The 227,294-nt window shown below is 75.2% G+C and carries 204 protein-coding genes, 6 tRNA genes, 2 pseudogenes and 2 riboswitches (2 of these 214 running past the window's edge); of the genes and pseudogenes, 94 read left to right on the forward strand and 118 right to left on the reverse strand.

The annotated features are described in order from the left end of the window. On the forward strand, positions 1-177 hold the 3' portion of the coding sequence (locus NXY84_RS18855) for a hypothetical protein (protein WP_258724568.1). The gene continues 291 nt to the left of window position 1, outside the view; only the last 177 of its 468 coding nucleotides appear in the window; its start codon lies off the left edge, out of view; its stop codon occupies positions 175-177. An 88-nt stretch (positions 178-265) separates the two neighbouring features. Here the strand turns inward: NXY84_RS18855 and NXY84_RS18860 are convergent, their stop codons facing one another. Then, positions 266-1,960 (reverse strand): glycosyl hydrolase family 18 protein, encoded by a 1,695-nt coding sequence (locus NXY84_RS18860; protein ID WP_258724569.1) that lies wholly within the window; start codon positions 1,958-1,960, stop codon positions 266-268. Positions 1,961-2,230: 270 nt separating this feature from the next. Between NXY84_RS18860 and NXY84_RS18865 the strand changes: the two genes are divergently transcribed. The 4 genes from NXY84_RS18865 (at position 2,231) to NXY84_RS18880 (ending at position 5,945) form a co-directional block, all read left to right on the forward strand. After that, complete coding sequence (locus tag NXY84_RS18865) at positions 2,231-2,680, forward strand: hypothetical protein (protein ID WP_258724570.1); 450 nt, start codon at positions 2,231-2,233, stop codon at positions 2,678-2,680. 76 nt (positions 2,681-2,756) lie between these two features. Next, positions 2,757-3,512 (forward strand): phosphatase PAP2 family protein, encoded by a 756-nt coding sequence (locus NXY84_RS18870; RefSeq protein ID WP_258724571.1) that lies wholly within the window; start codon positions 2,757-2,759, stop codon positions 3,510-3,512. Then, positions 3,509-4,234, forward strand: coding sequence for a phosphatase PAP2 family protein (locus NXY84_RS18875; protein ID WP_258724572.1), 726 nt, complete (start codon positions 3,509-3,511; stop codon positions 4,232-4,234). The genes NXY84_RS18870 and NXY84_RS18875 overlap by 4 nt, the downstream gene beginning before the upstream one ends. Positions 4,235-4,382: 148 nt before the next feature. Next, positions 4,383-5,945 (forward strand): M20/M25/M40 family metallo-hydrolase, encoded by a 1,563-nt coding sequence (locus NXY84_RS18880; RefSeq protein ID WP_258724573.1) that lies wholly within the window; start codon positions 4,383-4,385, stop codon positions 5,943-5,945. 124 nt (positions 5,946-6,069) lie between these two features. On the opposite strand, the gene NXY84_RS18885 is transcribed toward NXY84_RS18880, so the two are convergent. From NXY84_RS18885 to NXY84_RS18895, 3 genes are all read right to left on the reverse strand, one after another. Beyond that, positions 6,070-7,092: a hemolysin family protein gene (locus tag NXY84_RS18885; protein WP_258724575.1), complete on the reverse strand. Its 1,023-nt coding sequence runs from the start codon at positions 7,090-7,092 to the stop codon at positions 6,070-6,072. After that, positions 7,089-8,471 carry a hemolysin family protein gene (locus NXY84_RS18890; protein WP_258724576.1) on the reverse strand — a complete coding sequence of 461 codons (1,383 nt, stop codon included), beginning with the start codon at positions 8,469-8,471 and terminating at the stop codon, positions 7,089-7,091. Before NXY84_RS18890 ends, NXY84_RS18885 begins: the two co-directional genes overlap by 4 nt. A 158-nt stretch (positions 8,472-8,629) precedes the next feature. Continuing rightward, positions 8,630-8,794 (reverse strand): hypothetical protein, encoded by a 165-nt coding sequence (locus NXY84_RS18895; RefSeq protein WP_258724577.1) that lies wholly within the window; start codon positions 8,792-8,794, stop codon positions 8,630-8,632. Between the two features lie 135 nt (positions 8,795-8,929). Here NXY84_RS18895 and NXY84_RS18900 point away from each other — a divergent pair, with 135 nt between their 5' ends. From NXY84_RS18900 to NXY84_RS18915, 4 genes are all read left to right on the forward strand, one after another. Next, positions 8,930-9,253 (forward strand): hypothetical protein, encoded by a 324-nt coding sequence (locus NXY84_RS18900; RefSeq protein WP_258724578.1) that lies wholly within the window; start codon positions 8,930-8,932, stop codon positions 9,251-9,253. Between the two features lie 125 nt (positions 9,254-9,378). After that, positions 9,379-10,680, forward strand: a complete 1,302-nt coding sequence (locus tag NXY84_RS18905; RefSeq protein ID WP_258724579.1) for an MFS transporter — start codon at positions 9,379-9,381, stop codon at positions 10,678-10,680. A gap of 8 nt (positions 10,681-10,688) precedes the next feature. Beyond that, positions 10,689-11,024, forward strand: a complete 336-nt coding sequence (locus NXY84_RS18910) for an ArsR/SmtB family transcription factor (protein ID WP_258724580.1) — start codon at positions 10,689-10,691, stop codon at positions 11,022-11,024. A 150-nt stretch (positions 11,025-11,174) separates the two neighbouring features. Continuing rightward, positions 11,175-12,245, forward strand: a complete 1,071-nt coding sequence (locus tag NXY84_RS18915) for an Rv2578c family radical SAM protein (RefSeq protein ID WP_258724581.1) — start codon at positions 11,175-11,177, stop codon at positions 12,243-12,245. Positions 12,246-12,331: 86 nt separating this feature from the next. Here NXY84_RS18915 and NXY84_RS18920 read toward each other — a convergent pair whose 3' ends face one another. The 4 genes from NXY84_RS18920 to NXY84_RS18935 form a co-directional block, all read right to left on the reverse strand. Continuing rightward, positions 12,332-12,490: a hypothetical protein gene (locus NXY84_RS18920; protein WP_258724582.1), complete on the reverse strand. Its 159-nt coding sequence runs from the start codon at positions 12,488-12,490 to the stop codon at positions 12,332-12,334. Positions 12,491-12,718: 228 nt separating this feature from the next. Next, complete coding sequence (locus NXY84_RS18925) at positions 12,719-14,002, reverse strand: hypothetical protein (RefSeq protein WP_258724583.1); 1,284 nt, start codon at positions 14,000-14,002, stop codon at positions 12,719-12,721. A gap of 78 nt (positions 14,003-14,080) precedes the next feature. After that, positions 14,081-15,451: a hypothetical protein gene (locus tag NXY84_RS18930; protein ID WP_258724584.1), complete on the reverse strand. Its 1,371-nt coding sequence runs from the start codon at positions 15,449-15,451 to the stop codon at positions 14,081-14,083. A 262-nt stretch (positions 15,452-15,713) separates the two neighbouring features. After that, the gene (locus NXY84_RS18935; protein ID WP_258724585.1) at positions 15,714-16,181 is read right to left on the reverse strand and encodes a PPOX class F420-dependent oxidoreductase; all 468 of its coding nucleotides are present in this window, start codon (positions 16,179-16,181) and stop codon (positions 15,714-15,716) included. Positions 16,182-16,414: 233 nt separating this feature from the next. Between NXY84_RS18935 and NXY84_RS18940 the strand changes: the two genes are divergently transcribed. The 3 genes from NXY84_RS18940 (at position 16,415) to NXY84_RS18950 (ending at position 21,228) form a co-directional block, all read left to right on the forward strand. Next, a complete protein-coding gene (locus tag NXY84_RS18940; protein WP_258724586.1) occupies positions 16,415-18,232 on the forward strand; it encodes an alpha/beta hydrolase in 1,818 nt (605 codons plus the stop codon). A gap of 242 nt (positions 18,233-18,474) precedes the next feature. Beyond that, positions 18,475-20,301 carry an alpha/beta hydrolase gene (locus NXY84_RS18945; RefSeq protein WP_258724587.1) on the forward strand — a complete coding sequence of 609 codons (1,827 nt, stop codon included), beginning with the start codon at positions 18,475-18,477 and terminating at the stop codon, positions 20,299-20,301. Between the two features lie 237 nt (positions 20,302-20,538). Further along, the gene (locus NXY84_RS18950; protein WP_258724588.1) at positions 20,539-21,228 is read left to right on the forward strand and encodes a DUF2510 domain-containing protein; all 690 of its coding nucleotides are present in this window, start codon (positions 20,539-20,541) and stop codon (positions 21,226-21,228) included. A 226-nt stretch (positions 21,229-21,454) separates the two neighbouring features. On the opposite strand, the gene NXY84_RS18955 is transcribed toward NXY84_RS18950, so the two are convergent. Then, positions 21,455-22,279 carry a hypothetical protein gene (locus NXY84_RS18955; protein ID WP_258724589.1) on the reverse strand — a complete coding sequence of 275 codons (825 nt, stop codon included), beginning with the start codon at positions 22,277-22,279 and terminating at the stop codon, positions 21,455-21,457. Between the two features lie 246 nt (positions 22,280-22,525). On the opposite strand from NXY84_RS18955, the gene NXY84_RS18960 reads away from it, so the two are divergent. Next, positions 22,526-22,598: transfer RNA gene (locus NXY84_RS18960), tRNA-Lys, on the forward strand. A gap of 91 nt (positions 22,599-22,689) precedes the next feature. On the opposite strand, the gene NXY84_RS18965 is transcribed toward NXY84_RS18960, so the two are convergent. Further along, the gene (locus NXY84_RS18965) at positions 22,690-24,018 is read right to left on the reverse strand and encodes a serine hydrolase domain-containing protein (RefSeq protein ID WP_258724590.1); all 1,329 of its coding nucleotides are present in this window, start codon (positions 24,016-24,018) and stop codon (positions 22,690-22,692) included. 183 nt (positions 24,019-24,201) lie between these two features. On the opposite strand from NXY84_RS18965, the gene NXY84_RS18970 reads away from it, so the two are divergent. The 5 genes from NXY84_RS18970 (at position 24,202) to NXY84_RS18990 (ending at position 28,406) form a co-directional block, all read left to right on the forward strand. Next, entirely contained in the window at positions 24,202-25,557 is a 1,356-nt protein-coding gene (locus NXY84_RS18970) for a ricin-type beta-trefoil lectin domain protein (RefSeq protein WP_258724591.1), read from the forward strand. Positions 25,558-25,756: 199 nt separating this feature from the next. Then, the gene (locus tag NXY84_RS18975; RefSeq protein WP_258724592.1) at positions 25,757-26,218 is read left to right on the forward strand and encodes a GatB/YqeY domain-containing protein; all 462 of its coding nucleotides are present in this window, start codon (positions 25,757-25,759) and stop codon (positions 26,216-26,218) included. A 157-nt stretch (positions 26,219-26,375) separates the two neighbouring features. Next, positions 26,376-26,645, forward strand: a complete 270-nt coding sequence (locus NXY84_RS18980; protein WP_183297671.1) for a GlsB/YeaQ/YmgE family stress response membrane protein — start codon at positions 26,376-26,378, stop codon at positions 26,643-26,645. Between the two features lie 278 nt (positions 26,646-26,923). Next, positions 26,924-27,481 carry a DUF6318 family protein gene (locus NXY84_RS18985; protein WP_258724593.1) on the forward strand — a complete coding sequence of 186 codons (558 nt, stop codon included), beginning with the start codon at positions 26,924-26,926 and terminating at the stop codon, positions 27,479-27,481. Between the two features lie 187 nt (positions 27,482-27,668). Then, entirely contained in the window at positions 27,669-28,406 is a 738-nt protein-coding gene (locus NXY84_RS18990; RefSeq protein WP_258724594.1) for a hypothetical protein, read from the forward strand. Between the two features lie 316 nt (positions 28,407-28,722). Here the strand turns inward: NXY84_RS18990 and NXY84_RS18995 are convergent, their stop codons facing one another. Then, entirely contained in the window at positions 28,723-29,151 is a 429-nt protein-coding gene (locus tag NXY84_RS18995) for a hypothetical protein (RefSeq protein ID WP_258724595.1), read from the reverse strand. Between the two features lie 192 nt (positions 29,152-29,343). On the opposite strand from NXY84_RS18995, the gene NXY84_RS19000 reads away from it, so the two are divergent. Continuing rightward, entirely contained in the window at positions 29,344-29,745 is a 402-nt protein-coding gene (locus tag NXY84_RS19000) for a nitroreductase family deazaflavin-dependent oxidoreductase (RefSeq protein WP_258724596.1), read from the forward strand. A 110-nt stretch (positions 29,746-29,855) separates the two neighbouring features. On the opposite strand, the gene NXY84_RS21800 is transcribed toward NXY84_RS19000, so the two are convergent. Beyond that, the gene (locus NXY84_RS21800) at positions 29,856-31,937 is read right to left on the reverse strand and encodes a mechanosensitive ion channel domain-containing protein (protein WP_309485024.1); all 2,082 of its coding nucleotides are present in this window, start codon (positions 31,935-31,937) and stop codon (positions 29,856-29,858) included. 193 nt (positions 31,938-32,130) lie between these two features. On the opposite strand from NXY84_RS21800, the gene NXY84_RS19010 reads away from it, so the two are divergent. Continuing rightward, a complete protein-coding gene (locus NXY84_RS19010) occupies positions 32,131-32,400 on the forward strand; it encodes a GlsB/YeaQ/YmgE family stress response membrane protein (RefSeq protein WP_258724597.1) in 270 nt (89 codons plus the stop codon). A 102-nt stretch (positions 32,401-32,502) separates the two neighbouring features. Here the strand turns inward: NXY84_RS19010 and NXY84_RS19015 are convergent, their stop codons facing one another. From NXY84_RS19015 to NXY84_RS19050, 8 genes are all read right to left on the reverse strand, one after another. Continuing rightward, positions 32,503-32,997, reverse strand: a complete 495-nt coding sequence (locus NXY84_RS19015; protein ID WP_258724598.1) for a hypothetical protein — start codon at positions 32,995-32,997, stop codon at positions 32,503-32,505. A 168-nt stretch (positions 32,998-33,165) separates the two neighbouring features. Beyond that, the gene (locus NXY84_RS19020; RefSeq protein ID WP_258724599.1) at positions 33,166-33,756 is read right to left on the reverse strand and encodes a GNAT family N-acetyltransferase; all 591 of its coding nucleotides are present in this window, start codon (positions 33,754-33,756) and stop codon (positions 33,166-33,168) included. Positions 33,757-33,826: 70 nt separating this feature from the next. Next, positions 33,827-34,696, reverse strand: a complete 870-nt coding sequence (locus NXY84_RS19025) for a prenyltransferase (protein WP_258724600.1) — start codon at positions 34,694-34,696, stop codon at positions 33,827-33,829. Continuing rightward, positions 34,693-35,037, reverse strand: coding sequence for a lycopene cyclase domain-containing protein (locus NXY84_RS19030; protein WP_258724601.1), 345 nt, complete (start codon positions 35,035-35,037; stop codon positions 34,693-34,695). Before NXY84_RS19030 ends, NXY84_RS19025 begins: the two co-directional genes overlap by 4 nt. Then, entirely contained in the window at positions 35,034-35,486 is a 453-nt protein-coding gene (locus NXY84_RS19035; protein ID WP_258724602.1) for a lycopene cyclase domain-containing protein, read from the reverse strand. Before NXY84_RS19035 ends, NXY84_RS19030 begins: the two co-directional genes overlap by 4 nt. Then, positions 35,483-37,243 carry a phytoene desaturase family protein gene (gene crtI, locus NXY84_RS19040; RefSeq protein ID WP_396126404.1) on the reverse strand — a complete coding sequence of 587 codons (1,761 nt, stop codon included), beginning with the start codon at positions 37,241-37,243 and terminating at the stop codon, positions 35,483-35,485. Before crtI ends, NXY84_RS19035 begins: the two co-directional genes overlap by 4 nt. 139 nt (positions 37,244-37,382) lie before the next feature. Then, positions 37,383-38,273, reverse strand: coding sequence for a phytoene/squalene synthase family protein (locus NXY84_RS19045; RefSeq protein WP_258724603.1), 891 nt, complete (start codon positions 38,271-38,273; stop codon positions 37,383-37,385). Then, positions 38,273-39,478 carry a polyprenyl synthetase family protein gene (locus NXY84_RS19050; protein ID WP_258724604.1) on the reverse strand — a complete coding sequence of 402 codons (1,206 nt, stop codon included), beginning with the start codon at positions 39,476-39,478 and terminating at the stop codon, positions 38,273-38,275. The genes NXY84_RS19045 and NXY84_RS19050 overlap by 1 nt, the downstream gene beginning before the upstream one ends. A 113-nt stretch (positions 39,479-39,591) precedes the next feature. Here NXY84_RS19050 and galE point away from each other — a divergent pair, with 113 nt between their 5' ends. Further along, positions 39,592-40,551, forward strand: coding sequence for a UDP-glucose 4-epimerase GalE (galE, locus tag NXY84_RS19055; protein ID WP_258724605.1), 960 nt, complete (start codon positions 39,592-39,594; stop codon positions 40,549-40,551). 19 nt (positions 40,552-40,570) lie between these two features. Here galE and NXY84_RS19060 read toward each other — a convergent pair whose 3' ends face one another. Together NXY84_RS19060 and NXY84_RS19065 are read right to left on the reverse strand one after the other, a co-directional pair. Further along, positions 40,571-41,560: an LLM class flavin-dependent oxidoreductase gene (locus NXY84_RS19060; protein WP_258724606.1), complete on the reverse strand. Its 990-nt coding sequence runs from the start codon at positions 41,558-41,560 to the stop codon at positions 40,571-40,573. Between the two features lie 215 nt (positions 41,561-41,775). Next, positions 41,776-42,129 (reverse strand): metallopeptidase family protein, encoded by a 354-nt coding sequence (locus tag NXY84_RS19065; RefSeq protein ID WP_258724607.1) that lies wholly within the window; start codon positions 42,127-42,129, stop codon positions 41,776-41,778. Between the two features lie 192 nt (positions 42,130-42,321). Between NXY84_RS19065 and NXY84_RS19070 the strand changes: the two genes are divergently transcribed. The 6 genes from NXY84_RS19070 (at position 42,322) to NXY84_RS19095 (ending at position 44,482) form a co-directional block, all read left to right on the forward strand. Further along, positions 42,322-42,394: transfer RNA gene (locus NXY84_RS19070), tRNA-Glu, on the forward strand. Between the two features lie 36 nt (positions 42,395-42,430). Continuing rightward, positions 42,431-42,504: transfer RNA gene (locus NXY84_RS19075), tRNA-Asp, on the forward strand. Between the two features lie 41 nt (positions 42,505-42,545). Beyond that, a tRNA-Phe gene (locus tag NXY84_RS19080) sits at positions 42,546-42,618 on the forward strand. Between the two features lie 176 nt (positions 42,619-42,794). After that, positions 42,795-43,640: an SMP-30/gluconolactonase/LRE family protein gene (locus NXY84_RS19085; RefSeq protein WP_258724608.1), complete on the forward strand. Its 846-nt coding sequence runs from the start codon at positions 42,795-42,797 to the stop codon at positions 43,638-43,640. A gap of 159 nt (positions 43,641-43,799) precedes the next feature. Continuing rightward, positions 43,800-44,216 (forward strand): phage holin family protein, encoded by a 417-nt coding sequence (locus tag NXY84_RS19090; RefSeq protein ID WP_258724609.1) that lies wholly within the window; start codon positions 43,800-43,802, stop codon positions 44,214-44,216. Then, the gene (locus tag NXY84_RS19095) at positions 44,216-44,482 is read left to right on the forward strand and encodes a DUF3618 domain-containing protein (RefSeq protein ID WP_258724610.1); all 267 of its coding nucleotides are present in this window, start codon (positions 44,216-44,218) and stop codon (positions 44,480-44,482) included. The genes NXY84_RS19090 and NXY84_RS19095 overlap by 1 nt, the downstream gene beginning before the upstream one ends. Before the next feature lie 242 nt (positions 44,483-44,724). Here the strand turns inward: NXY84_RS19095 and NXY84_RS19100 are convergent, their stop codons facing one another. The 3 genes from NXY84_RS19100 to NXY84_RS19110 all read right to left on the reverse strand — a co-directional run bounded on the left by NXY84_RS19100 (position 44,725) and on the right by NXY84_RS19110 (position 47,305). Then, positions 44,725-45,288, reverse strand: coding sequence for a methylated-DNA--[protein]-cysteine S-methyltransferase (locus NXY84_RS19100; protein ID WP_258724611.1), 564 nt, complete (start codon positions 45,286-45,288; stop codon positions 44,725-44,727). A gap of 7 nt (positions 45,289-45,295) precedes the next feature. After that, the gene (locus NXY84_RS19105) at positions 45,296-46,981 is read right to left on the reverse strand and encodes a DNA-3-methyladenine glycosylase 2 family protein (RefSeq protein WP_258724612.1); all 1,686 of its coding nucleotides are present in this window, start codon (positions 46,979-46,981) and stop codon (positions 45,296-45,298) included. A gap of 114 nt (positions 46,982-47,095) precedes the next feature. Continuing rightward, a complete protein-coding gene (locus NXY84_RS19110) occupies positions 47,096-47,305 on the reverse strand; it encodes a BldC family transcriptional regulator (protein WP_034626666.1) in 210 nt (69 codons plus the stop codon). 434 nt (positions 47,306-47,739) lie between these two features. On the opposite strand from NXY84_RS19110, the gene NXY84_RS19115 reads away from it, so the two are divergent. Beyond that, positions 47,740-47,943 carry a DUF3073 domain-containing protein gene (locus NXY84_RS19115; RefSeq protein ID WP_034626664.1) on the forward strand — a complete coding sequence of 68 codons (204 nt, stop codon included), beginning with the start codon at positions 47,740-47,742 and terminating at the stop codon, positions 47,941-47,943. A gap of 264 nt (positions 47,944-48,207) precedes the next feature. On the opposite strand, the gene purM is transcribed toward NXY84_RS19115, so the two are convergent. The 8 genes from purM to purL all read right to left on the reverse strand — a co-directional run bounded on the left by purM (position 48,208) and on the right by purL (position 59,196). Beyond that, positions 48,208-49,350 (reverse strand): phosphoribosylformylglycinamidine cyclo-ligase, encoded by a 1,143-nt coding sequence (gene purM / locus NXY84_RS19120; RefSeq protein WP_258724613.1) that lies wholly within the window; start codon positions 49,348-49,350, stop codon positions 48,208-48,210. Continuing rightward, the gene (gene purF / locus NXY84_RS19125) at positions 49,347-50,894 is read right to left on the reverse strand and encodes an amidophosphoribosyltransferase (RefSeq protein WP_183298139.1); all 1,548 of its coding nucleotides are present in this window, start codon (positions 50,892-50,894) and stop codon (positions 49,347-49,349) included. Before purF ends, purM begins: the two co-directional genes overlap by 4 nt. Positions 50,895-50,948: 54 nt before the next feature. Continuing rightward, on the reverse strand, positions 50,949-51,419 hold the full coding sequence (locus tag NXY84_RS19130) for a histidine kinase (RefSeq protein ID WP_258724614.1): 471 nt from the start codon (positions 51,417-51,419) through the stop codon (positions 50,949-50,951). 38 nt (positions 51,420-51,457) lie between these two features. Further along, on the reverse strand, positions 51,458-51,835 hold the full coding sequence (locus NXY84_RS19135) for a sterol carrier family protein (protein ID WP_258724615.1): 378 nt from the start codon (positions 51,833-51,835) through the stop codon (positions 51,458-51,460). A 126-nt stretch (positions 51,836-51,961) separates the two neighbouring features. Beyond that, positions 51,962-53,329 (reverse strand): glycoside hydrolase family 6 protein, encoded by a 1,368-nt coding sequence (locus tag NXY84_RS19140; RefSeq protein WP_258724617.1) that lies wholly within the window; start codon positions 53,327-53,329, stop codon positions 51,962-51,964. A gap of 320 nt (positions 53,330-53,649) precedes the next feature. Next, entirely contained in the window at positions 53,650-55,146 is a 1,497-nt protein-coding gene (locus NXY84_RS19145) for a cellulase family glycosylhydrolase (protein WP_258724618.1), read from the reverse strand. Positions 55,147-55,469: 323 nt separating this feature from the next. Next, positions 55,470-56,687: a ribosome small subunit-dependent GTPase A gene (gene rsgA / locus NXY84_RS19150; RefSeq protein WP_258724619.1), complete on the reverse strand. Its 1,218-nt coding sequence runs from the start codon at positions 56,685-56,687 to the stop codon at positions 55,470-55,472. Positions 56,688-56,799: 112 nt separating this feature from the next. Continuing rightward, positions 56,800-59,196 (reverse strand): phosphoribosylformylglycinamidine synthase subunit PurL, encoded by a 2,397-nt coding sequence (gene purL / locus NXY84_RS19155; RefSeq protein ID WP_258724620.1) that lies wholly within the window; start codon positions 59,194-59,196, stop codon positions 56,800-56,802. Positions 59,197-59,432: 236 nt separating this feature from the next. On the opposite strand from purL, the gene NXY84_RS19160 reads away from it, so the two are divergent. Together NXY84_RS19160 and NXY84_RS19165 are read left to right on the forward strand one after the other, a co-directional pair. Further along, positions 59,433-60,536: a hypothetical protein gene (locus tag NXY84_RS19160; RefSeq protein ID WP_258724621.1), complete on the forward strand. Its 1,104-nt coding sequence runs from the start codon at positions 59,433-59,435 to the stop codon at positions 60,534-60,536. Positions 60,537-60,677: 141 nt separating this feature from the next. After that, positions 60,678-61,529: a DUF2599 domain-containing protein gene (locus NXY84_RS19165; protein ID WP_258724622.1), complete on the forward strand. Its 852-nt coding sequence runs from the start codon at positions 60,678-60,680 to the stop codon at positions 61,527-61,529. A 44-nt stretch (positions 61,530-61,573) separates the two neighbouring features. Here NXY84_RS19165 and NXY84_RS19170 read toward each other — a convergent pair whose 3' ends face one another. After that, entirely contained in the window at positions 61,574-62,200 is a 627-nt protein-coding gene (locus NXY84_RS19170; RefSeq protein WP_258724623.1) for a hypothetical protein, read from the reverse strand. Next, a complete protein-coding gene (locus NXY84_RS19175; protein ID WP_258724624.1) occupies positions 62,197-62,787 on the reverse strand; it encodes a SigE family RNA polymerase sigma factor in 591 nt (196 codons plus the stop codon). The genes NXY84_RS19170 and NXY84_RS19175 overlap by 4 nt, the downstream gene beginning before the upstream one ends. 129 nt (positions 62,788-62,916) lie before the next feature. On the opposite strand from NXY84_RS19175, the gene NXY84_RS19180 reads away from it, so the two are divergent. Together NXY84_RS19180 and NXY84_RS19185 are read left to right on the forward strand one after the other, a co-directional pair. Beyond that, the gene (locus NXY84_RS19180) at positions 62,917-63,606 is read left to right on the forward strand and encodes a LysE family translocator (RefSeq protein WP_258724625.1); all 690 of its coding nucleotides are present in this window, start codon (positions 62,917-62,919) and stop codon (positions 63,604-63,606) included. Between the two features lie 14 nt (positions 63,607-63,620). Then, on the forward strand, positions 63,621-64,409 hold the full coding sequence (locus NXY84_RS19185; protein WP_258724626.1) for a phosphotransferase: 789 nt from the start codon (positions 63,621-63,623) through the stop codon (positions 64,407-64,409). A gap of 39 nt (positions 64,410-64,448) precedes the next feature. On the opposite strand, the gene NXY84_RS19190 is transcribed toward NXY84_RS19185, so the two are convergent. Continuing rightward, positions 64,449-64,934, reverse strand: a complete 486-nt coding sequence (locus NXY84_RS19190; protein WP_258724627.1) for a hypothetical protein — start codon at positions 64,932-64,934, stop codon at positions 64,449-64,451. 114 nt (positions 64,935-65,048) lie between these two features. On the opposite strand from NXY84_RS19190, the gene NXY84_RS19195 reads away from it, so the two are divergent. Beyond that, positions 65,049-66,254, forward strand: a complete 1,206-nt coding sequence (locus tag NXY84_RS19195; RefSeq protein ID WP_258724628.1) for a TerC family protein — start codon at positions 65,049-65,051, stop codon at positions 66,252-66,254. Positions 66,255-66,257: 3 nt separating this feature from the next. On the opposite strand, the gene NXY84_RS19200 is transcribed toward NXY84_RS19195, so the two are convergent. Next, entirely contained in the window at positions 66,258-66,647 is a 390-nt protein-coding gene (locus tag NXY84_RS19200) for a DUF1761 domain-containing protein (protein ID WP_258724629.1), read from the reverse strand. Positions 66,648-66,832: 185 nt separating this feature from the next. Here NXY84_RS19200 and NXY84_RS19205 point away from each other — a divergent pair, with 185 nt between their 5' ends. Continuing rightward, complete coding sequence (locus tag NXY84_RS19205) at positions 66,833-67,162, forward strand: DUF1905 domain-containing protein (RefSeq protein WP_258724630.1); 330 nt, start codon at positions 66,833-66,835, stop codon at positions 67,160-67,162. 2 nt (positions 67,163-67,164) lie between these two features. Here NXY84_RS19205 and NXY84_RS19210 read toward each other — a convergent pair whose 3' ends face one another. The 5 genes from NXY84_RS19210 to NXY84_RS19230 form a co-directional block, all read right to left on the reverse strand. Next, positions 67,165-67,398: a hypothetical protein gene (locus tag NXY84_RS19210; protein ID WP_258724631.1), complete on the reverse strand. Its 234-nt coding sequence runs from the start codon at positions 67,396-67,398 to the stop codon at positions 67,165-67,167. 126 nt (positions 67,399-67,524) lie between these two features. Next, positions 67,525-68,805 carry a histidine--tRNA ligase gene (locus tag NXY84_RS19215; RefSeq protein ID WP_258724632.1) on the reverse strand — a complete coding sequence of 427 codons (1,281 nt, stop codon included), beginning with the start codon at positions 68,803-68,805 and terminating at the stop codon, positions 67,525-67,527. Between the two features lie 91 nt (positions 68,806-68,896). Next, entirely contained in the window at positions 68,897-71,740 is a 2,844-nt protein-coding gene (locus NXY84_RS19220) for an EAL domain-containing protein (RefSeq protein ID WP_258724633.1), read from the reverse strand. Positions 71,741-71,914: 174 nt separating this feature from the next. Next, positions 71,915-74,125, reverse strand: a complete 2,211-nt coding sequence (locus NXY84_RS19225) for an acyl-CoA dehydrogenase (protein WP_258724634.1) — start codon at positions 74,123-74,125, stop codon at positions 71,915-71,917. Beyond that, the gene (locus tag NXY84_RS19230) at positions 74,122-74,997 is read right to left on the reverse strand and encodes a TetR/AcrR family transcriptional regulator (protein ID WP_396126310.1); all 876 of its coding nucleotides are present in this window, start codon (positions 74,995-74,997) and stop codon (positions 74,122-74,124) included. The genes NXY84_RS19225 and NXY84_RS19230 overlap by 4 nt, the downstream gene beginning before the upstream one ends. A gap of 220 nt (positions 74,998-75,217) precedes the next feature. Here NXY84_RS19230 and NXY84_RS19235 point away from each other — a divergent pair, with 220 nt between their 5' ends. The 4 genes from NXY84_RS19235 to NXY84_RS19250 all read left to right on the forward strand — a co-directional run bounded on the left by NXY84_RS19235 (position 75,218) and on the right by NXY84_RS19250 (position 80,011). After that, a complete protein-coding gene (locus tag NXY84_RS19235) occupies positions 75,218-76,576 on the forward strand; it encodes an acetyl-CoA C-acetyltransferase (RefSeq protein ID WP_258724635.1) in 1,359 nt (452 codons plus the stop codon). Next, entirely contained in the window at positions 76,573-77,973 is a 1,401-nt protein-coding gene (locus tag NXY84_RS19240) for a 3-oxoacyl-ACP reductase (protein ID WP_258724636.1), read from the forward strand. The genes NXY84_RS19235 and NXY84_RS19240 overlap by 4 nt, the downstream gene beginning before the upstream one ends. Then, positions 77,970-79,049: a MaoC/PaaZ C-terminal domain-containing protein gene (locus NXY84_RS19245; RefSeq protein ID WP_396126312.1), complete on the forward strand. Its 1,080-nt coding sequence runs from the start codon at positions 77,970-77,972 to the stop codon at positions 79,047-79,049. Before NXY84_RS19240 ends, NXY84_RS19245 begins: the two co-directional genes overlap by 4 nt. 194 nt (positions 79,050-79,243) lie before the next feature. Further along, positions 79,244-80,011, forward strand: a complete 768-nt coding sequence (locus NXY84_RS19250; protein WP_258724637.1) for a DUF2510 domain-containing protein — start codon at positions 79,244-79,246, stop codon at positions 80,009-80,011. Here the strand turns inward: NXY84_RS19250 and NXY84_RS19255 are convergent. Together NXY84_RS19255 and NXY84_RS19260 are read right to left on the reverse strand one after the other, a co-directional pair. Continuing rightward, entirely contained in the window at positions 79,983-80,564 is a 582-nt protein-coding gene (locus NXY84_RS19255) for a GNAT family N-acetyltransferase (protein ID WP_258724638.1), read from the reverse strand. The genes NXY84_RS19250 and NXY84_RS19255 overlap by 29 nt on opposite strands. A gap of 125 nt (positions 80,565-80,689) precedes the next feature. Continuing rightward, a complete protein-coding gene (locus tag NXY84_RS19260; RefSeq protein ID WP_258724639.1) occupies positions 80,690-81,988 on the reverse strand; it encodes an APC family permease in 1,299 nt (432 codons plus the stop codon). A 186-nt stretch (positions 81,989-82,174) separates the two neighbouring features. On the opposite strand from NXY84_RS19260, the gene NXY84_RS19265 reads away from it, so the two are divergent. Next, positions 82,175-84,601, forward strand: coding sequence for a putative bifunctional diguanylate cyclase/phosphodiesterase (locus NXY84_RS19265; RefSeq protein ID WP_258724640.1), 2,427 nt, complete (start codon positions 82,175-82,177; stop codon positions 84,599-84,601). A gap of 43 nt (positions 84,602-84,644) precedes the next feature. On the opposite strand, the gene NXY84_RS19270 is transcribed toward NXY84_RS19265, so the two are convergent. Further along, entirely contained in the window at positions 84,645-86,045 is a 1,401-nt protein-coding gene (locus tag NXY84_RS19270; RefSeq protein WP_258724641.1) for an aminotransferase class V-fold PLP-dependent enzyme, read from the reverse strand. Between the two features lie 38 nt (positions 86,046-86,083). After that, a riboswitch (SAM riboswitch) is annotated at positions 86,084-86,199 on the reverse strand. A 118-nt stretch (positions 86,200-86,317) separates the two neighbouring features. Then, positions 86,318-86,418: riboswitch (SAM riboswitch) on the forward strand. Between the two features lie 4 nt (positions 86,419-86,422). Here NXY84_RS19270 and NXY84_RS19275 point away from each other — a divergent pair. Genes NXY84_RS19275 through NXY84_RS19285 form a run of 3 tightly spaced genes read left to right on the forward strand, consistent with a single transcriptional unit; the run spans position 86,423 to position 88,388 of the window. Further along, positions 86,423-86,710, forward strand: a complete 288-nt coding sequence (locus tag NXY84_RS19275) for a DUF1737 domain-containing protein (protein WP_258724642.1) — start codon at positions 86,423-86,425, stop codon at positions 86,708-86,710. Continuing rightward, complete coding sequence (locus NXY84_RS19280; protein ID WP_258724643.1) at positions 86,707-87,132, forward strand: rhodanese-like domain-containing protein; 426 nt, start codon at positions 86,707-86,709, stop codon at positions 87,130-87,132. The genes NXY84_RS19275 and NXY84_RS19280 overlap by 4 nt, the downstream gene beginning before the upstream one ends. Next, positions 87,129-88,388, forward strand: coding sequence for an O-succinylhomoserine sulfhydrylase (locus NXY84_RS19285; protein WP_258724644.1), 1,260 nt, complete (start codon positions 87,129-87,131; stop codon positions 88,386-88,388). The genes NXY84_RS19280 and NXY84_RS19285 overlap by 4 nt, the downstream gene beginning before the upstream one ends. 112 nt (positions 88,389-88,500) lie before the next feature. On the opposite strand, the gene NXY84_RS19290 is transcribed toward NXY84_RS19285, so the two are convergent. The 11 genes from NXY84_RS19290 to NXY84_RS19340 all read right to left on the reverse strand — a co-directional run bounded on the left by NXY84_RS19290 (position 88,501) and on the right by NXY84_RS19340 (position 98,194). Continuing rightward, positions 88,501-89,142, reverse strand: coding sequence for a hypothetical protein (locus NXY84_RS19290; protein ID WP_258724645.1), 642 nt, complete (start codon positions 89,140-89,142; stop codon positions 88,501-88,503). 166 nt (positions 89,143-89,308) lie between these two features. Next, complete coding sequence (locus NXY84_RS19295) at positions 89,309-90,601, reverse strand: DUF418 domain-containing protein (RefSeq protein WP_258724646.1); 1,293 nt, start codon at positions 90,599-90,601, stop codon at positions 89,309-89,311. Between the two features lie 84 nt (positions 90,602-90,685). Then, entirely contained in the window at positions 90,686-92,044 is a 1,359-nt protein-coding gene (locus tag NXY84_RS19300) for a DUF418 domain-containing protein (RefSeq protein ID WP_258724647.1), read from the reverse strand. Positions 92,045-92,126: 82 nt separating this feature from the next. Continuing rightward, a complete protein-coding gene (locus tag NXY84_RS19305; RefSeq protein ID WP_258724648.1) occupies positions 92,127-93,176 on the reverse strand; it encodes a GNAT family N-acetyltransferase in 1,050 nt (349 codons plus the stop codon). Then, on the reverse strand, positions 93,173-93,868 hold the full coding sequence (gene purQ / locus NXY84_RS19310) for a phosphoribosylformylglycinamidine synthase subunit PurQ (RefSeq protein ID WP_258724649.1): 696 nt from the start codon (positions 93,866-93,868) through the stop codon (positions 93,173-93,175). The genes NXY84_RS19305 and purQ overlap by 4 nt, the downstream gene beginning before the upstream one ends. Continuing rightward, positions 93,868-94,134, reverse strand: a complete 267-nt coding sequence (gene purS / locus NXY84_RS19315) for a phosphoribosylformylglycinamidine synthase subunit PurS (RefSeq protein WP_141372194.1) — start codon at positions 94,132-94,134, stop codon at positions 93,868-93,870. The genes purQ and purS overlap by 1 nt, the downstream gene beginning before the upstream one ends. A gap of 132 nt (positions 94,135-94,266) precedes the next feature. Beyond that, positions 94,267-94,848, reverse strand: a complete 582-nt coding sequence (locus tag NXY84_RS19320; protein WP_258724650.1) for a hypothetical protein — start codon at positions 94,846-94,848, stop codon at positions 94,267-94,269. Next, positions 94,845-95,309 (reverse strand): hypothetical protein, encoded by a 465-nt coding sequence (locus tag NXY84_RS19325; RefSeq protein WP_258724651.1) that lies wholly within the window; start codon positions 95,307-95,309, stop codon positions 94,845-94,847. The genes NXY84_RS19320 and NXY84_RS19325 overlap by 4 nt, the downstream gene beginning before the upstream one ends. Continuing rightward, positions 95,306-95,647 (reverse strand): PadR family transcriptional regulator, encoded by a 342-nt coding sequence (locus NXY84_RS19330; RefSeq protein WP_258724652.1) that lies wholly within the window; start codon positions 95,645-95,647, stop codon positions 95,306-95,308. The genes NXY84_RS19325 and NXY84_RS19330 overlap by 4 nt, the downstream gene beginning before the upstream one ends. Positions 95,648-95,809: 162 nt before the next feature. After that, positions 95,810-96,856: an alcohol dehydrogenase catalytic domain-containing protein gene (locus NXY84_RS19335; protein WP_258724653.1), complete on the reverse strand. Its 1,047-nt coding sequence runs from the start codon at positions 96,854-96,856 to the stop codon at positions 95,810-95,812. Between the two features lie 123 nt (positions 96,857-96,979). Continuing rightward, positions 96,980-98,194: a M20 metallopeptidase family protein gene (locus NXY84_RS19340; RefSeq protein WP_258724654.1), complete on the reverse strand. Its 1,215-nt coding sequence runs from the start codon at positions 98,192-98,194 to the stop codon at positions 96,980-96,982. Positions 98,195-98,319: 125 nt separating this feature from the next. Here NXY84_RS19340 and NXY84_RS19345 point away from each other — a divergent pair, with 125 nt between their 5' ends. Beyond that, positions 98,320-99,318: a ketopantoate reductase family protein gene (locus tag NXY84_RS19345; RefSeq protein ID WP_258724655.1), complete on the forward strand. Its 999-nt coding sequence runs from the start codon at positions 98,320-98,322 to the stop codon at positions 99,316-99,318. Positions 99,319-99,348: 30 nt separating this feature from the next. On the opposite strand, the gene NXY84_RS19350 is transcribed toward NXY84_RS19345, so the two are convergent. Then, on the reverse strand, positions 99,349-101,784 hold the full coding sequence (locus NXY84_RS19350) for a family 43 glycosylhydrolase (protein ID WP_258724656.1): 2,436 nt from the start codon (positions 101,782-101,784) through the stop codon (positions 99,349-99,351). 210 nt (positions 101,785-101,994) lie between these two features. Between NXY84_RS19350 and NXY84_RS19355 the strand changes: the two genes are divergently transcribed. Continuing rightward, positions 101,995-102,639, forward strand: a complete 645-nt coding sequence (locus tag NXY84_RS19355) for a DUF6518 family protein (RefSeq protein ID WP_258724657.1) — start codon at positions 101,995-101,997, stop codon at positions 102,637-102,639. A 121-nt stretch (positions 102,640-102,760) separates the two neighbouring features. On the opposite strand, the gene NXY84_RS19360 is transcribed toward NXY84_RS19355, so the two are convergent. Continuing rightward, the gene (locus NXY84_RS19360; RefSeq protein WP_258724658.1) at positions 102,761-104,224 is read right to left on the reverse strand and encodes an MFS transporter; all 1,464 of its coding nucleotides are present in this window, start codon (positions 104,222-104,224) and stop codon (positions 102,761-102,763) included. Positions 104,225-104,260: 36 nt separating this feature from the next. Between NXY84_RS19360 and NXY84_RS19365 the strand changes: the two genes are divergently transcribed. The 3 genes from NXY84_RS19365 to NXY84_RS19375 all read left to right on the forward strand — a co-directional run bounded on the left by NXY84_RS19365 (position 104,261) and on the right by NXY84_RS19375 (position 105,712). Next, complete coding sequence (locus NXY84_RS19365; protein ID WP_258724659.1) at positions 104,261-104,914, forward strand: TetR/AcrR family transcriptional regulator; 654 nt, start codon at positions 104,261-104,263, stop codon at positions 104,912-104,914. A gap of 107 nt (positions 104,915-105,021) precedes the next feature. Beyond that, positions 105,022-105,390, forward strand: coding sequence for a cupin domain-containing protein (locus tag NXY84_RS19370; protein ID WP_258724660.1), 369 nt, complete (start codon positions 105,022-105,024; stop codon positions 105,388-105,390). Between the two features lie 10 nt (positions 105,391-105,400). Next, positions 105,401-105,712: a hypothetical protein gene (locus tag NXY84_RS19375; protein WP_258724661.1), complete on the forward strand. Its 312-nt coding sequence runs from the start codon at positions 105,401-105,403 to the stop codon at positions 105,710-105,712. A 125-nt stretch (positions 105,713-105,837) separates the two neighbouring features. Here NXY84_RS19375 and NXY84_RS19380 read toward each other — a convergent pair whose 3' ends face one another. Continuing rightward, on the reverse strand, positions 105,838-106,611 hold the full coding sequence (locus tag NXY84_RS19380) for an SDR family oxidoreductase (RefSeq protein WP_258724662.1): 774 nt from the start codon (positions 106,609-106,611) through the stop codon (positions 105,838-105,840). A gap of 195 nt (positions 106,612-106,806) precedes the next feature. On the opposite strand from NXY84_RS19380, the gene NXY84_RS19385 reads away from it, so the two are divergent. Next, the gene (locus NXY84_RS19385; RefSeq protein ID WP_258724663.1) at positions 106,807-108,525 is read left to right on the forward strand and encodes an alpha/beta hydrolase; all 1,719 of its coding nucleotides are present in this window, start codon (positions 106,807-106,809) and stop codon (positions 108,523-108,525) included. 17 nt (positions 108,526-108,542) lie between these two features. Here the strand turns inward: NXY84_RS19385 and NXY84_RS19390 are convergent, their stop codons facing one another. Beyond that, positions 108,543-110,006, reverse strand: coding sequence for an amidohydrolase (locus tag NXY84_RS19390; protein ID WP_258727279.1), 1,464 nt, complete (start codon positions 110,004-110,006; stop codon positions 108,543-108,545). A 366-nt stretch (positions 110,007-110,372) separates the two neighbouring features. Between NXY84_RS19390 and NXY84_RS19395 the strand changes: the two genes are divergently transcribed. The 5 genes from NXY84_RS19395 (at position 110,373) to NXY84_RS19415 (ending at position 115,436) form a co-directional block, all read left to right on the forward strand. Continuing rightward, positions 110,373-111,359 carry a metalloregulator ArsR/SmtB family transcription factor gene (locus NXY84_RS19395; protein ID WP_258727280.1) on the forward strand — a complete coding sequence of 329 codons (987 nt, stop codon included), beginning with the start codon at positions 110,373-110,375 and terminating at the stop codon, positions 111,357-111,359. Next, on the forward strand, positions 111,356-112,117 hold the full coding sequence (locus tag NXY84_RS19400; RefSeq protein ID WP_258724664.1) for an aquaporin: 762 nt from the start codon (positions 111,356-111,358) through the stop codon (positions 112,115-112,117). The genes NXY84_RS19395 and NXY84_RS19400 overlap by 4 nt, the downstream gene beginning before the upstream one ends. A gap of 39 nt (positions 112,118-112,156) precedes the next feature. After that, on the forward strand, positions 112,157-112,609 hold the full coding sequence (locus NXY84_RS19405; RefSeq protein ID WP_258724665.1) for an arsenate reductase ArsC: 453 nt from the start codon (positions 112,157-112,159) through the stop codon (positions 112,607-112,609). Between the two features lie 182 nt (positions 112,610-112,791). Further along, complete coding sequence (locus NXY84_RS19410) at positions 112,792-113,541, forward strand: ABC transporter ATP-binding protein (RefSeq protein WP_258724666.1); 750 nt, start codon at positions 112,792-112,794, stop codon at positions 113,539-113,541. Next, positions 113,538-115,436, forward strand: coding sequence for an FtsX-like permease family protein (locus tag NXY84_RS19415; protein WP_258724667.1), 1,899 nt, complete (start codon positions 113,538-113,540; stop codon positions 115,434-115,436). The genes NXY84_RS19410 and NXY84_RS19415 overlap by 4 nt, the downstream gene beginning before the upstream one ends. 96 nt (positions 115,437-115,532) lie before the next feature. Here the strand turns inward: NXY84_RS19415 and NXY84_RS19420 are convergent, their stop codons facing one another. Continuing rightward, a complete protein-coding gene (locus tag NXY84_RS19420) occupies positions 115,533-116,315 on the reverse strand; it encodes a DUF899 domain-containing protein (protein WP_258724668.1) in 783 nt (260 codons plus the stop codon). Between the two features lie 187 nt (positions 116,316-116,502). Between NXY84_RS19420 and NXY84_RS19425 the strand changes: the two genes are divergently transcribed. Continuing rightward, entirely contained in the window at positions 116,503-117,543 is a 1,041-nt protein-coding gene (locus NXY84_RS19425; RefSeq protein ID WP_258724669.1) for a GGDEF domain-containing protein, read from the forward strand. Between the two features lie 31 nt (positions 117,544-117,574). Here NXY84_RS19425 and NXY84_RS19430 read toward each other — a convergent pair whose 3' ends face one another. Next, positions 117,575-118,396 carry a GAP family protein gene (locus tag NXY84_RS19430; protein ID WP_258724671.1) on the reverse strand — a complete coding sequence of 274 codons (822 nt, stop codon included), beginning with the start codon at positions 118,394-118,396 and terminating at the stop codon, positions 117,575-117,577. Positions 118,397-118,513: 117 nt separating this feature from the next. Here NXY84_RS19430 and NXY84_RS19435 point away from each other — a divergent pair, with 117 nt between their 5' ends. The 4 genes from NXY84_RS19435 to NXY84_RS19450 all read left to right on the forward strand — a co-directional run bounded on the left by NXY84_RS19435 (position 118,514) and on the right by NXY84_RS19450 (position 121,297). Next, complete coding sequence (locus NXY84_RS19435; RefSeq protein WP_258724672.1) at positions 118,514-119,848, forward strand: sensor histidine kinase; 1,335 nt, start codon at positions 118,514-118,516, stop codon at positions 119,846-119,848. 68 nt (positions 119,849-119,916) lie between these two features. Further along, positions 119,917-120,510: a response regulator gene (locus NXY84_RS19440; RefSeq protein WP_396126405.1), complete on the forward strand. Its 594-nt coding sequence runs from the start codon at positions 119,917-119,919 to the stop codon at positions 120,508-120,510. A gap of 113 nt (positions 120,511-120,623) precedes the next feature. Then, the gene (locus NXY84_RS19445) at positions 120,624-121,052 is read left to right on the forward strand and encodes a VOC family protein (RefSeq protein ID WP_258724674.1); all 429 of its coding nucleotides are present in this window, start codon (positions 120,624-120,626) and stop codon (positions 121,050-121,052) included. A gap of 41 nt (positions 121,053-121,093) precedes the next feature. Then, entirely contained in the window at positions 121,094-121,297 is a 204-nt protein-coding gene (locus NXY84_RS19450; protein WP_258724675.1) for a hypothetical protein, read from the forward strand. Between the two features lie 10 nt (positions 121,298-121,307). On the opposite strand, the gene NXY84_RS19455 is transcribed toward NXY84_RS19450, so the two are convergent. From NXY84_RS19455 to purD, 11 genes are all read right to left on the reverse strand, one after another. After that, positions 121,308-122,147, reverse strand: coding sequence for an ABC transporter ATP-binding protein (locus tag NXY84_RS19455; protein ID WP_258724676.1), 840 nt, complete (start codon positions 122,145-122,147; stop codon positions 121,308-121,310). Then, positions 122,144-123,283 carry a FecCD family ABC transporter permease gene (locus NXY84_RS19460; RefSeq protein WP_258724677.1) on the reverse strand — a complete coding sequence of 380 codons (1,140 nt, stop codon included), beginning with the start codon at positions 123,281-123,283 and terminating at the stop codon, positions 122,144-122,146. The genes NXY84_RS19455 and NXY84_RS19460 overlap by 4 nt, the downstream gene beginning before the upstream one ends. Further along, positions 123,280-124,332, reverse strand: a complete 1,053-nt coding sequence (locus NXY84_RS19465; RefSeq protein WP_258724678.1) for a FecCD family ABC transporter permease — start codon at positions 124,330-124,332, stop codon at positions 123,280-123,282. The genes NXY84_RS19460 and NXY84_RS19465 overlap by 4 nt, the downstream gene beginning before the upstream one ends. A gap of 97 nt (positions 124,333-124,429) precedes the next feature. Next, positions 124,430-125,470, reverse strand: coding sequence for an iron-siderophore ABC transporter substrate-binding protein (locus tag NXY84_RS19470; RefSeq protein WP_258724679.1), 1,041 nt, complete (start codon positions 125,468-125,470; stop codon positions 124,430-124,432). Between the two features lie 143 nt (positions 125,471-125,613). Continuing rightward, entirely contained in the window at positions 125,614-126,411 is a 798-nt protein-coding gene (locus tag NXY84_RS19475) for an ANTAR domain-containing protein (protein WP_258724680.1), read from the reverse strand. Positions 126,412-126,550: 139 nt separating this feature from the next. Further along, positions 126,551-127,000 carry an ANTAR domain-containing protein gene (locus NXY84_RS19480; RefSeq protein WP_258724681.1) on the reverse strand — a complete coding sequence of 150 codons (450 nt, stop codon included), beginning with the start codon at positions 126,998-127,000 and terminating at the stop codon, positions 126,551-126,553. A 105-nt stretch (positions 127,001-127,105) separates the two neighbouring features. Further along, positions 127,106-127,855 (reverse strand): GAF and ANTAR domain-containing protein, encoded by a 750-nt coding sequence (locus NXY84_RS19485; RefSeq protein ID WP_258724682.1) that lies wholly within the window; start codon positions 127,853-127,855, stop codon positions 127,106-127,108. A gap of 97 nt (positions 127,856-127,952) precedes the next feature. Continuing rightward, on the reverse strand, positions 127,953-128,894 hold the full coding sequence (locus tag NXY84_RS19490; protein WP_396126406.1) for a phosphoribosylaminoimidazolesuccinocarboxamide synthase: 942 nt from the start codon (positions 128,892-128,894) through the stop codon (positions 127,953-127,955). A gap of 12 nt (positions 128,895-128,906) precedes the next feature. After that, entirely contained in the window at positions 128,907-130,109 is a 1,203-nt protein-coding gene (locus tag NXY84_RS19495) for a serine hydrolase domain-containing protein (RefSeq protein WP_258724684.1), read from the reverse strand. Between the two features lie 492 nt (positions 130,110-130,601). After that, positions 130,602-132,050 carry a PQQ-binding-like beta-propeller repeat protein gene (locus tag NXY84_RS19500; RefSeq protein WP_258724685.1) on the reverse strand — a complete coding sequence of 483 codons (1,449 nt, stop codon included), beginning with the start codon at positions 132,048-132,050 and terminating at the stop codon, positions 130,602-130,604. Positions 132,051-132,145: 95 nt separating this feature from the next. Further along, positions 132,146-133,450, reverse strand: a complete 1,305-nt coding sequence (gene purD / locus NXY84_RS19505; RefSeq protein ID WP_258724686.1) for a phosphoribosylamine--glycine ligase — start codon at positions 133,448-133,450, stop codon at positions 132,146-132,148. Positions 133,451-133,612: 162 nt separating this feature from the next. Here purD and NXY84_RS19510 point away from each other — a divergent pair, with 162 nt between their 5' ends. Together NXY84_RS19510 and NXY84_RS19515 are read left to right on the forward strand one after the other, a co-directional pair. Then, complete coding sequence (locus NXY84_RS19510; RefSeq protein ID WP_258724687.1) at positions 133,613-135,004, forward strand: glucose-6-phosphate dehydrogenase; 1,392 nt, start codon at positions 133,613-133,615, stop codon at positions 135,002-135,004. A 33-nt stretch (positions 135,005-135,037) separates the two neighbouring features. Beyond that, complete coding sequence (locus tag NXY84_RS19515) at positions 135,038-135,637, forward strand: GrpB family protein (protein WP_258724688.1); 600 nt, start codon at positions 135,038-135,040, stop codon at positions 135,635-135,637. A 25-nt stretch (positions 135,638-135,662) separates the two neighbouring features. Here the strand turns inward: NXY84_RS19515 and NXY84_RS19520 are convergent, their stop codons facing one another. The 5 genes from NXY84_RS19520 to NXY84_RS19540 form a co-directional block, all read right to left on the reverse strand. Then, entirely contained in the window at positions 135,663-136,790 is a 1,128-nt protein-coding gene (locus NXY84_RS19520; RefSeq protein WP_258724689.1) for a hypothetical protein, read from the reverse strand. Between the two features lie 90 nt (positions 136,791-136,880). Beyond that, a complete protein-coding gene (locus NXY84_RS19525; RefSeq protein WP_258724690.1) occupies positions 136,881-137,891 on the reverse strand; it encodes a transglutaminase-like domain-containing protein in 1,011 nt (336 codons plus the stop codon). After that, positions 137,888-138,811, reverse strand: a complete 924-nt coding sequence (locus tag NXY84_RS19530) for a MerR family transcriptional regulator (RefSeq protein ID WP_258724691.1) — start codon at positions 138,809-138,811, stop codon at positions 137,888-137,890. Before NXY84_RS19530 ends, NXY84_RS19525 begins: the two co-directional genes overlap by 4 nt. A 95-nt stretch (positions 138,812-138,906) precedes the next feature. Beyond that, a complete protein-coding gene (locus NXY84_RS19535; protein WP_258724692.1) occupies positions 138,907-139,617 on the reverse strand; it encodes a type 1 glutamine amidotransferase domain-containing protein in 711 nt (236 codons plus the stop codon). Between the two features lie 143 nt (positions 139,618-139,760). Continuing rightward, entirely contained in the window at positions 139,761-141,728 is a 1,968-nt protein-coding gene (locus tag NXY84_RS19540; RefSeq protein ID WP_258724693.1) for a phosphoenolpyruvate carboxykinase (GTP), read from the reverse strand. Between the two features lie 164 nt (positions 141,729-141,892). Between NXY84_RS19540 and NXY84_RS19545 the strand changes: the two genes are divergently transcribed. Then, positions 141,893-143,422 carry a helix-turn-helix transcriptional regulator gene (locus tag NXY84_RS19545; RefSeq protein ID WP_258724694.1) on the forward strand — a complete coding sequence of 510 codons (1,530 nt, stop codon included), beginning with the start codon at positions 141,893-141,895 and terminating at the stop codon, positions 143,420-143,422. 14 nt (positions 143,423-143,436) lie between these two features. Here NXY84_RS19545 and NXY84_RS19550 read toward each other — a convergent pair whose 3' ends face one another. Further along, the gene (locus NXY84_RS19550; RefSeq protein ID WP_425322232.1) at positions 143,437-144,711 is read right to left on the reverse strand and encodes an RNA polymerase sigma factor; all 1,275 of its coding nucleotides are present in this window, start codon (positions 144,709-144,711) and stop codon (positions 143,437-143,439) included. After that, positions 144,708-145,151 carry a YciI family protein gene (locus tag NXY84_RS19555; RefSeq protein ID WP_258724695.1) on the reverse strand — a complete coding sequence of 148 codons (444 nt, stop codon included), beginning with the start codon at positions 145,149-145,151 and terminating at the stop codon, positions 144,708-144,710. The genes NXY84_RS19550 and NXY84_RS19555 overlap by 4 nt, the downstream gene beginning before the upstream one ends. 262 nt (positions 145,152-145,413) lie before the next feature. Between NXY84_RS19555 and NXY84_RS19560 the strand changes: the two genes are divergently transcribed. Then, a complete protein-coding gene (locus NXY84_RS19560) occupies positions 145,414-146,520 on the forward strand; it encodes a PP2C family protein-serine/threonine phosphatase (protein ID WP_258724696.1) in 1,107 nt (368 codons plus the stop codon). A gap of 115 nt (positions 146,521-146,635) precedes the next feature. On the opposite strand, the gene NXY84_RS19565 is transcribed toward NXY84_RS19560, so the two are convergent. After that, on the reverse strand, positions 146,636-147,250 hold the full coding sequence (locus NXY84_RS19565; RefSeq protein WP_258724697.1) for a maleylpyruvate isomerase N-terminal domain-containing protein: 615 nt from the start codon (positions 147,248-147,250) through the stop codon (positions 146,636-146,638). A gap of 234 nt (positions 147,251-147,484) precedes the next feature. Here NXY84_RS19565 and NXY84_RS19570 point away from each other — a divergent pair, with 234 nt between their 5' ends. The 4 genes from NXY84_RS19570 (at position 147,485) to NXY84_RS19585 (ending at position 151,481) form a co-directional block, all read left to right on the forward strand. Next, entirely contained in the window at positions 147,485-148,450 is a 966-nt protein-coding gene (locus tag NXY84_RS19570; protein ID WP_258724698.1) for an ATP-binding cassette domain-containing protein, read from the forward strand. Further along, positions 148,447-149,268 carry an ABC transporter permease gene (locus NXY84_RS19575; RefSeq protein WP_258724699.1) on the forward strand — a complete coding sequence of 274 codons (822 nt, stop codon included), beginning with the start codon at positions 148,447-148,449 and terminating at the stop codon, positions 149,266-149,268. Before NXY84_RS19570 ends, NXY84_RS19575 begins: the two co-directional genes overlap by 4 nt. A gap of 101 nt (positions 149,269-149,369) precedes the next feature. After that, positions 149,370-150,350, forward strand: a complete 981-nt coding sequence (locus NXY84_RS19580) for an NAD-dependent epimerase/dehydratase family protein (RefSeq protein ID WP_258724700.1) — start codon at positions 149,370-149,372, stop codon at positions 150,348-150,350. Positions 150,351-150,530: 180 nt separating this feature from the next. Then, positions 150,531-151,481, forward strand: a complete 951-nt coding sequence (locus tag NXY84_RS19585) for a diacylglycerol/lipid kinase family protein (RefSeq protein ID WP_258724701.1) — start codon at positions 150,531-150,533, stop codon at positions 151,479-151,481. Between the two features lie 48 nt (positions 151,482-151,529). Here the strand turns inward: NXY84_RS19585 and NXY84_RS19590 are convergent, their stop codons facing one another. The 3 genes from NXY84_RS19590 to NXY84_RS19600 form a co-directional block, all read right to left on the reverse strand. Beyond that, complete coding sequence (locus NXY84_RS19590; protein ID WP_258724702.1) at positions 151,530-155,381, reverse strand: S8 family serine peptidase; 3,852 nt, start codon at positions 155,379-155,381, stop codon at positions 151,530-151,532. Positions 155,382-155,570: 189 nt separating this feature from the next. After that, positions 155,571-156,857: an adenylosuccinate synthase gene (locus NXY84_RS19595; RefSeq protein WP_258724703.1), complete on the reverse strand. Its 1,287-nt coding sequence runs from the start codon at positions 156,855-156,857 to the stop codon at positions 155,571-155,573. A gap of 201 nt (positions 156,858-157,058) precedes the next feature. Continuing rightward, entirely contained in the window at positions 157,059-157,484 is a 426-nt protein-coding gene (locus NXY84_RS19600) for a DUF3151 domain-containing protein (protein WP_183297359.1), read from the reverse strand. A 125-nt stretch (positions 157,485-157,609) separates the two neighbouring features. Here NXY84_RS19600 and NXY84_RS19605 point away from each other — a divergent pair, with 125 nt between their 5' ends. Next, complete coding sequence (locus NXY84_RS19605; RefSeq protein WP_258727282.1) at positions 157,610-157,981, forward strand: STAS domain-containing protein; 372 nt, start codon at positions 157,610-157,612, stop codon at positions 157,979-157,981. A 73-nt stretch (positions 157,982-158,054) separates the two neighbouring features. Here the strand turns inward: NXY84_RS19605 and NXY84_RS19610 are convergent, their stop codons facing one another. Further along, positions 158,055-160,142, reverse strand: coding sequence for a SpoIIE family protein phosphatase (locus NXY84_RS19610; protein ID WP_258724704.1), 2,088 nt, complete (start codon positions 160,140-160,142; stop codon positions 158,055-158,057). Between the two features lie 135 nt (positions 160,143-160,277). Between NXY84_RS19610 and NXY84_RS19615 the strand changes: the two genes are divergently transcribed. Then, the gene (locus tag NXY84_RS19615; protein WP_258724705.1) at positions 160,278-160,754 is read left to right on the forward strand and encodes an STAS domain-containing protein; all 477 of its coding nucleotides are present in this window, start codon (positions 160,278-160,280) and stop codon (positions 160,752-160,754) included. A 217-nt stretch (positions 160,755-160,971) separates the two neighbouring features. On the opposite strand, the gene fbaA is transcribed toward NXY84_RS19615, so the two are convergent. From fbaA to NXY84_RS19630, 3 genes are all read right to left on the reverse strand, one after another. Then, positions 160,972-161,991 carry a class II fructose-bisphosphate aldolase gene (fbaA, locus tag NXY84_RS19620; RefSeq protein WP_034632514.1) on the reverse strand — a complete coding sequence of 340 codons (1,020 nt, stop codon included), beginning with the start codon at positions 161,989-161,991 and terminating at the stop codon, positions 160,972-160,974. Between the two features lie 79 nt (positions 161,992-162,070). After that, on the reverse strand, positions 162,071-162,769 hold the full coding sequence (locus tag NXY84_RS19625) for a TrmH family RNA methyltransferase (protein WP_258724706.1): 699 nt from the start codon (positions 162,767-162,769) through the stop codon (positions 162,071-162,073). Positions 162,770-162,983: 214 nt separating this feature from the next. Then, positions 162,984-164,399, reverse strand: coding sequence for a pectate lyase family protein (locus NXY84_RS19630; protein WP_258724707.1), 1,416 nt, complete (start codon positions 164,397-164,399; stop codon positions 162,984-162,986). Between the two features lie 196 nt (positions 164,400-164,595). On the opposite strand from NXY84_RS19630, the gene NXY84_RS19635 reads away from it, so the two are divergent. From NXY84_RS19635 to NXY84_RS19650, 4 genes are all read left to right on the forward strand, one after another. Beyond that, entirely contained in the window at positions 164,596-165,339 is a 744-nt protein-coding gene (locus NXY84_RS19635) for a VTT domain-containing protein (protein ID WP_258724708.1), read from the forward strand. A 61-nt stretch (positions 165,340-165,400) separates the two neighbouring features. Next, a complete protein-coding gene (locus tag NXY84_RS19640; protein WP_258724709.1) occupies positions 165,401-166,174 on the forward strand; it encodes an HAD-IIA family hydrolase in 774 nt (257 codons plus the stop codon). 132 nt (positions 166,175-166,306) lie between these two features. Continuing rightward, entirely contained in the window at positions 166,307-166,900 is a 594-nt protein-coding gene (locus NXY84_RS19645; protein WP_258724710.1) for an HdeD family acid-resistance protein, read from the forward strand. Between the two features lie 129 nt (positions 166,901-167,029). Beyond that, positions 167,030-167,512 carry an ATP-binding protein gene (locus NXY84_RS19650; protein WP_258724712.1) on the forward strand — a complete coding sequence of 161 codons (483 nt, stop codon included), beginning with the start codon at positions 167,030-167,032 and terminating at the stop codon, positions 167,510-167,512. A gap of 111 nt (positions 167,513-167,623) precedes the next feature. On the opposite strand, the gene pyrE is transcribed toward NXY84_RS19650, so the two are convergent. The 4 genes from pyrE to NXY84_RS19670 form a co-directional block, all read right to left on the reverse strand. Continuing rightward, entirely contained in the window at positions 167,624-168,220 is a 597-nt protein-coding gene (pyrE, locus tag NXY84_RS19655) for an orotate phosphoribosyltransferase (RefSeq protein WP_258724713.1), read from the reverse strand. Between the two features lie 91 nt (positions 168,221-168,311). Next, positions 168,312-168,980 carry a DUF4166 domain-containing protein gene (locus NXY84_RS19660; RefSeq protein ID WP_258724714.1) on the reverse strand — a complete coding sequence of 223 codons (669 nt, stop codon included), beginning with the start codon at positions 168,978-168,980 and terminating at the stop codon, positions 168,312-168,314. Then, entirely contained in the window at positions 168,977-169,639 is a 663-nt protein-coding gene (locus NXY84_RS19665; protein WP_258724715.1) for an SRPBCC family protein, read from the reverse strand. The genes NXY84_RS19660 and NXY84_RS19665 overlap by 4 nt, the downstream gene beginning before the upstream one ends. Before the next feature lie 43 nt (positions 169,640-169,682). Next, entirely contained in the window at positions 169,683-170,492 is an 810-nt protein-coding gene (locus NXY84_RS19670; protein WP_258724716.1) for an SDR family NAD(P)-dependent oxidoreductase, read from the reverse strand. A 123-nt stretch (positions 170,493-170,615) separates the two neighbouring features. On the opposite strand from NXY84_RS19670, the gene NXY84_RS19675 reads away from it, so the two are divergent. The 4 genes from NXY84_RS19675 to NXY84_RS19690 all read left to right on the forward strand — a co-directional run bounded on the left by NXY84_RS19675 (position 170,616) and on the right by NXY84_RS19690 (position 174,818). Further along, entirely contained in the window at positions 170,616-171,416 is an 801-nt protein-coding gene (locus NXY84_RS19675) for an exodeoxyribonuclease III (protein ID WP_258724717.1), read from the forward strand. Between the two features lie 118 nt (positions 171,417-171,534). Beyond that, on the forward strand, positions 171,535-172,788 hold the full coding sequence (locus NXY84_RS19680; protein WP_258724718.1) for a DUF4190 domain-containing protein: 1,254 nt from the start codon (positions 171,535-171,537) through the stop codon (positions 172,786-172,788). A gap of 410 nt (positions 172,789-173,198) precedes the next feature. Further along, on the forward strand, positions 173,199-173,936 hold the full coding sequence (locus tag NXY84_RS19685; RefSeq protein ID WP_258727283.1) for a DUF4190 domain-containing protein: 738 nt from the start codon (positions 173,199-173,201) through the stop codon (positions 173,934-173,936). A 168-nt stretch (positions 173,937-174,104) separates the two neighbouring features. Beyond that, positions 174,105-174,818, forward strand: coding sequence for a septum formation family protein (locus NXY84_RS19690; protein ID WP_258724719.1), 714 nt, complete (start codon positions 174,105-174,107; stop codon positions 174,816-174,818). Between the two features lie 126 nt (positions 174,819-174,944). Here NXY84_RS19690 and NXY84_RS19695 read toward each other — a convergent pair whose 3' ends face one another. From NXY84_RS19695 to NXY84_RS19705, 3 genes are all read right to left on the reverse strand, one after another. After that, positions 174,945-176,324 carry a GntP family permease gene (locus tag NXY84_RS19695; RefSeq protein ID WP_258724720.1) on the reverse strand — a complete coding sequence of 460 codons (1,380 nt, stop codon included), beginning with the start codon at positions 176,322-176,324 and terminating at the stop codon, positions 174,945-174,947. 156 nt (positions 176,325-176,480) lie between these two features. After that, positions 176,481-178,997, reverse strand: a complete 2,517-nt coding sequence (locus NXY84_RS19700; protein WP_258724721.1) for a beta-glucosidase family protein — start codon at positions 178,995-178,997, stop codon at positions 176,481-176,483. Between the two features lie 143 nt (positions 178,998-179,140). Next, positions 179,141-179,740: a TetR/AcrR family transcriptional regulator gene (locus NXY84_RS19705; RefSeq protein ID WP_258724722.1), complete on the reverse strand. Its 600-nt coding sequence runs from the start codon at positions 179,738-179,740 to the stop codon at positions 179,141-179,143. A gap of 351 nt (positions 179,741-180,091) precedes the next feature. Between NXY84_RS19705 and NXY84_RS21900 the strand changes: the two are divergent. Next, positions 180,092-180,745: pseudogene (locus NXY84_RS21900) on the forward strand (MCP four helix bundle domain-containing protein); the annotation flags it as partial. Between the two features lie 580 nt (positions 180,746-181,325). Continuing rightward, positions 181,326-181,580, forward strand: coding sequence for a methyl-accepting chemotaxis protein (locus NXY84_RS19715; RefSeq protein WP_258724724.1), 255 nt, complete (start codon positions 181,326-181,328; stop codon positions 181,578-181,580). A gap of 65 nt (positions 181,581-181,645) precedes the next feature. On the opposite strand, the gene NXY84_RS19720 is transcribed toward NXY84_RS19715, so the two are convergent. Beyond that, the gene (locus NXY84_RS19720; RefSeq protein WP_258724725.1) at positions 181,646-182,728 is read right to left on the reverse strand and encodes a Gfo/Idh/MocA family protein; all 1,083 of its coding nucleotides are present in this window, start codon (positions 182,726-182,728) and stop codon (positions 181,646-181,648) included. A 10-nt stretch (positions 182,729-182,738) separates the two neighbouring features. Next, entirely contained in the window at positions 182,739-183,242 is a 504-nt protein-coding gene (locus NXY84_RS19725; RefSeq protein WP_258724726.1) for a heme-degrading domain-containing protein, read from the reverse strand. Positions 183,243-183,395: 153 nt separating this feature from the next. On the opposite strand from NXY84_RS19725, the gene NXY84_RS19730 reads away from it, so the two are divergent. After that, the gene (locus NXY84_RS19730; protein ID WP_258724727.1) at positions 183,396-185,513 is read left to right on the forward strand and encodes a SpoIIE family protein phosphatase; all 2,118 of its coding nucleotides are present in this window, start codon (positions 183,396-183,398) and stop codon (positions 185,511-185,513) included. A gap of 87 nt (positions 185,514-185,600) precedes the next feature. Here NXY84_RS19730 and clpB read toward each other — a convergent pair whose 3' ends face one another. Further along, positions 185,601-188,225 (reverse strand): ATP-dependent chaperone ClpB, encoded by a 2,625-nt coding sequence (gene clpB, locus NXY84_RS19735; protein WP_258724728.1) that lies wholly within the window; start codon positions 188,223-188,225, stop codon positions 185,601-185,603. A 160-nt stretch (positions 188,226-188,385) separates the two neighbouring features. Then, positions 188,386-189,528, reverse strand: coding sequence for a GGDEF domain-containing protein (locus NXY84_RS19740; RefSeq protein ID WP_258724729.1), 1,143 nt, complete (start codon positions 189,526-189,528; stop codon positions 188,386-188,388). Positions 189,529-189,626: 98 nt separating this feature from the next. On the opposite strand from NXY84_RS19740, the gene NXY84_RS19745 reads away from it, so the two are divergent. From NXY84_RS19745 to NXY84_RS19765, 5 genes are all read left to right on the forward strand, one after another. Continuing rightward, positions 189,627-190,715, forward strand: a complete 1,089-nt coding sequence (locus NXY84_RS19745; protein WP_258724730.1) for an alpha/beta hydrolase — start codon at positions 189,627-189,629, stop codon at positions 190,713-190,715. 429 nt (positions 190,716-191,144) lie between these two features. Continuing rightward, on the forward strand, positions 191,145-192,740 hold the full coding sequence (locus NXY84_RS19750; protein WP_258724731.1) for a glycosyltransferase family 2 protein: 1,596 nt from the start codon (positions 191,145-191,147) through the stop codon (positions 192,738-192,740). Further along, a complete protein-coding gene (locus tag NXY84_RS19755; RefSeq protein WP_258724732.1) occupies positions 192,733-194,391 on the forward strand; it encodes a glycoside hydrolase family 26 protein in 1,659 nt (552 codons plus the stop codon). The genes NXY84_RS19750 and NXY84_RS19755 overlap by 8 nt, the downstream gene beginning before the upstream one ends. Before the next feature lie 59 nt (positions 194,392-194,450). Continuing rightward, positions 194,451-195,770 (forward strand): UDP-glucose dehydrogenase family protein, encoded by a 1,320-nt coding sequence (locus NXY84_RS19760; RefSeq protein ID WP_258727284.1) that lies wholly within the window; start codon positions 194,451-194,453, stop codon positions 195,768-195,770. A 484-nt stretch (positions 195,771-196,254) separates the two neighbouring features. Next, positions 196,255-197,046, forward strand: a complete 792-nt coding sequence (locus NXY84_RS19765) for a VOC family protein (protein WP_258724733.1) — start codon at positions 196,255-196,257, stop codon at positions 197,044-197,046. 112 nt (positions 197,047-197,158) lie between these two features. Here NXY84_RS19765 and NXY84_RS19770 read toward each other — a convergent pair whose 3' ends face one another. The 3 genes from NXY84_RS19770 to NXY84_RS19780 form a co-directional block, all read right to left on the reverse strand. Further along, positions 197,159-197,716, reverse strand: coding sequence for a hypothetical protein (locus NXY84_RS19770; RefSeq protein WP_258724734.1), 558 nt, complete (start codon positions 197,714-197,716; stop codon positions 197,159-197,161). Between the two features lie 238 nt (positions 197,717-197,954). Continuing rightward, the gene (locus NXY84_RS19775; protein ID WP_258724735.1) at positions 197,955-199,220 is read right to left on the reverse strand and encodes a HAMP domain-containing sensor histidine kinase; all 1,266 of its coding nucleotides are present in this window, start codon (positions 199,218-199,220) and stop codon (positions 197,955-197,957) included. Continuing rightward, complete coding sequence (locus tag NXY84_RS19780; RefSeq protein WP_258724736.1) at positions 199,217-199,897, reverse strand: response regulator transcription factor; 681 nt, start codon at positions 199,895-199,897, stop codon at positions 199,217-199,219. Before NXY84_RS19780 ends, NXY84_RS19775 begins: the two co-directional genes overlap by 4 nt. Before the next feature lie 133 nt (positions 199,898-200,030). Here NXY84_RS19780 and NXY84_RS19785 point away from each other — a divergent pair, with 133 nt between their 5' ends. Beyond that, the gene (locus NXY84_RS19785; RefSeq protein WP_258724737.1) at positions 200,031-200,591 is read left to right on the forward strand and encodes a hypothetical protein; all 561 of its coding nucleotides are present in this window, start codon (positions 200,031-200,033) and stop codon (positions 200,589-200,591) included. 152 nt (positions 200,592-200,743) lie between these two features. Here the strand turns inward: NXY84_RS19785 and NXY84_RS19790 are convergent, their stop codons facing one another. The 8 genes from NXY84_RS19790 to NXY84_RS19825 all read right to left on the reverse strand — a co-directional run bounded on the left by NXY84_RS19790 (position 200,744) and on the right by NXY84_RS19825 (position 213,042). Beyond that, positions 200,744-202,258, reverse strand: coding sequence for a S1 family peptidase (locus tag NXY84_RS19790; RefSeq protein WP_258724738.1), 1,515 nt, complete (start codon positions 202,256-202,258; stop codon positions 200,744-200,746). Between the two features lie 128 nt (positions 202,259-202,386). Beyond that, on the reverse strand, positions 202,387-203,817 hold the full coding sequence (locus NXY84_RS19795) for a S1 family peptidase (RefSeq protein ID WP_258724739.1): 1,431 nt from the start codon (positions 203,815-203,817) through the stop codon (positions 202,387-202,389). A gap of 145 nt (positions 203,818-203,962) precedes the next feature. Beyond that, positions 203,963-205,327: a S1 family peptidase gene (locus tag NXY84_RS19800; RefSeq protein WP_258724740.1), complete on the reverse strand. Its 1,365-nt coding sequence runs from the start codon at positions 205,325-205,327 to the stop codon at positions 203,963-203,965. A 192-nt stretch (positions 205,328-205,519) separates the two neighbouring features. After that, complete coding sequence (locus tag NXY84_RS19805; RefSeq protein ID WP_258724741.1) at positions 205,520-207,016, reverse strand: S1 family peptidase; 1,497 nt, start codon at positions 207,014-207,016, stop codon at positions 205,520-205,522. A 110-nt stretch (positions 207,017-207,126) separates the two neighbouring features. Continuing rightward, on the reverse strand, positions 207,127-207,546 hold the full coding sequence (locus tag NXY84_RS19810; RefSeq protein ID WP_258724742.1) for a hypothetical protein: 420 nt from the start codon (positions 207,544-207,546) through the stop codon (positions 207,127-207,129). Between the two features lie 186 nt (positions 207,547-207,732). Then, on the reverse strand, positions 207,733-208,281 hold the full coding sequence (locus tag NXY84_RS19815) for a hypothetical protein (RefSeq protein WP_258724743.1): 549 nt from the start codon (positions 208,279-208,281) through the stop codon (positions 207,733-207,735). Positions 208,282-208,381: 100 nt separating this feature from the next. Continuing rightward, positions 208,382-208,885 carry a hypothetical protein gene (locus NXY84_RS19820; RefSeq protein WP_258724744.1) on the reverse strand — a complete coding sequence of 168 codons (504 nt, stop codon included), beginning with the start codon at positions 208,883-208,885 and terminating at the stop codon, positions 208,382-208,384. Further along, complete coding sequence (locus tag NXY84_RS19825; RefSeq protein ID WP_258724745.1) at positions 208,882-213,042, reverse strand: polymorphic toxin-type HINT domain-containing protein; 4,161 nt, start codon at positions 213,040-213,042, stop codon at positions 208,882-208,884. Before NXY84_RS19825 ends, NXY84_RS19820 begins: the two co-directional genes overlap by 4 nt. A 416-nt stretch (positions 213,043-213,458) precedes the next feature. Between NXY84_RS19825 and trmB the strand changes: the two genes are divergently transcribed. Beyond that, positions 213,459-214,199, forward strand: coding sequence for a tRNA (guanosine(46)-N7)-methyltransferase TrmB (trmB, locus tag NXY84_RS19830; protein WP_258724746.1), 741 nt, complete (start codon positions 213,459-213,461; stop codon positions 214,197-214,199). Between the two features lie 20 nt (positions 214,200-214,219). On the opposite strand, the gene NXY84_RS19835 is transcribed toward trmB, so the two are convergent. Then, complete coding sequence (locus tag NXY84_RS19835; protein ID WP_258724747.1) at positions 214,220-214,666, reverse strand: DUF5997 family protein; 447 nt, start codon at positions 214,664-214,666, stop codon at positions 214,220-214,222. Between the two features lie 143 nt (positions 214,667-214,809). Between NXY84_RS19835 and NXY84_RS19840 the strand changes: the two genes are divergently transcribed. Continuing rightward, positions 214,810-215,712: a LysR substrate-binding domain-containing protein gene (locus NXY84_RS19840; RefSeq protein ID WP_258724748.1), complete on the forward strand. Its 903-nt coding sequence runs from the start codon at positions 214,810-214,812 to the stop codon at positions 215,710-215,712. 218 nt (positions 215,713-215,930) lie between these two features. Here the strand turns inward: NXY84_RS19840 and NXY84_RS19845 are convergent, their stop codons facing one another. After that, a complete protein-coding gene (locus NXY84_RS19845) occupies positions 215,931-216,353 on the reverse strand; it encodes an organic hydroperoxide resistance protein (protein WP_258724749.1) in 423 nt (140 codons plus the stop codon). A gap of 155 nt (positions 216,354-216,508) precedes the next feature. Between NXY84_RS19845 and NXY84_RS19850 the strand changes: the two genes are divergently transcribed. Beyond that, entirely contained in the window at positions 216,509-217,117 is a 609-nt protein-coding gene (locus NXY84_RS19850) for a TetR/AcrR family transcriptional regulator (RefSeq protein WP_258724750.1), read from the forward strand. A 379-nt stretch (positions 217,118-217,496) separates the two neighbouring features. Here the strand turns inward: NXY84_RS19850 and NXY84_RS19855 are convergent, their stop codons facing one another. Beyond that, positions 217,497-217,973: a MarR family winged helix-turn-helix transcriptional regulator gene (locus NXY84_RS19855; RefSeq protein WP_258724751.1), complete on the reverse strand. Its 477-nt coding sequence runs from the start codon at positions 217,971-217,973 to the stop codon at positions 217,497-217,499. A 281-nt stretch (positions 217,974-218,254) separates the two neighbouring features. Here NXY84_RS19855 and NXY84_RS19860 point away from each other — a divergent pair, with 281 nt between their 5' ends. Then, positions 218,255-219,376 carry an alkene reductase gene (locus NXY84_RS19860; protein ID WP_258724752.1) on the forward strand — a complete coding sequence of 374 codons (1,122 nt, stop codon included), beginning with the start codon at positions 218,255-218,257 and terminating at the stop codon, positions 219,374-219,376. Positions 219,377-219,460: 84 nt separating this feature from the next. Here the strand turns inward: NXY84_RS19860 and NXY84_RS19865 are convergent, their stop codons facing one another. Continuing rightward, positions 219,461-220,024: a YqgE/AlgH family protein gene (locus tag NXY84_RS19865; RefSeq protein WP_258724753.1), complete on the reverse strand. Its 564-nt coding sequence runs from the start codon at positions 220,022-220,024 to the stop codon at positions 219,461-219,463. Positions 220,025-220,107: 83 nt separating this feature from the next. Here NXY84_RS19865 and NXY84_RS19870 point away from each other — a divergent pair, with 83 nt between their 5' ends. Together NXY84_RS19870 and NXY84_RS19875 are read left to right on the forward strand one after the other, a co-directional pair. Further along, on the forward strand, positions 220,108-220,371 hold the full coding sequence (locus NXY84_RS19870; protein ID WP_258724754.1) for a hypothetical protein: 264 nt from the start codon (positions 220,108-220,110) through the stop codon (positions 220,369-220,371). Positions 220,372-220,438: 67 nt separating this feature from the next. Then, on the forward strand, positions 220,439-221,407 hold the full coding sequence (locus NXY84_RS19875; RefSeq protein WP_258724755.1) for an aldo/keto reductase: 969 nt from the start codon (positions 220,439-220,441) through the stop codon (positions 221,405-221,407). 99 nt (positions 221,408-221,506) lie between these two features. Here NXY84_RS19875 and NXY84_RS19880 read toward each other — a convergent pair. Beyond that, positions 221,507-221,579 (reverse strand) — tRNA-Arg (locus NXY84_RS19880). Positions 221,580-221,757: 178 nt separating this feature from the next. Here NXY84_RS19880 and NXY84_RS19885 point away from each other — a divergent pair. After that, positions 221,758-222,432, forward strand: a complete 675-nt coding sequence (locus NXY84_RS19885) for a hypothetical protein (RefSeq protein ID WP_258724756.1) — start codon at positions 221,758-221,760, stop codon at positions 222,430-222,432. Between the two features lie 295 nt (positions 222,433-222,727). Beyond that, a pseudogene (locus NXY84_RS19890) lies at positions 222,728-224,163 on the forward strand (PepSY-associated TM helix domain-containing protein). A 102-nt stretch (positions 224,164-224,265) separates the two neighbouring features. Here NXY84_RS19890 and NXY84_RS19895 read toward each other — a convergent pair. Continuing rightward, a tRNA-Ser gene (locus NXY84_RS19895) sits at positions 224,266-224,354 on the reverse strand. 91 nt (positions 224,355-224,445) lie between these two features. Continuing rightward, positions 224,446-225,723 (reverse strand): threonine/serine ThrE exporter family protein, encoded by a 1,278-nt coding sequence (locus NXY84_RS19900; RefSeq protein WP_258724757.1) that lies wholly within the window; start codon positions 225,721-225,723, stop codon positions 224,446-224,448. 135 nt (positions 225,724-225,858) lie between these two features. On the opposite strand from NXY84_RS19900, the gene NXY84_RS19905 reads away from it, so the two are divergent. After that, on the forward strand, positions 225,859-226,140 hold the full coding sequence (locus tag NXY84_RS19905) for a DUF427 domain-containing protein (RefSeq protein ID WP_258724758.1): 282 nt from the start codon (positions 225,859-225,861) through the stop codon (positions 226,138-226,140). Positions 226,141-226,258: 118 nt separating this feature from the next. On the opposite strand, the gene NXY84_RS19910 is transcribed toward NXY84_RS19905, so the two are convergent. Continuing rightward, a protein-coding gene (locus NXY84_RS19910) for a cytochrome c biogenesis protein DipZ (protein ID WP_258724759.1) crosses the window boundary here: on the reverse strand, positions 226,259-227,294 show its 3' portion. It continues 860 nt past the right edge of the window; 1,036 of the gene's 1,896 nt are visible here — the last part of the coding sequence; its start codon lies beyond the right edge, outside the window — the gene reads right to left on this strand; its stop codon occupies positions 226,259-226,261.

Below are 227,294 nucleotides of genomic sequence, written 5' to 3' on the forward strand. Positions count from 1 at the left end.
AGCGTGGGCCGCACGGGCGTCCGCGCACTCGTCGGGCTGCTCGGGCTCGGTGCGGTCATGAACGCCGCCTCGTCGAGCCCCTGGGAGCGGTACGGCTGGGCGCCGTTCGTCGTCCTGCTGCTCGTGCTGTGCGTCCTGCTCGCCCGCCGCGGGCCGCAGGAGACGGCGAGGGGCTGACCGGGATCCGCCCGGACGCACGCAGACCGAGGGCCCGGCAGCTGGTGGGGGAACCAGCCGCCGGGCCCTCGGCGCTGAGCGGGACCGACTACCGCAGCCCGTTGGACAGCGCGCTGATCAGCTCGCCGTTCGCGGTGTCACCCGACAGCTCCCAGAAGAAGGTGCCACCGAGGCCCTTGCTCTTGGCCCACGACATCTTGCTCGCGAGCGTCTGCGGGGTGTCGTAGCTCCACCACTCGCTGCCGCACTTGGCGTAGGCCGTGCCGCCGACCGTGCCCGTCGCGGGGCAGCGGTTCTTGAGGACCTTGTAGTCCTCGATGCCGGCCTCGTACGTGCCGGGCGCGGCGCCCGTCGCCGAGCCACCGGGCGTGGCCTGCGAGACCCCGGTCCAGCCGCGGCCGTAGAAGCCGACGCCGAGCAGGATCTTGTTGGCCGGGATGCCCTTGCCGATGAGCTTGTCGACCGCGGCCTCGGAGTTGAAGCCCTGCTGCGGGATGCCCGCGTAGGACGTCAGCGGCGAGTGCGGCGCCGTCGGACCCGTCGGGTTGAACGCCCCGAAGTAGTCGTACGTCATCGGCATGAGCCAGTCGAGCTTCTGGGTGGCCGTCGCGTAGTCCGTCGCGTCGATCTTGCCGCCGTTGCTGCCGTCGGCCGTGATCGCCGCCGTCACGAGGGCGCCGTTCCCGAACTTGGTGCGCAGCGCGCTGACGACCTTGTCGAACGCCTGCGGGCCGCTCGTGTCGCAGGTGAGACCGCACGCGTTCGGGTACTCCCAGTCGACGTCGATGCCGTCGAACACGTCGGCCCAGCGCGGGTCCTCGACGAGGTTGTAGCAGGACTCCGCGAACGCGGCGGGGTTCTGCGCGGCCTGCGTGAAGCCGCCGGACCAGGTCCAGCCGCCGAACGACCAGACGACCTTGAGGCCCGGGTGCATGGCCTTGAGCTTGCGGAGCTGGTTGAAGTTGCCGCGCAGCGGCTGGTCCCACGTGTCCGCGACGCCGTCGACGCTGTCGGCCGCGGTGTACGCCTTGTCGTAGTCGGCGTAGGAGTCACCGATCGAGCAGCGCCCGCCGGTCGTGTTGCCGAACGCGTAGACGATGTGGGTCAGCTTGTCGGCCGAGCCGCTCGTCTGGATGTTCTTCACGTGGTAGTTGCGGCCGTAGACGCCCCACTCGGTGAAGTAGCCGACGACCTTCTTGCCGGCCGGTCCGGGCGGCGGGGTCGTCGTCGTCGTGGGGGTCGGCGTCGGCTTCGGGGTGGTCGTCGTGGTCGGCGTGGGCGTCGGCGTCGCCGGCGGGGGCGTCACCGTCCCGCCCGAGCACGTCGCGCCGTTGACAGTGCACGCGGTGGGGGCCTTGTGGCCGCCGCTCGCGACGTAGCCCCAGGTCAGCGAGGCGCCCGGCGCGAGCGAACCGGCCCAGCTCTTCGACTTCGCGGTGTAGCGGTTGCCGTTGCGCGTGACGTCGGCGTCCCACGAGCTGCTGATCGTCGTGCCGGCCGGGAGGTCGAACTCGACCGTGAACGGGGCAGCGGCGGTGCTGTTGTTGGTGACCTTCACGTTGACCTGGTGGCCGGTGCCCCAGTCGCCCGCGGACGTGAAGCTCGCGGTGAACGTTCCGGCCGCGTTGGCGGGCGCGGCCGGGAGGGCCGCGACGAAGGTGACGAGCAGGCCGGCCAGGGCGGCCAGCGCGACGGCGACGCGCGTGCGGGGCGCGACGAGGGCCGTCTCGTGATGTGGTGCGAGCGTTCTGTGCCCCGCGGCGGCGCGGTGAGTGAAGCCCATCGTTCCAGTCCCCTGTCCTCTCGGCCTCTCGGCCTGATATGTAAGGATGGTGTACTAATGGATCGATTCCGACAGTAGCCGTCCGCCGTTCACCCGGTCAACGGTTGACTTACAGACCGGTCGTGCGGCATTCGCGTGCGCGCCCACCCGCGCCCGGCACGGCTCCGCAGGACCACTCGTCCGGGTGGTGGGCGGATCCGCCCCTCGACGCGCGCGGAGCTGCCGGCGTCGCCAGACTGGGCGCACCTGCACCGACCGAAGGGTTCGCCCATGCGCACCAGCATCGTCACGCTGTCCCTCGCCGGAGCCCTCGTGCTGACCGGCTGCACCGCCGCGGACGAGAGCGCCGACCCCGTCGCCGAGCGCTCCGGCCCCGAGACGCTCGCCCCCGAGGACCTCGGCGAGGACGTCGTCGACCTCGGCGGCGTGCAGGACCAGATCGACGACCTGCGCGCCGGGCTCGACGACGCCGAGGCGGACGCCCGCGCCGACGCGGAGGCCGCGCTCGAGCAGGCGCAGTCCGCGCTCGACGAGGCCGAGACGGCCCGGGACAGCGAGGACCAGGCCGTGCGCGACGAGGCCGTCGCCGCGGTCGAGGAGGCGGGCGAGGCGCTGCAGACCGCGCGGGAGGACGCGTCCGACGCGTTCGGCCGCGCGCTGGACACGCTCGACGCCGACCTGCGCCGGCTCGCCGAGGAACTCCGCCAGGCCCCCGCCTGACCTCGGACCGGTCCCCAGGGACGGGCCGCCCCGATCTCGACGCGCGCGTGGGGCTCCGGACCTCTACCTTTCGCGGATGACCTCGCGCCGCACGGACTCCCGCGACGCCGAGGCCCCGCACCACCCCGGCCGCACGCACCGCCTGCTGCGCGCCGCGGGCTTCGCGGCGGCGCTCGGCCTGCCCGTCGCCGCGCTCGCGTTCGTCGTGCGCACCGAGTCCTCCCCCGTAGTCGCGTTCGACGAGGCCGTGATCGCCGCGGCGACGGACCTGACCCGCGAGACCCCCGGGCTGCGCCACGTGCTGCTCGCGTGGCAGGAGGCGTTCCGCGGGGTGTGGATCAACCCCCTCGTCGCGCTGCTGTGCCTCTGGGTGTGGCGACGGCACGGCCTGCGCACGCGCGCGACGTGGGCGCTCGTCACCCTGCTCGTCGCCTGGGGCCTCGCGCAGGTCATGAAGCAGGTGGTCGCGCGCGCCCGCCCGGTCGTGGAGGACGCCGTCGCGCACGCCGACGGCTTCAGCTTCCCGTCCGGCCACGCCACGAACACGGCCGCGGCGGGGCTCACCGTGACCCTGCTCGTCTGGCCGCTGCTCGGCCCCCGCGGGCGCGTCGCGGTCCCCGCCGTCGCCGCCGCGCTCGTCCTCCTCACCGCCGCGGACCGCGTGCTGCTCGGCGTGCACTACCCGTCCGACGTCGTCGCGGGGGTGCTCGTCGGCACCGCGATGGTCGGCGCCTCCTACCTCGGCTACGTCGGCCGCACCCCGCACCTCCCGCAGCCCGGCACCTCCGTCAGCCCCGCCACCCCCGACGACGACAGGCAGGCCCACCCGTGAGCTTCGTCCACCGGTACGCGCAGGACACGTCGCGACCGACCCTCCGCAGCGCCGGCGGCGACCTCGCCCGCCGCGCCCTCGCCCCCGCCGTCGGGCTGTGGGCGGTCATCGTGGGGCTCGGGACGCTCATTCGGGGGCCGCTCGACGACCTGCCCGCCGAGGACACGCTCAACGCCGAGCTGGCCGCGGACCGCACCCCGGCGATGGACCAGCTCACCGCGCTGTGGTCGAACATCGGCGCGACGCTGTTCCTCATCGTCACGTGCCTGCTCGTCATCGCGCTGGTGTGGTGGCGGACCAAGGAGTGGTGGCTCGCCGTCGTCCCGGGCATCGCGGTGTCCGTGCAGGCCGCCGTGTTCGTCACCGCGGCGGCGGTCGTCGGCCGCGAGCGCCCGTCGGTCGAGAAGCTCGACGAGGCGCCGCCCACGTCGAGCTTCCCGAGCGGCCACGTGGGGGCGTCGACCGCGTTCTACCTCACGCTCGCGCTGCTCAGCCGGCGGATCGCGGACCCGACGCTGCGCGGGCTCGCGACCGCGGTCTGCCTGCTCGTGCCCGTGCTCGTCGCGTACGCGCGGCTGTACCGGGGCATGCACCACCTGACGGACGTGCTCGTCGGGGTGTTGAACGGCGTCGTCTGCGCCGGGCTCGCGTGGCACTACCTGCGCCGCCGCGAGCGCCGGACGTCCCCCGGCCGCGCCCGCCGCGCGGTCGCCTCGCGCTGACCGCCCCGGGGGGCGGAGTCGATTCGCCCCCTTCCATCCCGGGATTACCTGTGCGTACGTTGTGAACCGCGCCGACGCGGCTTCCTCCTCGGACGAACCCGCGGGGTCAGCAGACCCGGGCTCGCCGAACTCCTCAGGAGGTCCACCCGTGACAGCACGTCGTACCCTCGCCGCGCTCACAGCGGCCAGCGCCCTGCTCGTCGGCGGCGCGATCGCGGCACCCGCCTCGGCGCACGGCAACCCGAGCACCCCCGAGCGCTTCGCGGAGAAGGTCACCACGAAGGCGGTCATGCGCCACCTGCAGGCCCTGCAGTACGTCGCGGACCGCAACGACGGCAACCGTGCCGCCCTGACCCCCGGGTACGACGCGAGCGCCCAGTACGTCGAGCGCACGCTCAAGCGCGCCGGGTACACGACGGAACGGGACTACTTCACGTTCGACCTCGACGTGGTCGACGCGGAGGTGCTGCTGCAGAACACGCCCGACGAGGCGAGCTTCGTGGTCGACCAGATGGAGTTCTCGTCGAGCACGCCCGAGACCGGGCTGACGGCGGACCTCTCCGTCCCGGCGGACGCGTTCGGCTGCGACGCGACCGCGTGGGAGGGCGTCGACGCCACCGGCACCATCGCGCTCGTGAGCCGAGGCAACGCGTGCCCCTTCGCCGCGAAGGCGCTCGCCGCGCAGGAGGCCGGCGCCGTCGGCGTCGTCATCTACAACAACGTCGCCGAGACCGAGCTGTTCGGCACGCTCGGCGAGGACAGCGGCGTCACGATCCCGGCCGCGGGCACGACGCTCGAGACCGGCCAGGCGCTGCTCGAGGACCTCGCCACCGGCTACCCGGTCAACGTCACGCTGGACATCCGCAGCCACGTCGAGGAGGCGGAGAGCTTCAACGTCCTCGCGGAGACCAGGCGCGGGCGCGACGACAACGTCGTGATGCTCGGCGCGCACCTCGACAGCGTCGAGGACGGCCCCGGCATCAACGACAACGGCACCGGTTCCGCGGCGCTGCTCGAGGTCGCGGTCCAGCTCGCCAAGTCGAAGAAGCACAACAACACCGTGCGCTTCGCGTGGTGGGGCGCCGAGGAGCTCGGGCTCATCGGCTCGACCGAGTACGTCGAGGAGCTCGCGACGCAGGAGGGCGAGCTCGACCGCATCGCCACCTACCTGAACTTCGACATGGTCGGCTCGCCCAACTACGTCATCGGCGTGTACGACGCCGACCAGTCGACGTACGAGGCACCCGTCGAGGTCCCGGCCGGCTCGATCGAGACCGAGGACGTGTTCACCGACTACTTCGACAGCATCGGGCAGCCGTGGGTCGACACCGAGTTCTCGGGCCGCTCCGACTACCAGGCGTTCATCCTCAACGGCATCCCGGCGTCGGGCCTGTTCACCGGCGCCGACGACATCAAGACCGCCGAGGAGGTCGCGCTGTTCGGCGGCACGGAGGGCATCCAGCAGGACCCGAACTACCACTCGCCCGAGGACGACATCACGAACGTCAACACCACGGCGCTCGGGATCATGGTCAAGGCCATCGCGTTCGCGACGTACTCGCTCGCGCAGGACACGTCGGCGATCAACGGCGTCTCCGGCCCGGGCACCGGCCACGGCTACCCCGGCCACCCGGGTCACCCGGGCAAGGGCCGGCACGGCGGCACGCTCGCGCCGCAGGGGACGCAGGAGGGCTGGGAGCGCGCCGCCTGACGCGCCCCTGCCCGACCGCACCACGCACCACGCACGACGCACGACGCACGACGCACCACCGCACGACGAGCAGGGCCGACGGGTGGCGACCCGTCGGCCCTGCCGCGCGTCCGGGGTCGGCCGGTCAGGACCCGACCGGGGTGGTCGACGCCCGGGGGAACAGTCGTGCGAGGACGTCGGCGAGGGTGATCACCCCGCGCAGGGTGCCGTCGTCGACCACGACGGCGAGGTGGTTGCGGCTCTCGCGCATCGACGTCAGCGCGGCGTAGACGGGCGTGCCCGCCTCGAGCGCGAGCACGGGCCGCATCAGCTCGCGCACGGGCCGGTCGGCCGGTTCGACCAGCGTGTCGCGCACGTGCACGACGCCCTGCGCCGAGCCCGGCCCGCCGACGAGGATGCGCAGGTGCCCCGACGTCCGGGTCGCCGCCTGGACGTCGGCCGCGGTCGCGGTGACCGGGACGGCCGTCGGCCGCGAGCTGCCGGTGAGCAGGTCCTGGACCGTGAGGTCCTGGAGCTCGAGCGCGCCGGAGAGCTGGGCGAAGTAGGCCGGCTCGAGCGCGCCGACGTTCGCGGAGTGCTCGAGGAGGTGGCGCAGGTCGTCGGGGTTCTGCCCGGCGGCGACCTGGGCGGCGGGTGCGACGCCGACCTTGGTCAGGCACCGGTTGGCCACGTCGTTCAGCGCCACGAGCAGCGGGCGGGTGGCCCACATGAACGCGCGCATCGGGATCGCCAGCACGGTCGCGGACGTCTCCGGGTGGGCGATGGCCCAGGACTTGGGGGCCATCTCCCCGACCACGAGGTGCAGGAACGTGACGATCAGCAGCGCCAGGACGAACCCGGCGGCGTCGGCCAGCCACAGCGCCAGCCCCCAGGTCTCGAAGACGGGCGTGAGCCAGTGGTGCACGGCCGGCTTGGTGATCGCCCCGAGCGCCAGGGTGCACGCGGTGATCCCGAGCTGGGACCCGGCGAGCAGGACGGTCAGCTCGGTCGAGCTGCGGAGCGCGGCGCGTGCTGACCGGCTGGTGGGCGCGGCGTCCTCGAGCCGGTGCCGCTTCGCGGCGAGCAGGGCGAACTCGACGGCGACGAAGAACGCGCTCAGCGCGATCAGGGCGACGGTGACGCCGGTGACGATCCAGGGGTCGCTCATCGGTCGGCCTCCTCGGCGTCGGCGGTCGTGGGGGGTTCGGCCGGGACGGTGACGCGTACGAGGGCCGGCACGTGCCGCTCGACCTCGAGCACCTCCACGCGCATCCACACCGGTGCGGGCTCGTCGGCATGGGCCAGGTCGGCGGGGTCGGGAGGCAGCTCGACGTGCACCGCGTCCCCGGTCGCGGGGAGGGAGCCGTGCTCGGCGATGACCAGGCCGGCGATCGTCTCGTAGCCGTCGCGCGGGAGGTCGTGGCCGACGGCGCGCTCCACCTCGTCGATGTGCACGTCGCCCGCCATGACCCAGATCCCGTCGTCCGCGACCGGGGCGAGGGTCGGGGTGGCGGGGTCGTGCTCGTCGGTGATCTCCCCGACGAGCTCCTCGGCCAGGTCCTCCAGGGTGAGGACTCCGGCGAAGCCGCCGTACTCGTCGATCACGCACGCCATCCGGTTCCTCGACCGGGTCAGCTCGCGCAGGGCGTCGGGAAGCGTCATCGACGCCGCGAGCACCAGCGGGGACCGCATGAACCTCGCGGCAGGGGTCCCGTCGCCCTCGGCGCCGGCGAGCACGTCGTCGAGGTGGACGACGCCGACGACCTGCTCGTCGTCGGTCAGCACCGGGTACCGGGAGTGACCGGCGGCCATCCGGGCGCGGACCTGCGCCAGCGTCTCGGTCGCGTCGACGACGTCGACGTGCGCACGGGGGATCATCGCGTGCTCGACGTCGCGGCGCGGGAAGTCGATGATCCGGTCCAGGAGCACCGACAGCTCGGCGGGGAGGTCTCCGCTGTCGCGGGAGTCCTCGACGATGTGCTCGAGGTCGCGCACGGTCGCCGAGTGCTCGACGTCGTGCACCGGCTCGATCCGCAGCGCGCGCAGCAGCAGGTTCGACGCGGCGTCGAACACCCGGATCAGCCACCCGAACACGGTCAGGTAGACCGTGGTCGAGCGGGCCAGCCACAGGGCGACCGGCTCCGGGCGCGCGATGGCGAGGTTCTTCGGGAACAGCTCGCCGAAGATCATCTGCACGAGCGTCGAGAACAGCAGCGCGAGGACCGTGCCGATCGCGATCCCGACGCCGGTCGGGATCCCGACGCCGCCGAGCGCCTCGCCCAGCGACTCACCGATCAGCGGCTCGGCGACGTACCCGACGAGCAGCCCCGTGACGGTGATGCCGAGCTGTGCGCCGGACAGCATGAAGGACGTGCGCCGGGTGACCGCCAGCGCGCGCTGCGCCGCGGCGTCGCCGCCACCGGCGCGCGAGGTCAGCCGCGAGCGGTCCACGGCCATGTACGCGAACTCCTGGGCCACGAAGTAGCCCGTCACGGCGGTGATCGCCAGGACGACGAGCACGCCGAGCAGCAGCGTGAGCACCCACATCAGGACCTGCACCCCCTCGCCGGCTGGTCGTCGCGCGACGTTCGGGGGTTCGTACTGTCGGTGTCCATGGCTCTCTCGGGTGGGCGGCAGGTCCACCGGACAACGTGCGCCGGCTCAGGCTGGTTCCCGCCGGCGGCGAGCCGGCGTCGAGGACGTCGCTACTTGCGGCCCGCCGAGCCGCGCGAGGTGAGCCACCCGTAGACGGTCGTGGCCGCGAGCAGGACGAGTGCGACCACGCTCAGCCACAGCAGTCCCTCGATCACCGCACCCACGACGGACAGCACGATCCAGGCGACCACGAGGACGAGCAGCAGCTTCTTCATAGCCCTACACGCTCGCACGGCTCCGCGGGGCGAGCACGCGGAACCCGCACGCCCGCGCGCACGGACCGGGCAGCGACCGCACCCTCGATGCTCCCGCCGGTGGCCCGAAGCCCGTGCACCGCACAGGCTGAGGTCGTGCCCGACAGACCTCAGACCCCGTGGACCGAGCTCGTCGTCGCCCTGCCGGCGCCGCCGGAGGCCGACGTCGCACCGGTGGTCCCCGCGCGACCGGTCCGGGTCACCACGCGGCTGCACGACGGATCCACCACGACCCTCGACGTGGAGGTCGTCGCGCGCGCACCCGGGATGGTCCGCATCGCGCAGGACCGCGGCGTCGAGCCGGCGTGGCTCGCCTGGATCCCCGCGGACGACGTGCGGCCCGAGCCGCCCTCGGGGCTGGACCACGGCGCCGGGCCGGACGCGCCCGACCTGCCGCAGCCCCGGCCCTCGCCGGAGTGACCCTCACGAACGCCCCGAGGCCCGTCGTCGCACCGGGTCTGCCCACGGCCTCCGCGCGGCACCGGACCGTCGGGATGCGCGTCTGCATAGTTGCGCACTTACGCACACTCACGCATGCTGCTCGGGTGCTCCGTGCGCTCGCCCACCCCGTGTACCGGCGCCTCTTCCTGGCCCAGGTGGTCGCCCTCGCGGGCACCGGGCTGGCCACAGTGGCCCTCGGCGTGCTCGCGTACGACCTCGCCGACGCCGACGCCGGCGTGGTGCTGGGCACGGCGTTCGCGATCAAGATGCTCGCCTACGTGCTGGTCGCGCCGTTCGCCGCCGCAGTCGTCGCCCGGGCGCCGCGGCGGGTCGTGATGATCGGCGCCGACGTCGTGCGGCTCCTCGTCGCGGCGAGCCTGCCGTTCGTCGGCGACGTGTGGCAGGTCTACCTGCTGGTGCTCGTGCTGCAGGCGGCGTCGGCGACGTTCACCCCCACGTTCCAGTCGGTGATCCCCGACGTGCTGCCCGACGAGGACGACTACACCGCCGCCCTGTCGCTGTCGCGGCTGGCCTACGACCTCGAGGCCGTCCTGTCCCCGGTCCTCGCGGCGGTGCTGCTGCTCGTGGTGTCGCCGTCGACGCTCTTCCTCGGGACCGCCGCCGGGTTCGCCGCCTCGGCGCTGCTGGTCGCGTCGGTCACGCTGTCCGCCGCGCGGCACGCGCCCGGGCCGGACGACGAGCCCGGCACGTTCGGCCAGCGGCTGCGGCGCGGCACCTCGGTCTTCGCCCGGACCCCGGCGCTGCGCCCGGTCCTCGCGCTCAACCTCGCCGTCGCGGCACCGGGGGCGTTCGTGCTGGTCCAGACGGTCACGGTCGTGCGCTCGACGTTCGGGCAGACGAACGACGCCGTCGCCCTCGTGCTCGCGGCGAACGGGCTGGGGTCGATGGCGGCCGCGTTCGCGCTCCCCCGCGTCCTGCGCCGGCTCCCCGAGCGCCGGGTCATGCTCGGCGGCGCAGTCGCGCTGACCGCCGGCGCGGCGGCCGTGCCGCTCGCGCTGGCCGTGAGCTCGCCGGTGGCGGGGCTCGTCGCCGTCGGGGCGCTGTGGGTGCTGATCGGCCTCGGGTGGTCGAGCGTCGAGACCCCGGTCGGCCGGATCATCCGCCGCTTCGTCCCGGCCCGAGACCTGCCGGCCGCGTTCGCCGCGCAGTTCTCGCTCTCGCACGCGTGCTGGCTCGTCACCTACCCGCTCGCCGGCTGGCTGGGGTCCGCCGTGGGCCTGGCTCCGACGGCGCTGGTGCTCGCGGCCGCGACGGCGGCGGCGACCGTGACCGGGCTGGCGCTGTGGCCCAGGACGGCGCCCGGGTCGGTGTCGCCCGCGACGCGGGTGCCGGAGCCGGCGGCCGAGGCCACGCCGCCCGCCGCGGAACGCACCCCGGTGCCATGATGGCCGCCATGGACACCGCCCCGCGGACCACCCCGGGCAGCGCCGACCTCGACCACGCGGTCGATGTCCTGCGCCTGCTCGCCGACCGCACGCGCCTGGCCGTCCTCGCGCTGCTCGAGGGCACCGAGATGTCCGTGACGACCCTCGCCGAGACGCTGGACCGCCCCACCCCGGCGATCTCCCAGCACCTCGCCAAGCTCCGCGCCGGTCACCTCGTGGTCACGCGCCGCGAGGGCACCACGGTGTTCTACTCGCAGGCCAACGAGCACGTCGCGGCCCTCGTCACGAACGTCCTGCAGCACACCGAGCACACGCTCTACCCGGTGCCGCCGCACCACCGGTAGCCCTCCGGGGTGCCCGAGACGGCGTACGGCGGGGCCCGACGACCTCCGCGCTCGTCCGCGGCTCGCGGTGCACTGCGTGCTCCGGGCCGCGCGCGGGTGCACGACGGGAGCGTGCTGGCGTCATGATCGAACGTGTGTTCGAATGGACTCATGCGGTGGGAAGGCCAGCGGCTCGACCAGGACGAGGGCGGCGCCCTGCCCGGGCTCTCGCTCGCGGGCCTCGTGCGGAGCGTGCAGACGCCCGACTTCCGCGGCGTGACGTTCCACGAGGTCGCCGCCAAGAGCGCGCTCAACCGGGTCCCCGAGGCGTCGCGGATGCCGTTCCGGTGGACCGTCAACCCGATGCGAGGGTGCCTGCACGCGTGCACGTACTGCTTCGCGCGGCCCACGCACGAGTACCTCGACCTCGACGCCGGTCGCGACTTCGAGACCCAGATCGTCGTCAAGACCAACGTCGTCGAGGTCCTGCGCGCCGAGCTCGGCCGCCGCTCCTGGCAGCGCGAGCACGTCGCCCTCGGCACCAACACCGACCCCTACCAGCGGGCCGAGGGCCGGTACTCCCTCATGCCGGGGATCATCGGCGCGCTCGCGGGCTCGGGCACCCCGCTGTCCATCCTCACGAAGGGCCCGCTGCTCAAGCGGGACCTCCCGCAGCTCACCGCCGCCGCGCGGGACGTCCCGGTCGGTGTCGCCGTCTCGCTGGCCGTGCTCGACCCGGCGCTGCAGCACGCGCTCGAGCCGGGCACCCCGGGACCGCGAGCGCGCCTCGACCTCGTGCGGGCCGTGCGCGACGCGGGGCTGTCGTGCGGGGTGCTCGTCGCGCCCGTCCTGCCGTGGCTCACCGACTCCGAGGAGCACCTCGACGCGCTGCTCGGCGAGCTCGCGAAGGTCGGGGCCAGCGGCGTGACGGTCATGCCGCTGCACCTGCGGGGCTCGGTCAAGCCGTGGTTCCTGCGCTGGCTCACCGAGGAGCACCCGCATCTCGTCGCGCGCTACCGGGGGCTCTACGGGCGGGGGGCGTACGTGCCCGACGACTACCGGCGGTGGCTGCGCGAGCGCGTCGCGCCGCTGCGGCGGCGGCACGGCTTCGTGAGCGCGGCCGAGCGGCAGCCGGGTCTGGGCCCGGGCGTCGAGGGGTTCCCGCCCGGGTCGCTCCCCACGCCGCGCGGTGGGCCGGTCGAGGCGCCGCAGGACGTGGGCGGCCAGCTCACGCTGTTCTGACCGTCCCGGCGGCCGCCCGGAGGGCCACCGCACGGATCGCGGTCGGGCCGTTCGGTCCGGTCGCCGGGCCGGTCAGGCGCGGCCGGTCAGTCCTGGGTGTCGTCCGGGACGGCCTCGGGGTCCTCCTCGGGCTCGAAGCCGGACGGCTCCCCGGCGCCGATCCCCACGCCCGTCTCCGGGTTGGGGACGTCGCCCGTCGGGGTGCTCGTGTCGTTGCTGGCGCTCTCGCTCGTGTTCTCGCTCATGACGCCATCGTGCGCCGCATCGCGCTCGCCCGCCCGAGGAGCGCCGAGGTCGACGCGTGCCCGGAGCAGCGAGCGCCGTGATCCGCCGCGCCTGCCGTCGCCGCCGCGGGCCGTCGGCGACCCCGACGCCGGTGGTCGTGGCGTCGGCCCTCGCGACGCCGGGGACCGTGCGTCGCGCCCGTCCGGGCGGGGTGGCCGGACGGCCCGGCCACCCCGCTACGACCGGTCTCACGAGCCGTCCGACGCACCCCGCTGGTGCGGCACGAACGTGACCCGACCCGGGTGGTGGGCTGCAGCCCGGTGCGCACGGCCGCGCAGCCACACGCCCCCGACGACCAGGGCCAGCGCCACCGGGACGAGCCAGAGCTCGCTGCCGGTCGATGCGAGCACCGCGACCGGCGGCACCTCGGCGGCGCGCGCGGCGAGCGCGGCGTCGGACGGGCGCACTCCGGCAGACGCGCGGGCCAGGGCGACCGGCTCGGCTCCGGCGACGGCCGCCGGGTCGGCCCCGACGCCACCGCCCCCGGCCAGGCCGACGGTGAACCCGGAACCCGACTCGCCGGACGGCTCCCCCGGCGCCTGCCCACCGGCTCCGAGGACGCCGTCGGACGGGATGACGACGCCGGGAGCGGGCGACCCGACACCCGAACCGCCGCCCGAACCACCACCCGGCGCCCCCGGCGTTGCCGACGTGCCCGGCGTGCCCGGCGTGCCCGGCGTGCCACCGTCCGCGTCGGAGCCACCCGTGGCACCGTCGGCCTTGCGTGCGACCGTCGCGTCGCCGAGGACACCGACGGCCACGCCGGAGACCGTCACGGGCACGGTCACCGGGGCGACCACGAGCGGTTCCTCGCCCGCACCCATCGCACCCGAGCCGACCGGCTCGGCCGGCCCGACGCCCGACCCGGCGTCCACCGGGCCCTGGGTGACGTCGGCGTCGCCGAGGACGCCGACGGCCACGCCGGAGACCTCGACCGGCGCCGTCACCGGCAACGACACGACCGCCGGCTCCTGTCCGGCGGAGCCGGCGGCGTCACCGTCCGTCGGACCGGCCGACGAGCCCGCCCCGACCACGGTCGCGTCGCCCAGCACCGCGACCGCGACGTCCGAGACGTCGACCGGCACGTCGAGCGGGGCCGAGACCAGACCGCCCGGCGACGGCACCGGCGCCTCGGGCCCCGACGGGTCACCACCCTCGCCTGCGACCCCGGCACCACCGTCCGGGTCGCTGGACGTGACGGTCGCGTCGCCCAGCACCGCCACCGCGACGTCCGAGACGTCGACCGGGACGCCGACGGGCGCGGAGACGAGCGGCGCGCCACCGGCGGCGGTCTGCGGCTCACCCCCGACGTCGAGGCTCAGCGCGACGAGGGTTTCCGTGGTGGAGCCGACGACGACGTCGACCCCGAGCACCCCGTCGTGGGGTGTGGCATGGGCCGCGACGGCCCCGGCGGCCAGCAGGCCACCGCTCACGAGCGCTGTCTGCAGCGCTCGACGGACGTACGTGTGCATGGGTTGCTCCTCTGCTGATGACCGGAGCGCCCGCTCGGGGCGCAGGACGCGTGTCGTCACGGGGACGACGCGGTCCGGTCAGGCAGGGGTGTGCGGGATGTCCGTCGTCGGGCCGCCGGGGCAGCCGAGGTCCGCGCCCGCGAGGGTGACGACGAGCCGCAGCCCGGCGGGCACGGCGAAGGTCAGGAGCGCGGCGTCGGCGCCGGTGCGCGGGACGCCGCCCGAGGACGAGCCTCCGCCGGCGCCGCCCGTGGGCAGCGCGGGCGCCGAGGGTGCGCTCGGGACGCCCGCAGTCCCGGGGTCGTGGACGCTACCGGACGCGAGCGCGGTCGGGGGCGTGACGCCGCTGGTCGCGGGGCCGCCCCGGGTGCCGGCCGAGCGGACGCTCGTCACCTGCGCCGGTGCCTCGACGGCGCTGCCGGCCGCGACGTCAGCCGGTGCGACGGCTCCCGCCGGGGTGCCCGGCGCCGCGAGGTCGGCGCTGCCGTCGGCCACCGGACGGTCCGCGTCCTGCTCCGAGGCGACCGGCGGCGGGGAGGACGACGGCGGCGCGAGGCCCGGCAGGTCCACGCCCGGCACGAGCGGGTCGAGCACCGCGGGCACGAGCGGGAGGCCGGGGACGAGCGGCCGGACCACGTGGACGACGGGGGTCAGCGGTGCGACGACGGGCCCCACGACGCCGTCGAGCACGGGCCGCAGCGGCGCCGCGACGGCGCCCGCGACCCCACCGAGCAGCTCGTCGACCGGAGCGGTGACCGGCGCGAGGGCGGGCAGCACCGCGTCGACCGTGCCGGTGACCGGCTCGACGAGCGGCGACACCGCGGTCACCGCACGCTCGACGACGGGGACCACCGGCTGCACGACGCCCTCGACGACCGGTGCCACGGCTTGCGTCACCGGGGACGCCACCTCCGCGACGGTCGTGGCGACCGGCTCGACGAGCGCCTCGACCACGGGCGCGACGGCCCCGAGCGCGGGGTCGACCACCCCGGTGTGCACGGGCGACCCGACGTGCGCGACCACGTCGCCCACCGGCGCCAGCACCGCCTCGACCGGGGCCACCACGGTCCCGGCAGGTGCCACCACCGCGTCGACGACCGGGGCCGGCACCCGCGCCGCCTCCACCGGAGCGGCGACGAGCTCAGCCACCGGCACGAGCACGACGTCGGCGACCGGCGTCAGCACGGCGTCCGCGACCGGCGTCACCAGGGCCCCGACGGAGCCGGTCAGCCCGCCGACGACAGCGCCCAGCGCCTCGTCGGCCCCCGCGACGTGCGGCGCGGCGAAGGACCCCGCGGCGAGCGCCCCGGCGGCGTGCGGCGCGGCCGGCGACCCGGCGGCGTGCGCGGGACCGGCAACCACGGCACCGACCAGCACGGCGCCGGCCCCCGCGAGCAGGCCGCGGACCAGCCACGTCCCTGCTCGCGTCGCCCAGCGCTCCGCGCTCATCGCCCACGACCCCCCACGGTCCGCGCGTCAGCGGTGACGCACTCCCCGAACGTAGGAGGCAGCGCGGCGGACCCGCAATCGCTGCGGCCGGCCACTGCTCCGTCCGGGTGAACGGCCGCAGCCGTTGCGCGAGCCGAGCACCGCACGCTCACCCGTCCGAGCACCGCACGCTCACCCGGGGTCACGAAGCGCACCTCCAGCCGCCCGCGAGCGCACGCCCACCGGTCCGCGAGCCACGCGCCACCCGCTCACCCGTCCCCGCTCACCCGTCCGCGAGCCGCGCCGGGAAGCCCCCGGTCGCGACGGGCCCCCAGCCCTCGATGTGCAGCCGGATGAGCGACTTGCCCTGGTCGAGCATCGCCTGGCGGTACTCCGCCCAGTCGGGGTGCTCGCCGGCGATGTTGCGGTAGTACTCGACGAGCGGCTCGACCGACTCGGGCGGGTCGACCACCTCGGCGGTCCCGTCGACCTGCACCCAGGGCCCGTCGAAGTCGTCCGACATCACGCACGCGCTGACCTGCGAGTCCCGCCGGACGTTGACCGCCTTCGCGCGGTCCGGGTACGTCGAGACGACGAGGCACCCGGCGTCGTCGACGCCGCACGTCACGGGCGAGAGCTGCGGCGCGCCGGACCTGCGGCGGGTGAGAAGCACGGCGTGGTGGCGCGGGCGCAGGAACTCGAGGAGCTCGTCGCGGCTCACTCGGTCGGCGGTGGCGATGCGTCGCGGCACGGGCACTCCTCGGGTCGGCGCTCCGTCGTCGGGCACGGGGCGGTCCCGGTCACTCTCGCACCGCGCGCCGGTCGCGTCACGCGCGACCCGGCCCGGCCGCACTTTGCGCGGCTCGTGGAGAACCTGTGCCCCACCTTGACGGTGCACACCGGGCGTAGAGAGTGTGACGAGCATGCCAGCCGCGAGCCGGCGCCAGGGGGGCGTCGACCGCGTGGCACGTCGCAGGGGGCTCGATGAACCGACCACGCACGTCCAGTCTCGTCTCCGTCCTCACCGCTCTCGCGCTCGTCGGCACCGCCGCCGCCGGCGCGAGCGCGGCCCAGGCGTCCGCACGGGGCCCGATCGGGGATGTCGAGGCGCAGCGCGTCGACCGCGTCCCGACGCCGAACCCGAGCTGGTTCGACTGCAGCCCGGCGTTCGGCGAGGGCAACGAGTGCACCACCGTGAACCTGCCGCTCGACTACGACCAGCCCCGGGGCGCGACCACCGCCGTCGCGGTCCTGCGCCACCCGGCGACCGACCAGGCGAACAAGATCGGCTCGCTGTTCCTCAACCCCGGTGGCCCGGGCGGCTCGGGCGTGGGCATCGCGGCTCAGGCCAGCATGTTCCTGGGACCTGAGGTGCTCGAGAGGTTCGACATCGTCGGCATCGACCCGCGTGGCACCAACTTCAGCGACAACGTGCGCTGCTGGGAGAACATGGGCGAGCAGGCCGCCGACCTCCAGGGCTGGGACGTCCCGTTCCCCGTCACGGACGACGAGGAGGCGGCCTACGTCGCGGCGTCCGAGCGCGTCGGCCAGGCGTGCTCGACGACCGGCAAGCCGTTGTCCGGCTCGATGTCCACGGCCGAGGTCGCTCGTGACATGGACGTCATCCGGCGCATGGTGGGCGACACGCAGCTCACGTACCTCGGCTTCTCCTACGGCAGCTACCTCGGCAACGTGTACGCCAGCATGTTCCCGGGCCGGGTCCGGGCGGTCGCGATCGACGGGGTCCTCGACCCGCAGGGCTGGCAGGGCAGCCGCGCCACCCAGAGCACCCCGGTGACGACCCGAATCACGTCGGGCGAGGGCGCCGCGCAGGCGCTCCAGGAGATCCTGCTCCGCTGCGAGAAGGCCGGCCCGGAGTACTGCCGGCTGGCCGGGTACGGCGACCCGCAGGACCTGTTCGCCCAGATCACGGCGTCGCTCCGGGTGGAGCCGCTCGACCTCGTGGACCCGGAGACGGGTGAGGTCTACCTGACGCTCACGTACCCGGTCCTGATCTCGTTCCTGCTGGGCGACCTGTACGCACCGATCGCCGCGGAGTTCGTCGACCTGGACCTCAGCTTCGTGTGGGAGCTCCTGCAGGAGCCCGCAGAGCCGGGGACCGAGGCCGCCGCGCGGCAGGACGCCGCACGCCAGGGGCTCCTGGAGCGGTACCGCACGCAGCAGGAGCAGGCGAAGGCGGCGGACGTGACCGAGGCCGAGCAGCGTGCGGCGCTCGGGTTCGCGTTCCCGTACGACAACTCGCCCGAGGCGTTCCTCTCGGTCCTGTGCACGGACAGCCGGAACCCCGTCTACGCCGCCTCGTGGCCCGGGCACGCGGACCGCGCCGACGCGAGGGCCCCCGACTTCGGGCGGCTGTGGACGTGGGGCTCGTCGCCCTGCGCGCAGCACACGTGGACCGTGCGCGACGAGGACGCCTACACCGGGACCTTCACCAAGGCGACGGCCAACCCGGTGCTCGTCGTCGGCAACTACTGGGACCCGGCGACGAACTACGACGGCGCGGTCAACGCGGCGCGGCTCCTGCCGAACAGCCGGCTGCTGTCGAGCGACAGCTGGGGTCACACCGCGTACGGCACGTCGGCGTGCGTGACGGACGCGATCGACACGTACCTGCTGACGCGTGCGACGCCGCCCGCGGGGACGCTGTGCGTCGGGGACGACCAGCCGTTCACCGTCCCGCTCGCGACGCCCGAGGGCCCGGAGTCCGGTGCGCGGTCCGCGCGGTCCGACCGGCTGCCGCCCGTGGTGCCGCCCGTCCCGGGGGCGCTCCCCCGCGGCTGACCCGGAGCCGACCCCTCCGGCAGCAGCCCCGACCGGCCCTCGTCCAGCACGCGCTGGGCGGGGCCGGTCGCGCGCCGGACCGGCGACGGCTGTGCGCTCGACAGGCACCCGCTTTGCGTGCTTCGTGGAGAACCTGTGCACTCCCTTGACGCTGCCGGTCGCGCGCCGAGAGTGTGAAGCGCATGCCGTTCACGAGCCGGCGTCAGGGGGCGCCGACCGTCCGGCACGTCACAGGAGGTTCGATGTCTCGATCACGCACGTCCACCCGGTGGGCCGCCGTCCTGGCGACCGCCGCCCTCGCGTGTACCGCCGTCGCCGGCGCCGCGTCCGCCGCGAACGCCGCCGGCGCTCCCGCCGCAGGCAAGCCGATCGGGGACATCGAGGCGCAGCGCGTCGATCGCGTCCCGGCACCCGCCACGAGCTGGTTCGACTGCAGCCCCGCGTTCGGCGAGGGCAACGAGTGCACCACGGTGAGCCTCCCGCTCGACTACGACCAGCCGCGGGGTGCGACGACGTCGGTCGCGGTCCTCCGGCACCCGGCCCGCGACCAGGCCAACAAGCTCGGCTCGCTGTTGCTCAACCCCGGCGGCCCCGGCGGCTCGGGGGTCCAGATCGCGGCCGCGGCGACCCAGTTCCTCGGCCCGGAGGTCCTCGACCGGTTCGACATCATCGGGATGGACCCGCGCGGCACGAACTACAGCGACAACGTGCGCTGCTGGGAGAACATGGGCGAGCAGGCGGCCGACCTCGCCGGCGCGGACGTCCCGTTCCCCGTCACGGACGACGAGGAGGCGGCGTACGTCACCGCGTCGGAGAACATCGGGATCGCGTGCTCGACGACCGGGAAGCCGCTGTCCGGCTCGATGTCGACCGCCGAGGTCGCCCGCGACATGGACGTGCTCCGGCGCACCTTCGGCGACCAGAAGCTCACCTACCTCGGCTTCTCCTACGGGAGCATCCTCGGCAACTACTACGCGAACATGTTCCCGGACCGCGTGCGCGCGCTCGTGATCGACGGCGTCGTCGACCCGGCCGACTGGGTCGGGACCCGCGCCAACCGCGACATCCCGACGTTCACCCGGATCCGCTCGGCGGAGGGCGCGTCGAAGGCGCTCGACGAGATCCTGCTCCGCTGCGAGAAGGCCGGCCCGGAGTACTGCCGGTTCGCGGCGTACGGCGACCCGCAGGACAACTACGCCGCGCTCAAGGCGTCGCTGCGGGAGAACCCCGTCGACATCGTCGACCCGGAGACGGGCGAGGTGCTGCTGACCGTCACGTACGCGACGCTCGTCTCGTTCCTCCTGAGCGACATGTACGCGCCGAACGCCGCGGACATCGTCGACCAGGACCTCACGTTCCTGTGGCAGCTCGCCCAGGCGCCCGCCGAGCCGGGGACCGACGCCGCAGCGACGCAGGCGGCAGCGAACGCGGCGCTCGCCGCCAAGGTCCTGTCGCAGCAGGACCGGGCGAAGGCCGCCGACGAGACCGCGGCCCAGCAGCAGGAGGCGCTCGGGCTCGCGTTCCCGTACGACAACTCGCTCGAGGCGTTCTTCTCGATCCAGTGCACCGACGGCCGCAACCCGGCCTACGCGCGCTCGTGGCCCGGGCACGCCGACCGCGCCGACCAGCGCGCGCCCGACTTCGGCCGGGCGTGGACGTGGAACTCCTCGGCGTGCGCGAGCCAGACGTGGACCGTGCGCGACGAGGACGCCTACACCGGGCCGTTCACCAAGAAGACGGCCAGCCCCGTGCTCGTCGTCGGCAACTACTGGGACCCCGCGACGAACTACGACAACGCCGTGACGGTCGACCGGACCCTGCCGAACAGCCGCCTGCTGTCGAGCGACAGCTGGGGCCACACGGCGTACGGCACGTCGGCCTGCGCGACGGGGGCCATCGACGCCTACCTGCTCGACGGGACGCTGCCCGCCGAGGGCACGCTGTGCGTCGGCGACGAGCAGCCGTTCACCACGCCGCTCGACGCCCCGGACTCCGGCGCCCGGTCGGCACAGCAGAACGGCCTGCCGCCCGTCGTCCCGCCGGTCCCGGGGGCGCTCCCGCGCAGCTGACCCGGCCCGCCCGGGGCTCCTGAGCCCGGCCGGTGTCCCGCAGCACGGACGGCGCTCGTCGGGCCGGACGGCTCGGCCGGCTCCGCACCGCCGACCGGCTCCGCACCACCGGCCGGACCGCACCACCGAGCGGCCCCCGCCCAGCACCCGCTGGGCGGGGGCCGCTCGCTCGTGCACCTGGGTGAATCCGCCCGCACCTCCGCGGGCGTCCCGGACCCGTCTGCGACGATCGACGCCGTGACCGACGACCGCCTCCCACCCGCCGGCTGGTACGACGACGGCTCGACCGTCGGCGTGCTGCGGTGGTTCGACGGCACGGCGTGGACCGAGCACACCACCCCGGACCCGGCCTCCCCCGGCGGGAAGCCCGCCGGGCCCCGAGCGGCCGCGGCCGTGTCCGCCCCCGCCGCGAGCTGGTCCCCACCAGCCGCCACCCCCACCGCGTCCTGGGCGCCGGACCCGGCGCGAGCCCCGGCCGGCCCGTCGGCTCCGGCTGCCGGCGGCTTCCGGGCGACCGTGCCGGCTCGCCTCGGCGAGTCGCTCAACCTGGCCGACCGCATCACCGAGAGCCCCGAGTACCAGCGCAACCGGCTCGACGAGGCCCGTCGCGTCCGCCGCGACGCCGCCTGGCTGTACGGCGCCGCCCTGGTCGTGCTGCTCGTCGGCGCCGCGGTGAGCCACGCGCTGGGCGGCCTCGGCAACCTCTGGTACCTGGCGGGTCTCGTCGCCGTGGTCCTCGTGGCGCGGGCGGTGCGCGACTACCGGCGTGCGGTGTTCCGCGGCGCCCCGTCCCTCTCCGCCGCGGGGTGGCTCGCCGTCGGTGCCGGTGCCGCCGCGGCGCTCGTGCTCTTCCTCTCGGTCCCGGTCGCCGCCTTCGGCGCGATCCAGGACGACGTCGAGCGCACCCTGGAGGAGACGGCGCCGTAGCCGTCCCGCGCGGTCCGGCGCGCGCCCGTCCGGCGCGGTCCGTCGCGCCACCGTCCGGAGCGGTCCTGCGTGCGCCCCGTCCGTCGCGGTCGTTTGCGCCCGTCCGGCACGACCCGCTCCGTCCGACGCGCGACGAGGGCGGCGCACACACGACGGAGCCCGGCGTCGTCACGGGGACGGCGCCGGGCTCCGGTGCGAGCGGGTCCGGCTCGGAGCCGGAGCGGGATCAGCCCGCGAACGGGTTCTCGGTCGTGATCTGGTCGGCCGACGGCGCGGTCACGGGCGCGCCGCTCCCCCAGTTCGAGAAGGTCATCTCGGTCTTCGAGCCCATGAGGTCGAAGGCCATCTTGCGCACGCGGTTGTCGGCGTCGAGCCAGTACGTGTAGACGAACGTCGTCGGGATCGTGGCGCCGGCCGCGGCGGCCTGGTCGAGCCCGGCGCGCTGCTCCTCGGGGAGCTTCGTCGGGTCCATGACGACCTCGTAGGGGGTCGCCTCGACGACCTCGACGTCCTCCGCGTCACCCTTCTTGGTCACGCTCGTGACGGCGGCCTCCGCGTCGGCCAGCGCCTTGGTGGGGTCGATCTCGCCCGTCATGTCACCGAGGCCGGCGGCGAGCGGGTTCGAGGCGTCGCTCGGGTCGACCTGGAGGAACTTGCCGCCGGTCAGCCCGCCGAGGTTCATGTACGTGAGGCCACCCGCCATGCGGATCTCCATCTGACCCATGTCCGGGAGCTCCATGACCATCGAGAGCGCCTGGGCGCCGCCGTCCTCGATCTGCACCGAGCCCGTGGCCTCCATCGACTGCCCCTCGGCCGACGTGGACATCGAGAAGTCGTAGCTGCTGGCCTCGGCCTGCGCGTCGGAGATCGCCTTCAGGAAGTTGGCCTGCGTGATCTCGACGCCCTCGGCCTCCTTCGTGGCCTCGGCCGAGGCCGACGGCTTCGTGGTGGTCTCGGTGCTCGCCTCGGGGGAGGAGCCGCCGCAGGCCGTGAGGCTCCACACGAGGGCGACGGCCGCGGGGACGGCGAGCAGACGACGGGACGAACGCATGGGAGAACCCCCTGGGGATGGCCGCGACAGCAACGGTCGGGCCGGCGAGCGGCACGCGGACGACCGGACAAGAGCCTCTCAGGCCGGAGAGCCGTGTGCGTCCGCTTTGCGGGGTGAAGTCCGCCACGGCCCGGCGCCCGCAGGCGGCTCGGGGCGCCCTGTCGACCTCGAACCTCGCGGGTACCCTGCTCTCGGGGTGCCCGATCGCCGCCACCCCGAGGACGCCGGGATGCTCCCGCGCGTCCGGGGCCTCTAGCTCAGTCGGTAGAGCAGCGGACTTTTAATCCGTAGGTCGTGGGTTCGAGCCCCACGGGGCCCACCTCCCTGGACACCCGCGGCAGCAGGCGGACGCACGCACCGGCCGCACCGCGGGACCACCCGGGTACGACGCCCGGGCCGCGCCCGCCGGCTCAGCAGGTGGCGAGGAGCATCGGCACCAGGAGGGCGTTCAGGTCGTACAGCGCCTCCGGGTCAGCACTGAGGTTGCGTCCCGTGACGCCGAGCGCGAGCGAGCGCGAGCCGTCCGGGGAGCTCAGCGCGACGCTGAGGGTCCCGAAGCTCGCCCCGTCGTGCCCGTACAGGTATACGGGGGCCTCCGGTGGCGCGCACGGATCCGGCACGCGGTACACGCCGAGGCCGTACTCCAGGACGTCCGTGCTCCGGGGCGTCGTCATGTCGGCGACCGTCGCAGGCTGCACCAGGCGGCCGAGGAGCAGCGCGTCCGTGAAGGACAGGAGGTCCGCCGTCGTGCTGGTCGCCGCGCCCGCGGCGCCGAAGACGTCCGGGTCGAAGTGACCCAGCGAGTACCACCCCGCACCCTCCTCACCCGTGTAGGCCGCGCCGACCAGGAACGGGCCGCGGCTCTGCGGCTCGTCGGGGTACGCGCTGTGCCGCATCCGGGCGGGGCGGAGGACGCCGTCGCGCAGCAGCCGCTCCAGGTCCCGGCCCGTGACCTCCTCGAGCATCATGCCGAGGACGACGTAGCCCGAGTTCGAGTAGCCGAACCCCGACCCCGGCGGGAAGAGCCACGGGGTGGCCAGAGCGGCCGCGACGTGGTCCGCGTCGGTGTAGTCCTCGCCCAGCACCGCGAAGAACTCGTCGAGCGAGGTCGGGTCGGCCATCCGCGCGGCCAGCAGGGAGTCGGTCCCGGTCGGCATCCCGGACCGGTGGCTCAGGAGGTGCTCGACGGTGACCTCGGGCTGCCCGGGCAGCAGGCCGGGCAGGACGTCCTCGACGCGTGTGTCGAGCGACAGCGCGCCTCGCTCGACCGCCTGCATCACCAGCGTGGCGATCATCGGCTTGGTGATGCTCGCGACCCGGAAGCGGTCGGTGGTGCGCGCCGGCGACCGGTGGTCGAGGCGGCGGACGCCCTCGGCGCCGGACCAGCGCAGGGCGGGCGTCTCGACGCGGGCGGTCACGGCGACGGCACCGTCGTCGACGAGCGTGCGCGCGGCGGCGTCCAGCGCGGCCCGGTCGACGCCCGGGGTGGCCGGTTCCGTCGGCCGGGGGGCTCGCCGCGCGTCGGGGGCGGCGGGGCCGGAGGCGGCCTGCTCGGCGGCGGCGAGCACGGCGCGGGAGAGGGCGGTCTGGTCCTCGGGGGTCCATCCCGAGCCGACAGCAGCCCCGGTCGGCGGTGTCCCGGGCCGCGCGCCGGCGTCCGCGCCGAGCGCGAGGGGCAGGGCGAGCGCCGCGGCTGCGAGGCCGACGGCGGCACGACGGTTGCGGGTTCTGGACGGCATGGGGACTCTCCTCCGGTCGCGCGAGCAGGTCCACCGTGGCGCACGCCCTGGCCGAGCACAACCGCGTGCGAGGCGACCGCCGGTGGCCGCGCCGGGCCGCCGCCGCCGCGCCGACCCCTGGCGGTCCGTGCCCGATATGTGGCACGGTGCCCGCTTCACCGTTTCCGACGAGGAGGTCGACGCGTGACTCAGAGAGCGCTCTATCGACAGTCAACGATCCGGAGGGCACTGGCCGCGGCCGCCCTCGCCCCGCTCCTGCTCGCCGCCGCGGTCACCGCGGCCGCGACACCGGCAGCGGCTGCGACGCCCGGGGGGTGCGGGCAGCTCTTCGACGACTTCTCGTACACCTCCTCGCAGGACGCCCAGCTCGCGGCCCGGGGCTGGAGCGTGCGCGGCGGCGGGGGCGGACCCGGCGTGGGCGGCGCCTCCTGGTCCCCGTCGAACGTGACGTTCACGGGCTCGGGGACGGCGCGCTCGATGCGGCTGCAGGCCCAGACCGACGGCACGCCGTCCGGCACGGTCAGCGCCGAGGTGTCCCACCAGCGGAAGTTCTTCGAGGGGACGTACGCCGCGCGGGTCCGCTTCACCGACGCCCCCGTGTCCGGGGCCGACGGCGACCCCGTCGTGCAGACGTTCTACGGCATCACGCCGCTGGCCTTCCCCGACGACCCCGCCTACGGCGAGGCCGACTTCGAGTACCTGCCGAACGGCGGCTGGGGCCAGACGTCCCCGACGCTCTTCCTCACCACGTGGGAGACGTACCGGCCGGACCCGTGGCGGTCGGACAACCTCAGCACGCCCGTCGTCGGGAGCATCGCCGGGTGGCACGACCTCGTGATGCAGGTCGACGCCGGGACCGTGCGTTACTTCCTCGACGGCCGGCAGGTCGCCCAGCACGGTGGGCACGTGTACCCGGAGACGCCGATGCTGCTGGCGTTCAACATCTGGTTCATCGACCTGCAGTCCCACACCGGCGGCACGAGCCGGTACGAGCAGGACGTCGACTACGTCTACCACTCCGCCGACGAGCTGCTCACGCCCGCCCAGGTCGCGACCCGCGTCTCGGGCCTGCGCTCGGCGGGGACCACGCACGTCGACCGGGTCGTCCGCGGCACGTGCACCCCGACGACGCCGCCCACCACCGGGACGTCGACCGGTGCGGTGGTGTCCGGCGCGGCGGGCAAGTGCCTGGACGTCGACAACGCCAACAGCGCCAACGGCACGGCGGTGCAGCTGTACACCTGCAACGGCACGCCCGCCCAGCGCTGGACGTTCGGGGCCGACGGCACGCTCCGCGCCCTCGGCAAGTGCCTGGACGTCACGGGCTACGGCACCGCGAACGGCTCCCAGGTGCAGCTCTGGGACTGCAACCCCGGCCAGTCGAACCAGACCTGGGTCCGCTCCGGGGACTCGTACCGCAACCCCGCGTCCGGCCGCTGCCTGGACAACCCCGACGGCCGCGCCGTCGACCGGCAGCGCACCCAGATCTGGGACTGCTTCGGCAACACCGCGCAGCGCTGGTCCCTCCCAGGCGCCTGAGGCGACACCGCTCAGTCGGCACCCGGCGCCGGGCCACCTCGGTCCGCGCCGGGCGCCGACCGCGGCGGGACACCGGGCCGACGGGAGCCTCCGCCCCGCGGCCGGAGGAGCCGGTGCGTCGGTGCCGTCGACGCGAGGCCGCCCGGCCCTCCCGGAATTCGGTCGCCGCACGCCCACCCGGACCGGGCACGATGGGCGCATGACCACGCTCGAACGACTGACCGCCGACCTCACGACCTCGATGAAGGCGCGCGACGCCTTCCGCACGAACACCCTCCGCCAGGTCATCGGCGCGGTGCGAGCAGCGGAGAAGTCGGGCCCCGTCGCCGTCGAGCTCGACGACGACCAGGTGCAGGCCGTCCTCGCGTCCGAGGTCAAGAAGCGCCGCGAGTCCGCGGAGATCTACACGACCGCCGGCGCGACCGACCGCGCCACGACCGAGGCCGGCGAGGCCGACCTCATCGAGTCGTACCTGCCGACCGCCCTCAGCGAGGCCGACCTGGACGAGGTCGTCGCCGCCGCGATCGCCGAGACGGGCGCGACGAGCATGCGCGACATGGGCGCGGTCATGCGCGCCGCCCAGGCCGCGGCCGCCGGGCGCGGGCGCGTCGACGGCACGGTGCTGTCGCGGCGCGTGAAGGCGGCCCTGTCCGCCGGGTGACCGGCGGCGAGGTGGCGCTGTCCGCCGGGTGACGGGCGCGGAGGTGGCGGGGACGCAGGGGTCTGGACGGTCGTCCGGTTCCGGATGCGGCTTTCGTCCCGATGTGGGAGGTTCTGTCCCGTCCGGTTCGAACTCTTCTCACAGGAGCTGTTCTCCCATGAGCTTTCTCGCGTTCCTCCTCCTCGGCCTGCTTGCTGGTGTGATCGCCAAGGCTCTGCTCCCTGGGCGTCAGAGCACCGGCTGGCTCATCACGCTCGTGCTCGGCGTCCTGGGCGCGGTGCTCGGCGGCTGGCTCGGCAGCGTCCTGTTCGGTGTGGGGCTCGCCACGTTCTTCGACATCCAGACGTGGCTGCTCGCCATCGGCGGCGCCATCATCGTGTTCCTCATCTACGGTGCGGCGACCGGTCGCCGCGGCCGTCGCCGCTGAACGCGCCCAGCACTTCCCGCGAGGGGCCGGCGTCCGTCACGACGCCGGCCCCTCGCGGTATGTCCGGGGTCGAATTTCCTCTCCGGGGGATTCCGGTCCGATCGTCCGGAGCCCTCCGCGCTCGATCCGGTCATCCACAGATCGCGGGACGGCACTGCCCGGCTCGACCCGATTTCGCTAGGTTCGCGGGCATGCCTTCGCCTCGAGCGGTCGACGACGCCCGCCGCCCTGCCCGACGACTGCGCAGACGCGGTCCGACGCGCGTCGCGGTGGGCGGAGTGGTGGTGCTCGCGGCGCTGCTGACCGCATGCACCGGCCAGCCCGCGGCGGAGCCGACGCCCACGCGCACGGCGAGCCCGAGCCCGAGCCGGACAGCGGAGCCGACGCCGACCCCGACGGCCGCGTCCGCGCCTGAGCGGCCGGCGGCGATGGATGACCCGGGATCTGCGGGGGCCGATGCCACAGCGAACTACTTCATAGACCTCTTTGAGTATGTCGTGAACGGCGATGTCACCGCCTGGCAGGCTCTGAGCCACCCCGAATGCGTCTTCTGTAAGAGCGTCAGTGACGAAGTCGGGCATATGGCTGCCGAGCGCCATCGACAGGAAGGACCAAACATCTCCGTCACCTCGACCGATGTGACCGAGATCACGCCTGGCTCCTTCTACGGGGTTGATCTGCGCGTGACGCAGGGGCCCCACAGAGAGCTGAACGCTTCGGGAGCCGTTGTCACCGAGAGCAACGAGACGACGAAACTGCTGATTCATCTCGTGATCGTTCGTGAGGCGGGGTCATGGATCGTCCGCGAGGCTGAGGTGAAGCCTGATGCGGGTTAGCACCCAGGCAAGAAACTCGATCACAGCCGGCCTCGTGCTGCTCACCTGCTTGATGTGGCCTGGGACGGCGCGAGCCGACGTTCTGTTAGACAACCGCGCGGAAGGCAACGCGTTGTTGCTCCGAGCGAGAGAGGCGGCCGGACGCGAGGCGGAGTGGCTCGCAGCCAGGGCGTCCGGTGCTCCTGCGGTGAAGCTGGTGGAGTACGCCCGTGCGGAGCTGTGCGACGTGTCCTCCCAGTTCCTCACGTCAACCCTGGACGGGGCATGCGACCCCGGCGACGGAGCGATCACCCCACCCGACTGCGGACCCGGCATCACCCCGCTGCTCCCCCTGTGGTCCCGCACCCGCACCGCCGAAGACGCCCCCTGGACCCGCTGGGACCGGATCAGCGACTACTACTGCCCCCAGGACGTCCTGCCCGAGTTCACCGCCGAGGACTTCCGCCGCCTGCCCCTGACCCCCTCCCCGGTCACCCCGCAACCCCCCAACCCCAACCTGCTCACCGGACTCGGCCTGGTCGTCCACACCACCGCTGACCCCCAGGACCACCCCACCACCCTGCTCGGCTTCCCCATCACCGTCCGCGCCACCCCCACCGAGTTCACCTGGGACTTCGGCGACGGCACCCACCGCACCACCACCCACCCCGGCACCCCCTACCCCACCGGCCACGACCACCACCCCGGCGACCCCGTCTACCCCACCGGCGTCATCGGCCACCCCTACCCCCACCTCGGCACCTACACCCCCACCCTCACCACCACCTGGACCGGCCAGTACCTCATCACCGGCACCACCACCTGGCACCCCATCAACGGCACCGCCACCACCACCAGCCCCCTGCCCACCGTCACCATCCACGACGCCACCAGCCACCTCGTCGCCGACAACTGCCACACCAACCCCCACGGCCCCGGCTGCTGACACCGGCCGCTTCCTTCAGAAGCTCGCCGCGCGTGGGAGACTGCCGCCCGATCCTTCACGAGCTCCGCCTGCTGGACCACGCGCCCGGTCGTCGTGACCCTGACGGTCGTCGTCACGCTGGCGGAAGCCTGGCCGGCTGTCGTGGCGTGGCGGTCCGTCACACCCCGCGAAGGCCGTCGCGCCCCTCTGGGTTGTCGTCATCACGGAAGGGGCCGAGGAGCATGCCGATCCCGATGTGGGGTCACCCGGCCTCACCCCGGAAGCCGCGTCAGGGTGTCCCCGAGAAGGCGCCTGCGCTACGCCACAGTGCCGCGCCTCAGCGCCCCGGTCGGCGACGCCCCGCCCGCCGTGCGAACGCGTCCGCCGCGTCGAGAACCTCACGGGCCTGCCACACCCGGCCCCAACGCACCCCGGCGACGAGCGACAGCACGCCGGCCTGTTCCAGCGTGTCGACAGCGGTCAGCGCGGCCCGCTCGGACGTGCCGGTGATCCTCGCCGCTGCACGCACGTCCACCACGGGATGGGCGAACAGGCCGTCCGCCAACCGCCACGCTGCGGCGCCGCGGCGCGTCTTGATCTGCGTGGCCCACCGATCGCGCAGCTCGACGGAGTCGCGTGCGAGCTCGCGCCCGTTCGCGACGGCAGCCAGCGCGGCGTGGGACATCCGCTCGACGATCGGTGCAGCGTCGCCTGCCCGGTAGGCGGTCAGGGCATCGAAGTAGGCGCTGAGGTCGCGCAGGTCCACTCGCGCAGCTCGCTACCGACAGGTGGCCAGGTCGCGACATCCTGGTCGTGGTCCGGGGCAGCACGAGCGGCACCACCTCGACCGTCTTCCTTCCGAACCTCGCGCATCTCTGGAAGGTGAGCAACACATCCTTCGAAAGCTCCGCCGTCTTCGGAAGGATGTGGGCCCGTCCCCTCGAGCGTGAGGAGCACCATGCCGATCCCTATGTGGGTCACCCGCGTGAACCGTCGCGTCACGAACCCGCTGATGATGGCCCTGTCCGACGACGTCCCCCCGCTCGCGACGCTGCACCACGTCGGGCGCCGGACGGGCAGGCGGCTGCGGACGCCGATCTTCGCGTTCCCGACGGCGCGCGGGTTCGTGATCGCGCTGACGTACGGGCCGGACGTGCAGTGGCTGCGCAACCTCGAGGCGGGCGAGGCCCGGCTGGTGCGGCGCCGGGTCGTCTACCGGCTGGCCGACCCGGTGCGGCTGCACGGCGACGACGGCGCACGGCTCGTTCCGGCGTGGACCCGCGCCGGGCTGCGGCCGATGCACGTCGACGAGTTCGTCGAGCTGCGCGCCGAGCCGATCCCCTCGCCGCGCGTGCGGTAGCGCCCCGCGGCAGTCGCCCGCGGCCTCGCGCCGGTCGTGGAGTGCGTGGTGTGCTCGCTCCGGCGCCGTCGCGCCGGGCGGCGGTCGCCTGCTCGCCCCGCGCGAGTCGCCTACTCGCCCCCGCGCCAGTCGTACCGGGCGGTCGGCGGGCCGTCGGTCCCCTCGTCCCGACCGGTCCCGCGGCGCCGGCTCTCGCCGTAGCCCTGGACGTCGTCCGCGCCGAGGACGGCGGTCTCGTCCGCCTGGGCCTGGCGCTGGCGGCGCGTCCCGAGCGGCGGCGACGGCGGCTGGGAGGCCGACGGCTCCGCGGGACGACCGGCCGCGGACTCGCGCGGGAAGGCGGACGTCCGCTCCGGCGCCGCCGGCCCGTCGCCACGTCCCGGCAGCCCGGTGAGCTGCTCGCTGCCCGGGAGGTTCCACGTCGCGCGCCAGCCCGACGCGTCCGGCTCGACCGGCAGCACCGAGGTGCGGCTCGGTGCACGGGTCGGCTCGCCCGGCGTCGGGCGCATGACCGTCGTGGTCCGGGCGTCGGGGTCGGCGTACGGGTCGGCGCCGCGGTCCGGGTGGCCGGCCCCGCCGCGCGCACGGTCACGCTCGGCCGCCCGCTCGGCGTCCCGGCGTGCGCGCTCGGCCTCCCGCGCCCCCTCGGCCTCGACCCGGGCACGCTCGGCGTCCCGGCGGGCCCGCTCGGACTCCGCGCGAGCACGCTCCGCCTCCGCGCGAGCCCGGTCGGCGTCACGAGCCCGGTCGCCCTCGGCGTCGTGCGCCCGTCCGGCGTCACCGTCGAACCACGCGTCCTGACCGGCAGCGCCCTGCCGCGCGGCGGCGGCGTCCCGCGTGCCGTCGCCGTCGCCGTCGTGCGCGTCGGCCGGCTGCGGCTCGGGCAGGGGCGGCCCCACGACGGTGACGGGACCGCTCACCCGCGGGGTCCCACGAGAGTCGGTGCGGGCGTCCGCGGCCTGCTCGCGCTCGGCGATGACGTCGGACCCGGGCCCGCTGAACGCGCGCGAGCGCTCGAGCGCGTCGATGCTGCCGGTGAAGAGCCGGGCGTCGGTCTGCGTGAGCTGCAGGCGCTGGGTGTCACCCGGCTGGCCCTGCGGCGGCGCCGCGACCGCGGGGTGACCGCTACGCCGTCCGGGTGATGCCGTCGTCGAGCCGCCGCGCGCACCGGGGACGTCCTGCACGGTCTCGAGCCGCGTGCGGGGGACGCCGTGCGGCGCGGTGGACTGGAGCCACGCCACGAGGCCCTCGCGGACGTAGCAGCGCAGGTCGAACAGCGTCGGCGCGTCGACCGCGCTCGCGAGCGCCCGGACCCGCACGTACCCGCCGGTCGCCTCCGTGACCTGCAGGATCCCGACCCGGTGGTCCCACAGCTCGGTGTCCTCGAGCAGCCGCGCGAGCTCCGCGCGCATGTCCTCGACGGGGACGGACCAGTCGAGGTCGAGCTCGACGGTGCCGAGCAGGTCGGCGGCGCGGCGCGTCCAGTTCTCGAACGGCGTGGTCGTGAAGTACGTCGACGGCAGGATGAGGCGCCGGTCGTCCCACACGTGCACGACGATGTAGGTCAGCGTGATCTCCTCGATCCGCCCCCACTCGTCGTCCACCACGACGACGTCGTCGACGCGGATCGCGTCCGTGAACGCGAGCTGCAGCCCGGCGAACAGGTTCGCGAGCGAGCTCTGCGCGGCGAGGCCCGCGACGATCGACAGCAGGCCGGCGGACGCGAGGAGGCCGGTGCCGAAGGCGCGCGCGGCCTCGAACGTCATGAGGATAGCGGCGACGGCGGCGACCACGAGGACGGCGACCGTGACCCGGCGCAGCACCGTGACCTGCGTGCGGACCCGGCGCGCGTGCCGGTTGTCGGGCACGTCGATGCGGTACCGCGCGAGCGCGATGTCCTCCGCGACGAAGGCGAGCGCGCCGATCAGCCACGCGACGCACGCGATGAGCGCGATCTGCAGGGCGTGCTGCACGGGCGGGACCCACGCGTCGGACGCGTCAGTGGTCACGACGACCGCGACCCAGACGGCGACCACGACCAGCACGGCCCGCAGCGGGCGGCGGGCCCGCCGCGAGAGGTCGGCGGCGACGGCGCTGCGGCGCCCCGCGGAGCGGACGATCGCGCTGACGATCCCCGCGACCACGAAGGCCGCGACGATGCCTGCCACGACGGCCAGGACGGTCACGATCACGGTGCACCTGCCTCGTTGTCGGATTTCTCCCCGGACGTCCGTTCAGGTTAGCCCGACGGCGCGACACCCTTGACATCCGCGTGCTCGACTGGGTGACGTCACACCCGCCTCGAGATGCGCGCCCATCTGACCTGCAATAGCGTCCGGGGCGAAGCACGCCAGACGTGCACCTGACAGTTAGGAAGGGATCCTCATGACCGCCGCAAGCATCATCGGGGCCATTGTCATCGGCGCGATTCTCGGTCTGCTCGGGCGCCTCTTCGCCCCCGGCAAGCAGAACATCTCGCTCGTCGTCACCGTCATCGTCGGCATCATCGCCGCGCTGCTCGGCTCCGCCATCGCGCGGGGGCTCGGCGTCGCCACCACCGACGGGATCGACTTCATCGAGATCCTCATCCAGATCGTCCTCGCAGCGATCGGCGTCATCCTCGCCGCGCGTCTGCTCGGTCGCCGCGCCCACTGACGCGCAGCACCCACCGCACGCCCCGACGCCCACCCGGCGCACGGCCCACGCCGTGACCGGGTGGGCGTCGGCGTTCCCGGCGCGGCCGGAGGGCGCGGCCACTCAGCCGCCGGGCGCCGTGGCCGTCAGCCGGGCGATCTCCTTCTCGATCGCCGCCGCGGCCCCGGGCGAGCCCACCTGCGCGGCTGCGAGACCGAGCACCGCGCGGTACGCCTCGAGCTCGCCGGGCCCGAGGGCGACGCGCGCGGCCGACCCGACGAGCCGCCCCACCGTGACGGGGTCGGGCGCCGGGTGCAGGTTCGCCGGGGACCACAGCTGCCGCAGGGCCTGACAGGTCACCCCGAGACGCGCGGCCGAGGGGCTGGCCGCGAGCCGCTCGACGAGCCGGACGTCGACGTCGGGCACGCCGAGCGCGAGCACGCGAACGAGAGCCCCGTCGATGTCGGGCACCTCGTCCCCGCGGTACGCGGTCTCCTGCGCGGCGACGAGCTCGACGACACCCTCCCGCAGGTCGTCGGCCGGCAGTGCGGCGTACGCGTCGGAGTCGACGTCGAGCAGCGCCTCCGCGGCGCCGGCCGGACCGGCGTTCCCGTCCACCCTGGACCTCCTCTTCCTTCCCACCAGCAGGTCGGCCCCACGAGCCGCTCGCGCGGCGTCCGACCGGCGACCAGAGGCACGGCCGAGGCCGGCCGTTCGCGTCGACCCTCCGGAAGGTACAGCTCGAGTCGTCCTCGAGGCGCCGGACGGGGGGCGGACGTCGCGGTGTCACGCTCCGCCCGCGACGCGCTCCCAGTCCGACCGCAGGATCGCCATGTCGAGGTCGTCGACCCGCTCGCCGTCGAAGACGAACGCCTCGCGTCGGCGCCCCTCGAGGACGAACCCCGCCTTCTCGTAGACGTGCTGCGCGCGCGGGTTGAACGCGAAGACGCTGAGCTCGATCCGGTGCAGGTCGGTCGCCGTGAACGCGTGCCGGAGCAGCAGGCGGAGGGCCTCGGAGCCGAGGCCGCGATCCCGCCCGTCCGGCCCGACGAGCATGCGGAAACCGCACTTCTGGTCCTCGGGCTGCCAGTCGTTCAGGACCACCTCACCGACGCACCGGTCGGTCGCACGGTCGACGAGCGCGAGGTCGAGGCGGTCGGTCTGGTCGGCGCGCGTGCGGTACCAGTCGCGGGTGCGCTCGTCGAGCTCCGGGCTCGCGCCGTGCGCCTCGGCGCTCGTCCGGACGCTGCCGGTGAGCCGCCGGACGTCGGGGTCGGCGAGGACGGGGCCCATCGCGTCGATGTCGGCGGGCGTGAAGGGACGCAGGACGGCGCGTTCGCCCACGAGCGTGGGCTTGGTGGCGAGCGGAGTGGTCATGCGCGGACGGTATCCGGACGGGCCGCGTCGGACCACGGCGTTGTCTCGCGCCCGGACGGCGTCCTGCGCCTCAGCTCCGCGCGACCGCGATCAGCAGCATCGTCACGAGGAACCCGGTCACGAGGTTGAGCCACAGGAACCGGCGCCACCCGCGGTTGGCGCGCTCGCAGTCGTCGTCCCGCACCGACCAGAACGCGGCCGAGTTGACCGCGTACGGCAGCGGCAGCACCGCGGCGAGCCAGCCCGGCCACGGCACCGCGAGCAGCGTCAGCGCAGCGACGACGTACGCGACCGTGGCGGCGACGACGGTCGGGTGCGCGCCGAGCACCGTCGCGACCGAGCCGATGCCCGCCTCGCGGTCGGCCCGCACGTCCTGCACCGCCCCGAACGCGTGCGACGCCATGCCCCAGAGCACGAACGCGACGAGCACGGGCCACACGGTCCGCTCCCCGAGGTCCGCGCCGACGAGCACGAGCGCGTACAGCGCGGGCCCGACGAAGTGCATCGCGGACGTCGCGGAGTCGAGCACCGGCCGCTCCTTGAACCGCAGCCGCGGGGCGGAGTAGGCGACGACGAGGAAGACGACGAGCAGCAGCGTGAGGTTGGCGGCGAGCGAGCCGACGACGAGCAGCCAGACCAGGAACGGCACGACGCTGACGGCGCACGCGACGAGGATCCGGCGGTGCACGACGCGGGCCTGCGAGCGCTCGACGAGCCCGCCCTCGATCCCGCCCTTGCGCGGGTTGCGCAGGTCGGACTCGTAGTCGAACACGTCGTTGATGCCGTACATCAGCAGGTTGTACGGGACGAGGAAGAACAGCGTGCCGACCACGAGCGTCGCGTCGAGGCGGCCACCGGTCCCCATGAGGTACGCGGCGGCGAACGGGTACGCGGTGTTGACCCACGAGAACGGCCGCGAGGCGGCGAGGAGCTGCTTCACGCGTGGGTCGTCCCGTCTGCCGTGCCGTCGTGCGGGGCCTGCCCGTCGCGCCGCGCGCGCCGCCGGCTCAGCACCGTCCACAGCACGGGCATCCCGACGGCGGCGGCGACCGCGTACGCGAAGTCCTCGACGGGCGCGCCCCAGACGTGCAGCCCGAGGATCTTCGCGGGGTCGAACTCGTAGAGCCCGACGTCGATCATGATCGTGTCGAAGACGGCGGTCAGCACGCAGAGCAGCAGGACGGTCGCGAGGACGGCCCGGCCGCGCAGGCGCCGCAGCACGGGTGCGGACACCGCGAGCAGGACGACGAGGACGCCGGCGTTGAGGATCGCGTTGGTCACCGCGCACCCCCCGCGGCACCGGTCGCACCCGGCGCGTCGGGCGTCGGTCCGGTCCGGCCGGTGACGCCGGTGCCCGACGAGGCGCCGGGCGCGCTGCCCGACGAGGGACGCGACGCACCCGGAGCCGCGCCGCGGCGCTCCGCGACCCACCGGTCGAACGCGCGCCACGCGGCGAGCGCCGTGTAGCAGAGCAGCGTGAGGAACCCGACCTCCTCGATCGGCAGCTCGGGTGCCAGCAGGATCCCCGTCATGTGCGGGCTGTCGCCGCGCGCGAAGATGCCGAGCGCCAGCCCGGCGAGGTCCCACGCGAGGAACGCGGCGACGCCGATGCCGACGCAGGCGGCCGAGAGCCGCCAGTCGGACCAGAACGCGAGCCGGTGGGCGCGGTCGAGGAGCGCGATGCCCCCGATCGAGACGAGCAGGGCACCGAGGTAGGCCAGGCCGATCACGCGGGCCGGTCCTCCTCGCGAGCCGGACCCTGCGCGGACCGGGCCGGGCGACGGTCGCCGCCGAGCGAGTCGCGCCACACCCCGCGCGGCCGGGCGGCGTCGAGGAACCCGGGCCGCAGCGGCGTCGGGAGCGGGCGCGACGACGTCTCGCCGAGCAGGCGCTTCACGACGAGCTCGGCGCTGATCAGGCACATGGGCAGCCCGACACCGGGGATCGTCCCGCCGCCGACGTGCAGCAGGTTCGGCACCCGCGCGGACGCGTCGCCGGGCCGGAACATGGCGCTCTGCCGCAGCGTGTGCTCCATGCCGAGCGCGCTGCCGCGCCACGAGGAGAACTCGGTGTGGAAGTCCGCGGGCCCGACGACGCGCCGGGTCACGACGCGCGAGCGCAGGTCCGGCACGCCCGCCCACGCGCCGACCTGGTCGAGGAACCGGTCGGCGTGCGCCTCGAGGGCGGCTCGGGAGGCCGGGCCGTCGTCGCCCGCCGCGCCGAGCCGCTCGTCGGCGGGGAACGGGACGAGCACGAACAGGTTCTCGTGGCCCTCGGGTGCCGCGTCGGGGTCGGTCGCGGTCGTCTTGGAGACGTACAGCGACGCGACCTCGGGGACGCGCAGCGCGTCGGGGTCGGAGCCGCCGCCGGTGCCGGGCCCGAGGATGTCCTCGAAGTTGGTCGGCCAGTCGCGCGTGAAGAACAGCGAGTGGTGCGCGAGCTCGGGCAGCTCGCCGCGAACGCCCGCCATGACGAGCAGCGCCGAGATGCCCGGGCCGCGGTCCTCCCACCACGACGCGGGCAGGCTGCGGTGCGGCTCGTCGAGCAGCGCGGTCTCGGTGTGGTGGCGGTCGGCCGCGGAGACGACGACGTCCGCCTCGACGACCTCGCCGCTCGCGAGCCGGACGCCGCGCGCGACGCCGGTCCGGCGCGGGTGGCGCAGGCTGCGCCCGGCGTCGTCCACATCGATCGCGACGACGTCGGCGCCCGTGCGGATCGTCACGCCCGACGCGCGCGCGACCTTCTCGAGCGCCTCGATGAGCGTGTACATCCCGCCGCGCGGGAACCGCACGCCCTCGCCGAGGTCGAGGTGGCTCATGAGCGAGTACAGCGCGGGGACGCGGTACGGCGAGGAGCCGAGGAACACCGCGTGGTACCCGAGCACCTGGCGCAGCACGGGGTGCGTGACCGTGCGCTCGACGCGCTGCGCGAGGGTCTGCGTGAGCAGCTGCCCGAGCGTCCCGGATCGCTTGACCACGTCGAGCGAGATCGCCCGGTCGGGCCGCTCGAACGTCGTGTAGAGAAAGTGGTCGAGCGCGGTCCGGTACGCGTCGCCGGACTCCTCGACGTAGCGGCGCACCGCCTCGCCCGCGCCCGGCTCCAGCGCGTCGAACGTGCGCCAGTTGGTCTCCGCGTCGTCGACGACGTCCATCGGCTCCGCGCGGCCGCCGTCCTCCGGCTCCGGGAACAGCCGGTATGCCGGGTCGAGCCGCACGAGGTCCACGTGGTCCTCGATGCGCTCGCCGAGCAGCGCGAACAGGTGCTCGAACACCTCGGGCATGAAGTACCAGGACGGGCCGGTGTCGAACCGGAAGCCGTCGATCGTCGTGGTCCCCGTGCGGCCGCCGACCTGGTCGTGGCGCTCCAGGAGGGTGACCTCGGCGCCGCCGCGCGCGAGCAGCGCCGCCGTCGCAAGCCCGCCGATCCCGCCGCCGACGACGACGACACGGCCGCCCGAGGGCAGCTCGCCGGGGCGCCCGGTCCTCACCGGGCCCGTCGCGCCCGTCCCGCCCGTCGCCGACACCCGGTTCACGCCCGGCCCCGTCACACCCGCACCGCTCACCACCGCACCGTCCCGCTCCGCTCGTCGGCCTGCTCGTCCGTGCACCAGCGCCCCGCGCGCTCCGTCATGCGGTCCCGCGGAGCTCGGTCGCGACCGCCTGCGCGACGACCGCGAGCTTGCGCGGGGTCGTGACCCGCACGCGGCGCCCGAGCACCTCCGCGGGCGGGGTGTGCGCGAGCTGGTCGAGGAGCCGCTCGTAGAGCCCGAGGGTCGCGGCGACCGCGCACCGCGCACGCCGCGGGAGGCCGGGCAGCGACTCGCGCGCCCGGCGCACGTCGGCGCCGATCTCGTCGAGGATTCCGTCGAGCTGCGCCTGCGAGAGGCGGCCCGGCTCGACGCCCGGGAAGTAGCTGCGGCCGAGGCCCGCCGAGTCGTCGCCCAGGTCGCGCAGGAAGTTGATCTTCTGGAACGCGGCGCCGAGCGCCTGCGCGCCCGCCTCGGTGTCGGCGTCCGCCCGGCGCACCGGGTCCCCGGGACGGCGCTCCGCGTTGAGGAACACGGCCAGGCACATGAGCCCGACGACCTCCGCGGAGCCGTGCACGTACCGTTCGTAGCTCGCCCGGTCGTGCACGTGCACGCTCAGGTCCGTGCGCATCGACTCGAAGAACGGGTCGAGCTCGCGCGCGCCGATCCCGGTGCGGCGTGCCGTCCGGGCGAACGCGTGGACGACGAGGTTCGTCGAGTACCCGGTGACGAGCGCCCGCGCCGTCTGCGCCTCGAGCTCGTCGAGGAGCTCGCCCGCGTCGGGTCCGCGGTGCGTGTCGACGATCTCGTCGGCGATCCGCACGAGCGCGTAGACCGCCTCGATGTCCTTGCGCGCACGCTCGCCGAGCAGCCGCGCGCCGAGCCCGAACGACGTCGAGTAGCCCGCGAGCACCGCCCGGCTCGCCCGCTGCGCGGTCGCGTCGTACAGGCGGTGGGCGCGCTCGTCGGCGGTGGGTGCTGCGTGCTGCATCACTTCCCCCGCTCGGCCAGCTCGTCGACGATGCCCCCAAGGTAACCGGCGAGCACCGGCGGCAGGTGCCGGGTGGCGGTCTCGCGCGCGGACCGCGCCGCCCCGGACGCGAGCGCGAGCACGTGCGACCGTGCGCCGCAGCCGACCATGACGTCCCGGACGAGCGCGGCGCCCGCGTCGTCGAGCTCCGGGTCACCGACGTGGCGGTCGAGGACCGCGCGTCCGGCGTCGTCCGCGAGCAGGTAGGCGTAGCGCAGCAGCTCGGTGCGGGTCCCGGCGCGCAGGTCCGAGTGCACCGACTTGCCGGTCACCGCCGGGTCGCCGAACACCCCGAGGTCGTCGTCCGCGAGCTGGAACGCGATGCCGAGCGCCGTGCCGACCCGGTCGAGGGTCGCGTGCGTCACGGCGGGGGCGTGCGCGAGCAGCGCACCGGCCTGGAGCGGCGCGCAGCACGTGTAGGCGGCGGTCTTGAGCTCCGCGACGAGCAGCGGGTCGACGTCCGACGGTGCGAGCAGCTCGCCGCCGACGTCGAGCAGCTCGCCCGCGACCGTCGTGGCGAGCGTCGTGGCGAGCAGCCGCATGACCTGGACCCGCACCTCGGGGCCCACGGGAGCGGTCGCGACGAGGTCGAAGGCGCCCGACAGCGCGAGGTCGCCGCCGAGCAGCGCGGACCCGAGCACCTGGTGGTCGGCGGCGCGGCCGACGACCCCGCGGTCCCGCAGGCGCGCGCGGTACGTGCCGGCGACGTTGGGCACGCCGCGGCGGACCTCGTCACCGTCGAGCACGTCGTCGTGCACGAGCATCGCGGTGTGCAGCAGCTCCTGCGCGGCCGCCACCGGCGCGACGGCGTCGAGGTCGGTGCCCCCGAGCCCGAGGTACGCGGCGACGGTCAGCCGCGGGCGCAGCAGCTTGCCGCCGACCTGCGAGGCGACGGTCTCCCACAGCACGAGGTACTCGTGCGCGACGTGCCCGGCCTGGTCGCGACGGTCCGTGAGGTAGCGGCGCAGCGCCTCGCGGGTCGCGGCGAGGCCGAGGTCGACCTGGGCGCGCATCGTGGCGTCGTCGGCGGGCGCGGTGACGACCCGGAGGTGCGGCTGCGTGCGGTCGTCGTCGCGCTCCGGGCTCGGGGCTGCCCCTGCCGGTGGGTGCACGTCACGGAACGACTCGCGCGCGTGCACGTGCGAGTCGATGCCGGTCTCGCCCACGCGAGCCCCCTCTCTCGGGAAGTTGCTCAGCATACTGAGCATCTTCGGGCGCGCCACCGGAGCGGGCCGCGGCCGGTGCGCGTGCCCCGCGGCGGCTCGGTAGGGTCAGCAGCATGACCTGGCTCGTGACCGGCGGCGCCGGCTACATCGGTTCGCACGTCGTCCGCGCCTTCCGTGAGGCGGGCCTCGCGGCCGTCGTCCTGGACGACCTGTCGAGCGGCCACGCCGAGTTCGTGCCCGACGACGTGCCCCTCGTGCTCGGCTCGATCCTCGACACCGACCTCGTCGCCGACGCGCTCGCCGTGCACGGCGTGGTCGGCGTGGTGCACCTCGCCGGCTTCAAGTACGCGGGCATCTCGGTCGAGCGGCCGCTGCACACGTACGCGCAGAACGTCACCGGCACAGCCCACCTCCTGTCCGCGATGGCGTCGCAGGGCGTCGAGAAGATCGTCTTCTCCTCGAGCGCCGCCGTCTACGGCACGCCGGACACCGACCTCGTCACGGAGGCCACGCCGACCTCCCCCGAGTCGCCCTACGGCGAGTCGAAGCTCATCGGCGAGTGGCTGCTGCGCGACCAGGGCCGCGCGACCGGGCTGCAGCACACGTCGCTGCGCTACTTCAACGTCGTCGGCTCCGCGACGCCCGACCTCTACGACACGAGCCCCCACAACCTCTTCCCGCTCGTGCTCGACGCGCTCGTCGCCGGCCGGACCCCGCGCATCAACGGGACGGACTACCCGACGCCCGACGGCACGTGCGTGCGCGACTACATCCACGTCGCCGACCTCGCGACGTCCCACGTCGCCGCCGCGCAGGCCCTCGCGGAGGGCCGCGAGCTCGAGCGCGTCTACAACCTCGGGAGCGGCGACGGGGTGTCCGTCGCGCAGATCATGACCGCGATGGCCGACGTCACCGGCATCGCGTTCGAGCCCGAGCGTGCGGCGCGCCGCCCGGGTGACCCGGCGCGCATCGTCGCCTCGGGCGAGCTGGCGGCGCGCGACCTGGACTGGCGCATGCGCCACTCGCTGACCGACATGGTCGCGAGCGCGTGGGAGGCCCGCCAGGCGCACTGACGGCCCCCGCACGCCGGCCTCAGCGCGCGACGACCGGGACCCGGCGCAGCTCCGGGAGCCGCGCCGCCGCCTGCTCGAGCACGGCCTCCGACCCGGCGTAGACACCCTCGGCGCGCGGCCAGTGCAGCACGAGGTCCGTGTACCCGAAGGCCGCGGCCCGCTCGACCCCCTCGACGAGCACCTCGACCGAGTCGAGCGCGAGCACGGGCGCCCCGTCGATGCTCAGGTACCGGCGGAGCGGTGCGCGTCCGGTTGCGTCAGCGTGCGCCGGCGGGGTCGACGCGAGCACGCCGTCGAAGACGTCCGTCAGCGCCGCGAGCCCCTCCCACCAGCGCTCCTGCGCCTGCGCCGGCGTCGTGCCGTCGAGCTCGCCCGGCTCGAACGTCGGCCCGAAGGTCGCCCAGCCCTGCCCGTGCCGCGCGGCGACGGCCATGGCGCGCGGGCCGTTGGCCGCGACGACGAACGGCGTGCGGGGGCGCGCGAGCGTCCCGGGGATCATCCGGGCCGCGTCGGCGACGTAGAACTCCCCGGAGTGGTGGCTCACGGGGTGCGTCAGCAGCTGGTCGAGCACCTCGACGAACTCGGTGAACCGTCGCGTGCGCTCGGGCCGCGTCGGGGGCGGACCCAGCACCGACGCGTCGAACCCCTCCCCGCCCGCACCGAGCCCGAGCACGAACCGCCCGCCGCTGACGTCGTCGAGCCCCATCACGTCCTTGGCGAACGGCACGGGGTGGCGGAAGTTGGGCGACGCGACCCAGGTCCCGAGCTCGATGCGCTCGGTGACCGCGGCCGCCGCCGCGAGCAGCGGGACGGTCGCGAACCACGGCTCGTCCACGAGCGAGCGCCACGCGAGGTGGTCGTACGTCCACGCGTGGTCGAACCCGTACTCCTCGGCGCGCTGCCACCGCGCGCGCTGCTCGGCCCAGCGCTCCTGCGGGAGCAGCACGATCCCGATCCGCATGCCCCCGGGAGAGCCCGCCCCGGTCCCGTCCTCGCTCAGCGCGTCCATGCCGGTCAGGCTACCCACGGCCCCCGACGCGCACGGCCGACGCCGGAACCGTCGGCGTGGCCGGCGACCGGCCGCACCGGGTTCGCCGCGGGTCGACGTCCGCGGCTCGATGTCTGCGGCTCGGGCATCCGCGGGTCGGCCCGGGCGTCCGCGGGTCGGCCCGGTGCGCGTCGGTCCGGTGGTCCGGTGTACGCCGGACCGGCGCTCGGGCCGCCTCAGCCCCAGCCGAGCCGGTGCAGGGTCTCGTCGTCGATGCCGAAGTGGTGGGCGATCTCGTGGACGACCGTGACGGCGACCTCCTCGACGACCTCGTCGCGGTCCTCGCACAGCGCGAGGGTGGGGTTGCGGAAGATCGTGATGCGGTCCGGCAGCGCGCCCGTCGCCCAGAACTCGCCGCGCTCGGTGAGCGGGGTCCCGTCGTAGAGGCCGAGCAGGTCCGGGTCGTCCTCCGGCGGGTCGTCCTCGACGAGCACCACGACGTTGTCCATCTGCGCCGCGAGCTCCTCGGGGATCTCGTCGAGGGCGTCGCGGACGGCGTCCTCGAACTCCTCGAGCGACATCTCCACCATGGGACCATCCTCTCCCGACCCGGCGAGCCGGCCCCGCCGGGTCGGGCGGCGGACGGCCCCGACGGCTCGCCCACGACGTAACCCCAGGTCAGCGGCCTGCGGGGCGGGGCGACGGGATCGACTTTGGAGTTCCGCTCCGGAACCCGTATGCTCAATCCCGGTCTAGAGACGCCTCGACGTCCGGGGCGAGTCGCCCCCATCGTCTAGCGGCCCAGGACCCCGCCCTTTCACGGCGGTAGCACGGGTTCGAATCCCGTTGGGGGTACGAGCAGTTCAGCATGAAGGTCTTGTCTCACCACGAGGCCCCGTAGCGCAGTTGGTTAGCGCGCCGCCCTGTCACGGCGGAGGTCGCGGGTTCAAGTCCCGTCGGGGTCGCTCGATCAACGCCCGGTCATCTGGCCGGGCGTTGTCGGTTCGGCCACTTAGCTCAGTTGGTAGAGCGTTCGACTGAAAATCGAAAGGTCGGCAGTTCGACCCTGCCAGTGGCCACAGCACGAGCCCCGCCCGGATCCCCGGCGCGGGGCTTCGTCGTTCCGGAGCCGGTCCTGCGCGCCGACACCCCCGGGCCGCACCGCTCGGCACGGGTCGGCACCGGCCGCAGCATTGGCGCACGCCAGCCGGCCGGGTGAGCCTGGGGGTGCACCGCCCGCGAACCCGGAGGACCCATGAGCCCGACCCCCGAGCAGGTCACCGACGCGATCACGTACCACGGCGAGGGCCCGGTGTGGGCGCCCCAGTGGGGCGGGCTGCGCTGGGTCGACATGCTCGCGGGCGACGTCCTCACGCTCCGCGACGACGGCGCCGTCGACCGCCTGCACGTCGGCGCCGTGGCGGCGTTCGTCCGGCCGCGGACCCGCGGCGGGTACGTCGTCGGGCTCGAGCGCGGGATCGGTCTCGCGGACGGGCCCGACGAGGTCCCGACGCCGCTCGAGCCGCTGTGGACCGACCCGGGCGTCCGGATGAACGAGGGCGGCTGCGACCCCGCGGGCAACCTCTACGCGGGCTCGATGGGCTACGACAAGACCGAGGGCGCGGCGACGCTGTACCGCATCGCCCCGGACGGCACCGCACGCACCGTGCTGCCGCGCGTGACGGTCTCCAACGGCCTCGACTTCTCCCCCGACGGCACGCGCGCCTACTACGACGACACCGCGACGGGCCGCACGGACGTCTTCGACGTGGTCGACGGCGAGCTGACCGGCCGGCGCCCGTTCCACGTGCCCGACGACGGCCACCCCGACGGTCTGACGGTCGACTCCGCAGGGAACGTCTGGGTCGCGCTCAACGGCGCGGGCCGCGTGCGGTGCGTGTCCCCGGCCGGGGAGGTCCTCACGGAGGTCCGCCTGCCGGTGCGGCTCACCACCGCGTGCACGCTCGGCGGACCGGACCTGCGCGACCTGTACGTCACGACGTCGCGCGAGAACCTCGACGACCCCGAGCCCGAGGCGGGCGCGCTGTTCCGGGTCCGGGTCGACGTGCCCGGCCGCCCGGTGCTGCCCTTCGGCGGCTGACCGCCCGCCGCGCTCGTCGGGCGTCGACGCGCCGCCGCGACACGCCCACCAGCGCAGACGCACCGCCCGACCGGGCAGGTTGACGCGCACAACACCGCAGGTGAGGCCACACTGGGGGTCCTGAGGTCTGCACGGACCGCCGGACGGAGGGTGAAGAAGATGGTGACCGCGTCACACGGGACGGTTCCGCCGACCGACCAGCAGTCGATCGGGCAGCTGATCGGCCGGCTCAGCGAGCAGAGCTCGAAGCTCGTGCGTGCCGAGATCGAGCTGGCGAAGGCCGAGGTCACGAGCCGCGCGAAGGAGGCCGGCATCGGGATCGGGCTGCTCGCGGGTGCGGCGTTCTTCGGCTTCTTCACGTTCGCGGTGCTGCTCGCGACGGCGATCATCGCGCTCAACGGTCAGATGGCCCTGTGGCTCGCCGCGCTGCTCGTGGGCGTCGTGCTGCTGATCATCACGGCCGTGCTCGCGCTGCTCGGGGTCAAGCGCCTCCAGGCCGGTGCCCCGCCGACCCCCGAGCGAGCCGTGGAGAACGTGAAGCTCGACGTCGACGCCGTCAAGGAAGGCCTGCACTGATGACCACCGACCCGAAGCTCTCCGAGATCGAGGCCCAGCTGGCCGCGACCCGCGCCGAGCTCGCCGCGACGGTCGACGAGCTCTCGACGCGCCTCGACCCCCGCACCCAGGCGAACAACGCCGTCGACGCCGGCAAGCGCCTGTGGCGCGACGCGCTCGGCACCGATCCGACGGCCGACCCGACCAACCGGAACAAGGCCCGGGCGATCGTCGGCGGCGCAGCCGCGGTGCTCGCGCTGATCGTCACGGGCGCGATCCGCAAGTAGCCCCTCCCGGCCGTCGGGCCGCGCGACCCCCGCGCGCCCGGCGGCCGAGGCGCGTCCGGGGGCGAGCGCAGCGACCTGTCCACGGACGTCTCGTACCGACCGCGCTCGGCCGCGCGGACGCTCGCCCGGCCGACGTGGACGCCGCTCGAGCCGACGACCCGGCTCGCTCAGGCGGAGGCTCGCTCAGGCCGACGCCCGCTCAGGCCGACGCCGACGTCGTCGCTCGCCGGCACAGACCCTGCTCAGGCCGACGCGGACGCCGACTCGAGCGTCGCGCCCCGCGCGGCCTCCTCGTGCGCGAGCAGCGCGCGCTTGGGACCGGGCCCGAAGTAGTACCCGCCGATCTGGCCGCTCGACCTCACGATGCGGTGGCACGGCACGAACGGCGCGACGAGGTTGCGCGCGCACGCGCCGCCCGCCGCCCGGACCGCCGCCGGCCGCCCCGCCGCCGCGGCGAGGGCCGTGTAGCTGACCGTCGCCCCCGGCGGGACCGCTCGCATCGCGCGCCACAGCTCCTGCTGGAACGGTCCCCCGGGCTGCGCGACGGGCACCGTGTCGAGCGCACCGACGTGCCCGTCGGCGTACGCGCGGACCGCGTCGACGACCGCGGCGGGGCCGGGACCGACGGCCTCGAGGGCGTCCGGGTCGAGGCGCTGCACGCCGTCGGCGCGCACCTCCGCAGAGAGCCGCTCGACGGTCTCGTCGAAGGGCCCGAAGCCGGAGACGCGGACGACCCCGTCGGGGTCGAGCACCACGGTGAGGGCGCCGGCCGGGGTGTCGAGGATGGTCGCGAGCAACGTCGTCATGCGTCCATCATCGCGCCACGCGGCGAACCCTTCTGGCGGTTTTCGGACGCCGCGGCTCGGCGGCGGCCAGCTCCGCACGGTGCGACCACGCGGACCACAGGTGCTGCGCTGCGTAGCCCCGCCACGGGCTCCACGCGGCCGCCCGGGCCGTCGCCGTGCGGACGTCCACAGGCTCGCCCGCCCCGCCCGGGAGCTCGGCCAGGGCACGCCGCAGGATCAGGTCGCCCGCGGGGAAGACGTCGGGGTCGCCGAGGGCCCTCAGCGCCACGTAGTCCGCGGTCCACGGCCCCACCCCGGGCAGCGCAAGCAGCTCGGCGCGGACGTGCTCACGGTCGACGCCGGGGTCGAGCCGGAGCCCGTCCGCGACCGCACGCGCGACGACGCCGATGGTCGACGCCCGGCCCTCGTTGAGCCCGAGCGCACGCAGGGCGGGCGTCCCGACCTCCGCGAGCGTCGATGCCGACGGGAAGAGGCTCAGGCCGTCCGCGCCCGGCTCGCCGTACGCCGCGACGAGCCGCCCGGCGATCGTGCGCGCCGCTGCCGTCGAGACCTGCTGCCCGAGGACCGCGCGCACCGCGAGCTCGAACGGGTCGGTCGTGCCGGGCACGCGCAGGCCGGGACGCGCGGCCAGCAGCGGCACCAGGAGCGGGTCGTCGCCGAGCGCTGCGGCGACGAGCGCGGGGTCGGCGTCGAGGTCGAGCCACCGCCGCAGCCGCGTCACCGTCGGCGCGAGGTCGGCGAGCGACGTGAGCTCCAGGTGGGCGTGGACCGCGCTGCCGTCGGCCGCGAGCACCACGGTCACGTGCACGGGACCCTCGACACCCCGCAGCAGCCGCGTGACCGACATCGCGGCGGCGGCAGGCTCGGCACCCGCGCCGGCCGCCGCCGCGGGGGCACCCGCCGCCCGCTCGAGCCCGGGCACCGCCCGGTGGGCGACGTGGCGGAACCACGAGTCGGCGTCGAAGGGCGGCGTGAACCGCAACCGCAGGCTGAGCCGGGCACCGCTCACGGGCAGCCGGTCCGTCGTCCCCGCGGCGCCCGGCGCGAGCGCTCCGCCCCGTCGGGCGCGCCGGAGCTCGCTCGGCGGTGCGCCGAAGTGCTCGCGGACCACGTCGTTGAACTGGCGCACGCTCGCGAAGCCCGCACCGAACGCGACGTCGGCCATCGACAGGTCGGTCTGGTCCAGCAGCATCCGGGCGAGCTGCGCGCGGCGGGTGCGGGCGAGCTGGAGCGGCGACGCGCCGACCTCGGCCACGAGCACCCGGTGCAGGTGGCGCACGCTGACGTGGAGGCGCGCGGCGAGCCCGTCGACCCCGACGTCGTCGACGGCGCCGTCGGCGATGGCGCGGACCGCGCGGGCCGCGAGGTCACCGCGCACGTCCCAGTCGCGCGAGCCGGGCAGGGCGTCGGGGCGACAGCGTCGGCACGCCCGGAAGCCGGCGGCGACAGCGGCGGCCGCGGCCGGGTAGAAGCGGCAGTTCTCCGGCCGCGGTGTGCGCGCCGGGCACGACGGTCGGCAGTACACCCCGGTCGACACCACGCCGACGTAGAGGCGTCCGTCGAAACGTGGATCACGGCCGCTGATCGCCCGGTACGCGGCGCCGGGGTCGAGCCAGGGCGCGACCGGCGCCTCCACGGCATCGTCGCCGGGGGGGCCGGTCGGTCGGGTGGGGCTGGTCGCGGTGAGGGCCACGTGTCGAGTGTCTCGCGAGACACCGACGGCTCACGCGCGGGAATCGGACAGGACAGCGTCGCGCGTCGGGACAGGACGCGGCGCGCCCGGAGGTGCGACGTGTGCGCGTCGGGCTCAGGCGGTCGTCGCGCGCTGGCGCGGGATCCCGTCCAGGAGCTCGCGGACCTCGGCCTCGCGGTACCGACGGTGGCCGCCCAGCGTGCGGATCGACGTGAGCTTGCCGGCCTTGGCCCAGCGGGTGACCGTCTTCGGGTCGACGCGGAACAGGCTCGCCACCTCGGATGGTGTGAGCAGCGCCTCGGACTCAGCGGGGTGTGCGGACATGGACTGCCTCCAGCTCGTGCACCGCCGATGCAGCAGCCCCGACCAACGGCGCCCCCACCCCGACCGTGCTGGTGTACGAATACTGCTTACCGGCACGCACACGACACCTGGGGCAGCCCCCCACGCGCCGCTGCGCCTAGCATGACGTACCCGTCCCAAAGCCGCATTTCGTAGCACGAGTTGGTCACACGGGCCACTCGCGGCGTACTCTGGAACGGTTCTGCAACGATACACATCGGGGCGATCCCGACCAAACGGTAGCTTTGAGTTCGTCGGCCCGCTGTGACGTGATCGCCCGGGTGAGAGCTCACCGCGAGTGGTCGGAATACCGGCGGAGCATGTACCGTTGCCCCACGAAGAGACGATTCAGCACCCCGGGGCCGCACGTGTCAGCACGTAGCCGCCCCGCATCCACGTAAGAGGGGGTCGATGCCATGGGGCGCGGCCGTCAGAAGGCTAAGCAGACGAAGGTCGCTCGGGAGCTGAAGTACTTCAGCCCGGAGACGAACTACCGAGCTCTCGAGCAGGAGCTCACGTCGCACGGCCGCAACGATGTCGTGACCGACAGCCGCCGCGCTGTGGACACCGACGACGACCCGGACGGGGACGACCTCCCCTCCTGGCTCACCGAGCGCTGAAGCACCCGCCGAGGCCGACCGCGAGCGATCGCGGTCGCTCGGCCGTGCCCCTCGCCCGCCGGCGCCGGCTCGATCGACGCCGGCTCCGGCCGGTCGTCACCCTCGGTCGAGGCCGTCCCCGGTGAGCTGCGCCGACCCGTGGGCACGGCTGGCGCGTCCGACGCGCGCCGGCGCCCCTGCGGGACGGCCGGAGCCCACGCCAGGCTCGCCCGGACGCCCGCGATCGGGGTGCCAGCGCACGGGCGGCTGGGGTGTGTCGCCGTCTCAGCCGACGCGGTAGGCGCCGGACAGCCGCACCGCGCCGGCGTGCACGCCCTTCGTCCCCGTGACCAGGTCGCCGTCGCCCGCGACGTCCCGCGCCGGGTCGAGCTCCCGCACCGCGCCGAGCACCCACGCGGGCAGCCCGAGCTCACCGGCGTGGGCCAGCACGCCGTCCACCGCGTCCGCGGCGACGATCGCGACCATGCCGACGCCGAGGTTGAGCGTGTTCTCGAGGTCGCCCCAGGGGACGTTCCCGAGCCCCTGCACGAGCGAGAAGACCGGCGGCAGCGTCCAGCCGGAGCGGTCGACGTCCGCGACGGCGCCCGCCGGCAGCACGCGCGCGACGTTGGCCGCGAGGCCTCCCCCGGTCACGTGGCTGAACGCGTGCACGCCACCGGCGGCCCGCTCGACGAGCGCGAGGCAGTCGGACGCGTACACGCGCGTCGGGGTGAGCAGCTCCTCGCCGAGCGTGCGGCCCAGCTCGGGCACGTGCCGCTCGAGGCCCCACCCAGCGACCTCGACGACCTTCCGGACGAGCGAGTAGCCGTTGGAGTGCAGCCCGGAGGAGCCGAGCGCGACGAGCACGTCCCCTGTCCGCACGCGCTCGGGGCCCAGCAGCTCGTCGGCCTCGACCAGGCCCGTGGCGGCACCGGCGACGTCGTAGTCGTCGGGCCCCAGCAGGCCGGGGTGCTCGGCGGTCTCGCCGCCGACGAGCGCCGTCCCCGCGACCTCGCACGCCGCCGCGATGCCGCGCACGATCCCGGCGATCCGCTCGGGCACGACCCGGCCGCACGCGATGTAGTCGGTCATGAAGAGCGGCGTCGCACCGACCACGACGATGTCGTCGACGACCATGCCGACGAGGTCGAAGCCGATGGTGTCGTGGATGTCGAGCGCCTGCGCGATCGCGACCTTGGTGCCGACCCCGTCGGTCGACGTCGCGAGCAGCGGGCGCCGGAAGCGCGGCAGCGCCGACGCGTCGTAGAGACCGGCGAACCCGCCGACGCCGCCGAGGACCTGGGGGCCGTGCGTCGCGCGCACGGCGTCCTTCATGAGCTCGACGGCCTTGTCGCCGGCGTGCGTGTCGACCCCGGCGTCGGCGTAGGTGACGGCGGGCGCGCCGGCGCCGGGGACCGGGGCGCTCACGGGTGGTCCAGCGCGGTCGCGCCGCCGGCGCCGTGCAGGAGCGTCGCGAGGCCGTCCTCGGGGGCGCCCAGCGGAAGCTCGTTCTGCTCGAGCAGGTGCTTGCCGAGGCGGTCCGACGGCGGGAGCTCGATCGGGTACTTGCCGCTGAAGCACGCGGTGCAGAGCTGGGTCGCGGGCTGCTCGGTCGCGGCGATCATGCCCTCGGCCGAGATGTAGCCGAGCGAGTCGGCGCCGAGCGAGGCCCCGATCTCCTCGACCGCGAGCCCGTTCGCGATGAGCTCGGCGCGCGAGGCGAAGTCGATCCCGTAGAAGCAGGGCCACTTGACCGGCGGCGAGCTGATGCGGATGTGCACCTCCGCGGCGCCGGCCTCGCGCAGCATCCGCACGAGCGCGCGCTGGGTGTTGCCGCGCACGATCGAGTCGTCGACCACGACCAGGCGCTGCCCGCGGATGACGTCCTTGAGCGGGTTGAGCTTGAGCCGGATGCCGAGCTGGCGCAGCGTCTGCGACGGCTGGATGAACGTGCGGCCGACGTAAGCGTTCTTCGTCAGGCCCTGGCCGAACCGGATGCCGGACTCGGCGGCGTACCCGACGGCCGCGGGGGTGCCGGACTCCGGGACGGGGATCACGAGGTCGGCCTCGACCGGGTGCTCCTGCGCGAGCCTGCGGCCCATCGCGACGCGCGCCGCGTGCACCGAGCGGCCCGCGATCGACGTGTCGGGGCGCGCGAGGTAGACGTACTCGAACGCGCAGCCCGCGCGGTCGACCTGCGCGAAGCGGGTGCTGCGCAGCCCGTCGGCGTCGATCGCGACGAGCTCGCCCGGCTCGATCTCCCGGACGAACGACGCGCCGACGATGTCGAGCGCCGGGGTCTCGCTCGCGACGACCCAGCCGCGCTCGAGCCGCCCGAGCACGAGCGGGCGCACGCCCTGCGGGTCGCGCGCGGCGTACAGCGTGTGCTCGTCCATGAAGACCAGGCAGAAGGCGCCCTTGAGGCGCGGGAGCACCTCGAGCGCCGTCGCCTCGAGCGTGTGGTCGGGGTCGCCCGCGAGCAGCGCGGTGATGAGCGCCGTGTCGGTCGTGTTGCCGCGCGCGAGCTCCCCGCGACGCTGCGAGCCGTAGCGCTCGGCGACGAGGTCGACGAGCTCGGCGGAGTTCGTGAGGTTGCCGTTGTGGCCGAGCGCGACGGTCCCGCCCGCGGTGGCCCCGAGCGTCGGCTGCGCGTTCTCCCACGTGCTGCCGCCCGTGGTCGAGTACCGCGTGTGCCCGACGGCGATGTGCCCCTGCAGCGCGTTCAGCGCGGTCTCGTCGAAGACCTGCGAGACGAGGCCCATGTCCTTGTAGACGAGCAGCTGCTCGCCGTTGGACGTGGCGATGCCCGCCGACTCCTGGCCGCGGTGCTGCAGCGCGTAGAGCCCGAAGTAGGCGAGCTTGGCGACCTCTTCACCCGGAGCCCAGATCCCCATGACGCCGCACGCGTCCTGGGGTCCCTTCTCGTGGGGTAGGAGGTCGTGGTTCAGAAGTCCGTCTCCGCGAAGGGCCACGTCACCATGGTCGCACAACGGGCCCCGACGGCAGCACGGACGACCGCACCGCGGTCAGCGCCCCCGCATGCTCCGGCGGTCGGCGACGATCGCGGCGATCCCCGCGACGAGCGCCCCGAGCAGCGCCCCGGCCAGCGCGACGAGGAGCCGCGCGGACCCCTGGCCGTCGAGGAACGAGATGAACCCGGTGCCGCCGTCCCCCCGGGCCGCGGAGCCCGTGACCAGCGCCACCGTGAACCCGAGCACCGCGCCCAGGAGCACGCCCGCGGTGACGAACGCCCGGAACTTCGGCGCCCGGCGCACCGTCGCGGGCTCGGCGACGCGGGCGAGCTCCGCCTCGTCCGGGATCGGGGTGGACGCGGGCGCGGCGTCGGCGGCGACCGGAGCTCCGGCGTCGGCGGGCGTCGTCCCTGCGTCGGCGGGCGTCGTCGGGGCGGCGGGCGTCGTCCCCGCGTCGGCGTCGCCGGGCGTCGCCGGGACGGCGTCGGGGCTGCTCTGGGGCGACTCGTGCGACTCGTCGGGCATCGGACCAGCGTAGGGCGGGACGGACGCCCGACCCGCACTCAACGGGCGCGCGCGGCGTGCAGGGGCAGGTACCCCGAGAGGTCGGCGCGCTCGCCCGACGCCCGGACGCGACCGGCGGCGAGCGCGTCGTGCCACGTCAGCTCCCCGGTCGCGAGCGCGAGCCAGGTCGTGGGATCCGTCTCGACGACGTTCGGCGGGGTGCCGCGCGTGTGCCGCGGGCCGTCGAGCGCCTGCACGGCGCCGTCGGGCGGCACCCGCACCTCGACCGCGTGCCCGGGCGCGACGTCGGCGAGCTCCTCGAGCGTGAAGCGCACCGCGGTCCGGCGGGCGGGGACGGGGGCGGCCGACGGGTCCGCGCGCCAGACGGCGAGCGCGGCGCGGCCGTCGGCGGGCTCGGTGCGGCGACGGGGAGGCACGTCCCGATCTTGCCGGACGCGCGCGCGGCGGCGCACACCGCCCGGGCAGCACGACGCCGGCCGGGCAGCCCCGAGAGGGGTCCACCCGGCCGGCGTCGGTCGGTCACACGGCGCGATGCGCCGGGGTCACCACTTCGCGTTGCGCGCGAGCTCCAGGGCCTGCGACTGGAACCACTGGCCGGCCGCGGGGCCACCGTTGCAGGCGCCGTCGCTCTCGCCGGGCAGCTTGACCCAGAGCGTCGCGTCGAGCCCGCCGCTGTTGACCAGCGCCGGCTTCTCGCCGAGCGCGCGACCGCTCGGGTTGCACCACTCGGACCCGTTCGGGCCGTTGCCGTTGCGCGAGGTGTCGATGACGAACGTCTTGCCGCCCGTGAGCTGCGAGATCTGCTGGCCGTAGGCCCGCGACTCGGCGGTCGTCCGGTAGTTCGACGTGTTCAGCGCGAAGCCGACCGCGTGGTCCCAGCCGATCTGGTTGAGGCGCTGCGCGGCGACCGACGGCGAGAGCCAGGCCGAGTGACCGGCGTCGATGTAGACCCGACCGCCCGCCTGCGTGAGCTTCTGCGCGGCGTACTTGAGGTAGCCGACGCGGTCGCCCTGGCCGTCGCAGTCGCCGAGCTGGGCGAGGGCGTCGGGCTCGAGCACGATCCACGGCTTGCCGACGATGCCGGCAGCGACCTGGTCGATCCAGCCGGCGTACTCGCTCGTCGCGACGCCGCCGCTCGAGTGGTTGCCGCAGTCGCGGCCCGGGATCGCGTAGATCACGAGCAGCGCCGTCTGGCCCTTCGCCGCGGCGGCCTGCGTGACGGTGCGGACCTCCTGCTGCGAGGTCGTGCCGCTGTTCCAGTTGCCGATCCAGGAGCCCGCGGCGTTCGTCGAGATCTTCTCGAGCAGGCGGCGGGTGTCCCCGCTGGCCGCGGCCGCGGCGGTGGCCGCCTGGGTGTTGGGGTTCACCCAGAACGTCCCGCTCGGCGCCGGCGTGCTCGTCGGGGTGACGGTCGGCGTCGGGGTCGGCGTCGTCGTCGCCGTGGGGGTGGGCGTCGGCGTCGGGTTCGAGGTCTGCGTGGGCGTCGGCGTGCTCACCGGGGAGCCCGTGCAGGCGACGCCGTTGAGCCGGAACGCGGTCGGGGTGGTGTTGACGCCGCTCCACGAGCCGTTGAAGCCGAAGCTCGCGGTGGCGCCCGTGCCGAGGTTGCCGTTCCAGGACATGTTCTTCACGGTGACGGCGGAACCGCTCTGGCTCGGGACCCCGTTCCACAGCTGCTGGATCGACTGGCCGGAGGGGAACGTCCAGTCGACGCTCCACGAGCTCACCGGGTCGCCGAGGTTGGTCAGGGTGACGTTGGCGCCGAAGCCGCCGCCCCACTGGTTCGTCACCGCGTAGTCGACCTTGCAGCCGGCGGCGGCCTGGGCGGACGTCGCGGTGACCGCGCCGATCCCCGTCACCGCCAGCAGGCTCGCGGACAGCAACGCCGCTGCCTTCGTGCGCTGAGACATGCTTCTCCCATCGTCAGGGTGCGTGTGCCCGCGGGACGTCGATGTCGGTGTCGGGAGCCGCGCGGGGTCGCTTCGTCAGGAGACGAGACAAGCCCAGCGAAGCCCTTCGACGCCAGACGGCAAGCGCATTCCACGGTTCACGAATCGTTTTGGCAAAGTGCGTCTGCACCGGTGCAGGACCGACGGCAGCGCGCCGGACGCCCCCGCGGCGCCCGGCAGTGCCGGGCGCCGCGGGTGACCACGGTCGGACGGGTCGGACCGGCGGCCCGTCCCGTCCGGTCGGACGGGTCGGACCGGCGGACCGTCCGGGGGGTGCGAGGTCAGGCGGTCGGGAAGACGTCCGCCGTGCGGGTGCGCTCGCGCAGGAACACGCCGCCCTCCTTGAGCACGCCGGCGCCCGACTGCGAGCCGCCGCTGCACGCGCCCGGCTTGAGCAGACCGCTCGACTCGCCCTTGTCGGACCAGTTCCACGCGACCCAGCTGATCTTCTTGCTGTCCAGCAGGTCGAGCCACGCCGCCGTGCTCGCGAGGTCGTTCGGTCCGTCGCCCGACGCGCTCGGCGTCCCGAACTCGGTCACGAACATCGGGATCCGGCCGGCCGCGCGCGAGAGGACGTCCCGGTAGCTCTGCTGGTGGGAGCCCGCGTAGAAGTGGAACGTGTACATGATGTTCGTCGCGTTGACCGGGTTGTTCACGACCTCGGACTCGTTCGAGCCCTCGGACACGCCCAGCGACGACCACGCACGCGTCCCGACGAGGATCACGGCGTCCGGGTCAGCCGCGCGGATCACCGGGATGACCTGCTCGGCGTACGACTTGATGCCGGCCCAGCTCACGCCGTTCGGCTCGTTCGCGATCTCGTAGATCACGTTCGGGTTCGCGGCGTTGCGCTTGGCGACCGACGCGAAGAACGTCTTGGCCCGGTCGAGGTTGTAGTTCGGGTCACCCGGGTTGAGCAGGTGGAAGTCGATGATCGCGTACATGCCGCGCTCGGAGATCTCGTCGACGTAGGTGTTCACGCGGTCCGTGAAGAGCGACGGGTTGGTCTCGTAACCCTGCTCCTGGACGTACATCGCGACACGCGCGACGTCGGCCTTCCAGTCGGTCGCGAGCGCGTCCCACGTGGCGTCGGTGTAGCACGACGCGAACCACTGGATCCCGTGCGTGCTGACGCCGCGCAGCTGGATCGGCTGGTTGAAGCGGTTGCACAGATTGACGCCGCACACGTGGAGCTGGCCGTTGACCTGGGCGGGCGAGCCGACCGGGCCCGTGCCCCCGCCGGTGGGCGGCGGCGTCGTGGTGGCCGTGGGCGTCGCGGTGGGCCGCGGGGTCGACGTCGCGGTCGGCGTCGCCGTCGGGCGCGGGGTCACGGTCGCCGTGGGGGTCGGCGTCGGCGTCGTCGTGGTGCCTCCGGTGCACGTGGTGCCGTTGAGGCGGAACGTCGTCGGGACGGGGTTGCTGCCGCTCCACGAGCCGTTGAAGCCGAAGCTCGCGCTGGCTCCCCTGGCGAGCGAGCCGTTCCACGTGCTGTTGCGGACCGTCACGACCGCGCCGGACTGCGACGCGACGCCGTTCCACAGCTGACCGACCTGCTGACCGCCGGCGAACGTCCACTGGACGTCCCAGGAGCTCACGGGGTCGCCGAGGTTCGTGACCTTGACGTCGGCTCCGAAGCCGCCGCCCCACTGGTTGGTGACCTTGTACTCGACCGAGCAGCCGACGGCCGCCTGGGCGGTGGTCGCGGTGATCGCGCCGATCCCTGTGACTGCCAGGACCGTCGCGGACAGCCACGCGGCTGCCTTCCTGCGCTGGAACATGCATCTCCTCGTCGTGAGCACGTGCGTGCGGACGCCCGTCCACCGGCCCGGCCCGGCGGCACGAGGGGTGCACGCGGTCCGGGCCCGCGCGGGCGTCGCGCGAGCGGGTTCTCCAGGGTGCCTTCCGAGGGTGCGTGAGTGCACGCGTTCGGGCATGAGAAACGTTTCATCACCGGACCGGCAGGTCCGGGTTCCGTGCGCCCCGGCGCCGGACGAGGCGGTGCGCGACGAGCCCGCCGCGGGTGCGGCCGACCGGGGACGCGCGGGTGTCGCCAGGTCCGCGGCGCCGCGCGGGTCACCTCGGCGGCGCGCCGCGGGTCGCCTCAGCGCCGGGGTGCGGTCGCCCTCTGGTGGCGGTGGTGCTCGGCCGTGGCGCGCTTGTGCTGGGCCTTGGCCTCGGCGGCCAGGCGGGCGTCCGCCCGGCGTGCCTGGAACGCCGCCTCGCGGGCCAGCCGCTGCCAGCTCGCGAACCGCCGCAGCGGCAGGTCGCCCGAGTCGAGCGCGTCGCGCACCGCGCAGCCCGGCTCGCTCCCGTGGGCGCAGTCGCGGAACCGGCAGCGCGCCGCGAGCTCCTCGACGTCGGGGAAGGTCGTGCTCAGCGCGCCGGCGTCCGCGACCAGGCCGACCCCGCGCACACCCGGGGTGTCGATGAGCATCGCCCCGCCGCCGAGCGCGACGAGCTCGCGGTGCACCGTCGTGTGCCGTCCCCGCCCGTCCGCGCGGCGCTCCCCCGTCGCCATGACCTCGCGCCCGGCGAGCGCGTTCACGAGCGTCGACTTCCCGGCGCCCGAGGGGCCCACCACGACGATCGTCGTGCCCGGCGTCAGCAGCGCACGCAGCGGCTCGAGCCCGGTGTCGCCGGTCGCGCTCACGACGTGCACGTCGACCCCGATCGCGACGTCCGCGACCTCGGCGGCGATCGCCTCGGCGTCCGGCGCGAGGTCCGCCTTCGTGAGGACCACGACGGGCTGGGCGCCCGAGCGCCACGCGAGGGTGAGCAGCCGCTCGACGCGCCCGAGGTCCGGCTCGGGGTCCAGGTGCTCGGCGACGAGCACCACGTCGACGTTCGCCGCGAGCGCCTGCGTCAGGGAGGTGCGGTCGGCGGAGTCGCGCACGAGCGCGGTGCGTCGGGGCACCAGGCGGGCGACGCGGACGGGCGCACCGGGCCGCTCGTCGAGCTCCAGCACGTCCCCGACCGTCGGGGCGAGGCGCGTGCCGTCGTCGGCCGGGACGAGGCCGTCGCGGTCGAGCTCGACGCGCTGCGGGACGACGGCGACGCGGGCGAGCCGAGCGGTGGTGGCGCCCGGGGACGCGTCGGTGTCGGCCTCGACGGTCGGGACGGCGTCGGCGCCTTCTCGCGCGCCGGTCACCTGCCGGCGCCCCGGCGCACCGGCCACCTCACGGGAGCCGCCGTCGCGCACGGCCGGGCCGTCCCCCGGCGCCGGCTCGACCGTGCCCGCGGCGTCCGTGGGCAGCACGAGGAGGGCGTGCCGGTCGACACGCACCACCCGGACCACCGGGACGTCCTGCTGCTCGCTCATGCGGGCGACGCTAGGACCGGCCCGGCGCGCCGGGCCACGCTTTTACGCGGCGGTCACGCGCAGGTCCGCAGCGGCCTCCCTCGTCGGCGGCCGCCGCGCACCTGCGCGCCGGTCACGCGAAGTAGCGCGGCAGCGTCCCCTCGTGCGCGGCGCGGGCCTCGCCGAGCGGCAGCGTGAACAGCCCGGCGACCTCGACCGACGGGGTGTGCTCGTGCTCCGTGGCCGCGTCGGAGCCACCCGTCGCGACACCCGCACCCGGGGCGCACGCGTCGTCGGTCACGCCGAGGCGCAGCACCGGGACGCCGCGCGCGGTGCACAGGTCCGTGAACCGGACCTCCTCGCTGCGCGGGACGGCCACGATCGCCCGGGCGGTCGACTCGGAGAACAGGGCCTCGAACGGCGTCACGCCGTCGCGCCGGCACAGGGGCTCGAGGTCGACCTGCACCCCCACGCCGTACCGCAGGCTCGACTCGACGAGCGCCTGCGCGAGGCCGCCCTCGGACAGGTCGTGCGCGGCGTCGACGAGGTCGTCGCGGCTCGCCCGGATGAGCACCTCCGCGAGCCGGCGCTCGGCGTCCAGGTCGACCTGCGGGGGCAGGCCGCCGAGGTGGGCGTTCGCGACGTCGTCCCACGCGGAGCCGTCGAGCTCGCCGCGCGTCGTGCCGAGCAGGTAGACGCCCTGACCGGGCTGCGTCCACCCCGACGCGGTCGCGCTCGCGACGTCGTCGAGGACGCCGAGCACGCCCACGACGGGGGTCGGGTGGATCGCCGAGTCGATGTGCCCGGGCTCGCCGGTCCCGTTGTAGAGCGAGACGTTGCCGCCGGTCACGGGCACGCCGAGCGCCTGGCACGCGTCCGCGAGGCCGCGGATGGCCTCGACGAGCTGCCACATCGAGTCGGGGTGCTCGGGGCTGCCGAAGTTGAGGCAGTCGGTCACCGCGAGCGGGCGTGCGCCGGTCGTCGCGACGTTCCGGTACGCCTCCGCGAGCGCGAGCTGCGCACCCGTGTAGGGGTCGAGCTTCGCGTAGCGGCCGTTCGCGTCGGTCGCGAGCGCGACCCCGAGGCCGGTCGTCTCGTCGACCCGGACCACGCCGCCGTCGTCGGGCTGGGCGAGCGCGGTGTTGCCCTGCACGAAGCGGTCGTACTGGTCGGTGACCCACGACTTCGACGCGAGGTTCGGGGACGCGAGGAGCTGCAGCACGGTCGCGCGGAGCTCGTCGGGCGTGCTGGGGCGGGCCACGCGCTCGGCACCCTCCGGGCCCGAGACGGTGTCGGCGTTGAGGGCGTCCTGCCACGCCGGGCGCGCGTACGGGCGGTCGTAGACCGGGCCCTCGTGCGCGACCGTCTTCGGGTCGACGTCGACGATGCGCTGCCCGTGGTGGTCGATCGTCAGCCGGCCCGTGCCGGTGACCTCGCCGATCACCGCGGTCTCGACGTCCCACCTCGACGTGATCGCGAGGAACGCGTCGAGCTTCTCCGGCGTGACGACCGCCATCATGCGCTCCTGCGACTCCGACATGAGGATCTCGCCGGCCGTCAGCGACGGGTCGCGCAGCAGCACGTTCTCGAGGTCGACGTGCATGCCGCCGTCGCCGTTGCTCGCGAGCTCGCTCGTCGCGCACGAGATGCCGGCCGCGCCGAGGTCCTGGATGCCCTCGACGACGCGCGCCGCGTACAGCTCGAGGCAGCACTCGATGAGCACCTTCTCCATGAACGGGTCGCCGACCTGCACCGACGGGCGCTTGGAGGGCTTCGCGTCGTCGAACGTCTCGCTCGCGAGGATGGACGCGCCGCCGATGCCGTCGCCGCCCGTGCGGGCCCCGAACAGGACGACCTTGTTGCCGACCCCCGACGCGTTCGCGAGGTGGATGTCCTCGTGGCGCAGCACGCCCAGGCACAGGGCGTTGACCAGCGGGTTGCCTTGGTAGGACGGGTCGAACACGAGCTCGCCGCCGATGTTCGGCAGGCCGAGCGAGTTGCCGTAGCCGCCGACGCCGGAGACGACGCCGTGCACGACGCGCGCCGTGTCCGGGTGGTCGACCGCGCCGAACCGGAGCTGGTCCATGACCGCGACGGGCCGCGCGCCCATCGAGATGATGTCGCGGACGATGCCGCCGACGCCCGTCGCCGCACCCTGGTACGGCTCGACGTAGCTCGGGTGGTTGTGCGACTCGACCTTGAACGTGACCGCCCAGCCGTCGCCGATGTCGACGACGCCCGCGTTCTCGCCGATCCCGACGAGCAGGTGCTTCGTCATCTCGTCGGTCGTCTTCTCGCCGAACTGGCGCAGGTGGTTCTTGCTCGACTTGTACGAGCAGTGCTCGGACCACATCACGGAGTACATCGCGAGCTCCGCGGCCGTGGGGCGGCGCCCGAGGATGTCGCGGATCCGCTGGTACTCGTCGGGCTTGAGGCCGAGCTCGGCGAACGGCTGCTCCTGGTCCGGGGTCGCGGCCGCGTGGTCCACGGTGTCGGACTGGTGCTGGACGTGCTGGGGCGCGGTGGTCATCGATTCCCTCGGCTGGTGGCCCGGGCCGGGCGTGAGCCCGCGGGCGTCCGTCGGCAGACGTGGTCCAGGCTACCGGCGGCGGGTGAGCCCACGTGCGGGGTGTCCGCGGGGGGGGCGGCTGCACGACGAGCCGGCGCCCGGAATGTTTCACCCTGTCCGTTCTGCGCACTCCTCGCTAGCGTCCCGACCAGCGGGTGGCGACGGCGCCCCCGCGCACCGGATCCGGGGGGACCTCCATGGCACACACCTTGCTGGCTGCTGCATTCGTCGTCACGACGGCCGTCACCGGCTACGCCGCGCCGACGCCCGCACCGACCTCGCCGCCCGGGCCCGTCGCGGTCACGACGTGCGGGCAGACCGTGACGTCGGACGCGTACCTCGCGCGCGACCTCACCTGCCCGACCGACACCGCAGTCGTCCTCGCCGGGGACGGGGTGGACCTCGACCTGCGCGGGCACGTGCTGCGCGGGACGCGCGAGAGCAACGGGGTCGTGCTGCCGGGCTGGGAGAACCACACGATCAGCAACGGCACGATCCGCGGCTTCGGGGCCGGCGTCTCCACCACGGAGGTGGACGTCACGGTCACCGAGCCGCGGGTGCGGCTGCAGGACGTCGTGCTGCGCGAGAACGGCTTCGGGCTGGACGCGTCCTTCACGAGCCGGGTCGTGGTGACCGGCGGACGGGTGGTCGACAACGACCACGGTGTCTCGGGCGGCTTCCGGGGGTACGTCGAGGTGACCGGCGGGACGCTGTTCCGCGGGAACGGCCTGGCGATCAGCCAGTGGGTCGACGTCGAGGGGGCGACGTTCACGGGGAACGACCTCGTGGGCGAGTGCTCCGACGGGTACCTGCGCATCAGCGGGTCGCGGGTCACCCGCAACCGCCAGGTGTTCGGCAGCACCTTCGCGTGCGCGCCGGTCCTGGAGAGCTCGTACGTCGCGCACAACGACCTCGTGCTCCCCGTCGAGCACTACCCGTCGGGAACCGCTCTGCTGACCGACAACGAGTTCGTGCGCAACGGGGTCGTGATCGACGCGTTCGGACCCGTCGAGGCGGTCGGCAACACGTTCGTCCGCAACGACGTCGCGGTGCGCTCCCCCGAGGTCGGGGTGCCCGAGGAGAACCCCGACTGGGTCTGGGCCCACGTGACGCTCACCGACAACGTCTTCCTGCGCAACGGCGACGCGATCGACGTGCTGAGCCCGGGCGTCCTCACCGGCAACCGCGTCGAGCGCAGCACCGGCTGGGGCATCCACGCCCCGGACGTGACCGACGGCGGCGGCAACACCGCGTCCCGCAACGGCCGCGAGCCGCAGTGCACCGGGGTGGTCTGCGGCTGAGGGGCCGCCCCGCCCGGATGCCGCCGGGCCCGCCGCAGCTCGCGGAGGGCCCGGCGGCGTCCCGGCAGCGTCCCGGACCGGAGCCCGACCGTGGCGCGCGGCACGGCGCCGGTGCGGCAGAGCCCGGGTTACGGTTCGGGCATGCACCGGACGACGCCCCGGCTCGCGGTCGCGGGTCTGGTCCTGACCGCGCTGCTCGCCGCCTGCGGACCCGCTGCGGACGCCGGGCCGTCGCCCTCGTCGACGGGCACCGGGACCGAGCCCGGCCGTGACCCGCAGGTGGTCGAGACGCCGGCTCCGCCCACCGCGGCCGACGTGCGCGGGACCGGCACCCCGGTGACGTCCGGCGGGCTCACGCTCGCGGCGCGCGCCGAGCTGGAGACGGCGACGGTCACGGTCGAGCCGCAGCCCGACGGGTCCGTCGCCGCGACCGTGCCCGTGTGGGCCCGCACGACCCCGCCGGCGCTCGTCGCGACGCTCGCGGCGGCCGAGGGGACGACGTTCGACCCGCAGGTGGACGGCTCGGTCGTGGTGCGGGACGCCGCCGGGGTGTTCGTCGGCGGGCTCGCCCCGGCGACGGCGGTGAGCGAGGACGACGCCCGCCTGCGCGCCGCGTACGAGGTCGCCGCGCCCGACCTGCTCACCGTGACGGTCTCCCCGGGGCTCACGGGCGCCACGTTCGACGCGCCCGGCACGGTGCGCATGTGGTTCGGCACCGTGGTGCTCGAGAGCGCGACGTGGGGCGAGCGCGAGGGCGGGCGCTCGCTCGCCGTCGACCCGACGCCATGGGCCCGCGCCGGAGGGCTCGCCGCGCAGGACGGCACGTGGGCGGCCGTCGTCGCGCAGGAGCCCGAGGCCGACAGCACCGGGATGCGCGACCAGTTCCTGTGCCACGCCGTCGGGGCGCCCGACAAGGACACGTGGAACCTCGAGCCGTGGCGCCCGGACGCCGGCTCCCTCGCGACCCTCGCGGCGCGCTGCAACCCCGAGTGACGGGGCCGGGTGGCGGAGCGTCGCCCTCCGCCACCCGCTCGCCGTCAGCCGCGCGAGTGCTGCGCGCTCTCCGTCACGTCGAGCCCCTCGACGAACCGTGCCGCGAGGTCGCCCGTCCAGTGCAGCTCGGGCGGCAGCTGCACCGAGAGGTAGTCCCCGTCGCCCTCGGGCGCGAAGACCCCGAGGGCGCCGTCCGGCTCGCCGTCCGCGCCGAGCAGCTCGTAGACGAGCACGTCGCGGCCGTCCACCTCGAACGTGCGGGCGTCGATGCCGCTCGGCACGGACTCCTGGCCCACGAGGCTCGCGACGATCCGGCCCTCGAAGCTGTTCGGGTCCGCGCCTGCGTCGTCGCCGTCCGCCAGCACGAGGTTGCCGGCGTCGGACGACAGCACGTGCCAGCCCTCGGGGACCTCGGCGATCGTGAACCCGGCGGGCTGCCCTGCGGTGTACGCGACGAGCTCGGCCGCGGCGGCGGACGGCGCCGTCGACGTGAGCGACGCGCCGACGGCGGCCGTCACGGCGAACGCGCCGACGACACCGGAGCCGACGAGGCGCGTGCGGCGGCGGCGCGCGCGGCGACCCCGGTCCAGGTCGTCGTCCAGGGTCGCGGCCGAGGGGATCGTGTCAGCGGCGCTCGTCGCGCGGGTCATCAGGGTGGTCAGGTCGCTCATCGCAGGCTCCCGGCGGGGTGAGGGGTACGGATCAGGGGGGTGGGAAGGGTGTCGGGCTGGGGGTGGGCGGCCGGTGGAGGGGCCGCACCGTCGTCGGCGCGGAGCACGGGCCCCAGCCGGCGCGCGAGCTTCTCGAGCGCCCGGGCGGTCTGGCTCTTGACCGTGCCCTGCGTGCACCGCAGCGCACGCGCGGTGCACGCGACGCTCAGGTCGTGGAAGTAGCGCAGCACGACCGCGGCGCGCATCCGCTCGGGCAGCTCGCCGAGCGCGGCGAACAGCAGCCGGGCGTCGTCGTCCGCGCCGCCGTCGCCGGTCGCGCGGTCGGGGAGCTCGGAGCGGAGGTCCTCGCGCTGCCGGCGGGTCGACCGCATCTCGTCGGTGAAGGCGTTGACCAGGACGCGGCGGGCGTACGCGGTGCGGTTCTCGACGCCGCGCAGCCGGGGCCACGCGAGGTAGAGCCGGGTCAGCGCGGTCTGCACCACGTCCTCGGCGGTGTGCGGGTCACCGGCCGTCAGCAGCGTCGCGGTGCGGACCAGGAGCGGCCGGTGCTGCGCCGCCCAGGCCCGGAAGTCGTCGTCAGGTGTCATCGGGGGCTCTCCATCCGTTCATGCCCCTCAGACGGACCCGGGACCACGATCGGTTGCATCCTCGCGCGGTCCGGCACTCCCGCGGCGCACCGCTGGCGCGCCGCCGGCCGGCTGCGCCACGCTCGGGGCATGGTGCCCACCGACCGCCTCGCGCTGTTCGTCGTCGCGAGCATCTCGCTCATCCTGGTGCCCGGTCCGTCGGTCGGCTTCGTCGTCGCCACGACGCTGCGGCACGGGCGACGAGCGGGCCTCGCCGCGACCGCGGGCGTCGAGGTCGGGTACCTCGTGCACGTGCTCGGGGCCGTCGTCGGGCTCTCCGCGGTCGTCGTCGCGAGCGCGAGCGCGTTCACCGCGGTGAAGGTGCTCGGCGCGGCGTGGCTCGCGTGGCTCGCGGTGCGGTCGTGGCGCGCGCGCACTCCGGGGACGCTGGGCGACGCCGGTCTGCCGGGCGGCGACCCGGCGGGCACCGCCTCGCCCGGCTCCGCGGCGCGCGAGCGCCGCCCGTCGGCAGGCCTCGGCAGCCGGTTCCGGGCCGGCCTCCTCGTGGGCGCGCTCAACCCCAAGACCGCCGTCTTCTTCCTCGCGTTCCTCCCCCAGTTCGTCGTGCCCGCGGCCGGGCCGGTGTGGTTCCAGCTCCTCGAGCTCGGGCTCGTGTTCATCGCGCTCGCGTGGGTGCTCGACTCGGGGTGGTGCGTCGCGGGCGGCGCCCTGCGGGACCGGTTGCCCGGGCTGCGGCTGCGCGTGCTCGACCGGGTCTCGGCCGGTGTCTACGCGGCGCTGGCCGCCGTGACGCTCACCGCGCGGCGGGCGGCGGCGTGACGGGACTGCCGCGGGTGCCCGACGACGCTCCGGGCGACGTCGAGGAGCCGCTCACCGGCGGCAACGTGAGCGAGGGTCTCGTGCGGGTCGGCGACACGGTGCGCCGTCCCGCCGGGCCGTGGACGCCCGCGGTGCACGCCGTGCTGACCCGCCTCGCGGACGTCGGGTTCCGGCACGCACCCCGGTCGTACGGGCTCGACGCGCAGGGTCGGCACGTCGTCGAGCACGTGCCGGGGGTCATGGCGCACCCGCTGCCCGACGGCGTGACCGCGCCCGGTCTTGCGGACGTGGGACGGCTCGCCCGGGACCTGCACGACGCGCTCGACGGCTGGGTACCGCCGCCCGACGCCCGGTTCCAGCGCGTCATCCCGCCCGACGGCGAGGACCTGGTGATCCACCACGACCTCGCGCCGTGGAACCTCGTGCTCGCCGACGACCGCCTCGTGCTCATCGACTGGGACGGCTGCGGTCCCGGCACGCGCACGTGGGACCTCGCCTACGCCGCGCACGCGTTCGTCCCGCTCGCCCCGGCCGGCGCCGGCGGCCCAGGGCTCGACGCCGCCGGGGCCGGGCTGCGCGCGCTCGCCGACGGCTACGGGCTCGACGAGGCCGGCCGCGAGCGCCTCGCCCGCACGCTCGCCCCGCGGACGTGGAGCATGCACACGCTGCTCGAGCACGGGCACCGGACCGGGACGCAGCCGTGGGCCCGGCTGTGGGACGAGGGCCACGGGGGCTACTGGCGGCGCGACGCCGAGTGGGTCGAGGAGCACGCGGCGGTGCTCCGCGCGGCGCTCACCGCCTGACGGCCCGACCGGTCGCGGCCGCGCCTCGCGGTGCCGGGGTCAGGCCGCCCGTGCCCGGCGCCGACGCAGGACCGCGGCCGTGACGGCCGCGACCACGCTCGCGCCGACCGCGACCCCGACGAGCACGAGCAGCGCACCGACGAGCCACAGCCCGGTCTCGTCGGTGCTCGCCGTGACCGACCACGCGACGGTGAACGCGAGCGTCGTCACGGCGACGGTCACGGGGCCCCCGAGCCGGACCGTCCCCAGGACCACCGCGACGGCGAGGCTCAGCGCGCAGCCCACCACCTGCCACGCCTCGTACGGCCCGGACGCGACGCCCGTCGCCGGGTCGACCTGGTACGTCGTGTCCCACGCGAGCCACGCGAACCAGCACGCGGCGGCCAGGACCGCGAGCACCGCGACGCGCACCGCTCGTGCCGCACCCGTCGGCCCGGGCGCCGTCCCTGCCGTGCGCCGGTCTCCGCCGCCACCGCCCACCCCGCGTGCGCCTGCCGTGCCCGCGCTCTCGTCCGACGCTGCCATGCGTGCCTCCTGAGCCTCCGGCGGCCGGGCGGCGCCCCCGGACCGCACCTACGCTGAACGGCAGGCCGCACCACGGGCCCGCACCGCAGACCCGAACCGTACGGGAGCCCCGCCATGGACGTGTCGACCCCCGTCTGGATCGCGACGATCGCCTTCATCGTCGCGCTGCTCGCGTTCGACTTCGTCTTCCACGTCCGCAAGGCCCACGTGCCGACGCTCGGCGAGGCCGCGCGGTGGTCGGCGATCTACGTCGGCATCGCGATCGCGTTCGGCCTCGCGGTGTGGGCGTTCGGCGGGCACACGATGGGCGCCGAGTACTTCGCGGGCTACGTCACCGAGAAGGCGCTCTCGGTCGACAACCTGTTCGTCTTCCTCATCATCATGCAGAGCTTCAAGGTGCCCCGGGCCGACCAGCAGAAGGTCCTGCTGTTCGGGATCGTCTTCTCCCTGATCGCCCGGACCGGGTTCATCCTGCTCGGCGCGGCTCTGATCAACCGGTTCGCGGCGGTCTTCTACGTGTTCGGCCTGATCCTGCTGCTCACCGCCGGGAACCTGCTCAAGCCGGAGTCCGAGGACAGCCACGCCGCGGACAACATCATGGTCCGGCTCGCGCGGAAGGTGTTCCACTCGACCGACCACTACGACGGCGACAAGCTGTTCACGATGGTGGACGGCAAGCGCGCGCTCACGCCGATGCTGCTCGTCATGGTCGCGATCGGCGGAACGGACATCCTGTTCGCGCTGGACTCGATCCCGGCGATCTTCGGGCTCACGCAGAACGTGTTCCTGGTGTTCACGGCGACCGCCTTCTCGCTGCTCGGTCTGCGCCAGCTGTACTTCCTCATCGACGGCCTGCTCGACCGGCTCGTCTACCTCTCGTACGGGCTGGCGGCGATCCTCGCGTTCATCGGCGTCAAGCTGATCCTGCACGCGCTGCACGAGAACAACGTGCCGTTCATCAACGAGGGCGAGCCCGTCCCCGTCGTCGAGATCAGCACGCCGCTGTCGCTGAGCGTGATCATCGGGACGCTCGTCGTGACCGTGGTCGCGTCGCTCACGAGCGCGAAGGGCCGCGCGCAGAACTCCGTCGCCGCGGCCCGGCGGCACGCGACCGAGTACCTCGAGACGGAGAACGACCCGGCGTACGAGGAGGAGCTGTTCGCGCGCCTGCTCCGCGAGGAGGAGCAGCTCCGCGCGCTGCCCGAGAAGTACCGGGCCCGCATCCGCTCGGAGCGCGAGCTCATGGAGCTGCTGCAGCGCGCGCACGCGGAGCACGACGACGCCGTCTCGACCGGCTACCTGCCGCCCGCGGGTCGCTGACCGTCAGCTCCAGACGCTCAGCACCACGGACACCAGCACGAGCTTCACGAGCCAGTCCCCGGCGTGCAGCGCCGCGAGCCGCCACGGGACCTTCTCGTGCACCACGGAGCCGCTGAGCAGGACGACCGGGAAGCCGACCCAGAGCACGACCCCCAGCAGCGCGCCCGCCGCCCAGCCGTCGACCTCCCCGAGCGCGACGACCACGGCGACGACGCACGTCACCGCGAGCGTGCGCAGCAGCTCGACCGGCATCATCCAGGCCGGCGGCGGGGTGTCGGCCGCGGCGCTGCTGAGCCGCGCGAGCTGTGACCCGAGGACCGCGTAGTACGCGAACGCGGCGACGAACGCCGCCACCGTCGCCACGAGGACCGGGAGGATCCCGAGGTCGTCCATCACGCGCTCCGCTCGTCGGCTCGTCGTCCGTCACCCCGGCAGACCGGGGTGCGGGCGCGAACTCATCGGGGCGCCGCCACCGCCGCCCGGGCGCTGAGTTCCCGCGGCGACGGCCGTCTACCCCGACGAGCCACCGCAGGGAGCGCACCGCCGGCGCCCAGCGCGCCCGTCTGGAGGAGAGCCCGATGAACGACACCGCGCCGGCGGCGGACGACCCGTCCGCCGCCGAGACCCCGCAGGTCGAGCCGCTCGACCGCGACTTCACGGCGACCGTGGTGACGAGCCCGAGCACCGGGGGCTGGACGTACGTCGTGCTGCCGGGATCCGCCGAGATCTTCGGCACGCGCGGGCTCGTCAAGGTCCGCGGCACGGTGGACGGCCACGTGTTCCGCAGCTCGTTCATGGCGATGGGCGACGGCACCCACAAGCTGCCCGTCACGGCGCGGACGCTGCGCGCGATCGGCAAGGCGGCCGGCGACGAGGTGCGGGTGCACCTGGACGAGCGGCTCCGCTGACCTCAGCTGCCCTGGAGCTCGCCGGGGTCGGGCGTGCGGAACGGCGGGTCGTCGAGCGTGCCGGGGCGGAGCGCGCCCTCGTCCGCCGCCTCCGCGTCCCCGTCCGGCACGCGGTCGGGCTCCTCGCCCTCGACGCCGAAGCCCTCGGCCGGGGGAGGTCCGCCGTGCCCGACGTCGGCGGCGGGGACGCCCGGGTCGGGCTCCCCGTGGGGCAGGAACGGTGCGGCCATCGACATGCCCCCACCCTGCAGCACGGGCGGCTCCGGGGCGCGTCGGGGACGTGGGGTGCGACGAGAGTTCGTCGGCTCGTCACCGGGCCGTCACCGACGGCCGGGCGTCGGTCGGGTGCGGGCGGTCCGCCCTCAGCCCCGGCGCAGCTCGCGCACCGTGCCCGGCCCGTCGCCCGAGACGGCCCCGCTGTCGACGTGCGTGAACCCCTCTGCGGTCAGGCCGTCGAGGAACCGGCCGCTCAGCTTGCGGGGCGCGCGGACGAGCGCGACGTCGCTGCCGTCGGCCTGGTGCTGCTGGCGCGCGGTCAGCACGTCGGCGGCGGGCGTGCCCTCCGCGTACAGCACCGCGACCCGGCGGCTCGTGCTCGGCACGTCGGGCACGAGGTCGATGATCCGCTCGAACCCGATCGAGAACCCGCACGCGGGCACGTCGCGCCCGAGCCACTTGCCGACGACGGAGTCGTAGCGCCCGCCGCCCGCGACCGAGCCGGCCGACGAGGGGTGCGTCATCTCGAAGATGGGTCCGGTGTAGTAGCCCATGCCGCGCACGAGCGAGACGTCGAACGCGACGTCGGCCCACGGGGCGAGCTTGGCGACGGTCCCGACGATCTCCGGCAGGTCGTAGAGGCTGACCTGCACGTCGGTGCCGTCGACCGTGAACGCGCCCTCGCGCAGCGGGGCGTCGTCGAGCCCGGTCTGCGTCCCGAGCGCGGTGACCGAGGCGAGGAGCCGCTCGACGGTCTCGCCCGACGCGAGCCCGCGCCCCTCGATCTCTGCCGCGACGCCGGCGGCCCCGATCTTGTCGAGCTTGTCGAGCGCGATGAGCGTCTCGGCGGACCGCTCGGGCGCGATGCCGACCGCGGCCAGCAGGTCGAGCAGGATGCGCCGGTCGTTGATCCGCAGCGTGATGCCCTCGGCGAGGCCGAGGTCCTCGAACGCCGCGAGCGTCGCGACGACGAGGTCCATCTCGGCGATCGTGCCGGGCTCGCCGATGATGTCGATGTCGCACTGCGTGAACTGGCGGTAGCGGCCCTTCTGCGGACGCTCGGCGCGCCACACCGGACCGGTCTGCAGCGCCCGGAACACGGTCGGCAGCTCGGCGGCGTGCGACGCGTAGAACCGGGTCAGCGGCACGGTGAGGTCGTAGCGCAGCGCGAGGTCGACGGCCTCGGCCGGGTTCACGGGCGTCCCCGCGTCGAGCCCGCGCTTCATGATCTGGAAGAGCATCGACTCGTTCTCGCCGCCCTGGTTCGAGCGCAGCCGCTCGATGGGCTCGACCGCGGGGGTCTCGATCTCGGTGAAGCCGAACCGGCGGTACGTCGAGCGGATGGAGCCGAGGACGCGCTCCCGCTTCTCCTTCTCCGCGGGCAGGACGTCACGCATGCCGCGTGCGGGAACAGCTGCTCTGGCCATGACCGCCAGGGTACCGGCGGCGGCACGGCACCCTCCGCGGCGCCCGTGCGCGGGCCGCCGGGCGAGCGGGCGGGACGACGGCGACCGAGAGTCAGAGGCCCATCTCGAGCTCGGGCTGGGGTCGTCCGAGCAGGTACCCCTGGACCAGCCCGCAGCCGACCTCGCGCAGCGCCGCGAGCTGCTCGATCTCCTCGACGCCCTCCGCGACCACGCCGATCCCGAGGTCGCTCGCGAGCGACAGGACGGCGCGCACCACGGCGAGCGACGCGTCGTCGTCGGGCAGCGCCATGATGAACGTGCGGTCGATCTTGATCTGGTCGACGGGCAGCGCCTGGATCCACGCGAGCGTCGAGTAGCCGGTGCCGAAGTCGTCGAGCGAGATCTTCACGCCCATCTGCCGCAGCTCGCCGAGCCGCTCGACCGCGCCCGGGATGTCGACGAGCGAGCGGCTCTCGACGATCTCGAGGTGGAGCTGGTCGGGGGTGATTGCGTTCGCGGTCAGGGCGCCGCGCACCGCGGGCAGCAGGCGCGGGTCGACGAGGGTCGCCCCCGCGAGGTTCACCGCCACGTGCATCGCGCGCCCGGACTCCTCGCACCAGCTCGCGAGCGTGCGGCACGCCGCGCCGAGCGCCCACAGGTCGAGGTCGGTGACGAGCCCGGCCTCCTCCGCGAGCGGCAGGAACGCCCCGGGCGCGAGCAGCCCGAGGCGCGGGTGGGCCCAGCGCAGCAGCGCCTCGCCGCCCACGACGTCGCCGGACTCGGTGGGCCCCGACACGTCCACCACGGGCTGGAAGAAGAGCCGGAGCTGGTCGTTCGTGATCGCGCTGGACAGCTCCGCCTCGAGCGACGGGACGACGCCGCGCTTGACGAGCCCCCCGGCGACGGCGACCTGGTTCCGGCCGCGCTGCTTCGCCTGGTACATCGCGGAGTCCGCGGACGCGAGGAGCTTGTCGCCGCGCCCGTCGGGCCCGGTGTGCAGCGAGATGCCGATGCTCGCGGTGATGCGCAGCTCGCGCCCGTCGATCCGGAACGGCTTGTCGAGCGACTCGATGATGTCGATCGCGATCCCGACCGCGTGGTCCTCGCCGGAGACGGTGGGGAGGACGACGGCGAACTCGTCGCCGCTGAGCCGCCCGAGCACGTCCCCGTCGCGCACGCGCTCGCGCAGCCGGGCGCCGACCTGGCGCAGCAGCTCGTCGCCCGCGGCGTGACCGAAGCCGTCGTTGACGTACTTGAACCGGTCGAGGTCGCAGAACAGCACCGCGACGGTCCGGTCCTCCGGGGTCGCGCGCAGGCAGTCGTCGAGCGCCCGCGCGAACAGCACGCGGTTGGGCAGACCGGTGAGCGCGTCGTGCTGCGACTGGTGGTGCACGGTCGCGAGCAGCCGGGCGTTCTCGAGCGCGGTCGCCGCCTGGTCGCTGAGCCCCTCGAGCCGGGTCAGCGCCTCGGCGAGCGTCGCCGTCCCCACCATCGACCGGGGCCAGCTCGCGGTCGCGATGCCCATGAGCGAGTCCCCGGCGAGCAGCGGCACGACGATCGCGGACCGGGCACCGACGCCGTGCAGCAGGGCCGCGACGACGGGGCTCGCGGTGCTGACGTCGAGCACCAGGGGCTCGCGGCGCGTGATGAGGCCGGCGAGCTCGGGCACGTTGTCCATGCGGATCGTGGCGTTCGCGAGCACCTCGGACTCGTGCGGCTCGTGCCCGTGCGACGCGACGGACCGCAGCGACCCGGACGCGGCGTCCCACAGCATGACGCCCGCACCCCGGCACCCGACGATGCCCGGCATGGCCCGGGCGACGACCGTCGCGGCCGCGAGGGTGTCCCGCGCGCCGGCGAGGGAGTGCGCCAGGGCGAGGAGCGCCGTCGCGCGGCTGGCCTCCCGGCGGCTGTCCTCGAGCGCGGTCAGCAGGTCGAGCGCGGCGGCGGCGTGGCGCGCGTACGCCTCGAGCAGGTGGCGGTCCTGGTCGAGCCCGCGCTGCCCGGGCCCGAACACCGCGGCGAGCTTCCCGTGCGCGTGGCGCGTCGAGGCGACGTCGACGACGACCGCCCGCGCCCCGAGGTCGTCCCCACGGCGCATCGCGTCCGCGAGCTCGCGCGCCTCGTCCGCGTCGAGGCCGCTCGAGCGCACGACCGGCTCGTCGCCGTCCCGCCCCTCGACGACCAGGAGGTACGCCGGGGCGAGCAGCGCGCTCGCGGCCCGGTCCGTGATCCGCCCGAGCACCGCACCGACGTCGTCGCTGCTGACCAGGTCGGACGCCGCGAGCTGGAGGTCCTCGAGCTGCGCGCGCAGCGCGCCGAGCTCGACGCTCTCGTCGTGGCGGCGCCGGAGCAGCGCGAACCGCCGGTAGCGGGGCCAGCGGATCGTGTACACGCAGTGCGGGTGCCCGTCCGACTGGCACGTCTCGTGCTCGACGACCGCCGCGGGCAGGTCGAACAGGCGCGGCACGGCGGACATGAGGCCGCGCGCGTAGTCGCAGTCGAGGCGCGAGTGCTCGTAGCCGTCGTGCAGCCGGTAGTGGACCGTCGCGGAGGTCGCGCTGAGGCTGACGATCCGCAACGTCGACGTGGACGTGAACTTCGACACCGCGCGGGGCAGCTGGCGGTACACCTCGCGCGGGCTGCCGAGCGTGCGCAGGAGCAGCACGAGCGCGTGGTCGAGCCCGTTCGCGATGGCCGTGACCCCGACGTCGAACATCGCGCCGGGGTCGCCGAGCACGTCGACCGCGGCCTGGAACAGCCGGATCCGCGTCCGGTAGTCGATCCAGTGCGCCATGTCGTCGACGTGCGCCGCGAGCTCGGGCGCACCCGCGCGCTCGAGGACCGCCTGGACCGCGGCGTCGCCGCCGTGCGCCCGGACGTGCCGGAACAGCAGGGTCGTCGTCCCCCCGGACGTCTCGCGTCCTGACGTCTCGCGCTCTCCGGTGGTCTCCATGGCGTGAGGCCCATCGGTCCCGGCACGCCGAGTTCAAGGGCTCGACGTCCCGGGGTGGGGGTGAAGCGGCGATCTCACCCGCACCGTCGGACCGTCCGCCCAGGACGCACCGCAGCGCGACCGCCCCGGGGTCGGGACCGTCGCGCCGCAGGTCGGTCCGCGAGCGGTGGCGCGTCAGGCCGGCGAGCCCACCGCGGCGACGCCCGAGTCGTCGGTCGAGCCGGGCTGGTCGCCCGCGCCCGGGTCCCCCGTGACCGGGCCGGTCGTCGGCGTCTGGCGGGCGACCGAGCCCGCGGGGAGCTGCTTCTCCGGGACGGGCGCGTCGCCCGACGCGCGCTGGACCCGGTAGTACGCGCGGGACTCGTCCTGCCGCCGGCGCTCGGCGCCCGACGCGATCGCCGCACGCACGTGCTCCGGCCCGTACCCGAACGCGTCGACCAGGTCCTGCGCGTGCGGCCGCAGCCGCGCGAGCAGCCGGTCGATGTACGACGTCACCGTCCGCGCCCGCCCGGCCGACATCCGGCCGTTGATCAGGTACCAGGCGAGGTTGCGCTCGACGAGGCTGAGCCCGAACAGGTCGCGCAGCCACGTGAGCACCTGGCGCGTCCCGGCGTCCTCGGTGCGTGCGAGGGCCGACGTGAACGCCTCCCACTGGATGAGCTCGGCGTGCGCCCGCGCGGTCTCGATGAGCTCGTGCTGGTGGGAGTTGAAAAGCGCCGCGGCGTCCTCGCGGGACGCGCGCGACGCGGGGCGCAGCGCCTGCGCGAGGTCCGCGACCATCGTCTCGACGCGGTCGGTCAGCAGCTCGCGCTGCGTCGCCGTCTCGCGCAGCTGACCCGCGGACCGGCGCGCGTCGCCGGCGTCGGTCAACGTCTGGACCGCCCGCATGAGCGGGGTCCTGTGCAGTGCGGCGTCGGCCGCCCGGCCCGCGACGTACCGCGCGACGGCGCTCGCGTCGACGTCCTTGAACGCCTTGGCGTAGTCCGCGAGCAGGCGCTTCGCGACGAGCTGGAGCAGGACCGTGTTGTCGCCCTCGAACGTCACGTACACGTCCATGTCGGCGCGCAGCGACACGAGCCGGTTCTCGGTGAGGAAGCCCGCACCGCCGCACGCCTCGCGCGCCGTCTGGAGGGCGTCGAGCGCGAGCCACGTCGACTTCGGCTTGAGCGCCGCCGCGAGGGTCTCGAGGTCCTGGCGCGTGTCCTCGGTGTCCGCGCGGCCCGAGAAGACGTCGTCGAACGCGCTCAGCAGGTGCTCGTGCGCGAACGCCGACGCGTACGTCTCCGCGAGCAGCGGCAGAAGCCGGCGCTGGTGCTCCGCGTAGTCGAGCAGCACCATCTCCTCGGTGTCGGACGCCGCGGTGAACTGCCGCCGCTGGTTGCCGTACGTGACCGCGGTGATGAGCGCGAGCTTCGCGACGTTGACCGCCGCACCGTCGAGCGAGACGCGCCCCTGCACGAGCGTGCCGAGCATCGTGAAGAACCGGCGGCCCGGGCTCGCGATCGGCGAGGAGTAGGTGCCGTCGGCCGTGACGTCGCCGTAGCGGTTGAGCAGGTTCGCCCGCGGGACGCGCACGTGCGTGAAGTGCAGGCGCCCGTTGTCGATGCCGTTGAGGCCGCCCTTGAGGCCGTCGTCCTCCCCCCCGACGCCCGGCAGGAACTCGCCGGTCTGCGGGTCGCGGATCGGCACGTACAGCGCGTGCACGCCGCGGTTCACGGCCCGGCCGCCCTCGCCGTCGGGCGTGATGAGCTGCGCGAAGACGACCGCCGCGGTGCCGTGCTGCGCGGCGTTGCCGAGGTAGTCCTTCCACGCCGCACGGAACGGCGTGTGCAGGTCGAACTCCTCGGTCGCCGGGTCGTACGTCGCGGTCGTCCCGATCGAGGCGACGTCCGAGCCGTGCCCCGTCTCGGTCATCGCGAAGGCGCCCGGGACCTCGACCGACATGGCGCCGGGCAGCAGGCGCGCGTGGTGGTCGGCCGTGCCGAGGTGCATGATCGCGGACGCGAACAGGCCCCACTGCACGCCGGCCTTGATCTGCAGCGACGGGTCCGCGACGACGAGCTCCTCGAACCGCGACAGGCTGCCGCCGTGGTCGGAGCGCCCGCCCAGCACCTCGGGGAACGCGCGCAGCACGTCCGCCTCCGCGGCGAGCAGCCGGAGCTGGCCCAGGACCCGCTCGCGGTGCTCGGCCATCGACTGGCCCTCGATGCGGTGGAACCGCGGGTCCGCGGCGACCGCGCGCGCGCCGCGGCGGAGCTCGGCGTAGCGGCCCAGCAGCTGCTCGCCGAGCGCGGCGACGTCCACCGCCGGCGTGGCGGCGTCCGGAGCGGCGGGACCGGCGGGTCGGGCGGGTCGGGCGGCCGGGCGGTCGGTCGTGGCGGTCATCGGGACTCCTCGGTCGGGGTGTGAGGTGCGGGCGCGGGGCCGGCGTCGGGGATGGTGGCGTCGGTCGCGGTGGTGCGGTCGGGGGCGCGGGTGCGCTCGCGGGCGAGGAGGCCGACGGGTCCGGCCCACAGCCACGCGGCGACGGACGCGGTCAGCACCTCGCGGGTCGGGGAGCCGGGTGTCCCGCGGTGCGCGAGCCAGCGCTCGCCCGCGCCGCGCACGAACCCGACGGCCCCCGCGGCCCACGCCTCGGCGAGCGCGAGCTGCTCGGGGTCGGGGCCCGCGTCGTCGTCCGCGAGCGCGTGGGCGAACGGGGCGGCGACGAGCGCGGTCACCGAGTCGAGGAAGTGCCCGAGGGGCCCGCCGGACTCGACCGAGCCGTCGCGCGTCACGAACGCGTAGACGTGCGGGGAGTGCTCGATCATCTCGAGGTAGACGGCGACCATGCCGCGCAGCCCGTCGCGAGGGGTCGGGGCGATCCGCAGCACGGCCTCGAGCGCGCCCTGGATCTGCAGGACGACGGCCTCGGCGACCGCGATCTGCAGCCCGGTCTTGTCGCTGAAGTAGCGGTAGACGATCGACTTGGACGTCCCCGCAGCGGCGGCGATCTCCTCCATCGAGACGTCGGGGCCCTGGTGGTGGACGGTCCTGCGGGCGACGCGCACGAGCTCGGCGCGGCGGGCTTCGCGGTGGTCGGCCCAGCGGGTCGAGCGGCCGTCGGGGGCGGGCTCGCCGCCGAGCACCGGGCGCGTGGACTCGTCGGCGCGACGGTAGCGGTCGGCGTCGGGCGGGGCCTGCGCCGGGCGCGAGGGCTGCTGCCCGGGGCGGACGGTGCGGAGGGGGTTCGCGCCGAGGGGACGCGGCTCGCGCACCGTCGGGGACGACGGTGCGCGGCGGTCCGTCGGCGTCGACGGATCAGATGTGATCGGGCTCACGAAACCGACGGTATCAGGTACTGTGGGTTCTGGACATAGCACGAGGTGTGACGCCCGGCCCGGGACCCACGTCCCGACCGGCGCTTCCCACCCGCGGACCCGCACGACGCCCGATGCAGCACCAGCCTCGACCCAGCGACGACGCGAGAGGAACGCCATGGCAGCCACCCGCTCCCCGGCCCCGACCCCCGCCCCCGACCACCCGCAGGGCGGGGCCCCGCGCCGGGCGCTCGTGCTCGGCGGCAACCGGATCCCGTTCGCGCGGGCCGGTGGCAAGTACGTCCGCGCGAGCAACCAGGACATGCTCACGGCCGCGCTCGACGGGCTCGTCGCCCGCTACGGGCTGCAGGGCGAGCGCATCGGCGAGGTGGCCGCAGGCGCCGTGCTCAAGCACAGCCGCGACTTCAACCTCACGCGCGAGTCGGTGCTCGGCTCCGCGCTGTCCAACGAGACCCCCGCGTTCGACCTCCAGCAGGCGTGCGCCACCGGGCTCGAGACCGTGGTGCTCCTCGCGAACAAGATCCGCCTCGGTCAGCTCGAGTCCGGGATCGCGGGCGGCGTCGACTCCACGTCCGACGCCCCGATCGCCGTGAGCGACCGCCTGCGCCGCGTGCTGCTCGACCTGTCGCGCGCCAAGACCCCGCAGCAGAAGCTCGCCGCGCTCGCCCGGCTGCGCCCCGGCGACCTCGCGCCGTCGGTCCCCCGCACGTCCGAGCCGCGCACCGGCCTGTCGATGGGCGAGCACCAGGCGCTCACCACCGCCGACTGGGGCATCACGCGCGAGGCGCAGGACGAGATCGCGCTGCTCAGCCACGAGCGCCTCGCCGCCGCGTGGGACGCCGGCTTCTTCGACGACCTCGTGACCCCGTACCGCGGGCTCACGCGCGACGCGAACCTGCGCGCCGACACCTCGCTCGAGAAGCTCGCCAAGCTCAAGCCCACGTTCGGGCTCACGCTCGACACGCCCGCGACGATGACCGCGGGCAACTCCACGCCGCTGACCGACGGCGCGTCGACCGTGCTGCTCGGCTCCGAGGAGTGGGCCGCCGCGCACGACCTCACGCCGCTCGCGAGCGTCGTCGACGCCGAGACCGCCGCCGTCGACTTCGTGCACGGGGTCGACGGGCTGCTCACCGCCGGGGTGTTCGCCGCGCCGCGCCTGCTCGCCCGCCACGGGCTCACGCTCGACGACATGGACTACGTCGAGATCCACGAGGCGTTCGCCGCGACCGTCGCGGTGACGCTCGGCGCCTGGGAGTCCGACGAGTTCTGCCGCACGCGCCTCGGCCTCGACGGCCCGCTGGGCAAGGTCGACCGCAGCCGGGTCAACGTGCACGGCTCGTCGCTCGCCGCCGGCCACCCCTTCGCCGCGACCGGCGGGCGGATCGTCGCGACGATCTCCAAGGAGCTCGCGCGCCGCAAGGCCGCGAACGGCGACGGCCGGCCCGTGCGGGCCCTCCTCTCGGTGTGCGCCGCGGGCGGCATCGGCGTGACCGCGATCCTGGAGGCAGCGTGACCGACACCTACCTGAACCTCGTCAACTCGGGGTTCACGAAGAAGATCGCCCGGCAGCTCGGGCTGCCCCGGCCCGTCCCGCTGCGGCGCCACCAGCCCGGTCGCCCGCTCGTCGATGGGCCCGTGCTCGTGCTCGGCACCGGGGAGGACGCCGACACGGTCGCGCACGTGCTCGCGGGCACGGCGTCGGCCGCCGGGACGAACGGCGCGGGGGTCGACGGGACGCTGCCCGCGCCCGGCTGGGACCTCGACGTGCGCCGCCACCCCGCGCAGGGCGAGCGGTACGCCGCCGTCGTGCTCGTGCTGACCCAGCTCACGCACCCCGACGAGCTCGCCGCGCCCGTGCTCGCGCTCGGGTCGACGCTCAAGGGCCTCGCACCGCACGCGCGCGTCGTCACCGTCTCGCGGCCCGCCACGCCCGACGACGGCCCCGCGGTCGCCGCCGCGCGTCAGGGCGTCGACGGGATCCTGCGCTCCGTCGCCAAGGAGCTCCGCACCGGGGCGACCGGCAACGGCGTCGTCGTCGCGGACGGCGTCCCCGTGACCGCGCCGAGCGTCCTCGGGGCGGTGCGCTTCTTCCTGTCGGCCCGGTCGGCGTTCGTCGACGGGCAGCTGCTGTCCGTCGACAGCGACGGCGGCTCGCTCCCGCTCGACTGGGACCGTCCGCTCGACGGCCGGGTCGCGGTCGTGACCGGCGCCGCCCGCGGCATCGGCGCGGCCATCGCGGAGACCCTCGCGCGCGACGGCGCGACCGTCGTCGCCGTCGACATCCCGGCGGCGGGCGAGCAGCTCGCAGCCGTCGCCAACAAGGTCCGCGGCACCGCGCTGCAGCTCGACGTGACCGCCGAGGACGCGGGGACACGGATCCTCGAGCACGCCCGGACCCGTCACGGTCGCCTCGACGTCGTCGTCCACAACGCCGGCATCACGCGCGACAAGCTCCTCGTCAACATGACGCCCGACCGGTGGGACCCGATCATCGCGGTCAACATCGCCGCGCAGCTGCGGATCAACGAGCAGCTCCTCACGTCGGGCGACTTCACCGCGGAGCCCCGCATCGTCGCGCTCGCGTCGACGTCCGGCATCGCAGGCAACCGCGGCCAGACGAACTACGCGGCGTCCAAGGGCGGCGTCGTCGGCATGGTCCGCGCCACCGCTCCCCTGCTGACCGCGTTCGGGGGGACGGCCAACGCCGTCGCCCCCGGGTTCATCGAGACGGACATGACGGCGAAGATCCCGGCCGTCACGCGGCAGGTCGCGCGGCGGCTCAACTCGCTGCAGCAGGGCGGCCAGCCCGTCGACGTCGCCGAGGCCGTCGCGTTCCTCGCGTCGCCGCAGGCCGGGGGCGTCGTCGGGCGCACGCTGCGGGTGTGCGGGCAGAACCTGGTGGGCCAGTGACCGCTGCCGGCGGCCCCGTGGGCCGGGACCGCGCGCAGGACGTCGCGGACCTGCGCCGTGAGGAGGTCGTGCTCCCCGGGGTGCCGTCGCTCGGGCGGCTCTACGCGCGCGGCGCCGCGGCGTCCGGGCGGCTCGCGCTCGCGCGGCGGTTCGGTCGCGGACCGGTCGACCTGCCCGAGGTCGCCTATCTCGTCGCCGGGGTCCAGGCCGACGCCACGCACCTCACCGCCTACCAGCACCTGCTCGGCGAGACCGCGTCGGACGTGCTGCCGGCCGGGTTCGTGCACGTGCTCGCGTTCCCCGTCGCGACCGCGGTCATGGCCCGGCCCGACTTCCCGCTGCCGCTCGCGGGGCTCGTGCACCTCACGAACGAGGTCAGCCAGCACGTGCCGCTGCGCCTCGGGCAGGCCGTCGACGTGCGGGCGTGGGCCCAGGGGCTCGCGGCGCACCGCACCGGGACCACCGTCGAGCTCGTGACCGAGGTCCGGCTCGCCGGTGCCGCACGCGAGCTCGGCGAGGGGCCGGTCGCGTGGCGCGGGGTCTCGACGTACCTCGCGAGGGGCATGCACCTCGTGCGGGCGGGTGCGGGGGCCGACGGCGGCGGTGTGACCGGCGGCGTCGGCGGGTCCGACGGCGCTCGGGGCGACGACGCTCGCGACGGTGGGGCTCGGGGCGGTGGGGCTGCGGACGGTGGCGGGGCGCAGGCCCGGCCGGCGTTCGTGCCGCCCGTGCCCACCGCGCGCTGGGAGCTCGACGCCGGCACCGGGCGCCGGTACGCGGCCGTCTCGGGCGACCGCAACCCGATCCACCTGTCCGCGGTCTCGGCCAAGGCGCTCGGCTTCCCGCGCGCGATCGCCCACGGGATGTACACCGCGGCGCGCGCGCTCGCGACGGTCGGCGCCGAGCGGGGCGACGCGTTCACGTGGTCCGTCGAGTTCGCGAAGCCCGTGCTGCTGCCCGGGTCCGTCGCGGTGCGGGTCGCCGCCGACGGCGCACCGGGCGACGGCTACACGTACGCCGGCTGGCACGCCCGCACCGGCAAGCTGCACCTCACGGGGTCGGTCCGGCCGCTCTGACGCACGTGACGGCAGGTCCCGCCCCCGCACCTCGGTCGGGACCTGCCGTCGCCGTCCTCGGGCTCACCCGCCGGCGGGCTCACACGCGGGCGCGCTCACCCCGCGGCCGGGGCTCACCCGCGGGCGGGGCTCAAGCAGGAGGCCGCTCGCGCCGAAGACCCTGCGTACGCAGGACGGCGGCGGAGGGCTCAGGCATGTCGATGCACGGTACGGATCGCGCCCCGAGCGCCACCACCCCCGAGGCCGGCTGGTACGCCGACCCTGCCGGGGCCGGTCTCCGGTGGTGGGACGGCCAGGCGTGGACCGAGCACGTGGGCGCGGCGCCGGAGCCCCGGAGCACCGCGGCGCCCGAGCCCGGGTTCGCCCCCGTCGACGACCCCGCCGCGCGTCGGGCTGCGGCCGCGGCGGCGCACGGCGGGAGCGGCGCGCACGGTCGCGTCGGCGCGCAGGGCGAGGTCGGCGGGCCGGGCTCGTTCGGTGGGCAGACCGGGTTCGCGGCCCAGCCCGGGTTCGGTGCCCAGCCGGGCCTCGGTGCCCAGCCCGGGTTCGGGGCCCAGCCCGGGTTCGGTGCGCAGACCGGGTTCGGTGCCCAGCCCGGCTCCGGCGGGGCCAGCGGCTTCGGCGCCGTGCCGGGCCGGCCCGGCGGGTGGCAGGCCGGCCCTGCGGCGTTCGGCCCCGGCGCGCCCCGCCCCTACGCCCCGGCGGTGAAGCCCACGAACGGCCTCGCGACGGGGGCGCTGGTCGTCAGCATCGCGGTCGTCGTGGTCGGCTTCCTCACGGGCATCGCCTACGCCTTCGTCCTGTCGCTGATCCTGTCGGTCAAGGCGCTGCAGCGGTCGAACGAGATCGCCCGCGAGGGGCACGGGGCGGTCGGCCGTGCGCGTGCGGTGTGCGCGCTGGTGATCTCGGGCCTCGTGCTGCTCGACGTCGTGATCAGCGCGGTGTTCCTCCGAGGCGTGTGAGCAGCCCGTCGCGCACCGCGGGCCACTCGTCGGCCAGCACCGAAAAGTAGGCGGTGTCGCCGCGGGAGCCGTCGGGCGCGACGCGGTGGCTGCGCAGCACGCCCTCGGGGACGGCGCCGAGCCGCGTGATGGCGGCGACGGAGCGGGCGTTGCGGGCGTCGGCCCGGAGCGCGACGCGCTGCATCCCCCACTCCTCGAACGCGTGCCGCAGCATCAGGTACTTGCACGCCGGGTTGTTCGACGTGCCCCACCAGCGCGGCGCGAAGTACGTGTGCCCGATCTCGACGCGGGCGAGCTCGGGCGCGAGGTCGTAGAACGAGGTGCTGCCGCGCACCTCGCCCGTCGCGGCGTCGAGCGCCGCGAGGGCGACGCGTCCCGGCGACGCGACGGCGGCCTCGACGTGCGTGCGCATCGCGTCGACCCCGCGCGGGACGGGCGTCGACATCCCGGCCCAGATGCGGTCGTCGACGAACGCCGCGAGGCCGTCGGCGTGCTCGGGGGCGAGCGGGACGAGGCGGACGCCGAAGCCGTCGAGCGTGAGGTCGTGGTGCACGCAGCACAACCAAGCACACGAGCCCGGCGGCGGGCGACCCGTTTCGCCCCGCGACCTCGGTGCCTGCCCGCGGCCCCCAGCCGCCGGACGCCCGGCTCGGGCCCGCGACCTCGGCACGCTCCGCCTCAGGCTCCGCGACCACCCGCCGCCTCACCGCGGCCCAGCCCGACCACCCGTCGGCGCACGACCCGGTGCACCACCCCGAGCCCGAGCACGACGGTCCCCGTGAGCACCGCGCCGGCGGGCAGCGTCACGACGAGCGCGAGGCACCCGACGACGCCGACGACCGCGAGCGCGCGCGGGTAGAGCCGTTCGGCGGCCGGCTGGGTCAGGGCGGCCGCGTTCGCCACCGCGTAGTAGAGCAGCACGCCGAAGGACGAGAAGGCGATCGCCCCCCGGAGGTCGGTCACGACCACGAGCACCGCGACCACGCACCCGACGGCGACCTCGGCGTGGTGCGGGACGCGCGAGCGGGGGTGCACGGCGGCGAGCCAGGGCGGGAGCTCGCCGTCGCGGGCCATCGCCAGGGCCGTCCGCGAGATCCCCGCGACGAGGGCGAGCAGCGCACCGAGCGACGCGGCGACCGCGCCGGCCCGCACGAGCGGCGCGACCCAGGGCGCCCCCGGTGCCCCGGCCTCGGCCGCCGCCGCCAGCGGCGTGCTGCTGACGGCGACCCCGTCGGGCCCGAGCACCGCGAGCACCGTCACGGCGACGACGGCGTAGACGACGACGGCCAGGGTCAGGGCGAGCACGATGGCGCGCGGGATCGTGCGCGCCGGGTCACGGACCTCCTCGCCCATCGTCGCGATCCGTGCGTACCCGGCGAACGCGAAGAACAGCAGCCCGGCCGACTGCAGCACCCCGTGCACCCCGGCCGACGCGAGCCCGTCGCCGAGGGCGGCCACGTCGACCCCGACGCCCGGCCCCGCGAGGCTCGCGGCGACGAGTGCCGTCAGCACGACGAGCACCACCACGACGAGCACGCGCGTCAGGGCGGCGGTCCGGGTGACGCCCCGGCAGCCGACCGCCGTGACGCCCGCGACGACGGCGACCGCGAGCGGGCGCTGCCACGCCGCGGGGACCGCGTAGGACGCCACGGCGAGCGCCATCGCCGCGCACGACGCGGTCTTCCCGACCACGAACGACCAGCCCGCGAGGTAGCCCCACCACGGGCCGAGGCGCTCGCGCCCGTAGACGTACGTGCCGCCCGAGACGGGGTGCACGGCGGCGAGCTGGGCCGACGACGTCGCGTTGGCGAAGGCGACGACGGCGGCGACCACGAGCCCGACGAGGAGAGCGCTGCCCGCCGCCCGGGCCGCGGGCGCGACGGCGGTGAAGACGCCGGCGCCCAGCATCGAGCCGAGCCCGAGCACCACGGCGTCGCGCGTGCCGAGGCGTCGCGCGAGCACCGGTGAGCCACCCACCGCCGGACCTGCCACCGTCGTCCTCCTGCCCCGTCGCCGTGGTCGGCCCACGCGCTCGTGCTGAGTCTGCCTACAGTGGACCAGGACCTGGCACCTGTCCCGGCCGGGAGCACGACCTGCTCCCCGGCCGGAGCCCACCTGCCGGTCCGACGGTCAGCGGTCGCGCCGATCGAGGGGGGTAGGCGCATGGAGGGTACGAGCGCGCCCTCGTCCGGTCGCGCACGGCGGGCCGACGGGGAGGTCCGGACCGGCTCGCCCGCCGCGGGTGCCTGGCCGGTCGGCACCTACGTGGCCGTCGCGCTCGCGCTGCTGCTGCTCGCCACCGCGCTGGGCCTCGGGTTCGCCTACCAGACCAATGCCCAGCGGGCCCGCGAGCACGCGACCGACGACCTGCGCGCCGACGCGGAGATCGCCGCCTGGACGGTCACGCAGTCGGTCGTCTCGGCACGCGCCCAGGTCGAGTCGCTCGTCGCGGCGCCAGGCCTGGCCACGCTGCTCGACGACCCCGCCGGGTGCGTGCTGCCGTCCGCGGGCGCGTCGATCCTCGCCGAGGTGCGCGTGTCGCTCGTGACCGGCGCCGGTGACGTCGCGTGCACGTCGCGGCCCGAGCAGGTGCCCGCGGAGCCCGGCCTGCACGCCGGGAGCGACTGGCTCACGCGCACGCTCGGGACCTCGACGACGCAGGTCGTGGGGGGCGCGCAGGACCCGGCCACCGGGCGCCCCTCGATCGTGGTCGCGCGGGCGTTCGCGGCCGACGACGCCGGTGGGCGGGCCGCGGCGGTCCTGTTCCTCGACGTGGGGACCGTCGCCGCGGACCTCGGCTCGATCCTCGGGCTCGGCACCGACGCCGTCGTCGGGATCGTCGACGTCGGCACCGGGCGCGTCGTCTCCGCCTCCGGGCCCGACTCCGGGGCGCTCCTGGGTGCGGTCGTCGACCCGACGCGACTCTCCGGCGAGACCGAGGCGCCGGACGGTGTCGCGCGGCTGTTCGCCTCGGCGGACGTCGAGCCCGCGGGGTGGCGCGTGTACCGCGGCGTCGAGGCCGCGTCGGTCGTCGCCGACGCCAGGCAGACCCTCTCGACCTTCGTCGTCCTCGGCTCGCTCGCGCTGCTCGCCATCGTCGCCCTCGGCTGGCTCGCCCAGCGCCGGGTCGCGCGCCCGCTGCGCGCCCTCACCGCCGCGGTCACGGGCGCACGCACGGCCGGCACGGGCGCCCAGGTCGAGGTGGCCGGGCCGGCGGAGCTCCGGCTGCTCGCCCAGGAGTTCAACGCGCTCCTCGACATCCGCGCGGGCCACGAGGCACGCCTCGCGCACCAGGCCACGCACGACCGGCTCACCGGGCTGCCGAACAAGGACCTGCTGCGCGAGCGGCTCGCCCGCGCGCTCGATCCCGGGAGCGGCAGCCGGGTCTCGGTGCTGTGCGTGGGGATCAACCGCTTCCAGACGATCAGCGACAGCCTCGGGCACGACGGCGCCGACCGCGTGCTCGTGGAGGCGTCGGTGCGGCTGAGCTCGGCGCTGCGCCCCGGCGACCTGCTCGTGCGCGAGGGCGGGCACGACTTCATGGTGCTGGGCCGTGACCTGACCGTGGACGGCGCGGTGGTGCTCGCGCAGCGGCTGCTCGCGGCGCTCGCCGAGCCGGTCGGCGTCGGCAGCGCGGGCATCGTGCTGACGGCGGCGATCGGGATCGCGCCGCAGGACCGCGACCCGGCGCCCGAGCGGCTGCTGCGCGAGGCCGACACCGCGATGGGCCGCGCGCGGGAGCTCGGCATCGACTGGGCGGTGTTCGACGCGTCGATGCAGCGGCGCGCGACGCGCTACCTCGAGACCGAGCAGGCGCTGCGGCGCGCGCTCACCGACGACGAGCTCGTCGTGTACTACCAGCCCCTCGTCGAGGTGGCCTCGGGCCGGATCACCGGCGCGGAGGCGCTCGTGCGGTGGGCGCACCCGACGCGTGGGCTCGTCGCGCCGCTCGAGTTCGTGCCGGTCGCCGAGGAGACGGGCCTGATCTCGGCCCTCGGTGAGGTCGTGCTGCGGGGTGCGTGCGAGCAGGCCGCCCGGTGGTGCGCGGACGGCCACCCGCTGCGGATCTCGGTCAACGTCTCCGGCGCGCAGCTCCAGGACGGCGCCTTCGTGCCGCTGGTCGCGGACGTGCTGCGCGCGACCGGGCTGCCCGCGGACCGGCTGTGCCTCGAGGTCACCGAGTCGACCCTCGTCCGCTGGGCGACGCACGGGCGGGAGAGCCTCGACCGGCTGCGGGCGACGGGGGTGCTGCTCTCGGTCGACGACTTCGGGACGGGCTACTCGTCGCTGTCGTACCTGCAGGACCTGCCGATGACCGAGCTCAAGATCGACCGGTCCTTCGTCGCCCGCCTCGCGCGCGACACCCGCGACCTGCACCTCGTCGAGGCCGTGCTCGGCATGGCCCGGGCGCTGGGCCTCGGGGTCGTCGCGGAGGGCGTCGAGTCGTCCGACCAGCACGCGATCCTGCGCCGGCTCGGGTGCGACCGGGCGCAGGGGTTCCACTTCGCCCCGCCGCAGACGGCGGCGGCGTTCGGCCGGCTGCTGCGCGACCGGGACAGCCGGCCCGACCTCGAGCGGACGCACGCGTGAGCCCCGCCCGGTCGGCAGCCCGTCCGCGTGTCCTGGCGGGCGGTCAGTCGAGCGCCGGACCGCACGCCGCGGCCGTCGCCGCGAGGCCGTCGAGCCCGTGCAGCGGGATGAGCGGGCGCGTGTCCTGGGCGACGACCCAGCAGCCGTCCTGCACCGCGTAGCGCGCACCCGGGCCCTCGGCGAGGAACGCCGCGACCCCGGCGACGAGCCGGTCCACCGCCTCCGACGGCGTGCCGACGCCGACCGACGCGCGGATGGCGCCGTCCGCCGCGCCGAGGCGCTGGAGCAACGGGTGGGCGCAGAACCGGCCGTCGCGCACGCCGATGCCGTGCTCGGCGGCGAGGTAGGCGGCGACGAGGCCCGGGTCGTGCTCCCCGACCGTGAAGGTCACGACGCCGACGGGCTCGCCGGAGTCGGGCCAGATCCGCACGACCCGCACGCCGTCGAGCGTCGCGAGGCCGTCGACGAGCCGGGCGCGCAGCGCTGCCTCATGCGCCTCGAGCGCCCCGGCGGGGAGCCCCGCGAGCACCTCGCAGGCCTCGGCCAGCGCGATCGCGCCGACGACGTTCGGCGACCCGGCCTCGTGCCGCGCCGGTGCGGGCTGCCAGACCGTGCGGTCTGCGCGCACGTCCCGCACCGCGCCGCCGCCCGCGAGGTACGGCTCGCCCGCGTCGAGCCAGTCGCGCCGGCCGACGAGCGCACCCGCACCGAACGGCGCGTACGTCTTGTGCCCCGAGAACGCGACGTAGTCGGCCCCGGTCGCGGCGAGGTCGAAGCCGCGGTGCGGGACGAGCTGCGCGCCGTCGACCACGACCCGCGCGCCGGCGGCGTGGGCGAGGCGCACGACCTCGTCGAGCGGCAGCGCCTCCCCCGTGACGTTCGACGCCCCGGTCAGCGCGACGAGCGCGTGCGGCTGCGCGGCGAGCTCGCGGGCGAGCACCTCGAGCGTCTCGGCGACGGTGCCGGCGATCGGCACGACGGTCGACGCGCGGTCCGGGCCCTGGCCCCACGGCAGCAGGTTCGCGTGGTGCTCGACGTCCAGCACGAGCACCCGCCCCGGCGTCCCGTCGGCGCCGGCCGGGACGACGCCCGCGAGCAGGTTGAGCGCGTCGGTCGTGTTCCGGGTGATGATCGCGACGTCGTCCGCGCGGGCGCCGACGAACCGCGCGATCGTCTGGCGCGACGCCTCGTACAGCGCGGTGGACACCTGCGACAGGTAGCCGGCGCCGCGGTGCACGGACGCGTACAGCGGCAGGACCTCGGTCACGCGCGCCGCGACGGCCTCGAGCGCGGGGGCGCTGGCCGCGTAGTCGAGGTTGGCGTAGGTGCGGCTCGTGCCGTCGAGCAGCGGCACCTGCGTGTCCCCGCCGACGACGGGCAGGATCCCGTCCAGCGGCGCCGGCGTCGTCGTCGCACAGGTGGTGGCCTCGGTGATCACGGACATGGTGCTCCTCGACAGGTCGGTGGGGACCCGTGGTGAGGACCCCGCGCTTGCCGTCCGCCGATCGGCGGCACGGCCAGGTCGTCACCCGGGGCACCCCACCGCGGAGGAGGGTTGCCGGCCAGCAAGCCGGGGCTTCGTGCTGGCACTCATGACCTGGACCGAGAATCCCCGGGAGGGACCGCCGGTGTCAACGGGTGGGCACGGCGTCTCGCATGGCGGACCGTGCGGGGTCGAGGCTTGGACCGCGGCCGGACGTGAGCCTACGATCGCCGTCACCATCCAGAGCGGCCGAGAGATCTGGCTCGACGACGCCGCAGCAACCCGCAGGCACCACGTGCCTGGAACAGGGTGCTACCGCCAGGACCGATGGAGGCGACATGAGCGACGCACCCGACCCGACGACCGGGACCGGCGGCACCGGCGAGCCCGGCACTGGCACCCCCGAGCCGGAGCCCCTGCGCTACCGGCTCCTGACCGGGCCCGACGACCGCTCGTTCTGCGAGCGCGTCAGCGCCGCGCTGGCCGAGGGCTACGTGCTGCACGGCGGCCCGGCCGCGACGTTCGACGGCACCCGGGTGATCGTCGCGCAGGCCGTCGTCCTGCCCGACCCGGTGCCCACCACCGGCCCGGTCCCCGTGCCGCGCGCCCAGGTGCTCCCCGCATGAGCGCCGGCGGCTACGCGGGTGACCTGACCCCGCAGCAGGCGTGGGAGCTGCTGGAGCACGACGAGCGCGCGCTGCTCGTCGACGTCCGCACCGACGGCGAGTGGGCGACGATCGGCGTCCCCGACACGTCCGCCACCGGGCGCCCGGCGGCGTTCGTCGAGTGGGTCGACGGCACCGGCCGGCCCAACCCGGCGTTCGTGGACGAGCTGCGCGCGAGCGGCCTCGAACCCGGCGACGACCGTCCCGTGGTGTTCCTGTGCCGCTCGGGCGTGCGCTCGGTCGGCGCCGCGAAGCTCGCCACCGCGGCCGGCCTGGGCCCCGCGTACAACGTGCTCGACGGCTTCGAGGGTGGCGTCGGCCCGGACGGGCAGCGCGGGGCGACCGGCTGGCGCGCCGCCGGGCTCCCCTGGCGGCAGCGGTGAGCGCCCGCCGCACGCCCGGACCGTTCGACTGGGACGACCGCTCGGTCGACCGCAGCACGCTGCGCCCCGACACGCTCGCCGTGCGGGGCGGGCTCGTGCGCACCGAGTTCGGCGAGACGTCCGAGGTCCTGTTCCTGACCCAGGGGTACGTGTACGGGTCGGCCGGCGAGGCGGAGTCGGCGTTCGCCGGCGACGTCGACCGGTTCCTGTACTCGCGCTACTCCAACCCGACGGTCTCGACGTTCGAGGAGCGCCTGCGCCTGCTCGACGGCGCCGAGGCGGCGTACGCCACCGCGACCGGCATGTCGGCGGTCTTCACGGCCCTCGCCGCGCTCGTCCGCTCGGGCTCGCGCGTCGTCGCGTCGCGCGCGCTGTTCGGGTCGACCGTCGTGATCCTCGACGACATCCTGGCGAAGTGGGGCGTGACCACCGACTACGTCGACGGGCACGTGCTCGCGCAGTGGGAGGAGGCGCTCGCGACGCCGGCCGACGTCGTGTTCTTCGAGACGCCGTCCAACCCGATGCAGGACCTCGTCGACATCGCCGCGGTCAGCCGCCTCGCGCACGACGCGGGCGCCGTCGTCGTCGTCGACAACGTGTTCGCGACGCCGGTCCTGTCCCGGCCGCTCGAGCACGGCGCCGACGTCCTCGTCTACTCCGCGACCAAGCACATCGACGGCCAGGGCCGGGTGCTCGGCGGCGCGATCCTCGGGTCCGAGGAGTACGTGCACGGCCCGGTGCAGACGCTCGTCCGGAACACCGGCCCGTCGCTCAGCCCGTTCAACGCGTGGGTCCTGCTCAAGGGCCTCGAGACGCTGTCGCTGCGGGTCCGCCACCAGACGGCGTCCGCCCTGCGCGTCGCGACGTGGCTCGAGCAGCACCCCGGCGTCGCGGCCGTGCGCTACCCCTACCTGCCCTCGCACCCGCAGCACGAGCTCGCGCTGCGCCAGCAGACCGGCGGCGGGACCGTCGTGACGCTCGACCTCGCGGTGCCCGAGGGCGCGTCGGTCGACGACACCAAGAAGGCCACGTTCGGTGTGCTCGACGCGCTGCGGATCGTCGACATCTCGAACAACCTCGGCGACGCCAAGTCGATCGCGACGCACCCCGCGACGACGACGCACCGCAAGCTCGGCGCCGAGGGCCGCGCCCGGGTCGGGATCGGCGAGGCGACGGTGCGCCTGTCGGTCGGGCTCGAGGACGTCGAGGACCTCGTCGAGGACCTCGCGCAGGCGCTCGAGCCGCTCGCAGGCTGATCCGGGCGGCTCCCGCCCCGACCGACCGACCGGGCCGCCGGTCGGTCGGGGCGTCCGTGCGGGGACGCCGGGCCGACCGGCACGTGCTGCGGCCGCCGCTGCCGCCCGTCGGTCAGGCGACCGGCGCCAGCGCGCGGAGGTGGTCGACGCCCGGGCCGTCCGCGAGCGGCACGAGCACGACGCCGTCCGCGCCGACGCGCCGGGCGAGGTCCACGGCCGTCCCCACGACCGCCTCGGGGGCCGCGACGACGCGCGTGGCCGACGGCGTCCACGTGAGCCCCGCGAGGGCGTCGAGGTGCTCGAGGTAGGAGCGCTTGCGGCGCGCGGTGTCGGCGTCCGCGGTCGGCAGCACGTCCAGGTCGAGGACGATGCGCACGCCGGCGCGCTCACGCCCGACCGCGGCGATCTCGTCCTCGAGCTGCTCGACGAGCGCGGTCATCGCGGCGACGGTCGGGACCTGGGCCGAGAAGGACAGGTGCACGGCGTCCGCGCGCGCGGCGGCGAGCGCGAGGGCCACGCCGGACGTGGGGCGGAAGGCGACGGGGTCGCCCGCGTGCGGGCGGCCGTCCCCGGGTGCGGCGACGGCGACCGTCACGTGACGCGCGACGTCCGGCGCGGTGTCGCGGTCACCCGCGGTGTCGAGGTCAGGCGCGGGGCGGTGGTCCGGCGCGGCGGGTTCGAGGGCAGCGGCGCCGTCGAGGGCGGTGGGGGTCGACATGTCCGGGAGGAGACGGTCGAGGACGAGCTGAGACATGGAAGGTGTCCTGGGGTGCGGTGCAGCAGGTGCGCAGCGGGGGCCGGTGGCCGCGGGCGCGCGGGGTCGTCAGCTCAGCGACAACACGTCTGCATCAGGAACACCCGGCGATCGTACGGCGCCGGGACGGGGCTGCCTACCCCGTCCCGGCATCCGGTCGGAGAACTCACCCGCGCGGCGCGAGGGGCACGTCGCGCTCCCGCTCGTGCGCCGCGGCGCGCACCGGGACCGCGACGTCCGTGCGGCTCCGGCCGTAGGTGAGGCGCCGCAGCAGCACCTCGAACGGTCCCCGGCGGCCGGCCCGGTGCATCGCCACGGCGACCAGCACCGTCACGAGCCACACCACGACCGCGAGCACCGCCGCCTGCGCGGTCCCGATCCGCCCACCGAGACCCAGACCCCACGCCGACAGCAGCGGCGCGAACATCACCGACTGCAGCAGGTAGGACGTGAGCGACCGCTCGCCCACCGCCGCGACCGCGGACACGACCCCGCGCCGCGGACGGTCCCGCAGCACCGCCGCGACCCACGCGAACAGGCACACGTACCCGAGCCCCATCACGACACCCGAGAGGTTGTGCACGACCTCCAGCACGGTGGCCGTGGTCCGGTCCGGCGTCCAGACGCGCGCCGCGGCGAGCGCGTAGGGCAGGTTGAAGACGAGGTTGACGGCGGCCGCGGCGAGGAACACCCGGCCGAGCGACTGCCGGTGGTCCCACGGGCGCGTGAGCCAGCCGGCACGCGCGAGCAGGATCCCGAGGACGACCTGCGGCACGAAGAACAGCGCGAGCGCGGACGCCGACATCGTGACGACGGACAGCGCCGCGCGCTGGAGGGCCGACGCGAGGTAGTCGGCCGTGGGCGCGCCGGCCATCTCGCCGTCGCCCTGCACGACGACGAGGAGCAGCACGACCCCGACGGCCGTGGCGAGCACCGAGGACGCCCAGAACCAGCGCACGAGCGCCGTGCGCGAGCGGTGCAGCAGCGCGAGCGAGACGAGCCCGGTGATGCCGTAGGCGGCGAGGATGTCGCCGCCGAAAAGCAGGACGGCGTGCAGGAAGCCGAACGCGACGAGCCAGCCGCTGCGCCGGGCCAGGACGCGCCGCACGCCGCGCCGGTCCGCACCCCGCGCAGCGAGCCGGGACGCCATCGTCGCGATGCCGAAGCCGTAGAGGATCGCGAACATCGGCCGCGACCGGTTGTCGACGAAGAAGGTCACGAGCCCGTCGACCACGTGGTCCAGCGTCGAGCCACCGGCGGGCCGGTAGCTCACCGGGTCGAACGCGCCGTCCGCCGCCCACAGGTAGCCCCAGACGTTCGCCGAGGCGATGAACAGCAGGAGCATGCCGCGCGCGAGGTCGGGAGCCAGCGACCGGGGGGCGGGAGCCGGCTCCTCGGCGGTGGTGCCCGGGGGCGAGGGTCGGGTGGTCAGCACGGCCGTGGGCTCGTCGTGGCTCATGACTCACGACGCTAGGAGCCCGACCCTCGTGCGCACATCCGGGGAGCACCCCGGCTGACCTGGGGGTTCACCCCCAGAAGCCACTCAGGGGACCGGGGTCCGCACGGGCGCGACGGGCCGCTCCGACGGGACGCCCACCGACGCGGCGGCACCCCCGCGGCCGTACGTCAGGCGCCGCAGCAGCACCTCGAACGGTCCCCGGCGGCCGGCCCGGTGCATCGCCACGGCGACCAGCACCGTCACGAGCCACACCACGACCGCGAGCACCGCCGCCTGGGCCGTCCCGATCCGCCCACCGAGACCCAGACCCCACGCCGACAGCAGCGGCGCGAACATCACCGACTGCAGCAGGTAGGACGTGAGCGACCGCTCGCCCACCGCCGCGACCGCGGACACGACCCCGCGCCGCGGACGGTCCCGCAGCACCGCCGCCACCCACGCGAACAGGCACACGTACCCGAGCCCCATCACGACGCCGGACAGGTAGTGGGCGAGCTCGACCACGAGCCCGACCGCGCCGTCGGCGGGCGTCCACACCTGCGCGACGGCGAGCGCGAACGGCAGGTTCCCGACGAGGTTGACCACCAGGGCGACGACGACGACGCGCCCGAGCGCCTGCCGGTGCTCCCACGGCTGCGCGAGCCACCCGCTGCGCGCGAGCAGGATCCCGAGGACGACCTGCGGGACGAAGAACAGCAGCAGCGCCGCGATCGTGGTGATCGCGAGCGAGCCGAACAGGCGCTCGACGGCGGAGGCGAGGTAGTCCGACGGCGGGATCTCGCCCGTGCCCCAGTACTCGTGCAGGAACGTCAGGACGAACGCGCCACCGGCGGTCGCGACCACCGACGACACCGCGAACCACCAGAGCAGCACGGTGCGCGAGCGCTGCAGGAAGGCGAGCGCGATCAGCCCGGTGACGCCGTAGGGCGCGAGGATGTCGCCCGCGAACAGCAGGGCGGCGTGCGCGACGCCGAAGACGACGAGCCAGCGGCTGCGCCGGGCGATCACGCGCCGCACGTCGCGCCGGTCGGCCCCGCGGGCGGCGAGCCGGGCCGCCATCGTCGCGAGCCCGAAGCCGTACAGGATCGCGAACATCGGGCGAGAGCGGTCGTCGACGAAGAACGCCACGACGCCGTCGACCGCGAGGTCGAGCGACGAGCCGCCGACGGGGCGCAGGCCGTACCGCGACACCTCGGCCGCGCTGGTCCACAGGTAGCCCCACACGTTCGCCGAGGCGATGAAGAGCAGGAGCATGCCGCGGGCGAGGTCGGGGGCGAGCGAGCGCACGGTCGCCGTCGGTGCGGGCGCGGCGCCGGGAGGTCCGGCCGGAGCGGGCCAGGCGCCGGGCGGCGTCGCGGATCCGCCTGCCACGCCCGTCGTCGTCCCGGTGCCGGGTCGTGGGGGTGCCGTCGTGGGTGCGTGGTCCGAGCGGTCCGCGGTCATGACCTCGACGCTAGGAGCCGGGCGGTCGACGCCGCATCCACCTTCGGTCGCCCGACCGTCAACCGATCGGCGGAACGGACCGTCAACCGAGGTGCTTGGCGAACCAGAGACCGTGCGGGTTGATCCGGTCGCGCGGCGTGAGCGGCAGGATCGGCCGGTAGCCGCTCGACACGTAGAGCCGGATCGCCTCGGGCTGCCGGTAGCCGGTCATGAGCACGACCTGGCGCAGCCGGTGGGCCCGGGCGGCGTCCTCGACGGCCTGCAGCATGGTGCGCGCGACGCCGGCGCCGCGGGCCGACTCGTCGACGAACACCTTCTTGAGCTCGCCCGACCCCTCGGGGTACCCCTCGCGGGCGGCCCGGAGCGTCGCGCAGCCGACGGGCACGCCGTCGATCTCCGCGAGCACCGTGGTCAGCGCACCCTCCCCCTGGGCGGCGTCGTCCGCCGCGAAGCCGCCGCGGCGCTCGACCGCCTCGCGCAGCGACGGGTAGAGGCGCGCGTTGGTGCGCTCGTACATCGCGACCCGCAGCGCGACGGCGTCCGCGTCGTCCCAGTCGACGAAGCGCAGCGTGACCTCCGGGCGCAGGCGGGCCGGCGACCTCGGGGACGGCTCGTCGCGCGGGACGTCCGTCTCCGCACCGCCGTCGTCGGGCACCAGGGCCTTGCCGAAGCAGCGGGACGACGGCTCGTCCTTGTACTCGCCGTAGGCCTCGATCGGGTCGTACCCGAGCGCGAGGTACAGCCCGATCGCCTCGGGCTGCATCACGCCCGTCTCGAGGATCAGGCGGCCGTACCCGAGCGCGTGGGCGCGTGCCTCGAGCTCGGCCATGACCAGGCGGGACAGCCCGCGCCCACGCCGGGCCGGCACCACGTACAGCCGCTTGATCTCGACCGTCCCCGGCCCCTGCGTGGCGGAGACGTCCCGCAGCGCGCCGCACGCGACGGGCTCGCCGCCGTCCCGCACGAGCAGCATCGCGACGACGCCCTCGGCGGTCATCACCGAGCCGACGTCGTCCGCGCCGTAGCGCTCGGCGAGCTCGGCGACCTGGTCGGCGCGCAACCGGGTCGCGTCGGCGTCGTCCCAGTCGACCAGCGACGTCGTCAGGTCCGCGCGGGTGCCCGCGAGCGTCATCCGACCAGCGCGTGGAGCACGGACGTGAAGAAGCGCAGCCCGTCGGTGCCGGTGCGCGGCCCCTGCGGGCCGTCGGGGCCGAAGCCCGCCTCGACCGCGTGCTCGGGGTGCGGCATGAGGCCGACGACGTTGCCCTTCGCGTTCGAGATGCCCGCGATGCCGCGGCGCGAGCCGTTCGGGTTGACGTCCTCGTAGCGGAAGACGACGCGGCCCTCGCCCTCGAGCTCGTCGAGCGTCCGCTCGTCGGCGACGTACTGGCCGTCCTGGTTCTTGAGCGGGATCGTGATGCGCTCGCCCGCGGCGTAGTCGCGCGTCCAGGACGTCTCGGCGTTCTCGACGCTGAGGACCTGCTCCCGGCACAGGAAGTGCAGGTGGTCGTTCTTGATCATCGAGCCGGGCAGCAGGTGCGCCTCGGTGAGGACCTGGAAGCCGTTGCAGATGCCGAGCACGGGCATCCCGCCGTTCGCGGCGTCGACGACCGAGCCCATGACCGGCGCGAAGCGGCTGATCGCCCCCGCGCGCAGGTAGTCGCCGTACGAGAAGCCGCCCGGCAGGACGACCGCGTCGACCTCGTGCAGGTTCTCGTCCGCGTGCCACAGCGCCACGGGCTCCCCGCCGGCGAGGCGCACCGCGCGTGCGGCGTCCCGGTCGTCGAGCGTGCCCGGGAAGGTCACGACCCCGACGCGCGTCATCAGGCGGTCACCTGCGCGGCGTCCTCCGCGTAGACCGCGACGACGTCCTCGATCACGGGGTTGGACAGCACGTGCTCACCGGCCTCGCGCGCGGCGGCCAGCACCTCGTCGGTCACCGGCCCCTCGAACTCGAGCTCGAAGCGCTTGCCCTGGCGCACGCTGGTGAACTGCGCGAAGCCGAGCCGCGGCAGCGCACCGGCGACGGCCTTGCCCTGCGGGTCCAGGATCTCGGGCTTCGGCATCACATCGACGACGACTCGTCCCACGGGTGGCTCCAGGTTTTTCGCGGCGGTGGGGGCGGGGCCAGCCTACCGAGTGCTGCGCGGGGGGCCGTCGTCGCGTTCACCCCTCGGCACGCGGCGCGCGGGGGTCGACGTGGCGGCGCCGGCCTCGGCGGGTCAGGCACGACCCGTCCGTCGACGCCGGGACCCGCGTGGGGCGCGAGGCGGCTCGGGCGTGAGCGGGACGTACGGCAGGAACGGGCCGAGGTCGTCGCGCTCGGGCACGGGCACCGGTCGGCGGTGCGTGATCGCCTTCAGCAGCGTCAGGGCGATCGGGAAGCCGACGAGGTAGAGCACGGTGACGCGCGGGTCGACGAGGTCCCACCCCGTGCCGCGCTCGACGAGGCTCAGGAGGCCGAGCAGGACCGCGATGCCCACGGTCCTGGTCAGCGCGAACCGCACCGGGAACAGCCGCCCGTGCACGTCGTCGCGCTGCCACCCCTCCCAGCGGGGCGGGAGCGGGCGGTCCAGCAGGCGGTAGCGCAGGTACGCGCCGAGCGGCGGGTGGCTCCGCCGGCGCGTCGCCCAGCCCGACCGGACGAGGCTCAGCGCGGTACGGGCGTCGACGCGCTCGGCGCCGGGCGCGGCGAGGTCACGCAGGACCTCGGTGAGCTCGCTCGCCCGTGCGGTGCGCCAGCGCCGGGGATAGGCGCGCAGCCACAGGGCGGCGGAGCGGGCGAACCGGTCCGGGGCGCTCACGGCCGGGCCTCGGAGGTCGCAGCCGACGCGGGGCCCGAGGAGTCGGCGCCACCCACCGTCGGACCGGTCGCCCCGGGTCCCGGCGGGTCGACGGCGAGGTAGAGCCGCTCGACCGACGGGTACGCGACGGCGGCGACCAGGCCCTCGGCGATCGCGAGCCGCGCGGGGTAGAGCCGCCCGTCGACGTCGTCGAGGAGCCACCCGTCCCACCGCGTCCCGGGGTGACGGCCCGCGAGCCGGTACGCGAGGTACGCGCGCGGCGGCGGGTGCTCGCGCCAGCGGGTCGCCAGCCCGGCGACCACGAGGCCGAGCGCCGTGCGGACGTCGACGCGGCGGGCGCCCGGCCGGGCCAGGTCCACGAGCACCGCGGTGACCTCGGCCCCGCGCGCCCGGCGCCAGCGCCGCGGGTAGGCGTGCAGCCACCGCCCGACGGACCGCGCGAGGGCCGGCTCGGCGCTCATGCCGGCCCCAGCGCCGGTCGCGGTCCCGCGGTGAGGACCCGCTGCGCGCGGCGCGCGAGGTCGCGCAGGCGGGCGGTCTCGGCGGTCAGCGCCTCGTGGCCCGCGTCGGTGAGCCGGTAGTAGCGCCGCAGGCGACCGTCGACGACGACCTCCCCCGACGCCTCGGCCTGCCCGGCGGCGACGAGCCGGTCGAGGATCCCGTAGAGCGTCCCGGCGCCGAGCCGCACGTCGCCGTCCGACAGCGCGAGCACGGCCTGGACGACGCCGTACCCGTGCCGCGGCTCCTCGGCGAGCGCGAGGAGCACGAGGTACGACTGCTCGGACATGCGTCTCGCCATGGACGATATATATCGCGCGACGACTTATGAGAGCAAGGGATCCCGTGCCTGACCTGCGACCCGTCGGGCCGGCGCTCGCGGTCCGACGACCGGACGTCCACGCGGTCACGCGGTCACGCGGTCACGCGGTCACGCGGTCACGCGGTCACGCGGTCACGCCACTCACGGCACGACGACCGTCATCCCCACCGAGGTCGCCGGGCCGCTCATCGCCGCGAGCGCCGCCGGGGCGTCGTCGAGCGACACGACGGGTCCGACGAGCCGGTCCGGCCGCAGCGCGCCGTCCGCGATGCGCGCGAGCATCGCCGGGTACTCGTGCGCGGCCATGCCGTGGCTGCCGTAGACCTCGAGCTCCCACGCGACGACGCGGCCCAGGGGCAGCGCGGGGTCGGCGTCCGCGCCGAGCAGCAGGCCGACCTGCACGTGCCGGCCGCGGCGGCGCAGGCCCAGCACCGACGCGGCGGCGGTCGCGGCGCTGCCGAGGGCGTCGAGCGACACGTGAGCCCCGCCGCGCGTGGCCTCGTGGACCGCGGTGGCCACCTCCTGCGCGCTGCGGCCGGCCGGGTCGAGCGCGTGCTCCGCGCCGAGCTCGAGCGCGGCCGCGCGGGCCGCCGGGGACACGTCGACCGCGACGACCCGTGCCCCGAGCGACGCCGCGACCATCACTGCGGACAGTCCCACCCCGCCACACCCGTGCACGGCGACCCACTCCCCCGGACCGGGCCGCCCGTGCACCGTCAGCGCCCGGTACGCCGTCGCGAAGCGGCAGCCCAGGCCGGCGGCGGTCACCGCGGACAGGCCGGGCGGGAGCGCGACGAGGTTGACGTCGGCGTGGTCGAGCGCGACCCGCTCGGCGAAGGACCCGTCGTGCGTGAAGCCGGGCTGTGTCTGCCGCTCGCAGACCTGGTGCTCGCCCGCCGCGCACGCCGCGCAGTCGCCGCACGCGCACACGAACGGCACCGTGACCCGGTCCCCGACCGACCAGCGCCGCACCGCGGCGCCGACCTCGACGACCGTGCCGGCGAGCTCGTGCCCGGGGACGTGCGGGAGCGTGATGCCGTCGTCGTGCCCCTGCCACCCGTGCCAGTCCGACCGGCACACGCCCGTCGCCTCGACCCGCAGCACCACGCCGTGCGGCGCGCACACCGGCGCGGGCACCTCCCGGACGACGGGGACCCGACCGAACTCCTCGACCACGACGGCACGCACCGGCCCATCGTCCCGGACGCCGGTGCCGGCGACGACCGCGCACCCGCCGCACGCCCGCAGCGCGCGGGTGCGCCCGCACCCGAGCGAGACCGTGCGGGCGCTGCACCGGGGGTGCCGGAGCCGTCAGCCCTCCGCGAGCCGGTCGAGCGCCAGGCCCGCGAGCAACGCCGACGCGAGCGGGAGCACCGAGTCGTCGAAGCGTGCGCCTGCCGCGTGGTTGTACGGGGCCGTCGCGGGGTCGGCACCGACGGGGGTCGCCCCGAGGAAGACGAACGCGCCCGGCACCTGCTGCAGGACGTAGGAGAAGTCCTCGGCCCCGGAGACGGGGCGCGGCGCGTCGACGTACCGCTCCGCGCCCGCGAGCGCCTCCGTCACGCGCGCGGCCCGCTCGACCTCGTGGGCGTCGTTGACCGTCACGGGGTAGCCGCGCACGTAGTTGACCTCGGCGGTCAGGCCGTGCGCGAGCGCGACGTGCTCGGCGGCGCGCGTGAGCCGCTCGGGGATCTCGGCGTGGTGCTGCTCGGAGAACGTGCGGATGGTCGCGGCGAGCTCGGCGGTCTCCGGGATGACGTTGTCGGTCGTGCCCGCGGCGATCCGGCCGACCGTCACGACGACGGGGTCGTGCGCGTCGAACTGGCGCGTCACCACGGCCTGGAACGCGAGCACGATCTCCGCCGCGACGGTGACCGGGTCCGCGGCGCGGTGCGGCGACGAGCCGTGGCCACCGCGCCCGCGCACGGTCACGAACATCTGGTCGGCGGCGGCCATCGTCGGGCCCGGGCGGCCCGTCACGACCCCTGCCGGGAGCATCGACGAGACCACGTGCAGCGCGTACGCGGCGACGACGCGCTCGCCGGCGGCGTCGAGCACGCCCTCCTCGATCATGAGGCGGGCGCCGTGGTCGCCCTCCTCGCCGGGCTGGAACATGAGCACGACCGAGCCGGCGAGCTCCTCGCGCCGGGCCGCGAGCAGCCGGGCGGCGCCGACGAGCCCGGTCACGTGCTGGTCGTGGCCGCACGCGTGCATCACGCCGGGGTGCTCGCTCGTGAACGGCTCGCCCGACTCCTCGGTCACGGGCAGGGCGTCCATGTCGCCGCGCAGCAGCACCGCGGGGCCGGGCCGGGCGCCGCGCAGCACCGCGACGACCGAGGACAGCCCGGTGCCGGTCGTGACCTCCAGGCCCAGGCCGTCGAGCGCCGCGAGCACGCGCGCCTGCGTCTTCGGCAGGTGCAGGCCGATCTCGGGGACCCGGTGCAGGTCGTGGCGCAGCGCCGTCAGCTCGGGGGCGAGCGCCTCGGCGTCGGCGAGCAGGGCGGCGGTGCGGTCGGGCTCGGTCACGTGCGGTCTCCCCCTGCGTGGCCGCGCGCCCGGGCCGGCGCGCGTGGGTCCGCGCCCGCGGACCGGCGCGTCCCACCGACGCTACGACACGGCACCCCGGCAAGTCCCGACCTACGATCCCCCGCATGAGATACGTCGTGATCGGTGCGGGCGCGGTGGGCGGGACCCTCGGCGGGAGGCTCTTCGAGGCGGGGCACGACGTGGTCCTCGTCGCGCGCGGCGCGCACCTCGACGCGATCCGCGACCGCGGGCTGGTCCTCGAGACGCCCGACGGCTCCTCGACGCTGCCCGTCCCCGCGGTCGGCGGCCCCGACGAGCTCACGCTGACCGACGACGACGTCCTCGTCTCCGCGGTCAAGTCGCAGGACACCCGGAGCGTGCTCGACGCGTGGGCCGACGTGCCCGTCGGCGCGTCCGGCGCCCCCGCGGCGCACCGGCTGCCGTTCGTGACCGCGCAGAACGGCGTCGCGAACGAGCACGCCGCGCTGCGGGTCTTCCGGCGCGTGTACGGCGTCTGCGTGTGGCTGCCCGCGTCGTACCTCACGCCCGGCACCGTGCAGGCCGAGGGGTACCCGAGCTCGGGCTTCCTCACGGTCGGGCGCGTTCCCGGGGCGCTCGACGACGTGACCGCGCGCCTCGTCGCCGACCTCGGGGCCAGCCGGTTCCTCGCCGTCGAGGACGCCGAGGTCATGCGGTGGAAGTACGGGAAGCTGCTGAGCAACCTCGGGAACGGGCTCGACGCGCTCGTCGGCGGCGCGTCCGGGACGCGGGAGCTGCTCGACGAGCTGCGCGCCGAGGGCGAGGCCGTCCTGACCGCCGCGGGGATCGACTTCTCGACGCCCGCGCAGGAGCAGGAGCGCCGGGGCGACGCGGTGCAGGTGCGGCCCGTCGGCGCGGGTCCGCGCGGCGGCAGCTCGACGTGGCAGAGCCTCGCGCGCGGCACCGACGGCATCGAGGTCGACTGGCTCAACGGCGAGATCGCGCTGCTCGGGCGCCTGCACGGCGTCCCGACGCCGGTCAACGACGCCGTGCAGGCCGCGGCGCGCGAGGCCCACCGGCAGGGCCGGGGGGCGGCGCCGTACGACGTCGCGACGGTGCACGAGCTGGTCGCCGCGGCGCGCTGACGGTCCGCGCGCCGTGGTCGCGCGCCCCGCTCAGCTCCGGCCCGCGCGCTCGAACACCCGCAGGTAGTCGAACTCCGCGGTCGCCCCGACGCCGCCGTGCGAGACGAGCCCGATCGACAGCTCCGAGCCCGCCGGGAACGTCCACACGCCGCCCGCGACCCACGTGCTCCCGTCGGTCGAGGTGAACGCCTGCACCTCGTGCTCGCCCGCGTCGTCGGTGCGGTGCGCGAGGCGCAGCCACGTGGTCTCGGCGGGCGGCCCGACGATCGTGCCGCCGTACTGGAGCCGCCCGGCGTACGGCAGCTCGGTGCCGAACTCGGTCTGCCGGGTGTTCCAGATCGCGACGTGCGAGAGCCGCGCCCACCGGTCGTCGTCCACGTAGGCGACGATCCCGCCCTGCTGGTAGTTGCGGATCTCGTCGGTGCCGAGGTCGATCGTCAGGCGGGTCTCCGCGACCCAGTCCCCGTCGGGCGCGTCGCGCAGGAGCACGCCCGCGTCGTTCGCGGTGCCCCCGAGGTCGCCGGCCTCGGTGGGCCAGCGCAGGACGCCGCCGGCCACGGTGACCTCGGGCGAGCGCAGCACCGTCCACGCGGGGTCGAGCGCGTCGCCGTCGAACTCGTCGCCGAGCACGAGGTCGCCCGGCCGCGCGAGCGGCACGGTGCGCGTCACCGGGCGGGCCGCCGGGAGCGCGCTGAGGTTGTCGACGTGCACGCCCGCGCCGGCGGCGAAGGCCCCGGCCGCTCCGGGCACGCGTGCGCCGCGCGGGAGGTCGAGCGTGACGGCGGCGAGCGGGTCGCCGAGGCGCGCGTGCGTGAGCTCGGCCCGGGCGACGCCGTCGCGCACCGTCAGCACGGCGGAGTGCCACGTCGTGAGGTCGAGGTCCGCGGGCAGGGGTGCGGCGGCGCGGGCGACGGAGCGGCCGCGCACGGTCGCCTCGACGACGAGCTCCCGCGTCACCGGGTCGATCGCGGCGCTGACCTGGTCGACCGGGCCGCGCCGGGCGTCGGGGTTGTCGGTGAGCCGTTCCAGCCTCCCGCCGCCGCCGCGCGTGCGGTACCCGGCGACGAGCCCGTGCTGCGCGGTCACGCCCGGGTCGGCGCGCAGGTCCGCCTCGACGCGCACGCCGTCACCGAGGGACCGGTGGGTCACGAGCGCGCTCGCCCCCGTGCGGCCCGGGGCGCCGGACACCGCGTGGTCGCCCGCGTCGTCGTCGGTCGCGGTCGTCCAGCGGCCCACGGTCGACCAGGTGCGTGGGATGCCGTCGTCGAACCCGGTGACCCGGCCCGTGACCGGGCCGCGCTGCCGGTCCTCCGACGCCCACGCGCCCGCCCGGGCGGTCGGCCAGCCGGAGACCCAGTCGAGCCGGTCGATCAGCATGGGCCGCTCGTTGATGCCCTCGGTCCCGTCGAGGTACGGGTCCTCGCGGTCGATCGCGTGGTAGACGATCCAGTCCTGACCCGCGAGGTCCGTGACGACTGCGTTGTGCCCGGTGCCGACCCAGCGGTTGCCGTTCGGGGCGAGCACCGGCGTGCCGCCTGCCCGCGACTGGTTCAGCGGCACACCCTCGCGGTCCACGTACGGCCCGGTCAGGTCGCGCGAGCGCCCGACGTGCACGCTGTAGCCCGTCGTCGGGCCCGCGCAGCAGTTGGCCGACGACGCGAACAGGTACCACCAGCCGTCGCGCTGGATCACGTACGCGCCCTCGTACTTGTTGTCGATCGCGACCTGCACGGGCTCCCCGACCGCCTCGGTGCCGTCCTCGGCGAGCTCGGTGACCCAGATGCCGCCGTAGTAGGAGCCGTAGAACAGGTGCTCGGTGCCGTCGGGACCGACGACGTGGTGCGGGTCGAACGTCCACCGGAAGTCCCCGGACGCCCCGGCTCCGCGGCGCGGGTCGACGACGGGGTCGCCGGCGTCGGTCCACGGGCCCACCGGCGTCGGGGCGGTCGCGACGCCGATCGCGTTGTCGTTCGGCTCGGCGGGGTCGTCCGGGCCGGTCGTGGTCTCGGTGACGACGTAGTACAGCCGGTACACGCCGTCGACGTAGCGGATGTCGGGCGCCCACAGCGCCGCGCCACGGTCGGTGTCGGCCCACGTCGGACGGGTGTCCTCGGTGAACGCGTCGCCGACGTACTCCCAGCTCACGAGGTCCGACGAGCGCGAGATCGGCAGCAGGTGCCGCACGCCCTCGCCCTCGCGCAGCGGGTCGGTCGTGCCGTACGCGTACCACCAGCCGTCCTTGCCGCGGATCACCGCGGGGTCGGCGTACGTGTCGGCGAAGCCCGCGCTCACCGGGTTCGTGTACGGCGTCGACCGCACCGCGCCGTGCGCGCCGCCGGGGCCGCCCGAACCGCCGCCCGAGCCGTCGAGCGACCCGCCGAGGGCCTCGGGATCGGTGGCCGCGCCCGCCGGACCGGCGAGCACGAGCCCGGCGGCGAGGACCGCCGCGGACACGGCGGCGGTCACGGGGGCCGCGTGGGAGCGGGACGGCACGGAGAACCTGCGCATCGGAGCCTGCCGATCGTCGTCGATGTGGCGGGGTGACTCCGTTGTACGCCGGTCGGGCGCCGTCCGCCTCCGCTCCGGCACGGTCCTGCACCCACGGGTGGACCCGCGCGCCCGGGAGCCCGACGGAGGGCGGACGTGCACGCGGGCGGCGCTGCCTACGGTCGACGGGTGCCCACGACCACGACGACCGCCGGCGCCCGCTCCCTGCACCCCGACCAGGGGCCTGGGTGGGCCCGCCTGACCGTCGTGCCGCTCGCGAGCGCCGCGCTCGGCGCGCTCACCGTCGTCGCCCAGGGTGCGCTGCCCGACGCGGCGGCCCCCTTCGCGAACTCCGCGAGCGGCTGGACGGTGCTGACCGCGCTGCTCGTGCTGTGGTCCCGCGCCCGGACCCGGGCCGCCGCGGTGCTCGGCGCCGCGAGCTTCGTGCTGCTCGTCCTCGGGTACAGCGCCGGGGCCCACCTGCGCGGGCTGTTCTACGACCCGACGTTCTTCGGCACCGTGGGGCTCGTCGTCGGGCCCGTCGTGGGCGTCGCGGCCGCGTGGCTGCGGGAGCACGGGCTGCGCGCCGCGCTCGGGACCGCGGCGCTCGCCGGCATCGGCGCCGGGGAGGCGGTCTACGGGCTCACGGTCGTCGTGGGGACGACGGGCGCCGCGTACTGGGTCGTCCTCGGCGTCGGGGCGCTCGCGCTGCTCGCGGGGATGCTCGCGCGGCGGGTGCGCGGCGCCGTGCCGGTGCTCGTCGCGACGCTGGGCACCGCCGTCGTCGCGGGGCTGTTCGTCGTCGCGTACCGCGTGGCCGGGTCGGTCGGGTAGGTCGGGCCGAGGACCGTCCTGGTGCCGGCACTCGGGCGGGGCCGCAGCCCCGCCGCGACCCGCCGTCAGTCCCGGGTCGACGGGATGACGCGCCACGCCACCGCGGCCGCGGCCAGCGTGATCACCGCGGCGACGACCGAGGTGACCTGCATCGCGGACACGAACGACTCCTGGGCCTGGTGGGCGAGCGCCGACCCCGGTTCGAGCGCGCCGAGCGCCGCCGCCAGGGAGTCCTCGACGGCGCTGCGGTCGGCGGCGCCGAGGACTCCCTGGCGGGCAGGTCGAGGCCGGCACGGTAGAGGACGGTCATGAGCGACCCGAGCACGGCGATGCCGAGGACGACGCCGAGCTCGTACGCCGTCTCGGAGATCGCGGACGCGGCGCCGGCCCGGCGCGGCTCGACCGAGGACACGACGGCGTCCGCGGTGAGGGTCCCCGCGATGCCGACGCCGAGCCCCACGGGGACGAGCGCCAGCGCGAGCCAGGCGTACTGCTCGGAGCCCTCCGCGACGGCGACGAGCGCGAGCCCGGCGGCCGTCAGGGCGAGCGCGGCTCCCACGGCGCGCCCGCGCCCGAGCCGGGTCAACGACCACCCCACGACCGCGACCGCCCCGATCGAGGCGAGCGTCGCGGGCAGCTCCGCGAGCCCGGCCTGCAGGGGCCCGAACCCGCGGGCGAGCTGGAGGTACTGGGAGAAGAAGAACAGCAGGCCGGTCAAGGCGAAGATCGACACGAAGTTGGCCAGCACGGCTCCCGCGAACGCGGGCCGGCGGAACAGCTCGAGGTCCAGCAGCGGCGTCTCCAGCCGGCGCTGACGGCGCGCGAAGACCAGGGCGGCCGTCACCGCGACGGCGGCGGACAGGAGCGTCACCGCGTCCGGACCCGCGGCCGCGAGGTGCTTGACCGCGTAGACGAGGGCGGCGACCGCGGCGAGCGAGAGCGCGGCCGACGGCAGGTCGAACGGCCCGGGCGACGGGTCCTTCGACTCGGGGAGCAGGACGGCGCCGAGCACGAGCAGCGCGAGCATGACGGGCACGTTGATGAGGAAGACCGAGCCCCACCAGAAGTGCTCGAGCAGGGCGCCGCCGACGAGCGGACCGAGCGCCGCGCCGCCGCCGAACGCCGCCGCCCACACCGCGATGGCCCGGGTGCGCTCGCGGGCGTCGGTGAACAGGGTGCGGATGATCGACAGGGTCGACGGCATGAGCGTCGCCCCGGCGACCCCGAGCAGGAGCCGCGCGGCGATCAGCGTCTCGGCGTCCGGCGCGTAGGCGGCGAGCACCGAGGCGAGACCGAACCCCGCGGCGCCGGTCAGGAGGAGCCGCTTGCGCCCGATCCGGTCGGCGAGCGTCCCCATGGTCACGAGGAGCCCGGCCAGCGCGAGCGAGTAGACGTCGCCGATCCACAGGATCTGCGTCGCGCTCGGGGCGAGGTCGCGGGTGAGCGCGGGGACGGCGAGGTAGAGCACGGTCCCGTCGATGGCGAGCAGGAGGACGGCGATGACGAGGACGCCCAGGGCTGCCCACCGGCGCGGGTGAGGCACCGGCGTGAGGGGGTCGGTCACGGGGCGCCGGTCGATCGTCATGATTTTACTGTACTGACCGGTCAGTATAGTTTCCAGGTGCGCGATGATCCGGTGCTGGTGATCTCGGCCACCCCGGCCGGCGCACGCACGGGAGAGGTGGCGAGGCACATGGGGCGCACGGCCGGCCGGAGCCCGTCGGACACCCGCCGGGTGGTCCTCGACGCGGCGAGCGCGGTCTTCCGCACGCGCGGGCTGTCGGCGACGCTCGACGACGTCGCGCAGGAGGCAGGGCTCTCCAAGGGCGGGGTGATCTACCACTTCGCGACGAAGGACGACCTCGTGGCGGCGCTCGCCGAGGCGCTCCTCGAGGACTTCCGCGACGCGGTGCACGCCCACCTCGACCCCGACGACCAGCACGCGGGCCGCCTGACCCGCGCGTACGTCCGGGCGAGCCTCGTCGACACCGACCTGACCGCCGCGCGTGACGCCTACGCGCTGATCGCCCAGATCATCACCAACCCCGCGGTCGCGCGGATCGCGCGGGCGGACGCCCGCCGGTGGCGCGACGACCTCGCCGCGGACGGCCTGCCCGAGCCCGTCACGTCCCTGGTGGTCGCCGCCGCGGACGGGGCCGGCGTCGCCCCGCTGTGGGGTGCCGAGCTCGACGAGGCCGAGAACGCACGGCTCGCCGCCCGGCTCGTCGCGATGACGCGCGACCCCGACCGCTGGGCGGGCACCCCGCCGGCGTGAGCCACCCGGGCCCGCGGGTGGGCGCGGGCCTACCGGCGCGTGGGTGCCGGGTGGCAGGCTCGGTCCAGCCACCGGCGGCTGTCCGGCGGCAGCGAGAGGAGCGCCGCATGACCACCGTCCCGGCCGTCGTCCGCGTCGCCGACCTGCGCCTGCCCGGGTCGCGCACGGCCCGCTTCGAGGGGCGCGCGCACGGCTCGGGCGTCTCCTACTTCTTCGTCGACAACGACCCCGGGCAGGGCCCCACGCTGCACCGCCACCCGTACAGCGAGACGTGGGTCGTGCTCGACGGCGAGGCGACGATCACGCTCGGGGACACGACCGTCGTCGCGCACCCGGGCGACTGCGCGGTGGTCACGCCCGGGGTCTGGCACCGGTTCGTCAACACCGGGACCGGCGCGCTGCGGATGATGTGCATCCACGCGTCCGACGTCATGGTGCAGGAGAACGCCGCGGACGCCCCCGGCGGGGCCGGCTGACGGGCGGGTCATGGCGGGGATCGTGTTCGTGTCGGGGTCGAGCCACTGGGACGTGTCGTCGTCCGTCTTCTGCTGGGCGGTGGACACGCTCGCCGACCGCGTCGCCTCCGCCGACCTCGTCGAGCGCCTGCGGACGATCTCGGACGACAACCTCGGGAGCCTGCGCCTCTCGGAGCTCACGCCCGAGCAGCGGTCCGAGCTCGTCGCCCACATCGGGGCGCTGCCGCGGGTCGCCGACGAGACGCTCCCACCGTCGCCCGAGCGGCACGTCGTGGTGGCACAGCTCCAGGAGCTCGCCGACCTGGTGGCCGCCGCCGGCTGACGCCGCACCTCGGGCGTACGGCTCCGGCCCGCACGTCGCGCTCGGCCGGGCCGCCGTCGGCCGCGGCCCGCACCTGACCGCCAGCGCCGGAACCCGCCGTCGAGCGCCGGCACCGGCCCGGTCGCTCAGCGCGTCGCGCCGGCCAGGTGCTCGGCGAACGTGAGCGTCCCGCGCACGTGGTCGCCCCGGGGGACGAGCGCGCCGCCCGCCATGGCGGCGCCCGTCTCGCCCGGCACCCGCAGCGGGACGACGAGCCGGCGCAGGCCGCGCGCCGCGACCACGCGCCGCACGAGATCGACCGTGTCGTGGTCCTCCGGCCCGGCGATCGGCTCCGCGAACCCCTGCGGCTCGCCGTGCGCGAGCATGACGAGGTGCTCCGCGACCTCCCGCGCGGCGACCGGGCGGCTCGCCATGCGGGGCACGAGGACCACCGGGCCGAACCCGCGGTCGACGAGCTGACCGGCGAGCTCGTGGAACTGCGTCGAGCGCAGGACCGTCCACGGCACCGGACCGGCGGCGACGAGCTCCTCCTGGCGGCGCTTGCCCAGGTAGTACCCGAAGTCGACGGTGTCGGCCCCGACGATCGAGATCGTCACGAGGTGGCGGACGCCGGCGCGGTGGGCCGCGGCGAGCAGGTGCTGCGTCGCGGCGGTGAAGAACCGCTCCGAGGTGCGCCGGCTCGCGGTCGTCACGTTGCTGACGTCGATGACGACCTCGACCCCGGTGAGCGCCGCGTCGAGGCCCCGGCCGGTCGTGAGGTCCACAGCGCGGGAGCGCGCGAGCATGACCGGCTCGTCACCCCGGGCCCTCAGGGCCTCGACGACGAGCCGCCCGAGCAGTCCCGTCCCACCCGCGACCGCGACCCTCGCCGTCGTACCGGCTGCGTCCGACACGTCCATCGCCACCTCCCGATCAGCCCCGCCGCGCCCCCGAGCGTAGGGCTGTGCCACGGTGCTGCGGAGGCCGTCGGGCCGTGACCCGCGCCACCGCGGGGCCGCCCGCCGCGCGCGCACCGGCGGCCCTGTGGTACGCCTCGGAGCACGCGCGGAGCGGCCACCGCACCGGCGCGGACCCGACGACGACGGTGAGGCGGCATGGCTGACGCGGCACCCCGCACCGATCGCGCACCGCGGGCACCGCGGGCGTCCCTCGCGCGCCTCGACCCGCACCTGCACCCGCTCGGCGTCGCGCTCGGGACCGCGTTCGCGCTGCTCGCGATGACGCCGTCGCTGCTGCCGCGCGACTGGCTGTTCCAGGGGGTCGTCTCGGGGCTGTCGGCCGCTGCCGGCTACGGGATCGGGGTGGCGCTGCACTGGCTCGCGCGGAGGTCCCGGCACTGGCCGTCGGCGTCCGCGCGGGTGCGGGCGGCGGTGCCGGGGTGGCTCCCCCGCGCGCGGTGGCTGGGGCTCGTGCTCGTGCCGGTCGCGCTGCTCGTGATGCTCGTGGTCGCGGCGTCGTGGCAGCGCGAGCTGGCGACGCTCATGGGCATGGACCGCCCGACGACGAGCGGCTGGCTGCGCGCCGGGCCGGTGCTCGTGGCCGTCGCCGCGCTGGTGGTCGCCGGCGCGCGCGGCGTGCGGTGGCTCGCGCGGGTCATCGGGCGTGGGCTGTACCGGCGGACCCGGCTGCCGCGGCGCGCGGCGTCCGTCGTCGGCGCGCTCCTCGCCGGGCTGCTCGTCGTCGTCCTCGCGAACGACGTCGCGCTGCGCTGGGCGCTGTCGGTCACGGACTCGGCGTTCAGCAGCCTCAACGACCGGGACCACCCGGACGTCGAGCAGCCGCAGGCCGGGACGCGGTCCGGCTCCCCCGCGTCGCTCGTCGGCTGGGAGTCGCTGGGCCGCGAGGGCCGCCGGTTCGTCGCGAGCGGGCCGTCGGCCGACGAGCTCGCGCTGGCCGGCGGCGCCCCCGCCCAGCAGCCCGTGCGCGTGTACGTGGGGCTGGAGACGGCCGGGACCGCGCAGGAGCGCGCGGAGCTCGCGCTCGCCGAGCTCGACCGGACCGGGGCCTTCGAGCGCGCCGTCCTCGCGGTCGTCACGACCACGGGCAGCGGCTGGGTCAACGCCGAGGCGGTCGACGGCCTCGAGCTGCTGCACGCCGGGGACACCGCGGTCGTCGCCACGCAGTACTCGTACCTGCCGAGCTGGTTGTCGTTCCTCGTCGACCGCCCGCGCGTCGAGGAGGAGGGCCGCGTGCTGCTCGACACCGTCTCGGCGCGCGTCGAGGCGATGCCCGAGGGATCGCGACCGCGGCTGCTCGTCTACGGCGAGAGCCTCGGGTCGCGCGGCTCGGAGCACGCGTTCACGACGCTCGCCGACATCCGCGCGCACACCGACGGCGTGGTGTGGGTCGGGCCACCGCACTCCAACGAGGTGTGGCGCTCGCTCGTCGAGCGGCGCGACCCCGGGACGCCCGAGGTCGCGCCGGTGTACGCGAGCGGGCTCGTCGTGCGGTTCGCTGCGGACGCCGACGCGCTCGCGCAGCCGCCGACCCCGTGGCTCGAGCCACGCGTGGTGTACCTGCAGCACGCGTCGGACCCGATCGTGTGGTGGTCGCCGTCGCTGCTGCTGCGGCGGCCCGACTGGCTCGAGGAGCCCCGCGGCGCCGACGTCCTGCCGTCGATGACCTGGTACCCCGTGGTGACGTTCTGGCAGGTCAGCGCCGACATGACGAACTCCCAGTCGGTGCCGCCCGGCCACGGGCACAGCTACGGCGACCTGGTGCTCGACGCGTGGGTGGCCGTCGGGGCGCCCGAGGGCTGGACGGACGCGGACACCGAGCGGGCCCGCGCGGTGCTCACGGCGCAGCCCGGCTGACGCGGGGGGGTGGACGCTCAGAGCGTCGACCAGCTCCAGCCGCCCGCGAGCACCGTCGCCGCGACCGGCGTACCACGCAGGTCCGCGCCCGGCGCCCACGGGTCCGCGTCGAGCACCGCGAGGTCGGCGACCTGCCCGGGCTCGACGCGCGAGCGCACCGAGGCGCCGAGCGCCACGTCGAGGTCGACCGCCTGCTCGGGGTGCCAGGGCTCGCGGCCGTCGCGCGTGCGGTCGACGGCCGAGGCGATCGCCTGCCACGGGTCGAGCGGCGCGACGGGCGCGTCCGAGCCGAGCGTCAGGCGCACGCCCGCGTCGACGAGCGCGCGCAGCACGAACGCGCGCCCGGTGCGCCCGGCCCAGTAGTGGTCGGCGACGTCGCGGTCGTCCATCGCGTGCTCGGGCTGGACCGAGGCGACGACCCCCAGCGCGGCGAACCGCGCGACGTCCTCGGGGCTCAGGAGCTGGGCGTGCTCGATGCTGCCGGTGGCACCCGACGCCGCGAACGCGTCGAGCGCGTGGGTGCTCGCCGCGTCGCCGATCGCGTGGATCGCCGAGCGCAGGCCGTGGCGGTGGGCGTGCGCCATGAGCGGCACGAGCTCGTCGGGCGGCACCGAGAGGACGCCGCGCGCGTCGGGACCGGTGAGCCCGGCGTACGGGTCGTGGCAGTAGGCGGTGCGCGTGTTGAGCGAGCCGTCGGTGATGACCTTGAGCGGGCCCATCGTGAGCAGCGCCGCGTCGCCCTGACCGGGCACGACGTCCCCGGTGCGGAGCTCCTCCGCCAGGGGACGGTCGAGGTGGTCGGGCCACACGCCCGCGGAGACGCGCAGCGACCGCGTGCCGCCCGCGATGCGCCGGCGCCACGCGGTGAGCAGGTCGCTCAGCTCGAGGTCGACGACCCCCACGACGCCGCGCGCCGCCGCGGCCCGCGCCGACTCGTCGACCCACGCGTCGAGGAGCTGAGGGGCGACGACGTTGACGCGCGCGCTCACCGCGAACCACTCGTGCTCGCGCAGCACCCCGTCCGCGCGCCACGGCACGCCGTAGCGGGCGAGCGCGGCGGTGCTGAGCCACGCGCAGTGCACGTCGCCCGAGACGAGCACGACGGCGGCACCGGGACGCCCGGCGCGCGCGGCGGCCTCGTCGAGCAGCGCGACGTCCGGGAGGTCCGGCCACAGACCGTCGCGGAAGCCCATCCCGACGAGCACCTCGTCGGCGTCGCCGTGCGCGAGCCGCTCGGTCACGAGCCGCGCGGCGTCGGCAGCGGACGTCGCGCCCGAGACGTCGAGGCGGCGCCGGAACAGCGCCCACTGGTCCATGTGCGTGTGCGCGTCCCACAGCCCGGGGACGACGACGCGGCCCCCGAGGTCGACCCGCTCGGCCCGCGCCCCGGCGGCCCGCGCGGCGTCCCGTCCTACGGCGACGATCCGCCCGTCGCGCACGTGCACGTCGACCGGCTGGTCCGCCGGCCGGCTCACGCGCACCCCGTCCGGCGAGGTCCGCGCGACTCGCGCTCCGGTCAGCACCCACTCCTCGACGCCCACGCGCTGCTCCTCACTCGGCTCCGTGCACCGGACAGCATCGCGCACGCGTGCAGTCCCCGTGCACGTAGCCGGCCGGAGCGCCTGCAGCGAAGGGTGCGGAGGCGGGACGCGCTGAGAGCGTCCGACGTCGTGCACGCACACGAACAAGACCGTTCGCCCAGAGTTCGCCTGCTCCCGGCACCCCGCTGTCTTCACGCGTGTCAATATAGACACATGTCGAAGGAGCGCGAGGTGATCATCGTCGGGTCAGGCACCGTGACCTCGTCGCCGCCTCTCACGGGCACGGTCGGCGCCCCGGGACACGCGATGGGGACGGAGACCGCGGGCCAGGTCGCGCTGATGCTCAAGGCGCTGGCGGAGCCGTTGCGGCTGCGGATGCTGTCGTTCATCACGACGAGCCCGACCGGTGAGGCGTGCGTGTGCGACATCGCGACCGTCGCCGACGTCTCCCAGCCGACCGTCTCCCACCACCTCAAGGTCCTCAAGGACGTCGGCATCCTGGTCTCCGAGCGGCGCGGGACGTGGGTCTGGTACCGCGTGGCGCCGCCGGTGCGCGGGGCGGTCACCGCGCTGCTGGAGTCCTTCGCCCCCGCCGCGCTCGACGCAGCCCGCCACCTCGACCAGCCCACGGGCGAGCGCGCGGACGTCGACGCGGAGCTGTCCAGCCTCGCGGACGAGCTTGCCGAGCAGTTCCCCGGCACCGGAGCGGGTGAGGTGCTGCACACCGTCCGCGAGTCCTACACCGCCCTGGTACGCCACTCGGGCGCCGGCGCGGCGCAGCTCGCGCGGGTGCGCCGGTTCGCCGAGCAGCGCCTCACGGACCTCTCGCGGGTCACCTGGAGCCGCCCGCAGGCACCGCAGGTGCTGTTCGTGTGCGTGGCGAACGCGGGTCGCTCACAGCTCGCCGCGGCGCTGGTGCGCCACTACGCCGGGGACGCGGTGGTCGCCCGCTCGGCCGGGTCCGCACCCGCCGCGGCCGTGCACGCGACGGTTTCTCCGCTGCTGCGCGAGCTGGGCGTGGACCCCTCCGAGGTGTTCCCCAAGCCGCTGACCGACGATGCCGTCCGCGCCGCGGACCTGGTCGTCACCATGGGCTGCGGCGACACCTGCCCGGTCCTGCCCGGCACCCGGTACGAGGACTGGGTCGTCGGCGACCCCGGGCTCGCCTCTCCCGAGGGGGCGGCGGCGATCCGCGACGACATCGACACCCGCGTCCGCGCCCTGCTCGCCGACCTCGCCCCCGACCTGACCCTGCCCACCGCCGCCCCGACATCTGCGGGGAGCGCCCGATGAGCCGGCCCACCGCCCGCCCGGCCGTGGACCGCCTCCTGGTGCGGGCGCTGACGGCCGAGCTGGTGGGCACCGGCCTGCTGGTGGCCGTGGTCGTCGGGTCCGGGATCGCCGCCCAGCGGCTGTCGCCTGACGACGTGGGGCTGCAGCTGCTGCAGAACTCACTGGCCACGACCCTCGGGCTGACGGTCCTGATCCTGCTGTTCGGGCCGGCGTCCGGTGCTCACCTCAACCCGGTCGTCTCCCTGGCCGACTGGGTCGTGGGCCGCCGTACCGGGACCGGGCTCACCGGCCGGCAGGTCGCGGCCTACACCGCCGCGCAGACCGTCGGCGCGATCGCCGGGTGCGCGCTCGCCGCCGCGATGTTCACCGCCCCGGTCGCCGTCTCGACCACCGAGCGCACCGGGAGCGGCCTGCTGGTCAGCGAGGTGGTCGCCACCGCCGGCCTGGTCGCGCTGATCCTGACCCTGGTCCGCACCGGACGCGGCGTCCTCGCCGCCCCGGCGGTCGGGGCCTACATCGGGGCCGCGTACTGGTTCACCGCCTCCACGTCCTTCGCCAACCCCGCCGTCACGGTCGGGAGGATCTTCACCGACACGTTCGCCGGCATCGCCCCCGCCTCCGCACCGGGCTTCATCGCCGCTCAGGTCCTCGGCGCGGCCCTCGGCGTCGGGCTCGCCATCGTCCTCTACCCCACAGCCGACGCCCGTGCCGACGACGTCGTCGTCCCGCACGACGACCCCGTCAGCACCCGCGCGTGACCGCTGACCTTCTGCCCACCACACCCTGAGGAGCACCCCATGACCGAGACCGCCGCCACCGAGCAGACCCCCACCGGGACCGACAAGCCGAGCGTGCTGTTCGTCTGCGTCCACAACGCCGGCCGCTCCCAGATGGCTGCCGGGTTCCTCACCGCCCTGTCCGGAGGTGCCGTCGAGGTCCGCTCCGCCGGGTCCGCGCCCGCCGACCAGATCAACCCCGCCGCCGTCGAGGCCATGCTCGAGCTCGGCATCGACATCCGTGCCGAGAAGCCGAAGATCCTCACCACCGACGCGGTCAGGGCCTCCGACGTCGTCATCACCATGGGCTGCGGCGACACCTGCCCCTTCTTCCCCGGCAAGCGCTACGAGGACTGGGTCCTGGAGGACCCCGCCGGGCAGGGCGTCGACGCCGTGCGCCCGATCCGCGACGAGATCCGCGCCCGCGTCCTCGCCCTGCTCGGCGAGCTCGGCGTGGAGCCCGTCGACGCCTGACCACCAGCACCCCCACGACGAAGGCCCGGGCACGCGTGCGCCCGGGCCTGCGTTCCTCCCCCGGCACGTCCCTGCATCGAAGGATGGAACCCGCGCAGCGCGTCCCTCCGAGGCTCGATGCGCACCCCTCCCCGTTCCTAGGTTCGAGAGCGGCACCACGACCTCGACCACAGGAGCGCATCATGGCCACGCCGACCACGACCGAGGTGACGGCCACCGCCGTCCGCCTCGTCGACCTCCACAAGACCTACCCGGGCCGTGAGCCCGTCCACGCGCTGCGCGGGGTGTCCCTCGAGCTGCTCGCGGGCTCCGTGACCGCCGTCGTCGGTCAGTCCGGCTCCGGCAAGTCGACGCTGCTGAACTGCGCGGCGGGGCTCGACACGCCCAGCCGGGGCTCCGTCGTCGTGGGTCGGCACGACCTCACGACGCTGCGGCCCGACGACCTCACCCGGTTCCGGCGGGAGCACGTGGGCTTCGTCTTCCAGGCCTACAACCTCATCGGCCACCTGACGGCACGCGAGAACGTCCGCCTGCCGCTCGTGCTCGCGGGCCGTCAGGTCGACGCGGCGTGGGAGGCGGCCCTGCTCGACTTCCTCGGCGTGCCGCACCTCGTGGACCGGCTGCCGGGCGAGCTGTCCGGCGGGCAGGCCCAGCGCGTCGCGATCGCCCGCGCGCTCGTCACGCGGCCCGCCGTCGTGTTCGCCGACGAGCCCACGGGCGCGCTGGACTCCCGGACGGGGGGCGCGGTGCTCCAGGTGCTGCGGGACTCCGCGCGCGAGCTCGGGCAGACCGTGGTCGTCGTGACGCACGACGCGGGCGTCGCCGCCGCTGCCGAGCGCGTCGTCGTCCTCGCGGACGGGCTCGTCGTCGACCAGCTCGAGCACCCCACCGCCGAGCAGGTCACCGCCCGGCTCCTCGCGAAGGGCCGGTGAGCACCGTGTGGCAGCTCGCCTCCTCGGGCGTCCGCGCCCACCGCGGAGCCTTCGCCGGCACCGCCGTCGTCCTCGCCGTCGCCGCAGCGGTCCTCGCCGTCACCGGGGTGCTGTTCGAGTCGGGCCTGCGCACGCAGGCCGACGGTGACCTGGCCTCCGGCGGGCTGCTCGTGGCGCTCGCGTCCTCCTACGCCGGGACGCTGGTCGTCGTCGTGGTGATGGTCGTCGCCGCGACCGTCACCCTCGCACTGCGCAGCCGCCGACGTGAGCTCGCCCTGCTGCGCGCGGTCGGCGCGACGCCGTCGCAGGTGCGGCGCACGGTCACCCTCGAGGTCGCGGTGGTCTCGCTCGTCGCCGCCCCGGTGGGGGCGCTCGCGGGCCTGTTCGGCGCCCGCCTCCTCGACCCCCTCCTGCTGCGCGGCGGGATGGTGGCCCCGGACTTCACGTCGGCCCTGTCGCCGCTGCCCGTCCTCGCCGCCGTCGCGCTGATCGTGGTCACGGCGGTGCCGGTCGGCCGGCTCGGCGCCCGGGAGGCCGCCCGGACCGCCCCGACCGAGGCGCTCCAGCTGAGCGCCGTCGAGGACCGCGAGGTCGGGACGGGCCGGCGGGTGACCGCCCTGGCCCTGACCCTCGCCGGCCTCGCCACGGCGTTCTCGAGCCTGTGGATCCCGGGCGCCCTGGGGAGCGCCACGGCGTCGCTCTCGGCGTTGCTGCTGATCGGGGCCGTCGCGCTCGCCGGTCCCGTCCTGGTCGGCTGGCTCTTCGACCGGCTCGCGCGGGTCCACCCGTCCGGCGGCCGCCCGGCCGCGGTGCTCGCCGTCCGCAACGTGCGCGGGTTCTCCCGGCGGCTGACGACCGTCGTCGTGCCGCTCGCGCTGGTGGTCGCCGCGGCGACCGTCCAGACGAGCGTGAACCGGGCGATCATGACCGCCGCCCAGCAGGAGCTCGTCGCCTCGGTCGCCGCGGACCTCGTCGTCACGCCCCCCGAGGGCGCGGCCCAGGACCTGACCGCGCAGGTCGCCGCGGTGCCCGGCGTCACGTCGGCCGTGCCGCTCGCGACCGTCCCGGCGCAGCTGCGGACCGACAACGACATCGACGGCGCGCTCGCCTGGGAGGCGACCGCCCTGCGCGTCGTCCCCGCGGGCACCACGGCGCTCGACCCCGACGTCGTCGACGGCTCGCTCGCGGGACTCGACGCCCGGGACGCCGTGGCCGTCAGCACCGACACGGCGTTCACCAGCGGCGCGGGCCTCGGCGAGACGCTCACGCTCCGGCTCGGGGAGGACGTCGTCGAGGCGACCGTCGTCGCGGTGTTCTCCCGCGGGCTGGGGGTCGCCGGCCTGATCACCGGCCCGGCCACGGCGGAGGCGCACGGGCTCCCCGTGGTGGCCGACACCGTGCTCGTCGACCTCGCCGCCGGCGCGGACCCGGCGGACGCCACCGCGGCGTTCGCCGCGCTGGGCGCGACGGCGGCCGACCCCGAGACGTACGCCGCCACGGCGATGCAGTCGGGCGACGGCGAGAACGCCATCGGCACGGCGCTGCTCCTCCTCCTGCTCGCCGTCGTGGCGGTCGGCGCCGCGAGCACGCTCGCCATGACCACGGTCGCGCGCCGCGACGAGCTCGCGCTGCTGCACCGCACCGGCACGACCCGCCGCCAGCTCCTGGCGATGACCACCGTCGAGGCGGCGATCACGGGCGTCACGGCGTGGGTCGTCGGCACCGTGGCGGTGGTGCCGGCGGTGGTCGGCGTGAGCGCCGGGGTGCTCCACGGGCCGCCCGTGGTCGACCTGCCGTCGTACGGCGTGGTCAGCGCGGCCGTGGTCGTCTTCGCGCTCGCTGCGACGGCGCTCGCGGCACGCCGCACGACCCGACTGGCGACCGCTCTCGCCTGACCGGCGGCACGCGCGGCGGTCCTCCGCCGCACGCCCACCCGGAGCAGTGCCGGACCCGGGTGGGCGCGTCGCCGACCGGCCGCCGGCGGAGCACCGTCAGTGGTGGTCCCCGTGCCGGCCGAGGGTCGTCTCGGGGGTGGCGCCCGGGCGGGTCCACTGCGGCGTCGGGCGGCCCGTCCCGCCCCAGGTGCCGTTGCCGTCGACGTCCGTGCGCCAGTACCAGCAGGCGCCCTGACCCTCGGGCCAGCCCTCGGGCGTGTCCTGCCACGCCTCGCCCCGCCCGTACGGCGTCAGGTCGAGGAGCGCGAAGGAGCCGCTCGCCACCTCGGTGCCGCGCCCCGTCGTGTCGTAGGTGAGGAACGCCCGGTCACCGTCGCGCAGGAACACCGCGAACATCCCCATCTCGCCGCCGACCGGCTCGGGGACCCCCCGCACCGAGTACCAGGGCTGGGTGTAGCCCATGAACTCGACGAAGGGCGCGACCTCGTCCCACGCGCCGGTGGTCACGACCGCGAACGAGACGCCGCGGGCCTGCAGGTAGACGGTGTCGCGCAGGTGCCAGGCCGAGACGGTGCAGCCCTCGCACTGACCCTGGTGCGGTGCGCCGTCGTGCCACATGTGCTTGTAGACCAGCAGCTCGTCGCGCCCCTGGAACAGGTCGAGGAACGGGACGGGGCCGTCGGGTCCCACGACCTCGACGGTCGGGTCGAGCTCGACCATGGGGAGCCGGCGGCGCGCCGCGGCGATCGCGTCGCCCTCGTGCGTGTGCGCCTTCTCGCGGACCAGGAGCTCGTCGCGCGCGGCCTGCCACGTCGCCGCGTCGACGACGGGCGGGCGGCCGGGCACGAGGGTGGTCGGTCGGTCCTGTGCGGTGGTCATCGCGTCCTCCGTGGTGTGGCGGGCGGACGGCGGCGTCCGCCGTCCGACGGTCAGGAGGGCAGACGTGCGTCGGCCCCGGAACTCATCGGCGGCGACGGCGGCCCGGCCCGACCGCCCCGGGTCCGGCGTCGTCGCCTTCAGCCGCTGAGCCCCTCACCGCGGGACGACGGCGGCCGATGGGGCGGACGTGTCATGGGAGCAGGCGTGCCGGCCGAGGGATCCCCGCGGAGCAGCACGCGCCGCGGCGGTCCTCGTGGCCGTCGCCGCCGTCGTCACGCTGGTCTTCACGGCGCTCGGCCAGGGCACGTCCTCGCTCGTCGCGCAGGCCGTGGTCACCGTCATCAGCGTCGGGGTCCTGCCGCTGGCCCTCGCGCTCTACCGGCACGGGCACCGCGCGCCGGCCGTGACCTGGCTGCTCACGCCCGTCGTGGGCGTCGCGATCATCGCGGGCCTCGACGTGGTGACCCACGACGCGAGCGCCGCGGCCCAGGCGTTCTTCGCGTTCCCCGTCGTCTTCGCGGCGTCGCAGCTCGGCCGCAGGCCGGTCGCGCTCGTGACCCTGCTGGCCGTGCTCGGCAACGCCTGGGTCGTGTTCTCGCTGCTGCCGCCCGGGCGCGCCGCGACCGACCTCGCGTACATCGGGGCGATGCTCACGGTCGTGGCCGCCGTGCTCGTCCAGGCGGGCGAGCGCCAGGACCGGCTCGTGACCCGGCTGACCGAGCAGGCTGCCGTCGACGCGCTCACGGGGCTCGCGACCCGGCGGGTGCTCGACGACGCGGCCGCCTGCGCCCTGGCGAGCACGGGCGACGGCACGGGCCTGCTGGTCCTCGACCTCGACCGGTTCAAGGTCATCAACGACGAGCGGGGGCACCCCGTCGGCGACGACGCCCTGGCGCACGTCGCCGAGCTGCTGCGCCGACGGGCTCAGCGCGACTCGATCGCGTCCCGGCTCGGGGGCGACGAGATGGCCCTGCTCCTGCCGGGGTGGGGCCGCGAGGCGACGATCGAGGTCGCCGAGGAGCTCGTGCGGCTCGTGCGGGACAGCCCGCTGCGCACCGCGGACGGCCCGGTCCCGCTGACCGTGAGCATCGGCGTGGCGCACGCCTCGCGCGAGACGACGCTGCGCGAGCTCTACGCCGCGGCGGACGCCGCGCTCTACGAGGCCAAGGCCGAGGGTCGGGACCGCGTCGCGATCACCGGCTCGTCCCCCCGGACCCGCTCCCGCTGAGTCGGCCGCCGCACGTGCGCCCGGGGACGGGTCAGTCGCCGATCCCCACGACCGAGCCGGCCGTGCGCAGCGCGTCCAGCACCCACGGCAGCCGCGTGAGCGCGTCGCGCGCGAGCAGGAACCCGACGATCCCGAGGACCCACGCCGTCGTCTCCCCCGCCGACCGCTCCATCCAGCGCGCGACCCGCCCGAGCAGCGGCTCGACGGCCCGCGCGGCGACCAGGCGCCCCGCGAGCAGCACGAGCGCGGGCAGGACCATGACGAGGCAGTAGCCGACGAGCACCGTCGCCCGCTCGGCCCAGGTGAGGTCCGAGCCGGTGAGCAGCCTGATCGCCCCGAGGTACGGCAGCATCGACCCGAGCTCGACGGCGGCCGCCGCGACCGCCAGCCCCACGAGCGCCCCGACGCCGCCGGCCTCGCCGCTCATCGCGCGGTCGCGCCAGCGCGTGAGGCGTCCCTGCCGCCGGGTCGCGGTGGCCGGTCCCCCGGAGACGCCACCCGGGCCGGCGCCGTCCGCGCCGCCGGCGCTGCCCGACCCGTCGGCGTCGGCCCTCGGCGTCCGGTACGCGAGCGCCCACAGCAGCAGCGCCCCGCCGAGCACGAGCTGCACCACGGACCCGGCCGTGCCCTCGCGCAGCCCCGATCCGCTCCCCAGCGCCGCGCGGGCCCCGGACATCAGGACGAGGCCGACGACGAGGTAGAACGTCGCGACGGTCCCGAGGAAGACGAGCACGCGCCGAGCGCGCACCCGTCCCGGCACGAGCAGGAACCACACCGGGATGAGCAGCGTGCCGAAGCTCGTGCTGTCGATCAGGGCGAGCACGACGAGCTGTCCGAGCAGGTCAGGGGCCATGCGGCGAGCCTGGCTCCCCGCCGGGGGCGCGGGCGTCGGGCGAAGGGTGGCACGTGCGGCCCCGCGGTACATCGTTCGTCGGATCCCGTCGGACGGGCGCTGTGCTGGGATGGTGCGGTGAGGATCCCGGACGCCCGCTGGTACCGGCGCGTGCGCGCGTCGGAGCGGACGAGCGACCTCCTCGACGCCGGGGCGGTGGCGCTCGTCGGCCTCCTGACCGTCGCGGTCGGGATCGACGGCGTCTGGACCGACATGGCCGAGCACCGGCCACCGGGACCGGCGGTGCCGCTCGCCCTCCTCGCGGCGGGCTGCACGCTCATGGCGGTCAAGCGGCGGTGGCCCGTCGGGGTCCTGCTCGCGGGCGTCGCGCTGTTCCTCCTCGACACGTACCTCGGCGGCAGCATCGGCGTCATCGCCGTGCTCGTCGACCTCATCTACTCGGCGGCGATCCACGCCCGCCCGCGGGCCGCCGCGGTGCTCCGCTCGTCGGTCGTCGTGCTCGGGGCCGTCGCGACCGCGCTGGTGTGGGGCGTCACGCACCACGCGCAGCTCACGGTGTTCCTCGCCCTCCAGTACTTCGCGCTCATCGGCACGCCGCTGTGGTGGGGCACCGCGGTCCGGCGGCAGTCGGAGCTCACCGCCCTCGCGACCGCACGCGCCGAGGACCAGCGCCGGCTCGCGTCGCTGCAGGCCGCCGAGCTGGTCACGGACGAGCGCGCCCGCATGGCCCGCGACCTGCACGACGCCATCGCGGGGAACCTCTCGGCGATCGCGATCCACACGGAGGCGGCGCTCGCCGTGCCGCCGGACGACCCCCGCGCCGCCGCACGCGACCGTGCCGCGCTCGAGGCCGTCCGCGCCGCGAGCGTCACGTCGCTGCAGGAGATGCGCTCGATGATCCTGCTGCTGCGGGCCGACGGTGCGGCGTCGGCCGACCCGACGGCAGCGGCCCCGCGGCTGCGCGAGGCGGCGGACCTCGTGGCCGCGACCGAGGCCGCGGGCCTCCGCCTGACGTGGGACGGGACGACCCTCGACGAGCTCCCGGCGCTGCCCTCGGCGGTGGACCAGGCCGCCTACCGGATCCTGCAGGAGTCCCTCACCAACGCGGCCAAGCACGCGCCGGGGTCGCACGTGCGGGTCCGCGTCGGGGTGCGCGACGGGGTCCTCGAGCTCGCGGTCGAGTCCACTGCGCGGCCGTCCGCCGTGCAACCGTCCGCCGTGGCCGCGCGGGTCCCGGCGACCGTCGGCGGACCGGCGACCGTCGGCGGACCGGTCGACCCCGGACGGACACTCGGCGCACCGGTCGACCGCGCACCGGCCGACGGGTCCGGGCTGGGGCTCCTCACGATGCGCGAGCGCGCCGAGGCGCTCGGTGGGCGGTTCGACGCGGGCTGGGCGGGCGAGGAGCGCTGGTCCGTGGTGGCGACGCTGCCGCTCGGGGCGGTCTCGTGACGGGCCCGACCCCGGTCCGCGTCCTCGTGGCCGACGACCACGCCGCGATCCGCGCGGGGCTGCGGCTCATGCTCGAGACCGACCCCGCGATCACGGTCGTCGGCGAGGCGAGCGACGGTGCCGCTGCCGTGACGAACGCCCGCGCGCTGCGCCCCCACGTCGTGCTCATGGACATCCGCATGCCTGGCACCGACGGCATCGAGGCGACCCGGACGATCACCGGCGAGGGCCTCGCCGACGTGCTGGTGCTCACGACGTTCGACCTCGACGAGTACGTGTTCGGCGCGCTGCGGGCGGGGGCCGCCGGGTTCCTGCTCAAGTCCACCGAGGCCGGGGCCCTGCTCGACGCGGTGCGCCGGGTCGCCGCCGGGGAGGGCGTCGTCGCGCCCGAGGTGACGCGCCGGCTGCTCGCGGCGTTCGTCGCACCGCCGCCGGTCGCCGCCGCCACGCCCGAGCAGATCGACGGCTACGCGGACCTGACCGCGCGCGAGCGCGACGTGCTCGGCTGCCTCGCGCGCGGGATGTCGAACTCCGACCTCGCGGCCGAGCTGGTCATCACGGAGGCGACCGCGAAGACGCACGTCTCGCGCGTGCTCGCGAAGCTCGGCTGCTCGTCGCGCATGCAGGCGGCGATCAAGGCGCGCGCCGCCGGGCTGGGCTGAGCGGCGCCGCCCCCGCGGCTCGGAGGCGCGGTGCGCGACGGGCGCACCCCCCACGGTCCGGGTGCGGGAGGTAGCGGACACCAGGTGTCCGGTACCCGTGCGACGGTCGCGACATGACGACCCGACCCGATCGTTCCGGCTCCCGCATCGACCACCTCAACGTCGCCGTCCCCGACCTCGCCGCCGCCGTCGCCTTCTACGAGCCGACGCTCGCCTCGATCGGCATCCTCAAGATGCTCGTGATCCCTGCCGACCCGGCCACCGACTTCCCGGCCATGACCGGGTTCGGCCTCGCCGACGTCAAGCCGTACTTCTGGCTCGTCGACGGGGGCACGGTCGGCTCGAACATGCACCTCGCCTTCACCGTCGAGACCCGCGAGGAGGTCGCCACGTTCTACGCCGCGGCGCTCGCCGCCGGTGCGGAGCCGCTGCTCGAGCCCGCGGTGCATCCCGAGTACCACGACGACTACTTCGGCGGCTTCGTGCGCGACCCTCACGGCATCAACCTCGAGGCGGTGTGCCACCACCCCGCGGACGACTGAGCGCCGACCGGCTCGCACGCGCAGGCACAGGCCGCCGGGCGGTGACGCCCGTCGCCGAGCCCTCCGGCCGGTCGGCGACGGCCCGGTCGAGCCGGCGTCGGAATCGTCGTGTCGACGGGTGCTCGGCGGCCTTCGTCGCCACGGCCGTCGCCCTCGTCGTCGCCGCGGTCATCGCGGTCGTGTGCATCCGCGGGACCACGGAGGAGCTCATGCCGTCGGGCGAGGGCGTCGTCCACCTGGGCTGAGCCCGGCCGGTCATCCCCGCACGGGCCGCCGGGCGGGGATGACCATCGGCGTCCCGGTCTCGGGGTCCTCGACGACGCGGCACGCGAGGTCGAAGATCTCGGCGATCCGCTCGGGCGTCACGACCTCCGCGGGCGCACCCTCGGCGACGACCCGGCCGTCCTTCATCGCGACGAGGTGCGTCGCGTACCGGGCGGCCTGGTTGAGGTCGTGCAGCACCGCGACGAGCGTGCGGCCGTCCTCGTGCAGGCGGGCGCACAGGTCCATGACCTCGAACTGGTGGGCGATGTCGAGGAACGTCGTCGGCTCGTCGAGCAGCAGCAGGTCGGTCTGCTGCGCGAGGGCCATCGCGAGCCACACGCGCTGGCGCTGGCCGCCCGAGAGGGTGCTGACGAGCCGGTCGCGCAGCTCGGTCACCTCGGTCGCGTGCATCGCGTCGGCGACGGCCACCGCGTCGGCCGTCGACCACTGCCGCAGCAGCCCCTGGTGCGGGTAGCGACCGCGGGCGACGAGGTCGCCGACCGTGATCGCCTCGGGGGCCAGCGGGCTCTGCGGCAGGAGCGCGAGGCGCCGGGCGACGTCCCGCGAGCGGAGCCGGGTCAGCGGCTCGCCGTCCAGCAGGACCTCCCCCGTGCGCGGCCGGAGCGTGCGGGCGAGGGCGCGCAGCAGCGTCGACTTGCCGCACCCGTTGGGCCCGATGATCACCGTGAAGGACGCGCGCGGGATCGTCACGGACAGGTCGTGCACCACGTCGGTCCGGTCGTAGGCGAGCGTCACGCGCTCGGCGCGCAGGGGCGCCGCCGCAGACCCCGTCGCCCCGGGCCCCGTCGTGGTCGTCGTCGTCGGTGTCACACCGCACCCCTTCTCCACTCGCGGACCAGCAGGAACGCCAGGTACACCCCGCCGAGGCCGGCGGTCACGATCCCGACCGGGTACTGCACCCCGAACGGCAGCCGCTGCGCGAGGAGGTCGGCGAGCACGAGCAGCGTCGCGCCCGTGACCGCGGCGGCGACCATGCCGGGGCCCGACGAGCGCGTGAGCCGCCGGGCGATCTGCGGGGCGGTCAGCGCGACGAACGCCACGGGTCCGCACACCGCGACGGCCGCCCCGGTGAGCAGCACCGCGACGACGACCGCGAGCGTGCGGGTGCGCCCGGCGTCGACGCCCAGCCCCGTCGCGGCGTCGTCCCCCATCTCGACGAGCTGCAGCCGGCGGCTCAGCGCGAGCGCGAGCGGGAGGAGCACGACGAGCGCGACGGCGACGGTCGCGGCGTCCGACCAGCTGCGCGAGCCGAGGCTCCCGTTGAGCCACGCGGCCACGACCTGGGCGTCCTCGCGCGTCGCCCGCAGGATCGCGAGCTGCACGAACGCCAGCGCCATCGCCCCGACGGCGATGCCCGTCACGACCATCCGGTACGGCGCCGCGAACCCGCGCCCCGAGCCGAGCCACACGGCGACGATCGCGACGAACGCCCCGACCAGCGCGCCCACGGGCACCGGCACGACGCCGGGCCACACGAGCCCCGCCGCCGCAGCGCCGGCCGCCGCACCGGCGCCGAGCCCGATGACGTCCGGGCTGCCGAGCGGGTTGCGCGTGACGCTCTGGAAGATCGCGCCCGCGACGCCGAACGCCGCCCCGGCGCCCAGCCCGACCGCGAGCCGCGGGAGCCGGTTGGTGAACACGACCCAGTCCTGTGCGCGGCTCCCGCCGCCGGCGAGCACGGTCGGCAGCTCGGTGAGCGGGACGCCGAGGTCGCCGATCGTGAGCGTCACGAGCACGGTCGCGAGCGCGACGACGACCAGCACGAGGCAGACGGTGACCGCGCGCCGGTTCGTGACGAGCGCGACGCGGTCGCCGAGGCGGAGCAGCGCCGGTGCGGCGGCGTCCCCGCGGTCCGGCGACGGTCGCGCGGCGGGGGCGGCGGATGCGTCGGGCACCGGCGGGGCGCCGGCGTCCACCGCGGGCGTGCGGTCCGGGGCGGCGCTCACAGCCCCGCCCTCCCCCGGCGCACGGCCGCGATCAGGAACGGCGCCCCGACGAACGCCGTGACCGCGCCGACCATGAGCTCGCCGGGCCGCGCGATCACGCGCCCGACGACGTCGGACCCGAGCACGAGCACCGGGCCGAGCAGCGCGCAGTACGGCAGGAGCCAGCGGTGGTCGGAGCCGGTGAGCGCGCGCACGACGTGCGGCACCGCGAGCCCGACGAACGCGATCGGCCCGACCGCCGCGACCGAGGCGGCGGTGAGCAGCGCCGCGGCGAACCCGCCGACGAGCCGCGTGCGCCCGGCGCGCAGCCCGAGCGACGTGGCGGCCTCGTCGCCGAGGGCGAGCGCGTTGAGCGCACGGGACAGCGCCAGCGCGACGAGCAGGCCGCCGACGACGAACGGCAGGATGCGCGCGGTCGCCCCGGCGTCGCGCCCGGCGAGCGACCCGACGGCCCACACGCGGTAGCTGTCGAAGACGGTCGGGTTCGCGAGCGAGATCGCCTCGACGAGCGCGACGAGCGCGGCCGTGACGGCGGCGCCCGCGAGCACGAGCCGCACGGGGGTCGGCCCGCGCCCGCCCGAGCCGATCGCGTACACGGCGCCGGCGGCGAGCAGCGCTCCGGGCACCGCGGCCCACACCGACCGCCCGGCACCGGCGCCTGCGAGCGCCGTGACGATCACGACCGACGCGGCCGCCCCGGCGTTGACGCCGAGCAGCCCCGGGTCGCCGAGCGGGTTGCGCGTGATCCCCTGGATGACGGCACCGGCGACGGCGAGCGCGGCACCGACGAGGATCCCGAGCACCGTCCGCGGCAGCCGCGAGGCCACGACGACGGACGCGTACGACTCGTCGGGTGCGACGAGCGCGCCCCACACGTCCCCGAGCGGCACGGCCTTCGAGCCGACGGTGATGCTGAGCGCGCACGCGACCACCACGAGCGCGACCGCGCCGAGCAGGCCCGCCGCGAGCCACCACGAGCGCGCGCGCGAGCCCCGCACGCCGGTGACGTGCGGGGCTCGGGCCGACGGCGGTGCGTCGAGGGTGCTCATCGTCGGGTCACCTGGTGGTCACGGGGTGGTCGTGCGAGCGTCGCGGCCGTGCCGGTGGGGACGCCGGGGTGCCCCCGACCGGCACGGCTGCGCGCCGTCAGGACGCGGGAACGGCCGCGACGGCCTCGGCGATCTGCGGGACGTACTCGTCGAGCGCCCACGGGATGCTCAGCGGCGACGCGACGGACACGGCCATCCCGAGCGTCGTGTCGATCATCGGCAGGTACGAGCCGCGCTGGAACGCGGGGATCTGCTGCCACAGCGGCTGCGCCTCGGTGGCCTGCTGCTCGGTCTCGTCGTTGAACCACGTGAACAGCACGTCGGCGTCGGCGAGCTGGTCGGCGTTCTCCAGGCCGAGCGTCGCGGCGAACGTGCCCTCGCTCGCCGTCAGGCCCGCGACGGACGGTGCGAGCTCGAGCCCGAGGCCGGTGAGCAGCGACACGCGCGTGTCACCCGGCAGGTAGACGCTGAGCGTGCCGGGTGTCCCGCCGTACACGTACGCGAACGTCGTGCCCGCGAACTCCGGGTGTGCCTCGGCGGCCTCGGTGAGCGCGGCCTCGCGCGCCTCGAGCACCGCGTCGGCCTTCTCGGGGACGCCGAGCGCCTCGGCGGAGATCCGCACCTGGTCCTCGATGGTCGTCTGCCACGGCTCGCCGGGGTAGGCCACGACGGGCGCGAACTCGGAGAGCTGGTCGAAGACGTCCTGCTCGAGGCCGGACTGCGGCGCCAGGATGAGGTCGGGCTCGAGGCCGACGAGCGCCTCGACGTCGAGCTCCGGGTACATCTGGACGGTCGTCGGCAGCTCGCCGCCGTCCTCCTCGATCGCGGCGCGCAGCCACGGCTGGTAGCCGTCCTCGTCGCCGCCCCACGCGTCCTCCTCGACGCCCACGGGCGTGACGCCGAGCGAGTACGCGATGTCGCCCGAGCCCCAGCCGAGGGTCACCACGCGCTCGGGCGCCTCCTCGATCACGGCCTCGCCGAGCGCCGACTCGATCGTCACCGGGAAGGCGCCGCCGGCGGTCTCCTCGGGCTCGGCCGCGGTGTCGTCGGACGCGCAGGCGGTGAGGGTCAGGGCGAGGGCCGCGGCGGTCGCGGCGACGACGGCGAGCGGCCGACGGCGGGACGTGCGTGCAGGCACGGGTGGCTCCGTTCAGGTTCGACGAGGAGGCGCGTGCGCGGCCTGCCCCCCAGGGCCGCCCGCGTGAAGGTAAGCCTAACCTTCGCCGAGTCCTCGGCGGACCGCGATCGCGTCACACCCGGACGACCGTGACCGCTGCCGCGTCACGGCGTCCCGCGCTCGCCCCGCTCGGGGTCGAGCTCGCCGTCGGAGCCCGTGCCGCCCTCGTCGGACTCGTGCGCTTCCGGGCAGAAGGCGGCGCCCGCCGCCGGCCGGCCCGTGGGGCCGTGCAGGATCGTGCGGGCGAGCAGCACGACGTCGACGCCCGCCCGGGTCGCCGCGTCCCGCAGCAGGGTGCGCGCCTCTGCGACGCCGACCTTGCGCGAGGCGGCGACGAAGCCGACCGCGCGCTCGACGAGGTCGTGGTCCGCGAGCCGGCCCGCGGCGTCCCGCGCGTCGGTGAGTCTCCGGAACGGCACGTCGCCGTTGGTCACCGCCGGCCCGCCCTGCACGCCCAGGGTCCGGCGCACGGCGTCCTGGCGCCCGTCGAACGCCGCCGGGTCCGAGGCGTACAGCGTGAGCTCGCCGGTCAGCGCCACCTCGCCGTCGAGCGGGAACGACAGGGTGCTCCGCACGCGGCCGGTGGACGACGACTGCGCGTGCTCGGCCCAGCGCTCCTCGCTCAGCGGGTCCGCGACGGCGTCCTCCCGGCCGTCGAGCACCCCCGCGGCGTACGTGCCGCCGAGCAGGTCCTGCACCCCGTCGAGCGCGTGCGCGACGTCGTCCGACGCGACGAGCGCGAGGGTGAGGCCGTGCTCGCCGAGCGTCAGGCTCAGGCCCACGAGCGAGGGGACGAGCCGTGCCACGTCCTGCGCCATGCGCTGCATCGTCGCCGCGAGCCGGTCCTGGTTGCCGGCGTCCAGGGACGCGAGCAGCCGTGCGGTCTCGGGGATCGGGTCCACCGTGCGCTCCTCACGCCTGAAGGCGGGTCGCGTGTCGGCGCACCTGGGTCCATGATCCACCCGGGGAGCGGCGAGCGCGCGGGTCCGGCTCGTCTCGACGGGCGCACGAGGTCGTCACCTGCGGGACGGCCCGCAGAAGTCACCCACGGCCGAGGCGGCGGCGCCGTCGTCGGCCGCGCGACCGGCGACCTGCGGTGGACTGCGCCGGCGAGCGCGCGACGAGCTGGGCCGGCGCTGCCGGGGCGACGCCCGTCACGCCCTCGATGAGCGCCGCGGCGACCTCCCGCGGGTCCACGTCCCGGTGGAGCGAGGCGCTCTCCAGCACGACCCGCGCGTCGGCGGCCGAGCAGCGGTTCTCGGCCATGATCACGCCGACCGCCTGGTCGATCACGGCCCGCCCGGCGAGCGCCGACCGGAGCTCCGCCGAGAGCTCCGCCCGGTCCGCCCAGAGCAGGCAGACCTCGAGCGTGCGGGCGACCTCCTGCGCGTCGAGCTCGGTGCGCACGAGCGCGGCTGCGTCCCACGACTCCTGCAGCGTGCTGAGCACGGTGAACCTGACGGCGCAGCCCTCGCGCACGGTGCGCGTCACGACCGCCGCCGTCCGGTAGCCCGCTGCGCAGGAGCTCGGCGGTCCCAGGAACCGGTTCCACGGCGCCCCTTCCCTCCGTTTCTCGGTGGTGGCTCAGCGGCAGGCTCAGCGCTCGTCGAGCCGGGCGTGTGACCCTGCCGGCGCGCCCGAGAGGACGCCGACCACGATGCGCGCGGCGACCTCGAGGCTCACCTCGACGTCCGCGGACGTGCGCCTCAGCACGTCGAGCGCCTCGTCGGGCGAGCACGCGCTGCAGTGCATGATCGCGCCGACGGCGTGCTCGACCGTGACCCGGGCGCCCATCGCGGTGCGCACCTCGGTCGCGGCGTGCGCGGCGGTCAGGACCGCGACCCGGCTCTGCACGGCGCGGGCGATCGTGCGCGCGTGCTCCTGCGCGACGGCGAGCAGCTCGTCGTCCCACGGCTCGGGGCTGCGGAAGTAGACGTTGAGCGCGACGGCAACGTCCGGCGCGACCGGCGCGGGCACGGCGACCGCCGACACGAAGCCCTCGTGCAGCGCCTGCTCGCGCCACTGGGGCCACTGCGTGACGTCGGCGATGCGCGGCAGGAGGACGGCCTCCTGGCTCTTCATCGCCTGGAGCCACGGCCCGTGGTGCAGGCGCGACTCGACCGGGTCGCAGCGCGCGGACGCCCCGTCGCTGCTCGCGACCCGCAGCATCGCGCCGTGGTGCCGGAACGTGATGCTCGAGCCGGCCGCGTCCCCGAACGACGTCGCGACCTCGAGGGCGAGCTCGTGGAGGTAGGTGACCTCGGCCACGATCTGCCGGCCCGTCCGGCGGGGGCTCCCGCCCGTGCACCGGTGACGCCGGCCCCGAGCGGGCGGGCGAGATGCCATCGACCCCTCCACCTTGGCACACCACGCGGGCCGTGGACCCACCCGCGACCCTCCGGTTCTGCCGGTCCGGCCGAGGTGCTGCCGCGTGCGCCGCGACTCAGCCGAGACCGTGCCCCGTGAGCCGCTCGAACGCCTCGACGTACCGGGCCCGCGTGCGCTCGACGACCTCGGCCGGCAGCGCGGGCGGCGGCGCGTGCCCCGCGCGGTCCCAGCCGGACGCGGGCGACGTGAGCCAGTCGCGCACGAACTGCTTGTCGAAGCTCGGCTGGGCGCGACCCGGCTCCCACGCGTCCGCGGGCCAGAACCGCGACGAGTCCGGGGTCAGGACCTCGTCGCCGAGCGTGACCTCGCCCGTCACGGGGTCGGTGCCGAACTCGAGCTTGGTGTCCGCGAGGACCACGCCGCGCTCGCGCGCGATCCCCTCGGCGCGGGCGTACACCGCGAGCGTGAGCTCCCGGAGCCGCTCGGCCGCCTCGGCGCCGACGGTCCGCGCGACCACGTCGAAGCTCACGTTCTCGTCGTGGTCGCCGAGCTCGGCCTTGGTCGCGGGCGTGAAGATGGGCTCCGGGAGGCGGGAGCCGTCCACGAGGCCGGTCGGCAGCCGGATCCCCGTGACCTCGCCGCCCGCCCGGTACTCGGCGAGGCCGGAGCCGGTGAGGTAGCCGCGCGCGACGCACTCGACCGGGAACATCTCCAGCCGGCGGCACACCATCGCGCGCCCCGCGAACGCCGGCGGGACGTCACCGGGCTCGTCGCCCGGCTCGGCGGTCACGACGTGGTTCGGCACGAGGTCCTCGAGCTGCGCGAACCACCACAGGCTCAGCTGCGTGAGGACGATGCCCTTGTCCGGGATCTCGGACGCGAGCACGTGGTCGTACGCGCTGATCCGGTCGCTCGCCACGACGAGCACGACGTCGCCGTGCCGCTGCTGCACCGCGCGGCCCGCCTCGGTCGCGGCGTCGGGGACGTACAGGTCGCGGACCTTCCCCGAGTAGGTGTGGGTCCAGCCGGCCGGTGCGGTCGTCGCGCTCACGCGCACATCCTGCCGCACTCACCCCGACCGGACGGTCGCGCGCCCGAGGGTCAGGAGGTCGCGCGCCACCGGCGGCGGCTCGGGCGACGTCCACATCTGGTTCGTCAGGAGGATCGCGACCAGGTCGAGCTCGGGGTCCGTGGTCCACGTGGAGCCGAGCCCCCCGGCCCACCCGTAGCCGCCTGCGGCCGTCCCCGACGCCGGGTCACGCGCGACCTGCACCCCGAGACCGAACCCCCAGCCCAGCGCCCCGCCGGGCTCCGGCGACGACGTCGCCCGCTGCTCGGGCGTCAGGTGGTTCGCCAGCATCGCGGCGGCCGTCCCGGGGCTCAGCACCTGGCGTCCCTCGACCGACCCGCCGGCCCGGAGCATCGCCGCGAGCGCGTGCACGTCGTCGACCGTCGAGACGAGCCCGTCGGCGCCGCTCGCGAACGGCGGCGGCGCGCTCCACTGCCCCTCGGCGGGGTCGTACACGCCTCGCTCGCCGGTCGACGGGTCGGGCGCGTAGCAGGGCCCGAACCGGTGCCGGTCCTCGGGGGCGACCCAGAAGCCGGTGCTGCGCATGCCGAGCGGCGCGAGCACGCGCTCGGCCAGCACGTCCGCGAGCGGGGCGCCGGCCGCGCGCGCGACGAGCACCCCGAGCACGTCGAGGCTCAGGTGGTAGAGCCACCGCGTGCCGGGCTGGTGCTCGAGGGGGACGCTCCCGAGCAGCGCGAGGTACTCGTCGGGCGTCGGCATCCGGGCCGGCGCGGGCGGCCCGGACGGCAGCCCGAGCTCGGCGAGCCGCCGCATCGCGGGCTGGTCGTGGGCGCCGGTGAAGTCCGTCCCGAGGCCCAGCCGGGAGGTCAGCAGGTCGCGCGCGGTCACCGGGCGCCGCGCCGGGACGCACCGGTCGAGCGGACCGCCCGGCTCCGCGAGGACCTGGCGGTCGGCCAGCTCCGGGAGCAGCCGGTCCACGGGCTCGTCGAGGTCGAGCACGCCCTCGTCGACCAGGCGGAGCGCCGCCACCGCGGTGACCGGCTTGGTCATCGAGGAGATCCGGAACAGCGCGTCCCGGGTCACCGGCGTCCCGGTCGCGGTGTCGAGGACACCGGCGCCGCCGACCGCGACGTCGTCGCCGTGGCGGACCAGCCACACCAGCCCGGGCACCGCCCCGGACGCCACGTGCGACGCCATCGTCTCCCGGAGCCGCTCGACCCCGGCCGGGTCCAGACCGTCCACGTCCCGCTCCTCGCCCTCGCCCGCACGTCGTCCCCGGGGACGACTCCCGCACGGGACGGAAGTCATCGACCGCGCAAGACGCCGACACCGCGCGACGCCGCGCGGCCGCCCGATGGCGCGCCGCCGTCGCCCGTCGCACCCTGGGGACAGCACAGTCGCGGAAGGCAGCGACGTCGCCGCCGAGCTGTGCGACGAGGTCGAGCACCTGGCCGGGGAGGGCCCCTGCCTCACCTCGATGGACGCGGGCTCGGTGCTGGTCGTCCCGCAGGTCGAGGCGGAGACCCGGCGGTCGGCGTGGCGTGAGGCGTCCACCCTCGCCGGGTTCGCCTCGTCCGCCGCCGTGCCAGGCCGTCGGCATCGTCATGGTGCACGAGGGCGGCGGACCGCATGACGCGCTCGCCCACCTCGAGGCGAGCGCCCTCGCGCACGGCGTCACCCTGCGCGCGGAGGCGGCGCGCGTGGTCGGCGAGCTCAGCCCGTAGGCCGCCGCCGCTACGGCGCCAGCACGACCGTCTCGCCCGAGCCGATGACGAGCACGCGCCCGTCGGGCAGCGCCTCCAGGTAGCCCTCGGCGACCGGCGCCGGCGCGCGCCACAGCTCCCGGCCCGTCTCGGCGACCCGCGCCAGGAGGTCCGTCCCGCCGTCCCCACGGACGGGCATCAGGAGCACACGGCCGTCCGTCACGAAACGCACGCCGGTCTCGGGGGCCGGGTCCTCGCGGGTCCAGACCGTCGCGCCGGTGCGCGCGTCGAGGGCCGTGAGCCGCTGCTCGTCGCGCAGGATCACCAGACCGGCGAGCACCGCGACCTGCCAGGAGGACACGCGCGAGCGCCACAGCTCGTCGCCGGTCCGCGCGTCCACGGCCATGATCCCGGGCCGCTTCGGCGACGACAGGAGCAGGGTCTGCGGCGCGCTGCCGTCGTCCGCGACCGGGCGCAGCGCGTAGCCGCCGGTCAGGAAGCGCTGCTCGCCGTCCTCGTCCTGCACGACGATCTCGAAGCGCTCCTCGCCGATCGCGGTCGAGACGGCGACCCCGCCGTCGGCCAGGGGCAGCCGGTCGAGCTCCTGCACGACCGGCCGCGTGCTCCCCTCGGTGCCGACGACCTCCCCGGTCCACGCGTCGAGCGTCACGGACACGGCCCCGGAGGCCACGGTCATCGTGTCCCCGCTGATGGAGCTGCCGACGCCCTGGGAGTCCAGGTCGACGCGCGGGCCCACGTACGCCCAGGTCCGCTCGCCCGTGAGCAGGTCCCACCGGCCCGCGACGACCCGGCCCTCGTCGTCGAGGCCGAGCGACGCGACGCCGTCGTCGACGTCCGAGGTCGAGCCCGTGCCCGGGCCGGAGACCTCGAAGCGGCGCAGCACGCCGCCCTCCGCGGGGTCGAGCACGGTGACCTCGGTGCCCTGCTCGTCGATGCCTCCGCTGCGGGAGTCGGCGCACCCGAGCACGGCCTCGCCGGCCTCGAGCCGTGCGGGCGGCGCACTCCACGGTCCGAAGCGCCGGTCGTCCGGGCCGAGGCGCTCGAGCCAGCACCACCCCGCCCCGCCGACGGGCTGCTCCCAGCGGGTCTCGCCGTCGCGCACGCCGACCCCGAGCACCCCCTGGTTCGTGCCGCCGTGGAGGACCGCGACGTCCCCGACGACCCCGACCACGCCCTGGCGCGGGGCCCGCCACACCTCGGCGAGCGGCTCGGCGAGGGACACCGTGAGCCCGTCCGTGCCCGCCAGCCGCGCCGCCTGCGCCCGGTCGGCACGCCACTCGACGGCCCCGACGACGCCGACACCGAGCGCCACGACCGTGGCGGTGACCGCCCAGGCCCGTCCGGGCACCCGCCGCACGAGCTCACGCCAGTCGGCGCCGGGCTCGGCCTCGGGCGCGACGTCGTCGCCGACCGTCTCGACGAGCTCGACGTCGACCTGGCCCTGCCGCGGCGCACGCACGGGCCGACGCTAGCGCGGCACGCGCACCGGCGGGGGCGACGCCCACGCGTCCCCGCGCTGCGTCAGGCCGACGGCCCCAGCGACACCGCGCTGCGTCAGGCCGACGGCCCCAGCGACACCGCGCGTGCGATGTCGGTGCGGTGGTGCGAGCCCGCGAGCTCGATCTGCTCGACGCCCGCGTAGGCCGCCGCGCGGGCGTCCGCGAGGTCGGCACCGACGCCGACGACCGAGAGCACGCGACCGCCGGCCGAGACGAGGCGGGCGCCCGCGAGCGCGTCGTCGTCGTCCCCGGCGGGGTTCTGCTGGAGCGCGGTGCCGGCGTGCAGCACGTGCACCCCGGGGACCTGCTCGGCGTCCTCGATGCCGGTGATCTCGTCACCGCCGCGGACCGCGCCGGGGTAGCCCTCGGACGCGACGACGACCGTCACGGCGGCCTGGTCGCTCCACTCGAGCGGGGGGAGGTCCGCGAGCGTGCCGGTCGCCGCGGCGTGCAGCACGCCCGCGAGCGGCGTCGCGAGGCGGGCCAGCACGACCTGGGTCTCGGGGTCGCCGAAGCGCGCGTTGAACTCGACGACCTTGGTGCCGCGCGTGGTGAGCGCGAGGCCGACGTACAGCACGCCCGCGAACGGCGTCCCGCGGCGGGCCATCTCGTCGATCGTCGGCTGCGCGACGCGCGTGACGACCTCCTCGACGAGCCCGCGCGGCGCCCACGGCAGCGGCGAGTACGCGCCCATGCCACCCGTGTTGGGGCCGCGGTCGTCGTCCTGCGCGCGCTTGAAGTCCTGCGCGGGCACCAGGGGGACGACGGTCGCGCCGTCGGACAGGCAGAACAGCGAGACCTCGGGGCCGTCGAGGTACTCCTCGATCACGACGCGCGCGCCGGGCTTGGCGAGGCACGCGTGGGCGTGGGCGAGGGCCTCGGCGTAGTCGGTCGTCACGACGACGCCCTTGCCCGCGGCGAGCCCGTCGTCCTTGACGACGTAGGGGGCGCCGAGCTCGTCGAGCGCCGCGGCGGCCTCCTCGGGGGTCGACGCGACGCGCGGCTCGGCGGTGGGGACGTCGGCGGCGGCCATGACCTCCTTGGCGAACGCCTTGGAGCCCTCGAGCTGCGCGGCCTCGCGGCTCGGCCCGAACACCGCGATCCCGGCCTCGCGCACCGCGTCCGCGACGCCCGCGACGAGCGGGGCCTCGGGACCGACGACCACGAGGTCGACGCCGAGCGACCGGGCGAGCGCGGCGACCTCCGCGTCGTCGAGCGGGTCGACGCCGTGGATCCGGGCGTGCTGCGCGATGCCCGGGTTGCCGGGGGCGGCGTGCAGCCCGGTGACCTGGGGGTCGCGGGACAGCGCGCGGACGAGGGCGTGCTCGCGCGCGCCGGTGCCGATGACGAGGATCTCCACGGCGGGGAGCCTACCGAGCGCCGCAGCACCCGGCCCGGGGTGTCCGTCGGGCCGGCGCGCCACCGGCAGGGGCCCCGGTTGCGGCGCCGGTGCCGCTCGGGTGGAGTGGGGACGCCCTCGCTCGCGCCGACGCAGGGCCGCCGCACTCGGGGACGGACGACGATGACCGCACACATGATCGTGCTGGGCGCCACGGGCGACCTCACGCGCCGCTACCTGCTCCCGGGCCTGACGCAGGTGCTGCACCTCGTCGAGGGCGGGCTGCGGCTGGTCGGCGTCGCGCAGGACGACCTCACGCCCGACGCGTTCCGCGAGCACGTGCGCGGCGTCGTCGCGGAGCACCCCGGGCACGGGCCCGCCGAGCAGGTGCGCGCGCTCGCCGACGAGGCGGGCTTCGTGCACGGCGACGTGACCGACCCCGCCACGCTGCAGCAGGCGTTCACGGAGGCCGCGGCCGAGGGCGACGAGCCCGTGGTGCTCTACCTCGCGCTGCCGCACGTGCTGTTCCGCGACGTGATCTCCGCGCTGGGGAAGTGCGAGCGGCCCGCGGGCCTGCGCGTCGTCGTCGAGAAGCCGTTCGGCGAGGACCTCGAGGGCGCCCGCACGCTGAACGCCGCGCTGGCCGCCGTCGTCCCCGAGGACCGCACGTTCCGCGTCGACCACTTCCTCGCGAAGCAGACCGTGATCAACCTGCTGGGCCTGCGGTTCGCGAACGCGGTGCTCGAGCCGCTGTGGAACAGCAAGTACGTCGAGAGCGTCGAGATCGTGTTCGACGAGACCGTCGACTCCCAGTCCCGCGGCAGCTACTACGACCGCTCGGGCGCGCTGCGCGACATGGTGCAGAACCACCTGCTGCAGCTCCTCACGTACGTCGCGATGGAGCCGCCGCTGTCGGTCGGCCCGTCGGACCTGTCCAAGCGCAAGGTCGACGTGCTGCGCGCGGTGCGCGAGCTGTCCCCCGAGGAGGTCGCGCGCTCGACGGTGCGCGGCCGCTACACGGCCGGGGAGGTCACCGGCAAGGACGGCGCGACGCGGCAGGTCGACTCCTACGTGGACGCGAAGGGCGTCGACGCGGCGCGCGAGACGGAGACGTACGCCGACGTGACGCTGTCCATCGACAACTGGCGGTGGGGCGGCGTGCCGTTCCGGCTGCGCACCGGCAAGGCGCTCGACGCGGACCGGCGCGAGGTCGTCGTCCGGTTCCGGCCCGTGCCCCACGACGTGTTCACGGGGCAGCACGCCGAGGCCAACGAGCTGCGCCTCCAGCTCGACCCCGACCGGATGTCGCTGCGGCTCAACGTCAACGGCATGGGCGACCCGTTCGACCTCGAGACCGTGCAGCTCGACACCGAGCTCGCCCGCCAGGACCCGACGCCGTACGGGCAGCTGCTGCTCGCGGTGATCGCCGGGGACACCCGGCTGTCCGCGCACGCCGAGGAGGCCGAGGAGGGCTGGCGCATCGTGCAGCCGATCCTCGACGCGTGGGCGGGCGGCGCGACGCCGCTGGTCGACTACCCGGCGGGCGGCGCGGGACCGGAGCGGCCGCGGGGCTGACCGCGGCGGGCGCGCGCTCGCTAGCCTCGGACGGTGCCGAGCCCAGCAGAGATCGTCCGCCACTTCCCCGACGACCCCGACGGCCTCGAGTGGGTCGCTCCCCCGCAGGGCGGCCCGATCACCGTGACCGCCCACGACCCGGCGTGGGCGGACGCCTACGAGGAGCTCGCCGCCCGCGTCCGGCGGGCGCTCGGCGACCGGGTGCTCGCGCTCGAGCACGTCGGCTCGACGTCCGTCCCCGGGCTGGACGCGAAGCCGATCATCGACCTGGACCTGACGGTCCCCGACTCGACCGACGAGGCCGCGTACCGCGCGCCGCTCGAGGCCGAGGGCTTCACGCTGAGCCTGCGCGAGCGCGCCTGGCACGAGCACCGGGTCTTCGCGCACGCCGAGCCCCGCGCGCACCTGCACGTGTGGAGCCCCGACTGCCCCGAGGTCGTCCGGCACCGGCTCTTCCGCGACTGGCTGCGCGAGCACCCCGAGGACCGCGCCGCGTACGCCGCCGCGAAGCACGCCGCCGTCGACGCGCTGCGCGTCCGCGGCGGCGGGTCCGGGATGGACTACAACGCGCTCAAGGAGCCGGTCGTCCACGAGATCCTCGAGCGCGTGTTCCGCGCGCACGGGCTGCTCTGAGCCCAGGGCGCCCGCTCGGCGGCGCTCAGCTCCGGGGGCGTGACGCGCAGACCACGCCGGTGCACTGCGGCTCGTGGCCGTTGCCGGACGCGACGTTGCCCCCGAGGTCCACGGCGCCGGGCGCGAGGACGCCCCACCCCGTGCTGTGCGTGACGAGGTTGCCGCCGAGCTCGACGGGACCGGTCGTGAGGATCGCGTCCCCGTTGCGCCGGAACGTGCTGTCGAGGACCTGGAACGGCCCGAGACCCTCGGCCGGCGCGCTCGCACGCACCGCGACCCCGTTGCGCCGGAACGTGCTGCCGACGACGCCGCCGGACTCCCCGACGAGGTCGACCACGACCGCGTTGTCCGTGAGCACGTCGTCGACGAGCCAGGTGCTGCTCTCGACCCCGCCGGGGGCGACGACGACGTCGCTGCGCCGCACGGTGCTGCGCTCGATCCGCACGCTGCCCCACTGCTTCGTGCCGCCCACGACCACGCGGTTGCGGACGAGCACGCTGTCCTCGACGAGGACGTCCCCCTCGCCCACCAACGCGACGACGACGTCGTTGTCCCGGAGGTCCGCGCCGCGCAGCACGACCCGGCTGGCGCGGGCGACGACGACCTCCGCGTTCCGGGCGAAGGTCGAGCCGTCCGCGGTCACCTGGCCGTGGAAGAAGCTCTCGACCGCGAGGTCGTTGCCGACGAAGCGTGAGCCGTGCACCGCCAGCGTGCCCCACCACGCGGGGTCCCGGCCCCAGCCGACCGCGGTCACGTTGTCGCGGAAGGTCACGTCCACGACCTGCCGGTCCACCGACGCCTCGGACTCGGGCGGCCACACGTCGTCGGACCGCACGGCGACGTCCCACCCCCGCAGGGTCCCGCCGGAGACCGACTGCGCACCGCCTCCGGCCGGGTTCGTCACGAGCACGCCCGTGCCGCTCCCGCCGCCGTCCAGCACGTGGCCGGCGAGGTCGAGCGACGCGTCCGCCCCGAGGCGCACCCCGACGCCGTCGCAGTCCAGGTCGGTCGCCAGGTACGCCGGGCCGGTCACGGTGTCCCCGCAGCCGACCGCGACCCCCTCGGGTGCGGCCGCCCACGCCGGTGCCGCGACCCCCAGCGGCACGAGCAGGCCGGCCACCAGCCCCCGCACGAGCACCCGTCGTACGTCCATGGCATCCCCCTGGTCCGCAGCCACCCGGACCCCCAGTCGACGCCTGTCCGGCCCGCGGTTCCAGCCCGGACCGGGGTGAGACGGCTGCCCCTAGGGGCGAAGGACGGGGTCGTGCGGCCGGTCGTCCGCCGCCTCGTGCGGCGTCTGCGGTGCGGCCCGGCGCGCGGTCAGGTCGACCGTCTCCTGAACGCCGCGCGGGGAGTCGCACACCACGCCGGTCCGCGGGTCGAGGCGCGGGTCGGCCGCGAGCGCGTCGAGCTCCGCGAGATGGGCGTCCGGGTCGAGGAGCAGTCGCGCCGCCCGGTCGACGAGCGCGTCGAGCTCGGGGTCGTCGGGCGCGTCGACCTCGGTGAGCTCCCCGTCGGGCCCGACGGCCGGCGCGGTCATGGCGCCCCACAGGTCCCACAGCAGCAGCTCGTGCCCGGTCAGGTGGGCGAGCTCGACGACGACGTAGTTCCGCACGAACCAGCGCCCGCGCAGCGGCAGGTCGGGGCTCACGCCGTAGCCGTCGAGGTCCGCGGCGGTCAGGCGGCCCGCGCGGTGGTCGAGCCAGAGCCGCGACGCCGGCCGGAACGGGCTGCCCCGCCCGGTGCCGAGGTCCGACACGTCCACGTCGCGCCAGTCCGCGGGGTCCAGCTGCGCATCGACGCGCACCCAGTCCGCCTGGTCCGCGTCCCAGCGCTCGGCGACGACGTGGTCGTGCGCGAAGTCCGGGCGCAGGTACGGCGCGAACCCGACGCGGCTGCGCGCCGGGACACCGTGCTCGCGCAGCGCGGCGACGTGGAGCAACGTGAAGTCGCGGCAGCAGCCGACGAGGCACGCACCGACGTCCCGCGGCTCGGCCAGCGGCGCCGCGTCGCGCTCGGCGAGGCGGGCGAGCATGGCCTCGACCCAGCGGCTGTCGATGTCGGCGAGCCGGTCGGGCGGGAAGGTCAGGCCGGACGCGGCGTAGTGCACGACGAGCCCGCGGACCGCGGCGGCGAGCGCGCCGGGGTCCGCCGGGAGCGTGCGCAGCAGCGCGGCGTGCGCGCCGGGGTCGGTGAACGGGGTGTGGGTGCGGTAGCGGTCGAGGGCCTCGCTCCGGGCTCCGGCGCGGGTCACGGGGCGACCTCCGCGCGCGTGCCGGCGTCCGGCCCCGGCGCGCCGGCGCCCGGTGCTCCTGCGCCGTCGGCGCCCGCCGTCGCACCCGCGTCCGCGGCCGGCTCGAACGGGTACGCGATGTCGACCGCGGGCGTCGACTCGTCGACCGCGACCCAGTCCGCGAAGTACACCTCGCGCGGGTCGAGCGTGCGCGTGTGACCGTGCTCGGCGAGCCACGCGGCGACCGCGTCGAACGCGAACATGATGTGCGGCGCCCGGACCTCGCCCTTGGTGATCCGGGCGTACGCCTCGTGGTGCGCGGGCTCGACACGGACCGTGACCTCGGTGGTCGGCTGGACGGTGCCGCTGAACGGGACGCACACCTCGACGAGCCCCGCGGAGTCCGTGGTGGACGACGAGTGGTACACGGTCCAGTCGATGTCCCGGGCGGTCGCCCCGCACTCCTCGAGGTGCGCGCGCAGCCGGCCGATCGCCTCCGGGATGTACCGCGGGAGGTCGGGCTGCAGCACGTGCGCCGACGTCGTGGCGACCTTCTCGTCGGGCACGTGCCGCGTCAGCACGGGGATCACCGGCCGCTCGGCGCCGTCGAGCTCCGTCAGCAGGTACCGCACGACGCCCTCGCGCTGCCGGTGGTCGTCGGCCTCCCCGCGCCACCAGGCCCGCAGCCGCTCCGGGTCCCGGTCGGCCAGCAGCGCCCCGATGTCGGCGAGCGGCATGCGGACCTGCCGCAGGAGGCCGATGAGCCGGGCACGGTCGAGCTGGCCGGTGTCGTAGTACCGGTACCCGGAGCCCGGGTCGACGCGCGCGGGCGGCAGCAGCCCGAGCTCGTCGTACAGGCGCAGCGCCTTGAGGCTGAGCCCGGACCGCTCGGCGAGCTGGCCGATCGTCAGGAGCGCGGGTGGCTGGTGCGTCGTCGTCACCCCGTCACTGTCGACCCTGCCCCAGGGGGAGGGTCAAGGGCGACACGACGGACGCCGGCGACGCGACGGCACGGGGCCCGGCGGCGGCGCCGGCCTCAGCGCCGGCCCGCCCCCAGCGCGTCGAGCACGGCCTGTGCGACGGCCTCGCTCGACTGCGGGTTCTGCCCGGACACCAGGTTGCCGTCGCGCACCACGAAGCTGGCCCACGCCGGGCCCTCCTCGACGACCGCGCCGCGCTCCCGGAGCCGGGTCGCGACGAACCAGGGCGTCGTCTCGCCCGTGCCGCCCGTGCGCTCCTCCTCGTCGGTGAACACCGCGAGCCGACGGCCGGCGAAGACGAACCCGCCGTCGTCGGTCGTCGCGGACAGCAGCCCCGCCGGCCCGTGGCAGAACGGGGCGATCACGAGGCCGCCCTCGTCGGCCTGGGTGAGCAGGCGACCCAGCGCGGGGTCGACGGCGAGGTCCACCATCGGGCCGTGCCCGCCCGGCAGCACGACGGCGTCGAACCCGCTGACCTCGACGCTCTCGAGCGGGACCGGCGCGTCGAGCGCGGTCCCGATCTCGCGGAGGTAGGCGTGCAGCTCGTCGACCTTCTCGGCGCTGCCGACGGTCTTCTCGTCGAGCGACACCGGGTCGACCGTGGGGCGCGCGCCGCCCGGCGTCGCGACGACGACCTCGTGCCCGGCCTCGCTCAGCGTCCGGTGCGCGACGACGAGCTCCTCGGCCCAGAACCCGGTCGGGTGCGCGGTGCCGTCGGTGAGCACGAGGGTGTCGGCGGCCGAGACCACCATGAGGACGCGGGACACGGGAGGCTCCTGTCGGACGGGTGCGGGGACAGCACGAGTCTGGGCGATCGACGGCCGGAGCGCGCCCCGGGTCGTCCGGGCCTGCCCCGCCCGCCGGTGCAGCGCGGCCGCCCGGGTGCGACCGGCACACCACGCGGGTCCGCTCAGACGGTCCCGAGCCGCGTGCGCAGCACCGCGAGCTCCTCCGTGAGCCGCTCGGGCAGGTGCGTGCCGAACCGGGCGAAGAACTCCTCGGTCAGGTCGCACTCGGCGAGCCACGAGGCGGCGTCGACGCGGAACAGCTCGTCGAGGTCGTCGGCCGGCACGGCGAGCCCGCGCAGGTCGAGCGCGCCCGGCGTCGCGGCCGGGTCGCCGCCGGCGGCCGGCAGGAGCCCCACCGGGGAGTCGACGACCTCGCCGGCGTCCGCGTCCCCCGCGACCCGCCCGAGCACCCACGCGAGCACGCGGGAGTTCTCCCCGAAGCCCGGCCACAGCCACCGGCCGTCCTCGCCCTTGCGGAACCAGTTGACCTGGAAGACCGCCGGGAGCGGGACGCCGCGCGACTCGAGCTCGGCGCCGAGCCGCAGCCAGTGGCCCCAGTGGTCGGCCATGTTGTAGCCGCAGAACGGGAGCATCGCGAAGGGGTCACGGCGCAGGGCACCGACGGTGCCCTCGGCGGCGGCGGTCTGCTCCGAGGAGATCGTCGCGCCCATGAACACGCCGTGCGCCCAGTCCCGGGCCTGTGCGACGAGCGGGACGTTGCTCGCGCGGCGGCCGCCGAACAGGATCGCGTCGATCGGGACGCCCGCGGGCGAGTCCCAGTCGTCGGCGATGGTCGGGCAGCGGTCGGCGGCGACGGTGAACCGCGAGTTCGGGTGCGCGGCGGTCGTGCCCGACTCCGGCGTCCAGTCGTTCCCGCGCCAGTCGGTCAGGTGGGCGGGCGGCTCGTCCGTCAGGCCCTCCCACCAGACGTCGCCGTCGTCGGTCAGCGCGACGTTGGTGAAGATGACGTCGGAGCGCAGGGTCTCGATCGCGGTCGGGTTGGTCGACGGGCCGGTGCCGGGGGCGACGCCGAAGAACCCGGCCTCGGGGTTGATCGCGCGCAGCCGCCCGTCGGTGCCGGGGCCGCCGGGCCGCATCCAGGCGATGTCGTCGCCGATGGTCTCGACCGTCCAGCCGGGCAGCGTCGGGCGGAGCATCGCGAGGTTCGTCTTGCCGCACGCCGAGGGGAACGCGGCCGCGACGTGGAAGACGCGCTGCGCGGGGTCGGTCACGCGCAGGACCAGCATGTGCTCCGCGAGCCAGCCCTCGTCGCGCGCCATGACCGACGCGATGCGCAGCGCGAAGCACTTCTTGCCGAGCAGCGCGTTGCCGCCGTACCCGGACCCGAACGACCAGATCTCCCGGGTCTCGGGGAAGTGCGCGATGTACTTCGTGCGGCTGCAGGGCCACGGCACGTCGGCCACCGGCGTGCCGTCGCGGCCGACGAGCGGCGCCGCGACGGAGTGGATCGCGGGCACGAAGTCGCCGTCGGCGCCGAGCAGGTCGAGCACCGCGGTGCCGACGCGCGTCATGACCTGCATGCTGACCACGACGTACGGCGAGTCGGTGACCTGCACGCCGAGCTGGGAGATCGGGCCGCCGAGCGGGCCCATCGAGAACGGGACGACGTACATCGTGCGGCCGCGCATCGAGCCGGCGAACGCCCCGCGCAGCTCGGCGCGCATCGCGGTCGGCTGGCGCCAGTTGTTCGTCGGGCCCGCGTCCTCCTCGCGCAGCGAGCAGATGAACGTGCGGTCCTCGACGCGCGCGACGTCGTCGGGGTCCGACCGCGCGAGGTAGCTGTTCGGGCGCAGCTCGGGGTTCAGGGGGACGAGCGTGCCGGCCTCGACCATGCCGTCGACGAGCCCCTGCTTCTGCTCGGCCGACCCGTCGACCCAGACGACGTCGGCGGGCTCGGTGAGCTCGGCGATCCGCTGCACCCAGGCGCGCAGCCGCCAGTGGGTCGTCGGGGCGGGGGCGTCGGCGGCGCGGCGGCCGCCCGGCGCCGGCGGCGCGGCGGCGGGCCGGACGTCGGTGCGGACGTCGGTGCGGGGCTCCGGTCGGGCGTCGGGGCGGTCGATGACGGTCATGGGACGGACCTCCTGCTGCGGGTGGCTCGGGCGGTGCGGACGGCTCGGACGGTGCGGACGGCTCGGCGAGGGCGACGACCTCCCTTCCACTGTGGACCCGCCTCGGCGCACTTTCCGCGCCCCCTGGGTGTCAAGAACCGCTGTTCTTTCGCTACCGTCAAGCCATGACCCCCGACGACGTGGGACCCATCGCCCCGGACCGTCCGCTGCCCCCCGGAGCCCCTGGAGCGGACCCCGCCGCCCCGGCCCGCCGACGGCCCGACGGCAGCGACCTGCTCACCCTCGGCCGCCGGATCCGGCACTTCCGCACGGCCCGGGGCCTCACCCTCGACCAGCTCGCGCAGGCGACCGGCGCCGCCCCGAGCCAGCTCTCGCTCGTCGAGAACGGCCACCGCGAGCCCCGCCTGTCGCTGCTCCAGGAGCTCGCCGCCGCGCTGCACGTCGAGGTCGCCGAGCTCCTCGCCCCCGAGCCCCCGAGCCGCCGCGCCGCGCTCGAGATCGCCCTGGACCGCGCGCAGCGCTCGCACCTCTACTCGGGTCTGGGTCTGCCCTCCGTCCGCCCGAGCCGCGGCATGCCGGTCGAGGCGCTCGAGGCCCTCGTCGGGCTGCACGCCGAGCTCGCCCGCCGCGAGAGCGAGTCGATCGCGACGCCCGAGGAGGCCCGCCGCGCCAACACCGAGCTGCGGCTGTGGATGCAGGAGCGCGACAACCACCTGCCGGAGATCGAGCGCGTCGGCGAGGACCTGGCCCGCAGGGCCGGGTACACGGTCGGCGCCCTCACGCACCGGGCCGTCGCGCGCATGGCCGAGCAGCTCGGCTTCCAGATCCTGCACGTCGACGACCTGCCGCACTCGACCCGCACCGTGACCGACCTCGCGAGCGGGCGCATCTACCTGCCGCCCGCGTCGATCCCCGGGGGCCACGGGCTGCGCTCGCTCGCGCTCCAGGCGATCGGGCACCGCGTGCTCGGCCACGACCGGCCGGTCTCCTACGCCGACTTCCTGCGCCAGCGCATGGAGATCAACTACTTCGCCGCGTCGTGCCTCATGCCGCGCAGCGCCGCGCTCGAGTTCCTGGGCGCCGCCAAGCGCGCCAAGGACCTCGCGATCGAGGACTTCCGCGACGCGTTCGGCGTCACGCACGAGGCCGCGGCGCACCGGTTCACGAACCTCGCGACGAGCGAGCTCGGGCTGCCCGTGCACTTCCTGCGCGTCGGCGACGACGGCGCCCTGACCCGCGGGTACGAGAACGACGGCATCACGTTCCCGACCGACCCGACCGGCGCGATCGAGGGCCAGCCCGTGTGCCGGCGCTGGGCCGCGCGCGGGTCGCTCATGCGCCGCGACCGCACGACCGAGTACCACCAGTACACCGACACCCCGCAGGGCACGTACTGGTGCACGTCCCAGACCGGCGCGTCCGAGTCGGGCGAGTTCTCCATCACCGTCGGCGTCCCGTTCGCGCACGCGTCGTGGTTCCGCGGCCGGGACACCGCACTGCGCACGCAGTCGCGCTGCCCGGACCCGTCGTGCTGCCGGCGGCCCGACGCCGAGCTCGGCCGCCGCTGGCGCTCGGCCGCCTGGCCGTCGGCGAAGCTGCACGCCCAGGTGCTCGCCCCGCTGCCGCAAGGCACGTTCCCGGGGGTCGACGACGCGGAGGTGTACGCGTTCCTGGAGCGGCACGCGGCGCGCTGACGCGGGCGTCGCGATCAGCCGCCGTCGCTCCCGGCCACCTCGCCGCCCGACCGCGGGCCCCGCTCGCCGGCCCCCGTCGCGTGCACGAGCTCCGCGACCTTCGCTGTCAGGTGGCGCTGCTCCGGCAGGTTCGTCGCGCGCGCCGCGGCGCGTCGGTAGTGCGGGAGGGCCGCCGCGGCGTCCCCCGCGAGCTCGTGCAGGTAGCCGCGGACGGCGTCGACCCGGTGGGTCGACGCGAGCCGGTCGTCGAGGCCCGCCAGCAGCGCGAGCCCCGCCTGCGGACCGTCGACCATCGCCGCGGCGACCGCCCGGTTGAGCGTGACGACCGGGTTGCCCGTCAGCCGCTCGAGCGCTCCGTAGAGCGCGAGGATCCGCGGCCAGTCCGTCGCGTCCGCCGTGGGCGCACGGTCGTGCACGGCCGCGATCGCCGCCTGCAGCGTGTACTCGCCGGCGGGTCCTCCGCGCAGCGCGGCGTCGAGCAGGTCCAGCCCCTCCGCGACGCGCGCCCGGTCCCAGAGCGTCCGGTCCTGCTGCGGCAGCGGGACCGGGTCCCCCGCCGCGTCGGCGCGTGCGGGCCGCCGCGCGTCGACCAGGAGCATGAGCGCGAGCAGGCCCGTCACCTCGGCGTCGGCCGGCAGCAGCGCCCGCACGAGCCGGGTGATCCGGATCGCCTCGTCGACGAGCTCGACCCGGTGCAGGTCCTCTCCACGGCTGCTCGTGTACCCCTCGTTGAACACGAGGTAGAGCACGTGCAGGACGCTGCGGACCCGGGCCGGCAGCTCGTCGGGCGTCGGCCGCGCGAACGGCGCACCCGAGCCGCGGACCGTCTGCTTCGCGCGGCTGATGCGCTGCGCCATCGTCGCCTCGGGGACGCCGAACGCGTGCGCGACCTCGGCCGTCGTGAGGCCGCCGACGGCGCGCAGCGTCAGCGCGATGGCCGACGCGGGGGTCAGGGACGGGTGGCAGCACAGCAGGAGCACCGTGAGGGTGTCGTCCTCGCCGGCCGGCCGGGCGCCGGCGGGCTCGTGCTGCGCCGCCAGGAGCTCCCGGCGCCGGCGCGACGCCTCGCTGCGCACGTGGTCGACGAGCCGGCGCGTCGCCGCCTGCAGCAGCCACCCCCGAGGGTTGTCCGGCACCCCGTCGCGCGGCCAGTGCGTCGCCGCCGCGAGGAGCGCCTCCTGCACCGCGTCCTCGGCCGCGTCGAAGTCGCGGCTGCGCCGGGCGAGCACGCCGAGGACCTGCGGCGCGAGCCTGCGCAGCAGGTCCTCGACGTCCGGGGCCAGGTTCAGCGATCGCCGCCGGCGGTGTCGAGGAAGGCCCGCATCTCGTCGACGCCCGACGGGCCCTCGTCCATGACCTGCCGGACGTGGACGGGCTGCTGCGTCGGACGCCCGCCCTGCCCGGGCACCGCCGAGACGCGCGCGGCGATCTCGACCGCCCGCTCCTCCGACTCGACGTCGACGATCTGGTAGCCCGCGACCCACTCCTTGAACTCCTGGAACGGCCCGTCCGTCACGACCGGCGCACGCTGCCCGTCCGACGTCACGATCTTCGCGAGGTCGGGCCCCGTGAGGATCGTGGCCTCGACGAGCTCGCCGTTCGCGACGAGCTCCTCGTTGAGGACGCGGTAGTGGTCCAGGTGGGCCGCGATCTCCTCGGGGGTCCACTCCGACATCGGCGTCTCGTCGACGCCCGGCTGGAAGTTGACCGCCAGCAGGTACCGGGTCATGTCGTCACCCTCTCTCGTGGTGGTGCCCAGCGTGGCACCGTCACCCCCTGGACGGAGCCGGCCGCGGGTCCTCGACATCCCCGCCGAGGTCGATCCACGCCGGCGACCGCGCGGGGGCGTCCCCCGCGCCGAGCTGCTGCGCGACGACCTCGCAGGTGCCCGCGACGCGCGGGCGACCGGTCCGCCCTCCGCCTAAGGTGAGGGGCCGGCTCTCTCGGGAACCGGACGCAGTCCCGGGGGGGACCGCTCGGGGAGGGGGGACGTGTCGGGGTCGAGGAGCGGGCGCATCGTGCGGGCCTTCGGCCTGCCCTGCCTGCTCGTCGCTGCCATCCTCAGCGCCGACACGCTCGAGGGGCCCAAGACGGCGTTCGTCGGCGTCCTCGCGGTCACCCCCATGCTGGCGGCCGTCTTCGGCGGCCCGGCGACGGTGGTCGCCGTGGGGGTCGTGGCGCTCACCTCGGGCTGGCTGTTCGGGCTGCACGCGCACGACGGGCAGGTGGCGGCGCAGCAGGTCCGGCTGGGCGTCATCGCGGTCATGACGCTGCTCGCCGCGGTCGCTGCCGCCGAGCGCGTCCGGCGGGAGACGGCGCTCGACCGCCTGACCCTCGTCACGCTGGCGGTGTCGGAGGCCGTCATCCGCCCTCTCCCGGACACGCTCCGCGGCGTGGGCATCGCCGCGCGCTACACCGGCGTCGAAGCTCAGGCGCACGTCGGCGGGGACGTCTACGAGGTGCTGTCGACGGCGCACGGCGTGCGGGCCGTCCTCGGGGACGTCCGCGGCAAGGGCCTGTCGGCCGTGCGGCTCGCCAACTACGTGCTCGGCGCCTTCCGCGAGGCCGCACGCCGGGAGGAGTCGCTCGTCGACGTCGTGCGCGCCATGGAGGCGCTCGTGCGGGCGGAGGGCGGCGACGAGGACTTCGTGACGGCGGTCGTGGTCGAGGTCACGCACGACGGCGCAGTGACGGCGATCTGCTGCGGTCACCCGGTGCCCGTGCTGCTGACCGCGGACGGACCCCGCCCCGCCGACGTGGTCCCGGACCTGCCGCTCGGGCTCGGCGCCGGGCGGGTCGACGCCCGACGCCTCGCGCGCGGGCCCGTCCGCGTGCTGCTGTTCAGCGACGGTCTCACCGAGGCGCGCGACCGGGGCGGCCGCTTCCTCGACGTCGACGCCGCCCTCCGCCGCCACGCAGGAGCGTCGGGCGCCGACCTCGTGGACGCACTCCAGCGCTCGGTGGCCGACCACACCGACGGCGAGCTGCGGGACGACGTCACGCTGCTGTGCCTCGGCGTGCCGGAGGGACCGCTCGTCGGCGAGCCGCCGCAGTCGCCCGCAGAGCTCGTCGAGCACCAGCGGTCCCCCCGCACGTGAGCACCCGGGAGCCTCGCGGCACCGGCGCGCCCGCGTCCCTCACCGGCGTCCGGGCCCGGTGGCTCGACGTCGGAGGAGTCCGACCGACGTCGGGCCGCCGCGCGTGCTGCCGCGGTCAGAGCACCGAGAACCCTGCCGGGAGCGGACGCCGGCCGGTCGTGGCGAGGAGCAGCGGCGCGGCGGCCCCGTCCTCGACCGCGAGCGCCGTGACCAGCCCGAGGGTCTGCCGGGCGGCGGACGCCGGCACGTCGGCAGGCACGCCGAGCGCCACCGCGAGGTCGGCGGTGTGCACCGTGAGCTCGAAGGTCCGGGTCGGCAGGTAGTCCGCGAGGCGCATCCCGCCGGCGACCGAGGTGAGCAGCTCGGTGCCGTCGCACCGGCGGACGAGCGCGCCGACCCGGGTGGCGATCTCCCCGGCCGCCGCGGCGGGGTCGTCGCCGAGCGCCCGGCCGGCCTCGCGTCCGCGCTCGGCGACGCTCGGGCCGGCGGCGATCTCGCGCGTCGCCCGGTAGTAGCCGACGGCCGACGCGACCTCGACGGCCGCCGCCGGCTGCGCGAGGTAGGCCTCGACCGTGAGGAACGAGCGGCTCGTGTGCCCGACCAGGGCCCGCACGTCCCACTCCCCGAGGCCCGGCTCGCCCCAGCGGTCCCCCACCTGCGCGACGGTCCGGACGAACCAGTCCGCCGCGTCCGCGAACGCGACGCGGGACTGCTCCCAGCTCTGATCCATGCGGCGAAGGCTAGACGGCGCCCGGGACGGGGTCACGCACGGCGACGAGGGCACGGACCGCCACGACCAGCGCGCCCCGCCCCGCTCCCGGTGCACGCACACGGGCGCGGGACCCGCAGCGGGGGACGCGCGACGCGCGCCACGGAGACACGCGGCGGGCGGCCGGTTGCCCGTTCCGGCGCGATGTCCGGGTCGTCCTGGTCCGTGTGGGTGGTGCCGAGCACACTGGCTCGGGTGTCCACCATCACCGCGCACGGCCTCGTGCAGACGTACGGCTCCGTCCGGGCGCTCGACGGCCTGGACCTGACCGTCGAGGAGGGGACCGTGCTGGGCCTACTCGGCCCCAACGGCGCCGGCAAGACGACCGCCGTCCGCGTCCTGACGACGCTGCTGCGGCCCACCGCCGGGACCGCCACGGTCGTCGGGCTGGACGTCGTGCGGGACGCGAAGGCGCTCCGCTCGCGCATCGGCGTCTCGGGCCAGTACGCCGCGGTCGACGAGAACCTCACGGGCTTCGAGAACCTCGACATGGTCGGACGGCTCTACCACCTGGGGGCGCGGCGCTCGCGCGAGCGGGCAGACGAGCTGCTCGAGCGCTTCGACCTCGTGGACGCGGCCCGGCGGCCCGTGAGCACCTACTCGGGCGGCATGCGGCGGCGTCTCGACCTCGCGGGCGCGCTCGTCGCCGAGCCGGAGGTGCTGTTCCTCGACGAGCCGACGACCGGGCTCGACCCCCGCAGCCGACTCGCGATGTGGGACGTCATCTCGGAGCTCGTGTCGCGCGGCACGACGCTGCTGCTCACGACGCAGTACCTCGAGGAGGCCGACCGGCTGGCGGACCGCATCGCGGTGATCGACCACGGCCGCGTGATCGCCGAGGGCACGTCCGACGAGCTCAAGGCGCAGGTCGGCGGCGAGCGCGTGCACGTCACGGTGACGCGCACCGAGGACCTCGCCCGCGCGAGCCGGGCGCTCGGGGCCGTCGCGGTCGGCGACCCGGTCGTCGAGGAGCACAGCCGCACGGTCACGGCCCCGGTCGACGGCGGGTCGAACGCGCTCGTGGGGGCCCTGCGCGCGCTCGACGACGCGGGGGTCGAGGTGCTCGACGCCGGCATCCGCCGGCCGACGCTCGACGACGTGTTCCTGAGGCTCACCGGGCACGAGGCCGAGGACCGACCCACCGAGGAGGTCCGCGCATGACCGGCCTGGCACAGGCGCTCGGCGACGGCTGGACCGTCACGCGCCGCAACCTCATCAAGATCAAGCGCGTCCCCGACCTGCTCGTCGGGTCGATCATCTCGCCGATCATGTTCGTGCTGCTGTTCGCCTACGTGTTCGGCGGGTCCATCGCGCTGCCCGGGACGCCCGAGGTCGACCCGGACCTCTACCGGCAGTTCCTCATCGCCGGGATCTTCGCGCAGACCATGATCTTCGGCGCGACGATCACCGGCTCCGGCATGGCACAGGACCTCAAGACCGGGATCATCGACCGCTTCCGCTCGCTGCCGATGGCGCCGTCCGCGGTGCTCGTGGGCCGCACGACCGCGGACGTCGTCAACAACGTCCTGACCGTGCTGATCATGACGCTCACCGGGCTCGTCGTCGGCTGGCGGATCACGACGTCGGTCGGCGAGGCGGCGCTCGGCTACGTGCTGCTGCTGTTCTTCGCGTACTGCATCAGCTGGCTCATGGCCTACGTCGGGCTGCTCGTGCGCACGCCCGAGGTGTTCAACAACGCGACGTTCATCGTGATCTTCCCGCTGACGTTCATCGCGAACACGTTCGTGCCGTCGGACAACCTGCCGCCCGTGCTGCGGACCTTCGCCGAGTGGAACCCGGTCTCGAGCGTCACCCAGGCCGCGCGCGAGCTGTTCGGCAACATCCCGCCGGGCACCCCGGAGCCGACGTCGTGGCCGCTGCAGAACCCCGTGCTCTACACGCTCGCGTGGGGCGTCGTGCTGCTGCTCGTCTTCGTACCGCTGACGGTCCGCCAGTACCAGCGGGCCGCCGCGCGCTGACCGGCCCGGCCGTTGCGGGCGCGCGCGGTGGTGCGGCTGCGCGTTCTGCTGCCCGCGTACGCGCCTGTCCGGCGAGCCCGCGCGCTGGCAGGCTCGCCGGCATGAGACTCCTCGTGCTCGGCGGGACCAGGTTCCTGGGCCGCGCGGTCGTGGCCGACGCCGTCGACCGCGGCTGGGACGTCACGACGCTGCACCGCGGGGTCACGGGCAGCCCGCCCGCGGGCGTCCGCACGCTCGTCGCCGACCGCACCTCGACCACCGACCTCGGCCGGGCGCTCGACGGCGGCACGTGGGACCTCGTCGTCGACACCTGGTCGGGCTCGCCGCGGGTGGTCTCGGACGCCGCGGCGCTGCTCGCCGGGCGCACGGGCGCCTACAGCTACGTGTCGAGCATCTCGGTCTACGCGTGGGGCACGCACGTCGACGAGACCTCGCCGGTCGTCGAGGGCGACCCGCGCGCCGAGGACGGCGAGTACCCGGCGCTCAAGCGCGGCGCCGAGCTCGGCGTCCTCGCCGCGCACCCCCAGGCGCTGCTCGCGCGCGCCGGGCTGCTGCTCGGCCCGCACGAGGACATCGGGCGCCTCCCCTGGTGGCTGACCCGCATCGCGGAGGGCGGGCGCGTCGTCGCGCCCGGGCGCCCCGACCGGCCGCTGCAGTACGTCGACGCGCGGGACGCGGCCCGCTGGCTGCTGTCGGGGCTCGAGCAGGGGCTCGGCGGCGCGGTCGACGTGGCGAGCAGGTCCGGGCACGCGACGACCCGGTCGCTGCTCGAGGCGTGCGTCGCGGCGACCGGCTCGGACGCCGAGCTCGTGTGGGTCGACGAGGCCGCGCTCGACGCCGCGGGCGTGCAGCCGTGGACGCAGCTGCCCTGCTGGGTCCCGGAGGCCGGGGAGTCCGCGGGCTTCCTCGAGGCCGACACGTCGCGCGCGGCGGCGACCGGGCTGGTGTGCCGCCCGGTCGAGGAGACGGTCACGGACACCTGGCGCTGGCTGACGACGGACGGCGCCCCCGCACAGCGGCCCGACCGCCCCCGGCACGGGCTGCCCGCCGACCTCGAGGCCGCGCTGCTCGGGCCGGCCTGACGCCACGACCGCTCCACGCCGCTCGTCCGCCGCCCACCGCCGCGCCGCCTGCGCCACGGCGCCTCCACGACGGTGCCGGCCCCGCCGCCGCGCCCGGCACCACCGCTCGCCGTCACCCGTCCCGGCGCACGTCCGGCCCGCGCCTGGCGCACGCCTGCCCGGTATGGGTAGACATGCCCCGTGACCTCCACCTCCGACCGGTCGGTCCCGACCCCGTCGCACGCGATCGCGCACGCCCGCCCCGAGCTCCCCGCGCGCGACGCGGTGCTGCTCGTCAACGGCCGGTCGCGCCGCGGCGCCGAGGCGTTCCCGCGCGTCCGCGACCTGCTGACGGCCCAGGGTGTCGAGCTCACCGCGGCGCACCTCGTCACGGACCCCGCCGGCGAGCTGCCGGTGCTGCTCCCCGAGCTCCTCGCGGGCCGCCCGTCGATGCTCGTCGTCGGCAGCGGCGACGGGACGATCGCGAGCGTCGTCGACCACCTCGCGCACAGCGAGACGGTCCTGGGCTACGTCCCCCTCGGCACCACGAACAACTTCAGCCGGAGCCTCGGGCTGCCGCGCAGCCTGCGCGCCGCGGTCGACGTCGTGACCGGCGGGCGCGTCGCGCAGGTCGACCTCGGGCGGGTCGACGGCGACTACTTCGCGAACCTCGTGAGCATCGGCATCTCGGCGGACGTCGCCGGGCGCACCCCGCACCGGCTCAAGCGCCACCTCGGCCGCACGGCGTACACCGCGACGGCCGCGGTGGCGCTCGCCCGCCACCGCCCGTTCGTCGCGGAGGTCCGCAGCGGGGACGTCGTCTGGGAGGTCGTGACCCACCAGCTCAACATCGCGAACGGGCGCATGCACGCGGGCACCCCCATCGCGCGCGACGCGAGCCTCGAGGACCGCCTGCTCACGGCGTACGCGCTCGGGGGCCGCTCACGCCTCTCGACCGCGGGCGCCGCCGCACGCCAGGCCGTGACGCCGTGGGAGCCGGTCGCGCGCAAGGGCCACCTGAGCGCGACGGAGTTCCACGTGACGACCGACCGTCCGATGGTGGTCGACGTGGACGGCGAGGTGTCGGGCACGACGCCGATCCACGTCGAGGTCACCGCGGCGGCACTGCGCGTCATGGTCCCGCGCCGCTGACACCTGCAGCTCGGCACGGACGCGGTGCCGGCGCGGCAACGCGCCGGCTCAGCGCGTGAAGTAGCCCGAGACGTCCACGACCAGGTCCGTGTCCGCGCTGTGCGTGTAGAGCCCGATCCGACCACCGACGCCGAGCCGCGCGATGCTCGCGTTCGCCTCGTCCCGCCTCGGCACGAGGTTGAGCGCCGAGGTCTCGGGCAGGGTCGCCGGGCTGGTCACCGGGAAGACGCGCACGTGCGTCGTGTCCCGCGGGCTCGCCGCCGTCACGGTCAGCACCGAGGCGCTGGCCCCGGCGGGCACCCCCGCGACGCCCGCGACGGTCAGCTCGGCCGGCTGGCCCGCACGCAACGTCCGCGGCATCCCCAGACCGGTCCTCGTGTCGGCGATGCGGGTCGGCTCGAGCGGCTCGAAGCCCAGCTGGCCGGTCACGGAGTACCAGCCCATGAGGTCGGCGACGAGCTCGATGGCCGCGGAGTGCGAGTAGAGCCGGATGCGGCCCCCGTCGCCGACGCGGACGGTCACCAGGTTCGCCTGGTCGCGAGCGGGCTGGAGGTTGAGGCTCGAGACCTCGGGCGGTGTCTGGTCCTCCGAGGCGGCGGGCGCCGGGTAGACGCGCACGTGCGTGGGTCCGGTGACCTGCGTCCCGGTGATGTTGAGCACGACGGCCGCGGCGTCGGCCGGCACGCCGCCGCGTCCCGCGACCTGGAGCTCGACCCACCGCCCGGCGCGCACCGACTCCCGCGGGACGCCACCGGCCCCGGTCCGGGTGTCCAGGACCCGCACGGGGCTGGCCGACGTGTACGCCGTCGCCGCGTCCGGAGAGTAGTACCCGGCGACGTCGAGCACGAGGTCGGTCGTCGTCCCCTCCGTCATCAGCTCGACCGCCTGCTCGAGGCCGAGCCGGACGGTCACCGAGGCGGGCTGGTCGACCCCCGGGACGACGTTGAGGTTCGACACGAGCGGGGGCTCCCCCGACTCCGTCAGCGGGTAGACGCGGACGTTCCCGACGGCCGACGGGTTGGAGGCGGTGACGTTGAGGACGACCGCGGTGGCGTCGACGGGCAGCAGGTCGGCGAAACCCAGGCCCACCGGCTCGCCGGGCGCGACCGGACCGTACTCGTCGCGGCTGTCGAACACGCGCGTCGGGGGCAGCGGCGTGAACCGGTCGCCTCCGGCCGCCACCGTGAACCACGTCCGCACGCGCTCGTCCTGCGTGACCCCGCCGGCCGAGCGCAGCCCCTGGACGACGACCTGGTACGACCGCCCGGCGACGAGGTCGGCCGTCGGGACGAGCCGGACCACGCCGTCGGGCTGGACCGTCCGCTGGACCGCCACGGCCGCGCGCGTCACCCCGTCGAGCAGGCGCACCGTCTGCCCCGAGACCGAGGCGGGGTCCACGTCGGGGCCCAGGGCGACACGCACGGTGGGCCGGACGGCGACCCCGCGCGCCGAGGTCACCGGCGACACGTCGGTCACCCACGCCGCCGGTCCGGGCACGGGCTCCTGCTGCCGGGCGAGCATCAGTCCCTCCGGCTCGACGAAGAGCAGACCGGGGCCGCCCGGCGCGGAGTCGAGCACGGCTGCGGCCCTCGCACCGGGCAGGTTCGGGGAGCCGAGCTTCTCGACGTCGGTGAGGAACGTGCCGTCCGGCTGCTGCACCGTCAGCGAGGTCCGGAACGGCGGGCTCGCGACGAGGTCGGTGCGCCCGTCACGGTCGAGGTCGGCGAGCTGCAGGTCGACCGACGTCCCCCCGATGTCGGCGATGGTGACCGGGGCGGCCCACCCAGCCGCCGCACCCGCGCTCAGGCGGAGCGAGCCGTCGGCGAAGGCGCCGGCGAGGTCGGTGCGCCCGTCGCCGGTGACGTCACCGGCGACCACCGTGAGGGCCGAGGTGAGCCACCCGAGCGGAGCTGCGGGCTCGAACGACGCATCGGCGCGCTGACGCAGCACCTGACCACCGCCGAGCACGAGGTCGAGGCGCCCGTCCCCGTCGATGTCCGCAGCCGCACCGCGGCTCGCCGGGGCCGACGGGTACGAGGTCGGGGTCAGCCGGCCCGACCCGTCGTTGCGCAGCAGCACGACGCCGGTCGCGTCCGTGCCGAACAGGTCCTGGTCGCCGTCGGCGTCGACGTCGGCGGCCGTGAGCCGCCCGGGGTACCAGTCGGCCCGCTCGGCCTCCGACCGCGCCACCGCGGCAGCTCCCCCGAGGTCGACCGTCCACACGCCCGAGTCCGTGGTCGCCACGACCTCGACGGGGGCGTCCGCGTCGAGCTGGGCCGTGACGACGGCGGGCTGCAGACCGCGCCCGGTCCCGAGCGCCACGCGGCGGTAGGCGTCGAACGTCCCGTCGGGCCGACCCACGTAGTAGCCGACGGCGGGCCGCGTCCCGGTGCCACCGTCCGGCAGCGCGCCCAGCTCCTGGTCGGCCATCACGGCGTCCGCGACGCCGTCGCCCGTGACGTCCGCCACGACGACGGCCGGCTCCGACCCGTGGAACGTCCGCGGCGAGACGAGCGTGCCGCGGTCGAAGCGCAGCGACGTCCGCGGCTGCGGGTCGTACCGCACGAGCCTGAAGCCGTACCCGTCACCGCCGGGCTGCCCGGTGGCCCGGTGGACCCGCAGCAGCCACGGTCCCGCGCCGTCGACGAGGGTGAGCCCGGTCGAGTAGCCGTCCGCGTGGACGATCGGCCGGCCGGCCACGTCGCACAGCTCGACGGTCGCGAGGCCGGTCACCCGCAGCTGGTACCGCGCGGCCTCCGGGGCCTCGAACGCGTACCAGTCGACGTCCCCCTCGCTCTCGAGCACCCCGGCCACCTCCGCGCTCCCCGTGCCCTCACGCTCCACCGGGCGCGCGCCCGAGGGCAGGTCGTCCTCGCCGCCGTCGCCGGGCTGCCGGTCGACCGGGAGCAGCCCCGGCGCGGCGGGGACCGCGTCGCGGAGCGTCACCGCGGCCGCCGCGTCGACGATCCCGTTGCCGTAGAAGGGATCGGCACCGCCGGGGCCGGTGTCCTGAGCCGTGAGGCGCAGCCGCTCGGCCACCTGCGCCGGGGTCAGCGCGGGCTCGTGTGCCCGGATCAGCGCGACGACGCCGCTGACCCGCGCGGCGGCGTACACGCTGCCGGTCGTGTTGTTGTACTGGTTCCCGGGGCGCGTCACCGGGACGTCCTCGCCCGGCGCAGCGACGGTGACCCACTCGCCCCAGCTCGCCGAGTGCGCCAGCGTGAGGTCGTTCGTCGTCACCGACACCGCGACGAGGCCGGGGAGCTCGGACGCCCAGGCGGCCGGGTACTGCGGCACGTCGCTGCCGCCGTCCCCTGCGGGCGTGACGACCACGACCCCGGCGGCGAGCGCGTCGGAGATCGCCGTGCGGAGCGCGCTGTCCGGGCTCGTGACGGCGTGCGAGACGTGGAGGACGCGCGCGCCGTGCGACACCGCCCAGCGCACCCCCGCGACCACGCGCGCGTCCGAGGCCTCGTCCCAGTCGCGCGTCACCCGGACCGGGAGGATCGACGACTCGTAGGCCAGCCCGACGATGCCGACGCCGTTGCTGCGCGCGGCGATGACGCCCGCGACGCCGGTCCCGCTGCCGACCAGGTCCGACACGTCGCCGGCGCCGTCGACGGCGTCGAACCCGGGAAGGAGGGCTCCCTGGAGGTCGGGGTGCGCCGCGTCGACACCGCTGTCGAGCACCGCGACGGTCACGCCCTTGCCCGACGAGACCTGCCACGCCCGCGGCGCTCGCAGGACGGAGTCGTCGAGCGTCGACGAGCGGGGGTCGGGGTCAGGAACCGTGGCCGCGCTCGTCGCTGCCGGCGGGGCGCCCGCTGCCGCGACGACCCCGAGGGGGGCCACGAGAGCGGCTCCGACGGCGAGCCCGCAGGCGGCGACGAGTCGGGTCACGGTTGTCCGCACGGGGGCTCCACTCCACGGGCACGGTCGCGTGCCCGTGCGGTTGTCCGGCGGGTCAGCGTAGTGCGGGTGGAGCGGGCCGCGGCGGGTGATTCCCGAGCGCAGCACCCGGTCAGCGGGTGAAGCGGTGCGTCCGTGCGTCGAGGACGGCGCCGGTGCGCGGGCAACGCCCCGGGCGGCTCAGCCCAGCAGGTCGTGCCGGACGATCGTCGCCTCACGCCCGGGCCCGACGCCGATCGCCGAGATCCGCGCCCCGGACATCTCCTCGAGCGCGAGCACGTAGCGCTGCGCGTTCACGGGGAGGTCGTCGAACGAGCGGCACTGCGAGATGTCCTCCCACCAGCCGGGGAACTCCTCGTACACGGGCTTGGCGTGGTGGAAGTCGCTCTGGTCGAGCGGCATCTCGTCGTGGCGGGTGCCGTCGACGTCGTACGCGACCGCGACCGGCACCTTCTCGAGGCCGGTCAGGGTGTCGAGCTTCGTGACGACGAGGTCGGTGAGCCCGTTGATGCGTGCGGAGTAGCGGGCGACGACGGCGTCGTACCAGCCGGTGCGGCGCGGGCGGCCCGTCGTGGTGCCGTACTCGCCGCCGGTCTTGCGCAGCCACTCGCCGGTGTCGTCGAGCAGCTCGGTCGGGAAGGGGCCCTCGCCGACGCGCGTGGTGTAGGCCTTGATGACGCCGACGACGCGGTCGATGCGCGTCGGGCCGACGCCCGAGCCGGTGCACGCGCCGCCCGCCGTCGCGGAGGACGAGGTGACGAACGGGTAGGTGCCGTGGTCGACGTCGAGCATCGTCGCCTGACCGGCCTCGAACACGACCGTCTTGCCCTCGTCGAGCGCGCGGTTGAGCACGAGCGGGGTGTCGGCGACGAGCGGGCGCAGGCGGTCGGCGTTCGCGAGCAGCTCGTCGAGCACCTCGTCGACCGTGATCGCGCGCCGGTTGTAGACCTTCACGAGCAGGTGGTTCTTCTGGTCGAGGGCGCCCTCGACCTTCTGGCGCAGGATGTTCTCGTCGAACAGGTCCTGGACGCGGATGCCGACGCGGTTGATCTTGTCCGCGTACGTGGGGCCGATGCCGCGGCCCGTGGTGCCGATCTTGCGCTTGCCGAGGAACCGCTCCGTGACCTTGTCGATCGTGCGGTTGTACGGGGCGATCAGGTGCGCGGCCGAGGACACGAGCAGCTTGCCGGTGTCGACACCGCGGGCCTCGAGCGCGTCGATCTCGTGGAACAGCACCTCGAGGTCGATCACGACGCCGTTGCCGATCACGGGCACCACGCCCGGCGAGAGGATGCCCGATGGCAGCAGGTGGAGCGCGTACTTCTCGCCCTCGATCACCACCGTGTGCCCGGCGTTGTTCCCGCCGTTGAACTTCACGACGTAGTCGATGCGGGAGGCGAGCTGGTCGGTCGCCTTGCCCTTCCCCTCGTCGCCCCACTGGGCCCCGAGCACCACGACGGCGGGCATCAGATCACCACTCTCCACGGCTGCCAGCGGTCCGGTCCGCGATGGTTCGGTGCGAGGCGGCTCGCTGGCCGGGGACCCGGGGCACGGGCGGCAGTGACCCAGTACCTCCGGGAGTTTAGCGGACCGGTAAAGGCGGGGTCATGGACGCTCGCCGGACCGGCGCCCCGGGCCGGCAGCCCCGGCGCCGGTGTGCGCACCGGCTCAGCGCAGCCCGGACACCTCGTCGGCCGACGTCCCCGAGTCGAGGAGGAACTGCGCGCAGCGCTCGGCCTCGTCGTCCTCGCCGATCGCCTCCGCCGCCTCGTGCAGCGCGAGCAGCGCCCGCAGGAAGCCCTGGTTGGGCTCGTGGTCGGCCGGCACCGGGCCCTGGCCGCGCCAGCCCGCCCGGCGCAGCGCGTCGAGCCCGCGGTGGTAGCCGGTCCGCGCGAACGCGTACGCCGCGACGGGGTCGCCGGTCTCGGACAGCGCCTGCTCGGCGAGCAGCGCCCACGCGTACGACGACGCGGGGCTCCGGCGTGCGGCCTCGCGCAGGTCGGCACCGGACTGCAGGGCGGCGCGGGCGTCGGCGTCGGCGCCGTCGGCCGGCAGGAGGGTCGGCTCGGGCCCGAGGAGGTTCTGGTGGCTCATCGGGCCAGTCTCGCAGGCCCCCGGAGGCAGGCCCGCGGGACCGGCCCGCGTGGGGCCCGGGAATGCGGGCCACCTGGACGGTGGTTACAGTCAGCATGCCCACCGACCCTTCTCCCGGGATGGCCATGATCGAGATCTCGAGCTCCCCCACCTCGACCACGCTCGTGATCGACGGGGACCTCGACCTCGCCGAGCGCGACCGGTTCCCGGAGATCGCCGCGCGCGTCGTGGGCCTGCGCCGCCAGCTCCTCGTCATCGACATGTGCGGCGTGACGTTCATGGACTCGACGGGCGCCGCGTTCCTCATCACGCTCGCCGACTCGTCCCGCAGCCGTGGCGGCGCGACCGTCCTGCGCGGGGCCGACGCGCGCGACCTGTTCGTCCTCGAGGTGTGCGGCGCGCTCGAGCTGTTCCGCGTCGAGGACACGTGCACGCACACGAAGCAGGAGTCGGGCTTCCAGCGCCCGGCCAGCACGGGTTCGACCCCCTCGGCCTGACCCTCGCGCCACCCGCACGTCCGGACCCGTCGCACGCCGCGGCGGGTCCGTCGTCGTCCAGCCCCGGACGACGTCAGCGCCGGGAGTCCCGGACCTTCGCCCAGACGAGCTTGCCGCCGCGCGACGGCCGCCAGCCCCAGTCGGCGAGCCGCTCGACGATCTGCATCCCGAACCCCCCGATGCGCCCGGGGTGCCCGTCGGTCGTCACGGGCGGCGTCGGGTTGGAGTCCTCGACCTCGATGCGCAGCCCGTCGCCGGTGTCGTAGAGGCGCAGCTGCACCTGCCCCCAGCCGTGCAGGACGGCGTTCGCGACGAGCTCGGACACCACGAGCTCGGCGTGCCCGACCCCCGCGAGGTCCCACGCGCGCGCCGTCCGCAGCACCGCGTGCCGCGCGCGCCCGATCGACGCGGCCTCCCCCGGCAGCACCCAGCGCCGCACCCGCGGGCTGCCCGAGCGCCGCGTCTCGTCGTCCGGCCCGGGGACCCGCACGACGACGACCGCGACGTCGTCCTCGGGGCTGTCCGCGAGCCGCGAGAGCACCTCCTCGCCGATGCCGGCCGCGTCGAGCGCGGTGACGCCGGCGGCGACCTCGGTGAGGGACTCGACGCCCTGGCGCAGCGACCGGTCGCGCCGCTCGATGAGCCCGTCGGTGTAGAAGACGAGGAAGTCGCCGGCCCGCACGTCCGTCCCGGCGCTCTCGCGCGGCGCGCGCCCGAAGCCGATGAGCGGCCCGCCCGCGCCCGACAGCCGCGTCACCGCGCCGGCGCGCACGTGCAGCACGGGCAGGTGCCCCGCCCGGGAGTAGTCGACGCGCCAGCCGCCGTCCTCCTGCCGGCGCATCGTCGTGAGCACGAGACCCGCGGGCCGCGGCACGCGCATCCCCGCGACGAGCTGGTCGACGCGCGAGAGCACCGCGCCCGGCTCGGCCTGGTCGAAGAGGTAGGAGCGCACGACGGAGCGGAGCTGGCCCATCGCCGCGGCCGCCTCGACGTCGTGCCCGACGACGTCCCCGATGACGACGCCGACGACGTCCGGGGCGATCTGCAGGACGTCGTACCAGTCGCCGCCCACCTGGGCGTGCTCCGAGTTGGGCGCGTAGTAGGTCCACACGTCGAGGCCGTCGACCTCGGCCTGCTCGGGGAGCATCGCGCGCTGCAGCGTCTCCGCGAGGCGGTGCTCGCGCGCGTAGAGGCGCACGTTGTCCACCGCGAGGCCGACCCGGCGCACGGTCAGGTTGAGCACGGTGAGCGTCGCCTCGTCGAGCACGTCCACGCCGGCGCCGGTGCGCGGCACGACGGCGAGCAGCCCGAGGATGCGCCGGCGACCGGGCACGGGCAGCAGTACGACGCTGGCGATGTCGTCGGGCAGCCGGTCGCGGCCCGCGCGCGCGCCGGCGCCGAGCCGGCGCGCGAGCCAGCCGGACGCGCTCGTCGCGGGCCGGTCGGTGCGCAGCGCCAGCTCGTAGGGCCCGTCCCGCTCGCCGTCGAGCAGCTGCTGCACGGGGTCGGCCTCGACCTCGGCCTCGACCTGGTCGGGCGGCACGTTGCCGTGGCGGTTCCCGCGCCCGGTCGGCGCCGAGCGCGCGTCGACGCCCTCGACCGCCCGCAGGCCGTCGTCGTTGAGGTAGAAGGCGGCCCAGCGCACGAGCCCGCGCTCGAGGAGCCGGGCGATCTCGCGCAGCGTGTGCGGGTCGTCGATGTCCATCAGCAGGTCCGAGACCTGCGCGACGAGCCCGAGCGACGTGCGCTCGCGGCGCTCGGACGCGACGAGCGACGCGTGCTCGACGTCGCGGTCCATGAGCTCGGTCACGTCCACGAGGACGACGACCCAGTGCGTCACGGTGTCGCCGTCCCGCAGCGGCGAGACGGACACGCGTGCCCAGAAGGGTGAACCGTCGGCGGCCTCGGCGCGCAGCACCTCGGTGCGCCCGACGCCGGCGCGCATCGAGGTCCGCAGCTGCTCGACGACCTGCTCGTCGGTCGTGCTGGAGCGGAGCATGCCCGGCTCCCGGCCCATGACCTGCGACGCGGTGAAGCCCGTCGAGCGGACGAACGACTCGTTGACCCAGACGATCGGCCACGAGCCGCCGTGGTCGGCCGTGATGAAGACCGGCACGTCGACCGCCGCGAGCGCCGCCGCGGGCAGCTCGTCCAGGGGCACGTGTGGAGAATGTGTGGTCCCGGAGTTGACCACGACCACCTCCGATCGTCTAGCGTGCCGAACGTATCCCGCGATCTGCCGCGGGCTCTGCGTGATTCGGGGCCCGAGGGCTGACCTCACCCGGGAAGGAGCATCGTGCGCGACGGTAACAGCCCGGGGCCGGACGAGCCCGCTGAGGACCTGCACGCCGCGGGTGGTTCCGACCGAGCCACCGCGCCCCTGCAGGGCAGCACGTCGGTCAACGGCGAGCCGGGCGCGGTGCACGTGATCTTGGGGGCGGACCGCACGCGCATCGTGCTCTCGGGCGAGGTCGACGCCGACCTCGGCCCGGACCTCCAGGAGGCCACCACGGAGGCCGAGGAGGTCGGCCTGCCGATCGAGGTCGACACGCACCACGTGACGTTCATGGACTCGTCGGGCGTCGCGTTCCTCGCGCGCCTCGCGATCCGCAGCCAGCACCCGGTGCAGCTGCTCCGGGTGCCGCCGACCGTGCGGTTCCTGCTCGAGGTCACGCGCATCGGCGAGCTGCTCGAGGTCGTCGAGGACGACTCCACGACGGCGTTCGAGGCGGTGCCCGACACCGGCGGCACCTCCCCCGACACGACGGCCTGACCCGCCGGACCCAGCACGCCCGAGGCCCGGTCGCCTGCGCGCGACCGGGCCTCCGCACGTGCACGGCCCGGCACGCCGGCGCCGGCGCCGGGCCGGGAGCTCGTCGCGGCACGCCGGCACCGCCCGCGGGCGTGCCGAGGACCCGGGACCGGCGCGGTGCGCGTCGGTCCCGGGCCCTCGGTCCGTCAGGTCGTGCTCACGCTGCTGGGCGCGAGGCTCAGAGCTTGTGGCCCGCCGAGCGGAGCTGCTGCGCCGCCTCGACGAGACGCGCCGCGAGACCGGCCTCGGCGGCCTTGCCCCAGACGCGGGGGTCGTACATCTTCTTGTTGCCGACCTCGCCGTCGATCTTCAGGACGCCGTCGTAGTTGGCGAACATGTGACCGGCGACCGGACGCGTGTACGCGTACTGCGTGTCGGTGTCGATGTTCATCTTGATGACGCCGTTGTCGACGGCCTCCGCGATCTCGGCCTCGGTCGAGCCCGAGCCGCCGTGGAAGACGAGGTCGAACGGGTTCTCCTTGCCGATGGCGTCGCCGACGGCCTTCTGGATCTCCGCGAGGATCGACGGGCGCAGCTTGACGGCACCCGGCTTGTAGACGCCGTGCACGTTGCCGAACGTGAGGGCCGTCAGGTAGCGGCCCTTCTCGCCCGAGCCGAGCGCCTTGACCGTGGCCAGGCCGTCCTCGACGGTCGTGTACAGCTTGTCGTTGATCTCGGCCGTGTGGCCGTCCTCCTCGCCACCGACGACGCCGACCTCGATCTCGAGGATCGTGCGGGCCGCCTGCGAGAGCTCGAGGAGCTCCTCGGCGATGACCAGGTTCTCGTCGAGCGGCACGGACGAGCCGTCCCACATGTGCGACTGGAACGTGGGGAGCTTGCCGGCCTTGACCTGCTCGGCCTCGAGGGCGAGGAGCGGGCGGACCCACGAGTCGAGGTTCTGCTTGGCGCAGTGGTCGGTGTGCAGCGCGACCGTGATCGGGTAGTTCTTGGCGACCTCGTGCGCGTACGCGGCGAGGGCCAGCGAACCGGCGATGCGGTCCTTGATCGTCGCGCCGGAGGCGTACTCGGCGCCACCGACGGACACCTGGATGATCCCGTCGCTCTCGGCGTCCGCGAAGCCCTGGAGGGCCGCGGTGAGCGTCGAGGACGACGTGACGTTGACGGCCGGGTACGCGAACTTGCCGGCCTTCGCCCGGTCGATCAGCTCGTTGTACACCTCGGGGGTAGCGATGGGCATCGCGGGCATCTCCTGCGTGTAGAGGGGTGTGCTTCCCCCCGAGTCTGGCACGTCCTCCTCCCTGCAGCGCCGGGACGTCCTACCCAGCGGACGGGGCGTCCGGGGGCGGGCCGGCGTGCTGCGCGACCCACGCGTGCATCGCGATCGCGGCCGCAGCGCCCGCGTTGATGGACCTCGTCGAGCCGAACTGGGCGATGTGCAGCACGTCCCGCACGCCCGCCCGCGCGGCGCCGGACAGCCCGACGGACTCCTGCCCGAAGACGAGCACGCACGCGCGCGGCAGCGGGTACCCCTCGAGCGGGACGGAGCCCGGCAGGTTGTCGACGCCGAGCACGGGCAGCCCGCCGCCGTCCGGCCCGGCGGTCGCCGCCCAGGCCAGCAGGTCCTCGACCGTCGGGTGGTGGCGCACGTGCTGGTAGCGGTCGGTCACCATCGCGCCGCGGCGGTTCCAGCGGCGGCGGCCGACGATGTGCACCTCGGCCGCCGCGAACGCGTTCGCGGTGCGCACGACCGAGCCGATGTTGAGGTCGTGGGCCCAGTTCTCGACGGCGACGTGGAACGGGTGCCGGCGGGTGTCGAGGTCCGCGACGACGGCCTCGAGGGTCCAGTAGCGGTAGCGGTCGACGACGTTGCGCCGGTCGCCGTGCGCGAGCAGCTCGGGGTCGTAGCGGGGGCGGCCGTCAAGGCCCGCGAGGTCCGGCCAGGCGTCCGGGCCGCCGGGCCACGGGCCGACGCCGACGCCGTCCTGCGGCTCCGGCTCCTGCGCGCCGCCGCTCACGTGCGCGGTGCGGCCTGCGCCCGGAGGTACGCCGTCCAGCCCGCGACCGAGCCCAGCGCCAGGCACGCGACCGCGACCAGGACAGGACGGGTCGGTCGACACATGTGGAGCCCCCTGGTGCGCTGCGACGTGCGCTGCCTCCAGCGCCGTGACGTCCGCAGCACGCTACAGCGCACCAGGGGCCCGGATCAGCCGTTCGGCCGACGGTCCGGGATCAGGACCGTCGCTCGACGTACCGGCCCGCGCCGGCCTCCTTGCGGACGATGCTCGCGACCCGGTTCGTCGGGTCGACGCGCTCGACGTACGTGGGCGTCCACCCGGCGTCGGAGCCGAACGGCGCGCCGCCCGCGGCGAGGAACGCGTCCAGCACGCTGACCGGCCGGCCGTTGACCCAGGTGCCCTTCTCGGTGAACCGCGTCGCGCCCCAGTTCGTGAGGATCGCCGAGGCCGGGGTGCCCTTCTGGAGCGTGAACGCGTTGTTCTCGACGTAGAGCGAGGACTCGGTGCCGGGGCCCCAGTAGTACTGGAACAGGTCGTCGTCGTCCTCCGCCTGCACGTACAGGTTGTTGTAGACGTGCACCTGGCCGTAGCGCACGCGCGGGGCACGCTGGCCGACGCCCTCCCACAGGTTGTGGTGGATCGTGACCTTGAGCGTGCCGACGTCCGCGGGCCGGTTGTTCGACGAGCCGATGAGCATCGTCTTGTCGTGGTTGAGGAACCGGTTGTAGGAGACGGTGACGTAGTTCGACGAGTGCGTGATGTCGAGCAGGCCGTCGTGGACCTCGAACGGCCGGCCGAACACCTCGGGGAGCGACTCGTGCGGGTGGTCGCCGTCGTCGAAGGTGCTGTTCGCGACCCACACGTTCGTCGACGTCCAGACCGAGACGTTGTCGTAGGCCGAGTTCCAGTTCCCGGTCTCGCCGTCGGTCGGGTCCCACTGGGGGAAGCAGTCGTACGCGTCCGAGAACGTGAGGTTGCGCAGGATGACGTTGCGGGCGTCGCGGACGCGGATGTTCGCACCGACGATCCGCGCGTCGTCGCCGAGGCCGACGATCGTGACGTTCGAGCCGACGTGCTGCTGCGTCTGCTTCGCCTGCAGCGCGGCGGCGGCGACGCGGGCGTCCTCGAGCGGGCCGGCCGGGTCGGCGGTGCCCCAGACGGCGGGGTCGTAGGCCGCGATGTAGTCGTCCATCGAGAAGGTGACCGACGGGTCGCCGCCGACGGGGACCTGGCTCGCGAAGTCCTCGCACGTGAGGCGCCGGCCCTCGCCCGCGTCGAACGCGTCGATCTCTCCCTTGACGTACACGATGCGCGGCGTCGTGTCGGTGCGCGCGCCCGTGCCGCCGAGAGCGGCGCGCAGCTCGGCCCACGTCTCGACGGTGAACACGTGCGCCGCGTCGGCGGTCGAGCCGCCCGTGGTGCCACCGTTCGCCGCAGCCCAGCCGTCGCGGGGGCCGAGCACCTCGCGGCCGAGGTCGCGGCCGTCCCGGTGCGAGGGGCGGTGCTCGTCGCCGCGGCCGCCCGCGTGCGCGGGGGCGACGGCGAGCGTGGTCAGGGCGACGGTCCCTGCGGCGACGACGGCCGCGAGGCGGGCGCCGCGTCGGGGTCGGGACGGTGCGTCGAGGTGCATGCGGAGACTCCCTTGTCTCGGTCCGGAGCACGCGCGACGACGCGTGCGGCGGGGGTCCGCACGTCGGTGTCGGCGCTGTCGCTCACCGTTCCACGCGCTGTGGGAAAGCGCAATCCCCTCGCCGCGACCCGAGCGCGCACGTCCTCGTCACCGGACCCGCCGCCCGGCTCCACGTCGGGCCCGTACCCTGGGGCACGTGCTCCTCGCTGCCCTCGACGCGACCGTGTCCGCCGCTGTGTCCGCCGGCGGTGCCGTGCCGGCCATCGGCCCGGACTTCCTCGACGCCGACCACCTGATCCGGTCCTTCGGCGCCTACGCGCTCATCGGCGTCGTCGTGGTGGTGTTCATCGAGACAGGGCTGCTGTTCCCGTTCCTGCCCGGCGACTCGCTGCTGTTCACCGCGGGCATGCTCGTGGCGCAGGACGAGATCTCCGTGCCGCTGTGGGCGCTGTGCCTCGCACTGTTCGCGGCGGCCTTCGTCGGCGACCAGGTCGCGTTCTTCATCGGCCGGAAGGCCGGCCCCAAGATCTTCAGCAAGCCGGACTCGCGGTTCTTCAAGCAGTCCTACATCGACCAGACGTACGCCTACTTCGACAAGTACGGCGGCCGCACGATCATCGTCGCGCGCTTCGTGCCGTTCGTGCGGACCTACGCGCCCGTCGCCGCCGGCGTCGGCAACATGCGGTACCGCACCTTCGTCTCGTACAACGTCGTCGGCGCGCTGCTGTGGGGCGTCGGCGTCACGGTGCTCGGCTACTTCCTGGGCAACGTCACGTTCGTCAAGGACAACATCGAGCTGATCCTCATCGCGATCGTCGGCATCTCCGTGGTCCCGATCGTCGTCGAGCTCCTGCGCGCCCGCAGCAGGAAGCGCGACGAGCGGTACGACGAGCCGGAGGAGCGCGCCCGCGTGGCCCGCGAGGACATCGCCGGGGAGTGACCCGCGGCGCGGGCCCCGCACCGGCCCGCGCGCCGACCAGCACGACCCGAGGGGGACCGCGATGACCCGCACGATCCACAGCTGGCTCACCGACATGGACGGCGTCCTGGTCCACGAGGGCGACGCGCTGCCCGGCGCGGCCGACTTCGTGCGCGCCCTGCGCGACGCCGGCCGGCCCTTCCTGATCCTCACCAACAACTCGATGTTCACGCCCGGCGACCTCCAGGCCCGGCTCGCGGCCGCGGGCATCGACGTGCCCACGGAGGCCATCTGGACGTCGGCGCTCGCGACCGCGCAGTTCCTGCTCGACCAGCTGCCCGACGGCAGCGCCTACGTGATCGGCGAGGACGGCATGACGGGCGCGCTGCGCGACGTCGGCTACACGCTCACGGACACCGACCCGGACTACGTCGTGCTCGGCGAGACCCGCACGTACTCGTTCGACGCCATCACGCGCGCGATCCGGCTCATCAAGGGCGGTGCGCGCTTCATCGCGACGAACCCGGACGTGACCGGGCCGAGCGCCGAGGGCGACCTCCCCGCGACGGGCGCCGTCGCCGCGATGATCACCGCCGCGACCGGGCGCAAGCCCTACTTCGTCGGCAAGCCCAACCCGATGATGTTCCGCTCGGCGCTCAACCGTATCGACGCGCACTCGGAGACCACCGCGATGATCGGCGACCGGATGGACACCGACGTCGTCGCGGGCATCGAGGCGGGCCTCCAGACGTTCCTCGTCCTGACCGGCTCGACGCGCCGCGAGGACATCGCGAAGTTCCCGTTCCGGCCCAGCCACGTGCTCGACTCGATCGCGGACCTCGTCGCGCGCGTCTGACCCGAGGACGGGCTCCCCGAGGGGGAACCGACCCCTTCGCGCAGGTAGAAGCGCTGGCCCCGGTCGGCGCACGTGCCTACGGTCGACGTGTCGGCACCACCCGGCGCCGGCCACGGACGGACGGGGGCGCGCATGCGCAGCGACTGGCTGGGTCTGAGCTGGAAGGCGACGGTCCTGCGTGGGCTGCTCGCGATCGTGTTCGGGGTCGTCGCGATGGTGTGGCCCGTGGCGACGGTCGTCGCGCTCGCCCTCCTGTGGGGCGTGTGGGCGCTCGTCGACGGCGTCTCCGAGATCGCGCAGGCCACCGTGCCCGGGACGCAGGGCCGGGGCTGGCTGGTGCTCATGGGACTCGTGTCGATCGCCGCAGGCCTCTGGGCCGTGGTGGTCCCCGGCGTCGCGGCGGTCACGCTGACCTGGGTCCTCGGGATCTGGCTCCTCGTGCGCGGGGTGTTCGAGCTCGTGGGCGCCTTCAGCAGCGGGCACGTCCTGCCGCGGTGGCTGCTCGTCGTGAGCGCCGTCCTGTCGGTCGTGCTCGGGGTGCTGTTCGTGGCGAACCCCGGGACCGCCGCCGTGACGCTCGCCGTCTGGCTCGGCGTCACCGCTCTCGCCTGGGGGATCGTGTTCGTGGTGATCGGGCTCGTGCTCCGCCGCGCCCTCGCCGACGTCACCGCCGCGCCGGTCGCCGACGGGAGGCGGCGGCACGCCACCGCGGGGCCGGAGGCGTGACCTGACGCCGGGCGACGGCACCGACGCTCTCGGCAGGCGTCCGGGGGTGTCCGCTCGCCACGACCGCGCGGGGGGCCTACGGTCGCGGGGTGCGTAGGGCAAGCTGCGCGCACCGACTCGAGGAGCACCGTGGCCGACCCCAGGACGACCGCCCCAGGACCGGAGCAGGACGCCGAGTCCGACGACGGGCTGCAGAGCTCCGACCCACCCGCGAGCTTCTCGCTCGTCCGGACGTGGACCCTCGACTCGGCACGCCAGCTCACGGGGCTGCGTGCCGAGATCCTGCGTGAGGTCACCGTCGACGGCGCCGTGCCGCAGGACGAGCTCGGCCCGGTCGCGCACCACATGGTCCTCGTCGCGTCCGAGCTCGCGACCAACGCGCTCGAGCACGGCAAGCCGCCGACGATCGTCCGGCTCATGCGCGACGGCACGCGCTACCTGCTCGACGTCGCGGACCACGACCTCAACACGACGCCGTACGTCGCGGGCGCGCGCGTCCCCGGGAACGGGGGCTTCGGGCTCCAGATCGCCCGGCGGCTGTCCGTCGACGTCGGGTGGTACACCGCCGAGGCGACCAAGCACGTCTGGGCGGTCTTCCCCGGCCAGGGCTGAGCCCGCACGCACACCGGCGCCGGACCCCCGCGGACCTCGGGGGTGCGGCGCCGGTGGCGTGCCCGGGCGGCGCGGGCCGTCGGCGCAGGCGGTCGGCGTGCGCCGGCGGGCTCAGGCCAGGCCGAGGTCCGTCAGGTCGAAGAGGTAGTGGTACGGGACGCCGAGCGCCTCGATCGCCTGCTGCGCGCCCGTGCCGCGGTCGACGATGACGGCGACGCCGAGGACCTCGGCGCCGGCCTCGCGCGCGGCCTCGACGGCCGTGATCGCCGAGCCCCCGGTGGTCGAGGTGTCCTCGACGACGACGACGCGGCGGCCCGCGACGTCCGGGCCCTCGATGCGCCGCTGCAGGCCGTGCGCCTTGCCCTCCTTGCGGACGACGAACGCGTCGAGGTCGAGCCCGCGCGACGCCGCCGCGTGCAGCAGGGCGGTCGCCACGGGGTCGGCGCCGAGCGTGAGCCCGCCGACGGCGTCGACCTCGGCGGTCCCGAGGCCGACCTCCTCGAGGCGGTCGAGCAGCAGGTGCCCGACGAGCGGGGACGCGCGGTGGTGCAGCGTGATCCGGCGCAGGTCCACGTAGTAGTCGGCCTCGCGGCCCGACGAGAGCGTCACGCGGCCGCGCACGACCGCGATCTCGGAGATGAGGTCGCGCAGCTGCTCGCGCGGCGTCGGGGACAGGGTGAGGCCGTCGGGGCCGGTCGGGGAGGTCACAGCCGCCAGGCTACCGAGCGGGGCCGCACCGGCGCCGGGGTGCCCGCGCCCGGCGGCGCCGTCGCCGCCGAGCCGCCGCCGACGCACCGGCTCAGGTGCGCAGCTCGTGCCGGGCGGGGCGCAGGCGCTCGGGTGCGTCCTCGGCGTCGGGGAACTCGCACGTGAACGTCCCCCGGTAGCCGAACAGGAACCCGAGCAGCCGGTTGCGGACCTCGAGGTCGACGTGGAACTCCTGCGCGGCGTCGTCGAACCACTCGTGCAGGCGCGCCTCGCCGCTGAGCAGGAGCGGGAAGCGGAAGCCGACCGGCCCCTCGTAGAACCGCTGGCCGTGCGTCGTCAGGCGCAGCGAGCCGTCGTCCTGCACCTGGAGGTCGAGGTCGACCGCGAGGTGCTGGTGCGTGCCGAGGTAGTCGATGACGCGGCCCTCGTGCAGCACCATCGTCGCGTCGAACCGCCGGGTGCGGCCCCGCAGGCGGTACTCGCGCACGAACGTCACCGTCTCGCGCCCGTGCGGGTCCCGGTACGGGAAGTTCGAGATGGTGAACGGCACGTCGCGACCGACGTCCGGCAGCAGGATGTTGCGGACCGCGCCGAGGTAGAGGAACGGCAGCGTCCACCACGGCCCGCGCCGGATCTCGTGCATGACGCCCGTCCCGACGCACGCGTAGCCGGCCTCGAGCCCCACGCCGAAGCGCCGCTGGAGCATGGGGTGCAGGCGCGCGAAGTCCGCACCGAGGGCCTGGGCGAACACGGACGTCACGGCGCCTCCAGCTGGTCGAGCGTGGCGGGGGCGTCGTCCATGACGGACGGCGCGGGGTCGGTGGTGGTGCGTCGCCCGGTCGCCCGGCCGCGCGGGTCGGCGGCGGGCCGGCGCGGTGCGCGCAGGCAGCGGCTCGCGCGCGGGCGGTCGGGGCGCCACACCGCGAGCACCGAGACGAGCGGCCAGCGCTCCGGCTCGGTGCCCGTCTCGGCCCAGATGCGCAGCCGGTCGAAGCTCCACGCGGTGAGCCAGCCGACGACGCGGCGCAGCACGAGCCGGTCGAGCAGCCGTCCCCAGCCCGGCGCGTAGTCGTAGCCGGTCACGAACGTGACGCCCTCCGCGGTCGGCACGTAGCGCCAGTACCCGCGGCCCGGACCCAGCGGGGAGAGCCGGTCGGGCGTCGTAAAGCGCAGGGCCGACGTGCGCGTGCCGTCGGGCCGGTGCCGCTCGCCGAGGCTCGTGCCCGTCCCGGCGAGGGTGCGCAGGGGCAGCCGCAGCTCGTAGCGGAACCGGTAGCCGCCGCCCACGAGCTCCTCGACCGGCGTGATGCGGCTGAACCGGGCGTCCCAGCGGGGGTGCAGGTCGGTGTCCTGCGTGAGCTCCCAGACCCGGTCGAGCGGCGCGCGGACGAGCGTCTCGACGTAGACGGGTACGGTCACGCCCCGAGCATGGCGGTGCGGCGCCTCCCGCGGGAGGGGGTGCTCAGTCGGTGAACCCGTGGTCCGACTCGGAGGCGTCGGTCGACGCCGCCGCGAGCCGGGCCCGGTAGCTGCCGAGCGCGCGCACCGCGGAGCGCGGCAGGAGGCGGGCGACGCCCGCGGCGGCCTGGTAGCGCAGGCTCGGGGTCGAGATGACGACCCCGCGGCGCACGTCCGCGAGCGCGGCCGCGACGACCGAGTCGGCGTTGAGCCACGCGATCTCGGGGAGCGCCGTCATGTCGATGCCCGCGCGCTCGTGGAACTCGGTGTGCACGAACCCCGGCTGCAGCACCGTGGCCGTGACGCTCGTCTCGCGCAGCTCGACCGCGAGGCTCTCGGTGAACGTGCGGACCCACGCCTTGTGCGCGGAGTAGGTGCCCGAGGCGAGCAGCGCCGCGACCGACGACACGTTGAGGATCGCGCCGCGCCCGCGCCGGGTCATCGACTCGGCGGCCGCGTGCGAGAGGACCATGACGGTCCGGACCATGAGCTCGAGCGAGCGCTCCTCGTCCTCGAGCTCGCCCTCGAGGAACCGCTTGCGCAGCCCGAGGCCGGCGTTGTTCACGAGGAGACCCACGGGACGCTCGTCGGAGCGCAGCCGCTCGGCGACCCGCTCGACGTCGGCGCGGTCCGCGAGGTCGGCCGTGAGCACCTCGGCGTGCACCCCCGCCGCGGCGTGCAGCTGCGCCGCGAGCCGCTCGAGGCGCTCGGTCCCGCGCGCCACCAGGACGACGTCGTGCTTCGCGGTCGCCAGCTGCCAGGCGAACTCCAGCCCGAGGCCGGCGCTCGCGCCCGTGATCATCGCGGTACCCATGGCCGACACCTTACGGACCGGCGGACGCGCTTGTCAGACGTTGTGCGGACCCGTCGGGGGGTGTCCGGGCCGGTCGCCTGCCGGTCGCGGGCGGGTCGCTCGCCGGTCGTTAGCCTGGCCCGCATGCGCCTCGCCACGTGGAACGTCAACTCGATCAGGGCCCGCGCCGAGCGCGTGCTCGCGTTCCTGGAGCGGAGCGGCACGGACGTCCTCGCGCTCCAGGAGACCAAGTGCAAGGACGAGCAGTTCCCGTACGCGATGTTCGAGGCGTCCGGCTACGAGGTGACCACGAGCGGGTACAGCCAGTGGAACGGGGTCGCGATCCTCTCCCGCGTGGGCACGCAGGACGTCGAGCGCGCGTTCACGGGGCAGCCCGGGTTCGGCGCGGAGCCGGTCACGGAGGCCCGTGCGCTCGGCGCCACCTGCGGCGGCGTGCGCGTGTGGAGCCTGTACGTCCCGAACGGCCGGGCCGTCGGCGACCCGCACTACGCCTACAAGCTCGAGTGGCTCGAGCGCCTGCGCCTGGCCGCGGGTGCGTGGCTCGACCCGGCGGCCGGCGGCGACCCCGCGGCGCAGGTCGCGCTCGTCGGGGACTGGAACATCGCGCCGCTCGACACCGACGTCTGGGACGTCGCGGCGTTCGCCGGGGCGACGCACGTGACCCCCGCCGAGCGCGAGGCGTTCGCGGCGATCGCGGCCGCCGGGTACACCGAGGTCTCCCGCCCGCACACCCCGGAGCGCGCCTACACGTACTGGGACTACAAGCAGCTCCGGTTCCCGCGCAACGAGGGCATGCGCATCGACCTGACGTACGCCTCCCCCGCCCTCGCGGCGCGCGTGACCGGGGTGACAATCGACCGCGAGGAGCGCAAGGGCAAGGGCGCGTCGGACCACGTGCCCGTGATCGTCGACCTGGCGGACTGAGCGGCGTGGGGCGGGTGCCCGCCGACCGCCGGCGGCCCCGCCGATCCACCCTCGCCGGGGCGAGCATCACCCGGCCGACGGGCTCGGCAGCGCCCCCACACGCACTAGGTTCGACGCCATGAGCACGACGCCCGGGTGGCCTCCGTCGGACCCCGAACCGCACAACCCGTTCGCCGCCCCGGGCCCGGACCGGAGCACGCCCGTCACCGGCCCGGCCGCCGGCTCGGGCTACCCCGTCGCTCCCCCGCCCAGCGGCTACGAGGCGGTCTCGCTGAGCAAGCCCGGGACGTCCGCGGGTGGCGTCCCGCCCGCCGGCCCGACGCCCCCGTACGGCGCGACCCCGGCGGCGCCCGCCACGCCCTACGGTGCGACCCCGGCGCCCACGTACGGCGCGACGCCGTCGAACCCCTACGACCAGGCGCCGTCCGGTGCGTACGGCGCGACCCCGGCACCCGCGTACGGCGCCGCGTCGTCGAACCCCTACGACCAGCCCACGGCGGCCGCGTACGGTGCGGCTCCCGCGTACGGGCAGCCGCAGCAGGGCTACGACCAGCCGGCCCCCTACGGCTACGCGCAGCCGGGCCACGCCCAGACCGGGTACCCGCAGCCCGGCTACGGCCAGCCCGGGTACGGCTACCCGCCGCCCGGCACGTGGGGACCGCCCGAGCCGCCGCTGGACGGGCTCGCGATCGCCGCCATCTCCACCAGCGGCGCCGGGGTCTTTCTCGGCGGCGTCACCGGACCGGTCGGCATCGGGCTCGGCATCGCGTCCCTGCGCCGCATCCGGCGCACGGGTCACCGGGGGCGCGGGATGGCGATCGCGGGGATCTGGGTCGGCGGCGTCATGACGCTGTGGCTCGCCGCGCTGATCGCGCTCATGGTCTACGGCTTCACGACCGACCCCGACGGCACCGGCAGCCTCGCGGAGAGCTTCGAGCAGGGCTTCGAGGAGGGCATGTACGACGACGCGCTGCCCCCCTACGAGCTCACGGACGCCCTCGTGCCGGGCGACTGCCTCGTGCGGGTCCCGTACGACTACGACCTCGTCGACGCCCGGACGGTGGACTGCGCGCAGCCGCACGGCGGTGAGATCGTCGCCGTCGTCGAGATGACCGGCCCGGTCACCTTCGACTTCGAGACCGAGGACCCGGCGTACGACGAGGCCTGGACGGACTGCCAGGTCGCGGCGTCGGAGCTCGCGGCGCGGATCGTGGGCTACGACGTGGGCGTCGACGTGTTCTACCCGCACCCCGACCAGTACGCGGCCGGCCGGACGTCCGGCTACTGCGTCCTCGACGGCTGGGACAGCGAGCTCACGGGCTCGCTCGTCGCGGGCGGGCTCATGGTCGACGGCGAGCCCGTCTCCCCCTGAGCCACGCACCCGCGACGGGGGCGGCGAACGGCCCCGGTGGCGGACGCGCCCGCACGAGGTTCGTCGCCATGAGCACGACTCCTGGGTGGCCCGCGCCCGACGCCGCACCGCACGATCCGTTCGCCGCACCGGGAGCCCCGTGACCCGCCGACGTTGCCGGGTACGGGAACGCCGCAGCGCCCGGGCACGACGCGCCGACGGGGTACGGCTCGGCGCCCGGGTACGGCGCGGCGCCGGGGTACGGCCACCCGCCGGCGCACGGCCCGGCGCCTGCGTACGGCGGCCCGCCGTCGGGGCAGGGCCCGGCGCCCGCGTACGGCCCACCGCCGGGCTACGGTCCCCCGCCCGGGTACGGCTACCCGCCGCCCGGCACGTGGGGGCCACCGCAGCAGCAGACCGACGGGCTCGCGATCGCGTCGTTCGCGACCGGTGTCTCGGGCGTCGTGCTCGCCGGGGTGACGGGACCGGTCGCCCTCGGGCTCGCCCTCGCCTCGCTGCGCCGGATCCGCCGGACCGGTCGCCAGGGCCGCGGGCTCGCCCTCGCGGGGCTCTGGGTCGGTGTCGCGACGACGCTGTACCTGCTGGTCCTCGTCGTGGTCGTCGTGGTGAGCGTCGCGGACTCGTCGACCGGGTCGAGCGCGTGGAGCAGCTGCACGGAGGACGGCGCCGTGACCGACGCCTGGCCCGGCGACGGCTCCGCGGACCCGCGCTCGTCGGAGGGCTACCGGCTCACCGAGAGCCTGTTCCCGGGCGACTGCCTCGCGTCGTCCTCGGGGAGCTACGACCTCCAGGACGCGGTCGTGGTCGACTGCGCGACGGTTCACGAGGCCGAGGTGCTCGCGCAGGTCCAGCTCACCGGACCGGTGCGGGTCGGCTCGGAGACCGAGGACCCGGTGTGGAACGACGCCTACGCCCGGTGCCAGACCGTCGCGACGGGCCTCGCGCCCGACGTGCACGCCTACGCCGTCGCGGTCGACCTGCACCACCCGCACCCCGACGAGTGGGCGCGCGGCCGGACGTCGGGCTACTGCGTGCTCAGCACGTCCGGCGGCGAGCTCACGGGCTCGCTCGTCCGGGGCGGGGCTCGCGATCGACGGGGTCGCGATCGCGGACCGTCCGTGACGAAGCGTCGTGAGGGAGGTCCGTGACGCACCGCCCGTGAGGAACGGTGCGCGAGGGGCGGTGCGTGACGGACGGTCCGCCGAGCCCGTCCCGACAGGCCCGGCCCCCGCGGGCGAGCCACCGGTCCCGCCGCGACCCGGCGCCACGGACGCGTCCCGTCCGCGGGCCCGCGCCGCTCGGTTAGGTTCGTGCCCATGAGCGCAGCGCCCGGCCCGCAGCCGTCCGGACCCGGCCCCGACCGGCCCGGCGACCCGTTCGCGTCGTCCGCGGAGCCGTACTACGCGCCCGGCTGGGAGGACCCCGTGGTGCCGACCGAGCCGACCGCCTGGGCGTCGGTCGTGGTCGGCGCCCTGGGCGGCGGGCCCGTCGCGGTCGTGCTGGGGCTCGTCGCCCGTGCACGCGTGCGCTCCCGCCGCCGGCGCGGTCGCCGGCTGGCGCTCGCCGGGATCGCGCTCGGGGTGCTCGGCACGCTCGCGTGGACCGGGGTCGTCCTGGGCTCGGTCCTGACGTCGCGGGCCGAGCGCCCGCTCGCGGGCGACGTGGACTCCCGGCGCGAGGTGCACGCGCGCCAGCTGGTGACCGGCGTGTGCCTCGCCGAGCTGCCGCCCGACGGCGCCGTCGACACCGTCACGGCCGTGCCGTGCGCCGACCCGCACGCCGCCGAGGTCGTCACGCAGTACGCGTTCTCGCGCGACGCGATCTGGCCGGGGCAGGAGCCGGCCGACGCGCGCGTCGCGTCGGCGTGCGCGCTGAGCCCCGTGGAGGTCGAGCAGGGCGTGCGCCCGGTCACGTGGGCGCCGACCGAGGAGTCGTGGGGCCGCGGGGACCGCACGGGACTGTGCCTCGCGACCGTCGAGGGCGGCGGGATCACCGGCTCGTTCCTCGACGGGTCCGTCGCGCTGCCGTAGCGGGCCCGGGCAGGCTCGCGCCCACGGCGCCGCCGTCGCACCCCCGCCTGACGCGAAGCCCTCCGCGGCCCGGCGGGCACCGTCCTCGGCGCTGTCGCGCGCCCGCCACGTCGGGCCGTCGGGCCGCTACGCGACCACGAAGATCACCGAGATGAGCGCGAACGCGAGCACCGACTCGAGGGTCTGCTGGACCGTCCACGTGCGCAGGGTCGTCTTGACGTCCATGCCCATGAGCCGACCCACGAGCCAGAAGCCCGAGTCGTTGACGTGGCTCGCGAAGACGGAGCCGGCCGCGGTGGCGAGCACGATGCAGGCGACCTGCAGCGCGCTGTAGTCGCCCGCGCCGACGGCCGGCGCCATGAGCCCGGCCGCCGTGACGAGCGCGACCGTCGCCGAGCCCTGCGCGAGCCGCAGCACGACCGCGATGACGTACGCCGCGACGATCACGGGCAGGCCGATGTTCTCCAGGGACGTCGACAGCGCGTCGCCGATGCCCGACGCCCGCAGCACGCCGCCGAACATGCCGCCCGCACCGGTGATGAGGATGACCGAGCACACCGGGCCGAGCGACGAGTCGAGGACCTTCTCGAGCGCCGTGCCCGACTCTCCGCGGCGGGTGCCGAGCGCGATGGCGGCGACGAGCACCGAGATCAGCAGCGCGACGCTCGACGTGCCGACCAGGGTCAGCGCCTGGACCCACAGCGCGTCGCCGTCGACGGCCCCGGCCGCCTCGGCCGAGTCGAGGCCGGTGTTCATGAAGATGAGGACGAGCGGGAGCAGCAGCACGAGGACGACGGTGCGGACCGAGGGCGGGTTCACCGGCTGGTCGTCGTCGAGCTCCCCGAACAGCCCCGGCACCGGGAGCGGGTACTTCAGGCCGACGCGCTTCCCCCAGAGGTACCCGGACAGGTACCAGACGGGCAGCGCGATCACGAGGCCGATCAGCAGCACGAGGCCGAGGTTCGCGTCGTACAGCTCGGTCGCGGCGACGGGCCCCGGGTGGGGCGGCAGGAACACGTGCATGACGGAGAACGCGGCCGCCGCCGGGATGCCGTACAGCAGGACGTTGGTGCCGCCGAGGCGCCGGGCCACCGCGAAGATGATCGGCAGCATCACGACGAGACCCGCGTCGAAGAAGATCGGGAACCCGAGCATGAGCGACGCGACCCCGAGCGCGAACGCGGCGCGATCCTCGCCGAACACGGAGACGAGCTTCTCGGCGAGCACCCGGGCGCCGCCGCTGTGCTCGATGAGCTTGCCGAGCATCGCGCCGAGCCCGATGAGCAGCGCGACCGGTCCCAGCGTGTTCCCGAAGCTCGTGATGAGCGTCGGGGCGATCTGGTCGAGCGGGATGCGCGTCGCGAGGGCCGTGAGGAGGGAGACGACGATCAGCGTCAGGAACGCGTGGAGCTTGAACTTGATGACGAGCAGCAGGATCAGGGCGATCGCTGCGGCGGCGATGCCCAGCAGCGGCCCGGCTCCGAGCGTCTGGGTGAAGTCCTCCATCGGATCTCCTCGTCATCGAGGCTCTCGGCGCGTCCGGTCGGGCGCCCGACGCCGGCGCTCCGAGCCTGGCACAGAGGCGGCCGGACGGCACGGGGACGGGCTCCTGACCAGGGCGGTCGGGCCGACGGGGGCAGCCGCCGGCCCGGCCGTGCCGAGTCAGATCTCGACGGTCGTCGTGAGGTCCGTCGTGCCCGCGTGGCGGGCGACCTCGACGGTGAACTCGCCGGGCTCGGTCGCCCAGCCGTGCACGTCCGTGTCCCAGTGCTCGAACGCGCGCGGCCGCACGCGCACGTCGGCGGTCGCCTGCGCGCCGGCGTCGGCGGACACGACCGTCCACCCGGCGAGCCAGCGCACGGGACGCTCGACGGCGCTGCCGGGCCGGCTCAGGTACACCTGGACGACCTCCCGCCCGCGCCGGTCGCCCGTGTTCGTGACGGTGACCGTGACCCACCGGTCCCCGGCCGGGTCCGCACCGACCGACACGTCGTCGTACGACCACGTCGTGTACCCGAGCCCGAAGCCGAACGGGTACGCCGGCGCCGCACCCGCACGCAGCCACGCCCGGTAGCCGAGGTGCACGCCCTCGTCGTAGCGGACGACCCCGTCGCGGGGCGTCACGTCGAGCACCGGGACGTCCTCCTGCGTCGCCGGCCACGTGGTGGGCAGCCGCCCGCCGGGCTCGACGGCGCCCGTGAGCACGTCCGCGAGCGCGTGCCCGTACTCCTGCCCGCCGAACCACGTGAGCAGCACCGCGGCGACGTCGTCGCGCCACGGCATCACGACGGGCGACCCCGAGTTCACGACGACGACCGTGCGGGGGTTCGCGGCGGCGACCGCGGCGACGAGGTCGTCCTGGCGCCCGGGCAGGCGCAGGTGCGTGCGGTCGAAGCCCTCGGACTCGACCTTCTCGTTGGTACCCACCACGACGACCGCGACGTCGGCCGCCCGCGCGGCCTCGACGGCCTCGGCGATCAGGTCGTCGGGCCGGTCGACGACGGGACGCCAGCCCGCGGTGAAGCCGAGCACCCCGGGCAGGTCGGAGCCGTCGGGCATCGACGGGATGCCGGTCATCGGGTGCGTCCAGCGCAGCCGGTAGGTGCGCCCGGCCTCGACCTCGACGCGCGCGGTGGTGCTCGGCGGGGCCATGAGCGCGGCGCCGAAGTCCTCGGGGGCCACGACGAGCTCCTCGTCGAGCACCGTCTCGCCGTCGATCGCGAGCGCCGTGCGGCCGAGCACCGCCCAGCCCAGCTCGACCGGGCCGCTCTCGGTGGGCGTCCAGTCGGTCTCGGCGTCGAAGTCGTGCCCGACGGGCGCGTTGCCGAGCCACATGAGGTCGGTCGCGCGCCGGACCTCCTCGAGCAGCACGCCGCCCTCGGCGTCGAGGAAGCGCACGCGGACACCCGGCTCGCCGGTCTGCGGGTCGCGGATCTCGCCGAGGGGGAACGGCAGGACGCCGTCGTGCACGAGCGCGCCGGTCGCGTGCGTCACGGTCGCGTCCGGGAACGCCGCGCGCAGGCCGTCGAGCGGCGAGACCGTCTCGACCGGGACGACCGTCGCGGAGCCGCCGCCCTGCGTGCGCGGGCGCAGCGCGCTCTGGCCGAGGACCCCGACGCGCGTCGGCGCCGGGGAGGACCGACCGGCGAGCGGGAGGATCCCGTCGTTGCGGACCAGCACGATGCCGCGCGTCTCGACCTCGCGGGCGAGGGCGATGTCGGCGTCGTCGGTCGGACGGCGAGAACCGTCGGCCGCGGTGGTGACGGGGGTGTCGTCCCCGGGTGCCTCGTGCACGAGGTCGCCCGCCTCGACCCCCTCGAGCGCGCCCACCCGCGCGGCGAGCAGCAGGATCCGCCGGACCTTGTCGTCGACCGCGTCGAGCGGGACGTCCCCGGACTCGACCGCGTCGACGAGCGCGTCGCCCCACGGCCCCACGGGCCCGGGCATCACGAGGTCCTGCGCGGCGGCGGCCGACGCGAGCGAGCGCACGGCCGTCCAGTCGGAGATCACGACCCCGTCGAAGCCCCACGAGCCCTTGAGCGGCTCGCTCAGCAGCGGGTGCTCGGTCATCGTCGTCCCGCCGACGGCGTTGTACGCGCTCATCACGGACCACGTGCGCCCACCGGTGACGGTCCGCTCGAACGGCGCGAGGTACACCTCGTGCAGCGCCTGCTCACCGACCTCGACGGACGCGGAGAACCGCTCGGTCTCGAAGTCGTTCGCCACGTAGTGCTTGGGGCACGCGCCGACGCCGTTGTCCTGGCAGCCGTGCACGAACGCCTCGGCGAGCTCGCCGGTCAGCAGCGGGTCCTCGGAGTACGCCTCGAAGTGCCGGCCGCCGAGCGGGCTGCGGTGCAGGTTGATCGTGGGGCCGAGCACGACGTCGACGCCCTTGCGGCGGGCCTCGTGCGCGGCCGCGACGCCGTAGCGGTAGGCGAGGTCGGTGTCCCACGTCGCCGCGAGCGCCGTCGCGCTCGGCAGGTTGAGCGACGGGTCCCGCTCGTCCCACTCCGCGCCGCGCACGCCCGAGGGCCCGTCCGAGACGACCACCGTCCGCAGGCCGACCGCCGGCTCGGCGTGCAGCGACCAGAAGTCCGCGCCGGTGAGCAGGCGGACCTTCTGCGGGAGGGTCAGGCGCGCGAGGAGCTCCTCGACGCGGGTCTCGGCGGGCACATTCATCGTCGACCTCGTTCTTCCGTGCGGCGGGTGTCGAGGTCCCTGCTTACCAGCCGGTCCGACGACGCGCCCGGGGCGTGCGGCTCGGACCCCGGCGCCCGGGTCGTGCTCCCGCGCCCGCGCCCCTGCGCGCCCGCGCGACCGCCTCAGACGCGGACCGCGAGCCGGTCGTCCAGGTGCTCGCGCACGGCCGCCGCCATGTCGACCGCGTCCCGGTCGAGCAGCCACTGGAGCTGCAGACCGTCCATGAGCGCGACGAGCGAGCGTCCGGCCGTGACGGGGTCGGTGCCCGGGCGCAGCGCACCCTCGGCCTCGGCGACCCGGAACGCCTCGACGCACAGCGCGACGACGCGCGCGTACCGCTCGACGAAGAACCCGTGGGCCGGGTGGTCGGGGGCCGTCGCCTCGGCCGAGAGCACGCAGTACAGCTCGACGAGCCCGGGCGACTGCGCGTTGTGGGCGACGACGTCGACGAGGTGCCGCAGGGCGTCGACGCCCTGGCTCGTGTCGAGCTCGAACTGCGCGCGGTCGAGCCGGTCGCGCCGGTCGAGCACCGCGGCGAGCAGCGACTCCTTGGTCGGGAAGTGGTGCAGCAGCCCGGGGTGGGACAGGCCCGCGCGCGCGGCGATCTCGCGCAAGGACGCCGCCCGGTACCCGACCTCGCCGAACAGCACCGTGGCCGCGTCGAGGATGCCCTCCCGCTTGGCCCGGCCCTTCGCGTACCCGCGCAGCGACTCGTCAGTCACGTCGCCCCCTCGGTCGTCTCGCCCCCGCAGACGGAGCACCTGGTCAGGCGTCCGACAGGGACGAGGGTAGCGCTCCCACACCCCCGCACGGCGAGCGGTTTGTGGACGTCCCGGGGAGCGCGTGTGCAGGTCGGACGGGCCGCGTGGACAGCGTGGGGGCGCGACCCTCGCGCCGGGCCGCCGCTGACCGATACATGGGACGACCGTCTCGACACGCCCGCGGAGGACCCCGTGACCACGACCCCCACCCGGACGCCCGCAGCCGCCGGCCCGCCCGGCCCCGCCGCGTCCGCCACGAGGGGCGTCGCCGACCTGCCCCTCCGCGTTCGGATCCTCGCCGGCGTCCTCGTCATGGCGGTCGTCGTGGTCGTCGTCGGCGCCGTGGCCACGCACCAGATCCGCGGGCTCGAGCGCAACGCGCACGACCTGTACGCGGAGAACCTCACCGAGCTCAACTCGCTCGCCGCGATGCAGCGCTCGCTCGCGTCGAGCCGCGCCCGCGTCCAGGAGTACTTGCTCGCCGACGCCGACCGCCGCGCCGAGATCGCGGGCGAGGTCGAGGAGCTCCACGCGTCGCTCGACGAGGCGATCACCGCCTACCGGCCGCACGCGATCGACGACGCGGCCGTCGACGGGTTCGCGGTCGCGATCGCGGAGTACCAGGCGGTCGTCCCGCGCCTGTACGCGATCGCCGACGGCGGGGACCTCACCGAGTTCCAGGCCTACTTCACCGAGGCGATGCGCCCGGCGCTGTCCGACGCGGGCGACACGCTCGAGCTCGAGCGCGAGGCCCAGGCGAGCAGCGCGCAGGAGCGGAACGCGGTGTCGACGCGGTCGACCGCGAACGGGCTGCGGCTCATCCTGCTCGTCGCGGGGCTCGGCATCGCCGCCGCGGTCGGCCTGTCGCTCGTCGCCGCGCGCACGGTGACGCGGCCGCTGCACGCGGTCGGGCGCTCGCTCGAGGCCATGGCGGCCGGCGACCTGACGGTCGACGCGGGCCCGCGCTCGCGCGACGAGGTCGGGGCCATGGCGCGGGCGCTCACGAGCGCGCAGCAGAGCATGCGGGCGGTGATCGGCCAGGCGCGCGACTCCGCGCTCGAGGTCGCCGCCTCGTCCGAGGAGCTGTCGCTGACGTCCGAGCAGCTCGCCGTCGCGACCGAGGAGACGTCGGCCCAGGCAGGGGCCGTCGCCGCCGCGGACCAGGTGAGCGGGAACGTCCGCACCGTCACCGCGGGCGCACGCGAGATGGAGGCGTCGATCGGCGAGATCTCCCGCAACGCGAGCACCGCGGCCCGGGTCGCCGGGGACGCCGTCGAGCTCGCCGGGTCCACGACCCAGACGGTCGCGTCGCTCGGCAACTCGAGCGCCCAGATCGGCAACGTCGTCAAGGTCATCACGAGCATCGCGGAGCAGACGAACCTCCTCGCGCGCCGGGGAGGCCGGCAAGGGCTTCGCGGTCGTCGCCGGCGAGGTCAAGGAGCTCGCGCGCGAGACGGCGAAGGCGACCGAGGACATCGCGGCTCGCGTCTCGGCGATCCAGGCCGACGCCGCGGGCGCCGCGGAGGCCATCGGGCGGATCGCGGACGTGATCGCCGAGATCAGCGACGTCCAGACGACGATCGCCTCGGCGGTCGAGGAGCAGACGGCCACGACGACCGAGATGGGCCGCAACGTGGCGGACGCCGGCGCCGGGACGGACGAGATCGCGCGGAACGTCGCCGGGGTGGCGTCGGCCGCGTCGGTCGCCGCCGAGAGGGTCGCCCAGACCCGCAGCGCCTCGCAGGACCTCGCGCGCCTGTCGAACCAGCTCACCGAGGCGATGACGCGCTTCACCGTCTGAGCCACCCGGGCTCCGCGCCGCCCCGGACGCCCCCGCACGCCGGCCGGGCGCGCGGGGGCGCGGCGTCACTCCCCGGGGAACACCACGCCCAGCTGGCGGCGGACCTCGTCGGCCGTGCGGAGCACCGCGACGGTCTCGTCGAGCGGCTGGAGCGGGGACTCGGTGCGCCCCTCGGCGACGTAGCGCGCGAGCGCCGCCGCCTGGAAGCACAGCCCGGCGTGCCCGGTGATGCGGTTGTCGTCCCAGGTGACCCGCTCGTCGCCCGCGATCATCGTGACGCTCGTGGGCGTGAAGAACTCCCCGCCCAGCTCGAGGCGCGCGCGCGAGCCCGTGACCGTCCCGGTCTGCGCGGTCGCGCCGAGCATCGTCGTGAAGAGCTGCGCCTGCACGCCGCTCGCCCAGCCGAGCTGCACGAGCGCCTGCGCGTCGACCCCCGTCGGCGCCAGCACGCCGGTCGCCTGGACGCTGACCGGCTCGACGGCGAGGGCCGTGGCGCCCGCTCCCCCGGCGTGACCCGCGACGAGCTGCGCCCACGCGAGCGGGTAGATGCCGAGGTCGAGCAGCACGCCGCCCGCGAGCTCCGGGTTGAGCAGCCGGTGCGTCGGGTCGGGGTCGGCGAGCACGCCGAAGTCGCCGGTCACGAGGTGCACGTCGCCGAGCGCGCGGTCGTCGAGCAGCTGGCGCACCACGTCGGTGTGCGGCAGGTAGCGCGTCCACATGGCCTCCATGACGAGGACCCCGGCCGCCCGGGCCGCGGCCACGACCTCGGCGGCCTCGGCGGCGTTGCGCGTGAACGCCTTCTCGACGAGCACGTGCTTGCCGGCCGCGATCGCGAGCAGCGCCTGCTCCCGGTGCTCGCTGTGCGGGCTCGCGACGTACACGACGTCGACCTCGGGGTCCTCGACGAGCTGCGCGTACGAGCCGTAGGAGCGCTCGATCCCGTGCTGCGCCGCGAACCGGGCCGCACGCTCGGCGGACCGCGAGCCGGCCGCGACGATCCGCTGGTTCGTGTTGGCGAGGACGGTCTCGGCCCACATGCCGGCGATCCAGCCCGGCGCGAGGATCCCCCAGCGCAGCGGCGGCGCGTCGGCCGGGTCGGGGAATCGGGGGGCGGGCAGGGCGGACGGCAGGACGCGTGCGGCGGTCATGGGGCGCACGCTACCGGCGCAGGAACGCCGTGAGCCCCTCGACCGCGAGCGCGTGGTCCTCGGCCTGCGGCAGGCCCGAGACGCCGAGCACGCCCACGAGCGCGCCGTCGACCCGCAGCGGCACGCAGCCGCCGTGCGCGGCGTACCGCTCGGGGTCCAGGCCCGCGGACTCCTCGAACGTCGTGCCCTCGACGCGGAACCGGGTGCCGACGGCGAACGACGAGTGCCCGAAGTGCCGGACGACGGCGGCCTTGCGCCCGAGCCACCAGTCGTTCGACGGCGTCGAGCCCGCGAACGCGCGCTGGAACACCGTGTGCGGTCCGTCCTCGCCGTCGAGCTCGACGCGGACGACGATGCTCAGGCCGCGCTCCTCGGCGAGCCCCGCGACGAGGAGCCCGAGGCGCCAGGCGTCGTCGTGGTCGAGGCGCGGGAGAACCAGCTGCTCCTCCTGAGCGAGCAGCTCCGCGAGCAGGGCGGCGTCGCTGAACGGGACGGTCGGGGTCGCGTCGGTCATCCGCCGGACGCTACCGGACGGCGCTGGACGCTACCGTCCGGTCAGGAATCACCCGCTGCCGGGACGCTTCGTCGTGCTCCTGCCCGATTCGTCCGGCGGCGCCCGCGTAACCTCCGAATGGCAAAGATCTCACGCGAATCGGGGGGTTCCGTTGTGGCCAGTGCGCTGACGGCTGCCGTCCCGCGGACGCCGGCCTCGGCACCGTCCCCGCCGGCACCGTCGCAGGCACGCCCGGCGCACACGTCGTGGCGGACCCTCGTCGGGTTCGCCGCGATCTACGCGGGCGCCGCGCTCGTCGGCCGGCTCACGGTCCTGGAGGGCGGCGAGGTCAGCCTCGTGTGGCCCGCGGCGGGCGTCGCCGTGCTGTGGCTCGCGGTCCGCGCGAACGGCTCCCTGCCGCGCCTCGACCTCACGGTGCTCGCGACCGTCACCTGGGTGGTGAACGTGCTGACCGGCACCCCGCCGCCCGAGGCGCTCGTGCTGAGCGCCGCGTCCGTCGCGCAGGCCGCGACGTTCTGCGTGCTGTTCAGCCGCTGGTGCCCACGGATCTGGCTCGGCGCGGGGCGCACGCCGTTCGTGCGCGTCGAGGAGCTGTGGTGGCTCGTGCTCGCCGCCGTCGTGAGCTCGTTCGTCTCCGGGCTGCTCGTCCCCGCGGTGACGTGGATGTCGGGCGACGGCTGGTCCTGGCCGCTCGTGCTGGTCTGGGTCGTGCGCAACACCGTGAGCATCCTCGTCGTCGGGACGCTCGGCTTCAGCATCGGGTCGTGGCTGCACGAGCGGCGCTCCGTCCGCGGCCGGCCCGACGGCGGCGCACGGTGGGTCCCGACGCGCCTCGGGGAGCACGTGGCCGCGGTGATCGTGCCGCCCGCGATGTACGGGATCTGGTTCGTCGCGCTCGAGAGCCTGCCGCTCGCGTTCCCGCTCATCGCGCTGACCGTCTGGACCGGGACGCGCCTGCGGACGCGGTTCGTCGTCGCGCACGACTCCGCGATGGGCGTGACCGCGATCCTCTTCACGCTCGCCGGCATCGGGCCGTTCGCCGCCGTCGGCGACCAGGTCACGCAGGTCGTCGTGGCGCAGCTCTACGTGGGGCTCGTGTCCGTCATCGGCCTCGCGCTCGCCCTCGCGCGCGACGAGCGGGACCGCCTCGTGCGGGACGTCCGGGCGGCCGGCGACGAGGCGCGCACCCAGGCCGGGCTGCTCGCGACGATCGTCGACACGATGGACGAGGGCGTCACGGTGACCGACCGGGACGGGCGGATCGTGCTGCGGAACCGGCGCGCGTCCGAGCTCATGGGCGGCGTCACGAGCCCGACGGGCGTGATCGCGACGAGCTCGTTCTACGGCCTGTACCGCCCGGACGGCTCGCCGGTCACCGACGCGGAGCTCCCGCACCACCGCGCCCTGGCGACCGGGGCGAGCGTGCGCGACGTCGACCTGCTCGTGCGCAACGTCGGCGTCCCGCGGGGCCGTGTCGTCAGCTTCAGCTCCGCACCCCTGCCCGACGAGGCCGGCGGGGGCGTGGTCACGGTGATGCGCGACGTCACCACGCAGCGCGAGGAGCTGACCCGGGCCGCCCAGGTGCAGGCGAGCCTGCTGCCCGCGAGCCTGCCCGACGTCCCCGGGTACGCGGTCGCCGCCCGGTTCTCGCCGGCGGGCTCGGTCGGCGGGGACTTCTACGACTGGCAGCCCGTGTTCGGCGGGCTCGTCGTGACGCTCGCGGACGTCATGGGCAAGGGCACCGGGGCGGCGATCCTCGCGGCGACGTCCCGCTCGGTGCTGCGCTCGTTCGGCCCGGAGCGGGACGTCGCCGCCGCCCTCGTCGCCACCGAGGAGGCGATGGAGGCCGACCTCGCCGGGGCCGGGGCCTTCGTCACGGTCTTCCACGCGCGCGTCGACATCGTCACGGGCACGGTCACGTACGCCGACGCCGGGCACGGGCTCTCGCTCGTCGTGCGCGCCGACGGCGGCAGCGAGCGGCTGCCGGCGCTGGGCCTGCCGCTGGGCGTCGACCCGGGCGCGCCGCGCCGCAGCGGGACGGCGCACCTCGACTCGGGCGACCTGCTGCTCATGTTCAGCGACGCGGTGCTCGACGCGATCGGCGGGACCGTCGCCGACCTCGGGCGCGTCGAGGACGCGGTGCGGGGAGCCACGTCCGCCGACGCCGCGGCCCAGGCCGTGCTGACGCTCGTCGCGGACGCCGGCGAGCAGCTCGACGACCTCACGGTCGTGGCGGTCCGGCGCGACGACGTCCGCGACCTGCTGCGCTGAGCCGCCCGGGCGGACGCCGAAGGGCCGGAGCGGGCGCGGCGGGCGGAGCGGGCGCGGAGGGGGAGCCCCCGCGCCCGCCGCGTGCCGTCAGCCGACGGTGACCGCCCGGCCGGCCGAGAGGACGAGCCCGCCGTCGCCCGCGCGGTCGACCACGACGGTGTCGCCGTCGTGCACCTCACCGCCGAGCAGCATCCGCGCGAGCCGGTCGCCGATCTCCTTCTGCACGAGCCGGCGCAGGGGCCGGGCGCCGTAGGCGGGGTCGAACCCCTCGATCGCGAGCCACTCGCGCGCTGCGGGCGTCACGTCGAGCGTGAGCCGGCGGTCGGCGAGGCGCGCGGCCAGGGCGACGACCTGGATCTCGACGATGCGCCCGATCTCGCCGATGGTCAGCGGGTCGAACAGCACGACGTCGTCGAGCCGGTTGAGGAACTCCGGCTTGAACGCCGACCGCACCGCGCTCATCACGGCGTCGCGCTTGGCGTCGGGGTCGAGCAGCGGGTCGACGAGGAACTGCGAGCCGAGGTTCGACGTCAGCACGAGGATGACGTTGCGGAAGTCGACCGTCCGCCCCTGGCCGTCGGTGAGGCGCCCGTCGTCGAGCACCTGGAGCAGGATGTCGAACGCCTCCGGGTGCGCCTTCTCGACCTCGTCGAGCAGCACGACCGAGTAGGGCCGGCGCCGCACCGCCTCGGTGAGCTGGCCGCCCTCCTCGTAGCCGACGTACCCGGGCGGGGCGCCGACGAGCCGGGCGACCGCGTGCTTCTCCGAGTACTCCGACATGTCGATGCGCACGATCGCGCGCTCGTCGTCGAACAGGAAGTCCGCGAGCGCCTTCGCGAGCTCGGTCTTGCCGACACCGGTCGGGCCGAGGAACAGGAACGAGCCCGTCGGACGGTCGGGGTCGGAGATCCCGGCCCTCGCGCGGCGCACCGCGTCGGAGACCGCCGCGACCGCCGGGCGCTGCCCGATGAGCCGCTCGCCGATCACGTCCTCCATCCGCAGGAGCTTGGCGCTCTCGCCCTCGAGCAGGCGCCCGGCGGGGATGCCGGTCCACGCGGAGACCACCTCGGCGACCTCGTCGGGGCCCACCTTGTCGGCGATCATCGGGGCGGGCGCGGGGCCGGCGGTGCCGTCGTCCAGGGCCCCCTGCTGCTCGCGCTCCTCGGCCGCGGCGATCTCCTTCTCGACGGTCGGGATCTCGCCGTAGAGGATGCGGCCGGCCGTGGCGAGGTCGCCCTCGCGCTGGGCCTTGTCGGCGGCGCTGCGCAGCTCGTCGAGCTTCGCCTTGAGGTCGCCGACGAGGTTGTGGCCCGCCTTCTCCTTCTCCCACCGGGCGGTGAGCGACGCGAGCTCCTCGCGGCGGTCGGCGAGGTCGGCGCGGATCTTCTCGAGCCGCTCGACCGACGCGGGATCGTCCGCGCCTGCCAGCGTGAGCTCCTCCATCGTCAGCCGGTCGACCGCCCGCTGGAGCACGTCGATCTCGACGGGCGAGGAGTCGAGCTCCATGCGCAGGCGGCTCGCGGCCTCGTCGACCAGGTCGATGGCCTTGTCGGGGAGCTGGCGCCCGGCGATGTAGCGGTCGGAGAGCGTTGCGGCGGCGACGAGCGCGGCGTCGGAGATCGTGACCTTGTGGTGGGCCTCGTAGCGCTCCTTGAGGCCGCGCAGGATCGCGATCGAGTCCTCGACCGACGGCTCGCCGACGAAGACCTGCTGGAACCGCCGCTCGAGCGCCGGGTCCTTCTCGATGCGCTCGCGGTACTCGTCGAGCGTCGTCGCGCCGACCAGCCGGAGCTCGCCGCGCGCGAGCATGGGCTTGAGCATGTTGCCCGCGTCCATGCTGCCCTCGGACGCCCCAGCGCCGACGACGGTGTGCAGCTCGTCGATGAACGTCACGACCTCGCCCTCGGAGGACCGGATCTCCTCCAGGACGGCCTTGAGCCGCTCCTCGAACTCGCCGCGGTACTTGGCGCCCGCGACCATCGCCGCGAGGTCGAGCGAGACGAGCCGCTTGCCGCGCAGGGACTCGGGGACGTCGCCCGCGACGATGCGCTGCGCGAGGCCCTCGACGACGGCGGTCTTGCCGACGCCGGGCTCGCCGATCAGCACGGGGTTGTTCTTGGTGCGGCGGGAGAGCACCTGCACGACCCGGCGGATCTCCGAGTCGCGGCCGATCACGGGGTCGAGCTTGCCGTCGCGCGCGGCGGCGGTGAGGTCGACGCCGTACTGCTCGAGCGACTTGAAGGTGCCCTCCGGGTTGGGGCTGGTCACGCGCCCGGTGCCCCGCACGGACGGCAGCGCGGCGGCGAGGGCGTCGCGGGACGCCCCCTGGGCGCGCAGCGCGTCCGCGACGCCGGACTGGCCCGCGGCGAGGCCGAGGAGGAGGTGCTCGGTCGAGACGTAGTCGTCGCCGAGCGCGCGGGCCTCCGACGACGCGGCGTCGATCGCGGCGGCGGTCGCGCGGGAGGCGGTCGGCTGGGCGACGGCGGAGCCGCTCGCGGCGGGCAGGCCGACGAGCGACGCCCGCACCGAGCGGCCGAGGGCGCCGCGGTCGGCGCCGACGGCGTCCAGCAGCGCGTTGGCGACGCCGCCCTGCTGGGCGAGCAGCGCGCTGAGCAGGTGCGCGGGCTCGAGCTGGGGGTTGCCGGCGGCGGACGCCTGCTGGATGGCGTCGCCGAGGGCCTCCTGGGACTTGGTCGTGAGCTTGGCGTCCACGTGGTGCCTCCGGGGTCGTGCTGTGGTGCTGCGCGGGTGCGTACGGGTCTGGGCGGCCGGGCCGCTGCCCGCCCGCAGGGGTTCTGCGAGGTGCAACCCGTCCAGAGTTGAGCCTATTCCGCTCAAGTCTGGATCGCGACCCCCCTGGCCGTCCGCCGGCTCAGTCGCCGGTGCGCTGCGTCGGCACCGACGGCAGCGACCCCGGGCACGGCGCGGTGCGGAAGCGGTCGCGGCCCGCGGCCTTCGCCTCGTAGAGCGCGACGTCGGCCGCCGCGAGCACCTGCTGCGGCGCGTGGCTGCCGTCGGTGCGCGCGATGCCCGCCGAGAACGTCACGTCGGCACCCGTCGCGAGCCACCGGTCGCGCAGCGCGCCGAGCAGCGCGGTCGCGTCGTCGGCCGCCGCCCGGTGCAGCACGAGCACGAACTCCTCGCCGCCGTAGCGCGCGGCGTAGTCGTCCGGGCCGAGCACGCCCTGCACGACGGCGGCGAAGCGCCCGAGCACCTCGTCGCCCGCGGCGTGGCCGTCGCGGTCGTTGACGTCCTTGAAGTGGTCGAGGTCGCACACGACGACCGTGTCCTCCGGGGCGAGCCGGGCGAGGCGCTGGTCCAGGCCACGGCGGTTGCCGAGCTCCGTCAGCGCGTCGGTCCGGGTCGCGGTCGCGAGCTGGTCGGCGACCGCGCGCTGGTACGCCGTCATCGCCGCGAGCGCGTACATCACCGCGACCCACACCGCGGCGTTGATCGCGAGGCGCACGACCACGACTGCGTCGACCTGCGGGACCATCGCGCAGTACGCCCCCCACGCGAGCGGCACGAGCAGCAGGCCGACGCGCACGGGCAGGAACACCCCCGCGTACACGAACGAGAGCGTCAGCACGCCGGCGTACGCGATCTGGCTGCGGCCGCTCGTGAGCCCGAGCACGCCCACCGCGACGAGGTTCGCCACGGGGAAGACGACCGCGGCGGAGGGGTGCAGCCGCTCCCACGGGACGAGCCGCACCGCCGCGACGACGGCGAGCATGCCCACGGAGACGAGCCCGAGCGCCCGGGTCATGCCCGGCGTCAGGTGCAGGAACGGCGAGGCCAGCACGACGATCGCTCCGGCCGCCAGCAGCAGGACCCGGCCGCCCAGCACGGCGAGCCCCCCGCGGCGCATCCACCCGGGGGCGGTGCGCGCGAGGCGCAGCACACCGGGCTCCGGGGAGCGGGACGGACCCGGTGCACCCGGCCCGCGGTTCGACGCGACGACGCCACGGCGCGGGTCCCCTCCGGCCGCGGTCCCGGTGGCCTCGGACCCGCTCATGCCCGACCCATCGGCCACGGCGGCCGAACGCTGAGGCCCACCGCGCCGCAGTCACCGCCCGCGACCGGACGCGCGGCGCCGCGTGCGACGATCGGCGCATGCCCGACGACGCGCAGACCACCGACGACCCGCACGCGCCGGCCCCCGCCGGTGCCGGCGAGCGCACCGGGTCGAGCACGCCCGCCGGAGGCCGCCCCCCGGTCGCGATCAGCGAGCCCGCCCCCGACGTGCTCGGCGCCGGCTGGACCGCGCGCACGATCCACCTGCGCCCCGACGCGCAGGGCGAGGCCGTCGCGACGCTCGTGCACCGCGAGGTCGACCCGGTCGGCGACGGCCCGGCGCCCACGTCGAGCCGCGCGGTCCTCTACCTCCACGGGTTCGTCGACTACTTCTTCCAGGCGCACGTCGGGGACGCCTTCGCGGCGCACGGCGAGGACTTCTACGCGCTCGACCTGCGCGGCTACGGCCGGTCGCTGCGGCCGTGGCAGGAGCCCAACTACGTGACCGAGCTCGCGGCGTACGCGGAGGAGCTCGACGCGGCGGTCGCGGTGCTGCGCGAGGACCACGACCAGGTCGTCGTGCTCGGCCACTCGACGGGCGGGCTGATCGCGTCCCTGTGGGCGCACGCGCGCCGCTCGAGCCGGCCGGTGGACGCGCTCGTGCTCAACAGCCCGTACCTCGACCTGCGCGGGACGCGGTTCGAGCGGACGGTGCTCACCCGCGTGATCGACGTCGTCGGCCGACCCGCCCCCCGGCTCGTCGTCGGGAAGATCGGCGAGCACTACGGGACCGCGCTGCACACCGCGAGCGGCGGCGAGTGGGAGTTCGACCTCACCTGGAAGCCGCACCGGGGGTTCCCGGCGCGCGCGGGCTGGGTGCGCACGGTGCGGCGGGCGCACCGGCGGGTCGCGCGGGGGCTCGCGGTCGACTGCCCGGTGCTCGTCCTGTCGTCCGACGCCACGGGGCCGCACGACCGCTGGCACGAGCAGCTCCTCACGACCGACAGCGTGCTCGACGTCGCGCACATCGCCGGCCTCGCGTCGCGGCTCGGCCCGGACGTCACGTACGTGGCGGTGCCGGGCGGCGCGCACGACCTCGCGCTGTCCCCCGAGCCGGCGCGTGGCCGCTACCTCACCGAGGTCCTCGCGTTCCTCGACGCGCGGCTCGGGCCGGTGCGCGCGGTCTAGCACGGAGGGCGCCCGAGCGCCCGGATGAAATCTGGACGCGCGTCCAACAATGACAGGCGGACACACGTCCCGATGACTCCGGACGCGCAATTCGGGCATTCGTAGAATCGTGTTAATCGGACATTCTCGGAGGACCTTCGCAAGCCATTAGTGGCTTCCGTCACACCGTCACGAGAATTAACTTCCGGAGGCTTGCTTTTTCACCTCCGTCCGGGTGACCGTTGGTTTCAGCCGTTCGGGGGACCGAGCGGCGAGTGCCGAAGCCACAGGGGGCTGGCCGCAGTCCGGGAGCCCCCCGGTCGGTGCCAGGGGCGAGCACGCCCACCCACACCCTCGCGTGTCTCCTCGACGGCTGAGCCGTCCACCGCTGATCGCCCCTCGCGGGCGGGCGCCGCTGTGCCCGCACGTCGCCGACACCTGAGGACCTCGATGTTCATCTTCCTGCTCCAGCTGCGCCACATGTGGGTGGACCACGCCGAGATCTACCTGTTCTCGGTGTTCTCCGCCCTGGTGTGGCTCCTCTGGGTCGCCAAGGTGGTGCTCTCGCGGCGCTACCGCCCGTTCACCGCCGAGCACCACGCCCGCACGAGCATCATCGTGCCCGTCGTCGACGAGCCGCTCGACCTGTTCCGGGACGTGCTGACCCGCGTGACGGAGCAGAACCCCGACGAGGTCATCGTCGTCATCAACGGCAAGCCCAACCCGGACCTGCAGGCCGTGTGCGACGAGTTCGCCCCGCTCGTGCGCTGGGTGCACACCCCGATCCCGGGCAAGCGCAACGCCGTCAAGATCGGCACCGAGATGTCGCGGTACGAGATCACCGTGCTGCTCGACTCCGACACGATCTGGACCCCGGGCGCGCTCGGCGAGCTCGTCAAGCCGTTCGCCGACCCGCGCGTCGGCGGCGTGACCACCCGTCAGCGGATCCTCGAGCCGGAGCGCTCGTGGATCACCCGCTGGGCCGACTGGCTCGAGAACTCGCGCTCGCTGTACTCGATGCCCGCGCAGTCGGTGCTCGGCCAGGTCGGCTGCCTCCCGGGCCGCACGATCGCGTTCCGCCGCGACATCCTGATGAAGGTCATGGACGACTTCATGACCCAGAAGTTCATGGGCGTGTTCCTCGAGGTCTCCGACGACCGGACGCTCACGAACCTCACGCTCAAGGCCGGCTACCGCACGGTGTACCAGCACACGAGCCTCGTCTACACGGACGCCCCGCTGCAGGTGAAGAAGCTCTTCAAGCAGCAGCTCCGCTGGGCCCGCGGAAGCCAGTACAACACCCTGCGCATGCTTCCCTGGATGCTCGGGCACGCCCCGGTCCTCGCGATGTTCTTCCTCGCGGACATCATCCTGCCGTTCCTGCTCGTCGGGACGCTCGGCGGCTGGCTGTACCGCGCCGCGACCGGCACCGGCGTGAACCTGTACCAGGCGATCCTCGAGACGTACGGGCAGACCGCGGGCTGGGCCTGGGTCGTGAGCCTCATGGTCGTCTCGTCGGTCCTGTCGATGGCGATCCGCCAGATCCGCCACCTGCAGGAGGTTCCCGGGGACTTCTTCCGCCTGCCCGTCTTCATCATCGTCTCGACGTTCTTCCTCATGCCGATCCGCCTCCTGGGCTTCCTGCGCATGGCGCACGCCTCCGGGTGGGGCACGCGTGCCGGCGCCTACGCCGGTGGCGAGAGCGAGGTCGACTCCGCGGAGAACCTGACGTCCGGCACCGCGGCGCCCGCCGTGGCCGCGGTCCCGACGCCCCGCCGGCTCGCTCCGCAGGGCACGACCGAGCCGATCGAGCCGATGTCGGACGAGCTCATGCGTGAGCTCGACGCGCTCTACGGCACCGCGCCGGCCGACGTCGTCGACACCCACTCCGGTGCCGCCGCGCTGGCCGTCCGCGAGCGCCCTGTGCGCACCGCCTCGGCGGCTCCCGCGCAGCGCTCGCGCCGTCGTCACCTCAACCCGAAGGCCGGCATCCCCTACGTCATCGCCGCCGGGATCCTCGCCCTGGAGTCGCTCCTCTATGTCTGACCGACGCTCGCTCAGCGAGTCCGCCGCGGCCCTCGGCCGCGCCTGGTGGGCTCCCACGATGGGTCGCCTGACCGCCCGGGGGCGGTTCCTGACCGCCGCCGTGGTCGCCGCGCTCGTCGTGGTCACGCTGGCGGTGTGGAACAGCCCGGACGTGTCGGCCACCGGCCGGCCGGTCGCGGCCGCGGCCGCGGCGACGCCCTCCGCGGAGGAGCGTCGCCTGGCCCGGGAGCTCGCGGCGGCACGGGAGGACCTCGCGGAGAGCCGCGCGCAGTCCCAGGGCCTGCGCGAGACGCTCGGCAAGGAGCAGGCTGCTCGCCTCAAGGGCGAGCAGGAGTCGGCGGCCGCGCAGCAGGAGGCCGCCGCGAGGAAGGCGGCCGCCGGCACGGGGTCGCCCAACGGTTCCTCGGCAGGACACGCGCGGTCGGCCGGGAGCTCGTCGAGCGCCACGAGGACGACGCGCGAGCCCGGCACCGGACCCGCGAACACGAGGAACCCGACGCAGCCGGCCGGTCCGGCGGGGCCGGTCAGGACGCGGCCGACCGCGCCGAGCAAGGCCGAGCTCGTCAACCCGACGAGGCGGCAGCTCGGGCTGTACACCGCGCAGGCGCCGTTCAGCTTCGCGACGTTCGACGACGTCGCGGCGAGGGCCGGCGTCACGCCCACGACGGTGGGGTGGTTCAGCGGGTGGGACAAGCCGTTCCGCGCCGACGCCGTGACGAAGGCGTGGGACCGCGGCCTCATGCCGCTGCTCACGTGGGAGTCGCACCCCAGCGACGCCCCGAACGACGAGCTCGACCAGCCGGCGTACTCGCTGCCCGTGATCCTCGGTGACCCCGGGGCGGGCGTGCCCGGCGCGTACGACGCGTACCTGCGCCAGTACGCCCAGGACGTGGCCGCGCTGGGCCTGCCGCTCGGCATCCGGCTCGACCACGAGATGAACGGCGACTGGTACCCGTGGTCCGAGCGGACCCAGACCGGGGAGCCGATCAACGGCAACCGGGTCGGGGACTACGCGGCCGTGTGGCGCCACGTGCACGACATCTTCGAGCAGGAGGGCGCGGGCGACCTCGTCGTGTGGGTCTGGGCGCCCAACATCGTCAACAACCTGCCCGCGTCGCTCCAGGCGCCCGGCGTGCTCGAGGGCCTGTACCCGGGCGACGAGTACGTCGACTGGGTCGGGCTGTCCGGCTACAACCGCCCGCCGTACCGCGCGGGCAACGACTCGACGTTCGCCTACACGTTCGGGCGCTCGCTCGACCAGCTCCGCGCGATCGCGGACAAGCCGATCCTGCTCGCCGAGATCGGGGCGTCCGAGGTCGGCGGCACCAAGCCGCAGTGGATCGCCTCGCTGTTCGAGGCGCTCACGCTGCCGGAGAACGACGACGTGATCGGCCTCGCGTGGTTCAACCTCACGGTGACCTCGACGGTCCGGGGCGAGCTCGTCACGAACGACTGGCGCATCGACTCGCGCCGCGCCTCGACCGAGGCGTTCACCGCCGGCATCACGAACCCGCTGGCCCGGTTCGTCGAGGGCTCCGCGCCGCTCGACGCCGCCCGGGCGGCAGCACGACCCGCAGCACCCGTCACGACGCCCAGCGCGTCACCGGCCCCGTCGGCCACCGCCAGCACCGCACCCGAGGAGAACCCGTGAGCAAGTCCACCGCCACCACCGTCGCCGCCGTCGCGGCCGACGCCACCGTCCCGGCAGGCCTGAAGATCTCGGTCTACGGCACCGGCTACCTCGGCGCGACGCACGCCGTCTCGATGGCCGAGCTCGGCTTCGAGGTCATGGGCGTCGACACCGACGCGAACAAGGTCGCCGCGCTCGCCGCGGGCAAGGTCCCGTTCTTCGAGCCCGGACTGCCCGAGCTGCTCGAGAAGCAGCTCGCGACCGGCCGCCTGACCTTCTCGACGGACCTCGAGGAGGCCGCGCGCTGGGGCGACGTGCACTTCATCTGCGTCGGCACGCCGCAGATGAAGACGAGCCACGCGGCGAACCTCGGCTACGTCGAGGCCGCCACGTCGACCGTCGCGAAGAACCTCACGAAGAACGGCGTCATCGTCGGCAAGTCGACCGTCCCGGTCGGCACCGCGGCCCGCCTGCGCGAGCTGATCGCCGGGCTCACGCCCGAGGGCATCGAGGTCGACCTCCTGTGGAACCCGGAGTTCCTCCGCGAGGGCAAGGCCGTCGACGACACGCTGCACCCCGACCGCATCGTCCTGGGCGGCACGAACGCCCGCACCGAGGCGATCATGCGCCAGGTCTACGCGGGCCCGATCGCCGAGGGCACGCCCGTCGTCGTGACGGACCTCCCGACCGCCGAGCTCGTCAAGGTCTCCGCCAACGCGTTCCTCGCGACCAAGATCTCGTTCATCAACGCGATCGCCGGCGTGTGCGAGGCCGCGGGCGCCGACGTGACGGTCCTCGCCGACGCGCTGGGCCACGACGTCCGCATCGGCCGCCAGTTCCTCGACGCCGGTCTCGGCTTCGGTGGCGGCTGCCTGCCCAAGGACATCCGTGCGCTCATGCACCGCTCGAACGAGCTCGGTGCGTACCGTGCCGCGGCGCTGCTCCAGCAGGTCGACGAGATCAACATGGGCCAGCGCGAGCGCGTCATCGACATGACGATGGAGGCGCTCGGGGGCTCCGTGCTCAACCGGCGCATCTGCGTCCTCGGTGCGGCGTTCAAGCCGCTGACCGACGACGTGCGCGACTCGCCGGCGCTCAACGTGGCCGCGGCGCTGCACCTGCGCGGCGCGCAGGTCACCGTGTTCGACCCCGAGGCGGGCGACACGGCGCGGGCGAGCTTCCCGACCCTCTCCTACGCGACGTCGGCCGAGGAGGCCGTCGAGGGCACCGACGTGGTGCTCATGCTCACGGAGTGGAAGCAGTTCACGAGCCTCGACCCGGCCGCCCTGGCCAAGGTCGCGACGTCCCCGCGCATCATCGACGCGCGCGGCAAGCTCGACCCCGCCGAGTGGCGTGCCGCCGGCTGGGAGTTCCGGGGTCTCGGGCGCACCGCCGCCTGAGTTCCCGTTCCGTGTCCGGCCCATCCAACCGGACACGTCCGGCCCTACCCTGTGGGCCGGCTGCAGGGCCCTGGGACAACGGCGTCCCGGGGTCGTGCGGCCTCTCGACCGCGTACCGGGCCCGCCGCCCGTGCTGCAGGAGGACCAGGGGTGAGGCCGGTGGCCGGCGCGTGAGCAGGGGGGTCGCGCGCCGGTGAGCCGAGCACGTCGGGGGGCGTGCAGCGGGGCGAGGGCGGGCACGTCGGTCGTGCCCGCCCTCGTCGTACCCGGGGGCGTCCCCCGCCCCGGCCGCGGTTCGGAGCACGACGCGCGCGGCGGGCCGGACGGCGGCGCGCGCGACGGTCGGGACCACTCGCGCGGCGGCCGGGTGAGCGGCGCGGCGCGGCGCACGATGGTGCTGGTCAACGGGGCGGCTCTTCGGCGCGTGGGTGCGCGGTGGTCTGATGGCGCCACGAGCACCCACCGACCGACGGAGGAGCACGCGATGATCCACGAGGAGCCCTGGCCCGACGGCACGCCCGGCTGGGCGGACCTGATGGTGCCGGACCGGCACGCCGCACGGGAGTTCTACGGCCCGCTCCTCGGCTGGGAGTTCGACGAGGGCTCCCCCGAGACCGGCTACTACACGACCGCGACGCTCGACGGGCACGCCGCCGCAGGGATCGGGACGCCCCTGCCGGGCACGGAGGCCCCGCCGCCGGCCTGGACGACGTACCTCGCGGCCTCGGACCTCGAGGGCGCCGCGGCGCGGGCGACCGCTGCGGGCGCGACGCTGCTGATGCCGCCGATGACGGTCATGGGCTTCGGCGCGATGGCCGTGCTCGCCGACCCGACCGGCGCCGTCGTCGGGCTCTGGCAGGCCGGCTCGCACACCGGGTTCGACGTCGTCGGGGTGCCGGGGGCCGTCGTGTGGAGCGAGCACATGGGCACCGACTCGACGACCGCCCGCGCGTTCTACGCGTCGCTGTTCGACTACCAGGTCGTCGACATGAGCGGGCCCGGCTTCGACTACGTGAGCCTCCAGCTCGGCGACCGGGAGGTGGCGGGGATCGGGCAGTTCGGCGCGAGCATGCCGAGCCCCACCGGCGACCTGCGCCCGTCGTGGAGCACGTACTTCGGGGTGCTCGACTGCGACGCCTCGACCGCGCTCGCGACGAGCCTCGGCGGCACGGTGCTGAGCGCACCGGAGGACACGCCCTACGGACGCATCGCCGTGCTCCACGGCCGGTTCGGCGAGACGTTCGCCCTCCTCGCGGAGATCCCCGCGGCGTCCTGACCTGGCCGGCAGCCGCGGGTCCCCTCCGGGACGGGACACCGGCCCGAGGGTGGCCGATCGGTCGCACCGACCGATCGGGCACCCACCGAGCACACCCGCGCGGTGCGGCCGGTCAGTCGTCGGAGCCGCGCCCGCGCGAGTCGTCGCCGTGCTCGTCGTCCGAGCCCCGACCGCGCGAGTCGTCGTCGTGGTCGTCGTCCGAGCCCCGCCCGCGCGAGTCGTCGTCGTGGTCGTCGTCGGAACCCCGCCCACGCGAGTCGTCGTCCCAGTCGTCCCCGCGGTCGTCGGAGCCGTGGTCGTCCCAGCCCAGGTCGTCGGAGCCGTGCCCCCCGCCGACGCGCCTGTCGCTGTCGTCGGTCCCGGAGGTCGGGGTCGGGGAGGAGCTCGGCGTGGAGGACGGGCTCGCGCCCGGCACCGCGGACGGCGAGACGGTGGGCGTCGCGGACGGGCTGGGCGTCGGGTCGTCGTCTTCCCCACGCCGGTCGTCGTCGCGGCCGTCGCCCCCGCGGTCGTCGGGGCTGCTCGTCGGCGACGGGGAGACGTCGACGGCGCGCGGCACGGACGTCGAGCCGTCGACGGGGGCGGACGCCTGCGCGAACGCGACGGCGCCCACGCCGACGAGGGCGGCAGCAGCGGTGAGGGTCAGGGTCGAGCGTCGGGTCCAGCGCATGTCGGGCCTCCGTGGTCTGTCGACGCGGTCCCTCCGCGTCGACCCCACGGTCGCGCCGTGCCGGTGAGCGCGGCGGCAAGCCCAGGACAAGGTGCGGTTAAGGCCGTCGACCGACGCTCGCCCGGCAGCCCTCGGGCGGACGCGTCGGGCGGGTGTCTCGATCCGGCGGCACACGCCGGCCCCGCGCCCGGGCCTGACGCCCCCGTCACGGCCGCGCGGCCGCCGGACCCGGCGACCGTCAGGCCGCGGGCAGCTCGAGCGTCACGCGGGCCCCGCCGAGCGACCCGCGGTCGACGACGAGCCGGCCGCCCGCCTGCTCCGCGGTGCGCCGGGCGACGTCGAGCCCGAGCCCTGTCGACCCGGCGCCGCTGCGCCCGCGCTCGACGTCGCCCGGACCCAGGCCCGGTCCGGCGTCCTCGACGACGACCCGCACGAGCGTGCCCGGGAGCACGGCGAGCGCGAGCGGCGTCCGCTCCGGTGTGTGGGTCAGGACGTTGTCGACGAGCACGTCGAGCGCGGCGCCGAGGTCTGTCGCGGCGACGCCGACGTCGAGCACCGCGTCGGGCACGTCGACCGTCAGCTCCCGGCTCTGCGCCGCCGCGAGCACCGCCCAGAACCGGGCGCGCTCCCGCACGACCTGCGCAGCGTCGCAGCGCGCGTCGGCCCGGGAGGCCGCGGGCTCGCGCGCCGTGCGGACCAGGTCGTCGACCGCCTCGACGAGGTGGTCGACGTGCGCGGTCAGGCGCGCGCGCTCCTCCGGGTCGGGCAGCAGGTCGACGTCGAGCCGCAGCGCGGTGACGGGGGTGCGGAGCCGGTGCGAGAGGTCCGCGACGAGCTCCCGCTCGGCGGCGAGGAGGCCTGCGACGCGCGCGCCGAGCCCGTTGAGCACGCGCCCGACGGCGGCGACCTCGGGCGGCCCGGACGGCTCGACGCGCGCCTCGAGGTCCCCGCCGCCGAGCCGCTGGGCGACCCCCGAGAGCTCGCGCACGGAGCTCGAGACGCGCCGGGCGAGCCGGTCCCCCGCGAGCGCGGTCCCGCCGAGCAGCACGAGCCCCACGCCGGCGAGCACGAGCCACGCCTCGGTGACGCCGGCCCGGAGCTCCTCGTCGGGCACGTGGGTCCGCACGACCGTCGTCCCGTCCGCGCCCGCGACCGGGAGCAGCACGTCGACGCCGCCGTCCGCGCGCGCCGTGAACGCCTGCCCGGACGCCGCGAGGTCGACGGCCGCCGTGCGCGGCCGCGGGTCGCCGAGCGTCGTGCCGTCGGGCCGGAACACCGTGGTCGGGTGCGCGCCGGCGTCGTTCGCGAGCACCGCCGCCTCGAGCCGGGCGTCGTCCTGCGTCGCGCCGCCCGCGAACACCGCGACGCGCTGCGCGTCGGCCCGCCCCTGCTCGAGCGCCCGCTGCTCCGCGAGCCCGCGCGCGAGGACGGCGAGCGGGACGAGGAACGCGACGAGCACGACCGACGTCATCGCGAGCCCGTACCGGACGAGGAGCGGCCTCACGGCGGCGGGGCGACCTTGACGCCCACCCCGCGCACTCGGTGCACGTACCGGGGGTGCTCCGCCGTCTCGCCGAGCTTCTTGCGCAGCCAGTGCAGGTGCACGTCGACCGTCTTGTCGGCGCCGCCGTACGGCTGGTTCCACACCTTCGCGAGCAGCTCGCGCTTGCCCACGACCTCGCCGGCGCGCTCCGCGAGGTACAGGAGCAGGTCGAACTCCTTGGGGCTCAGCTCGAGCGGCGTCCCGTCGAGCACCGCGGTGCGCGCCCGGGCGTCGATCACGAGCCGCCCGACGGTGACCGCTGCCGGGGGCCGCTCGGGCTCGGCGCGCCGCAGCACCGCCCGGATGCGCGCGTCGAGCTGGTCGACCGCGAACGGCTTGACGAGGTAGTCGTCCGCGCCGGCGTCGAGCAGCGCCACGATGTCGCGGCCGTCGTCGCGCGCGCTGACCACGATGACCGGGACGTCGCTCACCGAGCGGATCATCGGGAGCAGCGTCGCACCGTCGAGATCGGGCAGCCCCAGGTCGAGCAGCACGACGTCGGGGCGGTGGCTGACGATGCTCTGCAGCCCCTCGAGCGCGGTCGGCGCGGTCATCGTCGAGTGCTCGCGCGCGCCGAGCGCCCGGACGAGCGCGGTCCGGATCGTCGCGTCGTCCTCGACGATCAGCACGTCAGCCACACCAGGGACGGTAGGCCATGTCCGGCGTCCGGGAAGCCTCCGGCCGCCCGCGCGGCCTCCGGCGGGCGAGCCTTGTCGTCCCCTTAACCGCGCCTTGTCCTGACGCCGTCCGACGGTGCGGCAGCATGCTGGCATGGACCCGAGCGGCACCCCCGCGGCGCGGACCGCCGGGGCGACGGCCCGGCGCCGGCTCGGCGTCGCCGCCGCGTGGCTCGCCGCGGTGCTCGTGGCCGGGTCCGTGACCGGGTGGGCGGTGAGCGCGGTCGGCGGCCCGGGCGGCGGCTCGGTCCTCAGCGCGACGGAGGTCGACCGCCGGCTCGCCGCGCTCCCCAGCACCGCGCCCTCCCCGCCCGCCACGGTGGCGCCGACCCCGACCCCGACCCCGACCGCGACCCCGGTCCCGACGCCGACGGGCGCTCCGCCGGTGACCGAGCCGGCCCCCGTCGCCCGGGCCTGGGACGTCGACGGCGGGAGCGTCGGCGCGGCGTGCCGCGGGACCGTCATCGAGCTGCAGTACGCGACCCCTGCGGACGGCTGGGCCGTCGAGGTGAAGCGCGCGGGCCCCGAGGAGGTCGAGGTCGAGCTCCGCAGCGGCGACGACAGCACGTCCGTGCGCGCGGCCTGCGCGGCGGACGGGACCCCGCAGCTGCACGGCGACGGGGACGACGACTCGTCCGGCTCCGACGACGACTGAGCTCCCCCGGACGTGCGGGCGGGCGGCCAGCTGGTGCTGACCGACCGCCCGCCCTCGTGCGCTGACAGACCGTCCTGATGCGTCCAGGAGATCCCGGCCCGCCCAGAGATCCACCGCCCACGGCGCCGCTCCGGGGTGGGCCCGGCGAGCGCCTACTGCCAGACGACCACCCATCCCGCGTAGAGATCGCCTTCCTTCACGTGCGCCTTCCCGGCCTGGTCCACGACGCCGATGCGGTTGCCCGACAGCACCAACGACGTCAACCCGGTGGCCTCGAGCACCCACGTGGCCCCGAGGGCACCTTCCTTCACGTGCGCCTGACCGTTCTTCAGGATGCCGATGCGGTTGCCCGACAGCGCCAGCGACGTCACCCCGCTCGTCTGGACGACCCAGTCGGCCCGCAGACCGCCTTCCTTGACGCGCGCCTCACCGCTCTTCGTCAGCACGCCGATGCGGTTGCCCGACATCACCAGGGACATCACCCCGGGGTACACGACGACCCAGTCGGCCGACAGGCTGCCCTCCTTCACGTGCGCCTCACCGCCGTCGTTGACCACGCCGATGCGGTTGCCCGACAGCACGAGCGACGTCACGCCGGTCGCCTCGACGACCCAGGGGGCGTACAGGTCGCCCTCCTTGACCCGCGCCTCACCGCTGTGGGTCAGCACGCCGATGCGGTTGCCCGACAACGCGAGCTCCCGGACGTTCGTGAACACCGGCACGAAGGTGGCGGTCGTCGCGCCGTCCTTGACCCAGGCGACGCCAGCGGCATCCAGGACCCCGATCCGGGTGCCGTCCACCACGACCTGCTTCGCGTCGGCACCCAGGAGCTGCACCCAGTCCGCCCGCAGGCCACCGTCCTTGACCTGCGCCCGGCGGTCGTCCGTGACGACCGCGATCCGGGACGCACCGAGCGCCAGCTGCTGCGTGGGCCTCGTGCTCCGGGTGATCCAGTCGCGGAGGTCGTCGACGCGGGTGTCCGTGGCGGCCTGCCCGGTGGTGCTCGCCCCGAGGCATCCGCCCTGGTCCGCGGTGTGGTGGATCGCGACGAGCTCGACCGCGCCCGCGGCGGTGGTGCGCAGTGTCGGGCCGCCGGCGTCGCCCTTGCAGATCGTGGCACCGGGGGAGGCTGCCCGCAGACCGACCGTGGTCGGGTCCACGGTGGTGACGGTGTAGGTCGCCGCGTGCGAGACGTCCGGGACCCACTGCGTCGCGGTGCGGCCGTACCCGGTCACGGTGAGCTCCTCACCGGGGACGGGTGTTGTGGTCGCGACGGCCACCGGGGCCACGGCGGTGACGGGGGTGGCCAACCGGACCAGCACCAGGTCCCGGTCCGGGTGCGGCACGACGAGCGTCACGGCCACCGCGTGCCCCGCGGTGCTGGTCAGGTCCGTCCGTCCGACCGTGGCCGTGGTGGGCACCGTCGGTGCACCCTGGGCGACCGCGGCGTCGGGGGTCGCGGCGAAGCAGGACTTCGCGGTGACGACCCACGACGGGCCCACCAGCGCTCCCGAGCAGGCGCGGACGTCCCCGACGGCGATCTTGACGGTCGCAGCCGCGGCGGCCGCGGTCGGGGCGCTGCCCTCCACCGCCGAGGCGGCGGGGACCACCCCCGCGGTCAGCGCCAGTGCACCGGCGAGGGTCCGGACGACCCACGACCGCCGCACCGAGGCCGCCCCGCGCGCCCGGCTCCGCCTGCCCGACCCCCGCGCCCCTCCGCGCTCGCCGGAGGTCGCGGCCGCGGCTGCGGCTGCGGCTGCGGCTCGACCTTCCGCCGCTGCGTCGAGCGGCGCCATCACCGGCCGTCCCAGTTGCCGACCAGCGGGGGGTTGTGCGCGTCGCCGTAGATGAAGACGTTGTCCGGGGCTGACGAGTCGTTCTGGTTGTTCAGGTACCACGTCGCCCCGAGGCGGGCCCCGACGGTGTCGACGCCGTCGCCGTCCCAGTCGCCCACGAGCGGGGTGTGCTGCGGGTCCCCGTACATGAAGACGTTGTCCGCCGGCGAGGAGTCGTTCTGGTTGTTCAGGTACCACATGGCCCCGAGACGAGCCCCGACCGTGTCGACGCCGTCGCCGTCCCAGTCGCCCACGAGCGGGGTGTGCTGCGGGTCCCCGTACATGAAGACGTTGTCCGCCGGCGAGGAGTCGTTCTGGTTGTTCAGGTACCACGTCGCCCCGAGACGGGCCCCGACCGTGTCGACGCCGTCGCCGTCCCAGTCGCCCACGAGCGGGGTGTGCTGCGGGTCCCCGTAGATGAAGACGTTGTCCGGCGCGGAGGCGTCGTTCTGGTTGTTGAGGTACCAGGTCGCGCCCCGCCGGACGCCGATCGTGTCGACGCCGTCACCGTCCCAGTCACCCACCAGGACCGTGTCGCCCGGCTCGCCGTAGAGGAAGACCTTCTCCGGTGCGGACGAGTCGTTCTGGTCGTTGAGGTACCAGGTGGCACCGCCACGGACGCCGACCGTGTCGGCCCCGGGGCTCACCTTCGTGTTCTGGTGGACCCAGTCGCGGATGTCGTCCACGCGGGTCTCGGTGGCGCCCTGGGCCGTGGTCGTGCTGCCGAGGCACCCGCCCTGGGAGGCGGTGTGGTGGATCGCCACGAGCTCGACCGCACCGGTCGCCGTGGTGCGCAGCGCGGGGCCGCCGGCGTCGCCCTTGCAGATCGTCGCGCCGGCGCTCTCGGCCTCGATGCCGAGCGTTCCGGGGCCGACGAGGTTCACCGTGTAGGTCGCTGCGTGCGCGGTGTCCGGCACCAGCTGGGTGCTCGTCCGCCCGTAGCCGGTCACGGTCAGCGCCTCCCCGGTGACCGGTGCGGTCGACGCGACCTTGACGGGAGCCACGTCCGGCACGGCGGTGGCCAGCCGGACCAGGACCACGTCCCGGTCCGCGTGCGGCACGAGCAGCGCAGCCGGCACGACGTGCCCCGCGGTGCCGTCGAGGTCCACGCGCCCGACCGTGACCGTCGTGGGCTGGGTCGGTGCACCCCAGCCGACCGCGGCGCCCGGGGCCGCGGCAAAGCACGACGTCGCGGTCAGCACCCACCACGGGCTCACGAGCGCCCCCGAGCACGCCCGGGCCTCCTTCCCCACCTCGATCCGCACGGTGGCTGCTGCGGCCGGCCCCGTCGGGGTGGAGCCCTGCACCGCGTAGGCGGCCGGGACCCCCACGCACGCCAGCGCCACCGCGGTCACCGCGACCCGGATCATCACTCCCCTGCGCACACCCATCATTCCCCTGCTCTCGTCGTTCGTTCCTCGGGACCCGGTCCACGGGCCGGGTGCGTGGCCTCGACGTGCTCCCCGACCAGCCGATCGGGTGTCCTGCAGTTCCTCCGAGCGGCGATCGAACCCTCAGCGCGGTACCGGCTCCGGACTAGGCGCTGAAGGTGTGGCACCCGAGCACGGTGTTCTCCCCCGGACCGACGTTGATCGCGTACACGCACGCGTAGTGCTCCCCCGGCGCCAGGTCCCGCGTGTGCACGTACCCCCGCGCCGGGGCGGTGCCGTGCGCGGCGGCGATGTCCGGGCGGTCCAGATCGGCGCGCATCGGCACCCCGGCACCGTCGATGTAGACATGCACATCGGTCGGTGCCGACGTGTCCGGGTCCCACGCCCACCCCGTGATCGTCACCCGACCCGCGTCCACCGTCAGCGACTCGACCGCACCGACCGGGGTCCGGGTGCCCACCGAGAACGTGTGGCACCCCAGCACGGTGTTCTCCCCCGGACCGACGTTGATCGCGTACACGCACGCGTAGTGCTCCCCCGGCGCCAGGTCCCGCGTGTGCACGTACCCCCGCGCCGGCGCGGTGCCGTGCGCGGCGGCGATGTCCGGGCGGTCCAGGTCGGCGCGCATCGGCACCCCGGCACCGTCGATGTAGACGTGCACATCGGTCGGTGCCGACGTGTCCGGGTCCCACGCCCACCCCGTGATCGTCACCCGACCCGAGTCCACCGTCAGCGACTCGACCGCACCGACCGGTCGCTCCTGGGTGAGCGTCGCGTTCCAGGCGATCCACTGGCGGAGGTCGTCGAGGCGGGTCTCGGTCGCCCCCTGCTGCGTGGTCGTCTGCCCCAGGCAGCCGCCCTGGTACGCGGTGTGGTGGATGGCGACCAGCTCGACCGCGCCGGGCGCGGTGGTGCGCAGTGCCGGTCCGCCCGCGTCACCCTTGCAGATGGTGGCGCCGGGCGCGTCGGCCTGGATGTCGAGGGTTCCCGCACCGACGGCCGCGACCGTGAAGGTGGCGGCGTGGGCGGTGTCCGGGACCCACTGCGTCGCGGTGCGCCCGAACCCGGTCACGGTCAGCTTCTCCCCGGGGACGGGGGCTGTCGCCGCGACCACGACTCCGGCCACGTCGGTCACCGGCGAGGCCAGCCGCGCCAGCACGACGTCCCGGTCGGGGTGGGGGACCAGGCGGTCCACGCGCACCACGTGCCCGGCGGTGCCGGTCAGGTCCGGACGGCCGACGGTGGCGGTCGTGACGTGCGGCGGAGCCCCGGGGGCCACGACGGCACCGGGAGCGGTGGCGAAGCACGACGCGGCCGTGACCACCCACGACTCGTTGAGCAGAGCCCCGGAGCACGCGCGGTCCACGCCGATGCTGAGCTTGACCGTCGCGGCTGCGACCGCCCCGCTCGGCACGGCGCCCTGCACCGCCTGGGCGGCCGGGACCCCGGCGCACACCAACGCCACCGCACCCGCCGCCGCTCGGGCCATCCACGCCCTACGCATGCCCATCAGTCCCTGCTCTCGTGTCGTTCGTCCACCGCACACCTCGCACCCACAGCCCGGCGGCTCGATCCACCGCGCTCTCCCGGGGCCACGCTCCCGAGGAGCGGTCGCCGGGCCGCCGGTCCTGCCGGCCCCTCCGCCGAGCTGCGGAGGGGGCCGACGCCGCCGGGCGGTCTCCCGCCCGGCGACGCCATGACGTCACCGGTTCGGGATCGACCCGAGCCAGGCCGGAGGGACGTCGACGTAGCGCTTGTTCGCGAGCGCGTCCCACTCCGCGGACGCGAGGAGCCGCTTCGTGCCGCCCTCCACCCGGAAGATGGCGCCCGAGGTCACGTCGCGCATGAGATGCGACCCGCTGGGCACGGTCCCCGTGACCTGTCCCAGCAGCGTCGCCGGGACGTCCGTGTACGACGGCGAGCCGAGCCGCTGCCACTCGGCGGGTGACAGGACGTACTTCGCCCCGCCGAGCACCTGGTAGATGCCTCCGGTGCTCCGGTCACGCAGGAGCGCGTACGACGTCGGGACACCTACGGGGACCCGGGCGATGAACCCCGACGGGACCGTCAGGTACGCCGGCGAGCCGAGCGCCTGCCACTCCGGGAGCGACAGCGGGTACCGCGTGCAGCCGACGACCTGGTGGATGACCCCGCTCACGGGGTCACGCAGCAGGACCGGCCCCCCGGGCGCCCCTTCCGGCAGCATCGCGACGAACCCGGCCGGGACGTCGACGTAGGCCGGCTGGCCGAGGGCGATCCACTCGTCCTGCGACAGGCGGTAGCGAGCGCCGCTGACGACCCGGTGGATGGCGCTGTCCGGGTCCCGGAGGAACGTGTTGTCCCGCGGGGCAGACCGCAGTGAGTCCACGGTCGCCTGCGACACGTCCGTGTAGCCCCGCAGGTTCATCGCGGCCCACTCCGCGTACGACAGCTCGTACGCGCCGCCGCCCGCGACGAGGAAGATCTTCCCGCTCGGGACCCGGACGAGCTGCCCGTCACCGATGTTGGGGCTCCCCGCCGGCACGACCGGCGCGGGGGCGCAGTCGGGCCGGATGTTCTGGGTGAGCCAGCCACGCAGGTCGTCCACGCGGGTCTCGGTGGCGCCCTGGGCGGTCGTGGTCGAGCCGAGGCACCCACCCTGGGACGCGGTGTGGTGGATCGCGACGAGCTCGAGCGCGCCCCCGCTGGTGCTGCGCAACGCGGGCCCGCCGGCGTCGCCCTTGCAGATCGTCGCCCCGGTGCTCGCCGCCTGGATCCCGAGCGTGCCGGCGTCGACGAGGTTCACCGTGAACGTCGCGGCGTGCGCCGTGTCCGGCACCCACTGCGTCGCCGTGCGCCCGTACCCGGTGACCGTCAGCGACTCGCCGACGACGGGAGCGGTGGCCGCCACCGTGACCGGAGCGACGTCGGTGACCTCCTTCGTCAGCCGGACCAGCGCCACGTCACGGTCCGCGTGCGGCACGACCACGTCCACGGCGTGGCCGGTCGTGGTGGTCAGGTCGGCGCGGCCGATCGTGACGGTCGTGGGCACGGCGGGCTTGCCGAGCGGCACCGCCTCACCGGGGGTCGCGACGAAGCACGACTTGGCGGTGAGCACCCACCACGAGTCGACGAGCGCGCCGGAGCACGCGCGGTCCTCGCCGACGTTGATCTTGACCGTGGCCGCGGCTGCGGGGCCGGTGGGGGTCGCGCCCTCCACTGCGTGAGCGGCAGGGACGCCGACAGCGATGAGTGCCAGGGCAGCCGCACCGAACCACGCCACTCGCGACGAGAACGGGCGGTGAGGCGCACGCTTCACGTCGTCGCCACTCACCAGGCACCGAACCGGAGCTCGACGAGGATCGCTTCCGGCAGCTTGTCGGGGTCGTGACCGGTCTCCACCGGCACGCTCTCGCCTGGCTCCGCCGTATAGACCTGGTCCTTGCCCGGCAGCTCCGCGGTCGCCGTCACCGTCTCCTCCCCGCCCCGGAAACCGAACGTGTACGGCACCCGCAGCTTCAGGAACCCCCGTTCCCCCGACGTCCGGAAGCAGAAGTACGCACCGAAGTCGGACTCCTCGAGCTCCGCCTCCACCTGGATCAGGTCCTCGGCGCACTGCACCTCGTCGGTCATTCGCATCGACTTCACGAAGACGATGTGCCCGTCACCGGACACAACCTCGAGCTTGTCGCTCGCCAGGATTGCTGCCGCCCCCGGGTAGGCGAAGTCCTCCACCAGCGACGACTGCACCTCGTCTCCAGCACCCGCCGCAACCGCGGCTCCGCCACCCCCGCCGAAAGCCACGACCGCACCGACTATTACCGCAGCCGACACACCGACCCAGCCCACGTCACGCCTCACACGAGTCCCCAATCGTCGACACATCCTGAAAAGCTCTCTCGATCAACGCGACGTCTGTCTGCCGGCTCCGTCCGTTCACCACGCGCCGAAACGCAGCTCGACCAAGATCGCTTCCGGCATCTTCTCGGGGTCACGGTTGGGGGCGACCGACTTGAACTCCCCGGGCTCTGCCGTGACCGTCACGTCCGGACCCGGCAGCTCCGCCGTGGCCGTGACCGTTTCCGACCCGCCCCGCAGGGAGTACGTGTACGGCACTCGCAGCTTCAGGAAGCCGCGCTCGCCCGACGTCCGAAAGCAGTAGCGCGAGCCAGTTGGAGCGTCTTTCACATCTGCTGACACCTGGATATGGTCGTCCGCGCACTGCACGTTCTCCCTGACGCTGAGGATGATCGAGGAGTCGAACTCGATGTGACCGTCACCCGAGATCACCTCCAGCCCGTCGCTCGCCAGGATGTCCGCTGCCCCCGGGTAGGCGAAGTCCTCCACCAACGAGGATTGCACCTCACCCTCGGCGCCGTCCGCAGCAACGGCCGCTCCACCGCTTCCCAGGGCGACCGCAACACCGGCCAGCATCAGTACCGATGCGCCCATCCAACCCACAACGACACGCCTTGACTTCAACATGGCACTCCATTCATATCTGAGTTCCCCATCACTACGTGGGGCGTCGTCGGCGCGTCACGTCTGGCGATGCATCGACGCCCCTGCGGTCGTCGCGGCCTGCTCAGCCCCCGTCGGGGTGTGGCGACAGTCCCATCTCGTCGAGCCATCGTCGGAGCGGGGCCTCCTCCTGGACTGAAGGATCGGCCTCGGAACCGCACAACCGTCGGAGCTCCTCGAAGAACTCGATGCCCGCGCGCGCGACCGTGACATAGAGCTTGTCGGCGGGCGCGACGGCGCGTCGATCGATCGATCCGTCCGGCGTCGTGACCCTCAGCAGAAGATCGGCCCCTCCCCGAAGTGCGCTCGCCCCGAAGTAGATCCCCTGACTAGGGAACGCTCTCTGGCCGGAACCTGAGCGGCGGCACTCGTCGAGCGCTTGCACGACGAACGGCCACAGCCAGTTCACGTCGTCCCACAGCGTCACGCCCATCAGCTCGACGCCGTCCACGGTCAGGCTGATCGCACCCGGAACCCAGCGGCAGCTGTCGTCATGACGCTCAGCGTCACGGATGGGGCGGAACTCGCCGTCGACTCTCACGTAGCTCGCTGCGGTGACCTCGTTCACTGCCCCGCCCCCGGGGGGTAGAACTGACCGATCCGCCCGTTGTTCACACCGAGAATGTAGGTGACGCCGTTGACCTCGCCCGTGAATTGCTTCGTGCCCAAGCCGATGGCCGCCAGCTCGTCCCGGTTCTGTTCGATGACCGCGGCCAACGTCGCCTCTACGTCGGCGATCGACATCGACCGATCGAAAAAGTCGGTCCTACCCTTGATCTCACCCTTCCAGTACCTCGGGTGATGGCGTTCCAAGATGTGCGTAAATCCCGCTACATCGAGGTCGAACGCCCAATTTCCGCAATAGAATAGCCGTTCTTCCCAGTCGCTTAGGTCCAGGATGCACGTCTCATCATTGTGAACGAGGATCTCGTCCACGCCGACATGAAAGGTGTCGACATCTTCGACGTCGAGGTTGTAGGCCAGGCCTTGCCGCTCCGTACCCGCGCGGAGTCCGTCGACCGCCAGCGTCTCGCCATCGGCGGTCAGGACCTGCTCGCCCGGCGCGAGCTCGTCCGCCCGCTCGAAGCGCGCGTCCGTAACTGACCAGAACGGGTGGTCCTCGGTCGTACCCACGATCGCGCCGTTGCGGAATGCGAGATTGGTGAGAGTGTCCTCGTGGACGAACACGTGGGTGACCTCGCGCGCGCCCTGCTCACCCGTCTCGGGATCGGTGGCGATGACGTCGTCCTCTACTGCGACCTCGTCAATCGGCTTCCGCGACCCGTCGGCCATCAGGATGAGGGTGCTTCCCGCGAACGAGCAGGCGAGCTCCGCTGCTTCCTTGAGCTGGCGTCGCAGCTCTGTGAGCCGGTCAAAGGTTCGCACGGCGCTCGTGGAGGTGCGACGGACCTTTATCGCCCCGGTCACCCAACCCAGAGGCCCAAGGACAGAAGCAAACGAGAGGGCGGCGCCAGTCTTGTCTCCTCGACCGAGAAGAATGAATGCACCGAAGAGGTCACATCCCTCGGCAGGGCCGCTGAAAAATCCGCATGCGGTAAGGCCGAGGTCGAGGACATCGGCGCCCAGTTGTAGGAACAGTTCAGGGTCGGCTTCTGCGAGCTCTACGAGGTCTCGGACGAATCCCACCGATCTGCATGTGCCCTTGACGTCCGGAGCCCACGGGTTGCAGCTCCCCGCAGAGATGACGACCTCTCCAAGCGTGATGGCTGCCTCTTTACAAGCTGGCCAGACATCTCTCGTGGTGAGCCCAACCAGGCAGTTGGCGCTCCGAAAGTCGTCGTTCGCGGTTCCGGTGCCACCCTGACCGGTTCCAGGAGCGGTGCTGCGCATTGCCGCTGCGCGCTGGGCGAGCCGTGTGATGTAGGCCGCCGTCGCCGCCTGGGCAGCCTGGTTGGCCGCGCTCGCGTCCTTGCCCGCGGCCGTCGCGGCCTCCCGCGCCGACTGCTTGGAGCGCTGCGCGGACGCTGCATCGGCCTTCGCGCGCTTCGCCGCGGCCGACGCCGTAACCATCGACTGAGCGGCGTTGTCCGCGCTGACTCGCGCCTTCGCGGCGGCGTCCTTCGCGGTCTGCGCGGAGGACGCCGCCTGGTCGGCGGACGCCTTCGCAGCGGCGGAGGACTGGCTGGCCTCGGCCGCGTAGGTGGCGGCTTGGCTGGCCGCCGCTGCGGCCTGGCTCGCGGAGGTCCTGGCGTCGTCGGCGGCGCCCTGGGCGACGGCGGCGACGCGGCGCGCCTCGGCTGCGTCGACCAGTGCGGTCTGGGCGTAGTGCTGCGCCTCGGAGATCAGGGCGTCCACGGTCCGAACGTGGGCGACCTGCTCGGCGTCGCGTTGAGCGGCTTCGTACTGGCCGACGGCCAGGAAGTAGGACGCATAGGAGACCGGTCCAGCCAGGGCGATCTGGGCTGCGGCCTTGACCTCCGGGCCGGCATCGTCCATGACCTGGTTGATCGCGATCTCCCGGTCGAGGGCTCGCGCCGTGTGCTGCCCGGTCCGCAGGAATTCGCTGACCTGCGCACTGGTTCCCGCCAACGCCTTCTGAGCCGCGGCAGCCACCTTCGGTCCGGGCTGCTCGGCGAGGATCCGGGTGACCGCCCGTCGGTCGTCCACCGTCTTGCGTGGATAGGCCCGCGTACGCAGGAACGTCGCCACCGCCGCGTCGTCCCCGTCCAGGGACGCCCGAGCAGCGGTCTTCTGCTGCCCGTCGGGCAGCGTGTCGACCAGGTGCCAGACCCGGACTCGGTCGTCCTGCCCCGCAGCGAGTGTGCGGCCCTGCGTCAGCCAGGAGCGCAGCACGGCCTCGTCCCCAGCGAGCGCCTCCGCCGCGGCGGCCTTGGTCCACTCCCCACCCGTGCTCATCAACGCCAAGGCGGCCTTGCGACCGGAGTCCAGCACCGCCTCGCTGGAGGCGCCCTCCTTCATGGCCGCATCGAGCAGACTGCGGGTCTCACCCGGGATTCGCGCCTCTTCCGCGGTGTCCCACAGCACTCCCCGGTCCCACGCGGCCGACTCCGCGTTCGCCTTGTTGGCAGCGATCTCCGCCTCGGCGGCAGCTTTCGCGTCCGCTAGGCCGTGCGCGGTTGCCTCGGCCAACCGAGCCTCGTCGGCCTCGCGTGCCATCTTCCTCACGATCGTCGCCTGCCCGGCGGCCTCCACCGCGAGCTGAGAGGCCGCAGTGGCGTCCGCGGCGTGCGCGGCCGCCTGCTCCGCCGCCTGCTCCGCCGCTCCCGCATGGGTCGCGGCGGCTGTGGCGGCGGCCGCTGCGCGGAACGCGTGGTTCCCGGCCTCCTCCGCGAGACGGAACGCCTCGTTCGATGCGGCTGCCGCCGCCTCCGCGAACCCGAGGGCTCGCTGTGCCGCCTGCTCCGCCTGCGCCGCCTGCAACTTCGCCGCCCCGGCCGCGTCCCTCGTCCGCTTCGCCTGCGCCGCAGACACCCCGGAGTGCCGAGACGCCCGGTCGGCCGCCTCCGCAGCCGCGATCGCGTTCCTGCTGGCGCTCACCGCGGACGTCGCTGCGTCATAAGCCTGTGTCAGCGACTCAGCCTGCTGGGCCCGGGCCTGCGCGAGGATCGCCGCCTGCTCCGTGGCTTTCTGCGCCGCCTCCGCGGCGGCCCGGGCCGCAGCCGCTTTGCTGCCATCCATCCGCGCCGCAGCCGCAGCCGAGTGCGCCGCGGCCGCCGCCCGGGCCGTCATCGATGCAGCCGCCGTGGCCTTGCGCGCCCCGTCCGCAGCCGTCTGTGCCGCCCGCAGCGCCGCACTCGAGGCCACGACCGCCTCCGACGCGGCGCCCTCAGCAGAGCTCGCGGCGTCCGCCGCCCGGCCCGCCGCCACCGACGCCCCCGCCGCCGCTCCACCGGCTGCCTGAGCCTCAGCCTCGGCCTCCTGCGCCGCAGCCTTCGCCTGTGCCGCCCCGCTCACCGCCCGGCCCGAGGCCTCCGCCGCCGATGCCGCCTCCGTCGCGGTCGTCGCACCAGCCTGACGAGCCTGGTCTGTCAGCTTCCCGATCTCGGCGATCTCGCCGTCGCGCGCTCGCGCGACGAACTGACCTCGCACGATGAACGCATGCAGCTCCTCAGGGGACCCCTTCAACGCCGCCTGCGCCGCTGCCGCCAGGAGCGGACCGCTGCTGTTGGACGAGTCCGCCAGCATCGTCTCGGCCAGCATCTCCTCGTCGAGGTGCTGCGCCTCGGCCAGCCCGGAGTACAGGAAATCCGACCACGCCGCAGACTCACCAGCCAATGCCTCGCGAGCCGTGGCCTGCACCTTGGGCCCACCGCTCTCCAGCGCCCGCATCACCCGAAGACGCTCATCGCTGACCCAGGCCGCGCGGAAGCCCCCGTCAGCAAAGGCCCGCAGCTCCTCCTCCGGCCCCTCCAGCACCCGCAACGCTGCCCGCCTCAGCATCGGACCGTCCGTGCTCGCCAGCACCTGCACCGACGCCCGGTAGTCCGCATCCGTGGCCTCGTCGAAACCCGACTCGACGAACGCCGCGAAGTCGGCCTCCGACCCGAGCAACGCCGCCTCGGCCGCCCGTCGGACCGACGGCGTCCCCTCGGCGACCAATGACACGGCCCACAACCGGGTGCGAGCGGTGTCAGCCGACGCGTCGTCCGCCACAGCCGCAGCGCCAGGCGCTCCGCCCACCGTGACCCCGAGCACCACCGCGACCAGACCAGCAACCAACGACCGCCATGCCGTGCGCGCCACGAGCTCCCCCTAGAGACACCCCCCGATGACGATCCCCACCACCCCGGTGGCGATCGCGAAGCACTGCCCGACGAACCGGCACGGGCCGGCACGCAAGCAGGGCTGCCGTGGGTGACGGCAGACGTGGCTGAGCGCTGGGCGTGAGGAAGGGAGGGCCCGCAACGGGCAGCATCGATCACAGCGCGGCCCCCTGCGCAAAGGGGACGAATCCCCTTCGGGCAGGGATGCTAGCGCCCTCACGGGGACTTGTGGGAAGCCCCCGGATGAACATGCGGATCTGAGCTTGGCGTCGCGCGTGGCGGTTCGGCGTGGGCGAACGTGCTGGTCGCAGCCACGGGCGTCGCGGATCGGGCGCCGCCGCCCGGCCTCAGAGCCCGCGTCGACCCCGTGTCCCCACCGCCTCGTACCCTGGCCCGGTGGGTCAACCGTCGCAGGGCTTCCGGCACGTCGCCGCGACCCCGCACGCCCCGGTGCGCACGTTCCACCCGCGCCGGGCCGCGCTGGGCGCCGCCCGCGAGGACGCGCTCGCGCGGCTGTGGCCGGTGCTCGGCTTCTCGGTGCACGACGAGGCGCACGGCCCGATGCCGCTCGACGCGGACGGGCTGCTCGACACCGCCGCGCTGTTCGGGCGGTCGGCGCCGCTCGTGCTGGAGATCGGCTCGGGGATGGGCGAGACGACCGCCGCGATGGCCGCCGCCGACCCGGGCCGTGACTACCTCGCCGTCGAGGCGCACCTTCCGGGGCTCGCGAACCTGCTGGGTCTCGTCGAGCAGGCCGGGCTCACGAACGTGCGGGTCGCGCACGGCGACGCGCTCGAGCTCGTGCGGCACCGGGTCCGGCCCGACTCGCTCGACGCGGTGCACGTCTTCTTCCCCGACCCGTGGCCCAAGGCCCGGCACCACAAGCGCCGGATCGTCCAGCCCGAGCACGTCGCGCTGCTGCGCTCACGCCTGCGCCCGGGCGGCACGCTGCACTGCGCGACGGACTGGGAGGAGTACGCGCACGCGATGCTCGACGTCCTCACCGCGGACCCGGGGCTGGAGAACCCGGCGGGCAGCTTCTCGCCCCGGCCCGCGCACCGGCCGGTCACCAAGTTCGAGCAGCGCGGGCTGGACCTCGGGCACACGGTGCGCGACGTGGTGGTGCGGCGGCGCTGACCGCCCTCTGACTGACCGCGTCAGGCCGGCTCGGCGCCGGTGTCGCCGTCCGCGTCCAGCTCGTCACGCGTGCCGTCCGGGCGCTCGCCGATGCCCTGCTGGCGCTCGCGCAGGCGCTGCTCCTCGCGCCGCACCTCGGCTTGGATGGCGCGCTCGCGCGGGAGCCACGACGGCGGGTTCTCGATGAGCTCGGTGATCTGCGCGCTGGTCAGCGCCTCGGTGACGCCGCCGCGGGCGAGCCCGCTGATCGACACGCGCAGGCGCGCGGCGACGACGTTGCGCGGGTGGGGGCCGTCGCGGTGCAGGTCGACGAGCCACTGGGGCGGGTTCGTCTGCAGCTCGGTGAGCTCCTCACGGGAGATCTCGGCGCGCTCGCGGAACTCCGGCGGGGTGGCCGGGAGGTACACGTCGAGCTTCTGCGCCGCTGTCGAGGGCTTCATCGTCTGGGACTTCTTCGCGGCGCTCACGGGCCCAGGGTAGTCGCGCCCGCACCGCGCGGGAGCAGCCGCGCTGCCGGGGCGACCGCCCCCGCGGGTAGCCTGGCCGGGTCCGTGCCGCCCGGCGCCGGCCTTCCCTCGGCTCACGGCCGGACGACGCACCGGAGGTGCCCGTGCCCGACGACGCCGCTCCCGCGGTCACCCCGTTCCGGCTGCTCGTCGTCCCGGGCGCCAACCCGGCCAAGTGGCTGCGGGTCTGGTCCGAGCGGCTGCCCGACGTCCCGCTCGTCCTCGTGCAGTCCGAGGCCGCGGCGCAGGGGGACGCGCTGCGGGCGGCCGACGCCGACGCGGGGCTCGTGCGGCTCCCGGTCGACCGTGACGTACTGAGCGCGATCCCGCTCTACACCGAGACCAGCGTGGTGGTCGTGCCCAAGGACCACGTCGTGACGGCCGCCGACGAGGTCACCGCCGCGGACCTGGTCGACGAGACGCTGCTCGTCCCCGCGGACGACGTGCTCGCCTGGGACGCGCTGCCGGGCACGCCGCCGCTCGTCGGGCAGCCGCTGACGACCGCCGCTGCCGTCGAGCTCGTCGCCGCGGGGGTCGGGGTGCTCGTCGTGCCGCAGTCGCTCGCGCGCCTGCACCACCGCCGTGACGTGACGTACCGCCCGGTGACGGACGCCCCGACGTCGACGGTCGCGCTGGCCTGGGTCACCGACCGGCACGACGACCGGGTCGAGGAGATGATCGGCATCGTGCGGGGGCGCACCGCCAACAGCTCGCGCGGTCGCGCCGGTGCGGCGGAGGCGGCTGCGGGCGGTCCGACCCGGGGCGGTGCCGGCAGCAGCGACGGCGGCAAGGGCAGCACCGACACGAGCAGCGCCGGCAAGAGCAGCGCCGGCAAGAGCAGCGCCGGCCGGAGCAGCACCGACAAGGCCGGCACCGGCAAGGCTGGCACCAGCAAGAGCGGCGCCCCCAGGGGCACCACCGCCGACCGCGCGGCCGCGGCAGCGCGCAGGCGCGCCGGAGCCCCGGACGGCGGCACGCGCAAGGGTCGCGGCGGTCGCCCTCGCTGACGGGTTCTGCGCCCGAGCACGTCGACAGGGCGACCGCCAACCCCTAGCGCTCCCGGGTCGGGTGTCCCCCGCCCTCAGAGCTCGCCGACCTCGTCCGTCACCCGGGCCGCCCCGCGCAGGGCCCCGCGCACGGCGGGCTCCGACCACTCGGGGAACCAGGAGAACAGCACGAGCTCGGCGCCGCCCGATGGTCCGCAGGCGGAGGGCTCGGCCGCGCGTCAGGCGACCGCGACGTCCAGGGTCACGTCGATGTTGCCGCGCGTCGCGTTCGAGTAAGGGCAGACGGTGTGGGCGGCGGCGACGATCTCCTCCGCGGTCGCCTGGTCGACCCCGCCGATCTCGGCGTGCAGGGCGACGGTCAGCCCGAACCCGCCGGAGTCGAGCTGCCCGATGCCGACCTCGGCCGTGACCGCGGAGTCGGTGATGGCGACCTTGCGCGTGCGCGCGACCATCTTCAGAGCCGAGTGGAAGCACGCGGCGTACCCGGCGGCGAAGAGCTGCTCGGGGTTCGTCGCGCCGCCCGCGCCGCCCATCTCCTTCGGGGTCGCGAGGTCGTGGTCGACCAGGCCGTCGGACGAGCGGGTGTGGCCGTTGCGGCCGTCCCCGGTGGCGGTGGCGACGGCGGTGTAGACGGCGTTCATGGTGTGCCCTTCTGCGCGGAGCGACGGCGGGCCATCGCGGGAGAACGATCGTTCTCCCCGCAGCCAGGCTCGCACCGATCCGCCCGCGCCGCAAGACCGAATGTTCTCTCTCTTTCCGCCTTGGCACGCGCCCCGCCCGCGCCTACTGTGACCGCATGACGACCGCGACCGCCTCCGCTCCCGAGCGCACCTCGGCCGCCCGCGAGCGCCTGCTGGGCACCGCGTCCCGCCTCTTCTACACCGAAGGCATCCACGCCGTCGGGGTCGAGCGGATCGTGGCGGAGGCGCAGGTCACCCGCGCGACCTTCTACCGGCACTTCCCCGGCAAGGAGGAGCTCGTCGTGGCCTACCTGCGCGCCCAGGACTCCGGCGTCCGCGCCCGTCTCGACGGCGAGCCGCAGAGCCCGGAGGACGCGGCGGCGCTGCTGCGCGCGATGGTCGAGGGCATGGGCGGCGAGATCTGCCGCACCGGCTTCCGCGGCTGCCCGTTCATCAACGCGGCCGCCGAGTACCCGGACCCGGCGCACCCGGTGCACGCCGCCGTCGTCGAGCACCGCGCATGGCTCGAGACGGTGGCCCGCCGCGCGCTCGAGCGCACCGGCCACCCCGACCCGGCGGGTGCCGCCCGGACGTTCATGATGCTGCGCGACGGCGCGATGGTGGCCGGCTACCTCGACGACCCGCGGCGCGCGAGCGAGGGGCTGCGGGCCGCCGTGGAGGCGCTCGTCGGGACGGGCGCCCGAGCCGAGGACACCGCCGGCTGAGCGGTCGTCGTCGAGGTTCCGGGCGTCCGCCCGCGCGCCCCCCTCCCCCCGCGCACCGGCCCGGTCTCACCCCGTGTCCGGGCCTTTGGTCCCCTCAGAGGCGGCGATCCGCTGCCGAGAGTGAGGGTATGAGCCAGATGACCGACGTCCCGCCCACCCGCTACCTCGACGAGGACGACCTGCCCCCGTTCTGGGACTGACCGACCCGCACGACCGCGTCACCCCGCACCACCCGAGCGCCCTCTCGCGCCACCGGCACCGAGCCGCCGCCACGACCTGCGACGCCCGCCGACCCTCGGCGCCGCGCACGCCTCGCCCGAGCCGCCGCGGCACCGCGGCCGGCACTCCCGGACGCCCGGCGCCGCACGAGCCCCGCGGGTCACGCCCGCGGCGCCCCCGCACGGAACGCGCACTGCTCCGACGTCGCGACGTCCAGGTTGCGCTCGAGCACCGCGAGCGCGTCGAGCACCTGCGCGCGCTCGTCGTCCCCGAGGCCGTCGAGCGTGTACCCCTCGAGCCGGCCCCAGAGCTGCTCGACCTTCTCGCGCAGCCCCTGGCTCGCGGGCGTGGCCTCGATGATCACCGCGCGGCGGTCGGTCGGCGAGGGCGTGCGCCGCACGAAGCCCGCGCGTTCGAGCCGCTGGACGGTGCGGGTCATGGTCGCGGTGTCGGAGTCGAGCGCGTGGACCAGGTCCGCCGGGCGCTGCGGGCCCGCGTCCCAGAGCTGCATCATCACGAGCTCCTGGCCGGGGTGCAGCCCAATCTCGCGGAGCAGCGCGCCCGCGAGCATGCGGTGCAGTCGTGCGACGCGGAACACCGCGTGGCTCGCCGGGCCCGTCGCCGCGGCGCTCGGCATCCCCAGCCTCGCCGTGCGCCTCGGGTTACCGGTCCGCTCGGTCCCCTCCGGCGGCGCGCCCCTCACGGGACCCTTCGCCCGGCCGCCGCGCAGCGCGACCGGCTCGGTGTGCGGGCTCCCCATCTCGACCCCTCCTCGGCGTCGACGCAGGCGCTTCCCTGCTCGGACAGCAGCCTACCGCCCGGTAACTCCGACAGTCCGGGAATGCCCGCACGTCCCCTCCGGTTGGAGCCAGTTACCTGTTCGAACAGGTAACTGGACGACCGACCTGGGAGCACGCCATGACCTCCACGACCTCGACCCCCGTGCACGACGCCACCTCGGCGGACAGCCCGCTGTGGCAGCCCGTGACCGTGGGCGGCGTCACGCTGCCCCACCGCCTCGCGATGGCGCCGATGACGCGTGACCGCTCGACGCCCGAGGGCGTGCCGACCGAGCTCAACGCGACGTACTACGCGCAGCGCGCGTCGCTCGGCCTGCTCATCACCGAGGGCACGCAGCCCTCCGAGGACGGCCAGGGCTACCTGCTGACCCCCGGGCTGCACACCGACGAGCAGGTCGCCGGCTGGCGGCTCGTGACCGACGCCGTGCACGCCGCGGGCGGCCACCTCGTCGTCCAGCTCATGCACGTCGGGCGCGTCGGGCACCCCGACAACACCCCGCACCACCGGCAGCTCGTCGCCCCGTCCGCGGTCGCCGCCGACGGCGTCATGTTCACCGCGACGGGTCCGCAGCCGATGCCCGAGCCCCGCGCGCTCACGACCGACGAGGTCGCCGCGACCGTGCAGGACTTCCGCGCCGCCGCCGCGCGGGCCGTCGCCGCCGGGGCCGACGGCGTCGAGCTGCACTCGGCCAACGGCTACCTGCTGCACCAGTTCCTCGCGGACAACACCAACCACCGCACGGACCAGTACGGCGGCAGCGTCGAGAACCGGATCCGCTTCGTCGTCGAGGTCGCCACGGCCGTCGCCGAGGAGATCGGCGCGCACCGCACGGCCATCCGGATCTCCCCCGGGAACCCGTACAACGACATCGTCGAGACGCAGACCCACGAGGTCTACGGCGCGCTCGTCGACGCGCTCGCGCCGCTCGACCTGCTGTACCTGCACGTCGCGCACGCGGGCGACGAGGACCTGCTGGCCTCGATCCGTGCCGCGTGGCCCGGGACTCTCCTGGTCAACCGCGGCGGCGCCGACCTCGCGACGCGCGTCAAGGACCTCGAGACCGGGATCGCGGACGTCGTGACCGTCGGCACCTGGGCGCTCGCGAACCCCGACCTCGTCGACCGGCTCCGCACGGGCGCCGACCTGAACGAACCGGACGTCGCGACGTTCTACGGCGGCGACGAGGGCGGCTACGTCGACTACCCGGTGCTCGCGACGTCGGACGCCTCGCTGTCCTGAACCTGGGGCCACGCCGCACGCGTGCCCGACGGCGCCCGTCGACCACCTCGGTCGGCGGGCGCCGTCGCGCGTCCGCCCGTCCCGTCAGTTCAGGCTCGCGTCCTCCGCGAACGTCGACACGATCGCGAGGTCGCCGCCCTGCCTGCGGAGCACGCGCCGCCACAGGTCGTCGGGGGCGGAGGTCATCGCGTCGTCCGCCTCGGCCGGGACCACGAACCAGGCGCCCTCCTCGATCTCCTCCTCGAGCTGCCCGGCGCCCCACCCGGAGTGGCCGGCGAACACCCGCACGCCCGTGACACGCCCCGCAAGGGCGGCCGGGTCCGAGTCGAGGTCGACGAGCCCGAACGGCCCGACCATCCGGTCGACGGTCGAGGGCAGGGCCGCGCCGACGGGTGCGACGGCCACACCGATCGCACCGTCGAGGCCCACCGGGCCGCCCTGGAACAGGACCGCGGGCTCCGCGACGGCGTCCTGCCACGCGGGCAGCACCACGTCCACGTCGACGGGCACGGGGCGGTTGAGCACGACGCCGAACGCGCCGTCGTCGCCGTGGTCGAGCAGCAGCACGACGGTCCGGTGGAAGCTCGGGTCGGCGAGGCGCGAGCGCGCCACGAGGAGCTGCCCGCTGAGCGCCGGTGCGTCCGTCATGACTCCATCATCGGCGAGACGTCCGGGGTCCGCCTGTCCCGCGGCCCGACCGCCGACCCTCATCACCGTGGGACCCTGGTCGCATGTCCTCCGTGCAGCCCTCCCCCGACACGACCCCCGAGCCGGACGATCCGCAGCCGCCCACGCAGGAGCGCTGGTGGTGGACCGGCACCTACCGCGCGGTGCTCGGTGCGGTCGTCGTCGGCTTCCAGTACGACGCCCTCTCCTCGGGCGACGCGAGCGTCTGGAACTGGGTCATCGGCGGGCTCGGTGCCGTCGTCGTCGCGCTGGGCCTGTACACCGTCTGGACCGCGTACCGCTCGCGCCGCGGGGACGGCATCCGGTAGGACGGGGGTGCGGCCCGCGCGACGAGCGACCGGCGCGTCCGGGCACCGACGACGGACGGAGCAGCACGTGGAGCACACCCGCCTGGGCACCTCGGGCCTGAAGGTCAGCCGCATCGCGCTCGGCTGCATGAGCTTCGGCGAGCCGTCCCGCGGCACCAACGCCTGGACGCTCGACGACGACGCGGCCGAGCCCGTCTTCCGGCAGGCGCTCGACCTCGGCATCACGTTCTGGGACACCGCGAACGTGTACAGCGACGGCAGCTCCGAGGAGATCGTCGGGCGCGCGATCCGCCGGTACACGCGCCGCGAGGACGTCGTCCTGGCGACCAAGGTCTACTTCCGCATGCACGACGGCCCGGGCGGTCAGGGCCTGTCGCGCAAGGCGATCCTGGAGCAGGTCGACGCGTCGCTGACCCGGCTCGGCACCGACCACGTGGACCTCTACCAGATCCACCGGTTCGACCCCGAGACCCCGGTCGAGGAGACGATGGAGGCGCTGCACGACGTCGTGCAGGCCGGGAAGGCCCGGTACCTCGGGGCGTCGTCGATGCACGCGTGGCAGCTCGCGACGATGCAGCACGCCGCCGACCTGGGCGGCTGGACGCGGTTCGTCTCGATGCAGGACCAGTACAACCTCATGCAGCGCGAGGAGGAGCGGGAGATGTTCGGGCTGCTCGCGCACCAGGGCGTCGGGTCGCTGCCGTGGAGCCCGCTCGCCAAGGGCCGGCTCGCCCGACCGTTCGGGGAGAGCACGACGCGGTTCTCGCACGACCCCGTCGGCCAACGGTTCTACGGGGACGGCGACCGGGCGGTCGTCGAGGCCGTGCAGCAGGTCGCCGAGGGCCGCGGGATCCCGATGGCGCAGGTCGCGCTGGCGTGGGTCCTGCGCAACCCGGTGGTCGACGCGCCGATCGTCGGGCCGACGAAGCCGCACCACCTCGCGGACGCCGTCGCCGCGCTCGACGTCGAGCTCACCGACGACGAGGTCGGCATCCTCGAGGCCCCGTACACGCCGCGGGAGCCGACCGGGTACTGACGGGCGACGCTGCCGGGTGCTCGACCCCGGGACGACGAAGGCGGCACCGGGAACGACGAAGGCCGGCACCGTGACGGTGCCGGCCTCCGTGATCTGCTGTGCGCCCGAAGGGACTCGAACCCCCAACCTTCTGATCCGTAGTCAGATGCTCTATCCATTGAGCTACGGGCGCGTGGCCTTTGCGGGCCGTGTAGGAGGATACCCGCCCGACGGCCGTGACCCAAACCGAGTATCCAGGGAGCCACCTCGGGCGGCCGGCCGCCCACCACCCCCCCCGTCCCCCGCGCGACCGTGTGCGTAACGTTTCGGCTCGTGCTGCTGCGGGCCCCTGGCGGTCTAGCGTTCGCCAGATGAGCAGCCCGTGGCGAGGCAGCGCGCGCGCGGCCCGCGCCGCCGTCTTCGCGCTGCTCGCCGTGCTCCTCGCGGCCGGGGCCCACGCCGCCGGCGGCGGGCACGTGCCGGCGCTGGGCACCGTGCTGCTGCTGTGGCTCGCGGTGCTGCCCGTCACCGCGGCCCTGGCCTGCCGCACGTGGGGGCCGGGGGCGCTCACCGTCGCGCTCGGCCTGCTCGAGCTCGGCCTGCACCAGGCGCTGAGCCTCGGCTCCGCCGGCGGACCGGCGGCCTCGGGCACCGCGCACGCCACCGGCCACGGCGGGGTCCCGTCGGCGCACGGCGCGCACGCGGGCCCGCACGGTGACGCGCACGCCGCCCACGCCGGCCACGCCGCGACGACCCACGCGTCGGCCGCCGACGTCGCCTCCGCCGCCGGTCCCGAGCACCACACCGGCCTCCCGATGCTGCTCGGGCACGTCGTCGCCACCGTGCTGACGGCGCTCCTGCTGGCGCACGGCGACGCCCTGCTCGCCCGGCTCTGGGCGTGGGTCACCCTGCGCGACCTGCCCAGGTCCGAGGCGACGGCGCTCGTGCTCCGCGCCACCCCGGCGCCGAGGTGGCGGGTCCGCGCCGCCCTGCCTCCGCTCGTCGCCGCGGGAGGCGTGTGCCGGCGAGGCCCCCCGCGGGGCTGACCGCCTCGTCGCCGCGCCGCGCGTCGCCCTCCCGGACGCCCCGGCACCGCGCGTCGTCCACCCGGACGACCCGGCACCGCGCGTCGTCCACCCGGACGCCCCGGCACCGCGCGTCGTCCACCCGGACGCCCCGGCACCGTGCTGGAACACCGACGACCCGGCGTCGCGCGCCGCTCTCCTGCCCCGGCCGTCACCGCGCCGGGCGGGCGCGCACGCGCGCAGCCGACCACAGGCGGCCCCGCCCTGCCCTGCCTTCCGCCTCCCGGCGGCCCCCTCGCTCCCCCGGAGACCCCGCATGTCCGCTGTCGACGACCCCACCCTCGCCCCACCCGAACCACCCACCGCCCCGAGCGCCGCCACGCCGACCCCACGAACCCGCGGCGGCCTGTTCCGCGCGTTCTGGCGCTGGCACTTCTACGCGTCGTTCCTCGTGATCCCCGTCGTGCTCGTGCTGGCCGTCACCGGCCTGATCTACCTGTTCCGCTTCCAGCTCGAGCCCGCGCTGCACCCCAACCTGATGCGCGTCGACGCGCCGCCGGAGGGCGCCCAGCTCGCCGGGTTCGAGCCGTACCGGATCGGCGTCGCGGCAACGTACCCCGACGCGACGGTCGTCTCGATGACCGAGCCGGCGACCGCGACGGACCCGCTGCGCTTCTCGCTCGAGACCGCCGAGGGGACGCCGCTCGACGTGTTCGTCGACCCCTGGACCGGGAAGATCCTGGGCGACCTCAACCCCGACACGACGCTGAGCGGGACCGCCGTGCGCCTGCACGCGGACCTCATGGCCGGCGACCTCGGCGACGCGGTCCTCGAGCTCGGCGCGTGCTGGGCGATCGTCATGGCGCTGTCGGGGTACTACCTGTTCTGGCGCGGGCGGCAGGCGCGCGCCCGCAAGCGCCGGTCGGCACCGGGCAGGCGCGCCTGCGCACGACGCACGCCTGGACCGGCGCGTTCGTCGGCGCGGGCCTGCTGCTGCTCGTGGTCAGCGGCCTGCCGTGGACGGGGATCTGGGGCGAGAACGTGCAGGCGCTCGCGACGCGCTCCGGGACGTCGCTGTGGAGCCAGGACCACGGCGCGCTGTCCGACCCGGTGTCGACGCTCGACGAGTCCCTGCCGCACAGCCACGAGGTGCCGTGGGCGCAGGGCAGGAGCCCGGTCCCGACGAGCGACCCGGACGCGCAGACGCGCTCGGTCGCGACCGTCGACACGGCGCTCCTGCTCGCGGCGCAGGAGGGCCTCGCGCACCCGATGACGGTCGCCCTCCCGCGCGAGGAGACCGGCGTCCTCACGGTGATTGGCTACGCGTTCGACGACCCGGGCAAGGAGCGCTCGGTGCACGTCGACCGCTTCGGCGGCACCGTGGTCTCGCAGTACGGGTACGACGACTACCCCGCCCTGGCGAAGACCGTCGCGCAGGGAATCGCGCTGCACGAGGGTCGGCGGTTCGGCACGCTCAACCTGGTCCTGACCGCCGCGTTCTGCCTCGCCGTCGTCGTCATGTGCGTGACCGGGCCGCTCATGTGGTGGCGGCGTCGGCCGCGCGGGCAGGGCCGGCTCGGCGCACCGCGCGGCACGCTCCCGCTGCGCACGACGCCGCTGCTGGCCGTCGGGATCGTGGTGCTGGGGATCGCGCTGCCCTTGTTCGGAGCGTCCTTGCTCGTCGTGCTGCTGCTCGACCGGTTCGTGCTGCGGCGGCTGCCCGCGACGCGTCGGTTCTTCGACGTGGCCTGATCGTGCTCCGCGGGCGGGCGCGTGCGGCGCGCCCGCCCGCGGCGACGGCGCCCCGCAGACGCAGATCGGCCCCGGACCACGTGGTCCGGGGCCGATCAGAAGCGGAGACGGTGGGATTTGAACCCACGGAAGGGTTGCCCCTTCACGACCTTAGCAGGGTCGCGCACTAGACCTGGCTATGCGACGTCTCCAGGCTCGCACAGGGTACCTGCCCGGCTCGGTGCGCGGCAAAGCGGCTGACGCGGCCCCGCCGGCCCCGCGTCACCCGCGTCCCGGACCCGCTCAGCGCTCGTACGCCCAGGTCCGGTCGGTCAGCATCCGGGCGACCGCGAGCCCGATCGAGATCGACACCACGACGAGCCCGGCCTGCACGGCGTACACCAGCGCGTCGGTCGTCTCGCCGTTGGAGAGGTGGAACACGGCCCGGTACGCGGTCACGCCCGGGACCATGATGACGACGGCCGGCACTGAGATCGTGATGCGCGGGACGTGCAGCCGGGGGGCGACGACGGCCGCGAGCAGCCCGACGACGAGGCACGCGGCGGCGGCCGACGCCTGCGCGACGACCGCCGAGTCGACCATCACGAGCCGCAGCACGTTCGCGACCATCCCCACGGTCGCCGCCCCGAGCGCCATCGGCCACGGGCTGTTGAACATGAGCGCGAACCCGAGCACGCCGAGGAAGCTCGCGACGAACCGCAGCGCGAGAAGCACGCCAGGGTCGAGCGTCATGGGCGCGACGGGGTCCGGCGAGAGCCCGACGACCTCCGAGACGCCCCACAGCGCGAGCGCGGCCGACGTGAGCAGCATGAGCGCGTGCACGAGGCGCGCCGTGCCCGCGGAGAAGTCGAGCCGGGCGAGGTCGAGCGCCCCGGTCACGAGCGCGAAGCCGGGGATGAGGAAGAGCACCGCGGAGACGTAGCCGGCCTGGTGGTGGGCCTCGGTCGCGCCGAGCCCGAACAGCGCCTCGACGAACGCGAGGTAGCCGACGCACGCGGTTGCGGCGGCGAGCATCGTCACGCCGAACTGGTTGAAGCCGCGGTGCAGCATCGCGCGCCGGACGAGCTGGCCCAGCCCGGCGCCGAACGCGACGGCGACGATCTCGACCGGGCCGGCGTTGTTGAGGAACGCGAACGCCGCGCACGCGACCGCCGACCACAGCGCGTTGAGCAGCGCCGGGTAGAGCGGCGGGCGCGACGCGATGTCGTCGAGCGCCGCGTTGACCTCGTCGACCGTCGCGAGGCGGCCCTGCTCGGCGTCGGCCTCGAGCCGGGTCGCGAGGACCTCGAGCCGCGAGAGCCGGTCGGCGTTGATGCCGATCGTCCGGACCTCGGCGACCTCGGTGCGGAAGCTCCGGCCGCGGTGCGACGTCGTCGTGATCTCGGTGAGCGTCACGTGCGCCTCGTGGCGGTCGATCCCGAGCGCCCGCGCGACGCGCGCCATCGACGCCTTGACGCGGTAGGAGCCGGTGCCCGCGGACAGGCTCAAGCGCCCGACGCGCAGCGCGGCGCCGGACTGGCGGACGAGCTCGAGCTCGTCGTCGGCGGGCTGGGTCGGCACCCGACCATCATCGCGGGCTGCGACGCGCGCGGGCGGACGTCGATCCCGGGTCGCCGTGCGACCTCGGCCACACCCGTGCTCGTCGCCCCCGGACGCCCCGTTGTCGGACGGCGGGTCCGGGCGCATGCTGGCCCCATGCGCGCAACCTTCAACGGACAGACCCTCGCCGAGAGCGACGCCACCGTCGTCGTCGAGGGCAACCACTACTTCCCGCCCGAGTCGGTCGACTGGGAGCTGCTCGAGGCCACCGACACGCACACGACGTGCCCCTGGAAGGGCGTCGCGAGCTACTGGTCCGTCGCCGACGCCGGCCCCGAGGCCAAGGACGTCGCGTGGGCGTACCCGGACCCCAAGGAGGCGGCGAAGGAGATCACCAACCACGTCGCGTTCTGGCGCGGGGTCGTCGTCGAGCCGTAGCCGGAGCACGAGCGAGCCGGCGCGGTCCACGACCGCACCGGCCCGCTCGTCGTCGTCCGGGTGACGTCCGGGTGACGGCTCAGCCGGGGACCCTGGCCGTGCACCCCCGGCTCCCCGGTCACCCGAAGGTGAACGAGTACGCCGCGAGCCCCGCGGGCACCTCGACCTCGACCGTCCCGGTGACCGGCCCGTCCTCGGACTCGAGCAGCGGGTAGAGCGTCGGCGCCCCCGCGACCTCGACGTCCCGCTCCTCGACGACCCGGCCCTCCTCGTCGCGCACGGTCGCGTGCACCGTGCCCTCGCCGCCGAGCACGAGGAACACGTCGTTCGCGGTGAACCGCAGCCGCAGCCGCGCGTCGGCGCCGGCGGTCGCCGCCTGGTAGTCGGTCGTCCACCCGCCGTCGAACGCGAACGAGTCCGCGGGCTGGCGGTCCGGGAACGTGTACGTCCCGGCGCCCTCCCGGTAGTCCTCGCCGCCGAAGTTGAACCGCTTGCCGACGCTGAGGAACGTCTCGGGCGTGATGCCCTCGGCCTCGGGCGTGGTGTCGACGACGTCGGTCGACGCCGGCAGCTCGACGCCCGGGTCGGCGTCCTCGAGCAGCTCGCGGATCATCGCCTCGGTCGCCTCGTAGTTCCCCTCGCCCTGCGAGATGTGCCGGACGACGCCGTCCGCGTCGATCAGGTAGTGCGCGGGCCAGTAGCGGTTCCGGTACGCGGTCCACGTGCCGTACGAGTTGTCCTGCGCGATCGCGTACTCGATGCCGAGCCGCTCCGCGCCGTCGACCACGTTGCGGGTCTCGCGCTCGAACGCGTACTCGGGCGTGTGCACCCCGATGACCTGGAGCCCGGCGTCGCGGTACGCCTCGTCCCACGCGACGACGTGCGGGACCGAACGCTGGCAGTTGATGCAGGAGTACGCCCAGAAGTCGAGCAGCACGACCTGGCCCTCGAGGTCGGCGAGGTCGAGCGGGGCGCCGCCCTCGGTGTTGAGCCACGTGTCGATCCCGCGGAGCTCCGGCGCGGGGCCGCACTCCTCGAGCTCGGTCGCGCCGTCGGTGCAGTTCGCGAGCTGCTCGTTCTCGGCGGTCACGAGGCCGCCGAGGTCGAGCTGCTGCTGGACCGTCTCGTTCGCGGCGACGCGCTCCTGGAGGGCC

It is taken from the genome of Cellulomonas sp. NS3, assembly GCF_024757985.1.
Lineage (GTDB): Bacteria > Actinomycetota > Actinomycetes > Actinomycetales > Cellulomonadaceae > Cellulomonas_A.

What these genes read in the sequence shown, in the direction of transcription:
- NXY84_RS18860 (WP_258724569.1), bottom strand. Translation starts at nt 1,960, where the DNA reads ATGGGCTTCACTCACCGCGCCGCCGCGGGGCACAGAACGCTCGCACCA.
- NXY84_RS18865 (WP_258724570.1), top strand. Translation starts at nt 2,231, where the DNA reads ATGCGCACCAGCATCGTCACGCTGTCCCTCGCCGGAGCCCTCGTGCTG.
- NXY84_RS18870 (WP_258724571.1), top strand. Translation starts at nt 2,757, where the DNA reads ATGACCTCGCGCCGCACGGACTCCCGCGACGCCGAGGCCCCGCACCAC.
- NXY84_RS18885 (WP_258724575.1), bottom strand. Translation starts at nt 7,092, where the DNA reads ATGAGCGACCCCTGGATCGTCACCGGCGTCACCGTCGCCCTGATCGCG.
- NXY84_RS18890 (WP_258724576.1), bottom strand. Translation starts at nt 8,471, where the DNA reads ATGTGGGTGCTCACGCTGCTGCTCGGCGTGCTCGTCGTCCTGGCGATC.
- NXY84_RS18895 (WP_258724577.1), bottom strand. Translation starts at nt 8,794, where the DNA reads ATGAAGAAGCTGCTGCTCGTCCTCGTGGTCGCCTGGATCGTGCTGTCC.
- NXY84_RS18910 (WP_258724580.1), top strand. Translation starts at nt 10,689, where the DNA reads ATGGACACCGCCCCGCGGACCACCCCGGGCAGCGCCGACCTCGACCAC.
- NXY84_RS18915 (WP_258724581.1), top strand. Translation starts at nt 11,175, where the DNA reads ATGCGGTGGGAAGGCCAGCGGCTCGACCAGGACGAGGGCGGCGCCCTG.
- NXY84_RS18920 (WP_258724582.1), bottom strand. Translation starts at nt 12,490, where the DNA reads ATGAGCGAGAACACGAGCGAGAGCGCCAGCAACGACACGAGCACCCCG.
- NXY84_RS18925 (WP_258724583.1), bottom strand. Translation starts at nt 14,002, where the DNA reads ATGCACACGTACGTCCGTCGAGCGCTGCAGACAGCGCTCGTGAGCGGT.
- NXY84_RS18930 (WP_258724584.1), bottom strand. Translation starts at nt 15,451, where the DNA reads ATGAGCGCGGAGCGCTGGGCGACGCGAGCAGGGACGTGGCTGGTCCGC.
- NXY84_RS18940 (WP_258724586.1), top strand. Translation starts at nt 16,415, where the DNA reads ATGAACCGACCACGCACGTCCAGTCTCGTCTCCGTCCTCACCGCTCTC.
- NXY84_RS18945 (WP_258724587.1), top strand. Translation starts at nt 18,475, where the DNA reads ATGTCTCGATCACGCACGTCCACCCGGTGGGCCGCCGTCCTGGCGACC.
- NXY84_RS18955 (WP_258724589.1), bottom strand. Translation starts at nt 22,279, where the DNA reads ATGCGTTCGTCCCGTCGTCTGCTCGCCGTCCCCGCGGCCGTCGCCCTC.
- NXY84_RS18965 (WP_258724590.1), bottom strand. Translation starts at nt 24,018, where the DNA reads ATGCCGTCCAGAACCCGCAACCGTCGTGCCGCCGTCGGCCTCGCAGCC.
- NXY84_RS18975 (WP_258724592.1), top strand. Translation starts at nt 25,757, where the DNA reads ATGACCACGCTCGAACGACTGACCGCCGACCTCACGACCTCGATGAAG.
- NXY84_RS18980 (WP_183297671.1), top strand. Translation starts at nt 26,376, where the DNA reads ATGAGCTTTCTCGCGTTCCTCCTCCTCGGCCTGCTTGCTGGTGTGATC.
- NXY84_RS19000 (WP_258724596.1), top strand. Translation starts at nt 29,344, where the DNA reads ATGCCGATCCCTATGTGGGTCACCCGCGTGAACCGTCGCGTCACGAAC.
- NXY84_RS19010 (WP_258724597.1), top strand. Translation starts at nt 32,131, where the DNA reads ATGACCGCCGCAAGCATCATCGGGGCCATTGTCATCGGCGCGATTCTC.
- NXY84_RS19020 (WP_258724599.1), bottom strand. Translation starts at nt 33,756, where the DNA reads ATGACCACTCCGCTCGCCACCAAGCCCACGCTCGTGGGCGAACGCGCC.
- NXY84_RS19045 (WP_258724603.1), bottom strand. Translation starts at nt 38,273, where the DNA reads ATGCAGCACGCAGCACCCACCGCCGACGAGCGCGCCCACCGCCTGTAC.
- galE (WP_258724605.1), top strand. Translation starts at nt 39,592, where the DNA reads ATGACCTGGCTCGTGACCGGCGGCGCCGGCTACATCGGTTCGCACGTC.
- NXY84_RS19060 (WP_258724606.1), bottom strand. Translation starts at nt 41,560, where the DNA reads ATGGACGCGCTGAGCGAGGACGGGACCGGGGCGGGCTCTCCCGGGGGC.
- NXY84_RS19065 (WP_258724607.1), bottom strand. Translation starts at nt 42,129, where the DNA reads ATGGTGGAGATGTCGCTCGAGGAGTTCGAGGACGCCGTCCGCGACGCC.
- NXY84_RS19085 (WP_258724608.1), top strand. Translation starts at nt 42,795, where the DNA reads ATGAGCCCGACCCCCGAGCAGGTCACCGACGCGATCACGTACCACGGC.
- NXY84_RS19090 (WP_258724609.1), top strand. Translation starts at nt 43,800, where the DNA reads ATGGTGACCGCGTCACACGGGACGGTTCCGCCGACCGACCAGCAGTCG.
- NXY84_RS19095 (WP_258724610.1), top strand. Translation starts at nt 44,216, where the DNA reads ATGACCACCGACCCGAAGCTCTCCGAGATCGAGGCCCAGCTGGCCGCG.
- NXY84_RS19100 (WP_258724611.1), bottom strand. Translation starts at nt 45,288, where the DNA reads ATGACGACGTTGCTCGCGACCATCCTCGACACCCCGGCCGGCGCCCTC.
- NXY84_RS19110 (WP_034626666.1), bottom strand. Translation starts at nt 47,305, where the DNA reads ATGTCCGCACACCCCGCTGAGTCCGAGGCGCTGCTCACACCATCCGAG.
- NXY84_RS19115 (WP_034626664.1), top strand. Translation starts at nt 47,740, where the DNA reads ATGGGGCGCGGCCGTCAGAAGGCTAAGCAGACGAAGGTCGCTCGGGAG.
- NXY84_RS19130 (WP_258724614.1), bottom strand. Translation starts at nt 51,419, where the DNA reads ATGCCCGACGAGTCGCACGAGTCGCCCCAGAGCAGCCCCGACGCCGTC.
- NXY84_RS19140 (WP_258724617.1), bottom strand. Translation starts at nt 53,329, where the DNA reads ATGTCTCAGCGCACGAAGGCAGCGGCGTTGCTGTCCGCGAGCCTGCTG.
- NXY84_RS19145 (WP_258724618.1), bottom strand. Translation starts at nt 55,146, where the DNA reads ATGTTCCAGCGCAGGAAGGCAGCCGCGTGGCTGTCCGCGACGGTCCTG.
- rsgA (WP_258724619.1), bottom strand. Translation starts at nt 56,687, where the DNA reads ATGAGCGAGCAGCAGGACGTCCCGGTGGTCCGGGTGGTGCGTGTCGAC.
- purL (WP_258724620.1), bottom strand. Translation starts at nt 59,196, where the DNA reads ATGACCACCGCGCCCCAGCACGTCCAGCACCAGTCCGACACCGTGGAC.
- NXY84_RS19160 (WP_258724621.1), top strand. Translation starts at nt 59,433, where the DNA reads ATGGCACACACCTTGCTGGCTGCTGCATTCGTCGTCACGACGGCCGTC.
- NXY84_RS19165 (WP_258724622.1), top strand. Translation starts at nt 60,678, where the DNA reads ATGCACCGGACGACGCCCCGGCTCGCGGTCGCGGGTCTGGTCCTGACC.
- NXY84_RS19170 (WP_258724623.1), bottom strand. Translation starts at nt 62,200, where the DNA reads ATGAGCGACCTGACCACCCTGATGACCCGCGCGACGAGCGCCGCTGAC.
- NXY84_RS19175 (WP_258724624.1), bottom strand. Translation starts at nt 62,787, where the DNA reads ATGACACCTGACGACGACTTCCGGGCCTGGGCGGCGCAGCACCGGCCG.
- NXY84_RS19180 (WP_258724625.1), top strand. Translation starts at nt 62,917, where the DNA reads ATGGTGCCCACCGACCGCCTCGCGCTGTTCGTCGTCGCGAGCATCTCG.
- NXY84_RS19190 (WP_258724627.1), bottom strand. Translation starts at nt 64,934, where the DNA reads ATGGCAGCGTCGGACGAGAGCGCGGGCACGGCAGGCGCACGCGGGGTG.
- NXY84_RS19195 (WP_258724628.1), top strand. Translation starts at nt 65,049, where the DNA reads ATGGACGTGTCGACCCCCGTCTGGATCGCGACGATCGCCTTCATCGTC.
- NXY84_RS19200 (WP_258724629.1), bottom strand. Translation starts at nt 66,647, where the DNA reads ATGGACGACCTCGGGATCCTCCCGGTCCTCGTGGCGACGGTGGCGGCG.
- NXY84_RS19205 (WP_258724630.1), top strand. Translation starts at nt 66,833, where the DNA reads ATGAACGACACCGCGCCGGCGGCGGACGACCCGTCCGCCGCCGAGACC.
- NXY84_RS19210 (WP_258724631.1), bottom strand. Translation starts at nt 67,398, where the DNA reads ATGTCGATGGCCGCACCGTTCCTGCCCCACGGGGAGCCCGACCCGGGC.
- NXY84_RS19215 (WP_258724632.1), bottom strand. Translation starts at nt 68,805, where the DNA reads ATGGCCAGAGCAGCTGTTCCCGCACGCGGCATGCGTGACGTCCTGCCC.
- NXY84_RS19220 (WP_258724633.1), bottom strand. Translation starts at nt 71,740, where the DNA reads ATGGAGACCACCGGAGAGCGCGAGACGTCAGGACGCGAGACGTCCGGG.
- NXY84_RS19225 (WP_258724634.1), bottom strand. Translation starts at nt 74,125, where the DNA reads ATGACCGCCACGACCGACCGCCCGGCCGCCCGACCCGCCCGACCCGCC.
- NXY84_RS19235 (WP_258724635.1), top strand. Translation starts at nt 75,218, where the DNA reads ATGGCAGCCACCCGCTCCCCGGCCCCGACCCCCGCCCCCGACCACCCG.
- NXY84_RS19250 (WP_258724637.1), top strand. Translation starts at nt 79,244, where the DNA reads ATGTCGATGCACGGTACGGATCGCGCCCCGAGCGCCACCACCCCCGAG.
- NXY84_RS19265 (WP_258724640.1), top strand. Translation starts at nt 82,175, where the DNA reads ATGGAGGGTACGAGCGCGCCCTCGTCCGGTCGCGCACGGCGGGCCGAC.
- NXY84_RS19270 (WP_258724641.1), bottom strand. Translation starts at nt 86,045, where the DNA reads ATGTCCGTGATCACCGAGGCCACCACCTGTGCGACGACGACGCCGGCG.
- NXY84_RS19275 (WP_258724642.1), top strand. Translation starts at nt 86,423, where the DNA reads ATGAGCGACGCACCCGACCCGACGACCGGGACCGGCGGCACCGGCGAG.
- NXY84_RS19280 (WP_258724643.1), top strand. Translation starts at nt 86,707, where the DNA reads ATGAGCGCCGGCGGCTACGCGGGTGACCTGACCCCGCAGCAGGCGTGG.
- NXY84_RS19290 (WP_258724645.1), bottom strand. Translation starts at nt 89,142, where the DNA reads ATGTCTCAGCTCGTCCTCGACCGTCTCCTCCCGGACATGTCGACCCCC.
- NXY84_RS19295 (WP_258724646.1), bottom strand. Translation starts at nt 90,601, where the DNA reads ATGAGCCACGACGAGCCCACGGCCGTGCTGACCACCCGACCCTCGCCC.
- NXY84_RS19300 (WP_258724647.1), bottom strand. Translation starts at nt 92,044, where the DNA reads ATGACCGCGGACCGCTCGGACCACGCACCCACGACGGCACCCCCACGA.
- NXY84_RS19305 (WP_258724648.1), bottom strand. Translation starts at nt 93,176, where the DNA reads ATGACGCTCGCGGGCACCCGCGCGGACCTGACGACGTCGCTGGTCGAC.
- purQ (WP_258724649.1), bottom strand. Translation starts at nt 93,868, where the DNA reads ATGACGCGCGTCGGGGTCGTGACCTTCCCGGGCACGCTCGACGACCGG.
- NXY84_RS19325 (WP_258724651.1), bottom strand. Translation starts at nt 95,309, where the DNA reads ATGAGCGCCGAGCCGGCCCTCGCGCGGTCCGTCGGGCGGTGGCTGCAC.
- NXY84_RS19330 (WP_258724652.1), bottom strand. Translation starts at nt 95,647, where the DNA reads ATGGCGAGACGCATGTCCGAGCAGTCGTACCTCGTGCTCCTCGCGCTC.
- NXY84_RS19345 (WP_258724655.1), top strand. Translation starts at nt 98,320, where the DNA reads ATGAGATACGTCGTGATCGGTGCGGGCGCGGTGGGCGGGACCCTCGGC.
- NXY84_RS19360 (WP_258724658.1), bottom strand. Translation starts at nt 104,224, where the DNA reads ATGACGATCGACCGGCGCCCCGTGACCGACCCCCTCACGCCGGTGCCT.
- NXY84_RS19370 (WP_258724660.1), top strand. Translation starts at nt 105,022, where the DNA reads ATGACCACCGTCCCGGCCGTCGTCCGCGTCGCCGACCTGCGCCTGCCC.
- NXY84_RS19375 (WP_258724661.1), top strand. Translation starts at nt 105,401, where the DNA reads ATGGCGGGGATCGTGTTCGTGTCGGGGTCGAGCCACTGGGACGTGTCG.
- NXY84_RS19380 (WP_258724662.1), bottom strand. Translation starts at nt 106,611, where the DNA reads ATGGACGTGTCGGACGCAGCCGGTACGACGGCGAGGGTCGCGGTCGCG.
- NXY84_RS19385 (WP_258724663.1), top strand. Translation starts at nt 106,807, where the DNA reads ATGGCTGACGCGGCACCCCGCACCGATCGCGCACCGCGGGCACCGCGG.
- NXY84_RS19395 (WP_258727280.1), top strand. Translation starts at nt 110,373, where the DNA reads ATGGGGACGGAGACCGCGGGCCAGGTCGCGCTGATGCTCAAGGCGCTG.
- NXY84_RS19400 (WP_258724664.1), top strand. Translation starts at nt 111,356, where the DNA reads ATGAGCCGGCCCACCGCCCGCCCGGCCGTGGACCGCCTCCTGGTGCGG.
- NXY84_RS19405 (WP_258724665.1), top strand. Translation starts at nt 112,157, where the DNA reads ATGACCGAGACCGCCGCCACCGAGCAGACCCCCACCGGGACCGACAAG.
- NXY84_RS19410 (WP_258724666.1), top strand. Translation starts at nt 112,792, where the DNA reads ATGGCCACGCCGACCACGACCGAGGTGACGGCCACCGCCGTCCGCCTC.
- NXY84_RS19420 (WP_258724668.1), bottom strand. Translation starts at nt 116,315, where the DNA reads ATGACCACCGCACAGGACCGACCGACCACCCTCGTGCCCGGCCGCCCG.
- NXY84_RS19430 (WP_258724671.1), bottom strand. Translation starts at nt 118,396, where the DNA reads ATGGCCCCTGACCTGCTCGGACAGCTCGTCGTGCTCGCCCTGATCGAC.
- NXY84_RS19440 (WP_396126405.1), top strand. Translation starts at nt 119,917, where the DNA reads ATGCTCGAGACCGACCCCGCGATCACGGTCGTCGGCGAGGCGAGCGAC.
- NXY84_RS19445 (WP_258724674.1), top strand. Translation starts at nt 120,624, where the DNA reads ATGACGACCCGACCCGATCGTTCCGGCTCCCGCATCGACCACCTCAAC.
- NXY84_RS19465 (WP_258724678.1), bottom strand. Translation starts at nt 124,332, where the DNA reads ATGAGCACCCTCGACGCACCGCCGTCGGCCCGAGCCCCGCACGTCACC.
- NXY84_RS19485 (WP_258724682.1), bottom strand. Translation starts at nt 127,855, where the DNA reads ATGGCATCTCGCCCGCCCGCTCGGGGCCGGCGTCACCGGTGCACGGGC.
- NXY84_RS19510 (WP_258724687.1), top strand. Translation starts at nt 133,613, where the DNA reads ATGACCGCACACATGATCGTGCTGGGCGCCACGGGCGACCTCACGCGC.
- NXY84_RS19520 (WP_258724689.1), bottom strand. Translation starts at nt 136,790, where the DNA reads ATGGACGTACGACGGGTGCTCGTGCGGGGGCTGGTGGCCGGCCTGCTC.
- NXY84_RS19540 (WP_258724693.1), bottom strand. Translation starts at nt 141,728, where the DNA reads ATGACCGTCATCGACCGCCCCGACGCCCGACCGGAGCCCCGCACCGAC.
- NXY84_RS19545 (WP_258724694.1), top strand. Translation starts at nt 141,893, where the DNA reads ATGACCCCCGACGACGTGGGACCCATCGCCCCGGACCGTCCGCTGCCC.
- NXY84_RS19555 (WP_258724695.1), bottom strand. Translation starts at nt 145,151, where the DNA reads ATGACCCGGTACCTGCTGGCGGTCAACTTCCAGCCGGGCGTCGACGAG.
- NXY84_RS19565 (WP_258724697.1), bottom strand. Translation starts at nt 147,250, where the DNA reads ATGGATCAGAGCTGGGAGCAGTCCCGCGTCGCGTTCGCGGACGCGGCG.
- NXY84_RS19575 (WP_258724699.1), top strand. Translation starts at nt 148,447, where the DNA reads ATGACCGGCCTGGCACAGGCGCTCGGCGACGGCTGGACCGTCACGCGC.
- NXY84_RS19580 (WP_258724700.1), top strand. Translation starts at nt 149,370, where the DNA reads ATGAGACTCCTCGTGCTCGGCGGGACCAGGTTCCTGGGCCGCGCGGTC.
- NXY84_RS19595 (WP_258724703.1), bottom strand. Translation starts at nt 156,857, where the DNA reads ATGCCCGCCGTCGTGGTGCTCGGGGCCCAGTGGGGCGACGAGGGGAAG.
- NXY84_RS19600 (WP_183297359.1), bottom strand. Translation starts at nt 157,484, where the DNA reads ATGAGCCACCAGAACCTCCTCGGGCCCGAGCCGACCCTCCTGCCGGCC.
- NXY84_RS19605 (WP_258727282.1), top strand. Translation starts at nt 157,610, where the DNA reads ATGATCGAGATCTCGAGCTCCCCCACCTCGACCACGCTCGTGATCGAC.
- fbaA (WP_034632514.1), bottom strand. Translation starts at nt 161,991, where the DNA reads ATGCCCATCGCTACCCCCGAGGTGTACAACGAGCTGATCGACCGGGCG.
- NXY84_RS19630 (WP_258724707.1), bottom strand. Translation starts at nt 164,399, where the DNA reads ATGCACCTCGACGCACCGTCCCGACCCCGACGCGGCGCCCGCCTCGCG.
- NXY84_RS19640 (WP_258724709.1), top strand. Translation starts at nt 165,401, where the DNA reads ATGACCCGCACGATCCACAGCTGGCTCACCGACATGGACGGCGTCCTG.
- NXY84_RS19645 (WP_258724710.1), top strand. Translation starts at nt 166,307, where the DNA reads ATGCGCAGCGACTGGCTGGGTCTGAGCTGGAAGGCGACGGTCCTGCGT.
- NXY84_RS19670 (WP_258724716.1), bottom strand. Translation starts at nt 170,492, where the DNA reads ATGGGTACCGCGATGATCACGGGCGCGAGCGCCGGCCTCGGGCTGGAG.
- NXY84_RS19675 (WP_258724717.1), top strand. Translation starts at nt 170,616, where the DNA reads ATGCGCCTCGCCACGTGGAACGTCAACTCGATCAGGGCCCGCGCCGAG.
- NXY84_RS19680 (WP_258724718.1), top strand. Translation starts at nt 171,535, where the DNA reads ATGAGCACGACGCCCGGGTGGCCTCCGTCGGACCCCGAACCGCACAAC.
- NXY84_RS19690 (WP_258724719.1), top strand. Translation starts at nt 174,105, where the DNA reads ATGAGCGCAGCGCCCGGCCCGCAGCCGTCCGGACCCGGCCCCGACCGG.
- NXY84_RS19695 (WP_258724720.1), bottom strand. Translation starts at nt 176,324, where the DNA reads ATGGAGGACTTCACCCAGACGCTCGGAGCCGGGCCGCTGCTGGGCATC.
- NXY84_RS19700 (WP_258724721.1), bottom strand. Translation starts at nt 178,997, where the DNA reads ATGAATGTGCCCGCCGAGACCCGCGTCGAGGAGCTCCTCGCGCGCCTG.
- NXY84_RS19720 (WP_258724725.1), bottom strand. Translation starts at nt 182,728, where the DNA reads ATGACCGCCGCACGCGTCCTGCCGTCCGCCCTGCCCGCCCCCCGATTC.
- NXY84_RS19725 (WP_258724726.1), bottom strand. Translation starts at nt 183,242, where the DNA reads ATGACCGACGCGACCCCGACCGTCCCGTTCAGCGACGCCGCCCTGCTC.
- NXY84_RS19740 (WP_258724729.1), bottom strand. Translation starts at nt 189,528, where the DNA reads ATGAGCGGGTCCGAGGCCACCGGGACCGCGGCCGGAGGGGACCCGCGC.
- NXY84_RS19745 (WP_258724730.1), top strand. Translation starts at nt 189,627, where the DNA reads ATGCCCGACGACGCGCAGACCACCGACGACCCGCACGCGCCGGCCCCC.
- NXY84_RS19750 (WP_258724731.1), top strand. Translation starts at nt 191,145, where the DNA reads ATGTTCATCTTCCTGCTCCAGCTGCGCCACATGTGGGTGGACCACGCC.
- NXY84_RS19755 (WP_258724732.1), top strand. Translation starts at nt 192,733, where the DNA reads ATGTCTGACCGACGCTCGCTCAGCGAGTCCGCCGCGGCCCTCGGCCGC.
- NXY84_RS19765 (WP_258724733.1), top strand. Translation starts at nt 196,255, where the DNA reads ATGATCCACGAGGAGCCCTGGCCCGACGGCACGCCCGGCTGGGCGGAC.
- NXY84_RS19770 (WP_258724734.1), bottom strand. Translation starts at nt 197,716, where the DNA reads ATGCGCTGGACCCGACGCTCGACCCTGACCCTCACCGCTGCTGCCGCC.
- NXY84_RS19785 (WP_258724737.1), top strand. Translation starts at nt 200,031, where the DNA reads ATGGACCCGAGCGGCACCCCCGCGGCGCGGACCGCCGGGGCGACGGCC.
- NXY84_RS19795 (WP_258724739.1), bottom strand. Translation starts at nt 203,817, where the DNA reads ATGGGTGTGCGCAGGGGAGTGATGATCCGGGTCGCGGTGACCGCGGTG.
- NXY84_RS19800 (WP_258724740.1), bottom strand. Translation starts at nt 205,327, where the DNA reads ATGGGCATGCGTAGGGCGTGGATGGCCCGAGCGGCGGCGGGTGCGGTG.
- NXY84_RS19815 (WP_258724743.1), bottom strand. Translation starts at nt 208,281, where the DNA reads ATGTTGAAGTCAAGGCGTGTCGTTGTGGGTTGGATGGGCGCATCGGTA.
- NXY84_RS19845 (WP_258724749.1), bottom strand. Translation starts at nt 216,353, where the DNA reads ATGAACGCCGTCTACACCGCCGTCGCCACCGCCACCGGGGACGGCCGC.
- NXY84_RS19850 (WP_258724750.1), top strand. Translation starts at nt 216,509, where the DNA reads ATGACGACCGCGACCGCCTCCGCTCCCGAGCGCACCTCGGCCGCCCGC.
- NXY84_RS19855 (WP_258724751.1), bottom strand. Translation starts at nt 217,973, where the DNA reads ATGCCGAGCGCCGCGGCGACGGGCCCGGCGAGCCACGCGGTGTTCCGC.
- NXY84_RS19860 (WP_258724752.1), top strand. Translation starts at nt 218,255, where the DNA reads ATGACCTCCACGACCTCGACCCCCGTGCACGACGCCACCTCGGCGGAC.
- NXY84_RS19865 (WP_258724753.1), bottom strand. Translation starts at nt 220,024, where the DNA reads ATGACGGACGCACCGGCGCTCAGCGGGCAGCTCCTCGTGGCGCGCTCG.
- NXY84_RS19870 (WP_258724754.1), top strand. Translation starts at nt 220,108, where the DNA reads ATGTCCTCCGTGCAGCCCTCCCCCGACACGACCCCCGAGCCGGACGAT.
- NXY84_RS19885 (WP_258724756.1), top strand. Translation starts at nt 221,758, where the DNA reads ATGAGCAGCCCGTGGCGAGGCAGCGCGCGCGCGGCCCGCGCCGCCGTC.
- NXY84_RS19905 (WP_258724758.1), top strand. Translation starts at nt 225,859, where the DNA reads ATGCGCGCAACCTTCAACGGACAGACCCTCGCCGAGAGCGACGCCACC.